The following is a 188434-nucleotide window of genomic DNA, read 5'->3' as shown; positions in this document are numbered from 1 at the left end:
ACAACCCGCGACCGTTCACCTGGACCAAGACCGCCGACCAGATCTTCGAACGACTCAACGCATATATTCAAAGGATTCCTGGCGGGGGACACTAGATGCGCACCGTGCCGTATCTACTGGCGCTGGCGATCACACTCATCGTGTCCGCCCAGCTCCTCCTAACCACACACCCCGCCGCCCCCTCACCAAACGCCTCCGAGACCTAGGCACCACGGGCGACTCCTTCGGCCTTCTGACCGCCACCGCCCTCCCCCTCACCACAGCCGGCGCCACCCTCGGCAGCCTCTTCAACTCCTCCGCAACCGGCGCAACAATCGGCCTACTCCTAGCCCTGGCCACCTGGACCACCGCAGTAATCCACGCCCACCGCCGCCCCCAACCCCCACCCCGCCACCGGTAGCGGCAACAGACGGCAGACTGGTTGGAATGGAGATCAAGCACCGGATGATCGTGTTCGACGCTGCTGATATTGATGCCGAGAGTGCTTTCTGGGGCGCGTTCCTGGATGGGCGGGTCGAGGAGTGGGGGAGTACGTGGCGGGCGGTTTGGGTTGATGGTGGGTGGGCGCTCGGCGTACAACTCGCGCCCAATCACGTACCCCCGGACTGGCCCGACGGTACGCCGGCACAGCAGATCCACCTCGACCTGTACTTCGAGGGCCTCGCAGCGCACGACGCCGCCCACGAGCGGGCGATCAACCTCGGCGCCCGTCTCCTCAAACCCGCGGAAGACCGCGCGGCCGCACGTGGAGTCCAGGTGTACGCCGACCCGGCCGGCCACCCGTTCTGCCTCTGCTGGGTCCCCGAACCCGACGTGTAAGGCATCAGGTGCGGCGGTTTCCCCAGGCGTCGTGCCAGTATGCGGCGTCGGCGGTCTCTGCGCGCAGGATCGCGTCGGGCTCGGCGGGAGCCGGCCACAGCTGGATGAGGTACTCGTCGAGGAGGCCGTTCCCGGACTCGCCGGTCCGGGCGGCGTCGCGGCCGCGGGCGTTCAGCCGGAGCCGGTAGCTGCCGGCCAATCCTTCGAGGCGGCCGCCGGACCCGCCGCCCCACGAGGACCAGCCGACGGCCTCTCCGGGCGGTACGTCGACCGACACCTCGACCACGTCCTCCCACGACGAGGAGTCGGGCGGCGCTTCGTCCATCAGCACGATCCGCAGTGGTGCACCGGATCGCCGCGCGAAATGCAGGTAGACCCCATCGCCGTGGGCGGCACCCGCGAGGCCGTTGACCTGCCCCGCGAAGAACCGGTCCGCGTCCCCGTCGAAGCCGAAACCACCACCCCACACAAGATCGAACTGCCCGTAGTCCGTCCGGATCGTCTGGTCCAGCAACACGCGCTCCATCCACGGAACCGTACAGAGTCAGATGCCGCAGCGGAAACCTCCTCAGCGGGGTACGAAGTACTTCCAGGTCTCGCCGTGGTTGGTGCTGGTGAGTGCCTGGTTGCCGTTGTACTGGAGGGCGTAGAGGAAGTCGCCGACGGCGGTCAGGCTGCCCAGGTCGGTGGGTGGGGTGAGGGGTTTGCCGGCGCCGGGGCGGAGGAGTTCGCGGTGTTTGCCCTGGTAGAGGGCGAGGCCGGTTCCGTTGTCGAAGGCAACGGGTGACTGGAGGTACGGCTCGTCGCGGGTGGCGACGGTGGTCCAGTGTTCGCCGCGGTCGGTCGACATCCGCAGCGGCACCTGTTCGTCGCGGCCTCCGGGCTTGTTGCCGGGGATCACCATGAGAGTTCGGCCGTTCGGGCTGACGCTCAGGGCGCCGTTGAATCGACCGGGGCTGATGACGGAGTGGCCCCAGGTCTTGCCGAGGTCGTCGGTCCAGTAGAGGTTGCCGACGCCGCTGTTCTTGGCGCCGACCACCCACCATCGGCCCGTACTGTCGCGTTGGGGCTCGATAGCGTTGTCAACCCCGGGGATCTTCACCTCCCGCAGTACGCCGGTGTCCGGGTCCAGCGCCCGGAGCGTGCCGTACGCCAGCAGCACCTCGCGGTCGGTGAACTCGGTCGCCGGCGCAGCCCACCGCAGCTTCTTCTCCACCCGCCCTTGGTCGGTCAGGCGCACCATCAGAGTCTGGGCCCAGGTCGGATCGGTCCCCTTCATGCTCGTCGGCATCGACACTGCCAGTACGTCGGCGCCGTCCCGCACCGCGGTCCACCCGTTCTTACGCACCGGCGCGGTGGTCCGCACCCCGTCCCGGAACAACACCGCGGCGTACGCATAGGTGTATCCGGCCTGCGGCGACGACCACACCGAGACCCACCGCTTGGGCGAGGCGAACGCGATACCGGCCGCGCCCGACTTCTTGTCCGCGATCAGCTTCTCGGCGGCGTGGTCGACCGGCATCGAGGCCGGCGGCCGCTCGGTGCCGGTGACGTTCCGGAACGGCAGTACGGCGGCCAGCACCGCGACCGTCACGGCGAGGACGACGCCCGCCCCGGTCAACGCCTGCCGCCGGCGCCGGCGGCGTACGCCACGACGTTCGAGCAGCTCGAAGGGCAACGGCTCGACGGTCTCCTGGACCTCCCAGGACAGTTCCTTCAGCTCAGACATGGTTGACCTCCTCGGCGTCGTCGGCGAACTCGTGGACCAGCGGCGCCAGCGCGGCCCGGCCGCGGGACAGGCGCGCCTTCACGGTCCCCTCCGGCGCACCCAGCTGTACGGCGATCTCGCGCACCGGCAGGTCGACGATGTGGTGCAGCACGATCGCCTCTCGCTGCTCGTACGGGAGCTGCCGCAGGGCCTCGACCAGCGCGACCCGGTCCGCCGACATACCGGCGGTCGTCGTCTCGGGGACACCGGTGCGCGACAGCAACCCGTGGAAGCGGTTCGCGCGCCGGTACCGCCGCCGTACGGCGTTCAGCGCGACCGCACGCAGCCACGCCTCCGGGTTGTCGAGCTGGCCGAACCGCCGGGGCTTCTCGACGGCCCGGACGAACGCCTCCTGTACGGCGTCCTCGGCCTCGCCGAGGTTCCCGCAGATCGCGAACAACTGCCCGACGAGGCGCCGGTAACACCCCTCGTACAGCTCCCGCACCATCTCGGCCGTGTCGCCGTCAGCCATCACCGCTCCCCAGATCGGACCCTTTGCCCTCACGAGTCCTGACAGACCGATCCGGTTGCATCACGCAAACCGAGGCATCAAATGGGTGGGCTGATCTCGACAGCAGGGTGAAATCGTCGGCCTGTTGGCAAAAACCCCGGCTCAGAGGGTCCCGAGCCGGGGTTTGCGCTGCTCCCCCGCCAGGTTTCGATCCTGGTCTTCGAGATTCAAAGTCTCGCGGGCTGCCGATTACCCCACGGGGGATCGTGGTTGCCGGGACAGTTTGCCACGAGTGGCGTGCACGACACGCTGAGGGGTTCCTTACCTACGGGTCCGTAGGTTACGGTGGCGTAGGTAACGACCCCCGGAGGCGAGGGAAGACACGTCATGACTCCACCCACTGCGACCGTTCCGGACGCGCCCACCCGTACCGCGTCCGTCGACGAGGTCGACACCGGGACTCTCGGTGGCGAGCAGAAGAAGCTCTGGGAGCAGGTGGCGCTGGCGTTGTTCATCGGCATCCCGTTCCTGGCGGTGCTGGCGGCGGTGCCGATCGCGTGGGGCGGGTTCCTCGGGTGGCGCGACATCGTCCTCGCGGTGGTGTTCTACACGGTCGCCGGGCACGGGATCTCGATCGGTTTCCACCGGCTGTTCACGCACAAGTCGTTCAAGCCGAACCGGCCGCTGAAGTACGCGCTCGCGATCGCCGGTTCGCTGGCGATCGAGGGGCCGGTGATCCGCTGGGTGGCGGACCACCGCAAGCACCACAAGTTCTCCGACCGCGACGGCGACCCGCACAGCCCGTGGAAGTACGGGCACACGATGGGCGCGCTGACCAAGGGGTTCTTCCACGCGCACGTCGGCTGGCTGTTCGACACCGAGCAGACCCCGCAGCGGCAGTACGCGCCGGACCTGCTGCGGGACAAGGACGTGGTCAAGGTCTCCCGCATGTTCCCGCTGCTGGTGGCCGTGAGCCTGCTCGCGCCGGCGGCCATCGGCGGCCTCTGGTCCTGGTCGTGGACGGGCGCGCTGACCGCGTTCTTCTGGGCCAGCCTGGTCCGGATCGCGCTGCTGCACCACGTGACCTGGTCGATCAACTCGATCTGCCACACGATCGGCGACCGGCCGTTCAAGAGCCGGGACAAGTCCGGCAACGTGTGGTGGCTGGCGATCCTCAGCCAGGGCGAGTCGTGGCACAACCTGCACCACTCGGACCCGACCTGCGCGCGGCACGGCGTACTCAAGGGGCAGCTGGACACGTCGGCGCGGTGCATCTGGTTCTTCGAGAAGCGCGGCTGGGTGTCGGATGTCCGGTGGCCGGTCAAGGAGCGGCTGGAAGCCCGCCGGGTGGACGCTTCGACGCGTACGCTGAAAGCTGCCTGAGAGCGAAAACCTACCCCTGCAGCACCGGAAGTACGGCATGATGCTGACGTGATCACGACGTGACGGAACCCAAACCGCGGCGGTCCGGCCGGATCCGGATGACCAGTGCCGAGCGTCGCGAGCAACTCATCACGATCGCCCGCGGCCTGTTCGCGCAGCGGGGTTACGAGGGCACCTCGGTCGAGGAGATCGCGGCCCGCGCCGAGGTCTCCAAGCCGGTCGTGTACGAACACTTCGGCGGCAAGGAAGGTCTGTACGCCGTGGTCGTGGACCGCGAGGTACGGGCGTTGCTCGACGGCGTCACGCAGTCGCTGACGGCGGGCCGGGCGCACGAACTGGTCGAGCAGGCCGCGCTGGCGCTGCTCGACTACATCGAGCACAACGCTGACGGTTTCCGGATCCTGGTCCGGGACTCGCCGGTCGGGTCGTCGACGGGCTCGTTCATCTCGATCCTGAGCGACGTCGCGACCCGGGTCGAGCACATCCTGGCCGAGGAGTTCAAGCGCCGCGGCCTGGACCCGAAGAACGCCCCGATGTACGCGCAGATGCTGGTCGGGATGGTCGCGCTCACCGGCCAGTGGTGGCTGGACGCCCGTAAGCCGAAGAAGCAGGACGTCGCCGCACATCTGGTCAACCTCGCCTGGAACGGGCTGTCCGGCCTCGAGGCGAAGCCCATCCTCTCGACCCGCCCGCACAAGTAGACCCCGGTCGTACGCCGACATCAGTCCGCGGCATGACCCCCGAAAAGGTCTCAGCCCGTACCCTGGCGGGCATGACGGGGATCTTCACCGCGCGGCCGTTGCCTGCCCGGAGCAAGGCGTTCGACCTGCTTCTCGCGGGCAGCCTCTGCATGGTCTTCGGCTTCCTGTCGCTCGCCCAGGCGCACTTCGGCGGGCTGCTCGCGTTCGGCATGCTGGTGCCGCTGATCTGGCGCCGGACGCACCCCGAGCTGGTCTTCTTCGCCGTCTGCTCGGTCGCCACGCTGCAGTGGCTGGCCGGTGTCGAACTGCAGCCCGGCAACGTCGGCCTCCTCATCGCTCTCTACGCGATCACCGTGTACGGCGACGTACGCCTGAGCCGGATCGCGCTGGGCATCGGCGGCCTCGGCGTACTGATGGCGACGTCGCGGTACTGGGCCAACTCGGACTGGAAGCAGCAGGTCACGACGATGGGCGGGCTGGCCGCGCTCGTCTTCGGGGTCTGGGCGTTCGGCGAACGCCGCCGAACCCGAGGCCTGTACGTCGCACAGCTCGAGGAACGGGCCGCCCAGCTCGAACGGGACCGCGACCGCGAGTCGAAACTCGCCGTCAGCAACGAACGGACCCGGATCGCGCGCGAGATCCACGACGTGGTCGCGCACGGCCTGTCGATCATGATCGTGCAGGCCGACGGCGGCCTGTACGCCGCGGACCAGTCCCCGGAGGCCGCGAAGAAGGCGCTCGCGACGATCGGCGACACCGGCCGCGCCAGCCTGACCGAGATGCGGAAGATGCTCGGCCTGCTGAAACAGGACGAGCAGTCCGAACTCGGCCCGCACCAGCCGCGCCCGCAGCCGGGTGTTTCCAGTCTCCCGGAACTGATCGAGAAGGTCCGCGAGGCCGGCCTGGCCGTCGAGTACGCGGTCACCGGTCAGCCCCGCGAACTGCCCGCGCTGCTGGGCCTCACGGCGTACCGGATCGTGCAGGAGGGGCTGACCAACACGCTGAAACACGCCGGGCCGGGAGCGCGCACCTCCGTCGCGCTGGACTTCGGGCGCGAGATGCTGACCGTGGTGGTCACCGACGACGGCCGCGGGGCCGGGGTCGCGCCGAGCGCGGATCCGGGGCACGGCCTGGTCGGGATGCGGCAGCGCGTCTCGGTCTCGGGCGGTACGGTGAACGCCGGACCGAAGGCAGGCGGCGGGTACGAGGTGGTCGCCAGGCTGCCGTACAACCTGCCCAACGGAGGGTAAGTGTCAGACGAAGTGATCCGGGTCTTCCTTGTCGACGACCAGGAGCTGGTCCGGGCCGGGTTCACGATGCTGGTGGACTCGCAGGCCGACATGCGGGTGGTCGGCCAGGCGGGTGACGGCGGCGAGGCGGTGGAAAAGATCCAGGTGACCGCGTGCGATGTCGTACTGATGGACGTCCGGATGCCGCGGCTGGACGGTGTCGAGGCGACTCGGCAGCTGAACTCGTTGCCCCAGGCCCCCAAGGTGATCGTGCTGACCACCTTCGACCTGGACGAGTACGCGTTCGCCGCGATCAAGGCCGGTGCGGCCGGCTTCCTGCTCAAGAACACTCCGCCCGCCGACCTGCTGAGCGCGATCCGCCAGGTGCACTCCGGGGACGCGGTCGTCTCCCCCAGTACGACGAAACGCCTGCTGGAGCACTTCGCCGGCGCGCTGCCCGACACCGCGACCGAGCGCCCGGACCTGGCCGACCTGACGGCCCGCGAGCGCGAGGTGCTGATCGAGGTCGCCCGCGGCCTGTCGAACACCGAGATCGCCAAGCTCTTCACGTTGTCCGAGGCAACGGTCAAGACGCACATCGGCCGGATCCTGGCCAAGACCGGCCTCCGCGACCGGGTCGCCCTGGTAGTCCTGGGGTACGAGACCGGACTGGTGAAACCCACCAAGTAATACCCAGGTCGTACGCGGACTCCAGTCTGCGGTCCGACGAGATCGGCGGCTCCGCTCAGTAACTTCTTCACCAACGTTCAGTTGAGTCGAGGAGTGACATGAGCTTGCAGACGCCGCAGCCCGCGGTCGGCCGGTTGCCGCAGGACGGTACGCCGCGGACCGCGATCCGCGCCCACGAGCTGCGCAAGGTGTACGGGCAGGGCGACACCGCGGTGGCCGCCCTCGACGGGGTCTCGGTGGACTTCGGGGTCGGCCGGTTCACCGCGATCATGGGCCCGTCCGGGTCCGGCAAGTCGACGCTGATGCACTGCCTGGCCGGGCTGGACACGCCAACCAGCGGCCAGGTCCTGCTCGGCGAGACCGAGCTGACCCGGCTCGCGGACGCGGAGCTGACCAAGATCCGCCGGGACCGGATCGGTTTCGTGTTCCAGTCGTTCAACCTGCTGCCGATGCTGACCGCGAAGGACAACATCCTGCTGCCGCTGGAGCTCGGCAACCGCAAGCCGGACCAGCAGTGGCTGGACACGCTGATCGACGTACTCGGCCTGGCGGACCGGCTCACGCACCGCCCGGCGGAGCTGTCCGGGGGTCAGCAGCAGCGGGTCGCGGTGGCCCGGGCGCTGGTCGGCCGGCCGGAAGCGGTGTTCGCCGACGAGCCGACCGGCAACCTGGACTCCCGGTCCGGGGCGGAGGTGCTCGGGTTCCTGCGCCGCTCGGTCCGCGAGTTCGGGCAGACCGTGGTGATGGTGACGCACGACCCGCTGGCCGCGTCGTACGCCGACCGCGTGGTGATGCTCGCCGACGGCAAGCTGGCCGGCGAGCTGCAGCAGCCCACCCCGGAGAGCGTCCTGGACGCGCTGCGGCAGCTGGGGGCCTGACGTGCGACGTTCACTCCTCTCCTCGCTGCGCGCCCACCTCGGCCGGCTGGTCGCCGCGTGCCTGGCGATCGTCCTCGGGGTCGGGTTCGGCTCGCTCGCGATGATCGTGCACTCGTCGGCGTCGCACGGCATCGACGAGACGATCGGCGCGCAGTACCAGGGCGTCGACGCGGTCGTGTACCCGTCCCGGGCGACGATCTCGCCGGCCGACATCGCGAAGGCACAGCGGCTGTCCCAGGCGAAGGCGGTCGTCACGCTCACCACGGCGTACCTGAACGCCGCGTATCCGGACCTGGTCCGGCCGACCGGGATCGAGATCGACACGCTGCACGACAGCACCGTGATCGCCGGCCCCGGCACCTCCTCCGGACGGTTGCCGACCGCAACGGACGAGATCGCGATCCCGGCCCGGCAGGCGGCCAAGCACAAGGTCGGCGTGGGCGACCAGCTGCGGCTGAGCGCGTTCGAGGGCAAGTCCTGGACGCTGCGCGTGGTCGGCCTGGTCGACGACGAGAAGTCCGTCGGTACGGCGCCCGCGGTGGTCACGCCGGCCGCGATGAAGGTGATCTCGCCGGACGCGTTCGTCCGGGCGATCGCGCTGGCCGCCAAGCCCGGCGTCTCGCAGGTACAGCTCGCGGACGCGACCCGCGCGGTGGTCGCGGGTGAGCTGACGGTGTACACGGGCAAGGAGTTCATCCAGCGCGAGGTCGAGGAGTACACGCACGGCATCGACGTACTCGGCGGCGTGTTCGGGATGTTCGCGCTGATCGCGCTGTTCGTCGCGTGCCTGGTGATCGGCAACACGTTCACGATCGTGATCGCGCAGCGGACCCGCGAAATGGCGTTGCTGCGCTGCGTCGGGGCGTCCCGGCGGCAGGTGTTCACGTCCGTCCTCGCGGAGGCGAGCGTGGTCGGCGTGGTCGCGTCCGCGGTCGGCGTGGTGTTCGGCGTCGCGCTGTCCGCGCTGGCGCTGGCGCTGTCCCGCGAGTTCGACTGGGGCATCCCGAAGGTGCCGCTGCACCTCGACCTGGCGTCGGTGTTCGTCCCGCTGCTGCTCGGCACGCTGGCCACGCTGATCGCGGCCGTCGTACCGGCGCGCCGCGCGACCAAGGTGGCGCCGCTGGCCGCCCTTCGCCCGGAGGCTGCCCCGGCGGCCGGGTCCCGGGCCGGAGTACTGCGGTTGCTCGCCGGCTTCCTGCTCCTCGCGGGCGGCGGCGCACTGCTGGCGGCCGGCGCCGCGATGCATCAGGTGCTGATCGGCGTCGCGGGCGGCGTGATCTCGTTCCTCGGCGTACTCGCGGTCGGATCGCTGCTCGTACCGGCGCTGATCCGGCTGATCGGCGCACTACCCGCCCGCGGTGGCGGCGTACCGGCCCGGATCGCGGTCGCGAACGCCGTACGGAACCCGAAGCGGACCGCGGCGACCACGTCCGCGCTGCTCATCGGCGTCACGCTGATCAGCCTGACGTGTGTCGGGATCGCCTCGGTGCAGAAGACGTTCGACGTGACGATGAACGGGCAGTACCCGGTCGACCTGACCGTGACGGCGTGGAAGGAGAAGATGCCGGCCAGCGCCGAGCAGCAGCTCCGCGAGATCAAGGGCATCACCCAGGTGATCCCGGTCAGCACGGCGGACGTGAAGGCGGCGGGCCAGGAGATGTCGGCCACCGGCATCGACCCGGCCAAGGCAGGCTCGGTGATCCACAACCAGGAGCTGGCCGGGAAGCTCAAGGCCGGTACGGCGCTGCTCACGTACCCGACGATGCGCGGGCTGAACGTCTCGGAGGGGTCGCCGATCACGATCGTGGCGGGGCAGCACAAGCTCACGCTGACCGTGCAGCTGTCGATCGGACTGGACCCGATCACGCTCACCTCGACCGACCTGGCGAAGCTGGCGCCGAACGCGTCGGTCACCGGGTACTGGCTGGCGTCCGACCCGAAGGCCAACGCGCCGGACGTGATCGACGCGGTGCAGCAGTCGATCCCGAGCGTGAAGGACCTGACCGTCGAGGGCGGTCTGGCCAAGCGGGCGACGTACACGCAGATCTTCGACGTGCTGCTGATCGTCGGGATCGGTCTACTCGGGGTGTCGGTGCTGATCGCGCTGGTCGGCGTCGGCAACACGCTCAGCCTGTCGGTGCTGGAGCGGACCCGGGAGAACGCGCTGCTCCGGGCGATGGGGCTGTCCCGCGGCCAGCTGCGCCGGATGCTCGCCGTCGAGTCGCTGCTGATGGCGGTGGTCGCGGCGGGGCTCGGGATCGTCCTCGGCCTGATCTACGGGTGGACCGGGACCAGCGCACTGATGGGCGGCCAGACGACGACCGGCGCCGTCGAGTACGCCGTACCCGGCACGCTGCTGATCGCGATCGCCGCCGTCGCCGCGGTCGCGGGCCTGCTCGCCTCGGTGCTCCCGGCCCGCCGCGCGGCCAAGGTCGCACCCGCCGGCGCCCTGGCCACCGAATGAGCCAGCGGCTCGCCGGGCTTGAGGGGGCCGGGCGAGCCGCTACACAACTTCGACCCTGTTCCCGTGCCCGTCGGCGGTATGAAAGCGCCGGCGGCCGGGAATCGTCTCGTTGTCCCAAGTCACCGGAAAACCAAGGCTCTCCAGCCGTGCAGCCAGAGCATCCAAGTCGTCCACCGCGAGCGCCGGATGCGCCTTCTTCGCCGGTTTGAAATCCTGCTCGACACCCACGTGGATCTCCGCGGCATCGGCCTTGAACCAGCAGCCACCACGGCGCTTCAGCAGCGCTGGCTTCTCCACCTCGGTCATCCCGAGCGCGTCCCGGTAGAACGCCCGGGCCACGTCCTCCCCACCCGGCGGACACGACACCTGCACATGATCGAGTCGCACAATCTCATCCCTTCTTCTGCGCCACAGCGAAGATCCGCCGGAACGGCAGCAACGTCCCGTACTCCTGCTGCGGATACGCCTCCGCCAGCCGCGCGCCGTACTCCGCCTCGAAATCCGCCCGGACGTCGTCCGGCAGCGACTGCAGCACCGGCCGCGCACCGGTCCCCTTCACCCATTCGAGTACGGCGTTGTCCCCGGCCAGCACGTGGAAGTACGTCGTCTCCCACGCGTCCACCACACACCCGAGGGCACTGAGCGCGTCGACGTACTCGGCCGGCCCCGGTACGTCGGGGCGCAACGACGTGTCCTTCGCGTACTCGGCGTACGGCGGCTTGTTCGCCAGCTCGCGGAGGATCGCGTGCGACGGCGCGTCCCCGTTGCCGGGGATCTGGATCGCCAGCCAGCCGCCCGGCCGCAGCGCCCGGACGAACCCGGGCAGTAGGTCGAGCTGCTCCGGGATCCACTGCAGCGTCGCGTTCGTGACGATCACGTCCAGGCCGGATCCGGTCCACTCGCGGACGTCGCCGAGCTCGAAGCCGAGCCGGTCGTCGGCGTACGGCGCGGCCGCCTCGAGCATCTGCGGCGAGCTGTCGATCCCGCGGATCGTCGCCTCCGGCCAGGCGTCCCGCAGCGTCGCGGTCAGCGCGCCCGGCCCGCAGCCGAGGTCGACCACGGTGCGTACGTCGTCCGCCCGGACCCGCTCCACCAGGTCCCGGAACGGCCGCGCCCGCTCGTCGGCGTACGTGCCGTACTGCTCCGGACTCCACACCGGTGACCTGCGCATCAGCCTGCACCTTCCCTCGGGTTTATCTTGATGTCGAGATACTTTAACCACTCAAGTTGTCTTGATGTCAAGAGTCTTGATCGGTACGCTCGGATCCATGGAGGACGAGGTCGATCGGCTGATCGAGGCCTGGCGGCGGGAGCGCCCCGACCTCGACGTGGCGCCGATGGAGGTGCTGTCCCGGGTCAGCCGGCTCGCCCGGCACCTGGACCGCGCCCGCGGCCAGGCCTTCGACACGCACGACCTGGAGTCCTGGGAGTTCGACGTTCTCGCCGCCCTCCGCCGCGCCGGTACGCCGTACCAACTGTCGCCCGGGCGCCTCCTCAAGGAAACCCTCGTCACGTCCGGCACGATGACGAACCGGGTCGACCGGCTGGCCGCGCGCGGCCTGGTCGAGCGGCTGCCGGACCCGAACGACCGGCGCGGCGTGCTCGTCCAGCTCACCCCGGCCGGGCGGGACAAGGTCGACGCCGCGATGGCGGACCTGCTCGCCCACGAGCGCACCCTGCTCGGCGCCATCGGGGAGCGCGACCAGCAGAAGATCGCGCGCGTGCTGCGGGAACTCGTCCGCCCGTTCGAATAGCCAAGAACAAAAGGCTTTGTTCGCCGCGACAAAGCTCCTCAGGAATTGCGCCGGAATTATCCGAAAAGACGATGCGTCACTCCTACCCTGTTCCAATCGTTGCTAGTTGCAACAGGATCGAGAGGCTGTCGTATCGACACCGGTCTACGCCCCTACTAGGGTCATGACCGTCGGTGGCCAACCGACTACAAAATGTCAAAACAAGGTGACTTCGGCGGCAAGAGGTGGTCCGCCGAAAGCGGCTGCGCGGTGTCCGGGGCTCGGGGCCCGAACAACGCCGGCCGGCACGGGGCCCGCTCACCCAGGAGCTCGGCGTACCCCTCCGAATCACAGGGGATCGGAGGGGACGCCGCGGCTCGAAACCCCTGCTATTCGGCGCGTTCCGCCGCTTCGAACCAGGCCGTTTCCAGTTCACCGCGCTCGTCCGCGAGCGTGCGCAGCTCGGCGTCCAGCTCGGCCAGCCGCCCGTAGTCGCTGGCACTCGCGGCCAGCTGGTCGTGCAGTTTCGCCTCGGTCTCGGTGAGCTTGGCGAGCTGCCGCTCGATCCGGTTCAGCTCCTTCTTCGCCGCCCGGGCCGCTGCCGCGTCAGCGGTCGGACGCTCAACCATCTCGGCATTAACACCGGCCGGCAAATCCGTTGACACCACCGCGGCCGGTGTCAACACATTCGACGTCGCCCGCCGCGGAATTCCGGCCGCGAGTTCGTCGAGATACTGCTCGACGCCACGCGGCAGGTGCCGGACCCGGCCGTCGCCCATGATCGCGTAAACCATGTCGCTGACCCGCTCCAGGAAGTACCGGTCGTGGGTGACCGTGACGACCACGCCCGGCCAGCCGTCGAGGAAGTCCTCCAGCACGGTGAGGGTCTCGACGTCCAGGTCGTTGGTCGGCTCGTCGAGGATCAGCACGTTCGGCTCGTCCAGCAGGATCCGCAGCAACTGCAGCCGGCGACGCTCGCCGCCGGACAGGTCCGAGATCCGCGTGGTCAGCTTGTCGCCGGTGAACCCGAACCGCTCGAGCAGCTGCGACGACGTCAGCTCGCCGCCGCGGCCGGCCAGCGCCGCCGTCCGGCGGATCGCGGTGATGTGGTCGAGGACCGTGACCGAGTCGTCGATCTCCTCGAGGTTCTGCGAGAGGTTCGCGACCCGGACCGTCTTGCCCTGCTTGACCAGGCCGTGGTCCGGCGGGAGCTGCCCGGTGAGCACCTTGAGGAACGTGGTCTTGCCGGCGCCGTTCGGGCCGAGCAGCCCGATCCGGTCCGCCGGGCCGAGCCGGAACGTGACGTGGTCGAGCATCTTCCGGTCACCGAAGCTCAGGCTGACGTCCTCGGCGTCGAACACGTCCTTGCCGAGCCGCGACGTCGCCAGCTGGGACAGCGCCAGCTTGTCCCGCGGGGGCGGCTCGTTCTCGATCAGGGCGTTCGCCGCGTCGATCCGGAACTTGGGCTTGGTGGACCGGGCCGGGGCGCCGCGGCGCAACCAGGCCAGCTCCTTGCGCAGCAGGTTCTGCCGTTTCTCCTCGCTGACCTGGGCGGTGCGGGAGCGCTCCGCCTTCGCCAGCACGTAGGCGGCGTACCCGCCGTCGTACGACGTGACGCGGCCGCCCTGGACCTCCCACGTGTCCGTGCAGACCGCGTCCAGGAACCAGCGGTCGTGGGTGACCACGATCAGCGCGCCGGCCCGGTCGACGACGTGCTCGGCGAGCCAGCTGACCGCCTCGATGTCCAGGTGGTTCGTCGGCTCGTCGAGGATCAGCAGGTCGACCTCGGTCAGCAGCAGCCGGGCGAGCGACGCGCGCCGCCGCTCACCGCCGCTCAGGCTGCCGACCAAGGCCTCGTGGTCGACCTCGCCGAGCAGGTGCTCCATCACCGAGCGGGCCCTCGGGTCGGCCGCCCAGGTGTAGGTCTCGACGTCGCCGAGGACCGCGTGCAGCACGGTCTGCTCGGGGTCGAGGTCGTCGGTCTGTCCGAGGTACCCGAGCCGCAGGTCGCGGTTGTGTGTGATCCGTCCGCTGTCCGGCGGCTCGCGCCGGGCCAGGACCCGCAGGAGCGTCGACTTGCCGTCGCCGTTGCGCCCGACCACGCCGATCCGCTCACCACGGCCTACGCCGAGACTGACCGAGTCGAGCAGTGTGCGGGTCCCGAAGCCCTTCGAAACAGCTTCCAGATTGACCAAGTTAGGTGCCGCCATAACGCGCCCAAGGGTAGCTGACGCGGACCGGCATGCCAGGATCGTCCGAGTGCTGACTCCTGCCTGGCTCCAGGGCCTGTCCCTGGGCGACCCGATCTCCGCCGATCCGCTCGAAGGCGGGTACGCCAGCAAGACCTTCCGCGTCCGTACGACGCTGGGCCGCTCTGTGGTCGTGAAGACCCAGGACAACCTCCCGCCGGACCTGTACGCGCTGGAGGCGGACGGTCTCGACGCGTTGCGCTCGCCCGGCGGATTCGCCGTACCGGAAGTGTTGCGGATCACGCCGCACTTCATCGTGCTGGCCGATCTCGGTACGCCGGAACCGTCGCCGACGTACTGGGAGGACGCCGGGCGGGCACTCGCGCGGCAGCACCGGCGTACCGCCGACAAGTTCGGGTACGACCGGGACAACTACCTCGGCGTACTGCCGCAGCGGAACCCGTGGACCACGGACGGTCACGCGTTCTTCGCCGAGCACCGGCTGCTGCGGTACCTCGAGGAGCCCAACTGTCACCAGCAGCTCCCGCCGGAGGACCGCCGGCGCCTGGAGCGGGTGGCCGGCCGGCTCGGGGAGCTGATCCCGCCGCAGGCACCCGCCCTGCTGCACGGCGACCTGTGGCACGGCAACCTGCTGCCCGCACCCACCGGCGCGCCCGCCCTCATCGACCCGGCGGTGTACTACGGCTGGCCGGAGGCGGAACTGGCGACGCTGCTCATCTACAACCACCTCTCCGACGCCCTCTTCACGGCGTACGAGGAGCTCCACCCGCTGACCCCCGGCTGGCGCGAACGCCTCCCGCTACTACACCTCCGGGAGCTGCTCTGCATCACCGCCCACACCCCCGACGTACCCGACACCGTCAGCGAGATCCACACGATCCTCAAAACGTTCGACTGAGGTGTAGCAGGTACTGCTTCTCATTGAGGGGGTTGCCGTCGGTGCGGGCGCGGAGTGGTGGGGCGGCCGGGACCGGGTGGTAGCTGTCGAACGTGGTGGCGAGCATGCTCTCGCCGCGAGTGAGGGTCGGGAGTTGGGACTCGAACGAGTGCGTGGCCGCCGCCGGGATCGTGCCTTCGAGGTGCGTCTGGGTGGCCTGCGTGACGACCCCGCGGTGCTCGGCGAGATGGGCCATGATCCGGGCGACGGTGTCCGGCGGGACGTCCAGCTCGACGTGGTTCACCGGCTCCAGGACCGTCGTACCGGCCTCGGCGATCGCCCGCATCAGGACCAGCGGCACCAGCCGGCGGAAGTCGGCGGCGGTACTGGTCGCGTTGTCGAACTCGGTGTGCGTGAGAGCGACCCGGATGTCCGGGATCTCCCAGCCGTACAGGCCTTGGCGCAGGGTCTGCCGGACCGTCTCCTCGATCGCGGTGTGGAACGCCCGGGTGAGCGCGCCGAGCTCCACCTCCAGGTGGTACTCGATGCCTTCGGCAACCGGTGAGACGCGGAACCCGACGCCCGCGGTCCACAGGTTGTCGGCCATCGTCCGGGTCGCGGCGCCGGTGCCGTTCAGCCGCTCGACGTGGATCGGCGTCGTCTCGCTGAACGTGACGTCGACGCCGTACTCGGAGGCGAGCAGCGACGCGATCACCTCCTTCTGCACCTCGCCGTACAGGCTGACCGTGATCTCGGCGGCCTTCCGGACCCGGATCAGCGGGTCCTGCTCGGCGAGCTGGGTGAGCGCCTGGAACAGCCGCACCCGGTCCCGCGCGCTCACCACGGTCTCCAGCGTCGGCGGCGCGAACAGCCGCTGCGCGTACGTCGACGGTACGCCGAGCTGGTCGCCGATCCGGATGCTCTTCAGGCCCCGCAACGCGACGATCTGCCCGGCCTCGACGCGGTCCACCGGCCGCCGGGCGCCGTCGGCGTACAGCTCGATCCCGCTCGGCCGGGCCTGGTACTCCGGTCCGTCGCCCGGATGGACGGCGACCGGGGTGCGGGCGGTGAGCGTGCCGCTGACGATCCGCGCGGACGCGATCTTCTGGCCGGCCTCGACCCGCTCGACCTTGAACACCCGCGCGCGCAGGTCCTCGTCCGGCGATCCCGTTGCCCGCGGCAACCAGTTCCGGATGCCGTCGATCACCTCGTCGATGCCCACACCGGTCATCGCGGACCCGAAGTACACCGGATGTACGTCGGCCGTCGCGACCTGCCGCCGCAGCTCCGCCGCCTGGTCGACGGGTCCGCGCAGGTACCGCTCCAGGAAGTCGTCGTTGCGTTCGGCAAGGATCTCGCCGAGCTCGGCGCGCTGCACGTCGAGCGGTACGACGGCGGCCGCCCGGGTCCCCAGGTCCGGCACCGACTGCATCGGTACGGCGCCCGGCGTCAGCAGGCGGCGGATGTCCGCGAGCAGGTCGTCGTACCGCGCTCCGACCCGGTCGACCTTGTTCACGAACAGCAGCGTCGGGATCCGCAGCCGGCCGAGGGTACGCATCAGCAGCCGCGTCTGCGGCTGCACGCCCTCGACCGCGGAGATCACCAGGACGGCGCCGTCCAGCACCGACAGCGCCCGCTCCACCTCGGCGATGAAGTCCGAGTGCCCCGGCGTGTCGATCAGGTTCACCGGCAGGTCGCCGAGCCGGAACGACACCACCGCCGAGCGGATCGTGATGCCGCGTTTCCGCTCGAGCTCCATCGAGTCGGTGCGGGTGTCCCCGTCGTCGACCCGGCCGACCCGGTCGACGACCCCGGCGGCGTACAGCAGCCGCTCGGTCAGGCTGGTCTTACCGGCGTCGACATGCGCGACAATGCCCATCGTCAGAGATTTCAAGAGTCCTCGCGAACGCGTCGAAACGATCAGTACCGATGCGGTAGATCGATCCGCGGCGCATCCCGGTCTCCTGTCTGGCGAAGGTATTTCCGCTGAAACTAGCAGCGGTGGCCGCCGGTGGCGACCGGTTTTCAGGCTTCGAGAACCTGCACGTCGTACTTCCGGATGAAGCGGTCGCGCGTGACCAGCGTCAACCTGTCGGCCATCGCCTGCGCGACCAGCATCCGGTCGAACGGATCCCGATGGATCATCGGCAGCATGCCCGCCAGCACCGCATGCGTCGTGTCGATCGGCAGCGCTCGCAGGCCGCCCTGCTCCGCCCAGACGGCGAGGTCGTCGGGCAGCTCGAGCTTTCCTGCCGCAGCTTTGATCGACAGCTCCCACATCGTCGCGGCGCTGACGAAGACCTCGAGCTCGGTGTCGATCCGGTCCTTCAGTTCGTCCGACAGATCGGCGGTGTCCTGCAACCACCAGAGCAGGACATGCGTGTCCAGGAGCAGCCGGGCAGCACCCGGCGCCGGGATCGTCACAGCAGACCGAAGTCGTCGGCGATCCGCTCGTTCACCTCGGCCGAGTCCCAGTCCGGGGACACGCTGATGCGTCCCGCCAGCGATCCGCGCCCGGTCCGCCGCAGCACGGTCGCCAGCGGCACCACCTTCGCGACCGGCTTGCCCGCCCGGCTGATCACCACGGTCTCGCCATGCTCGACCCGGTCGACGATCCGGGACAGCTGCGACTTCGCCTGATGCATGTTGTACTGCGCCAGCTCGCTCATCACGCCTCCTTAGCCCACTTAGCTAAGGATACTACTACCGGCTGACGATGGCCGGCAGGATCCGGGCGCCGGGGACCGGGCCTTCGGCCTGGCGGACCATCCGGCAGAGGCCGGACTCGGCCAGGTCGACGGCGAGGTCGACGGCGCTGCGGCTGTCGGCGGCGAGGAACAGGCAGGTCGGGCCGGAGCCGGAGATCTGCGCGGCCAGAGCGCCGTGCTCGAGGCCGAACTGGAGGGTGTCGCCGAGCTCCGGGCGGAGCGCGAGCGCGGCGGCCTGAAGGTCGTTGCTGAGCGCAACCGCGAGCGCCGCGGGTTTGCCGGACAGCAGCGCCGACAGCAGCTCCGGGCGGACCTGCGGCGCCTCGACCCGGCGCAGCGGACGCATCCGGTCGAGCTGCTTGTACACCTCCGGCGTCGGCAGCCCACCGTCGGCGATCGCGAACACCCAGTGGAACGTCCCGCGGGACATCACCTCGGTGACCTGCTCGCCGCGGCCCTGGCCGAGCGCGGTGTGCCCGACCAGGCAGAACGGTACGTCGCTGCCGAGCTCGGCCGCGTGGTGCTGCAGCTCGGTCTGCGTCAGCTGCAGGCCCCACAGCCGGTTGCACGCCACCAGCGTCGCCGCCGCGTCGGTCGACCCGCCGGCCATCCCGCCCGCGACCGGGATCGTCTTCCGGATCGTCAGGTCGACGCCCTCGTCCACGTCGTACTCGGCCTGCAGGAGCTGCGCCGCCCGGACCGCGAGGTTCGTCTCGTCGGTCGGTACGTCGTCCGCGAAGTCGCCGGAGATCTCCACCGAGACCTCGCCGTCGTCCTCCCGCAGCACCGCGGTCACATCGTCGTACAGGGCAACGGCCTGGTACACCGTGGCGAGCGGGTGGAACCCGTCCGGGCGCGGCGGGCCGACCGACAGACCGAGATTGATCTTGGCCGGCGCCCGCACCGTGACCTCAGCAGAAGGTGGCACGTCGGACAGGCTAGTGCCTCGCCGCACCAGCGAGGGCCGCGAAGTCTGTGATACCCAGCATCTCGCCGCGCAAGCCCGGGTCGATCCCGGTGCGTTTGAAGATGTCGTCCAGCTGGTCGCGGTCCGGCATCCACCGGGCCAGCGCGGACCGGACCGTCTTGCGGCGCTGCGAGAACGCCGCCTCGATCACCGCGAACGTCTCCTCCCGGGTCGCCGCGGTCACCGGCGGGTCGCGGCGCTCGAACGCCACCAGCCCGGAGTCCACGTTCGGCGCCGGCCAGAACACGTTCCGCCCGATCGGCCCGGCCCGGCGCACGTCGGCGTACCAGGCGGCCTTCGCGGACGGTACGCCGTACGTCCGGGAGCCGGGCGCCGCCGCCAGCCGGTCCGCGACCTCGGCCTGCACCATCACGAGTCCGTGCCGCAGCGCGTCCGACACCTGGAGCAGGTGCAGCAGGACCGGTACGGCGACGTTGTACGGCAGGTTCGCGACGCAGGCGGTCGGCGTACCGATCTGCTCCGGGCCGACCTCCATCGCGTCCGCCTCGACCACCGTCAACTGCTCCGCCTGGACGGGCGCGTACGTCGCCACCGTGGACGGCAGCGCCCGCGCGAGCAGCGGGTCGATCTCGACCGCCGTGACCGGGTGCCCCTCGGCGAGCAGCGCCAGCGTCAGCGAACCGAGCCCCGGGCCGATCTCCAGCACGTGCTCGCCCGCGGTGAGATCGGCGGCGCGGACGATCCGGCGGACCGTGTTCGGGTCGATGACGAAGTTCTGGCCGCGCTGCTTGGTCGGGCGGACCCCGAGCGCGGCGGCCAGTGAACGCACTTCCGCCGGACCGAGAAGTCTCGGTCCGGCGGAAGTGGATGAATCAGACGAGCACACGTGAGTCAGTGTGTCAGGCTCAGGCCTTCTTGCCGCACACCGGCCAGGCGCCGTAGCCGCCGCGGTCGGCCTTGACCTTCTCCGCGATCGCGATCTGCTGCGCCTTGGACGCACCGTTCGCGTTGTTGGCGTACGCCGTACCGCCGTAGGCCGCCCAGGTGCCGTGGTCGAACTGCAGACCGCCGTAGTACCCGTTGCCGGTGTTCGAGGCCCAGTTGCCGCCGGACTCGCACGCGGCGATCCGGTCCCACGCCCCGCTGCCGCCCGTGCTCGCCGGCGGCTTGTTGTCGGTGGTCGTGCTGGTCGGCTCGGCCGGCTTCGGCTTGGTGCCGACCAGGACCTGCTCGTCGACGGCCTTGGTCACCAGCTTCGACCCGACGACCTTCGTGGTCGACAGCTTGCCGTCCAGGTAGGTGTACAGGTACGTGACGGTCTTCGAGCCGTCGGTGCCCTTGGTCGTGGTCTTGGTGGTGCCCTGGACCAGCGTCGCCGAGTCGGTCTTCTGGGTGCTGTGCGCGATCGCCTCGGTCTTCGTGACGGTCTTCTGCACGACCTGCACGTAACCGATCTTGTTCACGCCGGGCTTCAACAGGGTGGCGGCGGCCGGGGTGATCCGGTCGTCGGCGTCCCAGCGGATCTTCGCCTGCGTGAGGGCCTGGCCGACGGTGTCCGCCAGCGACTTGATCGTCACGGTCTTGCCGAGGTGCACGATCTGCACGGTCTTCGGCGTGGTGACGGTCAGCTCCAGGCCCTGGCGGCCGAGCGGCGCGCTCCGGCTGGTGGACAGCTGGGCGCCGTCGTACCGCAGGCCCAGGTCCGCGAGCGCCTCGTTCACGCTGTCCGCGGTGGTCCAGTAGGCCTTCTTGGTGCCGTCGGCGTTCACGGTCAGCTGGCGACCGTACTGGACGGCGATCTCCTGGCCGTCCTTCAGCTTCGAATCCAGGCCCGGCGCGACGTTGTCGTGGTCACCGACCCGAACTTTGTCGTCCTTCAACGCGTCTGCCACGGTGGAGCCGAAGGTGTGCACCTTCCGCACCTGGCCGTCGACGGAGATGCTCACGGTCTTGCTCTTCGAGGCATATGCCACGGAGCCGCCCGCGACGGCTAACGCAGCCGCCGCACCGACGGCCACGATGATGGACTTGCGCACTAAAGCTCCCAGGTAGGGCTACCCGGGCACGGGGTGGGACAGCACAGGCACCGGCCGCCGCCGCTGGACCGGCTGTCCAGACTTGGTGACCCCGCCGAGGGGTTGTGCTCGTCCGGGAACTTCCCCGATCCCGGCCAACATCACGGGACCATAACGAAGAAGTAGCGGAAGCGCCAATCCCCTGTTCGGAGTGTCGCGAAAAGGTGTAACAGCGCCCTTACTCGGCGTGATTGCCCCAGTGCCCCCGATGCACCACTTCGGCGGTCGTCCGGCGACCCCGTTTCAGCGACGGCGACCGCTTGTCCGGGGCCCGGTACCCGACCGACAGAACACCGACCAGATCGAACCCCGCGGGTACGCCGAACTCGTCGAGCAATCGCTTCGTTTTCTCTGCGGGCGGCCCGAAAAAGCAGGCTCCCAGGCCTTCGGCGACCACGGTCTGCAGCATCAGCAGCACCGCCATCCCGGTATCGACGTACCAGTACGGCGCGGTCCAGCGACCCTCGTCGCGATCGGTCCAGCCCTTGTCCGGTTCGGTGTACCGATCGAGGTACGCGTCCTTGTGCGCGAACGCCAGGATCAGCAGCGGCGCCCGGCGCAAACCTGTGATCCATTCCACATACTTCTCGTCCGGATCCTCGGCCGCGATCCGCCAGTACCGCTCCCGCTCCTCCCCCTCCAGCGTCAGGAACGCCCACCCCTGGCTGAACCCGCCGGACGGCGCCCGCAGCCCGTTCCCGAGAATCCGCTCGCGAACCTCGTCGGGGACCGCCCGGTCCGGGTCGTAGTTCCTGACCATCCGCCGCCTGCGGACCACCTCACTGAACTCCATGAGAGGTGTCTACCAGCGGCGTCAGCCCACGTCGTCGCCGACCTCCAGGTGCCGCCAGAACTCAGGCTCCGGCTCAGCCGTCACGCCCGCCTTCGCCATGATCTGCTGGATCTGCGGTCCGGAATGCTCGAAGAACGCCCGGAACGACGCCTCGTCCGGCCACTCGTCGACCACCAGCACCTCGGTCCCGCTGCCGTAGAAGTGGTGCGAGATCAGACCGCGACTCGACGCGTCCGCCACCACCCCCTGGAAGAGCGCGCCGTTGTCCGCGCCCAACTTCTCCACCGCTGTCGCGTCCCCAGTCATCCGCAGCGTCATCAGAACGCTCATTGCCCCTCCCCTCGAGGACCGGCCCCGCCCGAGACCGGCACCCTCAGACTGCGCCACCGCGGCGCACCCCGCAACGGTCCCCGCAAAGGTTCACCAGGAGCGCCCGCCCGATCACGAAACGAGCCGCGCCAGCAGATACGCCTCGGTCCCCGCGAGCCCCACCGAACAGAAAACGACAGTCCTGCCCGCCGGTCGCTCGTCCAGCACCTCCCCCAGGCCGACCAGCCGTTCGTGCTGCGGGGTGCCGGCCAGGATGTACGGCGGATCGTACGCAGACGTCTGCGCGACGGAATCCGTCACCGCGAGATCGGCCCGATCGATCAGTTCGGGCCCGAACTCCGCCCGCCCCACCTGCTTCGGCCCGAGCGTCGTCACGAACGCCCCATCCGCGATCCACTGCGGCTCGATCACCTTCGTCGCACTGCTCGTCGCGAGCACCACCAGGTTCGCCCCCTCGACCGCCTCCCGCGCCGAACCGACCGCCTCTATCCGCAGTCCTAGATCCTCAGAAACCTTTCTGACAAAGGACATTCGCCGCTCCGGGTCCCGGCTGTACACCCGAACGCCCGACAGCCGCCGTACCGCACCGATAGCCCATAACTGAGTGAAAGCCTGAGCCCCCGCACCGATCAACCCGAGGGTGCTTGCCTGCGGATCCGCCAGCGCGTCCACCGCCACCGCCCCGATCGCCCCCACCCGCCGAAGCCCCAACTCGTTGCCCAACGCAACCCCACGCACCACCCCGCTCGCCCAGTCCTGCACCACCACAACCCGCTCCCCCGGCACACCCCCGAACGAGTCGTACGACCGATACCCGAACCACTCCCCCTCCAACGCCCCTGTGGTGAACACCACCCGCCCCGCCCCAAGATCACCTGGTTCGGGCGTGGCTGCTCCCGGCACGCTGCTCGACGGCACGCACCACCGCTGCCACCAGCCGGTACTCCCAGGACTGCGGAGAGATCCCGACGTACTGGTCGGCCATGGTCAGTCGTCGGGGGACTGCTGCCGAAGGCGCTCGATCAGCCTCGCCAGCGTGGAGTTCAGCCGCAGGACGGTCATGGACTCGCGCACCGGCGCCTGTCTGGACAGCTCCCCGATCTCGCGCTTCACGCGTTCGGCATGAGCGATCCGCTCGGCGGGTGTGCCCTTGTCCACGAGTACCTGGGCCAGCAAGGTGGAGGCGCGCCAGAACTCGGGGCTCGTGGGCGCCTTCGGTCCGTTGATCAGCTCCGGGAGCTTCCGCACCCTGATCAACGCCATCGTCCGGGAAGCCTCGTCGGCGATCTGCTCCGCCAGCCGCTCCAGGCGTTCCATCTCGGCCGAGACGGTGGCGTCGTCGGCGCCGCGCAGGGACTCGGCGAGGGACTTCACCTGGGCGTTGACAGCGTCGTAGTCGACCATCTACCAGGCTCCTCCGAAGGCGGTGTTGGCGTTGTTGTTGAGGGCCTCGCAGAGTTCGGGGACGGAGATGTTGAGGACGTCGGCCATTTTGCGGACGGTGTGGGGGATGAGGTACGACGCGTTGGGTTTGCCTCGGTAGGGGGATGGGGTGAGGTAGGGGGCGTCGGTTTCTACCAGGATGTGGTCGAGGGGGGTGACGGCCAGGGCGTCGCGGAGGGATTGGGCGTTCTTGAAGGTGACTACGCCGGCGAAGCTCAGGTACGCACCGCGGTTCACGCATTCACGGGCGAACTCGGTGTCGCCGGAGAAGCAGTGCATCACGAGGCGGTCCGGTACGCCTTCGCGGTCGAGGATGCGGAGTACGTCGTCGTGGGCGTCGCGGTCGTGGATCATCAGCGTCTTGCCGAGGCGCTTCGCGAGCTCGATGTGGGCGGCGAACGACTCGTGCTGGGCGGCCTGGCCGTCGGCGCCGGTGCGGAAGTAGTCGAGGCCGGTCTCGCCGATCACGCGGACCTTGCCGGAGCTCGACGCCAGCCGTTCGATCTCGGCGAGCGCGCTGTCGAGCTCGCCGGTCTCCTTCAGCTTCGGGGCCTCGTTCGGGTGCAGGGCGACGCCGGCGATCAGGTTCGGGTACTGCGTGGCCGCCTCGACGGCCCACTGCGCGCCGGGCAGGTCGCAGCCGACCTGCACGATCCGGGTCACGCCGACCGAGGCCGCGAGCCGGATCGCCTCGGCCGGGCTCAGCCAGGCGCCGTCCTCGCCGTCCGCGATGTCGAGGTGGCAGTGCGCGTCGACGACGCTGATCGGCAACGGATCCGGCACCGCCGGCCGGCTCCGGTCCCGCGACCGCCCGTCCTCCCCGACCGCCGCACGCTCCCGCGTCGGCCTGCCCACCTCAACACCATCAGACATGCCGCCTAGATTACTCAGCCGCTTCCTTCACCTTGGCGACGAGCGTTTCCCACATGCCTTGGGCGTGCTTGGCTTCTTCCTCGCTGCCGTTGTTGTCCTGTTCCAACTTGAGGTGCGTACTTCCGGTCAGCGTGTATGTGAGCGTGTGGTAGTTCTCCGGTACGTCGGGCTGCCCGGTCAGCGGACTGAAATGGGTCAGCTTCAGCGAGCGGCCCGGGTCGAACTCCAGGATCTCCCCCTTGTCCTGGTACGTCTTGCCCTGCCATTCGCCGCTCCAGGTGATCGGGCTGCCGACCTGCCAGTCCGACTCCACCGTGGCGCCGAACCACAGCTCCGGCACCTCGTCCGGCTTGGTGAGCACGTCCCACACCCGCTCGGGCGAGGCCGCGATGTCGATCTCGGCAACTGCCACATAACCAGTCATACGCCGACAGTACGGCCGCCGGACCGCCCCGGCTTGTAGAAAAGCGTCAGCCGGATCGTGCAGGAAGTCAGCACTCCGATCCATGTCCGGCCCCCGGGCCCGGCGTTTACGTTGCGGCGATGACGTTCCGGATCAGCTCAGCTCTCGCGGTCCTCGGCCTGCTGGCGGGAGTCACCGCCGTACCGACCGAGGCCGCCCCACCACCGATCCCGGTGCAGCTGTTCAGCCTCACCGACCTGCACGGCTACCTGTCCGAGACCGAGAACCTGACGATCGCCGGCCCGGCGGGCACCCAGCAGGTCGGCGGCGCGGCGTACCTGAAGGCACACCTCGACCGGCTCCGGAAGCCGAACAGTTTCCTGATCGGCTCCGGCGACCAGTTCAGCGGCTGGCCCGACTACACGCAGGCGTTCGCGAACGAGCCGACCATCGAGGTCACGAACGCGCTCGGGATGGACTTCGACGTGGCCGGGAACCACGAGTTCGACCGGGAGTTCCCGTTCCTGCGCCGGATGACGACCGGCGCCTGCTACGGCAAGCCCGGGTTCGACAGCTGCTTCAAGGATTCGACGGGCAAGAACTTCCACGGCACCGACTACGCGTACCACGCGGCGAACATCGTCGACCCGAAGAGCAAGCAGCCCGTGCTCCCGCCGTACTGGATCGCGAAGGCGGGCTCGCAGCGGATCGGGTTCATCGGGCTGGGCTTCCCGGGGACGCCGACCGAGACGCTGTCGATCAAGGGCTCCGGGTTCGAGTTCCAGGGCGTCGTCGAGGCGGCGAACCGGGCGGCGGCCGAACTGAAGGCGCAGGGCGTCAACGCGATCGTGGTGAGCATGCACGAAGGCGGCCAGCAGGGCGGCCTGTACGACGAGTGCAAGAACCCGACCGGTCCGATCTTCGACGCCGCGCGGGCGATCTCGCCGGACGTCGACGTGATCCTCGGCGGGCACTGGCACACCGCGTTCAACTGCATGGTGCCGGACCCGAACGGCGTACCGCGGCCGGTGCTGGAGGCGAGCAACCACGGGCGCGTCCTCGGCGAGGTGAACCTGTCGCTCGACCCGGCGACCGGTGAGGTGATCCGGTCCGCGACGACCGCGACCAACCACGCGGTGACGAAGGACGTGACACCGGATCCGGGCGTCCAGAAGATCGTCAAGTACTGGATGGACAAGTGGACGGCCCGCCAGCGGGAGCCGATCACGAAGCTCGACCGGGACCTCGACTTCGCACCGAAGGCGGAGAGCCGCGCCGGCAACCTGGTCGCGGACCTGTACAAGTCCGAGTCCGGCGGCGACTTCGCGCTGGTCCCCGCCGACCTCGGCATCGACGTGATCGCCGCGGGTCTCGGGAAGGGCACCGTGACGTACGGCGAGGCGTGGCCGGTCGCCGGGATCTCCCCGATCACCACCCAGTCCATGAAGGGCTCCACCGTCGAGCAGGTCCTGGAGCAGCAGTGGATCCCGCCGGCGTACGGCTGCACGCGCCTGTCCGCACTCGCCACCTCCGCGAACTTCCGCTACACGTACGACCTCGGCCGGCCGGTCGGCGACCGGGTCGATCCGGCCAAGGTGCTGATCGACGGCAAGCCGTTGCAGCTCGGCAAGACGTACCGCGTGACGACCAGCGCGGCGATGCCGCTGCACGGGGCGCAGTACGGCTATCCCGGCTTCCAGCAGCCCACGGATCTCACCCGGGCGCCGCGGATGGGGCAGGAGGTGTTCCTCAACTATCTGCGCACCCATCCGTTGCTCAAGGCACCGGATCTCGGCCGGGTGAACGCGATCCCGGGTACGCCGCCGCCGTCCGACGGACCGTTCGGCCCGCTGAACTTCCTGCCGCAGAGCGAGATGACCGCGACCGCGACCAGCCAGGGCGGGGCGGCGTACGGCGCCTCGGCGGCGATCGACGGCAACTGCACGACGATGTGGCACTCGAACTGGAGCCCGCACGCGCCGCTGCCGCAGTACATCACGCTCGACCTCAAGTCGCCGCGCGCGCTCGAGGCGCTCGTCTACACCCCGCGCCAGGACGCCGACGTACCGAACGGGCGCATCTCGTCGTACGACGTTCAGACCAGCGCCGACGGCGTCACGTTCACCTCGGCCGTGCAGGGCTCGTGGGACGGCAGCGTCGACGCGAAGATCGCCCGGTTCCCGGCCGGTACGACGGCCCGCTACGTGCGGCTCGTCGGACTCGCGGGCGGCGCGGACTACGCGGCGGCGACCGAGCTCAATATAGCTCTAGCTCCGGGTTCCTGACCGCCTTCCGGTGGGCTGTCGGGGACATGCCGTACCGGCGGCCGAACTGGCGGCTGAGGTAGTGCGGTGAGTCGAACCCGACGGCCGCCGCGATCTGCGCGACGGACATGTCGGTGGCGCCGAGCAACTCCGCCGCCCGCTGCAGCCGGAGCGCCAGTACGACGTTCATGATCGAGTCGCCCACCTGCTCCTTGAAGAGGTGGGCGAGCCGGGACACCGACACCTGCGCGAGGCCGGCCAACGACATCAGCGTGTGCGGTCGCGCCGGGTCGGCGGTGATTGCCTCGAGCACCAGATGCACCCGGGCGTCCAGCTGCTGCGTCTCGCGGCGCAGGCTGGCGACCGAGGTGAGCAGCACCTCCTCGATGCCGTTCATCGTCAGCTCGGTCGCGACGCTCTTCTCCAGCAGATGCAGCTCGGTGTCCCCCGTCGGCGACAGCCCGGCGCGCTGCGCGTCCCGGTGCAGACGGTCGAACGCCGACACCACCCGGTCGGTCTCCGACGACCTGCTGAGCCGGACGTACGACAGCCCGGGCATTGCCTGCGGCAACGAGAGCCACGAATGCCACTCCCGCCGCGGCTGGAAGTGCGCCCACCACGACTCCCAGTACGTCCCCACGGTCCCGTAGTCGTGCGGCGTCCCGGGACTGACCAGTACGACGTCCCCGTGGCGCAGGGTCAACGTGTTGTCGCCGAGCACGTACCGGCCGGTCCCGGACGCCGTGTAGAGCAGGTACCAGCTGCCCACACCGTCCGGCCGGACGACGCGGTAGTCGCCACCGCTGTGGAAGTGCCCGGTCACCAGTTTGCTCGGCGGCGGGATCTCGCTGTACAGCTCGATCAGCACCTGGGTAGCAAGATCGTGCTCGAAGTCAGCAGGCTCCGTCATGGTCTATCTCCTCGTCGGCGCCTCAAGATTAGCGGCACAGCAGCAAGATCCTGCACCTCTAGTGAATCGAGGGATCCGTGCCCTTCCGCCCGGTCGCCGAGCTCGGCCACGACCCGAACACGCTGGTCTTCGAGCACGGCTGGCAGTCCTGGAGCCCGAGCGGCTGGTACCGCCTCGACGCGCGGCCGCCCCGGCCGACGGCGCCCAACCACCACATGATGGCGTACCGCCCGGGCGTCGACGCGGGCCGCTTCCAGGGCGAAGGGCTGCTCGCGGTCGCCAACGCCGGCGAGGTCGTCGTGGTGTCCGCGCTCACCCCGGACGTCGTACCGTCGATCCGCGCCGAGGTCCATGGCGAAAAGCTCGTGATCACCGCCGACGGAGACGTCGAGGTGAAGACGAGTACGCAGACCAACCCCAATCAGGCGCTCGCCGACTGGGCCGACGCGTTCGCGGCCGGCGCACCGCCGGTGCGCGTGTTCGGCCCGTCCTGGTGCAGCTGGTACGCGTACTGGGGCAAGGTCACCGAGCGGGACGTGATGACCGACGTACGGCAGTTCGACCAGCACGAGCTCAGCGTCGACCTCGTTCTCCTCGACGAGGGGTACCAGGCCGCGATCGGCGACTGGCTGACGCCGCGCGACGACTTCGGGTCGACCGTGACGCTGGCCGCCGACATCCGCTCCAGCGGGCGCCGGGCCGGCATCTGGGTGGCGCCGTTCCTGGTCGCGGCCGGCAGCGAGACGGCCCGCAAACACCCCGAGTGGCTGGTCCCCGGGATCAGCGCCGGGACGAACTGGGGCGAGGAGCAACTGGTCCTGGACGTCACCCACCCGGGCGCCGCGCGGCACCTCACCGACGTGTTCACCGAGCTCTGCCGGCAGGGGTACGACCACTTCAAGCTCGACTTCGTGTACGCCGGTGCCATCGACGGGCCGCGGTACGAGCAGGTCGACGGCGTCGCGGCGTACCGGCACGGCCTGCGGCTGCTCCGCGACGCGGTCGGGCCGAACCGGATCCTGCACGGCTGCGGCGCGCCGATCCTGCCGAGCCTCGGGCTGGTCGACTGCATGCGCATCTCTCCCGACACCGATCCGTTGGTCGAACCACCGTCCGGCGACATCAGCCAGCCCGGTCAGCACGGCGCCCGGTCGACGTCGGTCGCACGCGAGTTCCTGCACGGCCGCTGGTGGGCGAACGACTCGGACTGCCTGATCGTCCGGCCCGACGTCCAGGAACGGGAGCGGTGGGCGCAGCACATCGCTGACGGCCCCGGGCTGCGGATGTCCAGCGACCCGATCGGCGCCCTCGACCGGTGGGCGCTCGACCGTACCCGCGAGCTGCTCGTCCCGAGCTCGCCGCGGCCGCACCCGCTGAAGGATCCCGATGCTTAGGCCGGCGCCCCGCGCGCGACGCAACGGACGGCACGGCCGCCAGACGGCAGCGGCGTACGCGCTGCTGGCCCCGAGCCTGATCGGCGTGGTCGGCTTCCTGCTCGCGCCGGTGCTGATCGTGCTCGTCCTCAGCCTGTTCGACTGGAAGTTGCTGTCGACCCCGGAGTTCATTGGCCTCGCCAACTACCGCAAGCTGTTTGCGGACTCCGACGTCTGGCACTCACTGCTGGTCACGCTGTACTACGTCCTGATCTGCGTGCCCGGTACGACGATCCTGTCGCTGCTGCTCGCCCTGCTGGTGGACCGCAAGCTGCGCGGGATGAAGTACTTCCGGGCGCTGCTGGTGATCCCGTGGATGGCGACGCCGGTCGCGCTCGGGCTGGTGTGGAGCTGGATCTTCGACCCCGGACGCGGCGCGCTGAACCAGTTCCTGGGGCTGTTCGACCTCCACGGACCGGCGTGGCTGTCGTCGCCGGTGCTGGCGATGCCGAGTGTCGCGGCGGTGCACATCTGGCAGTTCGCCGGGTACAACATGCTGTTCTTCCTGGCCGGCCTGCAGAACATCCCGGCGTCGCTGCGCGAGGCCTCGGCCCTGGACGGTGCCTCCCCGGTCGCGCACTTCTTCACGATCACGCTCCCGCTGCTGCGGCCGACGATGCTGTTCGTGCTGATCACCAACGTGATCGGGTCGTTCCAGGCGTTCGACACGATCTTCGTGATGACCGAGGGCGGGCCCGGCCACAGCACCGAGGTCACGACGTACCAGATCTACGACGAGGCGTTCCACAAGTTCGACTTCGGCTACGCGTCGACGATCTCGGTGCTGCTGTTCGCGGTGGTGCTGGTCGCGACGATCTCCCAGTTCGTGTACTTCGAACGCCGTACCACCTACGAGGTGACCGGATGAAACTGCGCATCTTCGTGTACGCCGTCCTGGTGATCGGCTGCGTGCTCGCGATCTTCCCGTACTTCCTGACCGTACTCACGGCGTTCAAGGGCCCCGGGCAACTGTCCGAGACGATGCCCTGGGAGCCGGGGATCCCGCCGAGTACGGCGGCGTTCCACCGGCTGTTCGCGTCCGGGTTCGGCGGGTACCTGATGAACACCGCGTTCGTCACCGCCGGGATCACGCTCGGGCAGGTGGTGTTCGCGGTGCTGGCGGCGTACGCGTTCGCGCGGCTGTCGTTCCCGGGCCGGGACGCGCTGTTCTGGGTGTATTTGTCGACACTGATGGTGCCGCCGGTGGTCACGATGATCCCGCTGTACCTGATGATGCAGAAGCTCGGCCTGGTCGACACGTGGGCCGGCCTGATGCTGCCGACGATGCTCGGTACGCCGTACGCGATCTTCCTGCTCCGCCAGTTCTTCCGCAGCATCCCCGCGGACCTGGAGGACGCGGCGCGGATCGACGGCGCCGGCCGGGTCCGCACGCTGGTGTCGATCGTGCTGCCGTTGTCGAAACCGATCCTGGTCACCGTCACCACCCTCGCCGTGGTGGCGAACTGGAACAGCTTCCTGTGGCCGCTGATCATCACCAGCAGCGACGACAAGCGGCTGCTCTCGGTCGGGATCGCCTTGTTCAAGGGGGAGATCGGCGTCGACTACAACGCCGTGATGGCCGGCAGCCTGATCGCGCTGGCGCCGCTGCTCGTGCTGTTCGTCGTGTTCCAGCGCTTCATCGTCCGCTCGGTCGCCGTTACCGGGCTCAAGTAGTACGGAGGTACTGATGTCTCTGTCCAGAAGGACATTCCTGATCGGCGCGGGCAGCGTGCTCGCGCTCGCCGGCTGCGGCTCGTCGGACAACAAGACGGGCAGCGGTGGCAAGGTCGAGCTCGTGTACCGGCTCTGGGACGAGCAGCAGGAGGTCGGCTACAAGGCCGTCTTCGCCGCGTTCACTGCTGAGAATCCGGACATCACGGTTCGGATGGAGGTGCTGCCGTGGGACCAGTACTGGACCAAGCTCACCACCGAACTCGCGAGCGGCAAGGCGCCGGACGTGTTCTGGCTGACCGTCGACTACTTCCCGGACTTCGCGAGCAAGGGCGTACTCGCGCCGCTCGACGACCTGATCTCGAAGGCCGGGCTGAAGCTCGACGCGTACCACCCGAACGTCGTGCAGTCGTACAAGTTCGAGGACAAGCAACTGGGGATGCCGAAGGACATGGGCATCGTCGGGCTGCTCTACAACAAGACGCTCGTCGAGAAGGCCGGCATCACGATGCCCGCCGAGCTGACCTGGGCGCCGGACGGCTCCGGCAGCTTCCTCGAGGTCGCGCGCAAGCTGACGGTCGGCGACAAGCAGTGGGGGTTCTGCTCCTGGAACCACAGCCAGACCCAGTGGCTGAACTGGATCGCCTCGAACGGCGGCCACGCGATGGACAAGCCGTACGGCGCCTTCGACTTCGCCGGCGACAAGTCCGTCGAGGCGCTGCAGTTCGCCCGCGACCTGGTGTTCAAGTGGAAGGTCTCACCGGACGGCACCCGGACGAACCCGCCGACCGGGCAGGCCACCGAGATGTTCTACCGCGGCGAGGTCGCGATGTTCCCGGCGAACAACGCGCTGCTCCCGTTCGCGCTGCCCGAGGTGAAGTTCCCGATCGGCGTCGCGTCGATGCCGGCCGGACCCGCCGGCCGGACGGTCGTCATCAACGGCCTCGCCGAGGCGATGTTCGCGAAGACGAAACACCCCGACGAGGCCGGCAAGCTGGTCACGTTCCTCGGCTCCGAGAAGGCCCAGCGCCTGATGGGCGACGCCGGCTACGTCATCCCCGCCCTGAACGACGCCGGCGCCGGGTACAAGGCGTACTGGAAGAAGAAGAACATCGACGTCCAGCCGTTCCTCGACTCCGCCGCCGGCAGCACCGTCAACCTCCCGATCGCCGAAGGCTGGACCGCCAAGTCCCCCGAAATCAACAAAACCGTCAACGACCTCTACCTGGACAAGATCAGCGTGTCCGAGATCGCTGCTTCGATGGACAAGATTGGTAATGACAAGTGAAAGAGCTAACTGATTCGTATGGCGAGGTGCGGGACGTCGGCGTGCTGCGGGAGCGGCTGGCGAATGATGGTTACTTGTTCTTCAGGGGGTTGTTGCCTACCGATGTGGTGGGGGATGTGCATGAGCAGCTTGCGCGGATTCTGTATGACAGCGACTGGTTGGATCGGGCGGCTGATCCGCGGGAATTGGTGGCGTCGGGGCGGGCTGTGGAGGAGGGGTCGGCAGGGTTCTTCGGGGCGTATACGGCGATCCAGAGCACGGAGGCGTTTCACCGGCTGGCGGTACGGCCGGAGTTGCTGGGTCTAGCGGCGCGGTTGCTCGGGGAGGAGGCGTTCGCCCATCCGGCCCACATCTGCCGGATCGCGCCACCCTCGCCCGGAGCGAACCCGACCCCGATCCACCAGGACTATCGCTTCATCCAGGGCTCCGTGGACACCCTCACCACCTGGCTGCCGCTGAGCGAGGCGCCGCCGGAGATCGGCGGTCTGCGGGTGTACGCCGGCTCGCCGCGGCTCGGCGTACTCCCGGTGAAGGCGTCCGACGGCCCCGGGATGATGCGCGCTGAGGCGGACGAGAACCACCCGGAGTGGCGCACCACGTCGTACCACCCCGGCGACGTGCTCCTCTTCGGCAGCCTCACTGTCCACGGCGCCATGCCCAACCGCACGAACCGCCTGCGCCTGTCGGCCGACTTCCGCTACCAGGCCCGAACCGCCCCGATGGCCCGCGACCTCCTCGGCACCGGCAAACCCCACTACCACCCCGACGTCCCCGACTTCTCCACCCTCACCCGAGGCTGGACCTCCACCGACTGCGTCGAAATCCCCGCCGGCGTCAACTTCGTCGACCGCTGGGACCCGCGCGTCGACGACGTACCCACCCCACCGTCCCGCTTCGCCTACGTCTGAGACACTCACCAACCGGCGGCGCCCATCCACCGCCAGGCGTAGGCGATCGCGCCAAGCCGCCGGTTGGTGAGTGTGGGAGGTCCGCCTACGGCCGGATGACGATCTTGCCGCGGGCGTGGCCGGATTCGCTGAGCGCCTGGGCCTTGCTCGCGTCCGCGAGGGCGAACGTGTCGGCGATCCGGATCGTGAGCTTGCCGTCCGCGGCCGCCCGGAGCTGGGCATCGAGCGCGGCGCGAACCTCCTCCGGGGTCCCGGTGCCGCCCGAGGACGTCTGGATGCCGAGCCCGGCGGCGCCGAAGTCGGCGATGGTGACGATCCGGTCGGTGCCGCCCCGGAGCTCGATCGACTCCTCCAGACCGCCCTGGCCGGCGGTGTCGAACACCGCGTCGACGCCCTGCGGAGCGGCCGCGCGGACACGCTCGAGCAGACCCTCCCCGTAGGCCACGGGGATACCGCCGATCGACTTCACGTACTCGTGACTCGCAGGCGACGCCGTACCGATCACGGTAAGGCCCGCCGCTACCGCGAGCTGGACGGCCACCGAGCCGACCGCGCCCGCGGCGCCGTGGATCAGGATCGTCTCGCCGGACTTCACCCCGAGCAGATCGAGCACCCGCTGCGCGGTCTCGCCTGCCACCGGTACTCCGACAGCCTGCTCCCAGGGGAGGCCCGCCGGTTTGTGCGTCACGTTGCCGCCGAGTGCGTACTCCGCGTACGAACCGCCCGCCGACCAGCCGACGACCTCGTCGCCGACCGCGAACGCCGCGCCGTCACCAGCCTCGTCCACCACCCCGGCGACCTCGAACCCGGGGACAGCCGGGAACTTCGCCGGCGCGAAGTCCTTCGTGAAGCCGCGCCGGATCTTGGTGTCGTACGGGTTCACGCCGGCCGCCTGGACCTTGATCCGCACCTGCCCGGGGCCCGCGTGCGGCTCCGCCACGTCCTGCACCTGGAGTACCTCGGGATCGCCGTACTCCTCGAACACCACAGCCCGCATGCCACAGCCTCCTCGAATTGGTTGTTGCTACAAGAAAGGCTGCGCCGCCGCCCGGCATTCCCGAACGGCGGGGCGAATCAGCTCTCTTCGAGGCGGGGGAACAGCGGGTCGCCCTTGGTCAGGGTCGCGCCGGCCGGCAGCTGGCCCCACGTGCCGGCGTCCTGGACCCGCTGGTCGGCGAGCGCGCCGAGCTTCTCCTCGGCGCCGAGCAGCTCCCACAGCTTCGCGGACGACTTCGGCATCGTCGGGTTGTGCAGTACGGCGACGGCCCGCAGCACCTCGGCCGCCGAGTACAGGATCGTCGCGAGCCGGTCCCGCTGGGACTCGTCCTTGGCGACCTTCCACGGCTCCTGCTCGGTGACGTACCCGTTGACCGCGCCAACCAGCTCGTTGATCGCGGCCAGCGCGTCCTGGAACGCGAGCGTGTCCAGCGCCTTGTCGGCGGTCGCCACGGTCTGCGCGAGCTTGTCCGCCAGCGCCTGCTCGGCCGGTCCGTGGTCGGTCGGCTCCGGCAGCACGCCGTCGAAGTACTTCCCGACCATCGCGGCGATCCGGCTGGCCAGGTTGCCGAGGCCGTTCGCCAGCTCGGAGGTGTAGACCGCGCTCAGGTGCTCCCACGAGAACGACCCGTCCGACCCGAACTGGATCGTGCGCAGGAAGTAGTACCGGAACGCGTCGGAGCCGAAGTGGTCGGTGATCTCGTCCGGCGCGATCGCGGTCAGCTTGGACTTGCTCATCTTCTCGCCGCCGACCAGCAGCCACCCGTGCGCGAACACCTGCTTCGGTACGGCGACCTCCGCGGCCATCAGCATCGCCGGCCAGATCACCGCGTGGAACCGGAGGATGTCCTTGCCGACCAGATGCACGTCGACCGGCCACAGCTCCTCGAACCGCTCCGGGTCCGTCCCGTAGCCCGCCGCGGTCACGTAGTTCAGCAGCGCGTCGATCCACACGTACAGGACGTGGTCCTCGTCCCACGGCACCGGGATGCCCCAGTCGAACGTGGACCGGGTGATCGACAGGTCCTGCAGACCCTGCTTCACGAACGCGATCACCTCGTTGCGCGCGCTCGACGGCGCCACGAAGTCGGGCTGCGATTCGTACAGCTCGAGCAGGCGGTCGGCGTACGCCGAGAGCCGGAAGAAGTAGTTCGTCTCCGAGACCGTCTCCAGCTCGGTGCCGTGGATCATGCACCGCTGAGTGCCGTCGGAGTCGGTACGGATGTCCGCGGGCAGCTTGAACTCCTCGCAGCCCACGCAGTACAGGCCCTCGTACTCGCCCTTGTAGACGTCGCCCTTGTCGTACAGCTTCTGCCAGAACTCGCGGACCCGCTCGGTGTGCCGCTGCTCGGTCGTCCGGATGAAGTCGTCGTACGCGATGTCGACGTCGACCCAGGCCGGCTTCCAGGCCTCCTCGACGAGCTTGTCGGTCCACTCCTTCGGGGTCATGCCCTGGGCCTGCGCGCTGCGCATCACCTTCTCGCCGTGCTCGTCGGTACCGGTCAGGTACCACTTGCGCTCGCCGCGCTGGGCGTGCCAACGGGTCAGGACGTCCCCGGCCACTGTCGTGTACGCGCTGCCGATGTGCGGCGCGGCCGTGACGTAGTAGATCGGGGTGGTGACGTAATAGGCCTTCTCGGACATGCCTTAAAGAGTAGTGCCCCGGTTAACCCGGTTTTCGCGCGGCCAGTACGGCGTCGTACACGGTCCGTTTCGGCACGTTGAAGCGCTTCGCGACGTCGGCGATCGCCTGCTTACGCGGCGTACCCGCCTCCTCGTCCACCGCCACCTCGCGCGCCAGGTCCTCCGCCGTCATCACCCGGTCCGGGTCCGCGCCCGCGACGACCACCGTGATCTCCCCCCGAACCCCGTCCTTCGACCACAGCACAAGGTCATCAAGACGCCCCCGTTTGACCTCCTCATACGTCTTCGTGAGCTCCCGGCACACCGCCGTACGCCGATCCGCCCCGAACGCCTCGGCCATCGCCTCCAAGGACTGGGTGAGCCGGTGCGGCGCCTCGAAGAACACCATCGTCCGCGGCTCGTCCCGCAACTCCGCCAGCCGCCGCCCCCGCTCCCCCGGCTTGCGCGGCAGGAACCCCTCGAACGTGAACCGGTCCACCGGCAGCCCGCTCAGCGCCAGCGCGGTCAGCACCGCCGACGGCCCCGGTACGGCGGTCACCAGCACGTCGGCCTCGATCGCCGCCGCGACCAGCCGGTACCCCGGATCCGACACGCTCGGCATCCCCGCGTCCGTCACCACGACCACGGTCTGCCCCTCGGTCAGCGCCCGCAACAGCTCCGGCGTCCGCTCCCGCTCGTTCCCCTCGAAGTACGACACCACCCGCCCGCTCAGCTGAATCCCCAGCTCAGAAGTCAGCCGCCGCAACCGCCGCGTATCCTCCGCGGCCACCACATCCGCCCCGGAAAGCACCCTCCCCAACCGCGGCGACGCATCCGAAACGTCCCCGATAGGAGTCCCCGCAAGCACCAATCGCCCGGTCATGGGAGGAGCGTAAACGCGTCGACATGCCGAGGCCGGACCACACTGAAATGCCGCCGGTCCAGCGTGGCAACCTCCTCAACTCCCAGCTCCTCCGCGAGCGCAACCACGGATGCGTCAACCGTCCCCAGCGGCAGGTCGGCGTACTGCTCGACGAGGTCGGCGGTGCGCTCGAGCCACGCAGGCGTCACGGGGGCGACGGTGAAGTCCTCTGTCGCCAGCGAGCGGACGAAGGCGGCCTCGGGCTTGGAACCTCCCGAGCGGGCCAGCAGGTAGCACACCTCGGCGACGACGAACGGGGGCAGGATCAACCGCTCGTTGGTCAGGCGCAGAGAGGCGAACAGTTCGACGCAAGGCTGGTGGTTGGCGTCGGAGGTCAGGGCGGCCGCGACCAGCGGGCCAGTATCAACGACGATCACTTCGGGTGACGCCCGAACTCCGCGTGGAGAATTTCGTCGATGTGCTGGGTGAAGTCGGGCGGAGTCCCGTCGATCGAACCGAACCAGGACGGCGGCCACGGACGCGCCTCCCGTGGACGCCTGGCCCGCGCCTCGGCCCGCATCTTCAGCAGGCGAAGCTCAGGCAACAGGTCTGCTGCCGCCTTGTCCGACAGCTCGTCGATCAGGGCGTGCAGTTCCTCGCGGGGCGTGCTCATGTGACTGATTGTAGGAGGTTCGGAGCGGCCGGTTCGGGTTTTCCACAGGAGCGGGGAGGCGGGCGGACCGGGGGGTCCGTAGCATGGCGGGCGTGGCTGCTGTGATCGAGGACGGGACCGTCCGGCGTGGCGAGGCTGATGACGACCGCGAGATGCTCGGGCGGGACGTGCTCGGCAGACGGCTGCCGCCGCTCAAGGAGCGGCTGTATCCGGCGATGCCGCGGGACTTCGACGGCGGCTGGATCGCCACGCTGGCGATCACGCTGGTGGCCGGCATCCTGCGGTTCTGGCATCTGAGTACGCCGGTCAAGTTCGTCTTCGACGAGACGTACTACGCCAAGGACGCCTTCAGCCTGCTCAAGTACGGGTACGCGCGGCAGTTCATCGACCAGCCGGAGGGGGCCGCCGACAAGGCGATCCTGGCCGGCAACCTGGACGTCTTCAAGGACACCCCGAGCCTGACCGTGCACCCCGAGGTCGGCAAGTGGATGATCGCGGCCGGTGAGCAGCTGTTCGGGATGAACACGTTCGGCTGGCGGTTCATGCCGGCGCTGTTCGGCACGCTGACGGTCCTGCTGCTGATCCGGACGGTACGGCGGATGACCCGCTCCACGCTGATCGGCGCGATCGCGGGCCTGCTGCTCGCGGTCGACGGGTTGTCGTTCGTGATGTCCCGGGTCGCGCTGCTCGACATCTTCCTGGCGTTCTGGCTGGTCGCGGCCACCGCCTGCCTGGTCTGCGACCGGGACTGGACCCGCCGCCGGCACGCCGAGACGCTCGACAAGCCGGTCGAGAACGACGAACGCCGGACGATCGGCCGCTGGCTGCTGATCCGGCCGTGGCGGCTCGCGGCAGGCGTCTGCTTCGGTCTCGCCTGCGGCACGAAGTGGTCCGCGATCTGGACACTGGCGGCGTTCGGCGTGCTGGCGTTCGCCTGGGACTTCGGCGCCCGGCGCGCGCTCGGCGTCCGGTTCGCGTTCGTGAAGTCCGCGCTGGTGGACGGCATCCCGGCGTTCGTCAGCCTGGTCCTGGTGGCCGGCATCACCTACACCGCGACGTGGACCGGCTGGCTGCTGCACGACAACGCGTACGACCACAACTGGGCGGCGAGCAACCCGGCGCACGGCATCATGAAGGTGGTTCCGGACGACTTCCGGTCACTGCTCGAGTACCACAAAGAGGTCTACGCGTTCCACACCGGCGACTACATCAAGCACGCCACCCATCCGTACCAGTCGAACCCGGCGGGCTGGCCGATCATCGCCCGGCCGATCGGTTTCGACGCGGTCAACGACATCAAGCCCGGTACGCCGGGGTGCGACGTCCCGGCCGGTCAGACGTGTCTGCAGGTGATCTCTGCCCTCGGGACGCCGCTGCTGTGGTGGGGCGGTGCGCTCGCGCTGCTCGCCGCGCTGGTGCTGTGGATCAGCACGCGCGACTGGCGGTTCGGCATACCTGTCGTCGGGTTCGTGACGTGCTGGGTGCCCTGGTTCGCGTACGACCAGAGACCGATCTTCTTCTTCTACGCCGTGACGATGATCCCGTTCACCGTGATGGCGCTGGCGCTGGTCCTCGGCAAGGTCCTCGGCCCGGCCAAGGCGGCGCTCAGTACGGCGACCCCGCGCCGGCTGATCGGCAGCGCGATGGTCGGCGCGTTCGTCGTACTCGTGGTGCTGAACTTCGCCTACATCTGGCCGATCCTGACCGACAAGGTGCTCCCGCACCAGGACTGGCTGAGCCGGATGTGGTTCAAGTCCTGGATCTGACCGCGTAGTCGACGTTCTCGAACGGCCAGCGGGTGGCCAGCCAGTCGCTGACCGCGTCGTACAGTTCGACGTCGAGCTCGGCCCGAGCGGCGGTCACCCACGACCGTACGTCGGTGACCGCGGCGTCCTTGCGCGACGGGTAGATGTAGAGGCAGCCGATCACGTCGGTGTCGATGACCGTGTACGTGAACCCGCGGCGCGCGGCGAAGTCGTCCGCGTGCCGCTGGAGATCGCCGAGGTTGGCCTCCAGCGACATCCCGTTCACCGGCGGCCAACTGCCGCCGAACCCGGGCGTCGACCGGATGTGCTCGATGCTGCCGGTCCACGCCGCGTAGTCCGCGTCGTTGTGCTGCGGCCCGAGCGGCTCCAGCCGGAACCGCGGCGTGGTGAGCTCGAGCGGTACGTCGAAGTCGGCGGGTACGAAGTCGGCCATGACCGCAGGCTACGAGCGACCGTGCGCCGGCGCACCCGGATTAGTGCAGCTCGTGCCGGTTGCGGTGCCGGAGCTTCTTGCCGTGCCGCTTCGCCGACGACTGCCCGCCGACGCCGCCGAACAGCGCGAGGCCCTTGATCACGACGGTCGGCGCGTGCGGGTCCGGGTCGTCCGACCCCTGCGCGGCGAACCCGCCGAAGATCCCGATCCCCTCGTTCCGCACGGTCACGCCCTCGGGCACGGTGATGTCGATCCCGCCGAACACCGCGACCGCGTAGATCGTCACCTCACGGCCCTCGAACACCGCGTCGGTCATGTCCAGGTCGTGCCCGCCGAAGACGGCGAGCGCGTTCGTCCGCCGCTTCACCCGCCAGCGGCCCTTCCGCTCGCCGCCGCCGAAGATCGCCACCAGGTTGTCCACGCTGGCGGCCGGGTCGGCCGGCTCCTCGATCGGGACCAGGCTGGTCGAGCCGGCCGCGGCCGGCTGTGTCATCGGGGCGATCGGCGCGGCCTGCCCCGGGGCGACCAGGTCCCGGGTGATCGGCTCCAGCTCGCCGAGCGTCTTCGCCTGCAGCGTCTGCTCGAGCCGGTCGGCGTGCTCGTCCTGCGTCAACCGCCCCGACATCAGGGCATCCCGCAGCACATCGACGACCTGGTCGCGATCGATGTCGGACGCCCGCAGATGCGCGTGCGGATGCGGGTTGTCGGGCAGGTTCTCCATAACCCTGAACGATATATCGAGAACGGGCTCGTGAAACCCCCGTGACGACCCTGATCTACCCCCGACCGGCCCTGAGATCCGCAGTTCGCGGAAACAAGTTCGCGCCTGGTGGCGGAAATGTTCCGGAGAGAGGCAGCGCCGCGGTCAGCGGCGGTGGACGCGGGCCGCGCACACCGTGGCGACGAGGGTGATCGCGGCGAACGTGACCGCCGTACCGGGGTAGCCGCCGAGGCCCAGGCCGAGGCCGCCGATCGCGGCGCCGAGGAACGTCCCGAGGCTCATCCCGGCCGCGTTGACGCTGAGCGCCGAGCCGCGCAGATCGCCGCTGCGCCGGACCAGCAGCGTGGTGACGCAGGCCGCGACGGTCGCATGGCCGGCGCCCATCACCGCGGTCAGCGCGAGCGTCAGCGGGAGGCTCGGCGAGAAGTAGAACGCCGAGACGGCGACCAGCGCGGCGACGATCCCGATCAGCAGCAGCCGCTCGGTCCCCGCGCGGTCGGTGGCGAGGTACCGTCCGGCGAACAGGTTGCCGAGGAAGAACGAGGCCCCGCTGAGCGACCACACCAGCGCGAACCAGCCGGGCGCGAGGTCGAACTTGTCGTCGTAGAACGCCGCCAGATAGGCGAGGTACCCCATGAACGCAGCCGTCCGGAGCATCGCCACCGCGAGCAGCGGGACGGCGCCGGGGATGCGGGCGAGTTCGCGGTATGTCGCCAGGTAGCTGACGCGCTCTCTTCCGGTGATCGGCGCCGTGCGGCCGCGCCCGCGGACGAAGAAGGCGGCCGACAACGTCAGCGCGATCGCCGACGCGGCGAGCAGGTTGCCGCGCCAGCCCCAGATCAGCCCCGGCCCGGCGAGCACCGGCGCCGCGAGCATCGCCATCGCGCTCGTCGTTGCCGACACCAACGTCGCCGCCCGCCCCGCCGCGGCCGGGGACCGGAAGCGGTCTGCGGCCGCGGCGCCGATCGACGGCGCCAGGATCGAGGTCGAGGCACCGATCAGCAGGCAGAACGCAGCCAACGCGAAGACGTTGCCCACAGCACCCAATGCGGCGGAGACACCGAGCAGCGCGAGCCCGCCCGCGGCGACCAGTTCACGCGGCGCACGGTCCATCAGCGGGGCGAGGGTGACGCCGACCGCGAGCGCCGCGAGGCCGCCCAGGCCGCGGAGGCCGCCGATCTCCGCGACGCTGCCGCCCGCGGCCTGGGAGATCGGCACCAGGTACATGCCGAAGACCGTGAACGGAATCAGGCTCACGGTCGAGGCGAGCAGGAACGGCCAGAGCCGCTTGGCCATGCGGAGATCGCCGGGCACCTCGGCGGTGAGCTGCTGCGTGGTCATGTGTCCGTCCTGTAGCGGTAGAGGCTGCTCGGGCGGGAGCTGAACTGGGAGAAGGGGAACGGTTCGGCCGACAGCGCGGTGACGCCGGCGCCGAGGAAGGCCCGGGCGACAGCACTGCCGGTCTGCGCGTAGATCGCGAGCGGTTTCGCTTGCTCGCGGCAACTTTGGAGGAGTACGTCGAAGCTGGCGTTGGACAGCGTCATCCCGGTGGCGACGACCGCGTCGGCCGCGTCGATCACCTCGGCCATGTCGCGGGCGACCGGCAGGCCGGAGGCGGTCTCGCGGAGGTTGAAGTCGCACGGCAGACAGATCCCGCCGCGGTCGGTGATCGCGTCGACGAGCGGGTTCACCACGCCGATCAGTGCCACCTTGGTGCCTTCGGCAACATCCAGGAGACCGGCCACGGCCGCGTCCCGGGCCTTCGCGCGAACGTCCGGCGTACCCGCGGGCAGGACGACCTCCTCGGCGTACGGCGAGGTGTGATGCGGCTCGACCGCGGCCAAATAGGCGTCCAGCGCGGCGATCCGGACCGGGAGCGGGTCGTCGGAGGTGAGTACGTCGGCCAGGGTGCGGCCGGAGGTGTCCGCGCAGTACGCCGGGTCGAGCTCACCGGCCTCGAACGAGCAGGCACCGAAGACCTCTCCCACCCGGAGCAGCACGTAGTAGTTGCGATAGGTGACGTCGGCGCCGGGAAGGCGGGTGGTGTGGTGCAACCAGAACGCGCTGGTGATGCCGAAGTCCGCGGGTGACGGCGTACCGGCGAGGACAGCGGCGGTGAGCTCGGCAACGGTCATGAGTCAGCCTTTCGGGGTTGTCCAGCAAACACCTTAATGCGACGGCGTCGCAGATGGGAATTCCGCGTGGGACCGTTGCGCGGACTCGCGGCGGTCCCAGGACATTGCCGACCACGGCACCGTGAGGTCGTCCAGCGAGTCGATCTCGCGCGGTTGCATCGACGCCATCGGCCGCGCCTCGGCATGCCGGGCGAACGCGGACTCGACGTACCGGAAACCCGTGTCCGCGGCCAGGAAGACATGTTTCCGGCCGCGATCGCAGCTGTGTTCCCAGGCCGCCGACAGGTACGCCGCCCCGGCGGAGAGCCCCGCGAAAACGCCGGACGTCCGGAGCAGGTCGACCGCCGCGGACATCGCGTACTCGAACGACACCCAGTGCAGCCGGTCGTACAGCTCGTGCCGCACGTTCCGGAACTCGATCGAGCTGCCGATCCCCGCGATGATCATCTCCGGGTCCTGCGTGTGCCCGGCCCCGAACGTCACGCTCCCGAACGGCTGCACGCCGACCAGGTTCACGTCCCGCCCACTCTCCCGCAGGTACGCCGCGATCGCGCCGGTGGAGGCGCCCGTACCGACCCCGCCGACCAGGCACAGCGGCCCGCTCGGCACCAGCGACGCGACCAGGTCCGCGACCGCGCGGTACCCGAGGTAGTGGATGTCGTCGTGGTACTGCCGCATCCAGTGGTACGTCGGGTTGTCGCGGAGGATCTCGCCGATCCGGCGGACCCGGAGGTTCTGGTCGAGCTGGAGGTTGTTCGACGACGGCACCTGCTCGACGGTCGCGCCGAGGATCTCGAGCTGGATCCGCAGCGTCCGGTCGACCGTGGTGGAGCCGACGATGTGGCACCTCATCCCGTACCGGTGGCAGGCCAGCGCGAGCGCGTGCGCGTAGATCCCGCTCGAGCTGTCGATCAGCGTGTCACCCGGGCGGACCTGTCCGGTGTCGAGCAGGTGCCGGACGGCGCCGAGCGCGGAGTACACCTTCATGGTCTCGAACCGCAGGCAGATCAGGTCGTCCACCCGGATCGGGTCCGGATCCTTGATCGCCTCCGCCAGGTGGTCGTGCAGTCGCGTCATCGGCGCGGTTCGCTCCTCATGTCGATGGGTGCGGGCGGAGAAATGTGGGCCGCGGCAACGAGTTGCCGGGTCAGGGCGTGCCGCGGGTCGGTCGTCAGCGTCGTCGGCGGGCCTTGCTCGACCACGCGGCCGGCGTCCAGGACCAGCACCTCGTCGGCGACGGCGGCGACCAGTCCGAGGTCGTGGCCGATCCAGAGCAGCGCCGTACCACGGTCCTTCAGCTCGCCGAGCAGGTCGAGGACGAGCGCCGTACCGCGGTCGTCGAGGGCGGTGGTGATCTCGTCGCAGATCAGCACGTCGGGATGCGCGAGGACGGCGCGGGCGAGGGCGGCGCGTTGGAGTTCACCGCCGGACAATTGGCTCGGTGGGCGGGCGGCGGTGATCGCAGCGACGCCGAGACGGGCGAGGGTGGCGGCGGCCTCGGTGTGGGCCTGGCCCGGGGCGAGACCGCGGAGGCGTTCCGCCGTACGGGCGACCTGCTGGAGGACGGGGCGGCGTTCGTCGAACGAGCCGCGGACCTCCTGCCAGACGTACTGCACGCGACGGTGCTGGTCACGGGTGCGTTTCCGGAGTACGGGGAGTGGGTTGCCGTCGAGGTGGATCGTGCCGGTGTGGCGTTCGTGCAGGCCGGCGAGACAGCGGGCGAGGGTAGTCTTGCCGCTGCCGGAGCGGCCGACGATGCCGAGGCAGCCGCCGGCGTGCAGGGTGAGGTCCACCTCGCGAACGACCGGCTCGCGACGTACGGTGGCTGACAGGTTCATTGCCTTTAGCAACGGTTGGCTGGGGGTGGAGGTTCCCAGGCGCGGCGGCTCGGTCGATTGTGGGAGTACGTCGGAGACGACGCGGCCGGCGTCGAGGACGATGACGCGGGTGGCGAGCGCGCGGACCAGGTCGAGATCGTGACTGAGCAGCAGGATGCCGAGGCCGGACGCGGCGAGCTCGCGCAGCTCGTGCACGAGGCGCAGCCGGGTGATCGAGTCGAGCCCGGTACTCGGCTCGTCGAGGACCAGCACCCGCGGCCGGCAGGTCAAAGCCTGCGCAAGCACGACCCGCTGTCGCTGCCCACCCGAAAACTGATGCGGAAACCGTCTGAGGATTGCGCGCTCCGTCGGCAACTGAGCGGCCCGCAGCGCCGCCTCCGGGTCGCCCCAGTGCAACTTCCCCAACTCCCGCACCGTCGCCCCGATCCGCCGTGCCGGGTTGAGCGCACTCCCCGGATGCTGCGGCATGTACGCCACCACCCGCCCCCGAACATCGACCCCCGTCACCCCGTTGCCATCGACAACGACCTCCCCCGCTACCTCAACCCGCCCCGCCAGCCGCACCCCGTCCCCAGCCTCCCCCAACAACGCCAACGCCGCCGTAGTCTTCCCCGCCCCCGAAGCCCCCACCAACGCCGTAACCTCCCCCACCAAAACCTCAAACGAAACCCCCTCCACCAACACCCCAGCACCCCCCGTCGCCGCCAACCCCTCAACCCGAACAACCACCTCCCCACCAACCCCCGCCTCCTCCCTCGCGACGCGCCGCGTCGGAGGCATCCCCTCCCCCGCCGCCCGCAGCCCCCCAGCCAGCTCCCCCGCAAAGCCCGACACCTCCACCAGCGAACCCGAGGGACCGGATACCTCAGCCGCTTCACCCGCGGAGCGGAACACCCCACCCACCTCACCCGCGGACCGCGGCATCCCACCCATCCCATCCGCGGAGCGGGATGCGGCAGACAGTTGCCCGGCGGAGGTGGGTGCCGCCTGTGGTACCGGGTTGTTCGGCAGGGGGTTGTGTTCGGGTGACTCCCCCGGCTGGGAGTGGTGGGTCATCTCGGCGTCTCCGCGGGCCGGCGGGAGCGGTGGACGAGGTGGTCGGCGAGGAGGTTGAAGCCGAGGGTGAAGGAGATGAGGAGGAGGGCGGGGGCGAGGACCGACCACGGCTGGAGGAGGAGCCCCTCGCGGTTGCGGGAGACGGTGACGGCCCAATCGGGGGCGGTCGGGCTGAGGCCGAGCCCGAGGAAGTTGACCGAGGCGACAAGGAACACAGCAAGCGTGATCCGGGTACCTAGGTCGGCCGCGACCGGGCCGAGGACCGCGCGTCCGACGTACCCGAGCTGGATCCGCACCCACGACTCGCGCTGCATCCGGAGCGCCTCGACCACCGGCCCGCTGGCAGCGTCCAGCGCGGCCGCGCGGACCAGCCGCGCGACGGTCGGCACGTTCATCATCGCGACCGCCACGGTGATCGCCACCGCGGACGCCCGCCAGCTGACCGCGACCACGCTGATCACGAGCAGCGACGGCAACGGCAGCAGTACGTCGAGGGGCCGCATCAACCCCTCGTCCACCCACCGATGCCGGGTGGACGCGGCGATCAACCCGATCGCCCCACCGACGACGTACGCCAGCGCCACCGCCCCAAGCGCCATCCCCAACGCCGACCGCCCACCGATCAGCAGCAACCCGAACACGTCCCGCCCCAACCCGTCCGTCCCCAACAACCCCGCAGACGAGTACGGCAACCCCTCAGCTGCGTCGTACGGCACCAACGGCCCAACCACAGCCACCACCACCGGCACCACAACAAACCCCACCGCAACACTGCGGCGAGCAGGGCGCCGCGCTCCGCCCCGACTCATCGGAGGAGCTCCGTGCGGGGAACGAGGCGGTTGCAGACGAGGTCGGCCGACAGGTTGATCAGCAGTGCGGCGGCAGCCAGTACGAGCGTGAGGCCTTGAACCACAGGCACATCGCGCGTCTCCACCCCGTCGACCAGCGCCGTCGCGAACCCGGGAATCGCGAAGATCGCCTCGACCACCAGCACCCCGCCGAGCAACGTGTCGCCCGTGCGAGCCAGCTCCTGCACCCCAGGCACCGCGGCGTTCGGCAGCACGTGTCGCAGCAGCAACTGCCGCCGCGGCACCCCGAGCCGTCGGGCCTGCACCACGTACTCCGCCCGCAACGCCGCCACCGTCCCCGCCCGCACCTGCCGCGACAGCAAACAGACGGTACGACCAAGCAGCACCGCAACCGGTAGAACCAGCAACCCCGGCGAAGCCAGCAGATCCCCACCGACCCACGTAGCCGGCAACCACCCCAGCTTCAACGCGAACACCGCCACCAGCAGTACGGCGACAACAAAGTCCGGAATCGCCGACAACCCCACAGTGACCGACGTGAGAACCCGATCCACCCGCCCGCCCTCACGGGTCCCCATCACGATGCCCAAGGCAACGGCCAATGGTACGACGACCGCGAGCGTCGCCAGCGTGAGCACGAGCGTCGCCCCGATCGACCCGCGCACGATGTCCGCGACCGGTCCCCCGCTGATCAACGACGTACCGAGGTCGCCCGTCAGCACATTCCCCAACCAGTGCACGAACCGCTCCACGGGAGGCCGGTCCAACCCGAGCTCACCGCGCAACGCGACCACCTGCGCAGGCGTCAACGTCTCGGTGAAGCGAAGATCGGCCGCATCCCCCGGCAGCAGCGACGTCAGCGCGAACACGAGCACCGAGAGCACAGCCAGCTGCACCACCGCGAGCAGCGCCCGCTGGACGGCGTACCGCATTCAGGCCAGCCACACCTTGTCGAACCGGCCCTGGTCCAACGTGTTCGGCGGCGCCGCCTGCACCCCCTGCACCTTCGCCGACACCGCCACCAGGTAGTCCGGCAACCCCCACGCGAGGATCCCGCCCTCGTCGCGCAACGTCTTCTGCAGTACGCCGTACCGCCGCGACCGCTCCGCCTCGTCGGTCACAGCACGCGCGGCCGCGAAGGCAGCGTCGAACGCGGGCCGCCGCCAGTGCGTGACGTTGAACGGCGAATGCGACAGCAGCCGATCGGTGACATACTGAGGGATCGGCATCGCCCCGGACCGATGGTTGCCGATAGCCCCCTTCGTCAGCAGGTCCTTGGCGTACGTCTGCGGGCTCCCGGTCGTCACCTTCAACCGCACCCCGGCCTCGGCCGCCTGCTCCGCGAACAACGTCGCCGCCGCCACGAACCCGGCCGACGCGTCCGCGGTGAAGATCTCCACCTGTTTCCCGGCCAGTCCGGCCTTTGCCAGCAGCGCCTTCGCCCGATCCACGTCCCGCTCCCGCGCGGGCAGGTCGGCCGGATAGTACTGATATCCCTTGCCGAACAGGTCGTTCCCCACCTCACCGCGCCCGGCGAGTACGACGTCCACCAGCCGCTGCCGGTCCGCGAGCAGCTTGAACGCCAGCCGTACGTCGGGGTTGTCGAACGGCGGCTGGTCGACCTTCATCACGAACGCCTGCATCGTGCTGGCCTTCGCGGCCACGATCCGTACGGTCTTCCCGGCCTCCGCGGTCCGCGCGAACGTCGCGGTCATGTCGTTCGCGTACTCCGCCTGCCCGCCCTGTACGGCGTTCGCCCGGGCATCGGAGTCCGCGGAGAGGATGTGCAGCTCCTCGATCCGCGCCGGGCCGTCCCAGTAGTCGTCGTACCGCGAGGCGACCATCGACCGGCCGGCCTCGAACGACACGTACCGGAAAGCGCCTGTTCCCAGGGGTTTCGACGGATCCTTGAACCCGTTGCGGACGATCTGCGTGCCGATGCCGGCGAGCAGCGCGGGGAACTCGGCGTTCGGCTCGGTCAGCACCAGCTCGACCGTCGACGCACCGATCGCCTTGCTGCGCTTGAGATCCAGCGTCCCGAGCGACGACTGCGCGACCCGGTCCGGTACGGCGGGATCCGCGATCCGGCTCAGGCTGTACAGCACGTCCTCCGGCACCAGCCGCGATCCGTCGTGGAACGTCGCGTCCCGCAGCGTGAACCGCCAGGTGGTCGCCGTACCGTCGTGGTCCCACGTGGCGGCGAGTCGCGGCACCGGCTTCAGGTCCGGGCCGAGCTCGACCAGCTTCTCGTAGATCGCCTTGTGCCGCGCGATGTCCACGAACAGGCTCTGCACGTGCGGATCGAGCACTTCCTTCGCCCCGCCGCCCGCATACACGGCCCGCAACCGCCCGCCCTGCGTCGGCTCCGCGGTCGCCGCCCCACATCCCGCCACCGCGGCCAGCCCGACCATCCCCAGGAACCCACGCCTACCCAACGCCTCGGACACGCGCCACATCCTCACCTTAGTGAAAACGATTGTCAAATCCAGCGCGCATCCGGATCGCCATCATTCTTTCCGCCCGGCAGCACCGATCGCTCTCCGTAACGGCGTGTCAGGGCGTGCCGATCCGGCGAAAAGACGGACCACTGACGGCGGTCCTACTCCGCGCACTCAGCCGGGTTGCAGGTGTTGGGGAGTTGGGTGGCGATCCGGTCGAGCAGCGTGGTGAGTTGGAGCTGCTCGGAGGGGGTCAGGCGGTCGAAGAAGTAGCTGCGAACCGCGTCGACGTGGTCGGGGGCGGCGGCGTCGATCGCCTTGCGGCCCAGGTCGGTGAGACGGACCATCGAGCCGCGGGCGTCCGCCGCGCACTCCTCGCGGCAGACCAGGCCGCGCTTCTCCATCCGGCTGACCTGGTGCGAGAGCCGGCTGCGTTCCCACCCGACGGAGCGGCCGAGGTCGCGGGTGCGGAGTACGCCGTTCTCGGCCTCGGACAGCGGGTGCAGCAGGGCGTAGTCGGCGCCGGAGAGCCCCGAGTTGCCGATCATCCGCGCCTCGAGCGCGCGCATCAGCTCGCGATGCGTGTCACGGTACGCCTGCCAGAGCCGCGCCTCACGCTCGTCGAGCCACATACCTGCATTGTACGGACGGACGTTGACATGTCACGGAGTACGCGACAGTGCGACGGCGAGCCCGATCGTGCCGGCCATCACCGCCAGCTCGAGGACCGCGAGTTGCCGGAACGCCGCCGGGTCGCCGCCCGCCAGCCGGGGCAGGCTGCTCCGGCGGTGCTGCCAGCCGATGAACACCAGCGCCGCGAACGCGAGCGTTTTCCCCAGCACCAGGACGCCGTACCCGCTCGTCACCCACTGCGTGATCAGTCCCCACCCGCCCTGCCGCCCGTCCAGGTGGATCTCCGCGGTGAGCAGCCCGGTGATCCCCATCGTCACCGCGCACACGAACGCGAGCGTGCTGAACAGCTCGACCGACTCCCGCGAGCGGGTGTACCGCAGTACGGCGCCCAGCCCACCGACCCACGCGGTCGCGGCGATCACGTGGACGACGAGCGACACGGTCGCGAGCACCGACCACAGGTTGGTGCGGTCGATCGCCCCGTGCCCGGTGAGCAGCGGTCCGATCAGCGCCGCCACCGTCAGTACGGCCGCAACCCGAGCGGCCCGCAGCGTCTTCGTACCGCTCAACAGCACAGCGAGTACGGCGGTCAGTACGACGGCGACCGCCAACGCCCGCACCTGGCTGAGCCGCCCGGCCGGTTCGGCATGCTCCGCCAGGTGGGACAGCGGGATGCCGAGGATCACCGTCGCGGTCGCGATCAGCCCGCCGATGCTCGCGACCGCCCAGATCCCGGCGGCGAGCGCCGCGTCCTGACAGGCACGCAGCGCCTTGCCGCCGAGTTTTCCGTCGGTGGCCGGCAGGAACAGCACGACCGCGATCACGGCACCACCGGTCGCCACCGCGGCCGCGTCGGCGAGGATCCGCAGTACCGGAACCGCCCACGACACGCCGAGACCCGCGCCGAGCAAGCCGTCGGCAGCACGTTGCGGTGCCCCGCCGCCGGCGAGCAGCGCGAGCACCATCACAACGATGCCGACGGCAACCAGTCCGGCGATCGCGAGCGGCCGTCTCATGAGGCCGGACGGCGCCGGACGATCACCACGGCCAGGGCGACCACGACCAGCATCACCAGGCACATCGCGACGATCGTGACCGTGTTCGAACCACCCTCGGACGGCGAGCTCGCCGGCGTGCCGGCCGGCTCGGTCGCGGGGTGCCCGGCATGGGTCACGGTGAACGCGCCGGAGACCTCGACCGGGTGGCCGTCGGCGGACACCACGCGGGCCTCCACCGTGTACTTCCCGGCCTCGACCATCGCGCCGACCGGCTGTGTGACCGTGTTGTCGATCACCTGCGCGGCACCGTTCGCGACGTCCTTGCCGCTCGGCGACTTCACCTCGACCTGGGTCCCGTCGGAGCCGACCGGCTCGTTGAAGGTCAGCACCACCTTGGTCGGCGGCGCGGCCGTCGACGAACCGTCGGCCGGCGTCATCGACTCGAGTTTGGCGTGCGCCGCCGCCACGCCGGCGGTACCCGCCAGCATGAACAGCGACGCCACCAGTACTGCGATCAGTCGGCGCACGACTACTTCCCGGTCTCCGCGGCGACCCGTCGCGGCCGCAGCCCGAACGCCAGGCCGAGCAGCCCGACCAGCAGGCCGCCACCGCCGAGCCAGCGCGCCAACGTGTCCGACGTACCTTCGGACGTCGTCGCCACGACCGGTGTGACCGCGGCGGCGAGCTTCAGGGTCGGCGCCGGGTGCTCGGGCTCGGCCGCGCCGTCCTTCATCGGATCGGCCCACTTGACCACCGAGCCGTCGCTGTACGTCTGCTCGGTCGGGAAACTCAGCGAGTCCACCCCGTCCGGCAGCTTCCCGACCGAGAGTGCGAACTCGTCGAAGTCGTTCGGCGGGATCCCGCCCGCGGTCGCGGTCCAGGTGACCGTGGTGATCGCCTTGGTCAGCGTGACGTCGCCGACCTTCACCGCGGCGGGCAGCTTCTCCTCCTTCTTCTCCACCTTCCAGCCGGGCATCACCTGCGCCCCGACGGACGCGAACGGGTGGTCCTTCGGCAACGAGACGACGACCTTCGTCGTACTGGTGTTGTCCGACTCGGTCGGCACCCGGAACACGAGCTTGGCGTAGCCGCCGGGCTTGGCGTCCGGCGACGACACGATGACATGGGCCGACGCCGAGCTCGTGGCGCCGATCACCACCAACGCGGACGCCGCGGCGATCGCGGCAGCGCGCAGGACATATCTCTTGGGCATGAGAGAACCTTTCAAGGCATACGAGTAATCCGGCGCGAGCGCCGGTTCAGACAGCGGTGATCACTCGTACGCCGGGAGGCCCGCGGCCGGAGATGCTCGTCCCGAGCCGGGACCTGGCCGGGGTCCAGGATGCGAAAACGCCGGGCGTCGCGGGGACGAGCCGGACCGGACGCAGTACCGGCAGCTCCGGGAGCAGTCGCGCGAAGACCCGCCGTACCCGATGGACCCAGCGGTGGGCGTGACCGATCGCGAGGACGCCGGCGAGCAGGGCGCCCAGGTGCGCGGCGGTCATCGTCACGCTGTCCGTGATCGACATCATGTGGTGCATCGACGCCGCGTCCACTGTGACGTGCACGAAGAGCTGTACGGCGGCCAGCACCAGGCCGGTCAGCAGCCGCTCCCCCGCGAGGTACTCGCCGAGCAGCCAGCACACCCCGGCCAGCGCCGCGAGCGGCGGCAGGACACCGAGCGGTACGTCGCCACCCCCGACGAGCACATGACCGAGCACCGCCACCGCGACGCTCAGCGCCGCGACCGCGGACGTCGGTCTGCTCTCTGTCGGCATTCGATCCCCTCGCTCGTGTCACTCTACGGACAACGGCGCGTCCGGGTTCCCCCGGTCCGTCGTGCAACCTCCGGCGAGACTCACCACGTTGGACTCGGCATGGCCAGGGAGCAGCACGGGTGAAAGCAGAGACGGAGCAGGACTACGTGGACTTCGTGACCCATCACGCGAACTCTCTGTGCCGTACCGCCTACCTGCTGTGCGGGGACTGGCGACGGGCCGAGGACGCGACGCAGGAGGCGCTGATCCGGATGTACCGGGTCTGGGGCCGGATCCAGCGCAAGGGCGTGGTCGCGGCGTACGCCCGGAAGGTCGTGGTGTCGACCACCCTCGACGGCCTCCGGCGGAAGTCCAGCCAGGAAGTCGTCACCGGCAACGAGTACTTCGTCAACGAGCCCGACTCCGACGCCCTCGGCGTGGTCGAGAACCGGATGGTGATCACCGCCGCCCTCGCCGAACTCCCGCCCCGGCAACGCGCCTGCGTGGTCCTGCGGTACTTCGACGAGCTGTCCGTCGAGGAGACCGCGGCCGCGCTCGACTGCCGCCCCGGAACCGTGAAGAGCCAGACGATGCGCGCCCTCGAGAAACTCCGCGCACACCCGGCGCTGGCCGATCTCTCCGACCTGATCGGAGTGCAGGCATGACCGACCTCAAGACCCTGCTGGACCAGGCCAGCGACCGCCCCGGCACCTTCACTCCCGACGTCAGCGAACTCGTTGCCGCCGGGCAGCACCGGACCCGCGTACGCCGGACCGTGTTGAGCGCGGGCGCCGTCGCCGTCATCGCGGGCGCCGCCGTACTGCTGGCAGGGCCGCTCCGCATCACCCGGTCCGAGCCGCAGCCCGCGATCACGCCGACCGTCAGCCGGCCGGCCGCGGTGACGGATCTGTGCGCGAAGTCCGACGACTTCTTCCGGACCGCGAACGACGACGCCTGGCGCGCGAAGGTCGTGCGGACCTGGACGGACAAGGTGGTGGAGGTCACCGACGCGGACGGCGCGATGACGGTCCGCCGGTCGCCGGACGGGACGCAGTACGCGTACTGCGTGGCCGGCGTACCGATCCAGGGGAAGCCGGTGGGCGGGTTCGGCGCGACCTTGCTGAACACCGGCATCGTCACCCGCATGTACCAGATCCAGCGGTACTGGAGCACCGGGTGCGGTGGCGCGAAGGTCGACCGGAGCGACGGGATGAACTGCCTGGGCGTCGTCTACAGCTACGCGGGCCGGGTGCCGGAGGGAATCACCCGGATCGCCTTCTCCGGTCTCGGGCAGCACGCGGACGCCACGATCAAGGACGGGTACTGGGCGCATCGCGTGTACACGGGCGACATCCGCAACGGCAACACCGACCCGGTGTACATCACGATGTTCGACGCCTCCGGCAAGCAGGTGTTCCGGGACAGGTACTGACCTGCTGCGATGATGTCCGGATGGACGTAGCGGTGCTGGAGATCGGGGGAAGTCACGTGACGGCGGCCGTGGTGGCGCCGGGGACGTGGGACGTGACCGAGGTGGACCGGGCGAAGCTCGCGTCCCAGGAGGCGGCCGGGGCGGTGGTCGGGCAGCTCGCGGACGCGGCCCGGAAGTTGCCGCTGGCAAACGGTCTCGCGGTGGCGCTGCCGGGTCCGTTCGACTTCGGCACCGGGGTCGCCTGGTACCGCGACCAGGGGAAGTTCGACCAGCTGTACGGATTCGACCTCGGCGCTGCCCTGGGCAACGAACTCGGTGTCGAGCGGCTGATGTTCATGAACGACGCGGAGGCGTTCGCGGTCGGCGAGTGGACCGCGGGCGAGGTCCGCGGCGTCGAGCGCTGCGTCGGCGTGACGATCGGTACCGGCATCGGTACGGCGTTCCTCGCCGACGGCCGGGTCGTCCGCGACGGCGGCACGGTCCCACCGGGCGGTGAGCTCTACAAGACGACGTACGCCGGGAAGCCGCTGGAGGACGCGATCTCCGCCCGCGCCATCCTCCGCCGCTACACCGAGGCGACCGGCCAGGAAGCCCCCGGCGTCAAGGAAATCGCCGACCAGGCCCGCGCCGGCGACGCCACCGCCCACGAGGTCCTGACCGAATGCTTCACCGACCTGGCCAACGCCCTAACCCCGTGGATAGACCGCTTCGGTGTTACCCAAACAGTTCTGGGCGGCTCGATAGCAGGAGCTTTCGACCTGATCCATTCGTCCCTCCCCTTCCAAGCCTCCGCCACCAAGGACACCGAACACTCAGCCCTGATCGGCGCCGCAGCCCACTACCTCAGAACCTGTCGGTGACCCCCGCTACGGTCAGTGGCGTGAAGATCGCCGAGCCCCGCCTCCGTGCCCAACTCGACTCCGCCACCCCGGACGGAATCGACGACGAGGACCGCCTGCTCGACCTCGAACTGGAAGACGTGGACCTGAGCGACACCGAGGCGGAGCACGTCGAGATCAGCGGCTGCCGGCTGACGCGCTCCAAGCTGGCCGGCTCCGAGCTGGAGAAGGTGCTCCTGGTCGACACCGAGCTCACCCAGTGTGATCTGGCGAACTCCCGCTGGGCGGACGCGTCGCTCACCCGGGTCGCGGTCACCGGCTCGCGGATGATCGGCTTCGCCGGCCCCGGGGCGAACTTCCAGCACGTCACGGTCCGCGACACCGTGCTGGACTTCGCCTCGTTCCGGTTCGCGAAGTTCCAAAGGGCCGAGTTCACCGACTGCCGGCTGCAGAGCGCCGACTTCGTGTCCGCCGACCTGACCGGCGCGACGTTCCGCGGCTGCGACCTGTCCGGCGTCGAGTTCTCCCAGGTCAAGGCGGCCAAGGCGGTCTTCGTCGACTGCACCTGGGACGCCGCCAAGGGCCTCGCCTCACTGGCCGGCGCGACGGTCGCCGCCGCCTCCCCGATCGACACCCTCGCCTTCACCAGCGCGGTCACCGTCGCCGCCGGAATCACGCTGGCGCACCCCGACGACCTGGAGTGATCCTGCCCACGCCAGTGGGCGCCGTACGCCGGATAAGGTGGGCCCGTGACTGACTCGACGATCATCTACACCCACACCGACGAGGCTCCGGCGCTCGCCACGTACTCGTTCCTCCCTGTCGTCCAGGCGTACGCCGGCCAGGCCGGTGTCGGCGTGGAGACGCGGGACATCTCACTCGCGGGCCGCATCCTGGCGGTCTTCCCGGAGTACCTGAAGGACGACCAGCGGGTCGCGGACGCGCTCACCGAGCTCGGCGAGCTGACCCACCGTCCCGAGGCGAACATCATCAAGCTGCCGAACGTCTCCGCCTCGGTCCCGCAGCTGAAGGCCGCGATCGCCGAGCTGCAGTCCCAGGGCTACGCGCTGCCGGAGTACCCGGACGAGCCGAAGACGGACGAGGAGCGGGAGATCCAGGCCCGCTACGACAAGATCAAGGGTTCCGCGGTGAACCCGGTGCTCCGCGAGGGCAACTCCGACCGCCGCGCCCCCGCCTCGGTGAAGAACTACGCCAAGACCCACCCGCACCGGATGGGCGCGTGGACCGCCGACTCGAAGACGAACGTCGCGACCATGTCCGCGGGCGACTTCCGCAGCTCCGAGAAGTCCACCGTGATCGAGGCCGACGGGTCGCTCCGGATCGAGCTGGCCGCCGCCGACGGTACGACGACCGTGCTCCGCGAGTCGGTCCCGGTGCTGGCCGGTGAGGTCGTCGACGCGGCGGTCCTGCACGTCGCCGCACTGCGCGAGTTCCTCACCGCGCAGGTCGCGCGGGCGAAGGCCGACGACGTACTGCTCTCGGTCCACCTGAAGGCCACGATGATGAAGGTCTCCGACCCGATCATCTTCGGCCACGCGGTCCGCGCGTTCTTCCCGAAGACCTTCGAGCAGTACGGCGAGACGCTCGCCAAGGCCGGCCTGTCGCCGAACAACGGTCTCGGCTCGATCCTCAACGGCCTGGCCGACCTGCCGGACGGCGCCGCGATCAAGGCGTCGTTCGACGCCGAGCTGGCGGCCGGACCGGCGCTCGCGATGGTCGACTCGGACAAGGGCATCACGAACCTGCACGTCCCGTCCGACGTCATCGTGGACGCCTCGATGCCCGCCATGATCCGCACGTCGGGTCATATGTGGGGCGCTGACGGCCAGGAGCACGACACGCTCGCCGTGCTGCCGGACAGCAGCTACTCCGGCGTGTACCAGGTCGTTCTGGACGATTGCCGGGCACACGGGGCATTCGATCCGGCAACGATGGGTTCGGTGCCGAATGTCGGTCTGATGGCGCAGAAGGCGGAGGAGTACGGGTCGCACGACAAGACCTTCGAGATCGCCACCGCGGGCGTTGTACGGCTGGTCGACACGACCGGTGCCGTCGTACTGGAGCAGCCGGTCGAGGCCGGCGACATCTTCCGCGCCTGCCAGGCCAAGGACGCTCCGATCCGCGACTGGGTCAAGCTGGCAGTGACCCGGGCGCGCGCGACCGGCGACCCGGCAGTGTTCTGGCTGGACGAGAACCGCGCGCACGACGCGCGGCTGATCGCCAAGGTGAAGCAGTATCTGCCCGAGAACCACGCAGAGGGCTTGGACATCAGGATCCTGTCGCCGGTCGATGCGACCAAGTTCACTCTCGAGCGGATCCGCCGCGGCGAGAACACGATCTCGGTGACCGGCAATGTGCTGCGTGACTACCTGACCGACCTGTTCCCGATCCTCGAGCTGGGCACCAGCGCGAAGATGCTGTCGGTGGTCCCGCTGATGGCCGGCGGCGGCCTGTTCGAGACCGGCGCCGGCGGTTCGGCGCCGAAGCACGTGCAGCAGCTGGTCAAGGAGAACTACCTGCGCTGGGACAGCCTGGGCGAGTTCTTCGCGCTGGCCGCGAGCTTCGAGCACCTGGCCCAGTCGACCGGCAACGCGCGGGCACAGATCCTCGCCGACACGCTGGACCGGGCGACCGCCACGTTCCTGAACGAGGACAAGTCCCCGACCCGCCGGGTCGGCGGCATCGACAACCGTGGCAGCCACTTCTACCTGTCTTTGTACTGGGCGCAGGAGCTGGCCAAGCAGACCGAGGACGCCGAGCTGGCGAAGGCGTTCGCCCCGCTGGCGGAGACGCTGGCCGCGAACGAGCAGACCATCGTCGACGAGCTGCTCGCCGTCCAGGGCAGCCCGGCCGACCTCGGCGGGTACTACCAGCCGGACCCGGCGAAGGCGGCCGCGATCATGCGCCCGTCCAAGACCTGGAACGAAGCACTCGCCACGCTCTGACCGTACGAAGGGCGCCCGGGATGTCCCGGGCGCCCTTTTGCGTCAGGAAGTGAACGGCACCCGGACCCAGCTCAGTACGGCGGGGTTCCGCGGGTCGATCGTCACCCGCAGGTAGTCGTTGTCGCCGGTCGACCCGTCGACGGTGATCCGGGACAGGTTCGCGGCCGGAGTCGCACCGTAGAACTTGGTCCACGACGAGTTCGCCGCGAGCGGCTTGTCGCTGTTGTAGACGTGGCTGTCACCGTTGAACAGGTACACCGGCCCGCGGAAGTTCGCCGACTCGCGGGCGATCTCCTGCACGATCGGCTGGAACGCGTAGTAGTCCGCGTACGCCGGGTTCGTCACGGTCGGGTCGAACATGTCGGCCTGGGTCAGCAGGACGACGGCCTTGTTGTGATCGGCCCGCGCCTGCGCGAACGTGTCGCGGATGCTCTGCATGACGGCCGACGTCCGGTTCAGCACCTCGGCGGTCTGCTCCGGGGTCGGCGCGGTCTTGCCGGTCCACGGCGCCATACTGTTGTTGCTGCCAACGATGTGCAGAGCGGCGAACGCGACGTCGCCCCGGCTGAACCGGACGTCCTCCGGGACGCCCTGCGCGACCTGGCTCTCGACCTTCACCGAGTGCTGCCCGAGCGTCCGGCCGGGCTGCGGGAAGAACATCTGCCGGATCTTCGCCAGCCGCTCCAGCGGGTTGTAGGCGCCGTTGTTCACCCGGTGGCAGTCGGTCCACTCGTTGTCGCCGACGGTGTAGACCAGCGGGTCGGCGAAGCGGTCGAACTGCGTCTTCACCTGGGCGAAGTACTCGTCGCTGCAGACCGACGAGCCGTCCTTGATGTCGCCGAGATGGGTGACCAGCTTGACCGGCTTGTCCGCGTTGATCTGGTCGACCACCTTCGGGAACCGGGCGATCTGCGCGGGACCGTAGGGAATGTCGCCGATCACGGCGAACGTGTACGGGTCCGGGCCCCGGTCCGCGACGGCGTTCGGGACGCCGACCGCGAGGCCGACCAGGGCCAGGCACGCGGTGATCACGGGCGTACGACGTACTCTCACTGATTCCTCCAAGTCCGAGCGGGTACGGGCCAACTTTTCGGCCCGGTGGTGAACGCCCGGGCACTCCCGCGTGAACATTGGCGCCCCGGAAATACGTGGCAGTACGTCGTGGGACCTTCCTACACTGACCGTCATGACAGCTACCCGATCCGTGCTTGCCGCGCAGGCCACGGACTTCCCCCGTTGGTTCCAGGATGTGATCGCCAAGGCCGAGCTCGCTGAGAACGGCCCGGTGCGGGGGACGATGGTCGTACGACCGTACGGGTACGCGATCTGGGAACTGTTGCAGGAGGCAATGAATCGGCGGATCAAGGCGACCGGCGCGGTGAACGCGTACTTCCCGCTGCTGATCCCGGAGAGCTACCTGCAACGCGAGGCCGAGCACGTCGAGGGTTTCAGCCCTGAGCTGGCGGTGGTGACGCATGCCGGTGGGAAGGAACTCGAGGAGCCCGCGGTGATCCGGCCGACGTCGGAGACCGTGATCGGCGAGTACATGGCGAAGTGGATCCAGAGCTACCGCGACCTCCCGCTGCTGCTGAACCAGTGGGCCAATGTCGTCCGCTGGGAGCTCCGGCCCCGGCTGTTCCTGCGGACCACCGAATTCCTTTGGCAGGAAGGCCATACGGCACACGCCTCCGCCGCGGACGCCCGCGCCTACGCGACGCGGATCCTGACCGACGTCTACCGGGACGTGATGGTGAACGTGCTCGCGATCCCGGTCGTCGCCGGCCGGAAGACGCGGCGGGAGCGGTTCGCCGGGGCGGTGAACACCATGACGCTCGAGGCGATGATGCGCGACGGGAAGGCCCTGCAGATGGGGACGTCGCACGAGCTCGGGCAGAACTTCGCGCGCGCGTTCGACATCGGCTACCTGTCCCGCGACGGGCAGCGTGAACTCGCCTGGACGACGTCGTGGGGCAGCAGCACCCGGATGGTCGGCGGCCTGATCATGGTGCACGGCGACGACAACGGTCTCCGGGTCCCGCCCGCCGTCGCCCCGGTGCAGGTCGTCGTACTCGCGGTCAAGGACGAGGCGGTCGCCGCCGCGCGCACGATCGCGGACGAGCTGACCGCTGCCGGAGTGCGCGCGTCGGTCGACGACCGTACCGACCAGCCGTTCGGGCGGCGCGCGGTCAACTGGGAGCTGAAGGGCGTCCCGTTCCGGGTCGAGGTCGGCCCGCGGGACCTGGCCGCCGGCGTCGCTACCGTCGTACGGCGGTTGCGGTCCACCAAGTCTGCCGTCGCTCTGACCGAGCTGACTCCGACCGTCGTAGCAGCCCTTGAGGCCGACCAGGCCCACCTGCTGGCGGAGGCGACCGAGCGGCAGAGGTCTCGGATCACCGAGGTCGCCACGGTCGACGAGGCGATCGAAGCGGCCGCGACCGGGTGGGCCCGGATGCCGTACGACGCGATCGGCGAGGAGGGCGAGGACCGCCTCGGCGAATCCGGCGTCACGGTCCGCTGCCTGCAACGTCAGGACGGCTCACTGCCCGTGGAGGACAACGAGCCGGACCTGACGGCGTACGTCGCCCGCTCGTACTAGCGGGCCAGGTAACGGCGGACGTCGTCGGCCACCTGGGCGCGAGACCGGAGACCGTACTTCCGGAGAATCGCGCTCAGGTGGGTCTTCACGGTGTTGAGGCTGACGCCGAGCTCGGCCGCGAGCTGATCGTTGTCGAGGCCGTCCGCGAGCAGCAACGCGACACCCTGCTGCGCCTTGGTGAGGCTGGCGAACCGGCGTTCGGGTGCCTCGTCGGTGTCCATCAGCATCTCGATCATCTCGGACTGGATGTGCTTGGTGACGTCAACGATCCGCTCCAGGTGCGCCTGGACGGCCGAGCTCACCGCGGGCTCGTCCAGCGCCTCCGTGGCGATCTCGCGGATCGACGCGACCCGGTGCGTCAGGTACTCCATCACGTGGTCGGACGTCAGCGTGTTCGGGCTGTTGTCGCCCGCGGGCAGCCGGCGCAACGCGTCCCGGTCCTCGCCCTCGCGGGTCAGTACGCGCTGCACCACCCCGCACAACCACTCGAACGCGCGCACCGCGTTCTCGTCGTACGACCTGGCGGTGAAGCTCTGCATCGAAAGCATGCCGAGCAACTGGTCCGGCCCGTCCTTCGCCGGCCGGAAGATCGGTACCGTCACGACATCCGCCGGCCGGTGCCGCGGATCTCCGACCGGTACGCCGGACCGCAGCGCGGCCCCGCCGTCGTCGGCGAACCGGTACGTCTGCCGATGCTCGATCAGCCACGCGGTCTGCCCGGTCGGGCCGTAGTTGTGGGTCGCCGGGTCGACGTACTGCCCGTCGAGGTATCCGTAGGGGTAGCGCACCCGGCGGGCGCCCTGCAGCAGGCCGACGAAGAACGCGTCGACCTGCGCCACCTTCCCGGCCACCACCCGGACGTAGTCGTACAAGCCGTAGTGGTCCGACCGGAACATGGTCTCGATCTTGTGGTACGCCTCGCGCAGGATGATCGCGGTCTCCGCGTCAACCCGCAGCGGGACGGTCTTGTCCCCTTCCACGGAGCCGGCCCTCACAACCGTCGGCGGTATCGATCTCTCGACTATCCGCCGTACCAGGCCGTGGATCAAGCATGTGTTTGCGTGGGCGCGGGCGGTACCGCCGCCGCCCGCGCCCACGAGCAGGACACCGCAACTCTGCGCCCCGTGCCGACCGGATCCGCACACCCCCTGGCGGATCCTCGGCCCCCCGACCGTTGCCCGGTGCCCTTCCTCCCCCTGTTGGCTACACAGTGCCACCGATCGCCGTGCGTGACCATCGCCCGGCGCATGAACTTGCCGGATCCACACCTCATCCGCGGGATGAGATCAGAGCCAGCTGGTTTCCAGCGGTTTGCCCTCCGCGTACCCGGCGGCGGTCTGCAGTCCGACCACGGCGCGCTCGTGGAACTCGGTGAGGTTCGCGGCCCCGACGTACGTGCAGGAACTGCGGATGCCGGAGACGATCGAGTCCAGCAGGTCCTCGACGCTCGGGCGCTCGGCGTCCAGGTACATCCGGGCGGTCGAGATGCCTTCCTCGAAGATGCTCTTCCGGGCCCGCTGGAACGGCGAGTCCTCGGCGGTCCGGGACTTCACGGCGCGCGCCGACGCCATCCCGAAGCTCTCTTTGTAGATCCGGCCCTGGCTGTCCCGGTGCGGGTCGCCGGGCGACTCGTACGTACCGGCAAACCAGGACCCGATCATCACGCTCGACGCCCCGGCCGCGAGCGCCAGCGCGACATCACGGGGATGCCGTACGCCGCCGTCCGCCCAGACGTGCTTGCCCAGCTCCCGCGCCCGGGTCGCGCATTCGAGCACGGCGGAGAACTGCGGGCGGCCGACCGCGGTCTGCATCCGGGTCGTGCACATCGCGCCGGGGCCGACGCCGACCTTCACGATGTCCGCACCGGCGTTCACCAGGTCGGTCACGCCCTCGGCGGTCACCACGTTGCCGGCCACGATCGGTACGCCGGGGCCGAGGGCGCGGACCCGCTCCACGACCTCGAGCATCCGCTCCTGGTGGCCGTGCGCGGTGTCCAGCACGAGTACGTCGATGCCCACGTCCAGCAGGGCTTTCGCCTTCTGCTCGGCGTCGCCGTTCATCCCGATCGCCGCGGCCACCCGAAGCTTGCCGTCGGCATCGAGTGCGGGGTCGTACAGGGTCGCCCGGAGCGCCCGCTGGCGGGTCAGGATGCCAACGATCTGACCGTTGCCGTCGACAACAGGCGCGAGCCGGTGCCGCCCGTCGTGCAGCTGGTTGAACGCCGCCTCCGGGTCCGTACCTTGTGGCAGCGTCAGCAGCTCGCGGGACATCACCGCGTCCAACTGCGTGAACCGATCCACGCCGGAACAGTCCGCCTCGGTCACCACGCCGACAGGTCTGCCGTGATCCACGACGACCACGGCGCCGTGGTTCCGCTTGGGCAGCAGGTTCAGCGCCTCACCAACGGTCCCCGTCGGTGCCAGGGTCAGCGCCGTGTCGTGCACCGGATCGCGCTGCTTGACCCAGGCAACAACCTCGGCGACCACGTCCACCGGAATGTCCTGCGGAATCACCGCCAGCCCACCACACCGCGCGATCGTCTCCGCCATCCGCCGCCCCGACACCGCGGTCATGTTCGCCGCAACCACCGGAATCGAAGCCCCGGTCCCATCCGCCGTCGACAGATCCACATCCAGCCGCGACGCCACCCCCGACCGGTTCGGCACCAAAAACACATCACTGAACGTCAGGTCACCCGCCGGCTCCCGATCCTGATGAAACCGCATACCAGACCCCTTCCGCCCGTATCCAAACCCAGCCAGCCTGCCAGACCGACCGACTCGGAACAAGGCTCGTCACACCTCGTGTTCACCCCGGAGCGGCTTCCGTCAACTGGTAGTGCGGCCCTCACGACCTGCCTTGGGCGAAGCTTCTACACGGCGGCCACCGAAGCGATCCGCCGTCAGCGGCCGCGAAGTTGCCAACGGCACCTGTCCCGGGAAGGCGTGCGCGATGGCGCGATTGGCATCAAGCTGGGCCTGACGCTGCGCCTGGTTCTGCTTCAGGCTGGGCATTCGATCACCGAACGCATTCAGACCCGGCTGACGGTCATGCAGGTTTCGATTGAGCCGGGCGCACGTGTGTTCGTAAATGTTGCCAGAACCTTGTCGCGGCTTGATCGCCAGCAACTCTCGTCGAGCAAGCCCGCCTGGTGCCGCGGGCGGCATCTCCCGAAACGTCAGCCGATAGTCCGCCTTCGCCTGCGGATCGGACTGCAGATAGGCAGTGACACAGTCCCGCAGATCCCCCTTCCCCGACTCGTACCCGAGCGCATGCCGCCCGTCCGTGCTCCCCAGTGCAAGATCGCCGATCTGCTTCAGCACCTGTCGATGGAGGTAGCCTGCCGGGCCCCGCGGGTCCTCCTCCGCGGCCGCCGCAAGGCGCATTAGATCGACCGCGAACTCCTTGCCAAGAACGACCTCGTACCTCGCGGAGTCCTCGCTCATGGCGAGTCGTCTTCTAGTCGTGCGCGATCAGCCTCCTCGCGGATCTCCGCGAGGACCTGCTGGCTATACGGGCCCATCATCTCGGCGATTTCGTCGATGGTCATCGGGCGGCTGTCCGGCAGCGGCTCGGTGGCATACACCCGACGGGTCGGATCGTCGATCGTCCCGGCCGGCGGCTCGTCGTCACCGCGCAGCGCGCGGTACTGCGAGGTCGACATGATGACCGCCTCCGGCTGGTCACCCAGGCCCCACACTACCGGCGCGAACGCCCCCTCCCGGATGGCCGCCACCATCGCAGTGAGCTCCGCTCCCACAGTCACTGCCGTGACCACACCTGCCCGACGCGCGAACTTCGTCTCCCCGCCGAGGTCTTCGAACTCGTCGTACGTCAGCAGCACGGCCTCGGGAACTCCCCCGTCCCCGATGCTGAAAGCCTTGGTCCGGCCTCGCCGGAACCGGTTCAGCACCCCGGCGACATCACGCCGTACGTCGTCCAGCGACCGAACCCCGGAACCTTCAGTAGCCACACCTCGACTCTACGACGCCACAGCACCATCCCGCCGCTCTCATCCACAAACCTGCAGCAACCTGCAGCGCTTGTGGATAACTCCGATTCGAACACCCTCCGTATGCGACCCTTACACCATCAGCAACCTGAGAACGGAGCTCTCCATGCCGCGCCGACCGGCCCTCGGACCCACCTTCGCAGCCCTCTGCGCCCTCACCGCGCTAGCCGCCTGCCAAGGCTCCCCCGAAGCCGGCCAACCCAACCGAACCGTGCCCTCGTCCTCCTCCCCGACACCGTCCCCCACCCCCAGCAGTTCACCTCAGACACAAGCCGTGACGGCCGCATCAGCGGCCTATCGAGGCTACGTTGCTGCGGTCGACGCCGCGTATGTCAGCGGAGGGGTAAACACCAAGGCGCTCAGCACGTACGCGAGCGGTGTCATATTGAAGGCTGAACTCATTCATGCCGAAAACCTCCGGGCCAAGAAGTGGCATTCCGTCGGCCATCTGCAGATCATCTGGGTCAAGCCTCTGACGGTCGGCAAGCCGGACACGAACGGGCAGATCGATGCGCTGACCCTCAGCGCCTGCATCGACTCCTCCAAAGCGGGATCAGTGGACTCCAAGGGCAAGAGCATGAGGCCTGCTGGAACACCCACTCAGAGTGTCGATGAAATGCGCATGCGTCGCATCCAAGGTGTCTGGAAGGCTGACTACTCGCAGGGCAGGAAGGCCGCGAAATGCTAATACCAAGAATCATCAGTGCGGCCGCACTACTCTTGCTCGTCGGCCCGCCGATCGCGGTGGCTGACCCGACGCCGAACGATCCAGGCTGTGTTACCAGCTGGGACGACGGCCAGTGCAGTTACGGGGTCGACGACGACGGCAGTCCGCCGAAGACCACTGGAACATCGACTCCTGGGGTTAAGAAGCCCGGTAAGGCAGCTTGCGTATACAAGGGGCAGGTCGTGCCGTGCCGGACGGCCGATGGGTTCTTCGACGCAGAATCCGGGTGTTACCTCACTCAGGTCGATGTCCCGTTGTTGATGGGCCCTCACGTCTATTACCCGCCGGGGACCAAGTACGACCGCTGCTGGGTGATTCTGGACGTCGTCGACGGAAAGCCGATCGGAATCGAGAAGGCGCTCTCCGTCGTCAAGCCGCCCGGCGAAACTCGGACCATCGATCCTCGGGTCGCCGCTCAGCGGGTAGTGAAGACGATGAACTTCGCGGCACCGCAACTCGGGCTGTCGCCGTACGTGCAGAGCGTGGACCACGTCGGGGTTGTGAACGTCCCGGTGTGGATGTGGGTGACGGATCCGGGGGCGACGACCACCGGGCCGCAGACGAAGACTGCCGCCCTTGGTGGAGTTGCGATCACGGCTACCGGAACCGTCGACCGTATCGAGTGGTCCATGGGCGCGGGCAAGGTGACCTGCAAGGGGGCCGGGACGCCGTTCACCCGTGCCATGGCGTCAGGCAAGTCGTTGAAGGAGATGCCCGCGTCGCCGACCTGCGGCTTTCGCTACAGCAAGTCGTCGCGTTGTGTGACGTCGGGCAGCTACCGGGTGACCGCGACGGCGTACTGGAACGTGCATTGGACCGGTGGCGGCATGCAGGGCGACATTCCGCTCGACTTCAGCCGGTCGCTCCCGCTCAGGATCACCGACCTGCGGCCGGTACTGGTCGACCCGGACGGCGGCTCGGTGCCTCCGACCAGTGCACCGCGGTCCTGCTGACCGAGCGGCCGGACAGCCGGAACCGGCTCTCCCTTCGTGGGGAGAGCCGGTTCGGGTGGGTCAGTGGTGGAGGTCGAAGCGGTCGAGTTCCATGACCTTGTGCCAGGCCGCGACGAACTCGGTGACGAACTTCTGCTTCGCGTCGTCGCCGGCGTAGACCTCGGCGAGGGCGCGGAGTTCGGAGTTCGAGCCGAAGACCAGGTCGGCCCGGGTGCCGGTCCACTTGACCCTGCCGTCGACGGTGCCCTCGAACGTCTCCTGGCTGTCGTCCGCGGCGTGCCACTCGGTGCCGAGGTCGAGCAGGTTGACGTAGAAGTCGTTCGTCAGCGTGCCGGGGTTGTCGGTCAGTACGCCGTACTTCGAACCGTCGTAGTTCGCACCGAGGACGCGCAGACCGCCGACGAGCACGGTCAGCTCCGGGGCGCTCAGCGTGAGCAGGTTCGCGCGGTCGAGCAGCAGGTACTCGGCCGGGAGCTTGTTGCCCTTGCCGTAGTAGTTGCGGAACCCGTCCGCCACCGGCTGGAGCGCCGCGAACGACTCGGCGTCCGTCTGCTCGGCGGTCGCGTCCGTACGGCCGGGGGTGAACGGTACGACGATGTCGACGCCGGCGTTCTTCGCCGCGATCTCGACGCCGACGCCACCGGCCAGCACGATCAGGTCCGCCAGCGACACCGGCTTGCCGAACGACTGCTGGATGCCCTCGAGCGTCCGCAGTACCTGAGCGAGCTCGTCCGGGTTGTTGACCTCCCACCCGCTCTGCGGCTGCAGGCGGATGCGGGCACCGTTGGCGCCACCGCGCTTGTCGCTGCCACGGAACGTCGACGCCGACGCCCACGCGGTCGAGACCAACTGCGCGACGGTCAGCCCGGACGCGGCGATCGCGGCCTTCAGCGCGGTCACGTCCGCGTCGGACACCAGCTCGTGGTCGACGGCCGGCACCGGGTCCTGCCAGATCAGCTCCTCGCTCGGGACCTCGGAGCCGAGGTACCGGACGATCGGGCCCATGTCGCGGTGCGTCAGCTTGAACCAGGCGCGCGCGAACGCGTCCGCGAACTCCTCCGGGTTCTCCTTGAAGCGGCGCGAGATCGGCTCGTAGATCGGGTCGAAGCGCAGCGACAGGTCCGTGGTCAGCATCGTCGGCAGCTTCTTCGGGCCGTCGTACGCGTCCGGGATGATCGCCTCGGCGTCCTTCGCGACCCATTGGTTCGCGCCGGCCGGGCTCTGCGACAGCTCCCACTCGTAGCCGAACAGGATGTCGAAGAAGTCCGTCGACCACTGCGTCGGCTTCGTGGTCCAGGTGACCTCGAGGCCGCTGGTGATCGCGTCCTTGCCCTTGCCGGTGTTGTACGTGCTCTTCCAGCCGAGGCCCTGCTGCTCGATCGGGGCGCCCTCCGGCTCCGCGCCGACGTTCTCCGCCGGGCCGGCGCCGTGGGTCTTGCCGAACGTGTGGCCGCCGGCGATCAGCGCGACGGTCTCCTCGTCGTTCATCGCCATCCGGCCGAAAGTCTCGCGGATGTCGCGGGCGGCGGCGACCGGGTCCGGGTTGCCGTTCGGGCCCTCCGGGTTCACGTAGATGAGGCCCATCTGGACCGCACCGAGCGGACGCTGCAGGTCGCGGTCACCGGAGTACCGCTCGTCGCCGAGCCAGGTGGTCTCCGGGCCCCAGTACACGTCGGTCTCGGGTTCCCACACGTCCTCGCGGCCACCGGCGTACCCGAAGGTCTTGAAGCCCATCGTCTCCAGCGCGACGTTGCCGGTGAGGATCAGCAGGTCGGCCCAGGACAGCTTCTGGCCGTACTTCTTCTTCACCGGCCAGAGCAGCCGGCGGGCCTTGTCCAGGTTGCCGTTGTCCGGCCAGCTGTTCAGCGGCGCGAACCGCTGCTGACCGGCGCCCGCGCCACCGCGGCCGTCGTGGATCCGGTACGTGCCGGCGCTGTGCCAGGCCATCCGGATCATCAGCGGGCCGTAGTTGCCGAAGTCGGCCGGCCACCAATCCTGCGAGGTGGTCAGGACCTCGGCGATGTCGGCCTTGACCGCGGCCAGGTCCAGCGTCTTGAACGCGGCGGCGTAGTCGAACTCCGCGCCGAGCGGGTTCGCGACGGCCGGGTTCTTGGCCAGGATCTTCAGGTTCAGCTGGTTCGGCCACCACTCGCGGTTGGCGTTCCCGCTGGTCGGGTGCACGCCCTGACCGTGGTTCACCGGGCAGCCACCGGTCTCGGCGCCGCGGCTCTCCGCGGAGGCCTCGCCGGGCAGGGGCTCATGGTTCTCGGACATCGGATTCCTTCCAGGACTGGACGTTTTCGGCTTCAGCTCAGGTATGTCGTGCGCAGTCCGCGCACCGGCCCCAATAGATGACCTCGGCCTCGTCGATGACGAACCCGTGGTCCTCGGACGCGGTCAGGCAGGGCGCATGCCCGACCGCACAGTCGACGTCGGCGATCGCACCGCACGACCGGCAGACGACGTGGTGATGGTTGTCGCCGACCCGGGACTCGTACCGCGCCACCGACCCCAGCGGCTGGATCCGGCGTACCAGGCCGGCCGCCGTCAGCGTCTGCAGCGAGTCGTACACCGCCTGGTGCGAGGTCTGCGGCAGTTCGTTGCGCACGGCACCGATAATCGAGTCCGTGTCCGCATGCGGATTCCCGTACACCGCGGCCAGCACCGCCAGCCGCGGCCGCGTCACCCGCAGCGAGACCCCACGCAACAACTCCTGGAGCTCGTCCGCCGTCGGCATGCTCCGCAGTCTTCCGCGTTTTCTGGAATGAGTCAAGATTAGCTGCGGCGTTTCCTACCCAGCCTGCACCTCAGGGCTGGATGTTCTCCAGGTCCGCCAGCAGCTTCGGGTGCTCCGGCTGCCAGCCGAGAGTCTTCCGCGTGTACGCACTGGACGCCGGCTGATCAGCCGCGAAGATCGGCCCCAGTGCTCCGTACGTCGCCTCAGGCACGGACTGCACCGGCAGACCGAGACGACGGCCGATCACAGCAGCAATGTCGCGTACGGCGTCACCCTCGTCGTCCACCGCGTGCCACGCCGTACCGGCCTCCGCGTTCTCCAGCACCAACCGGAACAGCACCGCCGCATCCAGCGCATGCACCGCGGGCCACCGCTGCGCGCCGTCCCCCGGATATCCGGACACGCCAGACTGCCGGGCAATCTGCGTCAACAGCCCCGCGAACCCACCGTCCCCCTGGTTGTGAACGGTCCGCGGCATCCGCACCGCAGCGCTCCGCACGCCTTGGGACGCCAACTCCAACACCGCCATCACCGACCGCCCCCGACCGCCGACGGGCCCTTCGAGCGGCAACGGATCCTCCTCGGTAGCCGCCCGCCCCGGCGCCCACGGCGTACCGGACACCGTCACCAGCGGCCGCCCGCTTCCCGCCAACTCCTCCCCCAAGACCCGCAACGCAGCCCCCTCCTCGGCGATCCCCGCCGCCAAAGCCTCCGGACTGCTGAAGTCGTTGCTAAAGGCAAGGTGAATCACCCCGTCCGCCTTCGCGGCACCGGCCCGTACGACGTCCAGATCGCCCAGCCCGCCCCGCACCGCCTCGGCGCCGGCCTCCCGCAACGCCGCCGCCGACCCCTCGGACCGCGCCAGCCCGACCACCTCATGCCCGTTCCCGAGCAACTCCCGAACAACAGCGGACCCGATCAGCCCGGTACCGCCGGTGACGAACACCTTCATAGGACACTCCTCCGCGATGGGACCTTTGTCCCATCACAATAGCACCGACGGGACAAAGGTCCCATCACCTACAATGCCCCCATGGCACGATGGCAACCCGGAGCCCGCGAACGACTGGTCCTCGCCGCCGTGGACCTGTTCGCCGAACACGGCTACGACGCCACCACAGTCACCCAGATCGCCGACCGCGCCGGCGTCACCAAGAGCACCTTCTTCCGCCACTTCCCCGACAAACGAGAACTCCTGGTCGCCGGCCAGGACACCCTGAGCACGCTGCTGTCCGAGGGCATCGCCGACGCCCCGGCCGAGGCCACTCCGCTGGAAGCGGTGGCCGCCTGCCTCCGGCGTGCCTCGACCGCCATGGGCCCCATGAACCGCGAACTGGCACCTCGCCTGAAAGCGGCAATAGCCGCCAGTAAAGAACTCCAAGAACGCGACGCCCTCAAATCCGTAGGCCTGGCCAACGCCATGACCACAGCCCTGCAAACAAGAGGCGTACCGACCCCGCTGGCCCACCTGGCCGCCGAGCTCGGCGTACTGGCCTTCAAACAAGGCTACGAATCGTGGACAGCCATGAACGACGACTCGGACCTCGCCCCGCACGTGCTGGCCGCCCTCGACGACCTGAAGGCGGCAACTGCGGCATTGCAATGAGACATTCGCGCCCCATTTACTGAGAGAATTCTGAGCGTAATGAGATCGGCACACTGGGTGGTTTACGCGGCACTGGTGGTTCATCATGTATTGCGTGTCGAACACAACTCGCATTCCGCTTCCCGGAAGTTCCCGACCTGCATTCGCTGACGCCGAGACGGTCGGACCGGTCCCTCCGGACAGTTCGATCACGGTCACGCTGGTACTGCGTCGTCGTGCCGAACTGGACGAGGACCTCGTGACAGGTCCCGGCACCGTGACGGCGGAGGAACTCGCCCGGCGGTTCGGCGCAACCGACGAAGACCTCGCCCGGGTGCAGGAGGTGCTCACCGCGTCCGGGCTGAGCATCACCGGAACGCACGTAGGCGCCCGACGAGTGACGGTGCGCGGGCCGGCGTCCGCGTTGGCGGACGTTTTCGGTACCGAGTTGTCGCTCGTCCGCAGCCGGGACGAAGCAGGCAGCAACGGGGAACTCCGCGTCCGGACGGGTGCGGTATCGGTGCCTGCCGAACTCGACGGGATCGTCGTCGCCGTACTCGGTCTCGACAACCGCCCGCAGGCGCGCGCCCAGTTCCGGCTGCACGCGGCTCCGGCGACGGCGCAGGCGTTCACGCCGGACCAGGTCGGCTCCCTCTACAACTTCCCGGCCCAGACCGACGGGACCGGACAGACGATCGCGATCATCGAACTCGGCGGTGGATTCAAGCGGGCCGATCTCAGCACGTACTTCACCGGCTTGAAGATTCCCGAGCCCCAGGTGAGCGCAGTCGAGGTGGACGGCGGCAAGAATGCCCCGACCGGTGATCCGAGCTCCGCCGACGGTGAGGTGATGCTCGACATCGAGGTCGCGGGGGCGCTCGCCCCGGGCGCCAAACAGCTGGTCTATTTCGCGCCCAACACCGATCAGGGATTCCTGGATGCGGTCAGCACCGCTGTGCACGCCACCCCGACGCCGACCGTGGTCAGCATCAGCTGGGGCCAGTCCGAGGACCAGTGGACGGCGCAGGCGAGGACGGCGATGGACCAGGCATTCGCCGACGCAGCAGCGCTCGGCGTGACCGTGTGCGCAGCCAGCGGCGACAACGGCAGCGCGGACGGCCAGACCGACGGCGCGCAGCACGCGGACTTCCCCGCCTCGAGCCCGCACGCCCTCGCGTGCGGCGGCACACACCTCGAAGGCGTCCCGCCGAAGATCACCTCCGAGACGGTCTGGAACACCCCAGGCGGCGGCGCTACCGGCGGCGGCGTCAGCGACACGTTCCCGGTGCCGGCCTACCAGTCCACCGCCGGAGTACCCACCCGAGCCGGCGGCGGCACCGGCCGAGGCGTCCCCGACGTAGCAGGCGACGCCGACCCCGCCACCGGCTACAACATCCTGGTCGACGGCCACCGCATGGTCGTCGGCGGCACCAGCGCCGTAGCCCCCCTGTGGGCCGCCCTACTAACCCGCCTCGCCCAAGCGACCGGCCACAGCCTCGGCCTAATACACACCCAGCTCTACCAGGGCGTCCGCGCTGGCGCCGTACAACCAGGCTTTCACGACATCACCACCGGAACCAACGGCGCCTACCAAGCAACACCAGGCTGGGACGCCTGCACCGGCCTAGGCGCCCCCGACGGCACAGCACTCTTGAAAGCCCTGCAAACCCCAAGCGCCTAACCAACAAAGCGAAGGCAGGTGACCGACCCGCCCACCCCAACCCAAACAGCCGAGCGGCGCGAAGGCCCACCCACAGCAGCCCACCCACCCCAACCCAAACAGCCGAGCGAAGCGAAGGCCTACCCGCGCCGACCTGCCCAAGCCAGCCACAGCCGCCGAGCGCAGCGACGGCGCTGGGGGTGCGGGTGGCGGAGCCCCCGCTTGCGGCAAGCGAAGCGCAGCCGCACAAATGACGAAGGCGAGGCAGCCGACGCTTTCCGTCGGCACACCTCGCCCATCGCCTTCGTGGAGCTGAGGGGATTCGAACCCCTGGCCTCTTCGTTGCGAACGAAGCGCGCTACCAACTGCGCCACAGCCCCAGGCTTGCTCGCCGGGTTTCCCTGGCGACCGCGAAACTCTAACACGGAGAGGGCCGCGATCTAAAACCGGATATCAGTCGCCGACGGCGCGCTTCACCTCTGGCTCGACCATCGGCTGGGGGGCCGGGGTTTCGGTGGCGGCGGGCTTCTCCGCGGGGTCGGTGGTACGGGCGCTGGAGAACACTTCGTCGTCGGTGAGGGAGATGGTCCGGACCGTGCGGTCGGGGGCCTTCTCCTTCATCACGTACGTCGGCAGCGTCACCGGCACCGGGTCCCACAGGCCTTCCGCGGCCGGCTTCTCTTTCTTGGCGGCCGGGGCGGGAGCAGGGGTGGGTTCGGCGGGGAGCTTGACCTCGATGGTCAGCTCTTCGTCGGGGGTCGGGGCGGGCTTGCCGGCGGGTCCGCGGTCGTGCTTGGCGCGGACCCGGGTACGGCGTTCCGCGGCGGCCGCGGCCCGTGCGCGAGCCTGCCGGCGCAGCTGAACCCGTGTGAGTACGACGAATCCGGCGATCGTTGCCCCGGGCACCGCGACGGTCCACCAGGGCAGGATGGTGAGGCCGGCGAGGGCGACGACGGACAGCAGCGAAAGCGTCAGGATCGACAGCACCCGCCGGCGGCGCATCGCGGCCACCCGGCGGGCTCGGTTCGGGATGTACTTCGCCGGCGGCGACGGGTCGTCGGCGGCGGTGGATCCGGCGGGGCGTACGACGTACCGGGGCCGGGACGGATCGCGGGACAGCACCCGGGCTTCGTCGGACGACGGCACGACGGGCTTGCGCCGGGCTTCGTCACCGCGCTTCAGCCACATCGGGACGAGATAGGCAGCCCACGCGGCGACGATCGCCACATAGATCAGTCCTGTCGTCCCCATGCGACGACGCTAAGGCGCGGCGGGGGCCAGATGGGGTACGTGGCGCGGTGTGTCGCAAGAAGACTCGTGTGACTGATGTGAATAGCACGCACCGTAGTCAGGTCAGTCGCGCTACGAGACCGGGTCCGACCTCTTCGATGTTGAGGGCAAAGATCCGGTGGTCGCGCCAGTCGCCGTCGATGTGCAGGAACCTCGGCCGCTCGCCTTCGTACCGGAAGCCGAGTTTCTCCACGACCCGCAGACTTGCCTTGTTCTCGGGGCGGATCGCCACCTCGATCCGGTGCAGGCCGAGGGTGAACCAGCAGTGGTCGGCGGCCATCGCGACGGCGGTCGGCACGATGCCGCGGCCGGCGTACTGCTCGTCGACCCAGTAGCCGAGGTTCGCCCAACGCGCCGATCCGTAGGTGATTCCGGACACGGTGAGTTGTCCGACCAGCGGCCATTTCGCCCGGGCACCGGCGCCGGCGGCACCGCCGTACGTGATGACGAACGGGAGCATCCGTCCGAAGCGGGCCTGCCGGTTCCAGTCGCGGGCCATCGCGCGGAACGTGCGCGCACCGTCCTCGGCACCGGGTGGCTGGGTGGCGTCCCACGGCCGTAGCCAGCTGACGTTGCGCTGGCGGGCGGCGGCCCATTCGCTGCCGTCGCCGGTCCGCAGCGGCCGTAGGCCGACCTGCCCGTGCTTCAACTCCACGGGCCATTGCACGATCGCCATCAGTCGGTGTCCGTCCGCACGTGGTCACCGCCGTGCACCTGCTCGACCGCGTGCCGCAGCAGCGGCTCGAGCACGGCGAGACCGTCCTTCACACCACCCCGTGATCCGGGCAGGTTGACGATGACCGTACTACCGGCGACGCCGGCCAGCCCTCGGGACAGTGCAGCGGTCGGTACGCCGTTCGCGATGCCGTACGCCCGGATGGCTTCCGCGATCCCGGGCACGACCTTCGTCAGTACAGCGGCCGTCTGCTCGGGCGTCTCGTCGGTCGGCGAGATCCCTGTACCGCCGGTCGTCAGCACCACGTCGTACGCCGACTCGACCGCGGCCCGCAGCGCCTCGCCGACGGGCGTACCGTCCGGGACGACATCCGGACCCGCTACGTCGAAACCCCAGTCAGCCAGGCGTGCTGCGATCAGCGGACCGGTCGTGTCGGTGTAGACGCCGGCGGCGGCGCGGTTCGAGATGCTGACGACGAGAGCTCTCACGGCCGCTCCCAGTGCCCGGTCTTGCCGCCTTCTTTCAGCTCCACCCGTACGTCGGACAGCACGGCCGCCGGGTCCAGCGCCTTCACCATGTCGATGACCGCGAGCCCCGCGACTGCGACCGCCGTCAGCGCCTCCATCTCGACGCCGGTCCGGTCGGTGGTCTTCACCTGCGCCCGGATCAGTACGGCGTCGTCGGCCACCTCCAGGTCGACCTTCGCACCGGTGATCGCGATCGGATGGCACAACGGCACCAGGTCCGGGGTGCGCTTCGCGCCCATGATCCCGGCGATCCGGGCGACGCCGAGCGCGTCGCCCTTCGGCACGCCGTCACCGCGCAGCGCCGTCACCACCTCGGCGGACACGAAAACCTTGCCGCTGGCAACGGCCCGTCGGGCACCGGCATCCTTCGCCGAGACGTCGACCATGCGCGCGGCGCCGGTCTCGTCGACGTGGGTAAGCCGGCCGGGTCCCGGCGTACCGGAGCCAGGCGGGGTCGCACCCGGGTCGCGCGTCATCCAGTCTCCTCGTCCAGCACGGTCATTCGTCCAACAGCATCAGCTCGACCTGGTCGCCGGCCCGGACGGACGTGACGTCCTCCGGCACGACGATCAGTGCGTTCGCGCGGCTCAGGCCGCCCAGCAGGTGGGAGCCGTGCCCGCCGACTGTACTGGCCATCCAGCCCTCGTCGCCGGAGGTGGCCGCGGCGCGGACGAACTGCCGCCGCCCCGCCGGTGAGCTGAACCCGTCGAGCGTGACGCCGGGGACCAGCGTCCGCCGGTACGGCATCTGCCCCATCATCTTGCGCAGCGCGGGCCGGACGAAAACCTCGAACGAGATGTACGCCGAGACCGGGTTGCCGGGCAGTGTGAAGATCGGCACCTCGTCGTCGCCGATCACGCCGAACCCCTGCGGCTTGCCGGGCTGCATCGCGACCTGCGGGAAGTCCACGGTGCCGAGCTTGGACAGCTCCTCCTTGACGATGTCGTACGCCCCCATGCTGACGCCGCCGGTGGTGATCACCAGGTCGGCCCGCACCAGCTGGTCGGAGAGCGTGTCCATGATCCGCTTGGGGTTGTCGTCGACGATGCCGACCCGGTACGCGACCGCACCGGCGTCGCGCGCACACGCCGCCAGGGTGTAGCTGTTCGAGTCGTAGATCTGCCCGTCGCCCAGCCGGCTGCCTGGCTCGCGGAGCTCGGCGCCGGTCGAGATCACCACGACCCGCGGCCGCGGTCGCGCCTTCACCCGGGCCCGGCCGACCGCCGCGAGCACCGCGATCTGCCGCGGGCCGAGGACCGTGTCCGGGTCGAGCACCTGCGCACCGGCCGTCACGTCCTCGCCGGCATACCGCACCGACCCGCCGACCGGCGGTTGCTGGGTGACCCGGACCGTGACGGTCCCGCCGTCGGTCCACTCGACCGGCACGACGCTGTCCGCGCCGCGCGGCATCGGCGCGCCGGTCATGATCCGCACGCAGGTCCCGGGGGTGACCACGATCGGCTCGCTGCGCCCGGCCCGGAACTCCCCGACCACCGGCAGACTGATCGGGTTCTCGTCCGAGGCACCGGCCAGGTCCGCGGCCTGCACGGCATACCCGTCCATGGCCGAGTTGTCGAACCCCGGCAGGCTCACCCCCGAGACGATGTCCTCGCAGAGCATCAGCCCGACCGCGTCCATCAACGGCTGATCGAACGCCGGCAGGGCCGTCACCCGTCCGAGTACGACCTCTAGATGCTCATCCACACTTCGTCTCACGAGCCCGACCTTAATCGACGGCTCGCGGGTTTCCCTCGATAGTTCCGGAGGAGTGCGTCAAGAAGTCCGGTCGGGTTCCGATTCGGGGTGCGCGCCCCACGTCATCCGTACGTCCGGGGCGTGTTCCTCGTTCGCTGCGCCGTCCGTACGGCGTACCTCGTGGAAGCCGTGCCGCCGGTAGAAGGACTGGGCCCGCAGGTTGGTCTGGAACGTCCACAGCGCCAGCCCGCCGGGACGGAGGTCCTTCGCCAGGTCGACCAGCACCGAGCCGATCCCCCGCCCGGCCGCCTCCGGGGCGACGTACAGCTGGTCGAGGTCGTCGCCGTCGAGGGTGAGGACCGCGACGATCCGGTCCGCGTCGAGCGCGACCCAGGTCTCGCCGTCCGGCAGCAGTACGTCGGCGAACCAGCCCGCGACCTGCTCCGCGGTGTGGATCGCCGGCGGCAGCTGGGACCCGTCGGCGTGCCGCGACCGCCACCAGACGGCGGCGGCCTCGGCCGTGTCGGACGGCTCGAGCGGACGGACCAGGAGGTCGTCGGTCAACGCAGCTCGGTTCCGTCCGGGATCACCCGGCGCTCGCCGGCCGGCGCGGTCACCTCGACGTCCCCGACCACCGCCACATCCTTGCCGAAGGCAACGTCACCGCGGACCGCCAGCCGGTCGGCGGCGACCAGCGACGGCGCCCCGGCCGGGAACCTGGCCTCGAAGTCGGCGAGGATCCTGAAGTACTCCGGGTCCAGGTCGACGTACGGCTCGTCGCCGTCGTGCATCGTGGTCAGCTCGCCGGCCTCGTCCAGTTGGTAGGCGTCCGAGCGCAGCACGAGCAGGTCGTTGGTGGTCTTCACCGGTTTGAACCGGCTGCGGTCCACGATCACCGCCTGCGACCCCTCGAAGGTCTCGATCGCGGTACCCATCCCGGTCTCCAACTGGATCACCTTGGGCGACGTCGGGTCGGCCGGGTCGACGGTCTTGCGGTTCACCATGATCGGCAGCCCGAGGATCCCGTCGTGCCCGGCCATCAGCTCGGCCAGCCGGTCCAGGTCGATCCACAGGTTGTTGGTGTTGAACATCTTGTGCCGGCCGATGTCCTGGAAGTACCGCGTGTCCTCCTCGGCGACCTGGGCGCTGTCCCGCAGGATCAGCCGCCCGTCGGACTTCCGGACCGCGACGTGCCCGCCCTTGCGGTCCGACCGGGTCCGCCGGCAGACCTCCATACCGAACGGTACGGTATGTTCCGCCATCCAGGCGGCGATCCGGGGATCCGGGGTCGCCCCCAGGTTGTCGGCGTTCGAGATGAACGCGTGCCGGAAACCGTGTTCGCGGAGCGCGTCGAGGGTGCCGGAGGCAACCAACGCGGTGAACAGGTCGCCGTGCCCGGGCGGGCACCAAGCGAGCTCCGGGTCCGGTTCCCACTCGGCCGGCGTCAGGTCGTCGGCGAGCAGCTTCGGTTCCATGTTCTGCTGGAAGTCGAGCGGCAGGCCGTCGATCGCGAGCCCGCCGTACTCGCCGAGGATCCGCCGCGACTCGGTCCTGGTGCGGAACGAGTTCATCAGCACCAGCGGCAGCGGTACGTCGTACTTGCGCCGGGTCGCCAGGATCTGCCGGGCGATGATGTCCAGGAAGCTCAGCCCGTCCTTGACCGGCAGCGCGGACTTCGGGCCGGTGACGCCCATCGACGTACCGAGGCCGCCGTTGAGCTTGATCACCACGGTCTCGGCGAGCGCGGCGCGGAGCGCGTCCGGGTCGGTGTCCAGGTGGTCCAGGTGCGGCAGGTCGCCGACCGGCTCGATGTCGTCCTCGGGGATCTTGCCCTGGTGCCCGGATTCGAGGAGCCGGTAATAGTGCGTGAAGACGCGTATTGCAACGTCGGCAGCACCGGCCGCGCGCATCTTCTCCTGCGCTTGTCTGAGACCCACCTCACCCATGCACCAACCCTAGGGGACAGCCGGTAATCCCAGTGTTGCCCGCGTCACGCTCATACGATCAGAAGGTGTACTTGACGAAGGCCGTGGCGCGGCAGCAGTTCCTCGACGCGCGGGGTGCTCGGCACCACGCGGAGGGACTGCTGGCGAGCGCCCAACAGGTGTTGCCGGCTGTGTACCGGGTCGCTTTGTACGTATCCATGGGCCCTGAGCCGCAGACCGGTGCGTTGATCGACTGGCTGCTCGCGACACACCGCGAGGTGCTGCTGCCGATCCTGTACGCCGACAACGACCTGGGCTGGGGTATTGCGCCCGGCGCGGCGGACCTGGTGCCCGGGCGGCTCGGGCTGTCGGAGCCCCCGATCGACCTGGGCTCCGACGCGATCGCCACCGCCGACCTGGTCATCTGCCCGGCCGTGGCGGTCGCGTACGACGGCGTACGGCTAGGACGCGGCGGAGGCTCGTACGACCGGGCCCTGGCCCGTGTCCGTCCTGGTACGCCGGTGTGGGCCGCCGTGTACGACACGGAGGTCGTCGACACGCTCCCGTCCGACTCACACGACCGCCCGGTGGACGCCGCGCTCACACCCAATCGTTTGATCCCGCTGCGAAGATCGGCAGACGACTCATGCTGAACACGTACGTCGACAACGGTGTCGTACCCGGGCTGATCAGCCTGGTGAGCCGTGGCGACGAGACCCACCTGGAGATCCACGGCAGGACGGCGTACGACGGTCCTGACCTCGAGCGGGACAGCCTGTTCCGGGTGTCGTCGTTCACGAAGCCGATCACGGCAGCCGCGACCATGCTGCTCGTCGACGACGGCCGGCTGTCCCTGGACGCACGCGCGGCCGACGTACTGCCGGAGCTTGCCGATCCCGTCGTACTGCGAGCACCGGACGGGCCAGCCGATGACACGGTGCCGGCCGAGCGCGCCATCACCGTGCGGGACCTGCTGACGTTCCGGCTGGGCCTGGGTGAGTCGGACAACCCCTCGTTGCGGCAGCGGGAGGAGGATCTCGGCGTACGGACGTTCGGGCCCCCGATCCCGCGGACGGAGCTGGAGCCGGACGAGTGGATGCGGCGGCTCGGGACGTTGCCGTTGCAGTACCAGCCGGGTGAGCGGTGGCTGTACGCCACGGGCTCGCATCTGCTCGGCGTACTCATCTCACGGGTCGCAGGGCAGCCGTTGGAGGAGTTCCTGCGCGAGCGGTTGTTCGAGCCGCTGGGGATGCACGACACCGGGTTCACCGCGGCGGACCCGGCTCGGCTCACCACGGCGTACGTCGGGGAGGACGTGCTCGATACAGCGTCTGAGAGTCAGTGGCTGGCGCCGCCGTCGTTCCCGGACGCCGCCGGCGGGCTGATCTCGACTGTGGACGACTTTCACGCGTTCACGCGGATGCTGCAGAGCGGTGACCTGCTGTCGCGGGAGGCGGTCGCAGAGATGACGACGGACCACCTCACACCGGAACAGCGAGCTGGGGCTGGTGACTTCCTCGGGCCGGACACCGGCTGGGGCTACGGGGTGTCCGTCGGCGACGACGGGCGGTACGGCTGGGCCGGCGGGCTGGGCACGCTCTGGTCGACCACCGCTGACGGGACCATCTCGATCCTGCTGACGCAGCGGGCGCTCTGGACCTGGCCGGAGGAGCTGTTCGCCGAGGCCAGTGCGCCCGCCTGGTAGCTGCTAGCTGTCCGGCTTGGTGAAGGTCAGGGAGTGCTTGCGGGTCGCCTCGACCGCACCCTTCGTGTAAGCCCACGGCAGGGTCTCGCCCTTGACCCACAGCTCGGTCTGGTCGGTGTAGTTGGACGAGTACGCGTGCCCGGAGACACCGGTCAGGTTGATCCAGCGCGACTGGTCGAAGTTCGACAGGTCGACGACCATCCGCATCGACGGCGTCGACGTCACGTCGTACCCCACGGACGCGTCCCAGGAGGTGGCGTCGACGATCGACGTACCGCCGCCGAGCTCGTACGGGCCGCGGTTGAAGATCTTCTCGACCACACCGATCCCGGACTTGCCCAGCGTCTGGTTGGTCAGCGTGAGCTTGTGCAGCCGACCCCACTGCCAGTTGGCCGGCTCACGCGCCATCTTCTGAGTGATCTCGGTACGGGCGTTCACCAGCGCCTCACGGAGGATGTCGTCGCGGCTCTCGCGCTGCGGCGTCCTGATGTCGTCCCACCAGCCGCTGTTCGGCTGGCCGAGCAGCGTGTGGATCACCTCGAACCAGCGGGAGCCACCGTCCGGCCAGGTGCCGTCCGGGAGCTGGTCGTGGAACGTCAGCGCGAGCAGGTTGCGCCAGACGACGTTGAAGTACGCCGCGGCCGCGGAGTCCGGCGGCTGGGTGAAGTCCCAGTTCCGCAGGGTGTCCTGGCCCTGCCGGTCGAAGGCGTCGTTGATGCTGATCCGCAGCAGGTACGGCACCAGCATCTCGGCGGCCTTGTTCTTGGTGTCCAGCTGGATCGACGCCATCGCGTTCACGTCCAGCTTCCCGGCGGCCTTGATCCGGTCCAGGATCTGCTGCGCGCGGTACCCGTAGTCCCAGGAGTTGGTCAGGTAGTACGAGTACGTGCTCGGCACCACCGCCTGGTTGGCCGTGACGATGATCCCGCTCGGCGGATCGAGCTCGGTCGGCATCGCGTCGAAGGGTATGTAGCCCTTCCAGTAGTACTTCGGGTCCCAGCCGGGCACCGGCCAGTCGCCGCGGCCGACCGAGCGGATCGGCACCAGCCCGGGGGCCTGGTAGCCGATGTGGCCGTCGGTGTCGGCGTACACCAGGTTCTGCGAGGGCACCTGGAACTGCGCCGCGGCGGCCCGGAACTGGGTCCAGTTCTGCGCGGTGTTGATCGCGAACAGCGCGTCGGCGGTCTTGCCCGGGTTCAGCGCGGTCCACTGCAGCGCGACGCCGTACGCCTTCGGGTACTTCGCCTGCGAGGCGGAGATCTCACCGACCTTCTGCTCGTCCTCACCGACGTCCGAGATCAACGGGCCGTGCCGGGTCTCGCGGACGGTGATCTTCACCGGCTTGTCCTCGCCCGCGACCTTGAACGTCTCCTCACGGGTGGCCATCGCGCGCCACTTGTTGTTGTAGAGGACGTTGTTGCCGTCGATGCGCTCCAGGTACAGGTCCTGGACGTCCGGGTCGAGGTTGGTGAAGCCCCAGGAGATCGCGTTGTTGTGCCCGATCACCACACCGGGCAGGCCGGAGAAACTGAAGCCGGAGACGTCGAACGGGCAGGCCTTGCCGACGTTGTTGCAGTGCAGGCCGACCTGCGTCCAGATGCCCGGCATGGTGGCGCCTAGGTGCGGGTCGTTCGCCAGCAACGGCTTGCCGGTGGTGGTGTGGTCTCCGGACACCACCCAGGAGTTGGAGCCGACGCCGTCACCCTGACCGAGCAGCTCCGGCAGGCCCTTGGCGACGCTCTGCACCGAGTCCAGCGACTTGAGCAGGTCCTGCGTGAGCATGCTCCGGCGTACCTCGGTGCTGACCGGGCTGGCGCTGAACTTCCCGTCCTTGCCGACCGAGCCGGACGACATGATCGGCTGGTTCCGGTCGTACGGGTACTGCGGGTACAGGCTCTCGATGTTGCGCGCCGGGAACGCCGCGAGCAGCTTGGTGCGGGTGATCTCCTCGTCCAGGTTGCCCCCCAGGTCCCAGGCCATCGCCTTCAGCCAGGCGAGCGAGTCGGCCGCCGTCCACGGCTCCGGCCGGTAGTTCTTCGGGCCACCGGGCTGCAGCGAGAGGACGCCGTACTCCAGGCTGAGGCCGGAGCCGCTGTGCGTGGAGAGGTAGGCGTTGACGCCGCGTGCGTAGTCGTCGAGGTACTGCCGGGTGCTCGGGCTGAGCAGCGGCAGCTCCGTCTCCGCGGTCCGCCGCCAGCCGAGGGTCCGGACGAACTTGTCGGTCTCGAGCGCCGTCTTGCCGAACAGCTCGCTGAGCCGTCCCGCCGTCACGTGCCGGCGGAAGTCCATCTCGAAGAACCTGTCCTGCGCCGCGACGTACCCCTGCGCGGCGAACAGGTCCGCCGGGGTGTCGGCGTAGATCTGCGGGATGCCGTTGGCGTCCCGGACCACGTTCACGTCACCGTCGAGCCCCTCCAGATCGATCGTTCCTTCGTACGTCGGGAACGAGTGGCGGACGACGTAGACGGCGGTACCGGCGATCACCAGGAGGACCGTGGCGAGGGCGATTCCGCTGATGATGACGACTCGAAGCAGGCGACGCACGGACCAACCGTAGAGAATGCGGGCGCCCTCCCCAAATGGGGTCCCTCACAACTTTGCGTTGCTCTGCGTTCCCTCGACATGAACGCAGAGTTGAGGTATGAGGGCGTACCGGGTTCCCAGCTGGACCGGATCCGCCGCAACCGCCACGACGACTTCGGAAACGCCGTCGTTTCCCGGACCTCCGAAGGCGGCGAGCCGCTCCGCTGCTGCCTGACCATCGCAGGCGCGGGCGAGCGGATCGCGCTGGTCGCGCACCGGCCGATGGAGGCCGGCGGCCCGTACGCCGAGGTCGGGCCGGTCTTCGTCCACCTGACGGACTGCCCAGCGCCGGGCGCGGGCTTCCCGATCGACTTCCGGGACCGGCGGGCGGTACTCCGGCCGTACGACGGCGCGGGCCAGATGCTGGACGGTGTCGTCGCAGAGGCTGGGACGAGCGAAAAAGAGCTCGCCCGGCTGTTCGAGGACCCGGTCGTGGACACCGTTCAGGTGCGCAATGTGGTGGCCGGTTGCTGGAACTTCACGGTGCGCCGACAGGCCTGAGTTGGAATACTTCGGGCCGCTGGCGCATTATTAGCAGTCGGGTAGTAGGAGTGCCAGCGGCTTGAAGGGAACCGACCGTGCCGACGTACCAGTACCAGTGCACCGACTGTGGCGAAGCGCTCGAGGTGCGCCAGAGCTTCACGGACGACGCGCTGACCGTGTGCCCGAACTGCCAGGGAAACCTGCGCAAGGTCTTCAACGCCGTGGGCGTGGTGTTCAAGGGCTCCGGGTTCTACCGCACCGACAGCCGGTCCTCCGGCAAGGGCTCGGTGCCGGCGAAGTCCGACTCGTCCTCTTCGGGCAGTTCCTCGGCGTCCTCCACGTCCTCGAGTTCGTCGAACTCGTCCGGTACGTCGGGGTCCTCGTCGACCTCCTCGTCCGCCAGCTCGTCGTCGAGCGGCTCGTCCTCCTCGGGGACCAGCGCGGCCTGACGGCTGCCTGTGGATAACTGAACGGCGGGTGCCGGCGAAACTCGTACCTTCTCCGGCATGAATCTCTCCTCGCTGTTCCGGGACCTGCTCCGGGCCGCCCGGTGGCACCGTCGGCTACTGGCCGGCGCCACCGCGGCAGCCGCCGTGTACTTCGGACTCCTCGCCCTCTCCCCCGCACCGCCGCCGACGGTCAAGGTGCTCGCCGCCGCACGCGATCTCACCGGCGGCGCCCCGCCGGCCAGGGCCGACGTACGGACCGTCGAGCTACCTCCTGGCGCCGTGCCCGCCGGCGCGCTCAGACCTGGCAGTGAGCTGACCACACGGGTGCTCAGCGGCCCGGTCAGAGCCGGCGAGCCGCTCACTGACGCCCGCTTCCTGGCGCCACCCGCCGTGCCGTCCGGCTCGGTCGCCTACCCGTTCCACATCGACGATACTGACATCACCGGGCTCCTCCGCGTCGGCGACCGGGTGAACCTGTACGCCGCCGGCGGCACGAACGCCGACGCCGCGACGCTGCTCGCTCGGTCGGTCGCCGTGGTCGCCCTGCCGGCGCCGCGATCGGGTACGTCGGGGGCGCTGGTCGTGGTCGCGACCGCGCCGGACGTCGCGACCCGACTGGCCCAGGCCAGTACGAATTCCCGCATCAGTGTGGCGCTGGCGCCGGACACCGGGTGATCGCAGTGTGAGTTCGCGGCGGCACGATGCGTCGCGGTGCGGCGCGGTCCCTCGCGCGGGCGATCCTGCGGCCCTACCTTGTCGGGGTACAACCACCCGCTTCGTGGAGGCACCACAATGCTCAAGGGCTTCAAGGAATTCATCATGCGCGGCAACGTCGTCGACCTCGCGGTCGCCGTCGTCATCGGCGCAGCGTTCGGCACGATCGTCACGGCGCTCGTGAACAACTTCATCAACCCGTTGGTCGCGGCGATCTTCGGCAAGGCGGACGCCAGCAAGCTGTTCTTCTTCACGATCAACGGTGCGGAGTTCCACATCGGCGTCATCGTGCAGGCGGCGCTGAACTTCCTGTTCGTCGCCGCGGCGATCTACTTCTTCATTGTGCTGCCGCTGAACAAGCTGAACGAGCGGCGCAAGCGCGGACTCGAGCCGGAGGCGGAGGCCGAGGCGCTGACCACCGACCAGGAGCTGCTGACCGAGATCCGCGACCTGCTGCGCGCGCGGCAGGCCGACCGGTAACCACCGCCGCAGGCAGGTGGGTGCATCATCCTCAGCCCCTGAGCTCGCCAGTGCCCACCTGCTCGCCCGCGTACCGCATCCAGCGGTACGGGACCGGCTGGCCGTCGTTCCACTCCTCCATCAGCGCGGCGGGGACGTCGACGAAGCCGCTGCGGTGATACGCGCGGATCGCCGGAGCGTTCTCCGGACGGACCCGCAGGAACACCTCCGAATAGCCGGCGTCCAGCGCCGGCCCGAGCAGTGCCCGGACGAGCTCGCCGCCGAAGCCGCGGCCGCGGACCGCCGGGTCCACGATGATCCGGGCGAGCTCGACCTCGTCCTCCTCGTCGTCCAGCCACACCTCGCCGTACCCGACCGGCTGCTCGCCGTCGAACAACAGATAGGAGTGGATGTCCGCGTCGGCCGTCTGCCAGCGCGACCGCAGTTCCTCCGGGAACGGGTAGGCCACCCGCCCGGACAGCAATGCGACTTCCTTCTCGTCCACGGCCCAGCCCGCGACCTGGACCCCGTACCCGTCGTCGAACCCCCGAAGCTCCACGCTCATCCCCTCAGTTGACGAACTCCACGATCGTTCGCACCAGCTGATCCAGGAACGGCGGGAATCCGGGCGTCGGCGGTTCGGGACACCCGGCCAGCTCGCGACTCCCCCGGATCGAGCGCAGCAACTTCTCGACCGTCTTCCGCTGATGCGACGGATTCTCCGGCACCGACGGCAACACCGCCACCCGGATCCGGTCGAGCGACGCCAGCTCCGGATCCGGTACCCCACGCAGAATTCCACCCCTGAGCAGTCCGTCCGCGACATCGGCCGGACAACCGCGGTTCATTATCCCGGCCCGGGCCCGCTCGTTCCCCGCGGGGTCGTCGCCGGTGGCCGGCCAGGCCAGCAGCAACCGGTCGACAAGTTCCGGAAACCTCACCGCCAGCAGGACGGCGGCCGTACATCCATTGGAGGCGCCAACGATTCTTACCGGACCGGAACGTTTCGCCAGGTGTTCACCGAGCGCGGCGACCTCCAGGTCCCAGCCGGCGGCGCGCGGCGGCCGGTCGGGCGCGAGCAGTTCCACCCGCCCCGACCCGTCCGGATCGAGCGCGGCGGTCAGCCCGGCGGTGATGCCCGGCGTGCCCCAGAAGGCAGCTGCGTCCATGGCGTCCCAGAGGCCGCCGTGGACGAGGAGCACCGAGGTCGTCATCCGTGGTGCGGCGGGACCTCGTTCAGGATGCGATCGTCGTCGTCACTGCCGAAGTCGTTGTCGCCCCAGGTGCGCGGGTCGTCGTCGCGGGTCTGCTCAGGCAGCAGCGGCTCGTCGTCTTCGTACGGGCTCGTCATGTGTCCAGATTACCGAGTCAGCCGCGGTCTTCGGGATTGAGTTTCGAGCGCAGCAGGTCCTCGTACGCGTTGCCGGTCGTCCGGTCGCCGGGCGGGTTGCCCGGAGTCTCGTCCAGGATCTCGGAGTTGGCGTCGTACGGCACCTCGGCGGGTGCGTCGTACGGGACCTCGGCGGCGGGTGGGCGCGGGGCGAGCGCGGCCTGGACCAGCGGTGCGATCCCGGGCTCCCCGTGCCAGCGGCCGTTCCCGTGCACGCACCACGCCGACAGCACGGCCAGCGTGGGCGTGCTCAGGCCCGCGATCCGCAGCGGCACGGCGTTCTGGAAGCCGAAGGTGATCGACCAGTTCTCCGTATCGGGATAGAACTCCTGGACCGCGCTGTAGTAGAAGCTCATCCAGCCCTTGGTCGGCAGATGGCACATCAGCCGCAGGTTGGTGGCCAGCACCGGGAGCTCCTGGACGTCCCGCCAGGACGCCTGCATGTCGCGCTTGGCGGCGGCCTTCCGGCTCGCGTTCACCGCGGCGTTGGCGGCCATCATGCCGAGCACCATCCCCGGCTTGCCTATGAAGAACCCGCCGCTGGTCGTGTAGCGCCCGCTGCCGCCGTACAGCCGGGAGTACTGCGCGGTGGTCTGCAGGTAGGCGAACTCGTTCGGCTCGAGGACGACGCCGTACACCCGGAGCGGTTGCGGCATGTTGCCGTCCAGCAGCCAGCGCGCCCAGTCGATCCCGAGCTCCCACTCCCGCTGCGCGGCGGCTTCCGCATTCGCTTTCTTCCTGCCCACGACACAGCATCCTAGGGGCGGACGGGGACACCGGCAGCTCGACGGGTGGCCAGTGCGCGGAGGTTACAGCTGTGCCTCGGTTGCGGATCGATCGGGCGACGTGACCGGATAGACGCCCCGCCGTGATGTTCCGGCACGCGGGGTGAGACCCCGGTCCACCATCATGTTGCCCCTGCCAACCCGGAAGGACCGAGTCGTGAGTGCACAACGGACACGGGGCCTGATCGGTGCGACGCTCGTCGTGGCTGTGCTCGGAATCGCCGCCGCCTGCGGCACCGAGAACGCCTCGTCCCCGCCCGCCGCCCAGCCCACTGACACCCCGTCGCCCACCCCGAGCAGCACCCCCACCCCCAGCGGCAAACCGAGCATGGACTGCCCGAGCACCATCACCGCCGTCCGCACCGCCACCGAGAAGGTGGTCTGGGGCCAGGGGGTCGCCGCGTCGAAGTTCGTCCCGGTGAGTGTGACGATCTGCCAGTACGACGCCCAGGCGACCGGGCTGGACTACGCGACCGTCACCACGAAGCGCACCGGCAAGCAGGCCACCGAACTGTTCACGCTGGTGAACGCGGCGAAACCCGTCGCGAAGAAGCCGAGCATCTGCACGAAGGAGCTCGGCCCGACGTACGTCCTGCGGTTCACCGACAACGACCGCGGTGTGCTGTCGTTCACCGCCGAGGCCTTCGGCTGCCGCCGCCTGGTGGCGACCTCGCTGGAAGGGCAGGGCAAGCCCGGCGTACTGCCGGCGCCCCGCCAGGTGACTGCCGAGCTGATCAAGTCGCTCGGCCTCCGCTGACCCCGTCCCGGACGCGCACCCCGAAGCCGTCCGGGTGGGGTCGAGCCGCGCCTGCCTCGCGGGTCCCTTCCGAGGTCGACCCGCGAGGCAGGTCTGCGGCGCCCCTTTGGCCGCTACCGTGGTCGAGGTGAGCGTCGTGGTCATCAACTTCATCTCGCTCGACGGCGTCGTGCAGGCACCGCTGCGCGCGGACGAGGACACCGACGGCGGCTTCGCCAACGGCGGCTGGGTCCAGCCGTACATGGACGAGACCGTGGCCCGGTTCATGGGTACGGCGACCTCCAACGCGCAGGGCATGCTGCTCGGGCGCCGGACGTACGAGAACTTCGTCGCCGACTGGGAGCAGACCGACCCGACCGAACCGGCGATCGCCGCGATGAACCGGATGCCCAAGTACCTGGTGTCACGGACGCTGACCGATCCCAGCTGGCACAACACGGTCCGCCTCGGCCCCGACCTGCCTGCCGAGGTACAGCGGCTCCGATCCGGGGAGTCGGGCGAGATCGTGGTCTTCGGAAGCGCACAGCTTGTGCGGGCCCTGAACCAGGACGATCTTGTCGACGAGTACCGGCTGCTGACCTTCCCGCTCCTCCTCGGAAGCGGGAAGCGGATGTTCGGCGACGGCGCCCGGCTGACGCATTTCGAAGTGTCGAGCAGCCTGCTGAGCAACACCGGCGTCACCATCACGAACTACCGACGACTTCGATCCGACTGATCGGCGCCGACGAATGCGTTTCTCCCGTCTGCTCTGTGCGCTGGTTCTGGCCTGCACGGCCTGTTCGAGTCACCAGCCGACGGGCACCTCCTGCGCCGAGGGATTCACGTGTACGACGTTGCACGTGCCGCTTGACCGTCAGCGTCCCGACGGGCCGTCGCTCGACCTCCGGGTGATCGCGGCCGACAACGTCGACGCTCCGCGCGGCGTGCTCCTGCTGCTCAGCGGCGGCCCGGGTCAGCCCGCGATTCCCACGCTCAGCCACAACGTGGATCCGGACGTACTGCGGGAGTACCGGCTCGTCATGTTCGACCAGCGCGGTACCGGAGCCGGTGGTCTCAATTGCCCTGCATTACAAGAGACTGTGGGCGGTTCCGACTTCCTCACGCCACCCGCCGCGGCCGTCGACCAGTGCGCCGAACAGCTCGGCTCGAACGCCGGGTACTACGGCACGCCGGACACCGTCGACGACATCGAACAGCTGCGCCAGGTCCTCAAGGTGAACCGGCTGACGCTCGACGGGACGTCGTACGGGAGCTTCACCGCGGAGCAGTACGGCCTGAAGTACCCAGACCGCGTACAGGCGCTCGTGCTGGACTCCGTCGTACCGCACAAGGGTTTCGACCCGATGGGCGTCGACCTGATGGCAGCAACGAGCGCAGTACTCCGGTCGGCCTGTCATGCATGTACGACGGACCCCGTGGCGGACCTGGCGTGGTTGGTGCGGCACGGGGTGAGCGGCACCGACCTGATGGAGATGCTGTCCGTGTCGAGCCTCAACTCGGTCAACCCGACGCTCAACGGGATCCCAGCCGCTCTGCACGCAGCACGCAACGGCGACGACTCCACGTTGAAGGAGTTGATCCAACGGACCACCAGCAAGGGCCTGCCGTACGACGAACTCTCAGCCGGACTCCACATGGCAACTCTGTGCTCCGACCTCCACTTCCCATGGTCCGGCAAGCCCAACCACCAGACTGCGCTCGATGACGCAGTACGCCGCCTGGAGCCGAAGCGGCTGTACCCGTACGACGTGGCGACCGCCCGCGCCCAGCTGATGATCCAGGGCTGCCTGCGTTGGCCGGCCGCTCGCGTGTCGACGTACCCGGCCGCGCAGGAACTGTTGCCGCGCGCACTGATCCTGCACGGGAGCAACGACCTGTTCTGCCCACTGGACTGGTCCAGATGGGAGCAGGCGCACGCCAAGGCGGCACAACTGGTCGTCATACCGGGCAGCGGCCACAGCGTGCAGCGCGATCCACGGGGCCGGCAGGCCGTCCGTACCTTCCTGCTGCACTAGAGATCGAACTGTGCGGGAACGGGTGCAGCAGCCGGGGGACTCGATGCGTCTAATAGGTGTGAGGAGTTGTACGCCCAGCCAGGGAGTGGCGAGTGGAGTTCGAGGAGTACGTGTCCGCCCGCGGACAGGAACTGGTGCGGCTCGGGTTCACCGTCTCCGGCGACTACCAACGGGCGGAGGACCTGGCGCAGATCGCGTTGATGCAGGCGTTCCGCAAGTGGCGGAAAGTGCGTACCGCGGACGACCCGCACCACTACGTCCGGCGGATCCTGGTGAACGAGTACCTGTCGATGACCCGGCGGCGCTCGTTCAGCGAGGCACCGACGGCCGACCTGGACCCGCAGCGAACCGTGCCCGACCACGCCACCGGCATCGCGAACTCCGACGGCCTGTGGCAGGCGCTGGCGAGGCTGTCCGCACGCGAACGGGTCGTGCTGGTCCTGCGCTACTACCAGGACCTCGACGACCAGACGATCGCCGACCTGCTCGGCATCAAGCCGTCCTCCGTCCGCGCCACCGCCAGCCGGGCGCTGGCGGCGCTGCGGAAAACCCAAGAATCACATCGCGTCGATGAGAGGCTGAAGTGAGCACCGATCTCGAGGACGACCTGCGAGGTACCTTCGAACGCGCCGCGGCCAGCGTGCCGCAGAGCGCGGACCTGACCGAACGCGCCACCACCGGCGCCCGGCGCGCCCAGCGCCGTACCTGGATCGGCACCGGCGCAGCAGCGGTCGCGGTGGCTGCCGTTGCCGTCACGGCCTTCGGGCTGGCCGGCTCGCAGAACAAGCCCGCCCAGCCACCGGTCGCCGGCGGCCCGCAGTCCGCCGCGACGACGCCGTCCCAGCAGGCGGTGACCGCGCAGACCGTGTCCGGCACCTGGCGTGTGCAGCAGATGACCGGCTTCACGGCGCTGAAGAAGGCGCGGCCCGACGATCCGGTGATCGTGTTCAAGGCGAACGGCACGTGGTCCGGTTCGGACGGCTGCAACGGCCTGCAGGGGACGTACAGCATCGGTCAGCGCGGCGCGTTCAGTGCGACGGTCGGGCCGCAGCACATGATCGGCTGCGACAACGTGCCGCACACCGGCGTACTGACGGCGGCCAAGCGGGTGGCGATCACCGGCGACACGCTCGAGTTCTTCGGTGCCGACGGGGCTCGACTTGCGAGTTACGCTCGCGCACGGTAGTCGATTCTGCTAGCGGAACGTGATCAGCTCTTGACGGAACGGAGTTCCTGAACGGACCATCTAGTGGTTGGTCCACCGATCTTGGGAGCTTCGTGCGACTCTCCGTTACCGTCCCGCTGGTCACACTCGGCTCAGTCTCACTCTTCGCGGTCGCCCTCGCCACCCCCTCCTCGGGTGCGGTGGCGGGCGCCGCGGCGTGCTCCCACGCACAGCCCAGCGCGAGTTCGACCGAGGCCACCCGGCTCGCGCAGCCGACGTCCGCGTCCGACGCCCGCCCGCTCGGCGAGTCGCTCGGCGAGGGCATCTCGGCCGCGATCCGGTCGCTGGAGCCGCTCGACGCGACCGGCCGCCCGAAGTCCGGCCTCCCGTACGGGCTCAGCCAGGGCGTCCTCGGCGTGGTCGGCTCCGCCGCCACCGGGTACGAGGTCGTCGTCGACTCGGCGAACGTGGACACCAAGAAGTACCAGTCCGCAATGGCCCGGAACGTCCCGACCGCCGGCAAGCAGCTGGTGAAGGTCGAGCACAGCTGCCGCTCGGCGCGGGCGATCGCCGACACCTGGCGGACGGTCGGCAAGCGCGCATGGTCCGACGATGCCGCCCGTACGACGTTCTCCGCCGACCTCGACCCGTCCAGCGAGAACGTCGTCGTCGAGTACGACCAGGCAACCACCTCCCCCGCCTCACTCGCGGGCCTCCGCGCGCTGTCCGGCGTACAACTGGTGGCGGGTTCGCTCGCCCGTACGTCGCGGCTCAGCGACACCCCGAAGGGCGGGCACTGGGGTGGCGCGCGGATCACGTCCGCGCTCAAGAACTGCTCCGCCGGGTTCTCCGTCGTACGGCGCTCGAACGGCCAGCGCGGCTCGGTCACCGCCGGGCACTGCGGCGGGCCCGGGACGGTGTGGAAGTCGGGCACGAACTACTACGGCACGACCACGGTCCGCACGAACTACCCGGACTACGACCAGTCGCTGATCACCGGCAGCTCGTACGGCGCGAAGATCTGGACGGACGGGCCCGGCGACACCGCCAACACCCGCACGGTCACCGGCGGCGGCGACCCAGGCGTCGGCACGGTCGTCTGCCAGTCCGGCAGCTTCAGTACGTCGGTGTGCAACCTCACGGTCCGCTCCACGTCGGCCAGCTACTGCGACACCGACGGCTGCACGACGTACGTGATCCGCGCGACCCGCGGCGGCCTGGTCGCGATCATCGGCGGCGACTCCGGCGGCCCGGTCTACTCCCGCCGCGGCAGCAGCTCCGCCACCATCCGCGGCATCACCTTCGCCGGCGCCGGCTGCGCCGCCTCCCGCTGCACCACCCTCTACGCCGAACGCTACAACTCGATAGCCGGCCACCTGGGCGTCACCGCCCTGACCGGCTGACCACCCCACCTCCGCTAAGCTGTCCCCGCGTGCGCCCCCGTAGCTCAGGGGATAGAGCGTCGGTTTCCTAAACCGTGCGTCGCAGGTTCGAATCCTGCCGGGGGCACTCGGTTCCGTACAGCTGCTCATACAGATGTTTGTATGGGCAGCTGTACCTGTTGGTAGCCGCGGAGTTGCCGGAGAGTCGCGTCCCACAAGCTGGGGCGATGCGACCGCGGCGGCGGTCGGCAGGCGCGCTTCCGAAGTTCGCCACGGAGGCTGCGCGGTAGATCTTCTACAGCTACTGGCGAGGGAGTCGTTGGTGAGGAAGAGGACCGCGCTCGCTGCCGCGCTCGTGGTGGTGGCGTGTGCCGTGGTCGGGGCGGTCCTTTGGAGGCGCATGGACGACTCTGGTCAGGTCCGGGTTGGTGACGCCTTCGGGGCTGACGAAGGGTCGTACCAGATCGCTTTGCCGACCGTGCGCGCCGGTGAGGATCTCTGGTACCTGGTGCCGGCTCCGACCAACCACTCCGGGAAGCAGGTGACGCTCGAGGCGATCACCCCGGGGACCTTGCCGGACGGGATGACGTTCGTCGGCGCCCGAACCTTCAAGAAGAACGACTTCGTTGCTGGTGTGCCCCTTACCTGGGACACCGGCAGCGGGTCGGCCTACGATCCGGCGGCTCGGCCCTCACAGGAATTCAGCGGCCTGACGCTGAAGGCCGGGAAGAGCCTGCCGGACGACGAGCTGATCTACCTGCACGTGAAGGTCGAGACCAGCGCCCGGCCGTTGGAGTCGGACGGAATCAAGTTCCTCTACTCTCAGGCAGGCAGGCGGTTCTCGCAAGTGATCAACGCGAACCTCAAGCTCGTCGAGCCGTCGAAACGCCGCTGAGGCTCGGCAGGCTCACTGGGGCACGTGTCGACGCAGAACGTCGGTCGCGCAGCAGTTCTTCGGTGGCGGCGTCGACAACGCGGATGTGGGCGAGCCGCGGGGAGAGACTCAAGCCACCTACGATCTGAGGCATGTCCACGCCCGAGTTGCGGTCTGTTGCCGAGGTTGCCGCTGACATTGCCGGGGTCGTACGGCGGATGACGAACGGCGAGACGCATGCGTTCGCGTTCGGCGACGGCGGTGTACCTGAGGCGGTCATCGCGAGCTATGGCCAGTACGACGACCTCGACGGCGACGAGACCCTTGGAAGGCGGCCCGGGGTTGTCGCTCCCGACGTACTCGGCCGGCAATTGCCTGAATTGGTTGAGGCGATACGCCGTGGGACGTTCGGGCAGCCGATGCTGGTGGGTATCGGTGACCCTGTGCTGGTGGTGATGTCGACGCAGCAGTACCGGACCCTGCGCGGCGACGACGAGCCGCCGGCCGGGGTGGTCGACGATCCGACCGTCCGCAGCTACGACTCGATGCCGACGCCGGGCAGCAAGCCGTTCAGCCTGCAGGAGTGGGCGAGGGACGATCCGTTCACCCAGCAGATGCTGGCCGAGATCCGTCGGCCGACCTTGTACTTGACAGTCGGGTTGCCGGGGACCGGGAAGACGACTTGGGCTCGGCGGGTGGAGGGTGAGGTGGGGGCGCTTCGGTTGACGAAGGATGAGTGGATGAAGGCGTTGTACGGGGACGACAACCCGGAGGTGGCTTCGGATGTGGTTGAGGGGCGGTTGATCGGGATCGGGTTGCGGGGGCTGGAGCTCGGGGTGGATGTGGTGATCGACTTCGGGTTGTGGAGCCGGGAGGAGCGGGACGCGTTGCGGGATGCCGCGGCGCGGGTGGGGGCGCGGGCGGAGGTGCGGTACTTCGAGGTGTCGCTGGACGAGCAGCGGCGGCGGCTGGACGAGCGGCTGGCGGCGCGGCCGGAGGACACCTGGCCGATCTCGGACGACGAGCTGGCCTCGTGGGCGGCGCGGTTCGACGTACCGACGGCGGGTGAGCTGGACGGAAGCGATCCGGTCGGTGATCCGCCGGACGGCTTCGCCGGCTGGCGGGAGTGGATCGCGGACCGGTGGCCGCCGGCGGTCGGAAAACGCCCAAGCTGAGTCGGGAGACACCGAACCTGAGAAGACCTTCAGCTGCCGTGAATACGCAGGCTGTTTGATCGGTACTGTGTGGGCTGGTCTGCTGGAAGGGAAGCGTGTGCGGGTCGTAGTGGGTGCTGGTGCGGTCGGGAGCGTCGTTGCGCGACTCCTGCTGGCGCGCGGCGAGCAGGTTCGGGTGATCACCCGGTCGGGCGCGGGCCCGGACGGGGCCGAGCTGGTCGCGGCGGACGCCAAGGCCGGGTTGACGCAGTACGTCGACGGCGCCACGGCGATCTACTCGTGCGCGGGACCGGCGTACAACAAGTGGACGACGGAGTGGCCGCCGCTGGGTGCCGCGCTGATCGCGGCGGCGGAGGCGTCCGGGGCGGTGCTGGTCACCACCGGGAACCTGTACGGGTACGGGCCGGTCGACGGACCGATGACCGAGGACCTCCCGCTGCGGCCGAACACCGTGAAGGGGCAGGTCCGCGCGCAGCTGTGGAACGACCAGCTGAGCGCGCACGAGGCGGGACGGATCCGGACCGCCGAGGTCCGCGGGTCCGACTACCTGGGCGCCGGCGCGGTGTCGCCGTTCAGCGTGACCGTGCTGCCGAAGGTGGTGCGCGGGACGCGCGGGATGCTGCCGGGCGACCTCGACGCGCCGCACAGCTGGACGTACGTCGGTGACGTGGCGCGGACGCTGATCGCGGTCGCCGACGACGAGACCGCGTGGGGCCGCGCCTGGCACGTACCGACACCGGAGCCGTTGTCGGTGAACCAGCTCGCCACCCGGGCCGCCGTACTGGCGGGTGCACCGGCGGCGCGAGTGACCGCGATGCCGGCGGTGGTACTCCGGCTAGCCGGGTTGGTCGACCCGGCCGCGCGGGAGATGGTGGAGATGCAGTACCAGTGGCAGCGGCCGTTCGTGGTCGACTCGACCGCCGCTACGGTTGCCTTCGGCATCGAAGCGGCGCCGACCGACGACGCGCTCCGGGAAATGATCGGGAAGGGCAGTAGTAATGAGTCCTAGCAGGCAGGGCCGGGGATTGCGCCGGCTCGTCGTGACGCTGGTGGTGCTGGTGGTGTTACTGGTCGCGGTCGACCGGATCGCGGCGGTGGTCGCGCAGAACCAGCTCGCGTCGATGGCACAGAAGGAGGCGGCGAAGTACCAGGTGCGCTCCGCCGACGTCTCCGCGAAGATCGGCGGGTTCGGGTTCCTTCCGCAGCTGATCAAGCAGGACTTCTCCAAGGTCACGTTGACGATGGGGAAGCCGGCGTTCGCGAAGATCCCGGGTGAGAACCTGACCGTCGACATGAAGAACGTGCACGTACCGCGGTCGCTGCTGTTCGGCCAGAGCGGCACGGTCACCGTCGGCACCACCGACATGCAGGTGCGGCTGTCGCCGCGGGAGCTCGGCCGGCTGGCCGTGAAGACCACCAACATCACCGGACTCTCGATGGAGTCGGTCGGCGGCAAGCTGCACCTGAAGTACGCCGCGAACGGGATCAACGTCGACATACCGGTGACGCCGCAGCTTCAGAACGGCAAGATCGCGCTCGACCTCGGAGACCAGGCCGGCTCGATCCCGGCCGCCCTGAAGAGTCAGCTCACCAGCGGGATCGAGATTCCGAAGCTCCCGTACAACGCGCAGCTGACGCAGGTTGCCGTCCAGGACAACGCGGTGGTCCTGAGCGCCACTGTGCAGGACCTCAGCTTCACCCGGTGACTCCCTTGGGTTGCGATGGTTCGCGATATATCGTCGAACTATCGCAATCACATTCGTGAGGGACGGGTGGTCGAGATGACCGGATCGGCGTACGCCGCGGGGTTCCCGTGGCAGGACTTCGTGCGGAAGTTCGAGCGGGAGGTCGGGCGGAACTGCCCCTCCTTCGACGACATCAAGGACGAGCTGCGCGCGGCGATGACCGGCCGCCGCGGGTACCAGGGACACCGCGGCGGGCACCAGGGCTTCGGGCCGCAGTGGGGGATGTTCGGCGGCGGGCAGATGTTCGCGCCGCCGTGGGGTCCGCCGCCGCCGCGCTGGCGTGGGCCGAAGGCGCGGCGCGGGGACGTGCGCGCGGCGATCCTCGCCGTACTCGCCGAGCAGCCGATGAACGGGTACGGCATCATCCAGGAGATCGCCGAGCGGAGCGGCGGCGGGTGGAAGCCGAGCCCCGGCTCGATCTACCCGACGTTGCAGCAGCTCGAGGACGAAGGGCTGGTGACGGCGGACGCGGAGGTCGGGCGGCGGACGTTCCGGCTGACCGACGAGGGACGCGCGTACGTCGCTGAGCACCAGGACGAGGTGTCCGCGCCGTGGGAGGCGATGAGCGCGCCGTCCGGCGACGACGAGAACGGGTTCAAGCCGCTGTTCGGGCAGGTCGCGACGGCGATGTGGCAGGTGCTGGCGAGCGGTACGCCGGAGCAGCAGGCGAAGGCCCGCGAGGCAGTGGTGGAGCTGCGCCGGAAGCTGTACGCGATCCTCGCGGAGTCCGGCGACGACAGCGAGCAGGACCCGTCATGAGCCCCGCCGACCGGGACCGCCGGCGCCGAGGCGGTCCCGCCGGCCGCCGCCGGCGCGACTGGCAGGGCGGCCCGACCTGGGACGAGGCCTGGAACGGCTGGTTCGACGACCCGGGCACCCGCTCCCGCCGGCACAACTGGGGCGGCGACTGGCACGCCCGCGGCTGGTCTGGCGACTGGCGCGCCACCGCCTGGAGCAACCCCGCGAACGAGAACAACCCGCAGAACGGCGCGGACTCTTCGTGGAACGGGCAGCCGGCAGGCGGGACGCAGAACACCGGGGGCTCGTGGAACGAACAGTCAGCCGGCGGTACGCAGAACGCCGGCGGCTCCTCGAACGAACAGTCAGCCGGCGGTACGCAGAACGCCGGCGGCTCCTCGAACGAACAGTCAGCCGGCGGTACGCAGAACGTCGGCGGCTCGTGGAGCGGGCCGTCAGCGGGCGGTGCGCCGGACGCTGGTGGTTCGTGGGACGGGCTGGTGAGCGGGGTGGGCAGCTCCACGGACGGGCGGACGTTGGGCGGGGGTTCGACCCAGCGCGACGTACCGTCGAAGCGGGTGCGGGTCGGGGATGCCGAGCGGGATCAGGCGGTGGCGATGCTCAGTGAGCACTTCGTGGCCGGGCGGTTGACGCAGGAGGAGTTCGAGGAGCGGAGCGAGCGGGCGACCAAGGCCCGGTACGCCGACGAGTTCGAGGCGCTGTTCGACGAGCTCCCACGGTCGGGCGCGCTGCAGCCCGTGCAGGTCGGTCCGCCGGTACGCCGTCACGGACCACCGCCGGCGTTCCTGATGATCGCGCCGTTCCTGATGATCGGCCTCGTGATCAGCTCGGTGGCGCTCACCGCACCGTGGCTGCTCTGGGGCGTGTTCTGGATCGTGATGCTCAGCGGCATCTCCCGCCGCCGCTGGCAGCACTGAAACTGTCGGCGCCGGGCCGTAAGGTCCGGCGCATGGACAACGGCGCGCTGATCCTGGAGAGTGCTGGACTTCTCCGTGGAACGCGGGGACGACGCGGCGCGGGAGGTCGCGAAGGAGTTCGGGCGGGGGCTCCGGATTCCGGAGGCGCAGCTGGATTGGGCGCGGTGATTGGATGGTCGTATGACGACGGTGCTGCGGTACACGGCCTTCACTTCAGACCCGGCCGGGGGTAATCCCGCCGGGGTGGTTCTCGACGCCCACGGCCTCGACGACGCCGCCATGCAGGCGATCGCCGCCGACGTCGGGTACTCCGAGACTGCCTTCCTCACCAAGGCGACCGACGTACAGCCCGTGCGCTACTTCTCCCCGCAGGCCGAGGTCCCGTTCTGCGGGCACGCCACCGTCGCGACCGCGGTCGCCCTCGCCGAGCGCAACGGCCCCGGCGAGATCGTCTTCTCGACCCAGGCGGGCCTCGTGCCGGTGACCGTCGACGCGGACCTGCGTGCGACTCTGACCAGCGTCGAGCCGTCCGTCGAGGACGCCGACGACGTCCCCGGCGCGCTCGCCCTGCTCAACTGGTCCGCCGACGACCTCAACCCGGACCTGCCGCCGAGGATCGCGTACGCCGGTGCCCGCCACCTCGTGCTCAGCACCAGAACCCGTGAGCGCCTGGCCGATCTCGACTACGACTTCGACGGCCTGCGCCAGTACATGCTCGACCGCGACCTGACCACGCTGCAGCTCGTCTGGCAGGAGTCGCCGGCTGTCTTCCACGTCCGCGACCCGTTTCCGGTCGGCGGTGTCGTCGAGGATCCGGCGACCGGTGCCGCCGCGGCCGCGTTCGGCGCGTACCTGCGCGAACTCGGCCGCGACCGGCCGACGATCACGCTGCACCAGGGCGACGACCTCGGGCGGCCGAGCCTGATCACGGTCGAGCTGCGCCCGGACGACCGGCGGGTGCGGGTGAGCGGGAACGCCGTACCGATCACGGCACCCGCGTAAGCCACTCCTCGGTGCCGAACTTCGCCGCCACCCGCTCCTCGGCGAGCGCGACGGTGCCGGCGGAGATCGCGCCGTCCGCGAGCCCGTAGCGATTCCGGAACGTGCCGACCATCCGCGAGATCACCTCCGCGCGCTCCAGACCGGTCTGGCTGCGGAGCGGGTCGACGCGTTTGTTCGCGCTCGTCGTGCCCTTGTCGGACAGCTTCTCCCGGCCGATCCGCAGTACGTCGAGCATCTTCGCGGCGTCCATGTCGTACGCCATCGTCACGTGGTGCAGCACCGCGCCGCCGGCGAACCGCTTCTGCGCGGCGCCGGCGATCTTCCCAGCCGGAGAGGTGATGTCGTTGATCGGCTGGTACGTCGCGGCGATCCCGAGATCGTTGAGCGCACCAATGACCCAGTCGTCGAGGAACGCGTACGACTCGACGAACGACAGGCCGGAGACCAGCGACTCCGGGACGTACAGCGAGTACGTGATCGTGTTCCCCGGCTCCACGAACATCGCGCCGCCGCCGCTGATCCGGCGTACGACGGTGACGTCGTGCCGGGCCGCGCCGTCCAGGTCGACCTCGTTGCGCACGGACTGGAAACTGCCGATGATGACCGCGTTCGACGCCCACTCCCAGACCCGCAGCGTCGGCGGCCGCTCCCCCGACCCCACCTGCTCGGTCAGCACCTCGTCGAGCGCCATCTGCAGCGCCGGCTCCCGCGGTACGTCGTGCACGAACTGCCAGTCGTGGTCCTGCCAGCCGGTCGCCCCGGTCAACGCCCGCCGTACGGCGACCGCGACGGCCTCGGGCGAGAACCCGAGCATCTCGACGCCGTCCCCGAGGGCGCCACGCACCCGCGCCGCGAGCTGCGCGGCAGCCGTGTCGATCTGAAGCCCCGCGAGTGCCCCGTTGATCCGCTCCAGCGCGTCGTCCGGCTCGAGGAAAAAGTCCCCGGAGATCTGCGCGGACCGCACCCGCCCGTCCACGACATCCAGGTCCGCGACAACGAGCTTCCCACCCGGGACTTTGTACTCACCATGCATATCCACTGGCAACAGGCACCGGATGCGGGTTGTTCCCCCGCTCATACGAACGCTGTGCAGGATCCGGTTCCGGGCAGATACTCCTGATCATGGCGGACATGAGCATGAACCGGGCGATCCACGCAGCCGTACGACGGGATCTCGAGCGCTTCCTCGACGCCCTCGGACACTACCCGGGCGGGGATCGGCAGCGGGCAGCACAACTGGCGACGGCCTGGCGGAACTTCGACGACCAGCTCACCCGGCACCACGAAGGCGAGCACGAGATCGCCTGGCCGGCGCTGGAGAAGGTCGGCGTGAGCCGGGAGGTATTGGCGCAACTGGACGCCGAGCACGACACGATGGCGACCGCGCTGGAAGCTGCCCGTACGGCGATGGAGGCGCTGAAGAACTCCGCGAGCCCCGAGGACGCGGCCTCGGCGCGCACTGCGATGCAGGAGCTGCAACGAGTCACCGTCGAGCACTTCGACCACGAGGACAAGGAGATCGAGCCGGTCTACCTGGCGAAGGAGGGAACTCCGGAGCTGAAGGCGATGGGTCGCGAGTTCGCCAAGGTCAGTCCGGCCCAGGGCGGCATGTTCTTCGCCTGGGCGCTCGACGGAGCGACCGCCGCCGAGGCCGACGCCATCACCGGCACCATCCCGAAGCCGGTCCTCACCGTCATCCTCGGTCTCTTCGGCCGCACCTACCGCAAGTCTGTCGCTCCTGTGTGGCGCAGGGCCTAGGCAGCGAGCTTGAGCTGTACGGCGACCTGCCGGACCTGGATGCGCACCGTGTCGATGTCCGGGGACGCGTCGACCTCGTGGTCGATGCCACGGGCGGAGTAGAACTCGAGCAGCGGCGCCGTCTGCTCGTGATAGATCTCGAAGCGGCGGCGGATGACGTCCTCGGTGTCGTCCGAGCGGTGCTCGATCTCGGCGCGCTTGAGCAGCCGGCCGACCAGGGCGTCGACCGGGACCTTCAGGACGACGGCCGCGTCGAGCGACCGGCCCTGCGCGCTGAGGATGCCGTCGAGGACACCGGCCTGGTCCAAGGTGCGCGGATACCCGTCCAGGACGAATCCCGGACGGGCGTCGGGCGCCGCGAGCCGGTCGCGGACCATGTCGTTCGTGACCTCGTCGGGCACGTACTCCCCGGCGTCGAGGTAGCGCTGTGCGGTGCGGCCGAGCTCTGTCCCGTCGGCGATGTTGCGACGGAACAGATCGCCGGTGGAGATCACCGGTACGCCGAGATGTCCGGCCAGATGGCCCGCGTGCGTGCCCTTACCCGCTCCGGGCGGTCCCATCAGCAAGACAGTCGTCACGGCGCGCTCCTGACTCTCGGTAAGTCCCCAAGATTAATGGGATCGGCCGCGTGCGCGGTACGGCGTACGTCACTCGAAAAATCCGTCGTACGTCACATCCGCGCGGAACTGTCCGCAAGCGGGATCAGAACTCCATTTCCGGACGCAGCTCGATCACGTCGCCCGGCCCGGCGAACTTCGCCGCCAGCTCGTCGGCCCGCGCCCGGGTGGCGCAGTTCAGCACGAAGAAGCCGGCGAGCTGCTCCTTCGACTCGGCGTACGGGCCGTCGGTGCTGACCGGCTTCTTGCCTTCCCAGCGGTACGTCCGCGCCGCCGACGGCGCGTCCAGCGCCAGTCCGCTGACCAGCTCGCCGGACTGCGACAGCTCGGTGAGCAGCTCGTCGAACTCCTTGCCCATCGCCGCCCGCTCGTCGGCCGGGATCGCGCGCCCGACCTCGGTGAAGTCGATCGTCGGGTGTCCCCACGGCTGCGGGTTGGAGTGGATCAGGACCACGTACTTCATCTCAGAACCTCCTGTGTTGTGCCGATTCACCCCGGACGTCGGAGGCGCCGGCAGGCCCTCGACATTTTGCCTGGATGTATTCCAGCTCACATTCGGTCACACTCACCCGGCCGGGCTCCGTCAGCGCTACAGAACCCCGAGAACGGAGCAGAGACCATGAGCACAGTGCTGGTGACCGGCGGAACCGGACGGATCGGCCAACAGGTCGTGCCGCTGCTGCAGGCGGCCGGCTGCCAGGTGAAGGTCCTCAGCCGGCATGCGACCGACCGTAGCGACGGCGTCGAGTACCTGGCCGTCGACCTGCGGACCGGCGACGGGCTGGACGCGGCCCTGGACGGCGTCGACGTGGTGCTGCATCTGGCCGGCGCGCCAAAGGGCGACGAGCTCACCACGGCGAACGTCGTCAAGGCGGCCGAGCGGGCGAAGGTCGGCCACCTCGTCCACATCTCGGTGACCGCGGTCGACCAGCTGCCGTTCGGCTACTTCAAGTCCAAGCTCGGCGCCGAGCAGGCCGTCCGCAACGCCAAGATCCCGTCGACGGTACTGCGGGTCGCGCAGCTGCACGAGTTCGCCTGGACGACGGTGCGGGCGATGGCGAAGCTGCCGGTGATGCCGATGCCGGGCGGGCTCCGGTTCCAGCCGGTCGACGGCCGGGACGTGGCCGCACGGCTCGCCGAACTCGTCCTCGGTGAACCGCAGGGGCTGGTCGCGGACCTGGTCGGGCCGAAGGTCTACACGGTGCCGGAGCTGGCCCACGACTACCTGCGCGCGACCGGCAAGCACCGCCTGTCGCTGCCGATCCGGGTCCCTGGCAAGGCGGGCAAGGTGTACCGCGCGGGCGCCAACCTCACCCTCACCGGAGCCACGGTCGGCACTCACACCTGGGAGGACTTCGTCGCCGCCCAGGAGGCCGCACTGGTGTAGGGCTCCAGCAACTCCTCCAGGTCGGGACGCCCGCGCCGGACGATCCCGGCCAGGAAGTCGGCAACCTGCACCCGCGGGTCCTCCCGCGAGTCGACCTGCACGAACGACCGCAACGGCGGCGGATCGACCTGCCCGGCCAGGAACTGGCCCAGGCGGTCCACTCGCCCCGGCGTCAACGCGCTCTGCTCGTCGTGCACGACGGCGACCGAACGGCCGCCGGAACTCCAGTACAGCACCGTCTCGGCGAGCGCTGGGACCAGCGGCTCCAGCGGCGGCGGGAGCTCCGGGTCGTCGTCGATCAGCCGCTGCATGACCGTCTCGACCCGGGCCCGGGTCAGCGCCCGCAACGCGGGCACGTCGGCCGGCATCGTCGCGAAGAACCGGTCGACCGCCGCGTGGTCCATCAGCCGCACCCGCTTCGTCCGGGTCAGGTCGACGAACGCCGCGAGGAACCCGGTCCGGTGCCGCAGCGCCGCGGCCACCTCCGCGTGGTCCGGCCCGAGGCTCGTCCCCGCGCCGTACGTCGGCTCCTCGGTGAACAACTCGAACACCCGCGCGGCGACGTACGCCGTCTTGTCGATCACGTGCACGTGCGCCCGCCCGCGGAGCGTGGTCAGCAACCACTCGAGCGCGGGCCGCTGCTCGGGGCGCAGCAGCTGGTTGGACTTGTACTCCGAGCTCCGGCGCAGACTGGTCCGCAGTACGGCGATCACGTCGGCGGCCGCGGCGACGTCCAGGTCGACGCTCGCGTGCGTGATGACAGGCGAGGCCGCGTCGAGCAGGTTGGTTCCGGAGAACCCCGACTCGTCGCACGCGACTTCGATCCAGGATGCCTGAGCTGTCATGTAGCCCCATGATGGCCCGGCCCGGGCCGGAGTGCGATGAGTTTTCCGGCCGCCGCTCGTCTCAACAGCACATCCCGAACGAGAGGAAACGACCATGGCGAAGGTGCTGTACTCCGTGACGCTGTCGGTGGACGGCTTCATCACCGGACCGGGCGGCGACATGCAGTGGATGCGCCCGTACCTCGGCCCCAACCCGGAGGTCGACGAGCTGGTGCCGCGGATCGGCGCGATCCTGGTCGGCCGCCGGACCCACGACGGCGACGACCCGTACAAGGGCGAGCCGAACGAAGGCGAGGCGTTCGGCGGGGGCTTCGACGGACCGGAGTACGTCGTCACGCACCGCCCGGCCGCGCCACGACCCGGCGTGACGTACGTCGACGACTTCGCGAAAGCCCTCGCGCAAGCGAAGGAGTCGGCCGGTGACCGGTACGTCAACGTGATGGGGGCGAGCATCGCCAAGCAGTGCATCGAGGCCGGTGAACTGGACGAGGTCCTGGTGCTGTTCGCGCCGGTGCTGCTCGGCGACGGCACCCGGCTGTTCGACCACCCGGGTGGTCGCACGGTCCGCCTGGCACGCCGGAGCGTCACCGAGACTCCGTTGGCGACCAGTCTGTGGTTCGACGTGGTCTAGACGTCGGCGGCTGCCGGACGCATCAGCGCGCGGACCTCGACGGAGCGACCGCCGGCTCGCGCGTCCGGCAGCAGCCGCGCGAGTTCGACGGCGCGGTCGCGGTCCTCGACGTCGACCACGTAGTACCCGTCGATCCGTGAGGGTTCGCCGGCCGGCAACTGCACGGACAACTGCGGATCGGCGAGCAGTTCGCCGTACAACAGCTCACCCGCCTCGGCCGCGGCCCGCTCGAACTCGCCACGCGGCAACCGCGGATCACCGACCCCCTGCAGAATCAGCAAAAACTTCATCGGCGCTCTCCTCTCACCAACAAGACGGAGCCGAGCACCGGCTTTTGACATCAACCCGCGGCAGCCCAGGCGCGGGCCGTCAGTCTGATCGAGCCGTCCGACGCGATCGGGAGTCGCTCGTGTACGGCGTCTCGCAGCGCCTGCTGGTCTGCGACCTCCAGGCCGCGCAGGTACGCCGGTGCGACGCCCTGGCCGCCGAGGAACGGTTGCCAGTAGTCGTCGAAGGACTCGAACACCGTCGGCACGACGATCTCCCGGGTCCGCACGTCCGCGAACCCGGCCTCGCCGAACAGCCGCTCGAGCCCCTCCTCCGTGCAGAACGGGAACCGGCGGCCCTCGTCGGCCTCGCGGTCCTGCGGGCGGACCTCGACCATCGCGTCGAAGAAGTACCGCATCAGCTGCATCCCGCCCGCGTAGTCCCAGACGTAGACGGCGGCCGTCGTACCGATCTCGCGCATCCGGCGCAGCGCCTCGACCCGCTTCGGGACGAAGTTCAGCACCAGCCCAGCGACGACCGCGTCGTACGGGCCGTCCGGCAGCTCGGCCGCGGACCGCACCTCGAACGCGGCCCGCGGATCGTCCACGGTCTGCCGGGCGTACTCGACGAAGCCCTCGGACGGGTCGACGCCGAGCACCGACGCCGGGTCCGCCATACCGAGGATCGTGCTGGTCAGCGCGCCGGTACCGCAGCCGACGTCCAGCCAGCGCAGCCCCGGCGGCTGCTTCAGCCAGTCAACGAACTCGACTGCGACGAGACGGCTCCACCGGCCGACATACGACTCGTAGACTCCCCCACTGGACCACTCGCTCACTTCCGCAGCATAGATGGCAACGCGACTCCCGTCAGGGTCTCGGAGACGTCCCACAGACGGGCGTTGGTGGCCGGGTCAGTGGCGGACTTCGGGTTGCGGACCAGGGTCGTCTTGCCGACCAGTCCGAAGAGGCCGTCAGGCCCGTAATACTCCCCCGACTTGGCGGCAACGTCGGCGGCCGCGAACAGCAGCGGCTCGGTGCCCGTTTCCACGTCCTGCTTGGGCAGCGGGTTGTAGCTCATCATCAGCCGGTTCAGCGTCGACGGACGCTCGCGGCCCAGAGCGGCACCGGCGGTCTGCAGGTTGGTACGGGTGTACCCAGGGTGCGCCGCGACGCTGACCAGACCCCAGCCACGCTCGACCGACAGCTTCGCGAGATGGTTGCTGAGCATCAGGTCGGCGAGCTTCGACTGCGCGTACGACGCCGTCCGGCGGTACCGCCGCGTCTGCCACTGCAGGTCGTCGAAGTCGATCTTCCCGAGGTACGCCGCCCCGCTGGACATGGTGGCGATCCGCGGCGCCGGGGCGGCCAGGATCAGCGGCAGCAGCTGGACCGTGAGCGCGAACGGACCGAGGTAGTTCGACCCGAACTGCAGCTCGAACCCGTCCGAGGTGGCGATCCGGGCCGGCGGGGTCATCACGCCGGCGTTGTTCACCAGCAGGTCCAGGTGCTGCTCGTCGGCGGCGAGCCCGGCGGCGAACTCCCGCACCGAGTCGAGGTCGGCGAGGTCGATCCGGCGGATCTCGAGCTGGGCGTCCGGGTGCTCGGCGAGGATCTCGGCCCGCGCCGCCTCGCCCTTGGCCGGGGTGCGGACCGCCATCACCACCCGGGCTCCGGCGGCGGCGAGGCGCTTGGTGGCCTCCTTGCCGGTGCCGCTGTTGGCACCGGTGACGACAACGAGTTTGCCGGTCTGGTCGGGGACCTCGTACATGCTGCACGCTCCATAAAAGACTGATGGTCTGTTATGTCCCGACGTTATCAGACCAGCGGTTCGATAACAACAGACCGCCGGTCTGTAGAATGTGTGACATGAACTTCCAGCGCGCCCGGAGTGCCGAGCAGCGGGCCGAGCGGCGGCGGGCGATCCTCGCGACCGCGGCCACGATGCTGACCGAGCTGCCGGTCGCGGACCTCAGCCTGAACGAGCTGAGCCGGCGCGTCGGCCTGGCGAAGTCGAACGTGCTGAACTACTTCGACTCCCGCGAGGCGGTCCTGCTCGAGCTGTCGAGCAGCGAGCTCACCGCCTGGGTGGAGGAGCTGGCCGCGGCACTCGGGGGCGTGTCACCCGAGCTGCCGGCCGGCGAGCGCGCCGAGCAGCTGATCGCCACGGTCGTCGGCACGCTGACGGAGCGGCCGGTGCTCTGTGACCTGATCAGCGCGCAGGCGGCGGTGCTGGAGCGGAACATCAGCACCGAGACGGCGCTGGCCTTCAAGCGCGCCGCCGCGGTCAGTTACGAGCGGATGATCGCCGCGGTGGCCGCGGTCATGCCGGAGCTGGGCACGGACGGGGCGGGCCAGTTCATCGCCACCGGCAGCCTGCTCGCCGGTGCGATCTGGAGCCATTCCCACCCCGTCCCCGCCATCCTCGCCGCCTACGAGGCCGATCCGTCGCTGGAGGCGATCCGGATGGCCTTCGAGCCGTCGCTCGCGGCCGGGCTACGGACCCTGCTGTACGGCGTCCTGCCCCGTCAGGGCAGGTAGTAGTTCGGGTCGTTCACGCAGGCCTGCTTCAGGTAGTCCGCGACGACGCCGTCCTCGGTTTCACGTAGCGGTGACAGGGCACCGGCAACGTTCCGCTACCGACCGCTGCCGGATAGTCGAACGGGCCGCGATCCGTCCACCCTTGGCGCTCGTAGAACCGGCGGGCGCGCGCGTTCCCGGTGGCGACCGCCAGCCAGGCCTCGTCGTACCCGTTCGCCTGGACCTGCCGCTCGGCCTCCGCGAGCAGCGTCGCGGCGATCCCCGAGCCGCGGTGCGCGCCGCCGACGTACACCTGCTCGACCTCGTCCGCCACGACCATCACGAACCCGGCGACCACGTCCCCGGCGACGGCGACCGTCGTATCCGCGATCCGTTCGGCCGCGCGGGTCCCGAACGACTCCTCGGTGCGTACGGCGACCAGCGCGTCCGGCACATGCCCGAGATGCCCGTCTCGCCAGCCGGCGTACCAGATCGCGGCGATCGCCCCGGCGTCCGCGTCGGCAGCAGGCCTGACAGTCATTTCCTCAGCGTAGTGGCCCTCTCGGGAACCTAGGCTTGTTCCGGGTGCCTTCGAGATCTGGCAGGAGAACCATGGCCGAGTTGCTCCCCTACGACTCCACGGCGAGTACGTGGGCAGAGTCGATCGTCGGTGTCGCCGGGCCGAGTGGCGCCGACACCCGCTGGGACGGCGAGGTCATGGTCAGGAACGGCGATCGGATGCCGAGCGCGACCACGTCCGAGTCCGGGATGAACGGCGCGCAGTACTACCTGTTCATGCTCCGCGAGCACGTCGACGCGGTACAGCGGCCTCCGGCGCAGCCGACCCCGGAACAGCAGCAGGAGCGCTGGGACACGCTGGTCGAGGCGACCGGCTACGTGGCGTCCCAGGCGACCGGCCTGCTGACCCCGCTGGCCGACTTCCACCCGGTCGGCCAGGCGGACGCCGACCTCAACGGCGGCCTCGCCGACGTCTGGACCCAGGAACGGCTGCAGTACGTCTGGGAGAACAGCGACTCCGCCGGCCTGATGTCGGCCGCCGACGTACCGAACCCGGACTTCGAGTACGCCGGCCGCGGTCCGGCGGCCGACGCCACCCGCGACGTCCTCACCGAGATCGCCCGCCAGAACGGCCAGGAGCCGTCGTACGCCGGCACCTGCGAAGACCTGATCCGGATGAAGCCGGACGGCCGCTGGGCCGCGCTGGTCAGCTCGATGCCCGGCGGCGACAAGCTGACCCGCGACGAGCGGATGAACCTCGGCCACCGCCTCCGCACCCAGTTCAAGTCCGCCGTCGACGCCCGCAACCCGGGCAGCGGTACGCCGGAATCCCCGGCGGCCGTCGCCACCCGGAAGCTGGCCGTGGCCGTCCGTGCCACCACCGACGGCCGGCCCGGACCCGTGGACGGCCGGACGGCCGGGTTGGCCAAGGACCCGGCCCTGCGATCGCCTACTCCGGGTCGTACGCCAGGTTCGGACGAAGCCAGCGCTCAACCTCGGAAGTCGGGAGTCCTCGGCGCGCTGCGTAGTCTTCGACCTGGTCGCGGCTCAGGCGGCCGACACTGAAGTAGCGCGACGCCGGGTGCGCGAAGATCAGGCCGCTGACCGCGGCGGCCGGCGTCATCGCGTACGACTCGGTCAGGCCCAGGCCGATCTGCTCCGCCTCCAGCAGCTCGAACAGGTCCTTCTTCTCGGTGTGGTCCGGGCTCGCCGGGTACCCCAGCGCCGGCCGGATGCCGCGGAACCGCTCCGCGTGCAGGTCCTCCAGCACCGGCTGTACGTCGGGCTCGAACCAGGCCCGCCGCGCCTCCAGATGGATCCACTCCGCGAACGCCTCGGCCAACCGGTCGGCGAGCGCCTTCACCATGATCGCCTTGTAGTCGTCGCCCAGTTCCTCGTACGACTTCGCCAGCGCGCCGGCGCCGTGGATCGCGACCCCGAACCCGCCGAGGTGGTCACCGGACGGCGCGATGTAGTCGGCGAGGCAACGGTTGTGCCGGCCGGCCGGCTTCGCGGTCTGCTGCCGCAGCATCGGGAACGACCGATCCAGCCCGTCCAGCACGATGTCGTCCCCGTCGCTGTGCGCCGGCCAGAACCCGTACGCACCTTCGGCGGTGAACGACCCGTCGGCGATGATCTCGTCCAGCAAGGCGTTCGCGTCGTCGAACAGCTCCCGCGCCACCGGCTGCTCGAGGATCGCCGGGTACTTCCCCTTCAGCTCCCAGGCCAGGAACAGGAACTGCCAGTCCACCATCGCGCGCAGCGTCTCGATCGACGGTGCGACCCGCTTCAGCCCGGTGAACGCCGGCACCGGCAGCTCGCCGTACTCCACCGGCTCCCGGTTCGCCCGCGCCTCGGCCAGCGTCAGCATCGGCGCGCGCTGCTTGTTCGCGTGCTGCTCGCGGAGCCGCTCCTGCTCGATACTGTTGCTCTTGGCAAGCTGTTCGGCGCGGTCGTCGTCGAGCAGGTCGGAGACCACGCCGACCACCCGGGACGCGTCCAGCACGTGCACGGTGGTGTTCTCGTACGCCGGGGCGATCCGGACCGCGGTGTGCTGCTTGGACGTGGTCGCGCCACCGATCAGCAACGGCAGCTTCAGCCCGCGGCGCTGCATCTCGGTCGCCACCGACACCATCTCGTCCAGCGACGGCGTGATCAGCCCGGACAGCCCGACCGCGTCCGCGCCCTCGGCGACCGCGGTGTCCAGGATCCTTGCCGCCGGCACCATCACGCCGAGGTCGATCACCTCGTAGTTGTTGCAGCCGAGCACCACGCCGACGATGTTCTTGCCGATGTCGTGGACGTCGCCCTTCACGGTCGCGAGCACCACCTTGCCCTGCCCGCGGACCAGCTCCGCGCGGCCTTCGCGGCGGGCCTGTTCCTTCTCCTCCTCCATGAACGGCTCGAGGTACGCGACCGACCGCTTCATCACCCGCGCGCTCTTCACCACCTGCGGGAGGAACATCTTCCCGGCGCCGAACAGGTCGCCGACGATCTTCATGCCGTCCATCAACGGGCCCTCGATCACCTCGAGCGGCCGCGGCAGCTGCTGCCGGGCCTCCTCGGTGTCGGCCTCGATGTAGTCGACGATGCCGTGCACGAGTGCGTGCGAGAGCCGTTCCCGGACCGAGCCCTCGCGCCAGCTCAGGTCGAGCTCGCGCTGTTTGCCCTTGCCCTTCACGGTTTCGGCGAACTCCACCAGCCGGTCGGTGGCGTCGTCGCGGCGGTTGAAGATGACATCCTCGACCAGTTCGAGCAGGTCCTTCGGGATGTCCTCGTACACCGCGAGCTGGCCGGCGTTCACGATGCCCATGTCCAGGCCGGCCTTGCCGGCGTGGTAGAGGAACGCCGAGTGCATAGCCTCGCGGACGATATCGTTGCCGCGGAACGAGAACGACAGGTTCGAGATGCCGCCGCTGATGTGCACGCCCGGGCAGCGTTCCTTGATCCGCGGCAGCGCCTCGATGAAGTTCTTCGCGTAGCCGTTGTGCTCGGACATACCGGTCGCCACGGCCAGTACGTTCGGGTCGAAGATGATGTCCTCGGCCGGGAAGCCGATCCCGGTCAACAGGTCGTACGCGCGGCCGCAGATCTCCACCTTGCGGTCGACGGTGTCCGCCTGCCCCTGCTCGTCGAACGCCATCACCACCGCACCGGCGCCGTAGTCGCGGATCTTCCGGGCGTGCTCGAGGAACTGCTCCTCGCCTTCCTTCAGGCTGATCGAGTTCACCACGCCCTTGCCCTGCACGTGTTTCAGCCCGGTCTCCAGCACCGACCACTTCGAGCTGTCGATCATGATCGGGATCCTGGCCACCTCGGGCTCGGTCGCGATCAGGTTCAGGAACGTGGTCATCGCCTGCTCGCTGTCCAGCAGGTCGGCGTCCATGTTCACGTCCAGCAGGTTCGCGCCGCCGCGCACCTGCTCCAGCGCCACGTCCACCGCGGCCTGGTGGTCGTCGCCCTCGATCAGCCGGCGGAACCTCGCCGACCCGGTCACGTTGGTCCGCTCGCCGATCATCACGAACCCGGTGTCCGCACCGATCTTGAACGGCTCCAGCCCGGAGAACCGGGTGGTGTGGTCGGTCGGTACGACGGTCCGCGGCGGCAACTCCCGCACTGCTTCGGCGATCTTGGCGATGTGCGCGGGCGTCGTACCGCAACAGCCTCCGACGATGTTCACCAGGCCGGACCGCGCGAACTCCTCGAGCATCTCGGCGGTCTCGGCGGGAGTCTCGTCGTACCCGCCGAACGCGTTCGGGAGGCCGGCGTTCGGGTGCGAGGCGACGTACGTGCCGGCGAACCGGGCCAGGTCGGCGACGTGCGGGCGCATCTCGGCGGCGCCGAGCGAACAGTTCACGCCGACCACCAGCGGGTCCGCGTGCTCGACCGAACTCCAGAACGCCTCGACGGTCTGTCCGGACAGTGTGCGGCCGCTCAGGTCGACGATCGTCACCGAGATCCACAGCGGCAACTGGGGCGCGACCTCGCGGGCCGCGGCGACGGCCGCCTTCGCGTTCATGGTGTCGAAGATCGTCTCGATCAGCAGCAGGTCGACGCCGCCCTCGGCGAGCGCGGCGATCTGCTCGGCGTACGTGGCCTTGACCTGCTCGAAGGTCACCGCGCGGTACGCCGGGTCCTCGACGCGCGGGCTCAGCGAGAGCGTGACGTTCAGCGGGCCGATCGATCCGGCGACGAACCTCGGGCTGTCCGGGGTGGCGAACTCGTCGGCCGCCTGCCGGGCCAGCCGGGCACCGGCGAGGTTCATGTCGCGGACGTGCTCCTGCAGGCCGTAGTCGGCCTGGCCGATCCGGGACGCGGTGAAGGTGTTCGTGGTGGTGATGTCGGCGCCGGCCGCGAGGTACTGCCGGTGGACGTCGAGGATCACGTCCGGACGGGTCAGGTTCACCAGGTCCGGGTCGCCGGTGACGTCGTGCGTCTCGTCGGCGTACCGCTCGGGCTGGTAGTCCGCGGGCGTCAGCTTCGCGTTCTGCAGCATCGTGCCCCAGGCACCGTCGAGCACGACGATCCGCTGGTCCAGCAGCTCGCGCAACGCGGCTTCACTCATCGGCCAACCCCTCCAGAAGAACTCTCCGGAGGCGCCCTTGCAGTCGAAGCACCAGGTCGAGCGTGGCGGACCTGAGCCCGTTGCAGCGCCTCTCGGCCTGGATGCCCCATGTTAGTGGCGTCACATCCTGCGCCAAGTCCTCCGTCCACATACTAGGACGGGTGTTCAATCAGTGGATGAGATCCTGGATCGCCGGGGCATAGAGCGCGGCAACCGTTTCCGGTGGCGCGGTGGCCAGTGGACCGGTCTTGTCGATCGCCAGCAGAGCGCCGAGGCCGAGCAGGTGAGCAGTGATCAGGGCGGCCCGGAGTTCGGCGTCCGGACCGGTCAGCCGGGCGGCGAAGGCGCGGGTGACCTGGTCGCGGAAGTGCTCCCGGATCAGTGCCCGCTCGTCGCCCTTGCCCGCCGCGAACACGACCCGGACGAGCAGGTCCTGGTCGTTCTTCCGGCGGTACTCGACCAGCGTCCGGACCGCGTGCTCGCCGAGCCGCTCGTTGGGCGCCTGGAGCAGCAACTGCGCGGCCTCGCTGAAGTCGGCGACCTGCTCGAAGAGCGCTTCCTTGCTTCCGAAGTGCTTCACGATCAGGGCCGCGCTGACGCCCGCGTCCGCGGCCACCCCGCGCAGCGTGACCGCGGCGTACGGCTCCCGCGCGAACGCCTTCCGGGCGGCCCGGAGGATCGACGGACGCCCGGGATCGGTCACGGTGCCGTCACCTCGTACACGGCCGCGGGACGGCGTACCGGGATCAGCAGCACCAGCCCGGCGGCGACCGCGGCCGCGATCCCCGCGATCACGAACACGATCAGGTACGCCGACAACGCGGGCGCGACCTTTCCGGCCTGGGAGATGGTCACATTGGCCAGCACGGTCGCGACGATCGTGCTGCAGATCGCCTGCCCGACCGTGCGCATCAGCGTGTTGAGGCCGTTCGCCGCGGCGGTTTCGGTCACGGGCACAGCATGCATGATCAGGGCCGGAAGCGCCGAGTACGCCACGGCCGTTCCGGCACTGACCACGGTCGCGCCGACGACGATCCCCGCGACGCTGCCGCTGGTGAACAACCGCACCAGATAGCCCGCCGCCATCATCACGGACGCGATCCCGAGCGTGAACCGCGGGCCCTTCGCGGTGGAGATCCGCGCCGACACGGGCGACAGCAGCACCATCGCCACACCGCCGGGCAGCAGACACAGTCCACTGACCACGATCGATTCGCCCAGCCCGTACCCCGTCCACGTCGGCTCCTGCACCAACTGAGCCGTGGACAAGGAGTTGGCGTAGAACGCGAACCCGATCAGCAACGCACTGAGGTTGGTGAACAGTACGGCGGGCCGTGCCGACACCCGGAGGTCGACGAGCGGGCTGATGGTGCGCAGTTCGTACCATCCCCACAGCGGAACCAGCAGCACCGCGACGCCGTACAGCCCGAGGAGGGTCGGCGTACTCCAGGTGCTGCTCTTCGACACCGCGAGCAGCAGACACACCAGGAAGGCGCTGAGGCCGAGGGCGCCGAGGACGTCGAAGCGCCCGCTGCTGCGGACGGCCGACTCGGGGACGATCAGCAGCACCAGGACGATGTCCAGCAGGCCGAGGCCGAGGTTGATCCAGAACATCGTGTGCCAGTTCGCGTACTCGACCACGAGCGTCGCGGCCGGGATGCCGAACGCGGCGCCGATGCCGAGCGTCGAGCTCATGATCGCGATCGCCGGGATCACGCGGCGCGGCGGGAGCTCGTCGCGGAGGATGCTGATGCCGAGCGGTACGACGGCGACCGCGGCGCCCTGGAACGCGCGGCCGGCGATCAGCACGGTCAGGTTCGAGCTGGTCGCGCAGAGCAGCGAGCCGACGATCATCGAGGACAGCGCGATCAGCAGGACGCGGCGCTTGCCGTACATGTCGCCGGCCCGGCCGAGCAGCGGAGTGAAGACCGCGCCCGTGAGCAGCGTGACGGTGATCAGCCAACTGACGTCGGACGCCGGGCTGTGGGTGATGCCGGGGAGTGCGGGGAGCAGGGGTACGACGATGGTCTGACTGATGGAGACCAGGACGCCGCAGAAGGCGAGCGCGGACAGGATCAGGCGGGGACGGGCAGGCAAGCGGGATCCTCACAGAGGTGAACTGCTGTTTACTCAGGCATCGTAAACGCTTGTTCACCGGACCGGAAATGGACCAGGAAACCGCTCACCGATTGGACCAGGATCGTCGGCGGCGGTTTACCTACGGTGGTGCGATGAGGATCTTCGTCGCCGGTGCGTCCGGCGTGATCGGCCGCCACCTCGTCCCGCTACTGGTTGCCCAAGGCCACGAAGTGACCACCCTCAGCCGGCGGGCCGGCGAGAGTTCGTCCTCGGTGGTCGGTGACGTCTACGACCGGGACCGGCTGCGTGAGTTGGTGGCGGCGGCACGGCCGGACGTGGTGATGCACCAGTTGACGGATCTGGGGACGCGGGACTTCGCGGCGAACAGCCGGATCCGGCGGGAGGGGACGCGCAACCTGGTGGACGCCGCGCTGGCGGCGGGGGTACGGCGGGTGATCTCGCAGAGCATCGCCTGGGCGTACGAGCCCGGCTCCACGCCCGCCGACGAGTCCACGCCGCTCGACGTACGGTCGTCCGCCCATCCGACCTTCCTCAACTCCCCCACCTGACCGCCGAGTCGTGGCAAATGGCTCCGGCCACTCCCGCCGAGTCGTGGATCTCGGCGGGAATTCGCGACCGTTCTCCACGACTCGGCGGACAGAAGTGATCGGACCCGGCGCTCCGAGGGGGAGGGGAGCGCGGGTCCGATCGGCGGTCCGCTGGGAGCGAGGGGGTGCGCTGGGCCTAGCGGACCGGGCCTTCGATGAGCTGGATGGTGGCCTTGTGGGTCTGGCCGGTCTGGTCGGTCCAGCCGACATCGACCTTGTCGCCGGGGTGCTGCTGGTTGAGCAGCGTGGAGAGGGTGTCCGGCGACTCCACGGTTTGACCGGCGAACGAGGTGATCACGTCGCCGGCGGTGATGCCGGCCTCGTCCGCGTGGCCGTTCGCGAGGACGTCGCCGACGACCGCGCCGCTGGTACCGGTGCTGGTCACGACCGATACACCGAGCATCGCCGAGTCGCCGATGTGCACCGACGCCGAGGACTTGCCGTTCTCGATCTGCTGCGCGATGTCGAGCGCCTGGTTGATCGGGATCGCATACCCCTCGGTCGTCGTCCCGGTCCCGTTGCCGTTCCCGTTACCCGAGCCGTCGCCGTTCCCGGAGCCGTCGCCGTACCCGTTCCCGTTGCCGTAGGAGTTCCCGTTGCCGGAGCCGTTCCCGCTGCCGGAGCCGTTCCCGTCGCCGTTGCCGAACGGGAAGCCGGTGCCGTCACCGTTGCCGTACCCGTTGCCGCCGCCCCACGCGGCCAGCGTCGCGGTCGCGGCCGGCGCGGTGGACACCGAGCTCTGCCCCGGAATCCCCCGCCCGCCGTTGCTGCCGCCGTTCCCGGCCACGTCCACGCCGACGACATCACCGTTCGCGTTCACCAGCGGCCCACCTGAGTCGCCGGCCTGGATGTTCGCGTCGGTCTCGATCAGGTTCGTCAGGTTCTCCGGGTCCTGGCCGTTCTGGTCGGTCGCGGTGATCGCCTGGTTCAGCCCGGTCACCTTGCCGGCCGCGTAGCTCGGCGTACCGCCGGTGCCGCCCGCGTTCCCGACGCCGACGACCTGGTCGCCGAGCTTCACCTGGTCGGAGTTCCCGGTCTTGGCGGTCTGCAGCCCGGACGCGTCCTTCAGCTTCAGTACGGCGATGTCGTGCGCCTCGTCGTACCCGACGACGCTCGCGGTATACGTCTTCCCGTTGCCGATGTCGGTGACCGTGATCGACGTTGCGGCCTCGATCACGTGGTGGTTGGTGAGCACCTCGCCGTCGGACGTGAGCACGATCCCGGTGCCGGCGGCCCGCGCGTTCTCGTACCCGAGGACGGTGTTCACGTCCACCAGGCCCGGCGACACCTTCGCGGCGACCGAGGACGCGTCGAACGCGGTCTGGGACAGCGTCGAGTTGCTCCCGTCGTTCCGCTGGTCGATGCCCCAGGCAACCGATCCGGCGACCAGGACGGCGGCCAGCCCGAGCACTCCCGCACCGAACAGCCGGCGCCGGTGCTTCTTCGGCGGCTGCATCCCGAACGGATGCTGCGGCCCATAGGGGTACTGCGGCCCGAACGGCCCCGGCTGGTACTGCTGCTGGAACTGCCCCTGCTGGTACTGCGAAGCCTGCTGGTACTGCGCACCCTGCTGCGGCGCCTGGTCACCGTTGTCCGGTCCCGCTCCAGCGCTCTCGTTCATCCCGTCGCCCTCCTCGGCCAGTTCCCTCTGCCTACGAGTAGAGCGCGCCAGACTGAGAACTCCATCCGGTCAACCAATGAATCAGCTGAGAATCCGCTCCACGGCCACGACTACCGCCGCCCGGCGCACTTTCGCGTCCGGGAGCTCCGCGCCGTACTCCGGATTCATCGACGACCAGCTGGTCGCGATCGCCTGGATCAGCGACAGCAGGCTCACCGGCGTGAACCGCCGCGACACGGTCCGTCGCCGCATCCCGCGCTGCAGTTCGTCCAGCCGGCGCTGGTTGACCGCGATGATCGCCTCCAGCGGCTGCCCGTCGGGCCGCTCCAGCCGGTACCAGACCGAGAGCCGCAGCCGGTCCGGGTGCGCCTCGAAGTAGTCGAACACCTTCCCCGCGTACGCCGGAAGGTCGTCGACGTCGAACCCGACCTCGTCGAGATACTTGTCCAGCGAGGCGCTGAACACCGCGTCGAACAGCTCGTCCTTGTTGCCGAAGTACGCGTACAGCATCGCCTTGTTGCAGCCGGCCTCGTCGGCGATCCGGCTCACCCGCGCGCCGCCGATCCCGCGGGCGGCGAACTCCTCGGTGGCCGCGTCCAGGATGCGCGTGCGGGTCCGGTCTGCGTTCCGCTCCATGGTCGGCAGCGTACCAACCAACCGGTTGGTTGATTTCTAACCAACCGGTTGGTTAGATAGACGGTAGATCCAACCAAACGGTTAGTTAGGACTGACAATGAGCAAGATCTGGCTGATCACCGGGAGTTCGCGGGGCCTCGGGCGGGCGTTGACGGAGGCTGTGCTGGCGGCCGGCGACCGGGTGGTCGCGACGGCGCGGCGGCCCGAGCAGCTCGACGACCTGGTCACGAAGTACGGCGACCAGCTCCGGGCGGTCGCCCTCGACGTCACGGACGCCGAGGCGGCGCGGGCCGCCGTACGGACGGCCGTCGAGGAGTTCGGCGGCCTGGACGTGGTGGCGAACAATGCGGGGTACGCCAACAGTTCCGCGATCGAGGAGCTGGCGGACGAGGACTTCCGGGCGCAGGTCGAGACGAACCTGTTCGGGGTGGTCAACGTGACGAAGGCCGCGTTGCCGGTGTTCCGGCAGCAGCGCGGCGGGCATTTCCTGCAGTTCTCGTCGATCGGCGGGCGGGCCGGCGGGACGCCGGGGATGGGTGCCTACCAGACCGCGAAGTTCGCGGTCGAGGGGTTCTCCGAGGTGCTCAACAACGAGGTGCGGCCGTTCGGCGTGAAGGTGACGATCATCGAGCCGGGTGGTTTCCGGACCGACTGGGGCGGCTCGTCGATGCGGCTGCACGACGTACACCCGGACTACGACTCGACGGTCGGCGAGATGCACCGTCGGCGGCTGGAGATGGACGGCAAACAGCCGGGCGACCCGGTGAAGGCCGCGCAGGCGGTCCTCGAGGTGGTCGACCTCGAGGAACCGCCGCTCCGCCTGCTGCTCGGCAGCGACGCCCTCGCGCTCGCCGAGTCCTCGGCACGCTCGCGCGCCGCGGAGGCCGCCGCCTGGGCGGACCTCACCAGGTCGACAGACTTCAGCTGACCCGCAGCTCGCGGAAGAACTCGCGGACGTCGCCGACCAGTTCGTCCGGGATCTCCAGGGCGGCGAAGTGGCCGCCGTGGTCGAGGTCGGTCCAGCGGGTGATGTTGTTCGAGGTCTCGCAGTACCGGCGGATCGCCACGTCGTGGGCCGTCGCGAGCACGGCCGTCGGTACGCCGGAACTCGGCCGCGGCGCCCACGAGCGCGGCTGCGCGTACCCGATGTACGCCGCGGTCCCGCCGGTCCCGGTCAGCCAGTACATCATCACGTTGGTGAGCAGCCGGTCCTTGCTGATGATTGCCTCCGGCAAGGACTCCCCCGGCCAGGTCCACGCCTTGAACTTGTCCATGATCCAGGCCAGCTGCGCCACCGGCGAGTCCACCAGCCCGTACGCGAGGGTCTGCGGCCGGGTCGACTGGATCGAGATGTAGCCGAACTCGTCGTTCATGAACTGCGCGATCCGCGCCATCTTGTCCTGCTCCAGCGGCGTCAGCGTCTGCAGCTCCTCCTCGGAGATCTGCAGCGGCGGCAGGTTCGTCCCGCCGTTCGTGTGTACGCCGACGACCTGCGACGGCGCCACCCGCGCGACCTCCGGCGACACCGACCCGCCGAGGTCACCGCCCTGTACGCCGTACCGCTCGTACCCGAGCTCCGCCATCAGCGCGGCCCACGCCCGGCCGATCCGCTCGAAGGTCCAGTTGCCGTCGGCGGTCGGCCCGGAGAACCCGAACCCGGGCAGCGACGGAATCACCACATGGAACGCGTCCGCGGCGTCCCCACCGTGAGCAACCGGATCGGTCAGCGGCCCGATCAGGTCGAGGAACTCGACGATCGACCCCGGCCAGCCGTGCGTCAGCAGCAGCGGCAGCGCGTCCGGCTCCGCCGAGCGGACGTGGATGAAGTGGAGCTGCTGCCCGTCGATCTCGGCGGTGAACTGCGGGTACGAGTTCAGCTCCTTCTCCGCCGCCCGCCAGTCGTACGACGTCCGCCAGTACTCGACCAGCGAGGACAGCCAGGAGACCGGGACGCCGGTGGTCCAGTCGTCGCCGGGCAGCGGTGCGGGGAACCGGGCGCTCGCCAGCTTGGCGGCGAGGTCGTCGAGCGTGCTCTGCGGGATGTCGATGCTGAATTCCTTGATCATGGCTCTACTCTCGCACCCAGTTAGGACAGCTTCGGTCCTAGCCAGCTGGCAGACTGAAAAACATGATCGAAACGTCGGCGCGACTGCTCAAGCTGCTCAGCCTCCTGCAGCAACCCAAGGAGTGGAGCGGCGCCGCCCTGGCCGGCGAGCTCGGCGTCGGGGTCCGGACGGTACGGCGGGACGTCGACAAGCTGCGCAACCTCGGCTACCCGGTCGACGCCGTATCGGGAGTGGCCGGCTACCGCCTCGGCGCCGGCGCCGCGCTCCCACCGCTCCTGCTGGACGACGAGGAGGCCATTGCCGTCGCGGTCGGCCTCCGCGCCGCCGCCAGCGGGACCGTCGCGGGCACCGAGGAGGCGTCCGTGCGCGCGCTCACCAAGCTCGAGCAGGTCCTGCCGTCCCGCCTCCGCTACCGGATCGAGCTGCTCCAGCAGGTCGCCGTCACGCCCGCGGGTGGCCCGTCCGTGCAGCCCGACGTACTGCTCGCCGTCGCCGCCGCCTGCCGCGACCACCACCGGCTGCGCTTCGACTACCGCAACCACGACGGTACGGCGACCACCCGCACCACCGAGCCGCACCGGCTCGTGAACACCGGGCGCCGGTGGTACCTGGTCGCGTGGGACCTCGACCGCGACGACTGGCGCACGTTCCGCGTCGACCGGCTGGAGCCACGGATCCCGACCGGCCCGCGGTTCACGCCCCGCGAGGTACCCGAACTGGCAAGCACGAACCGCGGCGTCGCGTACGGCGGCTACCGCTACCGGGCCCGCATCCTCGTGCACGCGTCCGCCGCCGAGGTCGCCGACCGCTACGGTCCGAACGTCGCGTCGGTGACCTCGATCGACGAATCGACGACGCTGGTAGAGACGGGCGCCAACTCGCTCGATCAGATCGCGCTGTACCTCGGCATCCTCGGCCTGCCGTTCGAGGTCCAGGACCCGCCCGAGCTGATCGACGCGATCCGCACCCTGACGACGCGCCTGGCGGCCGCGATTCCGGCGTCCTGACCGCTACCGTTCAGGAATGGATCGGTACGTCGAGACCGTGCTGGGACGGATCCGCCTGCGCGTCGACGGGGACGGTCCCGCGATGCTGTTCTGGCCGAGCCTGCTGATGGACGGCACGCTCTGGTCAGCGCAAGCCGCACACTTCAAGGACCGCTTCCAGGTCGTGCTGGTCGACCCGCCCGGGCACGGCGGCAGCGAGCCGCTCAGCAAACCGTTCACCTTCGAGCAGTGCGCCGACGCCGTCCTCCAGCTCATGGACGAGCTGAACGTCGGAAAGATCCACCTGATCGGCAACAGCTGGGGCGGCATGATCGGCGGCACGTTCGCCGCGCTGCACCCGGACCGGATCGGCATCGCCGTCCTGATGAACGCCACCGCCTCACCGGCCAGCCGGCGCCAGCGCTTCGAGTACGGCGCCCTCGTCCGGGCCGCGCGCCTGCTCGGCGGCATCCGCGGACCGCTGCGAGGCCCGGTCCGGGACGCGTTCCTCGGCCCCACGGCGAAACGCGAGAAACCCGAGGTCGTTGCCAAGGTCAACGACCTGGCGGGCAAGGTGAACGTCCGCTCGGGGATGCACGCGGTCACCAGTGTGGTCCCGAACCGCCCGGACCAACGTGCCCTGTTCGGGAAAATCCGGACGCCGGTGCTGATCGTCGCAGGCGCCGAGGACACGACGTTCCCGGTCGCCGAGACCGAGGAGATGGCCGACTCGATCCCCGGCGCCCGCTTCGTCGTCCTCGAACAGTCCGCGCATCTCGCGGCGCTGGAGTCCCCAGAACAGGTGAATGCCCTGATCGACGACTTCCTCGCCGATCAGGGCATCCAGGGCGATGCTTAGCTGACGACGGCCCCGGTCTTCGGGTCCAGGATCAGCTGCTTGGTGTTCGGGTGCTCCCACCAGCTGAACATGCTGTTCAGGCTGCCGGCCCGCTCGTCGAACGAGTGGTCACCGATCCGGCCGGTCCGCCAGTTGTCCTCGATGAACTTCAGGATCGAGGTCTGGTCGGTCAGCGCGTGGTCGACGTGGTTGGTCTTCGCGTACGGCGAGACGACGAGCAGCGGCTGCCGCGGGCCGTAGCCGCAACGGTCGGCGTACCCACCGGCGACGTGCTTGTTACCGCACAGCGCGGCCTGGTCGAGCGCCGCGTCGTTCGAGCCGTTCACGCTCGGCGGCGTGACGTGGTCGTACCAGCCGTCGGAGTCGTCGTAGGCCAGCACGATCGCGGTGGACTTCCACTCCGGCGACTTCTGCAGCGCGTTGATCTCCTTGACGACGAACGCCTGCTCGTCCAGCGGGTCGGAGTACCCGGCGTGGCCGTCCTGGTACTCGCCGGCCTTCAGGAAGCTGACCGCCGGCAGGTTGTTCGCCGCCAGCGCCGCGTCGAAGTCCGACGTGTCGTACTGGTGGTTGGCCTGGTCGGTGTGACCGATCGCGGCCACCGACGACGGCGGCAGGTGCTTCGGGTTCGCGGTCGACTTGTAGTACTGGAAGGGCTCGTGGTGCGGGCTGTAGTCGTTCGCCGTGTTGCCGCCGATGTTGGCGTGCGACGCACCACAGACGGCCTTGCCGTTCGCGGTACCGGTCGGCTTGAAGCCGCCCTGGAACCAGCCCCAGGTGACGTTCTGCTTGTTCAGCAGGTCGCCGACGTTCTGCCCGTGCATGCCCGCCAGGTTGTTGGTGGACTTGCCGTTGTTGTTCGAGCAGTCGTCGTAGATCGGGTCGGGGTCGTTGGTGATGGTCCCGATACCGTTCGCGTCCGGCGACTGGACGGCGTACGCGTCACTGGTCGGCTGTCCCGTCACCGGGTTGTACGCCTGGCCGCCGTGGGTCTGCCCGGAGATCAGGTTCAGCGCACCCGGGGTGGACGGCCCGTACACCGAGCTGAACGAGTTGTCGCTCATCGTGTAGTGCTGGGCGTAGTTCCACAGCGCGGTGACGGTGTTGCCGTCGTAGTAGTCCATCACCAGACCCGGCTCGCCGAACAGGACGGGCTGCCCGGTGCACTTGGACGTCTCGGTGAACTCGACGTACTTGTCGTCCTTGCCGCCGTTGACGGCCTTCTGCTCGGCCGAGTAGCCGTGGTTCTGGTCGCAGGTCAGCGCCTGCGACGACGACAACCGCTTCGGGTTGTACACGTTCGGGTTGTTCGTCAGCAGCTGGTTGGTCAGACCGTTGACCTTCGGCGTGTGCCGGGCGGCCGTGAACGGCGTACCGTCAGTGTTGGCCGCCTTCGGGTAGGTGCCGAAGTAGTGGTCGAACGAGATGTTCTCGCCGAAGATCACCACCACGTGCTTGATCGGCGTGGTCGTCCCCGCCGGGTGGTACGAAGCGGCGTCGGCCGCCGTGAACGCCGCGCCGGCGTTGGTCACCTGCTGGGTGGCGCCCGGGGCGCCACAGGCGGCCAGCAACAAGCCCGTCGCGGCCGCAACGGCCGTGGCGGCGACAGGGAGTCTTGCGCGCATGCCTTCTCCTCCTGATGAATACCTCATGCGAGCAACGACCGCCCGAAGTGGTCGTTGCCGTCCCGTACACCGGGAAGCGTGAAGAAATAGCCGCCACCGACAGGCCGGATGTAGTCGACGAGCGGCTCGTCGGTCAGCCTGGTCTGGACAGCCTCGAACTGCCGGGCGATGTCCTGCTGATAGGCGCAGAACAGCAGGCCCATGTCCAGGTCACCGACCGCGTCGGTGCCCTTGTCGTAGTTGTAGCCGCGCCGCAGGAACTGGCTCGCCGCCGTCTCCGGGGTCCGCGGGTTCGCCTTGCGGATGTGGCTGGTCAGCGGGATCGCGCCGCCGGTCGGGTCGGCGCCGTAGTCCGGTACGTCGGTCTCGCTGTTGCCGTCCAGCGGCGCACCTGTGCTCCGGCGACGGCCGAACATGTTCTCCTGCTCGCCGAGCGACACCCGGTCCCAGAACTCGACCAGCATCCGGATCTGGCGCAGCACCTGGTAGCTGCCGCCCGCGGTCCAGGCGGGCTCGCCGTTGCCCTGACCGACCCATACGAGCTTGTCGTGGTCGGCGGACGCCGGCTTGACGATGCCGTCCTTGAAGCCCATCAGGTTGCGCGGCGCACCGGCCGGCCGCGGCGGGCTCTGGAACCCGTCGACCCGCCAGCGCAACTGCATCGCACCGCGTGTGTGCCGGGCGATGTCGCGGAGCGCGTGCAGCACGATGTCGGTGTCCGACGCGCACAGCTGCAGGCTCAGATCCCCGTGACACAAGGCCTCGTCGAGGCTGTCGTTCGGGAACTCCTTCATCGGCGTGAGCTTCGCGGGCTTCAGCCTGGCCAGCCCGTACCGCGCATCGAACAGCGAGGCACCCACGCCGACGGTGACGGTCAGATCGCCGCCCGGCATGTCGGGCCCGAGTACGCCGGAATCGGCCGGCGGCGCGGTGATCCCGAGCGGCGGCAGCGCACCGCCCATCGTGAGCAGCCGCGCCCGCTCGGTCAAGGTTTTGAACAGGTCGGTCAGCTCGCCCTTGTCCGCCGCGATCACGTCGAACGACGCGAAGATCGCCTGCTTCTGCTGGGGTGTGACGATGCCGGCCTGATGGACGCCGTGGAACGCCACCGACGCCGGCGCCGCCGCGTCCGCGTTCAACGTCACCCCGGCCACCGCGGCCGCACCCGCCCCGGCCAACGTCCCACGCAGGAAGGACCGCCGGTCGAACCCGCTCATCCCGTCCTCCGTACATCACAGATGGCTGCCACCGGGGCGAGCTTCTCCAGGAGTTCGCCGACCGCGCCGTTGAGCTGTTGGCGCGTCGTGTGGTCGAGCTTGTCGACGGGCGTGTTCTGGTGCGCGGTGAGGAGCGTCCGGACGCGGGTCTCCCACTTCTGTACCTGCGGCAGGTCGGCGTACCGGGGTTTGAGGACCGGGTCGAGGACGGCCAGCACGTTCGCCGTGCCGTTCAGGTTCGCCAGCGCGGTGTTCAGCGACGTACCGCTGCCCTGGTCGTTCTCGCCGGTGAGCTCGAACTGGAGCGCGTTCTCCATGATCTCGTGGGCGCGCAGGCCGAGGTCGTTCGGATCGACCTGCTCGTTCGGCAGGTCCTTCTGCAGGCCGTGCACGTCGACAGCCAACTGGTCCGCGATCGGCTTCAGCGCCGCGGCGGACCCGTTGTGCCACAGGCCCTTCTCCAGCGGGTGGAACCCGGCGTCGGAGCCGTCGATCTTGCCGGCGAAGTCCCCGAACGCGTCGTACGCCGCGCCCAGCGAGTTGTACGCCAGGTGCGCGGCCAGCCAGTCGGTCCGGGCGGCGCCCAGGTTGCCGGCGTCCACGTCGGCGCGCAGCTTGTCCGTCTTCGTCACGAGGTCCGCGACCCCGCGCGCGACGCCGGCCTCGTACTTCTTCACCAGCGGCAATATGTCGTTCTTGGTCACCGGCACCACCGCCGGTCCGCCCTGCCCGTCGCCACTCACCGTGACAGTCGGGCCGGTGATCGCGTCGGTGTCCTCGATCAGGCAGCGGATCGCGAACTTCCCGGCCCCGAGTTGTACCTCGAGCTGCGCGCTCGTGTTCGGCCCGAGCCCCTCGACCTCGCCGTACACCTGCTGGCTGTCGACCTCGACGACGTCGACCTCGGCCGATGCGTCGCCCGTGTTGTGCACGGTCAGCACCTGCCGCCCGGTCCGTGGGTCGGTCCAACCCTGCCCGCACTGGCTCCGCGACACGCTGATCCCGCTCGATCCGGCCGTCGCCCCGGCGGCACCTTCCCAGGGCCGCCACACCGAAACGCCCGCCGCCGCTGCCAGCACGACCAGCGCCACAACCGCCGGAACTGGACGGGGCGTGCGCACGAGGTCTGCTCCTGGGGATCGGCCGTTGGATTCGCGGTCAATGTTAATCCCGGCCGATGATGCCGCAGCACGGGTTCAGGCTTGTTCGCCAGGCCGTAACGAACTGTTCGCTAGCGACGGGTTGGAACTGAGATTCTGCTGAGATCCGACGCCACCACGACCTCTCCGGAGAACTCCTCGGCCGCCTCCTCATAGAACCGCGCGGGCTCCAGGTACCGCTGGGAGAAGTGCGTCAGGACCAGCTTCCGTACGCCGCACTCGGCCGCGACCCGGGCCGCCTGCCGCGCGGTCAGATGCCCGAATCGGCGGGCCAGCTCCGCCTCCGCCGAGAGGTACGTCGACTCGATCACCAGCAGGTCGGCGTCCGCGGCCAGCCGCAGCACGTTCTCGCACAGCCGCGTGTCCATCACGAACGCGAACCGCTGCCCGCGCCGTACCTCGCTGACGTCCTCGATCCGCACGGTCCGCCCGCCGACCTCGATCGTCCCGGTCCGCTGCAGCCGCCCGACGTCCGGCCCTGTCACGCCGTACTCCGCGAGCCGCGCCGGCAGCATCCGCCGCCCGTCCGGCTCGATCAGCTGGTACCCGAACGACTCGATCGGGTGCTCCAGCCGGCGCGCCCACAACTGCCCGAACGACCCGACCGACAGCAGCCCGTCCTCCTCGACCGGCTCCTCGAGCAGCTCGGCCCCCTCGAAGAACGACGCGGCGTACCGCAACCGGTCGAAGTACGTCTGCCCCGACGCCGGGTAGTGCGCATGCACCGGATGCGGTACGCCATCCAGCGACAGCCGCTGCACCACCCCCGGCACGCCCAGGCAGTGGTCCCCGTGGAAGTGCGTCACACACAACCGCGTGATCGCCCCGGCTGATACCCCCGCGAAGATCATCTGCCGCTGCGTCCCCTCGCCCGGGTCGAACAGGAACCCCTCGTCGTCCCACCGCAGGAAGTACCCGTTCTGCGTCCTTTCGCGCGACGGCACCTGACTGCCGGTGCCCAGCACAACGAGTTCACGCAAGGGCGCGCACCAACGTCGACGACGACATGTTGCCGCCGCAGGACACCACCGCGACCCGCCGGCCGGCCAGCTCGGTACGCCGTTCCCGTACGGCCGCGAAGGCCAGCGCTGCCGCGCCCTCGATCAACTGGTGCTCGGTGTCGATGACCAGCCGCAGAGCGTCCCGGATCGAGTCCTCGGAGACCAGCACCCACTCGTCGACCAGCTCGCGACACAGGTCGAACGTGATGCTCCCGGGCTCGACGCTGCCTGCCGTACCGTCCGACAGGGTCTCGCCGGCGTCGACCTGCACGATCTTCCCGGCCCGCACCGACGCCGCCATCGCATCGTCGACGGCTGGTTGAGCGCCGTACACCGCGAGGTTCGGCAGATGCTTCCTGAGCACTGCGGCGACACCACTGATCAGCCCACCGCCGCCGACCGCGACGACGACCGCATCCAGTGGCCGTCCCGCGAGCTGTTCGACGATCTCGACACCGACCGTCCCTTGCCCGGCCACGATTTCCGGGTCGTTGTACGGCGGGATGTACGTCAGCCCGTGCTCGGCTGCATACGCGCGGGCCTTGAGCTCCAGTACGCCAGTGTCGTTGCCCTCGGCCCGCAACTCGAGCCCGAACCTTTGCAGCGCGGCAACCTTGCCGGGCGCCGCGTTCTCCGGCAGATAGACAATCCCTCGCCCACCGAGCGTCGCCAACGCATTCCCGACCCCAAGCCCGTGGTTCCCGGTGGACGCCGTGACCACACCTGTCGCGCGCTGCCCATCGGCGAGGTTCAGCACCTTCGCCAACGCACCCCGCGCCTTGAACGACCCGGTCCGCTGCTGGTGCTCACACTTCACCAGCACCTCGGCGCCGACGTCGTCGCTCAAGGCGTCGTACCGCACGAACGGTGTCACGAACAGGTGCTCGCGCAGGGCCGGCGCGACGAGCTCGGCCCTGGCGGCAACCTGTTCGGGGTTCATTCGGCGGGGCTCAAACTGGTGCCGAGGGCCTGCCAGTCGAGGACTGGGGCGGCCAGCTTGCTGATTGTCGCCAGCAGGCCGAGGCGGGCGGCGCGTAGGTCGGGCTCCTTCGCCATCACGAGGATGTCGTCGAAGAAGCGGTTCACCGGGTCGACCAGGACGGACGTCGCGGTGACGAAGTCGGACAGGCCGGTGGGCGCCTGGCCGATCTTCTGGACGGCCTCGTGCAGGGCGACCTCGGCCGGCTCGGTCAGCTTGGCCGCGTCGTACTCCGCCGCGGTGCCCTCGGGGACGATCCGCCGGACCCGCTGCAGGACCGCGACCAGGTTGGCGAAGTTGCTGTCGCCGACCAGCTCCTGCAGGGACTTCAGCGTCTCGTCCGCCGCCGCCGGAGCAGTTGCCAGCGGCAACACCGCAGCCACCTGGAGGTGGTCGTCGCCACGGTCGATCAGCTGCTGCTCGTACCGCCGTACGGTGAACTCGGCCACCTCGTCCAGCGACTCCGCCGGTACGTCGATGCCCTGGGCACCGATCTCGTCGGCCGCCGCCCGCAGGCCGACCGGGAGCGTGATCGCCCGCAGCTCCGGGTGCTCGCGCAGGATCGCGACCACACCGGCCGCGGCCCGCCGGAGCGCGAACGGGTCCGAGCTGCCGGTCGGCTTCGCGCCGATGCCGAACAGTCCGGCCAGCAGGTCGAAGCGGTCCGCCAGCGCGAGCAGCGCTCCCGGAGTCGTCGACGGCACCGGGTCACCGGCCGACCGCGGCAGCTCCATGTCGAACAGCGCCTGCGCGACCGCGTCGGTCTCGCCCGCACGCTTGGCGTACTCGCGGGCCATCGTGCCGGCCAGGCTGGTCAGCTCGACGACCATCTGCGAGCCGAGGTCGAACTTCGCCAGCTCGGCCGCCCGCTGCAACGTCTCCAGGTCGTCGCCGCCCAACTCCACCGTGGCCGCGAGCGCCAGCGCGATCCGCCCGATCCGCCCGGCGCGGTCGGCCATCGAGCCGAGCCGCTCCTCGAACGCCAGCTTCTCCAGCTCGCCCTTCATCGACTCCAGCGGCGTGTCCAGATCCGCGCGCCAGAAGAAGGCAGCGTCCTCGTAGCGGGCCCGCAGCACCGCCTCGTTGCCCGCCCGGACGAGGTCCTCGTCCACCGAACCGTTGGCCACGGCAACGAAGTTCGGGAGCAGCTTGCCGTCGTGGTCGCGCACCGGCAGATACCGCTGGTGCTTGCGCATCACGGTCGTGAGGATCTCGCTCGGCAGGTCCAGGTACTCCGGGGCGAACCCGCCCAGGATCGGCGTCGGCTCCTCGATCAGGTTGACGATCTGGTCGACCAGCGCGGCCTCGCCCTCGACGTCCACCGTGCCCTGCACCTTCGCGGACAGGTCGGCGGCCGCCTCCACGACCGTCGCGCGGCGCCGGGCCGGGTCGGCCTCGATGCCGTGGATCCGGAGCAGGTCCAGGTAGCCCTCCGCGGCCGCGATCTCGACCTTCGGCTGCGCGGCGGTTCGGTGGACGCGGGTGATCCGGTCGGCGGCGAGGGTCGACACCGAGACCGGAACGACCTGGTCGCCCAGCAGCGCCACCAGCCAGCGGATCGGGCGGGTGAAGGACAGCTTCGCGTCGTTCCAGCGCATGTTCTTGTCCGAGCGCAGGCCCGCGACGATCTCGCTGAGTACTCCGCTGAGCACCTCGGCCGCACCGCGACCCGGGTCCGGCTTCGTCACCGCGACGTACTCGACGCCGTCGACGTCCAGGTCGTGCAGCTCGCTCTCGTCGACCTTCTGCCCGCGGGCGAACCCGGCGGCGGCCTTCGTCAGGTTGCCGTCGGCGTCGTACGCGGCCGCCTTCTTCGGGCCGCGCACCACCCGCTCCGCGTCCGGCTCGCCCGCGTGCACCGAGGCGACGAACGCGACGACCCGGCGCGGGGTCGCGTATGTCGTGATCGTGCCGTGCTCGAGCCGCGTCGCGGCCAGCTTCTCCTCCAGCGCGGCCTGCACCGCGGCGGCGGTCTTGGTGACCTCCGACGGCGGCATCTCCTCGGTGCCGATCTCGAAGGTCAGCTGCCGGGTGCCGTTGATCGCGGGGAACTCGGTCGGCTCCGGCGCGGCCGGCGGCAGTTCGGCGAGACCCAGCGGGTGCTCCAGTTCCTCGCGGCGCTCCGCCCACAGCCGCGACACCTCGCGGGCCAGCGTCCGCATCCGGCCGAACGCCTTCGCGCGTTCCGTCGTACTGACGGCACCGCGGGCGTCGAGGACGTTGAACGTGTGCGAACACCGCAGTACCTGGATGTGCGCCGGCACCGGGAGGCGGTCGTCGATCATCCGGCGGGCCTCGTTCGCGTACTCCTCGAACAGCCGCTTCTGCGACTCCACGTCCGCGTCGTCCAGGTAGTAACGGCTCATCTCGTACTCCGCCTGGCCAAACGCCTCGCCGTACGAGATGCCTGGCGCGTAAGCGATGTCCTTGAAGTGCGAGACGCCCTGCAGCGCCATCATGATCCGCTCGATGCCGTACGTGATCTCCACCGACACCGGGTCCAGCGTCATGCCGCCGGCCTGCTGGAAGTACGTGAACTGGGTGATCTCCAGGCCGTCCAGCCAGACCTCCCAGCCGAGGCCCCAGGAACCGGTCGCCGGGTTCGCCCAGTTGTCCTCGACGAACCGGACGTCGTGCGCGTCGATGTCGATGCCGAGCGCCTCGAGGCTGTCCAGGAACAGCTCCTGCGGGTTGCCCGGGTCCGGCTTCAGCACCACCTGGAACTGGGTGTGGGTCTGCAGGCGGTTCGGGTTCTCGCCGTAGCGGCTGTCGTCCGGCCGGACACTCGGCTCGACGTACGCCACCCGCCACGGCTCGGGACCGAGCACCCGCAGAATGGTCGCCGGGTTCAGCGTTCCGGCACCGACCTCGGTGTTGAACGGCTGCACGACCATGCAGCCCCGGTCGGTCCAGTACTTCGTCAGCGCGAGCAGCGCGTCCTGCATGGTGAGCACAGCAAACCTCATGCCATCGTCTGGGGGTTTCCGGTCACGAAGTCTATTCGCTGCGTGCCGGCGCTATCCCCCGGATTGCCAGAGTGAGCAGCCGGGCCGCCTGATCGGGGTCGTCGCCGCTGGCCAGCGAGATGCCGTTGACCAGTTTGAGCAGGTCCTCGACCCGGGTTTCCGCGGGTACGGCGCCCGCGGCCTGCGCACGGTCGACGAGCTTTCGGCCGGCGGCCAGTAGGCGGGCGTGGGCGTCCGAACCGCAGTCGCCGCTCATCACCAGCGCCGCCGCCAGGCCGCGGCTGCCGGTGGCGTGCGCGACCATCGTCTGCAGCCAGGCCGTCAACGCCCGCAGGGGATCCGGGTCGTCGAGCAGCTCGGTCGCCTGCGCGCAGACCGCGTCGATACTGCTCCGGAAGACCGCTTCCAGCAGCGCGATCCGGCCACCGAAGTGCCGGTGCAGGGTCGCCGACCCGACGCCGGCCCGCCGGGCGATCTCCTCCAGGGACGCGTCCGCGCCGTACTCCCCGATCACGTCGGCCGCGACGGCGACCAGGCGGTCGCGGTTGCGTTGGGCGTCGGCTCGCATCGTGGTCTTCCTTGCGTAACTGGGGTGGGCCCCCATATCGTAGCGGACATAAACGGGGTGGCACCCCACTTATTAGGAGCTCACATGCACATCGGCATGGCCTTCGGTGACGTCCGAGGCCCGACCCCACTCCCTGAAGTCACCCGTCAGATCCGCGCGGCGGCCGCGGCCGGCGCGCGCTCCGCCTGGATCTCGGACGGCATCGGCTGGGACGCCCTGACCGCCCTCGCCGCCGTCGGCCCGGTGGCGACGGAGCTAGGCACCGCGGTGGTCCCGTTCCCCCAGCGGCACCCACTACTCCTGGCCCGCCAGGCCCTCACGACGCAGGCCGCAATCGCCGGCCCGCTCACGCTCGGCATCGGCGCCGGCATCGCCCGCATGGTCACCACCATGTACGGCCTCCCTACGGACCACCCCGCTACCCGGCTCCGCGAGTACCTGCAAGTACTCCGTCCCCTCCTCGAAGGTGAGCCGGTCGACCACCACGGCAAGTACTACACAGCCGTCGGCCGGCTCACCCCTCCATCGGAAGACCACCCGTCCGTTCTGGTGGCGGCGTTGGGGCCGGTGATGTTGCAGGTCGCGGGAGAGCTCGCGGACGGGACGGTCACGTGGATGACCGGACCTCGGACACTCAGCAACCACGTCGTACCGACGATCACGCGGGCGGCCGGGAGTCGTACGCCGCGGGTGGTGGCGGGGTTTGCTGTGTGTCTGACGTCCGCGGAGGACGTCGTACGGGCACGATTCGCGAAGGAGTTCGCAGTGGCGGGGCAGGTGCCGGAGTACCGGGCGATGCTCGAACGAGAAGGCGTCGACGGGCCGGCCGACCTACTGCTGGCCGGGGACGAGGCAACGATCACCAAACAACTGGAGCGGATCCGCGACGCGGGAGCAACCGACGCGATGCTGGCCCCGATCGGCACCGCGGCCGACCAGGAGCGGACGACCGCGTTCCTGTCTACAGTCATGCGGTGACCTCGCCCAGACATGCGGCGGTAGTTCACTAGCTCCGCCGTCCGCTCCGGAGACCATCCAGAGCGACCGTCTCAGGCTTCTCCAAGTCGCGGTGTGGTTTGCTCTGGCGAGGGGGGACTCGATGCACCGTTGGATGCTCTGGGGCGCGGTGGCGTTACTCGTGGTCGCGGGTTGCTCCGGCACGCCCGTTCGGGCCATGCAAGGCGCAGGCAAGGGCCGAACGCCGGCGCCTACGCCCCGTACGACCCGTCCGAGGATGGTCACGGTGCGGGCCTCGAAACAATGGGAGATCGCTCCTGGCCACCTCGCCGGGCCCTCGGAGCTCGCCGGCTTCACCGACCGGGCGAGTGTCCGCAGCGGCCGGCCGTTCCGGTTGTACGTGACCTCCTCCGCGGGCGCGTTCACCGTCCAGGCCTTCCGCATCGGCTGGTACGGCGGAACCGGCGCCCTGCTGGTCTGGAGTTCGACGCCGATTCCCGGGGTGCCGCAACCGGCGCCGCTGATCGCGGCGGACCGCATGGTCACGACGAACTGGAAGCCTTCCCTGACCGTGCAGACCGCAGGCTGGCCGCCCGGCACCTACCTGTTGCTGCTGACCGCGGCGAACGGCAGGCAGAAGTACGTCCCGATCACGATCCGTTCGGACTCGGCCCGCGGAGCGGTGGTCATCGTGAACGCCGTCAACACCTACCAGGCCTACAACGCCTGGGGCGGCTATTCGCTGTACCACGGCCCGGACTCGTCCTACCCGACTCGTTCGTACCGGGTCAGCTTCGACCGCCCGTACGACGGCAACGGCGCACCCCTGCTGTTCAGGTTCGAGTTGCCGCTGCTCGAACTGGCCGACCGGAGCGGCGTACACCTGGCCTATCTGACCAGTGTCGACCTGGACGCCGATCGCACCGCGCTGACCGGTGCCCGGGGCATCTTGTCGCTCGGCCACGACGAGTACTGGAGCCTGCCGATGCGCGCCGCCGTCACGCGCGCCCGGGACACCGGGACGAATCTCGCCTTCCTCGGCGGGAACTCGGTCTACTGGCGGGTGCGCTACGCCCCCAGCCGGCTCGGTCCGGAACGCGTCATGATCGGCTACAAGGACGCGACCCTCGATCCGGTGCACAACCGGCCGGACACCACGGTCCGGTGGATCAGCAAGCCGTACCCGAATCCGGAGAACTCGCTGAACGGCATGCTGTACGTGTGCTTCGCCCGCCGGGCCTCGTTCGTCGTCCGGGAGCCGGGGTTCTTCCTCTTCGCCGGGACGGGCGCGGTCGACGGTACGGCGTACCCGGGGCTGGCCGACACCGAGATCGACCGGGCCTATCCGCTCCCGGGCACGCCGCCGAACCTCGAAGTGGTTGCCCATTCGCCGGCGAACTGTGGACCGAAGCACGTCTTCGCGGACGCCACGTACTACACCGTGCGCTCCGGAGCCGGCGTCTTCAACACCGGGTCGATGAGCTGGATCTCCACCCTCGGCGACCGCGCGTCGCCGGCTGCGGCGTTCGCCCGGACCGTCACCCTGAATCTCCTCCACGCCCTGTCGGCGGGCCCCCTCGGCCGGAACCATCCGGCCGTCGGCAACCTGTCCGCGTTCACCAGGGCAGGGCACGCACCCCAGGCACCGGACCTGTCTACTATCGGCGGGTGACGGTTACTGACGCGGGTGGGGCGGTCGACGCGGTCTGGCGGATCGAGTCGGCCCGGATCGTCGCGGGTGTGGCGCGGATCGTCCGGGACGTCGGGCTGGCCGAGGAACTGGCTCAGGACGCGCTGGTAGCAGCGCTGGAGCAGTGGCCGCAGTCCGGCGTACCGCAGAATCCGGGCGCCTGGTTGATGGCGATCGCGAAGCGGCGGGCGATCGACCTGATCCGGCGCAAGGAGACGTACCAGCGCAAGCTCGCCGAGATGGGCCACGAGCTCGAGATCGACGGCGACTCGGTCGAGGACGACGTGGAGGCGATCCTCGAGGACCACATCGAGGACGACCTGCTCCGGCTGGTCTTCACGGCCTGTCACCCGGTGCTCACCATGGACGCCCGCGTCACGCTGACGCTGAAGCTGCTCGGCGGCCTGAAGACCGACGAGATCGCCCGCGCGTTCCTCGCCCCGGAGCCGACGATCGCGCAGCGCATCGTCCGGGCCAAGCGCAACCTGGCGAAGGCCGGCGTCGAGTTCGAGGTGCCGTCCGGCCCGGAGCTGCTCGACCGCCTCCAGTCCGTCCTGGAAGTCGTGTACCTGATCTACAACGAGGGGTACTCCGCGACCGCCGGCGACGACTGGATGCGCCCGGCGCTGTGCAACGAGGCGATGCGCCTGGGCCGGCTCCTCGTCGAGCTGATGCCGACCGAACCCGAGGTACTCGGCCTGCTCGCCCTGATGGAACTCCAGTCGTCCCGCGCGAACGCCCGTACCGGCCAGGACGGCGAACCCGTACTGCTGCTCGACCAGGACCGCCGCCGCTGGGACCGCCTGCTGATCCGCCGCGGGCTGGAGGGCATCGAGCGCGCCTGGGCCTTGGAGAAGCCGCCCGGCCCGTACCTCCTCCAGGCCGCGATCGCCGCCTGCCACGCCCGCGCCGCCGACCCGGAGGACACCGACTGGGCCCGGATCGCCGGCCTGTACGCCGTCCTCGCACAGGTCACGCCCTCACCGGTGGTCGAGCTCAACCAGGCGGTCGCGATCTCGATGGCGTTCGGCCCCGAACGCGGACTGCAGGCGGTCGACCTGCTCGCCGACGACCCGTCGCTGAAGGAGTACCACCTGCTGCCGAGCGTCCGCGGCGACCTGCTGTTCAAGCTCGGCCGCCTGGACGAGGCCCGCGCCGAGTTCGAGAAGGCCGCCGCCCTCACCCGCAACGAACGGGAACGCAAACTCCTCCTGGAACGCGCTGCGGCCTGTCAAATGTGACCTACATCACAGGCTGTCGATCCAGTCCTCAGGTCCTCGACGCACGGGTGAACACTGACTCACTCAGGAGGATCGACATGGACACCGTGGTTTCGAAGGACGGCACCACCATCGCGTACGACCGGCGCGGCAGCGGACCCGCATTGGTGCTGGTCGACGGGGCGCTTTGCTCCCGCGCGCAGGGGCCGATGCCCGAGCTCGCCGAGGCGCTCGCGGACCGGTTCACCGTCTACAACTACGACCGGCGCGGGCGCGGCGACTCTGGGGATTCCGGCGAGTACGCCGTGGACCGCGAGATCGAGGACCTGGCGGCGGTGCTCGAGGCGGCCGGCGGATCGGCGTACGTGTATGGCTCGTCGTCCGGCGCGGCGCTCGCGCTCCGGGCCACCGCGGCGGGATTGCCGGTCGAGAAGCTGGTCGCGTTCGAGCCGCCGTACGTCGTCGACGACAGCCGCAAGCAGATCCCGCGGACCTGGATCACGGACCTGCAGGCGCTGGAACCTGCCGCCGCGATCAAGTACTTCTTCACCAAGGGCATCGGGCTGCCGGCCGCGTTCGTCACGATGATGAAGCTGATGCCGGCCTGGAAGCCGATGAAGGCGGTCGCGCACACGCTGCCGTACGACGCGCAGGTGGTCGGCAAGAACTGCTTCGGCGACCCGATGGACGCGGAGCAGTGGGCGCCGATCGACCAACCCGTCCTGGTGGTGAACGGCGGGAAGAGCCCGAGCTGGATGAAGGCGTCGACACACGCGCTCGCGGAAGCGGTGCCGGGCGCGCGGCACACCGAGGTACCTGGTCAGAACCACGTGATCAAGGCGTCGGCGATCGCCCCGGTGATCGCGGATTTCTGTGGCTGACGGACACGAAGGGCGCTCAGCCGGAGCCGGGCGCCCTTCGTCGTACCGCGGGTTGTGTCAGGCGCCGGCGATCAGCTTCGCGGCGCCGGAGCGAGCCGCGTCGAAGCGAGCCTGGGCGTCGGCCCAGTTCACGACGTTCCACCACGCCTTGACGTAGTCGGGCTTCACGTTCTTGTACTGCAGGTAGAACGCGTGCTCCCACATGTCCAGCATGGCGATCGGGATCTGCCCGGCCGGCAGGTTGCCCTGCTGGTCGTACAGCTGGTGGATGAGCAGCTTGCCGCCCAGCGCGTCCCAGCCGAGGATGGCCCAGCCGGAGCCCTGGATGGTGGTCGCGCTCGCGGTGAAGTTCGCCTGGAACGAGTCGAACGAGCCGAAGAACTCGTCGATCGCCGCGCCGAGCTCGCCGTCCGGCTTGTCGCCGCCGTCCGGCGACAGGTTCTTCCAGAAGATGGAGTGGTTGACGTGCCCGCCGAGGTTGAAGGCCAGCGTCTTCTCCAGCCCGACGATCGCGCCGAAGTCACCCTTGTCGCGGGCCTCGGCCAGCTTGTCCAGGGTGTCGTTCAGACCCTTCACGTAGGTCGCGTGGTGCTTGTCGTGGTGCAGCTCCATGATCTCGCCGGCGATACTCGGCGCGAGCGCGCTGTAGTCGTAGGGAAGATCGGGAAGCGTGTACGTGGTCAACTCTGCTCCTTCGTCGGGGCCCCGGCGGGGGCCGATATCTCCGATGCCCAAGTCAGCGACACCAGCTTGAAACTTCAACCACGGTTGAGGTCAAGTAGTCACGCGGGCGACGCGGCACTTGCCCGGTGCCCGATGGACGCGAACCCACGCGCACCCACCGAACACCCCCAGCTTCACATACTCCACCCCACGACCCACGCGCGAGTCTCACCTCGGGCTGTGGATAACTTCCAGCTCGGCCCGGAACACCGTCGCGAAAGCCTCCGGGGCGTCCGCGAAGCCGGTGTGGCCGCCGGGGTAGCGGGTCGGTTCGATGCCGAGGCGGTCGGCCAGGGCGATCGACGTACGGTCGCAGAGCTGGTCCGTCGACTCCTCGCCGATACCGACCATGATGGTGGCCTCGCGGAGCTTGTCGAGGTCCGGGAGCCAGGTGATGGTCTCGCGCATCTCGTGCTCGAACCAGAACCGCTCGGCGGCCACCTGGACCGGGTCGCGGTCGCCGGCGAACATCAGCTCGACGACCTGGTCGGGGATCTGGATGTTCGCGCCCCGGAAGAACTGCTTGAACGCGCCAACCACGTCGCCAGACAGGTAGGTGGCCATCTGCTTCTCGGCCATCGCGAGCAGCTCGTCCGCGTCCGGCAGCAGCCGGCTGAGCGGCGGCTCGTGCGCGATCACGGTCCGTACGACGTCCGGGTGGTACTGCGCCAGCGCCAGCGCGCTGACCGCTCCACCACTGGATCCGAGGACGACGGCCGGCCCGGCGTCGACGTGCCGGATCAACGCGGCCAGGTCGTCGGCCCGCTGTTCGGGTCGCGACGTACCGCCCGGGTACAGCGTGCTGCGCTTCACGCCGCGCGGGTCCAAGGTCAGGACCGTGTAGTCGGTGGCCAGCAGGTCGGCCAGCGGGCCGAACGCGTCCGCGTCCATCGGCGCGCCGACCAGGACCACCAGCGGTCCGTGGCCGCGCACCTCGTAGTACAGCTCTGCGTCGGAAACCTTCAGGATGTTGTTCATGCCCCTCCCACGAACGGGAGGGGCACGAATGGACATCAGCTCGTGTACAGGTCCGAGTTCGGGTCGAAGTCCGCCTCTTCGACGACCCGCCGTACCTCGACCTCGTCGCGGAGCGCCTCCGCGAGCCGGGCCGCCCACTCGATCGCCTCGTCGCGGTTCCGCACCTCGACCACGATCACGCCGCCGACCAGTTCCTTGGTCTCCGCGAACGGCCCATCGGTCACGGTCCGCTGACCGCCGTCGACCTTCACCCGGGCGCCGAGCGAGCTCCGGTGCACCCCTTCGGCGAACAGCAGTACGCCGGCCTTCTGCAGGTCCTCGACGACCTGCCCGACCGCTTCGCCCACCTCCGGCGGCGGGAACTTCCCCGCCTCGCTGTCGGCGTCGGCCTTGTTGATGATCATGAAACGCATCGCTGCTCCTCGTCGTGTGGGTCGATCACTTACTCTCACGTCGAGCGGGCCACCGGCGGATCGACACCCGGCCGCAAAACTATCTTCGCCTCAGTTCGGTTGGTCGCCGGAGGGGTTGTAGGCGCAGGCGTCGGCGAGGTTCTGGGTCGGGCCTGGGGGTGGGGTGGTGGTCGGGGTGGTGGGCTTGCGGGTGGTGGTCGGGGTAGTCGGCGTGACCGGGGTGGTCGCGGGGGCCGGGTCGGAGTCGACGGCTGACTGGACCGTTTCGCGGAGGGCCTGGTAGTCGGGGTGCAGGTACTTCAGGCGGAGCTTCTCCGAGTCGAGCGTGACGTTCGAGACAGTTGCCGACTTCACCTTCAGCGCCAGCTCCACCATCGCCGGCAACAGCTCCTGCGGGATGTCCGTGCGGAGCAGGTGCTGACCCGCCTTCGCGATCGCCTTGTACTTCGTGACCAGCGTCTGCGGGTCCGCCGCGTCCACGATCGCCTTGATCACGCACCGCTGCCGGACCTGCCGCTGGTCGTCGTCGGCGCCGTACCGCCCGCGCGCGAACCACAGCGCGTGCCGCCCGTCCAGGTGCTGCCGCGGACCCGGCTCGATCCACTCCTTCGGCGGGATGTGCGAGCTGCTGATGCCGCCCATCGCGACCCGCTCGTTGACGTTCACGGTGATCCCGCCGAGCGCGTCGACGATCTCCGGGAAGCTCTGCAGGTTCACCTGCAGGTAGTAGTCGATCTTCAGCCCGGTCGCCTCGCCGACGGACTGCTTCACCACGTCCGCGCCCTCGTTGTCCGACGGGCCGAGGATGCCGGGGTGCGCGTCCGGGATGTTCTGGTACATCGCGGTCAGCATCCACTCCAGCCGCCCGTCCAGGCTCAGCCCCTCCTTGCCGAACCCGTCCGGGTAGAACTTGCGCAGCGGCGAGTCCGCCGGGAACGGCATGAACGTCAGGTTCCGCGGCATCGAGACCAGCGAGGTGTTCCCGGTCTTGGTGTCGATGCTCGCGACGATCACGGTGTCGGTCCGGACGCCCTCACGGCTCGGCGCGTCGTCACCGCCGAGCAGCAGCAGGTTCAGCCGCGGCCGGTCCTCCCACGGGTCCTTCACGTTGACGGTGGTCGGCCGGGTGGCGCTCTTGCTCTCGCCCTGCGACTGGAACACGTCCTGCACCAAGGTCCGCTGCGCGAGCACGGTCTGTACGCCGATCGCCGCCGGCGCCGCGATCGCGAAGCACAGCACGCCGACGAACAGCGCGCCGGCCACCCGCCCGCCGGCGCCGCCGGTTGCCGGACGCAACGACCGGTGCGAGCCGACGACCACCACGATCCACCCGAACGCGAGCGCCGCGATCAGCACCGACGTGATCAGCAGCCGGCTCGGTACGACGGCCGCCGCGATCACCTCGTCGCGCCGGGTCAGAGCGACGTACGCCGCGACCCCGACCAGCGCGAGGAACACCGTGAGCACGAACGCACCCAGCTTCCGGCGCCCGCCGATGATCAGTCCGAGTCCTGGAAGCAGTGCGCCCAGCAGGGTGAACCCCAGCAACTTCGGCATCGACCGCGGCCGCCTCGCCGTCGCGCGCGCACTCCCCATCGGCTCCCCTGTCCCCGTACCCACACCTCACTCCCAGTGTGCGGTACAGACCGCAGCTTCACCTGTTCAGACGTGTTACAGGCTCATTCGGTTGTCGATCAATCCGGTCGCGGCGGCCGGGGCGCGGGGATAGGTTGGGCGGTTGTGCGGATTCTGATTCTGGGCGGGAACGGATTTGTCGGGCGTGCGGTCGTGGACGACGCACTCGACCAGGGCGCGGAGGTCGCGTCGTTCAGCCGCGGGGTGAGCGGTACGCCGCTGCCGCCCGGCGTCACGCAGTACGTCGGGGACCGGGCCGGCGGGGACTACTCCGCGCTGAAGGCCGGCGAGTGGGACGCGGTCGTGGACCTGAGCGGGTTCCGGGCGCGCGACGTCGACCAGGCGATGGACGTGCTCGGGGACCGGGTCGGGCGGTATGTGTTCGTGTCGAGTCATGCCGTGTATGTGCGGGACCTGCCCGCCGGTACGGACGAGACTGCGCCGCGGCGCGAGCCGTTGCGGGATGCCGACGTACTGACGAACGACACGTACGGACCGTGCAAGGTCGCGTGTGAGGACGATGTCGTGGAGCGGTACGGCGATCGCGCGACGATCATCCGGCCCGGGCGGGTGACGGGGCCCGGGGATTCGTCCGGTACGGCGCTGTACTGGATCCGCCGGGGTGCTCGCGGGGGCCGGGTCGCGCTCCCCACCAAGCCCGAGGCGCCGCTGCAACTCGTGGACAGCCGCGACGTCGCGCGGCTCATCACCCAGCTGATCACGGACGCCCGCCCCGGCGCCTACAACGCGGTCGGCCCCGACTCCACCATCGCCGAACTGATCCACACCGCCGCCGACCTCTCCGGCACCACCGTCGACCTCATCCCCGTCCCTCGCGACGCCGTCCCACCCCGCTTCCCCCTCATCGACCCCGAATCCGAGTGGGGCGAACGCCGCCGAAACCCCACCAAGTCCCGCGCAGCCGGCCTGCCGACCACGCCCCTCCGCACCACAATCCAAGACGTCCTCACCTGGGACCACCACCGAGGCACCCCACCCCTCACCATCGGCCTGACTGCCGAGCAGGAAACTGAACTACTCGGGTAGGGCGAGAGTTCGGCCGGCGTCTCGGGCGGCGTTGATGGAGCGGGTCAGGGTGTCTTTCAAGGCTGTGGCTTCGTCGGTGAAGCCTTCTAGTACGGCGGTGTCGCCGGCGGGTTCTGTGCGGGCGAGGAGTTCTATGTAGCGGTCGCCGTCCTCCAGGGCGGCTTCGGCGCGGAGGGCGGCGTCGGCGGAGCGGACTCGGTCGGCGTACTGATCGAGGAGGTCTACCTTGCGTTTGATGGCCTCCGCGGACAGCGCGAGCGCGCGCCGCTGGGGGCCTAGTACGGCGTCCAGCTCCGCCGTTCTCGCACCACCCGCGATGTCCTTCTGCCGCGCGCGCAGTACCGTCTGCTCCCGCAGCACCTGCGCGATGTCCCACAGTTGTTCCGGGAGCACCAGTTCGTTCTTCACGTCGTCCAGCAATCCGCGCCGCGTGACGGTTGCCTCGAGCACCGTTCTCACCGCGCGCTGCGCCCGGCCGAGCAACCACGAGGCTTCACTGTCGAAGTCTTCCGGGAGCAGGTACTTCCGGTGCTGCTTCCGGACCGCCTTGTGGCCGCGGTCCTCGATCATCGACTTCGCCAGGATCCCGCCGGTCGCGAGTACGGCGACCCCCGCCAGCGCGACCGCTCCCCACGCCGCGACCGCGGTCGGCAGCGTCGCCGCCATCACGATCAGCGCGAGGATCCACCCGCCGACGCACACCCCGATCCACACCAGCAACTGGCCGAACGTGTTCCCCGGCTCCGCCGACCAGGACGTTTCGCGTTTGGGCCGCGGCGCGTCGGCCGCCACGAACAGCTCCGGCCTGCGCTCGTACAACCGGCGTACGCCCGCCGGCACGTCCGGCGCGAACACAGGCTCCATCGGCACCTCCGGAGAAGTCGTCACCACTCAGCGTAGTGGGTGCTAACGCCGTACGAGTACGACGAGAGCACTCACCACGACGATCACCGCGAACACCGATCCGAAGATCCCGGCCACCCCGAGCCAGGAGATCGGCTTCACGCCCAACGGGCTGCCGGTCCAGGGACCGGAGACATGCGGATACGGGGGCGCCTTGTCCTTCTCGGCCGCCGCCACGTCATCGTCGTCGTGCACGTACCCGCCCCGATCGAGAACGATCGCCAGCAACGCGTCGACCCGGCTCGTGCCGGGTTGCTCACCGCCGGGCCTCCAACCCGTCCAGGAACACACCGAGCCCGAACTCGAACAACTGGTCCAGGTCGTACTCGTAGTCGAACCCGTCCGCCAGCAACTCCTGGAACGCCCCCAGATTCCCCGCCGCGATCATCGCCGCCAACTGGTCGCTCTGACGCGTCACCCACTCGTCCGCCGTCTCGCCGGTGTCCTGCTCGGCCTGCGCCTCGGACTCCATCACCAACGCGATCCCCCGGACGTACGCGAACAGGCTGATCATCGTCGACATCGCCGCATGCTTCTCGAACCCGTGCAACGCCCCGAGCACCGCGTTCGTATGCGGCAGCAACCGCGGCACCAACTGCGGCCGACTCAGACTGATCGCACTCGCGAGCCACAGATGCCTTCGGTACGCCGCCCAGTGCACGCGCGCCACCATCGCCACCGCGTCCCGCCAGTACGCCGGGATCTCGCCGAGCGGGAACTCCCCGATCACCTCGTTCACCATCTGTACGACGAGCGCGTCCTTGCCGCCGACGTACCGGTAGAGCGCCATCGTCGACACCCCGAGCTCGGCCGCGATCCGCCGCATCGACAGCGCCGCCAGCCCCTCGGTGTCCGCGATCGCGACGCCCATCCGGACGACCTCGTCCCGGTTCAGGTCCGGCGTACCGTCGGCGGCAGCGGTACGCCGAGCCCGCGGCGGCGTACCCACGACGGTCCCGACACCGGGCGAGGCGTGCACGAGCCGCTCAGCCTGCAGGACCTGCAACGCCTTGGTAGCGGTCGCCATCGCCACGCCGAAGTCCCGCGTCAACGCGCGCGTCGACGGCACCCGATCCCCCGGCAGCAACTCGCCCGCCTCGATCCGCCGCCGCAACTCCCCCGCGATGACCTGGTACGGCGCTTCACTCATCCGCCCAGCCTAGTGCGCATACGACGTACGCGCACTATCCCATCGGCCGACGCGCCGGGCGCGTGCCAAGATGGGCGGCATGCTGCGCGAACTGCAACTCACCGGCAATCCGGACGCCGACAAACTGCTCAACGACGACCCGTTCGCCCTGCTGGTCGGCATGCTGCTGGACCAGCAGTACCCGATGGAGCACGCCTTCTCCGGCCCGCTGAAGATCGCGAACCGGATGGACGGCTTCGACCTGCACAAGATCGCCGCGACCGACCTGGAGACGTTCGTCGAGCTCTGCGTCACGCCGCCGGCCATCCACCGGTACGGCGGCTCGATGGCCCGCCGGGTGCACGCGCTGGCCCAGGAGATCATCGAGAAGTACGACGGGGACGCCGCCAACATCTGGCTCGCCGGCCGCCCGAAGCCGGACGGCGCCGAGGTGCTGAAGCGGCTGAAGGCCCTGCCCGGGTTCGGCGAGCAGAAGGCGAAGATCTTCCTCGCGCTGCTCGGCAAGCAGCGCGGCGTGGCCCCGAAGGGCTGGCGCGAGGCCGCCGGCAACTACGGCGACCGCGGCTCGCGGCGGTCGATCGCGGACGTCACCGACGCCACCTCGCTGCTGGAGGTCCGCAACTTCAAGAAGGCCGCGAAGGCCGCCGCGAAGGCCTGATCCGCGCGATTCCCTGCGAAGTCAGCCTTCCAGCCTTATCGTTACTAAGGCAACGGGAGGAGCGCGGATGGACATCCGGGATCTGGATCGCCGGGCCGGTGCGGTACTCGGGGAAGTCGTCATGCAGGTACGGCCCGAGCAACTGTGGTTCCCCACGCCCTGCCCGGACTGGACCGTGCGCGGCCTGATGCGGCACCTGGTCAGCCAGAACGAGGGCCTCGCCGCCGCCGCGCTGAACGGCTCCGCCTCCGCGCACACCTGGAACGGCGGCCGGCTCGCCGACAACCCGTCCGGTGCGTACCGGCGTTCGAACGTGCAGGTCGCCGACGCGTTCGCCGACGGCGGTGCGCTGGACCGGCTGGTGGAGGTCCGCGAGTTCGGCTCGTTCCCGCGCCGGATCGCGCTGACCTTCCACCAGCTCGACTGCATCGTGCACGCCTGGGACCTGGCCCGCGCGATCGACGTCCCGTACAAGCCGCCGCCGGACATGGTCGAGCAGGCGCTCACCCTGGCCCGCCGGATCCCCGACACCGACGCGAACCGCGGCCCCGGTTACGCGTTCGAGCGCAGCGTCAAGGTGTCCGGCACCGCCCCCGACCTCGACCAGCTACTCGGCCTCCTCGGCCGCAACCCGGAGTGGGTCTCCCCGCTGGACTGAGTAGTCGGGCAGGTCGATCGCGTCCGGCGTACCGCCGGCCATCTTCTTCAGCGCGCCGGACATCGGCTTCGACGTCATCACCCGGAGGACGAAGTCGCGGTACGCGATCCCGAACGCGGACATCGGCATCGCCATCTTGAGCCCGCCCGGCGGCAACTCCATCCGCTGCGCGACGTACGCCCGCATCCGTTGCTGGTACGCCGGGAACGCCCGGGCGGGATCACCCGCCGCCGCGGCCAGCTCCCCCGCCAGGACGTACGCCCCGACGAGCGACAGCGCCGTACCGTGGCCGGCCATCGGCGAACCGCAGTACCCGGCGTCGCCGACCAGCGCGATCCGCCCGCGCGACCAGTCCGGTACGACGACCTTGCTGGTGGTGTCGAGGTAGAAGTCGTCGGCCGCGTCGAGGCCCTTCAGGACCTGCGGGGTGTGCCAGCCGAGGCCCTCGAACCGCTCGCGGACGAGCCGCTTCTGCGCGTCGACGTCGCGCCGGTCGTAGCTCAGGACCGGCGACCGGAAGCTCAGCAGCACCTTCGCGTACCGCGGGTCGCGGTCCGGCCGCAGCGCCACCCAGCGGCCGCCGGGCGCCGTGTAGATCTTCATGAAGTCGTCCAGGTCCTCCGGCGACTCGATCGTGAAGTACGACGTGTAGCCGCCGAGGTGCTGCACGAACTCCTCCTCCGGCCCGAACGCGAGCCGCCGGACCCGGGAGTGCACGCCGTCCGCGCCGATCACCAGGTCGAACCGCCGTCGCACCCCACTCGCGAAGCTGACCTCGACCCCGTCGGCGTCCTGCTCCAGCGCGGCGATCGAGTCGCCGTACACGAACTCCACGTCGCTCACCGCCGCCGTCAGCAGCTCGGCCAGGTCGCCACGGAGGATCTCGATCTCGGCGACCGGTCCGGCGCCGTCGAGCGCCTCCATGTGCATGGTCGCGGACGTCCGCCCGTCGGCCTTCACGTACACGAGCCCCCGCTCGTGCACCTGCCGCTCGGCCACCGCCGGCATCAGCCCCATCCGCTCGGCCACCACCCGGGACACACCCCGCAGGTCCACGGTCTGCCCACCCGGCCGCGGCCCCGGCGCGAGCTCCACGATCGTCGGCGCGAACCCGAACCGCCGCAACCAGAACGCCAACGCCGGCCCGGCAATCCCACCACCGGAAATCAGCACAGTCTTCATCTCTCTCCACCCTTCAACTAGTGCGCGTACGCCGTACACGGTGCACTAGATCGAGGGTGGAGCACCAGCGCGCACTAGGGCACGGTCCCTAACGACAGGAGGTAGTCGCCGCCGGCAGCCATTTTCACGCTCAGCTCAGGCTCCCAGGACACCAAAAGGTGCACTACCTCCTGTCGTTAGGGCCTCAGAGCGTGAGCGCCAGCCGGGTCGCCTGTTCGATCGCCCTCTTGGCGTCGAGTTCGGCGGCGACGTCGGCGCCGCCGATCAGGTGGACCGGGTGGCCGGTCAGCGCGTCCACCAGGTCGCGGACGGGTTCCTGGCCGGCGCAGATCACGACGTTGTCGACCGCGAGGACCTGTGGCTTCTCGTGTTTCGGGCCGAAGGTGATGTGCAGGCCGTCGTCGTCGATGCGTTCGTAGTTCACGCCCCGGAGCTGCTCGACCTGCTTGTTCTTCAGGGCAGCCCGATGCACCCACCCGGTTGTCTTCCCGAGCCCGGCGCCGATCTTGCCCGGCTTTCGCTGCAGCAGGTAGACCTTCCGCGGCGACGGCTCCGGCCGCGGTACGGCGAGCGCGCCCGGCAGCAGCGTCGGATCGCCGACACCCCATTCCGCCTTCCACGCCGCGAGATCCGGCGACGTGGTGGTCAGGAACTCGCTCACGTCCACCCCGATCCCACCGGCCCCGATCACCGCGACCGACTCCCCGACCGGCCGCCGATCGCGCACCACGTCGACGTACGAGAGCACCTTCGGATGGTCGATCCCGGGGATGGAAGGCACCCGCGGTACGACGCCGGTCGCGAGCACGATCTCGTCGAACCCGGCCAGATCGTCGGCGCCCGCCCGGCGCCCGAGGTGCAGCTTCACGCCGGTGAGGTCGAGCCGCCGGCGGTAGTACCGGATCGTCTCGGCGAACTCCTCCTTGCCCGGGATCCGTTGCGCGATCCCGAACTGCCCGCCCACTTCCTCCGCCGCTTCGAACAACTCCACCCGATGCCCGCGCTCCGCCGCCGTCACCGCCGCCGCCAACCCGGCCGGACCGGCCCCGACCACCGCGACCTTCTTCGTACGGCGGGTCGGCAGCAGTTGCAGCTCCGTCTCGCGGACCGCCCGCGGGTTGACCATGCAGCTCGCCTTCTTCTTCGCGAACACATGATCCAGACACGCCTGATTGCAGGCGATGCAGACGTTGATCTCGTCCGCCCGGTCGGTGGTTGCCTTCAGCACCCATTCCGGATCGGCCAGGAACGGGCGGGCCATACTGACCAGGTCCGCGTCGCCGCGCGCCAGTACCTCCTCGGCGACCTGCGGCAGGTTGATCCGGTTCGACGTGACGACAGGGATGTTCACGTGCGGCTTGAACGCGGCGGTGATGCTGGTGAAGGCGGCCCGCGGTACCGACGTCACGATGGTCGGCACCCGCGCCTCGTGCCAGCCGATCCCGGTGTTGATGATCGACGCGCCGGCCGCCTCGATCTCCTTGCCCAGCGCAACCACGTCGTCCCAGCTCTGTCCGCCCTCGACCAGGTCCGCCATCGACAACCGGTAGATGATCAGGAAGTCCTGGCCGACCCGCTCCCGGGTCCGCCGGACGATCTCGACCGCGATCCGCCGCCGGTTCTCCGGGCTGCCGCCCCAGCGGTCGGTCCGCTTGTTCGTCCGCTCGGAGAGGAACTGGTTGATGAAGTACCCTTCCGAGCCCATGATCTCGACCCCGTCGTACCCGGCCTCGCGGGCGAGCGCCGCACAGTCGACGTACGCCGTGATCTGCTGGATCACACCACGATCCGAGAGCGCACGGGGTTTGAACGGATTGATCGGGGCCTTCACCGCGGACGCGGAGACGCTGAACGGGTGGTACGAGTACCGGCCGGCGTGCAGGATCTGGAGCGCGATCCGGCCACCCTCCGCATGCACCGCGTCGGTCAGTTGACGATGCGCGGCGGCCTGGCGAGGGCTGGTGAGTTTGGAACCGAACGGCGTCAGCCAGCCCTGCCGGTTGGGCGCGTAGCCGCCCGTCACCATCAGCCCGACGCCGCCCCGGGCGCGTTCGGCGAAGTACGCCGTCAGCTTGGGCAGATCGCTCAACCGATCCTCGAGCCCGGTGTGCATCGACCCCATGATCACCCGGTTCGGCAGCACCACATGCCCGAGGTCGAGCGGTTCCAGCAGGTGCGGGTAGGCCGTCATCGGTTGTCCTTCCGGAGGGCTTCGATCACTTCGTCGCACCAGGCCGTGAACGACTCCTCGGCGCGGATGCCGCCGCGGAGCACGAGGTACTGGTGCAGTTCGCGGCCGCGCAGGGTGGACGGTATCGGGAAGTCGCGCTTCTGGATCCCGCGGTACACCTCGAGCCTCGTCGCATGCTCGGCCCGGTGCCGCTCGACCTCCCGCAGCACGACCTCCGGGGAGCCGGCCGACGCGCCGCGGAGCTTCACGCCCAGGCCGTCCCGCAGTACGGCGGGGTCCTCGGGCTCGGCCAGCCACCGGGTCAGTTCGGCCTTGCCGGCGGCGGCGATCCGGTACACCTTCTTGTCCGGGCGGCCGTCCTGCGCGATCTCGGTGTGCTTCACCCAGCCGGCCTCGTCCATCCGCCGCAGCACCCGATAGATCTGCTGATGGCTGGCCGGCCAGAAGTAGCCGATCGAGCGGTCGAACCGGCGGGCCAACTCGTACCCGGAACCGGCCCGCTCGGTCAGCGAGACCAGGATCGCGTGCTCCAGCGCCATGACCGGAGCCTACCTATGCAACTCGTTGCACTGCACCTGATTGCATCTCATGTCACATCGCATGTCCGCACCTGGCTTGTCCGGTTTGAGAGAATTGATTGCAGACGCCTTATATTGACGACCGATGGATTCGGAGTACCTCATGGACGCCCAGGCCCACCCGACGAAGACGACGCTGCCCGGCATCGGCATCCGGTACGACCTGGTCACCGAGTCCGGGAAACACGTCTCGGTGGTCGTGCACAACGACGGCCGCCGGTTCCTCGGGTTCCACAAACCGGAGGACGACGACGAGTGCCAGGCGTCGGTCCCCTTAGGCCAGGGCGAAGCGGCCGCACTCGCGCAACTGCTGGTCCCCGAGCGGATCGACCCGGTCCGCGCCGAGATCGAGATCGACCTGGTCACCGAACACATCCCGGTGACCGCGAAGTCGCCGTACTCCGGGCGGACCCTCGGCGACACCCAGGCCCGTAGCCGGACCGGTGCGTCGATCGTGGCCGTACTGCGGCGTACCGGGGCGACGCCGTCACCGACGCCGGACTTCCGGTTCGCGATCGGGGACACGCTCGTCGTCGTCGGCACCCGTGAGGGCGTGGACGCCGTCGCCGATCTGATCGCGGGGGGCTGAGCATGCACGAGAACATCACCGCGCTGCTGATCGAGCTCGGCGCAGTCATCCTCGCCCTGGGCGTGCTCGGGCGGATCGCCGGACGGCTCGGATTCTCCCCGATTCCGCTGTATCTGCTGGCCGGGCTGGCGTTCGGGCACGGCGGGCTGCTGCCGCTGGCCGCGAGCGAGGAGTTCGTTGCCACCGGCGCCGAGATCGGCGTCATCCTGCTGCTGTTGCTGCTCGGGCTCGAGTACACGGCGTCCGATCTGGTCGGGACGCTGAAGACGCAGTACGTGTCGGGTGCGGTCGACTTCCTGCTGAACGCGTTGCCTGGTGCGGCCGTGGCGTTGCTGCTCGGGTGGGGTCCGGTGGCGGCGGTCGCGCTGGCCGGCGTCACGTGGATCTCGTCGTCCGGGGTGATCGCGAAGGTGGTCGGCGATCTCGGCCGGCTCGGTAACCGCGAAACGCCTGTGGTGCTGGGGATTCTGGTCCTCGAGGACCTGTCGATGGCGGTCTACCTGCCGATCCTGACCGCGCTGCTCGCGGGCGTGGGGCTGGCCGGCGGGAGCATGACGTTGCTGATCTCGCTGGGGACGGTGAGCGTCGTCCTGTTCATCGCGCTGCGGTACGGGCGGGTGATCAGCCGGGCGGTGTCGTCGGACAACCCGGAGATGCTGCTGCTCGTCGTACTCGGCCTGACGCTGCTGGTTGCCGGGATCGCGCAGCAGTTGCAGGTGTCGGCGGCGGTCGGGGCGTTCCTGGTCGGCATCGCGTTGTCTGGTGAGGTCGCGCACGGTGCGCGGAACCTGTTGAGTCCGCTACGGGACCTGTTCGCGGCGGTGTTCTTCGTGTTCTTCGGGTTGAGCACGGATCCGCGGAAGATCCCGCCGGTGCTGGCGGTCGCGTTCGGCCTGGCTGTGTTGACCGCGCTGACGAAGGTCGCCACGGGCTGGTTCGCCGCCCGCCGCGCCGGCATCTCGACGGCGGGCCGCTGGCGCGCCGGTGGGACGCTGGTCGCCCGCGGCGAGTTCTCGATCGTCATCGCCGGCCTGGCCGTCGGCGTAGAACCCAAGCTGGGACCGCTGGCCACCGCCTACGTCCTCATCCTGGTGATCCTCGGCCCGGTCGCCGCCCGCTACAGCGAACCCTTGGCCCGCCGCCTCACCCGCAAACCCCCGACCCCAGCCGAGGCCCCCGCAGCCGAACGCCTGGAGGACACCGCCGGCACCCCGAGCTGACCACCGCCCCGCGCTGCGGGTGACGGTCGGCGAAGGAAGCCGCCCTGCGAGCGCGTGAGGAGGCTCGCCCTGCGGGCACGGGAGGAGGCTCGCCCCGTGGGCGCGGGAGGAGGCTCGCCCTGCGGGCGCATGAGGTGGTTTGCGCCTAGCGGGCGCGCTCGCCGGCTGCGGCTCGGCCGACCGTGTCGGCGATCCGTCGCGCTCTCGTCTCCGGGCGTTTGGCGAGGGTGATCCATTCGAGGATCGTGCGGCGGGCGGAGGGTGCGAAGGCGTGGAAGTTCTCGGCTGCCGGCGGCTCGTTCTCCAGCGCGAGCCGCAGGTCGTCCGGGACGATCAGGTTCTGCGCGTCCGCCAGCAGGTCCCACGTTCCGGTACGTCGAGCCTCCGCCACCAACTCCTCCCCGGCCGGGCGCATCAGCCCGGCCGCGGTCAGCCGCTCCACTCGCTCGCGGTTCACCTTGCTCCAGGTACTGCGCGGATTCCGCGGCGTGAAGCACTGGTGCGTCGTGCGCTCGTCCCGCCGTACCGTCTTGCTGTCGATCCACCCGAAGCACAACGCGTGCTCGACCGCCGTCGCGAGATCCAGCCCGTCCGCGGACCGATGCACAACCAGCCATACCGAGCGCTCACTCCGGCTGTTCGTCTCCAGCCAGGCGCGCCACTCGTCAGCACCCGCGCAGTTCAGCTCCTCGATCATGGAACCCAGCATGCGCCCGATAAGTGCTCACCAACTGAGCAGTTTTCCACCGGCTTCGTGATCCAGCAGCGCCCGTTTCCGCTCGATCCCACCGCCGTACCCGGTCAGGCTCCCGGTCGATCCGACCAGCCGGTGACACGGCACGATGATGCTGATCGGGTTCTTCCCGTTCGCCAGCCCGACCGCCCGCGCCGACTGCGGCTTCAACCCGAGCGCGGCCGCGAGCCCGCCGTACGTCGTGGTCTCGCCGTACGGGATGTCCCGCAACGCCACCCAGATCCGCCGCTGGAACTCCGTCCCGACCAGCTGCAGCGGTACGTCGAACCTCGTCCGCCCGTGGTGAAAGTACTCGTCCAGCTGCTCCGCCACCGCCGGCAGCGCCGCGTCGTCCCGGTCCCCGAATCCGCTCTCGTCCGGCCGGTACCGCTGCCGGTCCATGTACACGCCGGTCAACTCGCCCGCCTCGGTCCCGACCAGCGTGAGCGGACCGAGCGGGCTGTCGACGACGGCGTACGTCACCGGGTGGACTCCCACCGCGCGCGGTCGATCCGGTAGAACACGTGCCGCTTCAGCCGGTGCCCATCCTCGATCCGCGGATGGTCGAAGTCGCCGGCCGCGTCGTGCACCATGCCGATCCGCTGCATCACCCGCTGCGACGGCACGTTCGTGGTCGCGGTGAACGACACGATCTCGTCCAGTCCGCCCGGCCCGAACCCGTGCGCCAGCGCCGCCCGCGCCGCCTCACTCGCATACCCGTTGCCCCAGGCCCCTTTGGCGAGCCGCCAGCCGATCTCCACGGCCGGCATGAAGTGCGCCTCGAAGCTCGGCACCGACAACCCGGTGAAGCCGATGAACTCACCGGTCTCCCGCACCTCCACCGCCCACAGCCCCCAGCCGCGCTCGTCGATCAGCGGGCGGTTCCGGTCGATCAGCCCGTCGCTCTGCTCACGCGTCTGCGGCGCCGGGAAATGTTCCATCACGGCCGGATCGGCGTTCAGTTCGGCGTACGGATCGCGGTCGGAGTCGCGCCAGTTCCGCAGCAGCAGGCGATCGGTCGTCAGCTCGGTCATCTCACTCCACAGGGATCTTGTTGATCGCATGGTCACCGGTGGCCCACAGGTACTGCACCGCGTACGCACGCCAGGGCCGCCACGCGCGGGCGTGGTCGGTCAGTGGTTTGGGGGCCTCGGGCAAGCCTAGGTCACGCGCGGCGTACCGGATCCCGAGATCGCTGGCCACAAAGGCGTCCGGGTCGCCGAGCGCCCGCATCGCGATCGACTCGACCGTCCACGGCCCGATCCCGGGCAGCGCCGTCAGCTGCTCGCGGGCCTTGTCCCAGTCGGCGCCCGCGCCCAGGTCGATGTCGCCGTTCGCGAGCGTGCCGATCAGCGTGGTCAGCGTCGTACGCCGGGTCTTCGGGAACGCCAGCGTCTCCGGATCCAGCTCCGCCAGCGCCCGCATCGTCGGGAACAGATGCGTCAGCCCACCACCCGGGTCCTCGATCGGCTCGCCGTGCTGCAGGACCAGGCGATGCGCGTGCGTCCTCGCCGCGGCGGTGGACACCTGCTGGCCGAGGACCGCGCGTACGGCGAACTCCTCGCCGTCGACCGTGTGCGGAACCCGCCGGCCGGGCGCCTTCGCGATCAGCGGCGCGAGCACGGGATCGGTGCCGAGCAGGTCGTCGACCGCGACCGGGTCCGCGTCCAGGTCGAGCATCCGGCGGCAGCGGCTGATCGCGATCGCGAGGTCGCGCTGGTCGGTGAGCGAGAGCTGACAGGCGATGTGGTCCGGCATCGGCTTGAGCGCGACGACCCCGTGACCGTGCGGGAGCCGGAGCGTCCGGCGGTAGTGGCCGTCGCGCCACTCCTCCACTCCCGGTACGCCGGTCGCGATCAGGTGGCCGAACAGGTTGTCGGGCGTCAACGGCGCGCGGAACGGGAGCCGCAACGAGATGGTGCCGGGCGCGGCGGACGACGTACCGCGGCGAGCCCGGCGGCGGAGCTCCGTCGGGGCGAGCGCGAAGACCTCCTGCACGGTCTCGTTGAACGTCCGTACGCTCGAGAACCCGGCGGCGAACGCGACATCCGCCATCTGCAGCTCGCTCGTCTCGATCAGCAGGCGGGCGGTGTGCGCGCGCTGCGCACGGGCGAGCGCGAGCGGTCCGGCGCCGAGCTCGGCGAGCAGTTGCCGCTGCACCTGCCGCATGCTGTACCCGAGCCTGGCGGCCAGCCCCGGTACGCCGTCACGGTCGACGACGCCGTCCGCGATCAGCCGCATCGCGCGGGCGACCAGGTCGGCGCGGTCGTTCCACTCCGGGGAGCCCGGGCTGGCGTCCGGCCGGCACCGCTTGCAGGCCCGGAACCCGGCCTGCTGGGCGGCCGCCGCGCTCGGGTAGAACCGCATGTTCTCGACCTTCGGCGGCACCACCGGACAGCTCGGCCGGCAGTAGATCTTCGTGGTCAGCACCGCCGTGAAGAACCACCCGTCGAACCGCGCGTCCTTCGACTGGACCGCGCGGACACATCGCTCCCTGCACTCGTACACGCCCTCCAGCATCCCTGCCACCACCGGCAATCACTAGCGGATTCACGACATCGAAGTACGCCGTGGGTTCGCGGGAATGCGACGGGAGGATCCGGTGGCGGATTCTCGCCAGCTTCGCGGGGCGCCGGGCGGTGAGATTGAAACATGAACGAACTACTGGGCAAGAAGGCACTGGTGACCGGCGGCAGCCGCGGGATCGGGGCGGCGACCGCCGTCGCGCTGGCGGAGCGCGGGGCCGAGGTCGCGATCACGTACAGCACGTCCGCGGACGCGGCGGCGACCGTGGTGAAGGAGATCGAGGGGCTGGGGCGGCGCGGGTACGCGTTCGCGGTCGACGCGGGTGATGCGGTCGCGGTGGCGGACGGCGTACGGCGCGCCGCGGAAACCCTTGGTGGGTTGGACATTCTCGTCAACAACGCGGGCGTCGGGGCGATCGCGCCGATCGGCGACATCTCGCTGGACGACCTCGACCGGGTGCTGGCGGTCAACGTGCGGGGCGTGTACGCGACCACACAGGCCGCCGTACCGCTGCTGTCCGACGGGGCGCGCCTCATCCACCTCGGCAGCTGCGCCGCCGAGCGGGTCACGTCTCCCGGGATGACGCTCTACGCGATGAGCAAGTCCGCGTTGACCGGCCTCAGCAAGGCCCTCGCCCGCGAACTCGGCCCCCGCAACATCACGTCGAACGTCGTCCAGCCCGGCCCCACCGACACCGACATGAACCCAGCCACCGGCCCCTTCGCCGAACCCCAACTCGCCGACCTGGCCCTCCCCCGCTTCGCCACGCCAGCCGAGGTAGCCGCCGCCATCACGTACCTCGCAGGCCCGCACACGGCCTACATCACCGGCACCGAACTAACCATCGCCGGCGGCCACACAGCCTGACGAATTGTCGGACCAGCGTCGTAGCGTGCGCGACATGAGGTTCTCGGTGACGGTCGGTGCGGCTGGGGCGGGGCGGGATCCGCGGGGGCTGGCGGAGTTGGCGCGGGTGGTGGAGGGGTCCGGGTGGGACGGGCTGTTCCTGGAGGACTACCTCGTCTACCAGGGCGACGTGAGCCTGCCGACGTACGACCCATGGATCTGCCTCGCGGCGATCGCGACCGCAACCGAGCGGATCCGGATCGGTACGACGGTGACGCCGTTGCCGCGGAGGCATCCGTGGCAGGTGGCGGCCGAGGTGGTCGCGCTGGATCACCTGTCCGGCGGGCGGATGATCCTCGGGGTCGGAAGTGGTGACCCCGGGGATCCGTTCCTCGAGCGACGAAGCCCGCGGGTGCTCGCGGAGATGCTCGACGAAGGGCTGGAGATCATCGAGCGACTGTGGACCGGCGAGCCGGTCAGTTGCGGCGGGAAGCACTACGCGCTGGACAACGTGCGGCTGACGGCACGACCGGTGCAGCAGCGGGTGCCGATCTGGGTAGGGGGCAACTTGTTGGTTCCCGCGGTACGGCGAAGGATCCGGAGGTGGGGTGGATCGTGCGCGTACAAAGGGACTACGGAGATCACGCCGGAGGATGTGCGCGAGCTGCGGGCCGGCGGGGCGGTCGAGGTGAAGGTGAGTGGCGGGGATCCCGCGGCGCTCGCGGAGGCCGGCGCCGACTGGTGGGGACGGTGGATCGCGCCGGGACCGGCCGAGGACACGCTGGCGATCGTGCGGCAGGGACCGCCGAGGATCTGAACCGTTGACAGCGGGGCGGGACCAGGGAGAGACTGCGGGTGATTTGAACGTTCAAACCTGCGGGAGGTCGCCTTGGCTACGTTGAAGCAGGTGGCTGCCCACGCCGAGGTGTCCGTCCAGACGGTGTCGAACGCTCTCAACGCCCCGCACCGGCTCCGCGCCGACACGCTCGAACGCGTCAACCGCTCGATCGAACTCCTGAACTACCGGCCCAATCGTAACGCCCGCAGCCTGCGCACCAGCGCGGTGGAGCTGATCGGGTACTGCGTGCCGAACTGGCCGAACCAGACGCACCTGGTGATGGACCAGTTCCTGCACGCCCTCTGTGCCGCCGCCGAACGCACCGGCCGGCACATCCTGCTGTTCACCGCACCGCCCGGCGTCGACGGCATGCCGACGTACGACGACCTGCACGCCCGCCGGATGGTCGACGGGTTCGTGCTGTCGCAGACCGAGACGCACGACCCGCGGCACGGCTGGCTGAAGCAGCAGGGCATCCCGTTCGTGAGCTTCGGCCGGGTGTGGAAGCAGACCACGCAGCCGGGCCCCTGGGTGGACGTCGACGGTGCGACCGGTTCCGCGATCGCGGTCCGGCACCTGTACGACACCGGCCGCCGCCGGATCGCCTTCCTGGGCTGGCCGAAGTCGTCCGGGCTCGCCGAGGACCGCCTGGCCGGCTGGCGTACCGCCTGCAGGGACCTCGGCGTACCGACCACCGGCCTGGCCGTCCGGTGCCGCGCGGACAGCATCGAGGAGGGCGCCCGCGGTACGGCGCGGCTGCTCGACTCGGGCCGCGAGTTCGACGGGATCGTTGCCCTGAGCGACGTTCTCGCGCTCGGCGCGCTCCGCGAGCTGACCGCCCGCAAGCTCGTCGCCGGTGTCGACATCGGCGTGGTCGGGTACGACGACTCGCCGCTCGCCGAGGTCGTCTCTCCCGGCCTGACCAGCCTCCGGCAACCGATGGACCGGATCGCCGAGGAGCTGATCACGATCCTCACCGGCGAGCAGCAGCCCACCGAACGGCTGCTGCTGCCCGAACTGGTGATCAGGGGCAGCTCCGCCCCTGGCTGACCCGGCGCTCCCCCGGCGCCGCGAGAAGGAGGAACCGCCATGACTCCCGATCCCACCAACCGAAGTAGCCGAGCGAGCTCGCCGCCGGTCCAGCGCGGGCCGGTCCGCCGTGGGCCGAGCACCGGCCCGGCGAAGGCCGCGGTCAACGCGAAGGCGCCGGTCCGGCGCGCCGTCGGCGTCGCGCTGCTCGCCACCGCAACCATCCTGGCCGGCTCAGCCTCCGCACTCGCCGGGCCGTCCCCCACCAGCGCTGCCGCCGCAGGCGCGACAGGCGCCGCAAGCGCGGAAGGGACGGCCGACACGACTGCCGCGAGCGCGACGGCGACCGGTCCGTCCGAGCTGTCTGAGACCACCCGCCTGCAGGACCGGCGTTCGCTGGTGGTCGGCGATCGCGCCTACGCGATGGGCGACGAGTCCGGCCTCTACCCCGCCGCGGGCTGGCACGTCCGCGGCGAGATGGGCGGCTTCTGGACGCAGCCGATCAAGCTGCTGGACGGCATCTGGTTCGGCCTCGACGGGAACTGGCTCGGCAAGCAGGTGCCGGCCGCGAAGTACACCAGCGGCCACGGCTACAGCCGGATCGACTACTCCGGCCCGGTCAACGTCCGCCGTACCGACTTCGTCCCGGACGGCATCCGCGCCACCCTGGTCGGCCTGACGCTGACCTCGAGTACGGCGAAGACGGTCGAGCTGACCGTCGACGCCCACTCCGAGCTGATGCAGCCGTACCCGTGGGACTGGACCTCCCCGACGTCCGACGCCGCGAACCTGCCGGACACCGGTGACTTCGTCGACGGCGCGCTCCGGTTCCGCGAGCAGGGCACCCCGTCGTACCCGAACGCGAAGCCGCACGACTTCGCCGCGTTCGTCGGATCGTCCCTGCGTCCGGCGGACCACACTCTCGGCGCGGACCACCGCGGCCCGCAGAGCCCGGCGGTGATCTGCCCGAAGGACGGTACGACGCCCGCGCGCTGCGACGACTCGCTCACCGGCAAGGGCACGGCGGCGGCCTCACGTACGACGTACCGCTGAAGGCCGGCGAGCAGAAGACGATCTGGTTCGCCGTGGCCGGGTCGGACCAGGGCAGCAAGGCCGCCGAGGGCGAGTACCGCAAGGCGCTGAGCAACCCCGACATGTTGCTGCGGGCAAAGGCCGCGGCACGCGCCCAGATCGACGCTCAGTCCGCAGTGGACCTGCCTGGTGACCGGCTGCTGCAGCAGAGCGTCGAGTGGAGCAAGCAGAATCTCGCCGACTCGGTGCAGCAGGCGAACAACCTGCAGATCCGCGACGTCAACGAGGGCAAGGACTACCCGGCGCCGCTCGGGTCCGTGCCGACCGCGCGGTGGTTCGGGGCGGGCTTCCCGGACTACCCGTGGCTGTTCGCGACCGACGGCGAGTACACCGCTTTCGCGGCTGTCGCAGCAGGTCAGTTCGACACGGTCAAGGAGCATCTCGAAGCGCTCCGCGACGTCAGCGACATCCTGAACAACCGCAGCGGCAAGGTCGCGCACGAGGTGACGCCGACCGGCGACGTGTACTTCGGCTCGAACCAGAGCGCGGGCAACACGGACGAGACGGTGAAGTTCCCGAGTACGGTCGCGCTGCTCTGGCGCTGGACGGGTGACAACAAGTTCCGCGACGAGATGTACGACTTCTCCGTCCGGAACCTGCAGTACGTCTACAAGAACCTCGACAAGGACGGCGACGGCTGGCCCGAGGGTCTCGCCAACGTCGAACGCGCCGGCATGGGCGTCGAGAAGCTCGACAGCACCGTGTACCTCGCCCGCGGGCTGCGCGACCTGGCCGACCTCGCCGCGTCCAAGCACGACACAAAGACCGAGCAGTGGGCGACCGCGAAGGCGAACGACCTGGAGTCCCGCTTCGAGGCGCAGTGGTGGGTGCCGAAGGCGATGGGGTACGCCGACTCGATCGACGACCCGGCGAACCCGGCGAACGACAACACCCCGATCTTCCAGCGGCACTGGATCGGCGTGACCCCGATGGAGGCGGAGCTGACCCGCCCGAATGGCACGTCCCCGCTGGCGTCGGCCGAGCACGCGAACGTCGCCCTCGACCAGCGCGAGACGCCCTGCTACACCGGGGAGTTCGGCCTGTTCCACACCGGCACCGGCCCGACCTCGGACCCGAAGGGCAACCCGGGCGCGTCCTGTGACGGCATCGTGTCGCAGGTGCCGAGCGAGCGCAGCATCTTCGGCCTGAACACCTCGATCATGGCGGTTGCCGAGGGCAACTTCGGCCGCCTGGGCACGAAGCAGCAGCAGGTGTACACCACCGGCAACGCGCGGATCCAGCTCGACCCGAAGGTGTGGGAGACGCCGGGTGCGATGCCCGAGATCGCGCCGTCGCCCGACTCCCCCGCGAACATCGGCCGGGCGTTCTACGACCGCTCGATGGCGCTGCAGGCGTGGGGTACGTACGGCATCCTCTGGCCGGTGGTCCACCAGCAGCTCGGCGTCGACCCGGATCTTGGCCACGGGCGGATCTCCGTCGTACCGCAGCTCCCGCAGGGCCAGCCGAAGGTGGCCGGGAGCAACATCCGGGTCGGCAGCGGGTCGGTGGACGTGTCCGCGAGCCTTGCCGGTAAGGCGTTGACGACCGACGTGACCGCGAAGGGTGTCGGCGCGGCGCTGACCGCGGGCGCGGTGCTGCCGTCCGGCGCGAAGGTCCGGGGCGTGACGGTGAACGGGCACGCAGCGGCGTACCAGCTCGTCACCACCAGTCGCGGAACCGAGGTCCACGTGCCGGCACGCGGTGCGCACACGACCCTGGTGATCACGCTGCAGTAAGCACGGACAAAGGTGGGGCCCCTCCGCGTATGAGTCGGAGGGGCCCGCACAGCTGAAGGAAAGTGACGTCTCCAGCTTCCCGATCCGGGTCCGTGGAGGCCGGCAGACCCCGTCACCGGTCTACCTCGGTGGGGATCCCCACCGCGAGGGCCCTCGGTTTCCGTTCGACCCGCTACCCCGATCCGAGGCAACGTATCGACATTTCTACGCCCGTCGGCGACGTCGGCACAAGCCTTTCCGGACGACAGATTCGGTCGTCCACAGCGATCACGTGATCATCCACAGGAACAGCCCGAGTTATGCACACCCCCTGTGCATAACGTGTCTTAGCCCTTAGGAGGTTTGACCGCCATCGGCTGCAGGAGACGGTACCCGGCGTACAGGCCGAGCGCGCTGACCACGAGCACCAGGGGTACGGCGACCGCGAGCGGCGGCCGGTGATAGCCGACGTTGGTGAGGATGCCCGCGAGCCACTGCGCGACCAGGAGCAGCTCGGCGGCCACGGCCGGCAGGAACGCGAGTGGGAGCATCAGGATCCCGCGCCAGACCCCGAACCGGACGAACGTGATCCCGAGCAGCCAGCCGGTCACCTCGTGGGCCAGGATCATCAGGAAGAACTCCGCGAAGATCAGCCCCACCTGCGACGGGTCGCCGAACAGGTGCGCGTTGGTCAGCTTGTCCGACCAGCCCTGCCACGCGTACAGCCCGCGCTCCAGCTGGTAGACCAGCACCCACAGCACCGAGGTCGCGACCGCGGCACCGGTCAGATAGATGCCCGCGGCAACCGAAAACATCCGCCGGGTGATGCCCTGCGAGACCAGCAGCGAGAAGTACGCCGGGGTGATCGTGATGCCGATCGCCATCGAGAAGTACTTCGGCGACTGCGTCCCGTAGTCCCAGGCGCTCGCGGTGACACCGCCGGAGAGCACCTGGATCAGCAGGCCGACGAAGAACAGCGCGAACACCATCACGGCCCAGTAGCCGGTCAGCATCGGCCGGAGACCGATCACCATCGACAGCACGGACTGCCGAAGCCGGTGGCTGTCGGTGGCGGCCCGCGGCAATACCGCCGTACTCATGACTGGGCTCCCGTGAGGTGGACGAACAGGTCCTGCAGACCGACCGGGCCGACCTCCAGGCCGGCCGTGGCTGCCTGGGCTAGGAGCGCCGGGTCCAGGTCGCCGAGCACTGTGGTGGACTTCGTGCGGCCCAGCCGCTCCTCCGCGAGCACCGTGAACCCGGCGGTGAACTCGTCGACCGCCGCGGCGGGGCCGACGATCGAGGCTCCGCGGCCCCGGAGCGCGTCCACCGGCGACTGGGTGACGAGCCGGCCCTTGTCGAGGATCACGACTTCCTCCAGCATCGCGCTGACCTCGCTGACCAGGTGTGTCGAGAGCACGATCGTGCGCGGCACCTCGGCGTAGTCGGCGAGCAGCATGTCGTAGAACAGGTTCCGGGACGGGACGTCCATGCCCAGGTAGCTCTCGTCGAAGATCGTCAGCGGTGCACGGCTGGCGAGTCCGAGCACGACACCGAGCGCGGACTTCTGACCGCGGGAGAGCTTCTGGATCTTCTTGTTCTGCGGGATCTCGAAGCGGTCCATCAGGTCGGCGGCGAGGTCGGCGTCCCAGTACGGGCGGAGCGCCGCGGCCAGCCGGACCGCGTGCTTCACCGGTACGGCGTCCGGTACGTCGCCGGACTCGCGGATCAGGCACACCCGGCTGGTGACGACGGCGTTCTCGTACGGCTCCTGCGCCGGGCCGAGGTCGCCGCCTTCGATCAGCACCCGCCCGACGTCCGGCCGGCGGAACCCGGCGAGCGTGGCGGCCAGCGTGCTCTTGCCGGAACCGTTCCGACCGAGAAGCCCGTGGATCTTGCCAGGCGCCAGCCGCAGGTCGAGCCGATCCAGCGCGGGCACCCCGGCGAACCGGACCGACAGTTCCTCGGTGCGGACGGTCAACGCGGTGGTCATCAGCTCGCACCCCCGATGTGCTGGACGATGTCGGTCAACGGGATCCCGATCGCCTTCGCCTCCCGGATCATCGGGTCGACGACCTCGGCGAAGAACGAGTCCCGCCGGCCGGTCCGGAGCAGGTCGCGGGCGTTCGGCGCGACGAACATGCCGATCCCGCGCTTCTTGTAGAGGATCCCGTCGTCGACCAGCTGCGCGAACCCTTTGGCCGCGGTCGCCGGGTTGATCCGGTAGAAGGCGGCGTACTGGTTGGTCGACATCACCTGCTCGTCCTCGGCCAGCACACCGCTGACGATGTCGTTCTTGATCTGGTCCGCGATCTGCAGGTAGATCGGACTCCGGTCGTCGAACACCCGAACCCCCCTTGGTTCTTCGGTTGAGTGATGGACCGTAGCACCGCGCCGGGGTCAGCCAGCCGCGGAGTACTGCGACTGCTGGAGCGACTTCTTCAAGGCCGGGACGACGGGCCCCACCCGGACGGCAAGCTGCGCCAGCCGGTCCTTGTGCCGCGTGCGCTGATCCTTCGTCACGACCGTCCGCAGATCAGCGGTAGCCGCGAGTACGACGACCGAGGCGTCCCGGAGGTCCACCCGCGACACCAGCCGCGACGGGCGCAGCGTGTCCTGCGCGGTCCGCAGTACGTCTCGCCGTACCAGCGGATGCCGGAGCGTGATCCGGTCCGCCGGGATGATGCCGAGCACGCGATGCGGCTCGACCTTGATCAGATGCGCGCGGGCCAGCTCGTCCCGGACCTGCCGCACGGTCGTACCGCCCCGCCGATCGATCCAGTGCCGCCAGCGCCGCGGCCCGACGGCCCGGAGCTCCTCGAGCACCCCGGCCGCGACCGGATCCGCCGGCGCCCGACCCGTCGTCACCCGGGCCCGCCCGCTGTCGTCGTCGACGTTCCCGTTCAGCTGCAGGTCGACCAGCACGGCGGCCCGCAGCACCTTCCCGAGCTTCGACCGCGCCGTCAACCGGCTGCGCGCCGGATCGTACGCGAGCAGGAAGAGCCTCGCAGCCAAGGATTCCGGCAGCCGACTGTTGCCAAGAGCAACCACCGCGTCCCGCGCCTGACGCACTCCCCCACCGTGCCCGGCGCCGGCCGGGCCGGCGGGAAGACGCGGGCCTCGTTGGGTCGGCGCCATTGTCCTTCTACTCATCGTCTTCCTCCTTGGACGGGCGGCCCGGCCGGCGTTGCTTGGTCACACCGGCCGGAAGCCGGCCGGCCTCGGCCAGGGCGCGACGAAGCAGGTACTCGATCTGGGCGTTGGTGCTGCGCAGGTCGTCGTTCGCCCAGCGGGCGAGGGCGTCGTGCACGGCGGGATCCAGCCGGAGCAGGATCTTCTTGCGTTCGACAGCCACGGCGACCGCGCTACTGGTAGAGCGAGCCGGTGTTGACGACCGGTTGCGCGTCCCGGTCGCCGCACAGCACCACCATCAGGTTGCTGACCATGGTCGCCTTGCGCTCCTCGTCCAGCTCCACCACCTGATGCTCGGACAGCCGGTCCAGCGCCAGCTCGACCATGCCGACCGCGCCCTCGACGATCCGGGTCCGGGCCGCGACCACCGCGCCCGCCTGCTGGCGGCGCAGCATCGCCTGGGCGATCTCCGGCGCGTAGGCCAGGTGCGTGATCCGGGACTCGATCACCCGCACCCCGGCGGCCTGCACCCGGGCGCCGATCTCCGCCGACAGCTTCTCGGTGATCTCGTCGGTGCTGTCCCGCAGCGACAGCACCGCCTCCTCGGGGTGCACGTCGTACGGGTAGCTGTTGGCGATGTGCCGGACCGCGGTCTCGGTCTGGATCGCCACGAACTCGACGAAGTCGTCCACCTCGAACATCGCCTGCGCGGTGTCCTCGACCTGCCAGACCACCACGGCGGCGATCTCGATCGGGTTGCCGTCGGCGTCGTTGACCTTGGCGACCGCGGTCTCGTGGTTGCGGATCCGGGTCGACACCTCGCGCCGGGTCGCGATCGGCACCACCCAGCGAAGCCCGGTGGTCCGGACGGTCCCGGCGTACTGCCCGAGGAGCTGCAGGACCCGCGCGCGGCCCGGCGACACCGCGGTCAGCCCGGCGGCGACGATCACCGTGGCCACCACAATGACGACACCGAGCCCGACGATCCAGCCGTTGCCGCCACTCAGGACGAACGCCAGCACGGCGAGCACCGCCAGCACCAGTACCAAACCCGCGAACGGCCACCCGTTCCGCTCCCAGCCGGCCCGCTCGGTCACCTTCGGGGCCGGCATCTCCACCACCACATCCGTCATCACATGCTCCTCTCGAATAGCTTCAAGGTAGCAAAGTGATATCACTTTTAGCAAGCGTCAGGGGAGACGGGTGGCAAGCGCCTCGAGCTGGGTCTGCCAGGCGGTGGAGTTCGAGTTGGGGAGCGGGTCGATGGCGGACGGACCCCAGGCGTGGATGGGGCGGATGCCGTGCAGGGCGTTGACGAGCCAGGCTTCGGTGCTGTCCGCGAGGGCCGACGGAGTGATCGGGTGTTCGGACACCTCGATCCCCTGGGCAGCGGCGATCCGGCGGAGGAGGGCCGCGGTGACGGACGGCAGGAGCGGGCGGTCCGACGGCGGGAAGCAGAGGGTGTCGTCCTCCCACCAGGCGACGGCGGAGTACGCCGCCTCGAGCACCGTCCCGTCCGCGTCCAGCAAAAGGATCTCGTCCGCCCGATCCGGAGCGCTCTCCCGAAGCTTGCCGAGCAGTTCCAGATCCGGCCCCTTCACCCGCGGCGCCGTCCGCGGATCCGGACCGTCGTGGACGGCGACCCGCACCCGCCCGCCCGTCGGCGGTGCCGGCCGCAACTGCACCGCCGGCTCCCCCGACCCGTGCAACTCGAACCGCGGGAACCACCGCCCGAACCCGGGCAACCGCGCGAGCTGCTCGTCCCAGAACCGTTCCGCGGCCACTCCCGCCGCGGCACACGACCGGACGAACCGGTCCCGGTGCAGTTCCAGCCCCCGAACCTTGCCATTGGCAACCAGAAACGAATCCGCCACCAACAGGTCACTCATTGACTCCCCCAACCGATCCGCCGACGGCAGCCGTTGCCTTCAGCACCATTTCGTCGTACTCCGCGACCGGGTCCGAGTCGAGCACGATCGCACCCCCCGCCCCGATCACGGTCGCGTCCGGCGTCAGCACCGCCGTCCGGATCACCACACTCAGGTCCGCCCGCCCGTCCACGGTCAGGTAGCCGAGCGCCCCGGAGTACACCCCGCGCGCGCTCGGCTCCAGCTCGTCGATGATCCGCATGGTCCGGATCTTCGGCGCCCCGGTCATCGACCCCGGCGGGAAACACGCCCGTACGGCGTCCACCGCGCTCACGCCGGCGCGCAGCCTCCCGCGGACCGTCGTCACCAACTGGTGGACCGTGCGGTAGCTCTCGACCTGCATCAGCTGCGGCACGGTCACGGTCCCCGGGATGCTCACCCGGCCGAGGTCGTTGCGGATCAGGTCGACGATCATCAGGTTCTCGGCGCGGGTCTTGTCGTCCTCGGCCAGCGCCTTCGCGGCGAGCCGGTCGGTCAGCGGGTCGTCGGCCCGCGGCGCGGTGCCCTTGATCGGGCGGCACTCGGCCCACCCGTCGCCGTCCACGGTCAGGAACCGCTCGGGCGACGAGCTGGCCACCGCGAGGTCGCCGTACCGGAGGAAGGCGGCGTACGGCGCCGGGTTCGCGGAGCGTTGCCAGCAGAAGAACTCGAACGGGTCCGGGACCGCGGGCAGCCGGACGCGGTTCGTCAGGTTGACCTCGTACGTCTCCCCCGCCTCCAGCTCCGCGAGCACCCGCGCGATGCCGGCCAGGTACGTCGTGCGGTCCTGTTCCAGGTGCGACTCGAGGTCGAGCCGGGCGATCGCGGGCGCGTCGACCCGGCCCATCCACCAGTCCGTCGCGGCCTGCTCGGCCCGGTCCAGCCAGTCCTCGCCGCCGTCGAGCGCGACCAGGTGGGTCCGGTCGCGGTCGTGGTCGATGACGACGAACCGGTCCGCCCAGATCCACAACGCGTCCGGCGTCGAGGCTTCGTGCGCGGCGACTCCGCCGGTGAGCGCCTTCAGCTCGTACCCGAAGTACCCGACGTACCCGCCGCAGAACAGCCCGGTGAGCTCGACCGGCGGCTCAGCAGAACGCTCCGCGAGCAGGCCCTTCAGTTCAGAGAACACATCGCCGTCGGCAACGTTGCGCGACACCACGCCCGCGGTCGTCGTACCGAGGACCGACACGTGCCGTGGTGTCCGGTCGGTCAGGCTGCCGTCGAGCCAGTAGGCGACCGGCTCGGCAGCCAGGAGCTCGCGGTAGACCGTCTCACCGTCGAGCGCCCGGTCGAGCGTCCGGACGGACCAGCGCAGCGCACTCACAGGCACACCGTACCGACACCGGCGGACCTCAGACAGTCAGTGCCAGCTTCGTCCGCATCGCGGTGATCCGGCGGATCGGGACCGCCACCTCGAGACCGTCCTTGGACTCGGCCCGGTCCGCGAGCCAGTCCGCCGCGGCGTCCCGGCGTACGTCGGGCGTACCGGGCAGATAGAGCGCGTTCACCAGGCGGAGCGCGTCGTCGCGGGTGTGGATCATGTACACGTACCGCTCGCGCTGGCTCTCCATCACGTCGAACCCGGCGTGCTTCAGCTGGTCCTTCAGCTCGGTGATCTCGCCGCCGGCCGGGAACTGCGGCGTCGACCGCAGCCGCGTGGTCAGGCCGCTCAGCGTCCGGATGTCGCCGCGCCGCAACGGCCGTACGGCGGGCACGATCGCGGCCAGGACGCCGCCGCGCCGCAGCACCCGGGCCGCCTCGTGCAGCACGTCCGGGAGCGGCTGCAGCACCATCAGCCCCATCGAGCAGGTCACAACGTCGAAGACCTCGTTCGCGAACGGCAGGTGCACCGCGTCCGCCCGGACCTTCGGGCCCGGCGCGCCCGCGAGCTGGGCCGCGTTGTTGTCGACGCCGACCACCCAGCGCCCGTACAGCTCCCGCGCGACCGGCCCGTTCCCGCAGGCCAGGTCGAGGATCCGCCGGGCCTCGCCGGACACCGCCCGGACCAGCCAGCGGTACGGCGTGTGATCGCCCGCCACCGCACGGGACAGCAACGCCTCGGTACTCCCGGGCGTGGCGGTATGGAACTCCCGCAGGTACTGCGGCCAATCGACAGGATTCTCAGACATCGCGGCCCGACGCTACCGGCAGAACACCCGGCGTACGGCATCGGGTGCGGTGCGTTAACGCAGAGTTGAGGTCGGCTAGACCCGGCTGACGAAGATGTGGCCGGCGGTCTCGTCGCTGATCACGCCGCCGGCTTCCCGGCTGCCCACCAGCACACCCTCGGCGTCCAGCGTCGAGTCCACCTCGCGACCGGGCAACGCCCCGGCCTTCCGCAGCACCGCCATCGCGCCGTCGTCGGTCTGCACCGGCTCGGCGATCCGGCGGACCAGCACCCGCACGCTCTCGCCGGTCGCGGTGTCGAGCACCTGGTCGAGCGGCTCGACACCGATCCGGAAGTCCTCGGTGCCGCTCGCCGCGCTGGTGGTCTGCAGCTCCTCCAGGCCCGGGATCGGGTTCCCGTACGGGGACTCGGTCGGGTTGCCGAGCAGCTGCAGCAGCCGCAGCTCGACCGCGTCGCTCATCACGTGCTCCCAGCGGCAGGCCTCGGTGTGCACGTCCTCCCACTCGAGCCCGATCACGTCGACCAGCAGCCGCTCGGCCAGCCGGTGCTTGCGCATCACCCGGACCGCCTGCTTGCGCCCGACGTCGGTGAGCTCCAGGTGGCGGTCGCCCTCCACCTTGATCAGACCGTCCCGCTCCATTCGCGCGACCGTCTGACTGACCGTCGGACCGGACTGGTGCAACCGCTCGGCGATCCGCGCCCGCAGCGGCACGATGCCTTCTTCTTCCAGCTCGTAGACGGTCCGCAGGTACATCTCGGTGGTATCGATCAGGTCGCTCACGACAACCATTCTCACCTATGCAGGCAAGCCTCACCCAATCGCAAGGGGTACAGGCGCAGGATGGACACAGTGACAACAGTGATGTGGTTCCGGCGTGATCTGCGGCTGACCGACAACCCGGCGGTGCTCGACGCGGCGGCCGGCGGACGGGTTCTCGGGCTGTTCGTGCTGGATCCGTTGCTGTGGGGACGATCCGGCGATCCACGGCGCGAGCACCTGGCCGCGTCGCTGCGCAGCCTGTCGGAGTCGATGGGCGGCCGATTGGTGGTACGGCGGGGCGATCCGGCGGTCGTCGTACCCGCCGTCGCGGACGAGGTCGCGGCGTCGAGTGTGCACATCTGCGCGGACTACGCGCCGTACGGACAGCAACGGGATGTACAAGTTGAAGCGGCGTTGAAGTGCCCGCTGGTGCGGACCGGGTCGCCGTACGCCGTGGCGCCGGGGCGGATCCGCAACCAGCATGGGCGGCCGTACCAGGTGTTCACGCCGTACTTCAAGGCGTGGCTTGCGCACGGGTGGCGGCAACCGGTTGCCGCGCCGACTGACGTGACTTGGGCCGAAGCGCCGAGCGAGGAGTTGCCGGCGGGCTCGGTCGAGGCCGGTGAAGGGATGGCGCTCGAGCGGTGGCGTTCTTACGACCCCGCGGGCTACGAGGCAGAGCGGGACCGGCCTGATCTGGACAGTACGTCGCGGATGTCGATCCCGTTGAAGTACGGCGAGATCCACCCGCGGACGATGCTCGCCGGCCTGGAGAGCGAGGCGTACCGGCGGGAGCTCGCCTGGCGGGAGTTCTGCGCCGACCTGCTGGTCCGGTATCCGCAGGCCGCGTGGAAACCGCTGCGGCCGGAGTTCGAGCGGACGGCATACGACGAACCGGGCTCGGCGTACGAGGCCTGGCGCTCCGGTCGGACCGGGTTCCCGTTCGTAGATGCGGGGATGCGGCAACTGGCGGCGACCGGGCTCATGCACAACCGGGTGCGGATGGTGGTCGCGTCGTTCCTGGTGAAGGACCTGCATGTGCACTGGAAGTATGGAGCGCGCTGGTTCATGCGGTCACTGACCGACGGCGACCTCGCCTCGAACGCGCTGAACTGGCAGTGGGTGGCCGGCTGCGGCGCGGACACCGCGCCGTACTTCCGCATCTTCAACCCCGTGGCCCAGGGCCTGAAGTTCGACCCGCACGGCGACTACGTCCGGCGGTGGATCCCGGAGCTGCGGCACCTCGCCGGCAAGCAGGCGCACGAGCCGTGGGAGCACGACACCGGCGACTACCCGGCCCCGATCGCCGATCATGCGGAGGCCAGGCGGGAGGCACTGCGCCGGTACGACGCCATCCGCTCTTGACGACCGGTTAAACCATAGCTCTATAGTGCTAGTTATCTAGATGAATGAGGTAACCAGCATGATCGAGTTCCACCTGGACGGCCGGTCCGGGGTCTCGCCGTACCAGCAGATCGTCCAGCAGGTCCGGAACGCGCTGCGGCTCGGACTACTGCGCGAGGGTGACCAGCTGCCGACGGTGAAGGACGTCGTCGCGGCGCTTGCGATCAACCCGAACACCGTGCTCAAGGCGTACCGCGAACTGGAGCACGAAGGCCTGGTCCAGGCCCGCCCCGGCCGCGGCACCTTCGTCACCCGCACTCTCACCGACAACTCCCTCGCCGCCCACGGCCCGCTCCGCCAGGACCTGCGCCGCTGGCTCGCGAAGGCCCGCAAAGCAGGCCTCGACGACGAGAGCATCGAGGCGCTGTTCCTGACAACCTTTCGGTCCGCCGCTCAGGAGGACATAGCATGACCGTTCTGCAGGCTCACGGGTTGGGGAAGAAGTACGGCCGCCGCTGGGCGCTGGCCGATTGTGAGCTCGAGGTTCCGGCCGGGCACGTGGTCGGGCTGGTGGGGCCCAACGGGGCCGGCAAGAGCACGTTGCTGAACCTGTCGGTGGGGATGCTGACGCCGTCGGCGGGGTCCGTCGAGGTGCTTGGGGCACCGGCGGGGACGCAGCAGGCGAAGGTGGGGTACGTCGCGCAGGACACGCCCACGTACGGGCGGTTGAGTGTCGCGGATCATCTGAAGCTCGGGGCGCGGCTCAATCCGGCGTGGGACGAATCCCTTGCGCAGCAGCGGGTTCAGCGGCTGAAGTTCGACCTGAAGCAGCGGGCCGGGCGGTTGTCCGGTGGGCAGCGGGCGCAGCTCGCGCTCACGCTGGGGCTGGCGAAGCGGCCGGAGTTGCTGATCCTGGACGAGCCGGTGGCGGCGCTGGATCCGTTGGCGCGGCGCGAGTTCCTGCAGGACCTGATGGAGGCGGTCGCCGAGCAGGAGCTCAGCGTCGTACTGTCCTCGCATCTCGTCTCCGACGTGGAACGGGCCTGCGACTACCTGATCGTGCTGGTCGACTCGCGGGTGCAGGTCAGCGGCGAGATCGACACGTTGCTCGCGACGCACTTCCGGATCACCGGGCCGCGGCGCGACCAGAAGGATCTGCCGCGCGACCAGCACGTCGTCACGGCCAGCCACACCGATCGGCAGTCGACGTACCTGATCCGCACCGACCGGCCGATCCACGATCCCGCCTGGGCGATCTCCCAACTCACGCTCGAGGACCTCGTCCTGGCCTACATGGGCCGCGACGTCCAGCCCGAGCGCCCGGTCCTGGAGGTGCAGCGATGATCTGGCTGACCTGGCGGCAGTTCCGCGTCCAGTTCCTGGTCGTCGCGACGGTGATCGTCGCGGCCGCGATCTTCTTCGCAGCAACCGGTCCCGGTCTGCTCGACGACTACCACCGGTGGAGCACGGCTTTCATCCAGAACCTCGGCTACCAGCGGCTGAATCCCCTGCTGTACCAGGTCGGGATCGTGCTGCTGTACGCCGTACCGCCGGTGATCGGCGCCTTCTGGGGCGCGCCACTGATCGCCCGCGAACTGGAGACCGGCACGCATCGGCTGGTATGGAGCCAGAGCATCACGCGGTGGCGCTGGCTGGCCACCAAACTAGGCCTCACCGGCCTGGCCGCCATCGGTATCGCAGGTCTGCTCAGCTTCGCGGTCACCAAGTGGTCGGCGCCGATCGACGACGCCATGAATGCGGGGCAGGACTCCAACACCTACCTGCCACGGATGTTCCCGCTCCAGTTCGGCGCGCGCGGCCTGGTGCCGGTCGGGTACGTCGCGTTCGCGTTCGCCTTCGGTGTCGCGATGGGACTCGTCGTCCGCCGTACCGTGGTCGCCCTCGCCGTCACACTGACCGTGGTCATCCTCGTGGAGGTGCTGGCGCCGTCGTTGATCCGGCCGCACCTGCTCACGCCGACCGAGTCGTACCTCACCGTGACCCAGGACAACATCCGCGGCTTCGGGATGACCGGCCCGAACGGCAAGATCCTGCAGATAGAGGTGGCAGTCGGGGCGGTGGGCGCGTGGAAGTTCTATGACAGGACCGTCGACAAGGCCGGCAAGCCGGTGAGCTCACTGCCGAACTGGGTGATCGACTGCGCGCCGGGCGCGCCGCCTCCGGGGATCGGCAGTGTGTCCTTCCAGGGCAACGCGTCGCCCAAGGCTGCCGCCTGCTACCAGCGACTGGCCGACGAAGGTTACCGGCAGCACCTCAAGTACTACCCGGCGAACAGCTTCTGGGATCTGCAGTGGCGCGAGTTCGGGTTCTTCCTGGTGCTGGCGCTGGCGCTCGGCGGGTTCAGTTTCTGGCGGATCCGGCGCGACCTGTCGTGAACCGGCGTACCAGCAGGCCCGCTGCCAGGACGGCCGCGGCGACCACGGCTGAGGTCCAGGGCAGGGTCACGGCGAGTACTACGCAGCCGGTGAGGCCGAGGATGTTGACGGCGCGGGGCCAGCGGCGCTGGTCGGGCGGCTGGGTGAACGCGGAGGCGTTCGCGATCGCGTAGTACAGCAGGACCCCGAACGACGAGAAGCCGATCACGCCGCGGAGGTCCGTGCTGAGGACGAGGATCCCGACCACCACGGCGAGTGCGAGCTCGGCGTGGTGCGGGACCTGGTGGCGCGGATGGACGGCGGCCAGCCAACGCGGCAGGTCGCCGTTCCGGGCCATCGCGAGCGAGGTGCGGCCGATGCCGGCGATCAGGGCGAGCAGGGCGCCGAGACTGGCCAGCGCGGCGCCGATCCGGACGACCGGTGCCGCCCAGGCCGCACCGGCCCCGTCGACCGCGGCCGCGAGGGGCGCCGCGGTCGACGCGGGGTCGCTGGTCCGCAGCAGCGCGACGGCGACCGCGAGATAGATGCCGATGGCAATCACCAGCGCGATGCCGATCGCCCGCGGGATGGTACGGGTGGGATCACGGACCTCCTCGCCCATGGTGGCGATCCGCGCGTAGCCGGCGAACGCGAAGAACAACAGCCCGGCCGACTGGAGCACGCCGTACGGCGAGGTGCTTGTCGTGCTGTGGTGGGTCGGGTGGCTCGAGTACAACACCACCATCACCACCGCGAGCACTACCAACGTGCAGGCAACAAGCACTCTGGTCAGACGGGCTGTCCTGGTGACACCCCGGTAGTTGACTCCGGCCAGCACCACAACCGCGACCAACGCGGCCACCCGCTGAAGCCAGTGGTCAGGTACGACGTACGTCGCGAACGTCAACGCCATCGCCGCACACGAGGCGGTCTTCCCGATGACGAAACACCAGCCGGCCGCGAAGCCCCACCACTCGCCCAGGCGCTCGCGTCCGTACACATACGTCCCACCCGACACCGGGTAGACAGCAGCCAGTTGCGCCGACGACACGGCGTTGCAGTAGGCAACAACCGCAGCAATCACCAGCCCAGCCAGAAGCCCGGACCCAGCAGCCCGAGCCGCAGGCGCCCAGACAGCAAACACCCCAGCCCCAACCATCGAGCCGAGCCCGATCAGGACCGCATCCCCCACACCCAACCGCCGCGCCAAGGAGGCGGTGGGCGGGGTGGAACCGGTCGGCTGAGGTGTCATGTCAGGCTGTTTCCGCCATCGCGGCCGCGATCTTGGCCTCGGCATCTGCGACTGCCTCCTGGGGTGCTTCGGGCATGAGTTCTGCCCACAGCGGGAGCATTTCACGGCGCGCTTCCAGCATCCCCAGTGGGCGCGGGTAGAACCACACGTGGAAATGGGCCGAGCCGTCGCCCCAGCGGTAGACGTGGACCCGGGCGATGTCGCCGAGGGCGAGGATGGCACGTTCGACGCGGGCGACGACCGGGCCGTAGCTCTGGGCCAACTCGTCGGGGAGGTCGGCGAACGAGTCGTGGTGGGTGCGGCTGGTCAGCCAGACCAGCCCGGGGATGGTCACGCCGGTGGCGCGGCACAGCGCCCAGTTGTCGTCGTACCAGAGCGGCGGCCGGTGCTCGGAGTGCTCGAAGTCGGCGAGCCAGTCGCACAGCCCGCAGTGCGGGCCGCCGGGTTCACCGACGCGGGGCGGTTCGGGGATCACCCGCGGCTGCGGCTCGCGGCGGACCAGCGGTTCGGCGTACGGAAGAGTCATGGCGATCTCCTGCGCAAGACGGTGATGATGCCGTCAGTGAAACATGACTGTTGCAGAAAATGCAACAGGCATGTTTCATGCGTCGAGGACGCCGCGGAGCACCAGGTCGAGGGTCAGCTGACGGGAGCGGGACCGCGACCAGTGGTGCCGGCCGCGCATGTGCACGTAGGTGAGCGCGGCGGAGACCATGAAGACCTCGGCCACGTCGCTGATCCGCCCGTGCGGGTGCAGCGTGCCGTCCGCCTCACCCTCCCGCAGGAAGCGTTCGAAGGGGTCGAGGAACGACACCGTCCCGTTCCGTGCCGTCTCCTGGTGGAACACGAGGTCCGAGGACAGCATCAGCGGGAGATGCCGGTCGATCACGTCGAACAGCCCCTCGACCGTGCGGATCAGGCCCTCCCGCCCGGTGCCCGACCCGGCCAGCACCGGCCACATCGTGTCGCGGTAGTCGTCGGCCAGCGCGTCCAGCAGCGAGCTCAGCAGCGCCTCGACGGTCAGGCCCTGCCGCCAGAGCGTCACCCGCGACCGGCCGACCTTCTCGGCCACCCGCTCCAGCGTCACGCCGCCCCAGCCGTGCTCGGACAGTACGGCGATGGTCGCCGTACGCAGCGTCTCGTCCACCGGCGGCCCCTTTGCCCTTGTGCAACAAGGTCGTTGCACTGCACGATGACTGTACCAACCGCCGAGGAGGTACGTGTGGACACCAGGACCGAACTCCGGGTGCGGTTCACCGACCAGGAGCGGGCCGGCCTGAGCGCGCTCGCCGCGGGCCTGCGCGGGGTGGCCGAGGCCGACCTGTCCGAGGAGGACGCGCTGGTCGCGGCGCTCGAGTTCGCGCTGACCCGGCTGATCGACGACTTCGAGGTGCCGAACCCGACCGCCCGCGAGGAGGTTCAGCGGGCGCGCGACGATCTCCGCGCGCACTGGATCCGCGGCGCCGCGACTCTCTAGACGGCCTTCAGTACGCCGAGCAGCCGCGCCACCTCGGCAGCTACCGCGTCACGCGCGGGGCCCAGGTATTTGCGGGTGTCGACCAGCTTCGGGTTGTCCGCGAGTACGTCGCGCACGACGCCGGTGAAGACGTTGTTGAGGTGCGTCGCGATGTTCACCTTGGCCATGCCGGCTTCGACCGCCCTCGTCAGATCGGCATCGGCCACACCGGACGAACCATGCAGCACCAGCGGGACCGGGACGATTTCCTTCAACTGTGTGATGAGGTCGAAGTCGAGGGTCGCAGTACGTTCGGTCATGGCGTGGGACGAGCCCACCGCAACGGCCAGTGCGTCGACGCCGGTTGCTTCGGCGAAGGCCAGCGCCTCGTCCGGGCGGGTGCGGGCACCGGGCGCGTGGACGCCGTCCTTGCCGCCGACCTCGCCGATCTCGGCCTCGACGAAGACGCCGTGCTCGTGACAGAACGCGGTCACCTCGGTCGTCGCCGCCACGTTGTCGGCGTACTCCAGCTTCGACGCGTCGTACATCACCGAGGTGAATCCGAGCGTCACCGCCTCGGTCACCAGGTCCCGGTCCATCGCGTGGTCCAGGTGTACGACGACCGGCACCGAAGCGGCCGCCGCCGCGGCCAGCGTCGCGACACCGATCGGCTTCAGCGCGCCGTGGTACTTCACGGCGTTCTCACTGATCTGCAGGATCACCGGCGCACCGGCCTGCTCGGCGCCCGCGATCAGCGCGGTCGCGTGCTCCAACTGGATCACGTTGAACGCACCGACCCCGCGACCCGCCTTGGCCGCGCTCAGCACTACCTCGGCACCGGAAACCAACGGCATGAGAACTCCTTAATTTACGATGACCTGAGGCTGCCAACGCCGGTAGGCCGCCAGATCGATGTCTCCGGCAACAGGCGTCAGCACCGCCGCGGCGGACGCGGCAACAGCAGACTTCAGTACGACGGACCAGTCGGGCTCCGGCGCTTCCGCGACAGCGGCCGCGACCACCGCCGTACCCGCGTCCCCCGCACCTGTGGGGTTCCCGCGCACGGTCTCGACCGGCAGCGCCCGCCACACGCCTTTCTTGCTGGCGGCAACCATTCCGCGGGGCCCGTCGGTGATCACCGCGGCCGAGGCACCCAGCGCGACCAGCTCGGACGCGCCTTCCTCGACCTCGACATCCCCAACAGCAGCGCGCAGTTCAGCGGCATTCGCGCGCACCACCGCGCCGGCACCAGCCGCCGCCTTGAGCGCGTCTCCTCCGGCATCGATCACGGACAGTACGTCGTGATGCCGCGCCCGGACGGCGAGCTCCGCATAGGCGTCGGCCGGAATCCCCGGCGGCAGACTCCCCGAACAGGCAAGCACCCCGAGCCGCCCCCACGGCATCCGGTCCCCGAACGCCCGCCACTCGTCCGCACTGACGACAGGCCCGGCCTCGTTGAAGATCGTCGCGTCCCCGTCGACATCGTTGACGATGGCAACGGTACGACGGGTCTCGCCGGCGATCGGGGTGAGCAACGCGGTCAGCCCCGCGTCGAACAGCTCCTCCGCAACCAGCTCGCCCGTCACGCCACCGACGAAGCCCAGCACCAGCGCCTGATGCCCGAGCGTCGCGGCGACCCGGGCGACGTTCACGCCCTTGCCACCCGCACGCCGCCGGATCCGGTCCACCCGGTGACTGCCGCCGACGCGCAGTTCGTCGACCTCGTACGTCACGTCCAGCGCGAGGTTGAGCGTGACGGTCCCGATCAGTCCAGCCACGACCCCGCCCGCATCACCTTCTGGACGGCGTACTCGGAGTCGAGGAGCACCAGGTCCGCCCGCTTCCCGGTCTCGATCGAGCCGACGTCGTACCAGCCGAAGGTCTGCGCCGGGGTGGTCGACGCCATCCGCGACGCGTCCACCAGCGAGACGCCGGACTGCACCGCGTTCCGGAACGCGACGTCCATGGTCAGCGTCGAGCCCGCGATCGAGTGGCTGCCGTGTGCGAGGGTCGCGAGACCGTCCTGGACGTCGACCTCGAGGCTGCCGATGTGGTACCGCCCGTTCGGCATGCCGGTCGCCATCATCGCGTCGGTGATCAGCGCGATCCGGTTCACCCCGGCCGCGGCGAGCGCGACCCGGACGACCTGCGGGTCCAGGTGCATGCCGTCGTTGATCACCTCGAGCAGCAGCCGCTCGTCGTTCAGCGCCGCGCCGACCGGCCCCGGGTCGCGGTGGTGGAACGGCCGCATCCCGTTGAACAGGTGCGTCGCGACGGTCGCCCCGGCGTCGGCACCGGCGACCATCTGCTCGTACGTCGCGTCGGTGTGCCCGAGCGCCGCGACCGCGCCCGCGTCGACGACCTGGCGGATCGCGTCCAGCCCGTTCTCCAGCTCCGGCGCGATCGTCACCATCTTGACCGCGTCGCTCAGCACCTGCGCGACGTCGTCCTTCAGCGGCGGCCGCAGCAGCGACGGCTCGTGCGCACCGCAGCGCGCGGTGGACAGGAACGGTCCCTCGAGGTGGACGCCCGCCACGACGCCGTCTTCCATCAGCTCCGCGAGGCACGCCGTCTGCGCGACCAGGTCGTCGAGCGACGCGGTCACCAGGCTCGCCATCGTGGTCGTCGTACCGTGCCCGGCGTGGAAGGCCGCGACCTTGCGCGCTTCCTCCGGGTCGGTCGTCGAGTACGACGATCCGCCGCCGCCGTGCGTGTGGATGTCCACGAACCCCGGGACGACCGTCACGTCGCCGAGGTCCTCGGGCCGTTTGCCGTCGGCCGGCATCCCCTCGGACCGCCGGCCGAACGACCGGATGTCCTCGCCGTCCACCTGGATCCAGGCGTTCTCCAGCACGTCGTCCGGCGTCACCACCCGGCCCACCCGGTACGTCGTCATGCCGTCTCCTCCTCGTGCGCGCGGTCCCAGGCCATCTGCGCGGCGCCGAGCATGCCGGCCTCCTCGCCGAGCACCGCCGCCACGATCTCCGGCTCGCGCTGGAACGTCAGCCGCGCGTGCACACCTTCGCGCAACGGCTGCAGCAGCGTTTCACCGGCACCGATCAGACCGCCGCCGATCGCGATCCGGGTCGGTGCGACCAGTGTCGTGTAGAGCACCAAAGCATCGATCAGCGCGGTCAGCGCGTCCTGCCAGACCTGGGCCGCGTCGGGGTCGCCGGCGGCCAGCAGCTCCATCACTTCGCGCGCGCCGTCGACAGTCCGTCCCGTGCGGGCGGCGTACCGCCGGGCCAGGGCGGCCGCGGACGCGACCGTCTCCAGGCAGCCGTACTGGCCGCAGGCGCACAGCTCGGCGGCGTCGCCGTAGATGAACTTCGAGTGGCCGAGCTCACCGGCGTACCCGTCGCCACTGACCAGCCGTCCGTCGACGATCATCGCGGCCGCGATCCCGGTGCCGAGCGGGAGGAACATCGAGTTCGTGGTGCCCGCCAGGGCGCCCTGGCGGAACTCGGCGTATCCGCCGGCCCGGACGTCGTGGGCCAGCACGATCGGCACGTCCTCGGCCACGGCCGCCTGCAGTTCGGCGAGCACCGGCGTACCGACCCATTCGAGGTTCTCGGCGCCGACGGTGCCGTGCTCGGCGTCGATCACGCCCGGTACGACGACGCCGATCGCGCGCACCCGGTGCCCCTCGGCGGTGGCCTTCTGGCCGAGCTCGACGACAGTCTCCAGCAGCGCGTCGAGCACGGCGCGGCCGCCGTCGCGGGCATCGGCCCGGGGCGTCGGCCTGGTCTCGCGGTGCAGCACCGCACCGTCGGCGGCGACCAGGCCGCACTTCATCCGGGTTCCACCGAGGTCGACGGCAACCACGACTTCACAGGGGTCCACAGAGCGCCATTATGCAGCGTTCTTCCCTGATTCGAACATCCATGAGCAAATCATGGACAAAGTGCCCCGGACCACTCGCTACGAGCCGAGGCCGTGGTGAAAGGCAGCCACCAGGAACGTCACCAGCCTCTCGGCCAGGTTGCCCGGGGCCTCCGCGCCGGGCGCCGGGGCCAGTGCCTGGGACTGGTGCAGAGCGAGTAGGCCTTGCATGTTCAGGTACCCGAAGGCGACCGCGTCCGGCGCCGCCCCCGGCAGCGCCCGTTGCAGGGCGCCCAGGTATCTGCTCTCGACCGGGTCCGACTCGGCCGCGTACAGCTCCCGGATCCGCCGGCTCGGGTCGAACGCGATCCGCCCGATGAACCGCGCCACCACCGCGCCGCGCTCGCCGCGCCGCAGCACCAGCTCCAGCCCCGGTTCGACGAAGGCCCGGACGAGTTGCTCGGGATCCGGCGCACCGGCCGTCTCCAACTGGTCCAGCCGGCGCCGCCGTTCGGCGTTCACCGGCGCCATCGCCCGGGCCACCGCCGCACGCAGCAGCGCTTCCTTGGAACCGAAGTGATAGTTCACCGCCGCGATGTTGGCGGCCGCCGCGACCGTGATGGCGCGCAGCGACGTCCCCTCGTAGCCCCCTTCGCCGAACCGTTGCTCGGCGACGTTGAGCAACCTCTCCCTGGTCGTTTCGACCGGTGTTTCCACAGAGTTCTCCTTCCCCCCGGCCACCGCCCGCGCAGGCACCCCACCTGCTCACGCGCAGTAGCCTGCAGTCAGCATAGTTCAAACGGTCGTTTGAACTGGAGGGCTCAGCTCAGTTGTCTCCGAGAAATCCTCAGATTTCCCGGAACCCCTTTCCTTCCCATCGCCCACTCCCTTCACACCTCCACCACACCCCGTGCCCGGACGGGTGGAATCCGTGAGTGGGTTAGGCTCGCGAGCCATGACTTTGGTGCGGGTCGAGCGACGTTTCCAGGGGCCGGAGCGATCGGGAAACGGCGGGTACGTCGCCGGTCTGGTCGGGACCGCGGCGCAGCTCGACGGGTCACGGGTGCCGAAGGTCACGCTGCGGATGCCGCCGCCGCTGGACACCGATCTCGACCTCTCGGACGGGCGGCTGACCGACGGCGAGGCGCTGGTCGCGGAGGCGGTTCCGGTCGGCAGCGAGTTCCTCGCCGACGCGACGATCGACCCGGTGGCGCCGGAGGAGGCCCGCGCGGCCGAGGCGTCGTACCGCGGGCTACACGACCACCCGTTCCCGACCTGCTTCGTCTGCGGACCCGCGAACCAGCATGGCCTGCAGCTCAAACCCGGCCCGATCGGCAACGGCCGTACGGCGTGCACGTGGCAGCCGGCGGCGGACCTCGGGACCGACGGACTCGTCGACGAGGTCTTCCTGTGGGCGGTCCTGGACTGCCCAGGCGGCTGGACGATCGACCTCGAAGGACGCCCGTCCGTACTCGGCCAGCTGACCGCGTCCGTCGACGCCCGCCCGCAGGTCGGCGAGGAATGCGTCGCGCTCGGTCGCTACCTCGGCGAGGACGGCCGCAAGACGTTCACCGCCAGCACCCTGTACGACGCCGACGGCCGGGTGCTGGCCCGCGCCAAGCACACCTGGATCACGGTCGACCCGGCCACGTTCATCCGAGGGCGAAATCCGGTTGAAGGGCGAACGTCTCGGCAGTAAGTTCTGAGTACACGCGAAGGGAGGTGGTCCAACGCATGAATTGCTATCGGACTCGTGAGGTGGCGGCGGGCTAACCGCCAACCACAAGTTAGTGGGCAAGTGGTCGGCCAATACAACGCCAGCCACCGGGCCCGCGGGCAGTCAGGACAGTCCGCCTGACCCTGAGCGTCGACCACCCGGTCGCGTCTTTGGAAGCGCCCGCGGGCTTCTTCTTTGAATGGGCGCAGCTATTCTGGTTCCGGGCAGTCCAACCCGAGTGCCTGGCCGATCTCGTAGAGCTGCGCCTCGAAGTACGCCGCGGCGTCCGGCAGCACCCAGTGCAGCTGGCCGAAGACCTCCATGCAGATCAGGCCGTAGAGCCTGGTCCAGTAGTTCAGCGACAGGTAGATCGCGCCGGCCGGCATCCCGTGGAAGTGCTCGGACTCGGCCGTCAGCTGCTCGACCAGCACGGTCCCGAGCTCCGCGTCGGCCGGATGCGGGAACGGCTTCTGGTGCCAGATCTGCGCGACCAGTTCCTTGAACAACCCCCCGAACCGCATCGCCGCCTGATGCCCGGGCGTCACCTCGTGCTCGTCGTCCTCCGGATTCGGTACGGCGGTGCCGAACACCAGCCCGAACTCCGCCGGATGCGCGAGCGCCCAGTCCCGGAGCCCGTTCGCGAGCAGGTACAGCCGGTTGCTCAGGTCGATGTCGCCGGCCTGCAGGCTCATCAGCGCGGTCGTGAGCTCGTCGTACAGATCCGCGATCAGGGCGCTGATCAGCGCCTCGTGGCTCGGGAAGTACCGGTACAGGGCGGGCGGGGTGAGGCCGAGTTCGCGGGCGACCGCGCGCAGGCCGACCGCCGACGTACCGCCGGAGACGAGCAGCCGGCGGGCGGCCGCCTTGATCTCCGCGAGCGTCGCCGCCCGTCGCCGGTCCCGGCTCTCCACTGTCAGATCTCTCCTTGACATCACGGCAGGGCACGACCGTAGAGTGAACACTGTTAACTGTTAACACCGTTCACTCGACGTCTTTCGCTCAATCTACGCCCTTCGGGAGAGTTTCGTGTTCGAGACGCTCGGCCACTTCACGTACCGGCGGCGCCGTCTGGTGCTCGCCCTGACCGGGGTTTTCGTCGTGCTCGGGCTCGCCTGGGGCACCGGCGTGTTCGGATCGCTGGCCAACGGCGGCTTCGACGCGCCGAACACCGAGGCCGCGAACGCGGTCAAGACCATCGAGCAGAACGTCGGCCGCACCGGCACCGACGTGATCGTGCTCTACCGCGACCCGTCCGCGACGGTCGCCGATCCGGCGTTCCGGCAGTCGGTCGAGCAGCACCTGTCCGCGCTGCCGTCCGCCGACGTGACCGGCGTCGCGACGTACTGGAGCACCAAGTCGCCGGCCTTCGTGTCGAAGGACCAGCACAGCACGTACGCCGTACTCACGCTGGCCGGAGCTACGCAGGAGGACCGGCTGACGACGTTCCACAAGGTGGCCGATCAGCTGCGGTCACAGGCGAAAGGCCTCGACACGAAGGTCGGCGGCGAGGTCGCGGTGTTCGACGAGGTGAACACGCAGACCGAGCACGACATCGTGAAGGCCGAGTCGATCTCGACGCCGATCGTGCTGGTGCTGCTCGTGCTGGTCTTCGGTGGTCTGGTCGCCGCGTCCCTGCCGCTGTTCGTCGGCGCGCTCGCGATCCTCGGAGCGTTCGTGCTGCTCCGCGGGCTGTCCGCGGTCACCGACGTGTCGATCTTCTCGATCAACATCGTCACGATGATCGGGCTCGGACTGGCGATCGACTACGCCTTGTTCATCGTCACCCGGTTCCGCGAAGAGCTTGCGCACGGCAACGACGTCGAGACCGCGCTGACCGCGACGATGGCGACCGCCGGCCGGACCGTGGCGTTCTCCGGGATCACCGTCGGCGTCGCGATCAGCAGTCTGGTGCTGTTCCCGGTGATGTTCCTGAAGTCGATGGCGTACGGCGGTGCGGCCGCCGTCGCGATCGCGATGATCGCGGCGCTGACCGCGCTCCCGGCGCTGCTCGCGGTGCTCGGGCACCGGGTGAACAACCTGCGGATCTTCAAGCCCCGCAAGGCTTCCGCCGAACACGGCGCCTGGTACCGGCTCGCGCACAGCGTGATGCGGCGGCCGGTGCGGTACGTCGTGGTCCTCGTCCCGGTGCTGCTCGTGCTGGGCATCCCGTTCCTGAGCGCGCAACTCGGCGGCGTCGACCACCGGTCGTTGCCGGCGGGTGCGACCTCGCGGACCGTGACCGAGACGCTGCAGCGGGACTTCCCGGGCGCGGGCGGGTCGGACATCTACGCGGCCGTGCGGTTCTCGTCTCCTCCTGGCGATCCCGGCGCGGCGTTGGCGCCGTACGTCGCTCGGTTGAAGCAGCTCCCGGCCGTCGAGCGCGTTCGCGTCGGCGGGTACGCGCACGGCGTCGCGTCGGTCGTCGTACACACGCACTACACCGGGCAGGAGTTGCCGGCCCGGGACGTGGTCCGCGGCGTCCGCGCGGTGCCGGCGCCGAGTGGGACCTCCGTACAGGTGGGTGGCGAGACGGCGGCGGTGATCGACCTGCTGCAGGTGCTTCGCGAACGGGCGCCGTACATGGCCGGGTTCATCGTGGTCGTCACGTTCATCCTGCTGTTCGTTGCCTTCGGCTCCTTCGTGCTGCCGGCGAAGGCGCTGGTGATGAACGTGTTGTCGCTGTCCGCGGCGTTCGGGGCGATGGTGTGGATCTTCCAGGAGGGGCACCTGTCCGGGTTCCTGCAGTTCACGCCGGCCGGGTTCCTCGACGCGACCAACCCGGTGCTGCTGTTCGCCGTACTGTTCGGGCTGTCGATGGACTACGAGGTGTTCCTGCTCAGCCGGATCCGCGAGGAGTACGACCGTACCGGCGACAACACCCAGGCCGTCGCGCTCGGGCTGCAGCGGACCGGCGGGATCATCACGAGCGCGGCACTACTGCTGATCATCGTGGTGGCGGCGTTCTCCACGTCGGGCATCGTGTTCGTGAAGATGATCGGCGTCGGGCTGGTGATCGCGATCGCGCTGGACGCGACCATCGTGCGGGCGTTGCTGGTCCCCGCGACGATGCGGCTGCTCGGCCGCGCGAACTGGTGGGCGCCGGCACCGTTGGCACGCTGGTGGTCGCGGCACGGATTCCGCGAAGAGCCTCAGGGCTGGAGTCTCGACAGCACCCAGGAGGAGTTGGTACGCCGGTAGGCGAGCCGATCGTGCAGCCGGCCTGTGCGGCCCTGCCAGAACTCGAACGACTCCGGGGCGACCAGGTAGCCGCCCCAGAAGTACGGCGTCGAGATCTCGGTGCCCTCCGGCCACTGCCGTTCGTACGACGCGTACTGCAGGTCCAGCTCCTCGCGTGAGTCCACCGGCTGGCTCTGCTGGGACGCCCACGCACCGAGCTGCGACCCGCGCGGGCGGCTGGCGAAGTACTCGTCGACCTCGTCAGTGGGCAGCTTGGTCACGGTGCCTTCGACACGTACCTGACGCTCCATGGCGTGCCACGGGAACACCAGAGCGCAGTGCGGGTTCGCGGCCAGGTCCTCGGCCTTGCGGGACTGCTGGTTGGTGTAGAACACGAAGCCACGCTCGTCCAGGCGCTTCAGCAGCACCGTACGGGCAGAAGGGCGTCCGTTGGCGTCTGCTGTTGCCAGCACCATCGCGTTGGGCTCTGCCAGACCTGCTTGACGCGCCTGCTCCAACCAGGTCTGGAACTGCACGACAGGGTCAGCATCAACCTGACTCTCGAGCAGCTCACCCAGCCCGTACGTCTCCCGCATCTCCGCAAGGTCCACGCATCGAGGTTACTGACGCGGTTGCTGGCCCGGGTACTGCGGTGGGTATTGCTGCTGCGGGTACTGCGGTTGTGGCGGCAACGGCTGCTGCCCCGGGTAGCCACCCCACTGCTGCGGCGGCTGTTGCGGCCCTTGCAACGCCTTGAACAGCTTGGCCTCCTGCGCCCACCGCCGGATCCCCACCAGCAGCAACGGTATGCCCAGCAGCAGAGTCGACCCGTCGAACAAGATGTAGCCGCCGCCGTACCTGGTCCCGGGCCACTGGAAGAGCTTGACCAGGTGGAACAACAGATCGAGTGGGACAAGCACGACCGCCAGGCCGACCACGGTCAGCAGCAGCCCGGCGCCTGTCGTCACGCCCGCACCGATCGCCGGCGCCATCATCAGCAGACCGAACACGACTGCGATCGCGAGCAGCAGGGCGAGCCAAGGCAACGACGCGCCGAAGTCGTTGCGGTACATCTGGATGCGCATCGTCAGCCTGGGCGAGGCGTACGCCGAGCCGCTCAGCGCGACGTAGGCCGCAATCAGGCCGATCACGAGCCCGAGGCCGGGGAGGGGCTTTGCCATGCACCGAGGTTAGACCGGTGAACGGTCCACCGCGGCCGGCCGAACGGGTCACAAAGGTGTCCGGCTGTCGGCGCGGAGAACTATGCTGCCTGAGCGCCCAGGTGCGCAGGCTCTCCTGGTGAGCCGGCGCCCTGACCACGAGGACGAGGGAGTCGTATGTCTGATCCGAGGACCGAGGTGCAGCACGGGCTCGAGGGCGTGATCGCGTTCGACACGCAGATCGCCGAGCCGGACAAGGAAGGTTCGGCCCTCCGCTACCGCGGCGTGGACATCGAGGACCTGGTCGGCCGGGTGCCGTTCGAGAACGTCTGGGGCCTGCTGGTCGACGGCGCGTTCACGCCCGGCCTGCCGCCGGCCGAGCCGTTCCCGCTCCCGGTGCACACCGGCGACATCCGGGTCGACGTACAGTCCGCGCTGGCGATGCTCGCACCCGCCTGGGGTCTGCGGCCGCTGTACGACATCGACGACGTCCAGGCCCGCGAGGACCTGTCCCGCGCGGCGGTGATGGCGTTGTCGTACGTCGCGCAGGCGGCCCGCGGGATCGGTCATCCGATGGTCCCGCAGCGCGAGGTGGACAAGGCGACCACGATCACCGAGCGGTTCATGATCCGCTGGCGCGGCGAGCCGGACCCCAAGCACGTGCAGGCGGTCGACGCGTACTGGACGTCCGCGGCCGAGCACGGCATGAACGCGTCGACGTTCACCGCGCGGGTGATCGCGTCCACGGGCGCGGACGTCGCCGCGGCGCTGTCGGGTGCGGTCGGCGCGATGTCGGGCCCGCTGCACGGCGGCGCGCCGGCGCGGGTCCTGACGATGATCGAGGGCGTCGAGCGTTCCGGCGACGCCCGCGCGTACGTGAAGGGCCTGCTGGACGCGGGCGAGCGGCTGATGGGCTTCGGGCACCGCGTGTACCGGGCCGAGGACCCGCGCGCCCGGGTGCTCCGGCGTACCGCCCGGGAGCTGGCCGCGCCGCGGTACGAGGTGGCCGAGGCGCTCGAGCAGGCCGCCCTGGCGGAGCTGCGCGAGCGGCGGCCGGACCGGGTGCTGGAGACCAACGTCGAGTTCTGGGCGGCGATCGTGCTGGACTTCGCGGAGGTGCCGCCGCCGATGTTCACGTCGATGTTCACCTGCGCCCGGACCGCGGGCTGGAGCGCCCACGTCCTGGAGCAGAAGCGCACCGGCCGGCTGATCCGCCCGTCCGCGATCTACTCCGGCCCGTCGTCCCGCCCGGCCGACTCGATCGAGGGCTGGAACCCTTCCTGGGCCTAGTGCTCGTGGCTCGGGCTGCGCCCCGTGCGTTGTTTGTACTGGCGGCTGAAGTACGGGACGTCGGTGTAGCCGAGGGCGGCGGCCGTCGCGGTGACGGTCATGCCGCTCTCGGTGAGCAACTGGTGCGCGCGGTCGATCCGCGCCTGGATCAGGTACTGCGCCGGTGACATCCCCAGCTGTTTGACGAACCTGCGCGTGAACTGCGCCCTGCTGAGCGTGGCCCGGCCGGCCATCTCGCTGACGGTCCAGTCGCGGCCCGGATCCTGCCGGAGCTGCCTGGCGATCTCATCGACTGCGGCGTCCGTCGCCGTCCGGCCCGGGCGATGGACGGCGTCCCAGATCAGCGCGACCAGCTGTTCGAGACACAGCTCGGCCTGGTGCCGGCCGAGCGGATCTCCCCGGCGGTACGACGCGTCGCTGGTCCGGGCCAGTACGCCGAGGAACTCGCGGTCCGGCACCTCGCCCCAGCGCGGATCCGGTGCGGCGGTGTCGTGCGTCTCGAAGTGCATGCCGAAGACCAGCAGCCGCCGGTGCGGGTCGTGGGTCGCGCGCGGCTCGTCGCCCGGGCGGAAGACGGCGCAGACGCCCGGGTGCAGTTCCTGTTGCCGGCCGTCGAGCTCCAGTTCGCCGCGGCCGTCGAGCACGCACCACAACAGGTGGTCGCCGAGCGGCCGCGACGTCCAGGACCAGCTCGGCTCACACCGCCAGAAGGTCGGTGCGGACATCTTCTCGAGGCGAATGCGCTGCACCAAAAGTTCAACTCCTCGCGTGAATCCTCCGTGGTCTTCGGTCATACCCAGGCCGGAAAATAGAACCCGTCCGAAGCCTAGAGGAGCTATGCATGAGCGTTTCATACAACACCTCCACCCTCCGCGAAGAGTTCGAGCAGACCGGGTACACGCTGCTCCGCGGACTGTTCTCCACGGCGGAGGCCGAGTTGCTCCGAGACCACTACATGCAGGTCCGTACGCGCGGCCCGCGCGACCACGACTTCGCCGGCCATACCTCGACCGACCGGGACCCGTTGAAGCGGTACCCGCGGATGGCGCAGATGCACCGCTGGGACGACGCGTCGCGGCAGTGGATGATCGACCCGCGGATCGACGCGGTGCTGACCGAGCTGCTCGGCAGGTCGCCGTACGCGGTCCAGACAATGGTCTACTTCAAACCCGCCGGCTCGCGCGGGCAGGCTCTGCACCAGGACAACTTCTACCTGAAGGCTGACCCGGGGACCTGCGTCGCGGCCTGGATGGCGCTCGACACCGTCGACGTCGCGAACGGGTGCCTCGAAGTCGTCCCGGGTTCGCACCGTTGGCCGATCCTCTGTACCGAGAAGGCGGACACCACGGTCAGCTTCACCGACGTGACGGTCCCGCTGCCGACGGCCGAGGCCGCCGTACCGGTCGAGATGGAGCCGGGCGACGTGCTGTTCTTCCACGGGGCGCTGGTGCACGGGAGCAACCCGAACGTCACCACCGACCGGTTCCGGCGGGCGCTGATCGGGCACTACATCCAGGGCGAGGCGGAGCGGGTCGCGCAGTACTACCACCCGGCGCTGCGGATGGACGGGACCGAGCTCGTGCTGGAGATCGCCGAGGGCGGCGGCGCGTGCGGCGAGTGGACGGACACCCCGGACGGGCCGGTCGCCGTACTGACCGGGACCGAGACGGTGAGCCGCAAGCACGAATGAGACACCCCGGCGTGTCGGTTCGGCGGGGTGTGCGAGGATAGGGCGCGCTGACAGCGTCGTCGGCTTTCTGAATGCAGACGACGAAGGGGAACGCTGGTGACCAGCGAAATTCTTATTCCTGCAGAGCTCAAGCCCAACGACGGCCGCTTCGGTGCGGGTCCGTCGAAGGTCCGTCCGGAAGCCGTCGCCGCGCTGGCGACCGAGGGCGCGAAGCTGCTCGGCACCTCCCACCGGCAGGCGCCGGTGAAGAACCTGGTGAAGCGGGTCCAGGAGGGCGTCGCGGAGCTGTTCCAGCTGCCCGACGGGTACCAGGTCGTGCTCGGCAACGGCGGCTCGACCGCGTTCTGGGACGTCGCGACGTTCGGGCTGATCCGGGAGAAGAGCCAGCACCTGAGCTTCGGCGAGTTCTCCTCGAAGTTCGCGAAGGCCGCCCAGCAGGCGCCGCACCTCGGTGAGCCGACGATCGTGAAGGCCGACCCAGGCACCCGCCCGGTCGCGGTCGCGGAGGCCGGCGTCGACCTGTACGCGTGGCCGCACAACGAGACCTCCACCGGCGTGATGGCGCCGGTGCAGCGGGTCGAGGGCGCCGACGAGGGCGCGCTGGTCGCGATCGACGCCACCTCCGGCGCCGGCGGCCTGCCGGTCGACATCAACGAGGTCGACGCGTACTACTTCGCCCCGCAGAAGTGCTTCGCCTCGGACGGCGGCCTGTGGATCGCGGTGCTGAGCCCGGCCGCGCTCGCCCGGGTCGAGGAGATCACCGCGTCCGGCCGCTGGACCCCGGCGTTCCTGGACCTGGCGACCGCGATCGACAACTCGAGCAAGAACCAGACCTACAACACGCCATCACTGGCCACGCTGTTCCTGATGGCCGAGCAGACCGACTGGATCAACAGCCAGGGCGGCCTGAAGTGGAGCGTCGGCCGTACGACGGACTCCAGCACCCGGCTGTACACGTGGGCCGAGAAGTCGGAGTACGCGACGCCGTACGTCACCGACCCCGACGCCCGCTCGCTGGTGATCGGCACCATCGACCTGGACGACTCGATCGACGCCGCCGCGGTCGCGAAGACGCTGCGCGCCAACGGCATCGTCGACACCGAGCCGTACCGCAAGCTGGGCCGCAACCAGCTCCGGGTCGCGATGTTCCCGGCGGTCGACCCCGACGACGTCGAGAAGCTCACCCAGGCCATCGACTACGTGGTCGAGAACCTCAAGTAGTCGCCTGATCCTGGCTTCGGCCGCCGGTCCCCGTGGTGGGGCCGGCGGCTCTTTGTTTCAGTGCGTCTGGCGGCGGTGCGCGGTGGGCGGGCCCTGGCCGGTGAGGCGGTCGTTCTCGGCCTGGCGGTCGCGGCGTTCGCGGCGGCCGGGCGGGAACGTGAAGACCGTGATGATCAGCGCGAACACGGCCGCGCCGATGATGATCCACATCAGGTTGTGGCTCTTTCCGGAGCTGTCCGAGCTGTTGCTGTCGGTCGACGTCGCGGGCTTCGGCGTCGCGCTCGCCCCGGGTGTCTTCGTACCGCTGGTCGTCGCCTTCGCGGGCACCGCCAGCTCGTAGATCCCAGGGCTGGCGCCGTCGGCCGCGAACACCACGGTGCCGCCGGTGGCGCCGAGCGCGATGCTGCCGCCCTCGCCGGGCAGTGCGGCGGTGCGGGCGATGGCGTTCGGGTTGTCGCCCCAGGCCACGGTCGCGAGGTCGGTCGAGGTCCGCAGTACGACCCGCTGGCCGTCCGGCAGGAACGTACCGTCCGTGATCACGCCGGTCGGCGCCGCGGCGAGCTTGGTGAGGTCGTTGGTGCCCTGGCGCGTCGGCGAGGCGGGCGCGGAGTAGATCGTGCCGGCGCCCTTCGACGACTTCGTCACGACGTACAGCTGGCTGGTCTCCGGATCGATCAGCAGGGTCTGGGCGTCGTGGGGGCCGTCGGGGTACTTGAAGTCGTACTGGTGGTACTTGACGTTGGCGTCCTGCATGCTGTCCGGCTCCGGGATCGTGTAGATCTCGATCTGGTCCCGGCTCAGTTTGCTGTCGCCGATGTCGGCAATGTAGAGCGTGCCGTTCCGGTCCATACCGAGCGCCTCGACGTCGGCGACGTTCGCGCCGAACCGGAACACCGCCTGCACCTTGCCGGTCGTGTCGAGCGCGAACACCCGCCCGGTGGCGCCGGAGCTGCTCACCGCCCAGTACGTGCCCTGGTGCTTGGTACTCCGGACCAGACCGGTCGGATGCTTGATCCGGTCGTCGTTGATCGAGAACAGCTTCTTCGCCGCCGGATCCGCGGCGGTCCCGGTCCCGGTCGCCGAGGCGGTCGGCAGCGCAACACCCGCGAGGGCGCAGAGCGTCGCGCCCAGCAGCGCGAGGGCGATCCGGAACTGTCTCACGAGACCACCTCAGCACCAGCGGGGAGCAACAGCTGCGCCAGGCGCGGCGTCACCTGCCATTCGGTGACCATTGCCTGGTACTCGGCCCGCAGGTCCGCGGCCGGTTCGGCCCCGGTCCGCGCGGCGCGGAGCAGCAGATTGCGCGGCGTGTGCTGACTGTCCACGAACTGCACGACCTCCACCCGGTAGCCGACCTGTCGGAGCACCGCCGCCCGCAGGGTATCCGTGAGGACGTCGGCGAACCGCTCACGAACGATGCCATATCTCGTCATCAGCGCATAAGGCGCCGGTGGTGTGACGCTCTTCAGCTGCTTTTGGATGTCGTGATGGCAACATGGGGCCGCAAGTACCAGCGCGGCCTCCCAGCGGACCGCCCGCGCCAGCGCGTCGTCGGTGGCCGTGTCGCACGCGTGCAACGCCAGTACGACGTCCGGCCGCACGTCCAGCTCCGCGCCCTCGATGGTCGCGTCCAGGAACCGCAGCTGCTGCTCCCACCCGAGCGCCTCGACGACCCGCGTGTTCCGCTTCCGCGCCGCCGGATTGTGGTCGATACCGGTCATCCGTACGTCGCGCCCTGTGGACGTCAGCAGGTGGTACGCCGCCAGCGTGAGGTATGCGTTCCCGCAGCCGAGGTCCACGACCTGCAGCGGCCGATCGTTCTCGATCCGCCCGGCCGCGACCGCCTCGTCGAGCGCCGGCTGCAGCAGCTTGCAGAACTCCTCGATCTGCTTGTACTTCGCCTGCCGCGACGGCTTCACCCGCCCCTGGTGGTCACTGATCCCGAGCTCGACCAGGAACGGCGCCGCCGGATCCAGCACCCGCCGCTTCACCCGGTCATGACTCGTCTGCTGCTCCCGGCTGTCCTCCTGCCGGTGCAGCAGCTCCTTGCCCTTCTTGGTGTACCGCAGCCGCAACGTCTCGGTCGTCATCTCGACATGCCACGACCCGTAGTTGGCGCTCAGCAGTTCGTCGACCACCTGCTCGAGCTCGCCCGCCGGCACGTTCCGCGTATGCGCCTGCCGCTCGTCGAACTCGGTGACCTGCAGGTACCGCTCCCCCTTCAGGTCGACGTACCGCACCTCGACCCGCACGAACCCCGGCGCCTCAGCCCCCCGGCGCCGCCCCGACCCCACCCCCCGAACCAGCCCGTCCCGCTCCAGCAGCGCAGCCCGCACCACCCCCAACGCCCCGGCCCCCACCGGTACCTCACCCGACCACACCTCTGGCTGCACCGCGCCATTGTCCCCGACCCCCACCCGCGATCACAAAATGATCTCGCCCACCCACCGTCATCACCCGCTCACCGGGCCCGCTCCCCGCCCGCCGCACACCGCCCGCCAGACCCCGCCCCACGGCAGCCCGAAGGCGTCCGGAATCCGGCCGATTTCGCAATGCCACCTCACCCGCGCCCCGCATCCGTCCCACGGCGACAGGAACGCATCCTCGATCTCGCCATGCACCCGCCCGTTCATCGTCAACGCACTGCCCGCTACCCCTCACGGCCTGACACTCCGCCACTGGCCCCGCGCACACCGAACGCCTCCATCAGAGCCACCGCCAGCCAGTGGCCGCCCATCCAAGCCAGGTGGAACGCCGACCCAGCCCCACCCAACGGCGACGCCAGTGGATCGGCACCCCGAGCAAGCAGGTACACCGTGACGTCGACGTGCAGCGGCTCACCCGTCTGAGCGTGTGCATCGAGCTCGACCTCGATCGCATGCTGAAGCAAGGTCCAACCTCCGGCGACCTCCTCGACGTCACCTCCACTCCTTCCTCGCCGAGCTGAATTATCCTTGCAAGCAAGGGATTCCTGCCTGTCCTCGACTTGCCCGTGACCATTCCGTGACCTACAATAGAACACATGTTCGACACTGATCTGGACGGCCTCTCCACCGCGGACCTCCTCACCGCGGCCGCCGAGTACGCCCACGATCAAGAACACGCCGCCGTCGGCATCCTGCGCACCAC

At 69.7% G+C, this 188434-nt stretch carries 196 protein-coding genes, 3 tRNA genes, 1 pseudogene and 1 riboswitch; of the genes and pseudogenes, 79 read left to right on the top strand and 121 right to left on the bottom strand.

The genetic code is table 11. The annotated features are described in order from the left end of the window. Positions 1 to 426 precede the first annotated feature (426 nt). Positions 427 to 819, top strand: a complete 393-nt coding sequence (locus tag ACFV9C_RS37175; RefSeq protein WP_380201272.1) for a VOC family protein — start codon at positions 427 to 429, stop codon at positions 817 to 819. A gap of 4 nt (positions 820 to 823) precedes the next feature. On the opposite strand, the gene ACFV9C_RS37170 is transcribed toward ACFV9C_RS37175, so the two are convergent. From ACFV9C_RS37170 to ACFV9C_RS37155, 4 genes are all read right to left on the bottom strand, one after another. Then, on the bottom strand, positions 824 to 1345 hold the full coding sequence (locus ACFV9C_RS37170; RefSeq protein WP_380201270.1) for a hypothetical protein: 522 nt from the start codon (positions 1343 to 1345) through the stop codon (positions 824 to 826). A 42-nt stretch (positions 1346 to 1387) separates the two neighbouring features. After that, a complete protein-coding gene (locus ACFV9C_RS37165; protein ID WP_380201268.1) occupies positions 1388 to 2548 on the bottom strand; it encodes a WD40/YVTN/BNR-like repeat-containing protein in 1161 nt (386 codons plus the stop codon). After that, positions 2541 to 3059: an RNA polymerase sigma factor gene (locus ACFV9C_RS37160; protein ID WP_380201266.1), complete on the bottom strand. Its 519-nt coding sequence runs from the start codon at positions 3057 to 3059 to the stop codon at positions 2541 to 2543. The genes ACFV9C_RS37165 and ACFV9C_RS37160 overlap by 8 nt, the downstream gene beginning before the upstream one ends. Positions 3060 to 3230: 171 nt before the next feature. Beyond that, positions 3231 to 3302 (bottom strand) — tRNA-Gln (locus ACFV9C_RS37155). 123 nt (positions 3303 to 3425) lie between these two features. Here ACFV9C_RS37155 and ACFV9C_RS37150 point away from each other — a divergent pair. The 6 genes from ACFV9C_RS37150 to ACFV9C_RS37125 all read left to right on the top strand — a co-directional run bounded on the left by ACFV9C_RS37150 (position 3426) and on the right by ACFV9C_RS37125 (position 10383). Next, positions 3426 to 4421, top strand: coding sequence for an acyl-CoA desaturase (locus ACFV9C_RS37150; RefSeq protein WP_380201264.1), 996 nt, complete (start codon positions 3426 to 3428; stop codon positions 4419 to 4421). Positions 4422 to 4480: 59 nt separating this feature from the next. Further along, positions 4481 to 5122 carry a TetR/AcrR family transcriptional regulator gene (locus ACFV9C_RS37145; protein ID WP_380201262.1) on the top strand — a complete coding sequence of 214 codons (642 nt, stop codon included), beginning with the start codon at positions 4481 to 4483 and terminating at the stop codon, positions 5120 to 5122. Positions 5123 to 5193: 71 nt separating this feature from the next. Next, positions 5194 to 6372: a sensor histidine kinase gene (locus tag ACFV9C_RS37140; protein WP_380201260.1), complete on the top strand. Its 1179-nt coding sequence runs from the start codon at positions 5194 to 5196 to the stop codon at positions 6370 to 6372. Continuing rightward, complete coding sequence (locus ACFV9C_RS37135; RefSeq protein WP_380201258.1) at positions 6373 to 7041, top strand: response regulator transcription factor; 669 nt, start codon at positions 6373 to 6375, stop codon at positions 7039 to 7041. A 98-nt stretch (positions 7042 to 7139) separates the two neighbouring features. Continuing rightward, the gene (locus ACFV9C_RS37130; RefSeq protein ID WP_380201256.1) at positions 7140 to 7919 is read left to right on the top strand and encodes an ABC transporter ATP-binding protein; all 780 of its coding nucleotides are present in this window, start codon (positions 7140 to 7142) and stop codon (positions 7917 to 7919) included. Between the two features lies 1 nt (position 7920). Further along, positions 7921 to 10383, top strand: coding sequence for an ABC transporter permease (locus ACFV9C_RS37125; RefSeq protein ID WP_380201254.1), 2463 nt, complete (start codon positions 7921 to 7923; stop codon positions 10381 to 10383). Between the two features lie 39 nt (positions 10384 to 10422). Here the strand turns inward: ACFV9C_RS37125 and ACFV9C_RS37120 are convergent, their stop codons facing one another. Both ACFV9C_RS37120 and ACFV9C_RS37115 read right to left on the bottom strand, forming a co-directional pair. Continuing rightward, complete coding sequence (locus ACFV9C_RS37120) at positions 10423 to 10722, bottom strand: VOC family protein (protein ID WP_380201252.1); 300 nt, start codon at positions 10720 to 10722, stop codon at positions 10423 to 10425. A gap of 52 nt (positions 10723 to 10774) precedes the next feature. Beyond that, complete coding sequence (locus ACFV9C_RS37115) at positions 10775 to 11554, bottom strand: methyltransferase domain-containing protein (protein ID WP_380201250.1); 780 nt, start codon at positions 11552 to 11554, stop codon at positions 10775 to 10777. 97 nt (positions 11555 to 11651) lie between these two features. On the opposite strand from ACFV9C_RS37115, the gene ACFV9C_RS37110 reads away from it, so the two are divergent. After that, the gene (locus ACFV9C_RS37110) at positions 11652 to 12137 is read left to right on the top strand and encodes a MarR family winged helix-turn-helix transcriptional regulator (RefSeq protein WP_380201248.1); all 486 of its coding nucleotides are present in this window, start codon (positions 11652 to 11654) and stop codon (positions 12135 to 12137) included. Positions 12138 to 12505: 368 nt separating this feature from the next. On the opposite strand, the gene ACFV9C_RS37105 is transcribed toward ACFV9C_RS37110, so the two are convergent. Then, positions 12506 to 14326: an ABC-F family ATP-binding cassette domain-containing protein gene (locus ACFV9C_RS37105; protein WP_380201246.1), complete on the bottom strand. Its 1821-nt coding sequence runs from the start codon at positions 14324 to 14326 to the stop codon at positions 12506 to 12508. Positions 14327 to 14375: 49 nt separating this feature from the next. On the opposite strand from ACFV9C_RS37105, the gene ACFV9C_RS37100 reads away from it, so the two are divergent. After that, on the top strand, positions 14376 to 15224 hold the full coding sequence (locus ACFV9C_RS37100) for a fructosamine kinase family protein (RefSeq protein ID WP_380201244.1): 849 nt from the start codon (positions 14376 to 14378) through the stop codon (positions 15222 to 15224). Here the strand turns inward: ACFV9C_RS37100 and ACFV9C_RS37095 are convergent. From ACFV9C_RS37095 to ACFV9C_RS37040, 12 genes are all read right to left on the bottom strand, one after another. After that, positions 15208 to 17082 carry a GTP-binding protein gene (locus tag ACFV9C_RS37095; protein WP_380201242.1) on the bottom strand — a complete coding sequence of 625 codons (1875 nt, stop codon included), beginning with the start codon at positions 17080 to 17082 and terminating at the stop codon, positions 15208 to 15210. The genes ACFV9C_RS37100 and ACFV9C_RS37095 overlap by 17 nt on opposite strands. Positions 17083 to 17228: 146 nt before the next feature. Then, entirely contained in the window at positions 17229 to 17627 is a 399-nt protein-coding gene (locus tag ACFV9C_RS37090) for a type II toxin-antitoxin system VapC family toxin (RefSeq protein WP_380201240.1), read from the bottom strand. Further along, entirely contained in the window at positions 17624 to 17872 is a 249-nt protein-coding gene (locus ACFV9C_RS37085) for a type II toxin-antitoxin system Phd/YefM family antitoxin (protein WP_380201238.1), read from the bottom strand. The genes ACFV9C_RS37090 and ACFV9C_RS37085 overlap by 4 nt, the downstream gene beginning before the upstream one ends. A 34-nt stretch (positions 17873 to 17906) precedes the next feature. Beyond that, positions 17907 to 18839, bottom strand: a complete 933-nt coding sequence (locus ACFV9C_RS37080) for a 4-(cytidine 5'-diphospho)-2-C-methyl-D-erythritol kinase (protein ID WP_380201236.1) — start codon at positions 18837 to 18839, stop codon at positions 17907 to 17909. A gap of 10 nt (positions 18840 to 18849) precedes the next feature. Next, entirely contained in the window at positions 18850 to 19668 is an 819-nt protein-coding gene (gene rsmA / locus ACFV9C_RS37075) for a 16S rRNA (adenine(1518)-N(6)/adenine(1519)-N(6))-dimethyltransferase RsmA (RefSeq protein WP_380201234.1), read from the bottom strand. Between the two features lie 76 nt (positions 19669 to 19744). Further along, complete coding sequence (locus ACFV9C_RS37070) at positions 19745 to 20875, bottom strand: ubiquitin-like domain-containing protein (RefSeq protein WP_380201232.1); 1131 nt, start codon at positions 20873 to 20875, stop codon at positions 19745 to 19747. A 217-nt stretch (positions 20876 to 21092) separates the two neighbouring features. Next, positions 21093 to 21707: a nitroreductase family protein gene (locus ACFV9C_RS37065; protein WP_380201230.1), complete on the bottom strand. Its 615-nt coding sequence runs from the start codon at positions 21705 to 21707 to the stop codon at positions 21093 to 21095. Between the two features lie 21 nt (positions 21708 to 21728). Further along, positions 21729 to 22037: a hypothetical protein gene (locus ACFV9C_RS37060; protein ID WP_380201228.1), complete on the bottom strand. Its 309-nt coding sequence runs from the start codon at positions 22035 to 22037 to the stop codon at positions 21729 to 21731. Positions 22038 to 22148: 111 nt separating this feature from the next. Continuing rightward, positions 22149 to 22889 carry a hypothetical protein gene (locus ACFV9C_RS37055; RefSeq protein WP_380201226.1) on the bottom strand — a complete coding sequence of 247 codons (741 nt, stop codon included), beginning with the start codon at positions 22887 to 22889 and terminating at the stop codon, positions 22149 to 22151. 135 nt (positions 22890 to 23024) lie between these two features. Next, complete coding sequence (locus ACFV9C_RS37050; RefSeq protein ID WP_380201224.1) at positions 23025 to 23441, bottom strand: hypothetical protein; 417 nt, start codon at positions 23439 to 23441, stop codon at positions 23025 to 23027. Then, the gene (locus tag ACFV9C_RS37045) at positions 23442 to 24353 is read right to left on the bottom strand and encodes a TatD family hydrolase (protein ID WP_380201222.1); all 912 of its coding nucleotides are present in this window, start codon (positions 24351 to 24353) and stop codon (positions 23442 to 23444) included. It lies immediately after the preceding gene. 10 nt (positions 24354 to 24363) lie between these two features. Next, on the bottom strand, positions 24364 to 24777 hold the full coding sequence (locus ACFV9C_RS37040; protein ID WP_380201220.1) for an SRPBCC domain-containing protein: 414 nt from the start codon (positions 24775 to 24777) through the stop codon (positions 24364 to 24366). A gap of 119 nt (positions 24778 to 24896) precedes the next feature. On the opposite strand from ACFV9C_RS37040, the gene ACFV9C_RS37035 reads away from it, so the two are divergent. After that, positions 24897 to 27041 carry a discoidin domain-containing protein gene (locus ACFV9C_RS37035; protein ID WP_380201218.1) on the top strand — a complete coding sequence of 715 codons (2145 nt, stop codon included), beginning with the start codon at positions 24897 to 24899 and terminating at the stop codon, positions 27039 to 27041. Here ACFV9C_RS37035 and ACFV9C_RS37030 read toward each other — a convergent pair. Continuing rightward, positions 27013 to 27930 (bottom strand): helix-turn-helix domain-containing protein, encoded by a 918-nt coding sequence (locus ACFV9C_RS37030; RefSeq protein ID WP_380201216.1) that lies wholly within the window; start codon positions 27928 to 27930, stop codon positions 27013 to 27015. The genes ACFV9C_RS37035 and ACFV9C_RS37030 overlap by 29 nt on opposite strands. Before the next feature lie 77 nt (positions 27931 to 28007). Between ACFV9C_RS37030 and ACFV9C_RS37025 the strand changes: the two genes are divergently transcribed. Genes ACFV9C_RS37025 through ACFV9C_RS37005 form a run of 5 tightly spaced genes read left to right on the top strand, consistent with a single transcriptional unit; the run spans position 28008 to position 33230 of the window. Further along, complete coding sequence (locus ACFV9C_RS37025) at positions 28008 to 29324, top strand: glycoside hydrolase family 36 protein (RefSeq protein ID WP_380201214.1); 1317 nt, start codon at positions 28008 to 28010, stop codon at positions 29322 to 29324. Continuing rightward, complete coding sequence (locus ACFV9C_RS37020) at positions 29317 to 30231, top strand: carbohydrate ABC transporter permease (RefSeq protein ID WP_380201212.1); 915 nt, start codon at positions 29317 to 29319, stop codon at positions 30229 to 30231. Before ACFV9C_RS37025 ends, ACFV9C_RS37020 begins: the two co-directional genes overlap by 8 nt. After that, positions 30228 to 31037: a carbohydrate ABC transporter permease gene (locus tag ACFV9C_RS37015; RefSeq protein ID WP_380201210.1), complete on the top strand. Its 810-nt coding sequence runs from the start codon at positions 30228 to 30230 to the stop codon at positions 31035 to 31037. Before ACFV9C_RS37020 ends, ACFV9C_RS37015 begins: the two co-directional genes overlap by 4 nt. 13 nt (positions 31038 to 31050) lie before the next feature. Next, on the top strand, positions 31051 to 32322 hold the full coding sequence (locus ACFV9C_RS37010) for an ABC transporter substrate-binding protein (RefSeq protein ID WP_380201208.1): 1272 nt from the start codon (positions 31051 to 31053) through the stop codon (positions 32320 to 32322). Next, positions 32319 to 33230, top strand: coding sequence for a phytanoyl-CoA dioxygenase family protein (locus ACFV9C_RS37005; protein WP_380201205.1), 912 nt, complete (start codon positions 32319 to 32321; stop codon positions 33228 to 33230). The genes ACFV9C_RS37010 and ACFV9C_RS37005 overlap by 4 nt, the downstream gene beginning before the upstream one ends. A gap of 85 nt (positions 33231 to 33315) precedes the next feature. Here the strand turns inward: ACFV9C_RS37005 and ACFV9C_RS37000 are convergent, their stop codons facing one another. From ACFV9C_RS37000 to ACFV9C_RS36980, 5 genes are all read right to left on the bottom strand, one after another. Next, the gene (locus ACFV9C_RS37000; protein ID WP_380201203.1) at positions 33316 to 34227 is read right to left on the bottom strand and encodes an NADP-dependent oxidoreductase; all 912 of its coding nucleotides are present in this window, start codon (positions 34225 to 34227) and stop codon (positions 33316 to 33318) included. 77 nt (positions 34228 to 34304) lie between these two features. Beyond that, entirely contained in the window at positions 34305 to 35870 is a 1566-nt protein-coding gene (metG, locus tag ACFV9C_RS36995) for a methionine--tRNA ligase (RefSeq protein ID WP_380201201.1), read from the bottom strand. 22 nt (positions 35871 to 35892) lie between these two features. Further along, positions 35893 to 36732: a 16S rRNA (cytidine(1402)-2'-O)-methyltransferase gene (gene rsmI / locus ACFV9C_RS36990; RefSeq protein WP_380201198.1), complete on the bottom strand. Its 840-nt coding sequence runs from the start codon at positions 36730 to 36732 to the stop codon at positions 35893 to 35895. Continuing rightward, positions 36729 to 37148, bottom strand: a complete 420-nt coding sequence (locus ACFV9C_RS36985; RefSeq protein WP_380201196.1) for a type II toxin-antitoxin system VapC family toxin — start codon at positions 37146 to 37148, stop codon at positions 36729 to 36731. Before ACFV9C_RS36985 ends, rsmI begins: the two co-directional genes overlap by 4 nt. Next, on the bottom strand, positions 37145 to 37384 hold the full coding sequence (locus ACFV9C_RS36980) for a hypothetical protein (protein WP_380201194.1): 240 nt from the start codon (positions 37382 to 37384) through the stop codon (positions 37145 to 37147). Before ACFV9C_RS36980 ends, ACFV9C_RS36985 begins: the two co-directional genes overlap by 4 nt. A 215-nt stretch (positions 37385 to 37599) precedes the next feature. Here ACFV9C_RS36980 and ACFV9C_RS36975 point away from each other — a divergent pair, with 215 nt between their 5' ends. After that, positions 37600 to 39150 (top strand): dolichyl-phosphate-mannose--protein mannosyltransferase, encoded by a 1551-nt coding sequence (locus ACFV9C_RS36975; protein WP_380201280.1) that lies wholly within the window; start codon positions 37600 to 37602, stop codon positions 39148 to 39150. On the opposite strand, the gene ACFV9C_RS36970 is transcribed toward ACFV9C_RS36975, so the two are convergent. The 14 genes from ACFV9C_RS36970 to ACFV9C_RS36905 all read right to left on the bottom strand — a co-directional run bounded on the left by ACFV9C_RS36970 (position 39134) and on the right by ACFV9C_RS36905 (position 51989). Then, positions 39134 to 39583, bottom strand: coding sequence for a hypothetical protein (locus ACFV9C_RS36970; RefSeq protein WP_380201192.1), 450 nt, complete (start codon positions 39581 to 39583; stop codon positions 39134 to 39136). The two genes, ACFV9C_RS36975 and ACFV9C_RS36970, sit on opposite strands and share 17 nt — an antisense overlap. Positions 39584 to 39623: 40 nt before the next feature. Then, complete coding sequence (locus tag ACFV9C_RS36965) at positions 39624 to 40304, bottom strand: DUF1707 domain-containing protein (protein WP_380201190.1); 681 nt, start codon at positions 40302 to 40304, stop codon at positions 39624 to 39626. A 144-nt stretch (positions 40305 to 40448) separates the two neighbouring features. Next, positions 40449 to 41645 (bottom strand): MFS transporter, encoded by a 1197-nt coding sequence (locus tag ACFV9C_RS36960; protein WP_380201185.1) that lies wholly within the window; start codon positions 41643 to 41645, stop codon positions 40449 to 40451. Next, on the bottom strand, positions 41642 to 42439 hold the full coding sequence (locus tag ACFV9C_RS36955; protein WP_380201183.1) for a Rossmann-like domain-containing protein: 798 nt from the start codon (positions 42437 to 42439) through the stop codon (positions 41642 to 41644). The genes ACFV9C_RS36960 and ACFV9C_RS36955 overlap by 4 nt, the downstream gene beginning before the upstream one ends. A 33-nt stretch (positions 42440 to 42472) precedes the next feature. Then, positions 42473 to 43516: a pyridoxal-phosphate dependent enzyme gene (locus ACFV9C_RS36950; RefSeq protein ID WP_380201181.1), complete on the bottom strand. Its 1044-nt coding sequence runs from the start codon at positions 43514 to 43516 to the stop codon at positions 42473 to 42475. Then, on the bottom strand, positions 43513 to 45057 hold the full coding sequence (locus ACFV9C_RS36945; RefSeq protein WP_380201179.1) for an ABC transporter ATP-binding protein: 1545 nt from the start codon (positions 45055 to 45057) through the stop codon (positions 43513 to 43515). Before ACFV9C_RS36945 ends, ACFV9C_RS36950 begins: the two co-directional genes overlap by 4 nt. Positions 45058 to 45329: 272 nt before the next feature. After that, the gene (locus ACFV9C_RS36940) at positions 45330 to 46073 is read right to left on the bottom strand and encodes an ABC transporter permease (RefSeq protein WP_380201177.1); all 744 of its coding nucleotides are present in this window, start codon (positions 46071 to 46073) and stop codon (positions 45330 to 45332) included. Positions 46074 to 46138: 65 nt separating this feature from the next. Beyond that, positions 46139 to 47074 carry an ABC transporter permease gene (locus ACFV9C_RS36935; protein ID WP_380201175.1) on the bottom strand — a complete coding sequence of 312 codons (936 nt, stop codon included), beginning with the start codon at positions 47072 to 47074 and terminating at the stop codon, positions 46139 to 46141. Continuing rightward, positions 47075 to 48598 carry an ABC transporter substrate-binding protein gene (locus ACFV9C_RS36930; protein ID WP_380201278.1) on the bottom strand — a complete coding sequence of 508 codons (1524 nt, stop codon included), beginning with the start codon at positions 48596 to 48598 and terminating at the stop codon, positions 47075 to 47077. It lies immediately after the preceding gene. 143 nt (positions 48599 to 48741) lie between these two features. Continuing rightward, complete coding sequence (locus ACFV9C_RS36925) at positions 48742 to 49212, bottom strand: MarR family winged helix-turn-helix transcriptional regulator (RefSeq protein WP_380201173.1); 471 nt, start codon at positions 49210 to 49212, stop codon at positions 48742 to 48744. A gap of 30 nt (positions 49213 to 49242) precedes the next feature. Beyond that, positions 49243 to 50229 (bottom strand): copper resistance D family protein, encoded by a 987-nt coding sequence (locus tag ACFV9C_RS36920; protein ID WP_380201171.1) that lies wholly within the window; start codon positions 50227 to 50229, stop codon positions 49243 to 49245. After that, positions 50226 to 50738 carry a copper resistance protein CopC gene (locus ACFV9C_RS36915; RefSeq protein WP_380201169.1) on the bottom strand — a complete coding sequence of 171 codons (513 nt, stop codon included), beginning with the start codon at positions 50736 to 50738 and terminating at the stop codon, positions 50226 to 50228. The genes ACFV9C_RS36920 and ACFV9C_RS36915 overlap by 4 nt, the downstream gene beginning before the upstream one ends. 2 nt (positions 50739 to 50740) lie before the next feature. After that, on the bottom strand, positions 50741 to 51424 hold the full coding sequence (locus ACFV9C_RS36910; protein ID WP_380201167.1) for a YcnI family protein: 684 nt from the start codon (positions 51422 to 51424) through the stop codon (positions 50741 to 50743). 46 nt (positions 51425 to 51470) lie between these two features. Next, positions 51471 to 51989: a hypothetical protein gene (locus tag ACFV9C_RS36905; protein WP_380201165.1), complete on the bottom strand. Its 519-nt coding sequence runs from the start codon at positions 51987 to 51989 to the stop codon at positions 51471 to 51473. Between the two features lie 119 nt (positions 51990 to 52108). On the opposite strand from ACFV9C_RS36905, the gene ACFV9C_RS36900 reads away from it, so the two are divergent. The 5 genes from ACFV9C_RS36900 to ACFV9C_RS36880 are packed head-to-tail and all read left to right on the top strand — an operon-like array spanning position 52109 to position 57205. Next, positions 52109 to 52633: a SigE family RNA polymerase sigma factor gene (locus tag ACFV9C_RS36900; protein WP_380201163.1), complete on the top strand. Its 525-nt coding sequence runs from the start codon at positions 52109 to 52111 to the stop codon at positions 52631 to 52633. After that, entirely contained in the window at positions 52630 to 53400 is a 771-nt protein-coding gene (locus tag ACFV9C_RS36895; protein WP_380201161.1) for a hypothetical protein, read from the top strand. The genes ACFV9C_RS36900 and ACFV9C_RS36895 overlap by 4 nt, the downstream gene beginning before the upstream one ends. 20 nt (positions 53401 to 53420) lie before the next feature. Further along, the gene (locus ACFV9C_RS36890) at positions 53421 to 54260 is read left to right on the top strand and encodes an ROK family protein (RefSeq protein WP_380201159.1); all 840 of its coding nucleotides are present in this window, start codon (positions 53421 to 53423) and stop codon (positions 54258 to 54260) included. Positions 54261 to 54280: 20 nt separating this feature from the next. Further along, entirely contained in the window at positions 54281 to 54943 is a 663-nt protein-coding gene (locus tag ACFV9C_RS36885) for a pentapeptide repeat-containing protein (protein ID WP_380201157.1), read from the top strand. 45 nt (positions 54944 to 54988) lie between these two features. Continuing rightward, positions 54989 to 57205: an NADP-dependent isocitrate dehydrogenase gene (locus tag ACFV9C_RS36880; protein ID WP_380201155.1), complete on the top strand. Its 2217-nt coding sequence runs from the start codon at positions 54989 to 54991 to the stop codon at positions 57203 to 57205. A 42-nt stretch (positions 57206 to 57247) separates the two neighbouring features. On the opposite strand, the gene ACFV9C_RS36875 is transcribed toward ACFV9C_RS36880, so the two are convergent. Continuing rightward, the gene (locus ACFV9C_RS36875; RefSeq protein WP_380201153.1) at positions 57248 to 58258 is read right to left on the bottom strand and encodes a metallophosphoesterase; all 1011 of its coding nucleotides are present in this window, start codon (positions 58256 to 58258) and stop codon (positions 57248 to 57250) included. Positions 58259 to 58391: 133 nt separating this feature from the next. Between ACFV9C_RS36875 and proS the strand changes: the two genes are divergently transcribed. Then, positions 58392 to 59801: a proline--tRNA ligase gene (gene proS / locus ACFV9C_RS36870; RefSeq protein WP_380201151.1), complete on the top strand. Its 1410-nt coding sequence runs from the start codon at positions 58392 to 58394 to the stop codon at positions 59799 to 59801. On the opposite strand, the gene ACFV9C_RS36865 is transcribed toward proS, so the two are convergent. The 4 genes from ACFV9C_RS36865 to ACFV9C_RS36850 form a co-directional block, all read right to left on the bottom strand. Beyond that, positions 59798 to 60781, bottom strand: a complete 984-nt coding sequence (locus ACFV9C_RS36865) for a LuxR C-terminal-related transcriptional regulator (protein ID WP_380201149.1) — start codon at positions 60779 to 60781, stop codon at positions 59798 to 59800. The genes proS and ACFV9C_RS36865 overlap by 4 nt on opposite strands. 306 nt (positions 60782 to 61087) lie before the next feature. Beyond that, positions 61088 to 62527, bottom strand: a complete 1440-nt coding sequence (locus tag ACFV9C_RS36860; protein ID WP_380201147.1) for a GuaB1 family IMP dehydrogenase-related protein — start codon at positions 62525 to 62527, stop codon at positions 61088 to 61090. Between the two features lie 102 nt (positions 62528 to 62629). Then, positions 62630 to 63247 carry a hypothetical protein gene (locus ACFV9C_RS36855; protein ID WP_380201145.1) on the bottom strand — a complete coding sequence of 206 codons (618 nt, stop codon included), beginning with the start codon at positions 63245 to 63247 and terminating at the stop codon, positions 62630 to 62632. Next, a complete protein-coding gene (locus ACFV9C_RS36850; protein ID WP_380201143.1) occupies positions 63244 to 63774 on the bottom strand; it encodes a hypothetical protein in 531 nt (176 codons plus the stop codon). Before ACFV9C_RS36850 ends, ACFV9C_RS36855 begins: the two co-directional genes overlap by 4 nt. Before the next feature lie 313 nt (positions 63775 to 64087). On the opposite strand from ACFV9C_RS36850, the gene ACFV9C_RS36845 reads away from it, so the two are divergent. Together ACFV9C_RS36845 and ACFV9C_RS36840 are read left to right on the top strand one after the other, a co-directional pair. Next, positions 64088 to 64501 carry a hypothetical protein gene (locus ACFV9C_RS36845; RefSeq protein ID WP_380201141.1) on the top strand — a complete coding sequence of 138 codons (414 nt, stop codon included), beginning with the start codon at positions 64088 to 64090 and terminating at the stop codon, positions 64499 to 64501. A 221-nt stretch (positions 64502 to 64722) separates the two neighbouring features. Further along, positions 64723 to 65493 carry a hypothetical protein gene (locus tag ACFV9C_RS36840; RefSeq protein WP_380201139.1) on the top strand — a complete coding sequence of 257 codons (771 nt, stop codon included), beginning with the start codon at positions 64723 to 64725 and terminating at the stop codon, positions 65491 to 65493. A gap of 60 nt (positions 65494 to 65553) precedes the next feature. Here ACFV9C_RS36840 and katG read toward each other — a convergent pair whose 3' ends face one another. From katG to ACFV9C_RS36825, 3 genes are all read right to left on the bottom strand, one after another. After that, the gene (katG, locus tag ACFV9C_RS36835) at positions 65554 to 67767 is read right to left on the bottom strand and encodes a catalase/peroxidase HPI (RefSeq protein WP_380201137.1); all 2214 of its coding nucleotides are present in this window, start codon (positions 67765 to 67767) and stop codon (positions 65554 to 65556) included. A 37-nt stretch (positions 67768 to 67804) separates the two neighbouring features. Continuing rightward, a complete protein-coding gene (locus ACFV9C_RS36830) occupies positions 67805 to 68230 on the bottom strand; it encodes a Fur family transcriptional regulator (RefSeq protein WP_380201135.1) in 426 nt (141 codons plus the stop codon). 70 nt (positions 68231 to 68300) lie between these two features. After that, positions 68301 to 69182, bottom strand: a complete 882-nt coding sequence (locus tag ACFV9C_RS36825) for an SDR family oxidoreductase (protein ID WP_380201133.1) — start codon at positions 69180 to 69182, stop codon at positions 68301 to 68303. Positions 69183 to 69263: 81 nt separating this feature from the next. Here ACFV9C_RS36825 and ACFV9C_RS36820 point away from each other — a divergent pair, with 81 nt between their 5' ends. Together ACFV9C_RS36820 and ACFV9C_RS36815 are read left to right on the top strand one after the other, a co-directional pair. Beyond that, entirely contained in the window at positions 69264 to 69836 is a 573-nt protein-coding gene (locus ACFV9C_RS36820; protein WP_380201131.1) for a TetR/AcrR family transcriptional regulator, read from the top strand. Between the two features lie 94 nt (positions 69837 to 69930). Then, positions 69931 to 71496, top strand: a complete 1566-nt coding sequence (locus ACFV9C_RS36815; RefSeq protein ID WP_380201129.1) for a protease pro-enzyme activation domain-containing protein — start codon at positions 69931 to 69933, stop codon at positions 71494 to 71496. Between the two features lie 286 nt (positions 71497 to 71782). On the opposite strand, the gene ACFV9C_RS36810 is transcribed toward ACFV9C_RS36815, so the two are convergent. The 8 genes from ACFV9C_RS36810 to ACFV9C_RS36775 all read right to left on the bottom strand — a co-directional run bounded on the left by ACFV9C_RS36810 (position 71783) and on the right by ACFV9C_RS36775 (position 77609). Further along, a tRNA-Ala gene (locus tag ACFV9C_RS36810) sits at positions 71783 to 71855 on the bottom strand. 73 nt (positions 71856 to 71928) lie between these two features. Further along, positions 71929 to 72726 (bottom strand): hypothetical protein, encoded by a 798-nt coding sequence (locus ACFV9C_RS36805; RefSeq protein ID WP_380201127.1) that lies wholly within the window; start codon positions 72724 to 72726, stop codon positions 71929 to 71931. Positions 72727 to 72823: 97 nt separating this feature from the next. Next, on the bottom strand, positions 72824 to 73441 hold the full coding sequence (locus tag ACFV9C_RS36800; protein ID WP_380201125.1) for a GNAT family N-acetyltransferase: 618 nt from the start codon (positions 73439 to 73441) through the stop codon (positions 72824 to 72826). Continuing rightward, on the bottom strand, positions 73441 to 73929 hold the full coding sequence (locus ACFV9C_RS36795; protein WP_380201123.1) for a molybdenum cofactor biosynthesis protein B: 489 nt from the start codon (positions 73927 to 73929) through the stop codon (positions 73441 to 73443). Before ACFV9C_RS36795 ends, ACFV9C_RS36800 begins: the two co-directional genes overlap by 1 nt. Further along, a complete protein-coding gene (gene moaC / locus ACFV9C_RS36790; RefSeq protein ID WP_380201121.1) occupies positions 73926 to 74444 on the bottom strand; it encodes a cyclic pyranopterin monophosphate synthase MoaC in 519 nt (172 codons plus the stop codon). Before moaC ends, ACFV9C_RS36795 begins: the two co-directional genes overlap by 4 nt. A 22-nt stretch (positions 74445 to 74466) precedes the next feature. Further along, the gene (glp, locus tag ACFV9C_RS36785; RefSeq protein ID WP_380201119.1) at positions 74467 to 75684 is read right to left on the bottom strand and encodes a gephyrin-like molybdotransferase Glp; all 1218 of its coding nucleotides are present in this window, start codon (positions 75682 to 75684) and stop codon (positions 74467 to 74469) included. A 57-nt stretch (positions 75685 to 75741) separates the two neighbouring features. Further along, on the bottom strand, positions 75742 to 76227 hold the full coding sequence (locus ACFV9C_RS36780) for a GNAT family N-acetyltransferase (RefSeq protein WP_380201117.1): 486 nt from the start codon (positions 76225 to 76227) through the stop codon (positions 75742 to 75744). Continuing rightward, positions 76224 to 77609, bottom strand: a complete 1386-nt coding sequence (locus ACFV9C_RS36775) for a UTP--glucose-1-phosphate uridylyltransferase (RefSeq protein ID WP_380201115.1) — start codon at positions 77607 to 77609, stop codon at positions 76224 to 76226. Before ACFV9C_RS36775 ends, ACFV9C_RS36780 begins: the two co-directional genes overlap by 4 nt. Positions 77610 to 77674: 65 nt before the next feature. Between ACFV9C_RS36775 and ACFV9C_RS36770 the strand changes: the two genes are divergently transcribed. Then, positions 77675 to 78241 carry a 5-formyltetrahydrofolate cyclo-ligase gene (locus tag ACFV9C_RS36770; protein ID WP_380201113.1) on the top strand — a complete coding sequence of 189 codons (567 nt, stop codon included), beginning with the start codon at positions 77675 to 77677 and terminating at the stop codon, positions 78239 to 78241. Beyond that, positions 78235 to 79293, top strand: coding sequence for a serine hydrolase domain-containing protein (locus ACFV9C_RS36765; protein ID WP_380201111.1), 1059 nt, complete (start codon positions 78235 to 78237; stop codon positions 79291 to 79293). The genes ACFV9C_RS36770 and ACFV9C_RS36765 overlap by 7 nt, the downstream gene beginning before the upstream one ends. Positions 79294 to 79296: 3 nt before the next feature. On the opposite strand, the gene ACFV9C_RS36760 is transcribed toward ACFV9C_RS36765, so the two are convergent. Further along, the gene (locus ACFV9C_RS36760; RefSeq protein ID WP_380201109.1) at positions 79297 to 81837 is read right to left on the bottom strand and encodes a penicillin acylase family protein; all 2541 of its coding nucleotides are present in this window, start codon (positions 81835 to 81837) and stop codon (positions 79297 to 79299) included. A gap of 78 nt (positions 81838 to 81915) precedes the next feature. Between ACFV9C_RS36760 and ACFV9C_RS36755 the strand changes: the two genes are divergently transcribed. Next, on the top strand, positions 81916 to 82377 hold the full coding sequence (locus ACFV9C_RS36755) for a DUF1203 domain-containing protein (RefSeq protein WP_380201107.1): 462 nt from the start codon (positions 81916 to 81918) through the stop codon (positions 82375 to 82377). A gap of 77 nt (positions 82378 to 82454) precedes the next feature. Beyond that, positions 82455 to 82595 (top strand): annotated as a pseudogene (locus ACFV9C_RS36750) (FmdB family zinc ribbon protein); the annotation flags it as partial. Between the two features lie 14 nt (positions 82596 to 82609). Here the strand turns inward: ACFV9C_RS36750 and ACFV9C_RS36745 are convergent. Next, positions 82610 to 82867 (bottom strand): hypothetical protein, encoded by a 258-nt coding sequence (locus tag ACFV9C_RS36745; RefSeq protein ID WP_380201282.1) that lies wholly within the window; start codon positions 82865 to 82867, stop codon positions 82610 to 82612. Here ACFV9C_RS36745 and ACFV9C_RS36740 point away from each other — a divergent pair. Together ACFV9C_RS36740 and mscL are read left to right on the top strand one after the other, a co-directional pair. Continuing rightward, on the top strand, positions 82866 to 83483 hold the full coding sequence (locus ACFV9C_RS36740) for an SAF domain-containing protein (RefSeq protein ID WP_380201105.1): 618 nt from the start codon (positions 82866 to 82868) through the stop codon (positions 83481 to 83483). The two genes, ACFV9C_RS36745 and ACFV9C_RS36740, sit on opposite strands and share 2 nt — an antisense overlap. A gap of 117 nt (positions 83484 to 83600) precedes the next feature. After that, positions 83601 to 84002: a large conductance mechanosensitive channel protein MscL gene (mscL, locus tag ACFV9C_RS36735; RefSeq protein ID WP_380201103.1), complete on the top strand. Its 402-nt coding sequence runs from the start codon at positions 83601 to 83603 to the stop codon at positions 84000 to 84002. Positions 84003 to 84033: 31 nt separating this feature from the next. Here mscL and ACFV9C_RS36730 read toward each other — a convergent pair whose 3' ends face one another. From ACFV9C_RS36730 to ACFV9C_RS36715, 4 genes are read right to left on the bottom strand one after another with little or no spacing between them, the layout of a single operon-like run. Next, positions 84034 to 84546 (bottom strand): GNAT family N-acetyltransferase, encoded by a 513-nt coding sequence (locus ACFV9C_RS36730; protein WP_380201101.1) that lies wholly within the window; start codon positions 84544 to 84546, stop codon positions 84034 to 84036. 4 nt (positions 84547 to 84550) lie between these two features. Next, on the bottom strand, positions 84551 to 85195 hold the full coding sequence (locus ACFV9C_RS36725; protein WP_380201099.1) for an alpha/beta fold hydrolase: 645 nt from the start codon (positions 85193 to 85195) through the stop codon (positions 84551 to 84553). Next, on the bottom strand, positions 85192 to 85332 hold the full coding sequence (locus ACFV9C_RS36720; protein ID WP_166679625.1) for a hypothetical protein: 141 nt from the start codon (positions 85330 to 85332) through the stop codon (positions 85192 to 85194). Before ACFV9C_RS36720 ends, ACFV9C_RS36725 begins: the two co-directional genes overlap by 4 nt. Before the next feature lie 17 nt (positions 85333 to 85349). Continuing rightward, positions 85350 to 86117, bottom strand: a complete 768-nt coding sequence (locus ACFV9C_RS36715; RefSeq protein WP_380201097.1) for a hypothetical protein — start codon at positions 86115 to 86117, stop codon at positions 85350 to 85352. 196 nt (positions 86118 to 86313) lie between these two features. Here ACFV9C_RS36715 and ACFV9C_RS36710 point away from each other — a divergent pair, with 196 nt between their 5' ends. The 14 genes from ACFV9C_RS36710 to ACFV9C_RS36645 all read left to right on the top strand — a co-directional run bounded on the left by ACFV9C_RS36710 (position 86314) and on the right by ACFV9C_RS36645 (position 97947). Continuing rightward, positions 86314 to 86913, top strand: a complete 600-nt coding sequence (locus ACFV9C_RS36710; RefSeq protein ID WP_380201095.1) for a hypothetical protein — start codon at positions 86314 to 86316, stop codon at positions 86911 to 86913. Between the two features lie 127 nt (positions 86914 to 87040). After that, a complete protein-coding gene (locus ACFV9C_RS36705) occupies positions 87041 to 87628 on the top strand; it encodes a dihydrofolate reductase family protein (protein ID WP_380201093.1) in 588 nt (195 codons plus the stop codon). A 124-nt stretch (positions 87629 to 87752) separates the two neighbouring features. Next, positions 87753 to 88928, top strand: a complete 1176-nt coding sequence (locus ACFV9C_RS36700) for an alpha/beta hydrolase (RefSeq protein WP_380201091.1) — start codon at positions 87753 to 87755, stop codon at positions 88926 to 88928. 92 nt (positions 88929 to 89020) lie between these two features. Further along, positions 89021 to 89515: a SigE family RNA polymerase sigma factor gene (locus ACFV9C_RS36695; protein ID WP_380201089.1), complete on the top strand. Its 495-nt coding sequence runs from the start codon at positions 89021 to 89023 to the stop codon at positions 89513 to 89515. Beyond that, positions 89512 to 90114, top strand: coding sequence for an META domain-containing protein (locus tag ACFV9C_RS36690; RefSeq protein ID WP_380201087.1), 603 nt, complete (start codon positions 89512 to 89514; stop codon positions 90112 to 90114). Before ACFV9C_RS36695 ends, ACFV9C_RS36690 begins: the two co-directional genes overlap by 4 nt. A gap of 92 nt (positions 90115 to 90206) precedes the next feature. Next, positions 90207 to 91496, top strand: coding sequence for a hypothetical protein (locus ACFV9C_RS36685; protein WP_380201085.1), 1290 nt, complete (start codon positions 90207 to 90209; stop codon positions 91494 to 91496). Positions 91497 to 91529: 33 nt separating this feature from the next. Next, a tRNA-Arg gene (locus ACFV9C_RS36680) sits at positions 91530 to 91602 on the top strand. Positions 91603 to 91797: 195 nt separating this feature from the next. Beyond that, a complete protein-coding gene (locus ACFV9C_RS36675; protein WP_380201083.1) occupies positions 91798 to 92370 on the top strand; it encodes a hypothetical protein in 573 nt (190 codons plus the stop codon). A 131-nt stretch (positions 92371 to 92501) separates the two neighbouring features. Further along, positions 92502 to 93524, top strand: a complete 1023-nt coding sequence (locus ACFV9C_RS36670) for an AAA family ATPase (RefSeq protein WP_380201081.1) — start codon at positions 92502 to 92504, stop codon at positions 93522 to 93524. Positions 93525 to 93621: 97 nt separating this feature from the next. Continuing rightward, on the top strand, positions 93622 to 94533 hold the full coding sequence (locus tag ACFV9C_RS36665; protein WP_380201079.1) for an NAD-dependent epimerase/dehydratase family protein: 912 nt from the start codon (positions 93622 to 93624) through the stop codon (positions 94531 to 94533). Beyond that, positions 94523 to 95230: a DUF2993 domain-containing protein gene (locus ACFV9C_RS36660; RefSeq protein ID WP_380201077.1), complete on the top strand. Its 708-nt coding sequence runs from the start codon at positions 94523 to 94525 to the stop codon at positions 95228 to 95230. Before ACFV9C_RS36665 ends, ACFV9C_RS36660 begins: the two co-directional genes overlap by 11 nt. Before the next feature lie 75 nt (positions 95231 to 95305). After that, positions 95306 to 96028: a PadR family transcriptional regulator gene (locus ACFV9C_RS36655; protein WP_380201075.1), complete on the top strand. Its 723-nt coding sequence runs from the start codon at positions 95306 to 95308 to the stop codon at positions 96026 to 96028. Further along, the gene (locus tag ACFV9C_RS36650) at positions 96025 to 96945 is read left to right on the top strand and encodes a DUF1707 domain-containing protein (protein ID WP_380201073.1); all 921 of its coding nucleotides are present in this window, start codon (positions 96025 to 96027) and stop codon (positions 96943 to 96945) included. The genes ACFV9C_RS36655 and ACFV9C_RS36650 overlap by 4 nt, the downstream gene beginning before the upstream one ends. Before the next feature lie 180 nt (positions 96946 to 97125). Next, on the top strand, positions 97126 to 97947 hold the full coding sequence (locus ACFV9C_RS36645; RefSeq protein WP_380201071.1) for a PhzF family phenazine biosynthesis protein: 822 nt from the start codon (positions 97126 to 97128) through the stop codon (positions 97945 to 97947). On the opposite strand, the gene ACFV9C_RS36640 is transcribed toward ACFV9C_RS36645, so the two are convergent. After that, a complete protein-coding gene (locus ACFV9C_RS36640) occupies positions 97931 to 98980 on the bottom strand; it encodes a lipoate--protein ligase family protein (RefSeq protein ID WP_380201276.1) in 1050 nt (349 codons plus the stop codon). The two genes, ACFV9C_RS36645 and ACFV9C_RS36640, sit on opposite strands and share 17 nt — an antisense overlap. A 98-nt stretch (positions 98981 to 99078) precedes the next feature. Between ACFV9C_RS36640 and ACFV9C_RS36635 the strand changes: the two genes are divergently transcribed. Continuing rightward, positions 99079 to 99705, top strand: coding sequence for a hemerythrin domain-containing protein (locus ACFV9C_RS36635; protein ID WP_380201069.1), 627 nt, complete (start codon positions 99079 to 99081; stop codon positions 99703 to 99705). Here ACFV9C_RS36635 and ACFV9C_RS36630 read toward each other — a convergent pair. Beyond that, positions 99702 to 100283 (bottom strand): adenylate kinase, encoded by a 582-nt coding sequence (locus ACFV9C_RS36630; RefSeq protein ID WP_380201067.1) that lies wholly within the window; start codon positions 100281 to 100283, stop codon positions 99702 to 99704. The genes ACFV9C_RS36635 and ACFV9C_RS36630 overlap by 4 nt on opposite strands. Before the next feature lie 124 nt (positions 100284 to 100407). After that, the gene (locus ACFV9C_RS36625; RefSeq protein WP_380201065.1) at positions 100408 to 100785 is read right to left on the bottom strand and encodes a YciI family protein; all 378 of its coding nucleotides are present in this window, start codon (positions 100783 to 100785) and stop codon (positions 100408 to 100410) included. Positions 100786 to 100941: 156 nt separating this feature from the next. On the opposite strand from ACFV9C_RS36625, the gene ACFV9C_RS36620 reads away from it, so the two are divergent. Beyond that, the gene (locus tag ACFV9C_RS36620) at positions 100942 to 101709 is read left to right on the top strand and encodes an SDR family oxidoreductase (RefSeq protein ID WP_380201063.1); all 768 of its coding nucleotides are present in this window, start codon (positions 100942 to 100944) and stop codon (positions 101707 to 101709) included. Here ACFV9C_RS36620 and ACFV9C_RS36615 read toward each other — a convergent pair. Then, complete coding sequence (locus tag ACFV9C_RS36615) at positions 101661 to 102554, bottom strand: hypothetical protein (RefSeq protein ID WP_380201061.1); 894 nt, start codon at positions 102552 to 102554, stop codon at positions 101661 to 101663. The genes ACFV9C_RS36620 and ACFV9C_RS36615 overlap by 49 nt on opposite strands. A 94-nt stretch (positions 102555 to 102648) precedes the next feature. Here ACFV9C_RS36615 and ACFV9C_RS36610 point away from each other — a divergent pair, with 94 nt between their 5' ends. Beyond that, complete coding sequence (locus ACFV9C_RS36610; RefSeq protein WP_380201059.1) at positions 102649 to 103185, top strand: dihydrofolate reductase family protein; 537 nt, start codon at positions 102649 to 102651, stop codon at positions 103183 to 103185. Here ACFV9C_RS36610 and ACFV9C_RS36605 read toward each other — a convergent pair. From ACFV9C_RS36605 to ACFV9C_RS36595, 3 genes are read right to left on the bottom strand one after another with little or no spacing between them, the layout of a single operon-like run. Then, the gene (locus tag ACFV9C_RS36605; protein WP_380201057.1) at positions 103182 to 103475 is read right to left on the bottom strand and encodes a YciI family protein; all 294 of its coding nucleotides are present in this window, start codon (positions 103473 to 103475) and stop codon (positions 103182 to 103184) included. The genes ACFV9C_RS36610 and ACFV9C_RS36605 overlap by 4 nt on opposite strands. 50 nt (positions 103476 to 103525) lie before the next feature. Next, positions 103526 to 104287 carry a class I SAM-dependent methyltransferase gene (locus ACFV9C_RS36600; RefSeq protein WP_380201055.1) on the bottom strand — a complete coding sequence of 254 codons (762 nt, stop codon included), beginning with the start codon at positions 104285 to 104287 and terminating at the stop codon, positions 103526 to 103528. Further along, complete coding sequence (locus tag ACFV9C_RS36595) at positions 104284 to 105219, bottom strand: SDR family oxidoreductase (RefSeq protein ID WP_380201053.1); 936 nt, start codon at positions 105217 to 105219, stop codon at positions 104284 to 104286. The genes ACFV9C_RS36600 and ACFV9C_RS36595 overlap by 4 nt, the downstream gene beginning before the upstream one ends. 98 nt (positions 105220 to 105317) lie before the next feature. On the opposite strand from ACFV9C_RS36595, the gene ACFV9C_RS36590 reads away from it, so the two are divergent. Next, a complete protein-coding gene (locus ACFV9C_RS36590; RefSeq protein WP_380201051.1) occupies positions 105318 to 105989 on the top strand; it encodes a TetR family transcriptional regulator in 672 nt (223 codons plus the stop codon). Positions 105990 to 106017: 28 nt separating this feature from the next. Here ACFV9C_RS36590 and ACFV9C_RS36585 read toward each other — a convergent pair whose 3' ends face one another. Beyond that, positions 106018 to 106509, bottom strand: a complete 492-nt coding sequence (locus ACFV9C_RS36585; RefSeq protein ID WP_380201049.1) for a GNAT family N-acetyltransferase — start codon at positions 106507 to 106509, stop codon at positions 106018 to 106020. Between the two features lie 71 nt (positions 106510 to 106580). On the opposite strand from ACFV9C_RS36585, the gene ACFV9C_RS36580 reads away from it, so the two are divergent. Further along, complete coding sequence (locus tag ACFV9C_RS36580; RefSeq protein WP_380201047.1) at positions 106581 to 107552, top strand: hypothetical protein; 972 nt, start codon at positions 106581 to 106583, stop codon at positions 107550 to 107552. Here the strand turns inward: ACFV9C_RS36580 and metH are convergent. From metH to ACFV9C_RS36565, 3 genes are all read right to left on the bottom strand, one after another. Continuing rightward, on the bottom strand, positions 107437 to 111051 hold the full coding sequence (gene metH, locus ACFV9C_RS36575; protein WP_380201044.1) for a methionine synthase: 3615 nt from the start codon (positions 111049 to 111051) through the stop codon (positions 107437 to 107439). The genes ACFV9C_RS36580 and metH overlap by 116 nt on opposite strands. Before the next feature lie 22 nt (positions 111052 to 111073). Next, positions 111074 to 111151: riboswitch (S-adenosyl-L-homocysteine riboswitch) on the bottom strand. Positions 111152 to 111220: 69 nt separating this feature from the next. Then, positions 111221 to 111754, bottom strand: coding sequence for a TetR family transcriptional regulator (locus ACFV9C_RS36570; protein ID WP_380201042.1), 534 nt, complete (start codon positions 111752 to 111754; stop codon positions 111221 to 111223). Beyond that, positions 111751 to 113148 (bottom strand): MFS transporter, encoded by a 1398-nt coding sequence (locus ACFV9C_RS36565; RefSeq protein ID WP_380201040.1) that lies wholly within the window; start codon positions 113146 to 113148, stop codon positions 111751 to 111753. The genes ACFV9C_RS36570 and ACFV9C_RS36565 overlap by 4 nt, the downstream gene beginning before the upstream one ends. Before the next feature lie 134 nt (positions 113149 to 113282). Here ACFV9C_RS36565 and ACFV9C_RS36560 point away from each other — a divergent pair, with 134 nt between their 5' ends. Next, positions 113283 to 113699: an NAD-dependent epimerase/dehydratase family protein gene (locus ACFV9C_RS36560; protein ID WP_380201038.1), complete on the top strand. Its 417-nt coding sequence runs from the start codon at positions 113283 to 113285 to the stop codon at positions 113697 to 113699. 175 nt (positions 113700 to 113874) lie between these two features. On the opposite strand, the gene ACFV9C_RS36555 is transcribed toward ACFV9C_RS36560, so the two are convergent. Next, entirely contained in the window at positions 113875 to 115359 is a 1485-nt protein-coding gene (locus tag ACFV9C_RS36555; RefSeq protein WP_380201036.1) for a S1C family serine protease, read from the bottom strand. 81 nt (positions 115360 to 115440) lie between these two features. Continuing rightward, complete coding sequence (locus ACFV9C_RS36550) at positions 115441 to 115995, bottom strand: TetR family transcriptional regulator (RefSeq protein WP_380201034.1); 555 nt, start codon at positions 115993 to 115995, stop codon at positions 115441 to 115443. A 97-nt stretch (positions 115996 to 116092) separates the two neighbouring features. Here ACFV9C_RS36550 and ACFV9C_RS36545 point away from each other — a divergent pair, with 97 nt between their 5' ends. Then, positions 116093 to 116923 carry an oxidoreductase gene (locus ACFV9C_RS36545; protein WP_380201032.1) on the top strand — a complete coding sequence of 277 codons (831 nt, stop codon included), beginning with the start codon at positions 116093 to 116095 and terminating at the stop codon, positions 116921 to 116923. Here the strand turns inward: ACFV9C_RS36545 and ACFV9C_RS36540 are convergent. Further along, the gene (locus tag ACFV9C_RS36540; RefSeq protein ID WP_380201030.1) at positions 116916 to 118061 is read right to left on the bottom strand and encodes an epoxide hydrolase family protein; all 1146 of its coding nucleotides are present in this window, start codon (positions 118059 to 118061) and stop codon (positions 116916 to 116918) included. The genes ACFV9C_RS36545 and ACFV9C_RS36540 overlap by 8 nt on opposite strands. 62 nt (positions 118062 to 118123) lie before the next feature. Here ACFV9C_RS36540 and ACFV9C_RS36535 point away from each other — a divergent pair, with 62 nt between their 5' ends. Together ACFV9C_RS36535 and ACFV9C_RS36530 are read left to right on the top strand one after the other, a co-directional pair. After that, positions 118124 to 119068 carry a helix-turn-helix transcriptional regulator gene (locus ACFV9C_RS36535; RefSeq protein WP_380201028.1) on the top strand — a complete coding sequence of 315 codons (945 nt, stop codon included), beginning with the start codon at positions 118124 to 118126 and terminating at the stop codon, positions 119066 to 119068. Between the two features lie 16 nt (positions 119069 to 119084). Next, complete coding sequence (locus ACFV9C_RS36530) at positions 119085 to 119906, top strand: alpha/beta fold hydrolase (RefSeq protein ID WP_380201026.1); 822 nt, start codon at positions 119085 to 119087, stop codon at positions 119904 to 119906. On the opposite strand, the gene ACFV9C_RS36525 is transcribed toward ACFV9C_RS36530, so the two are convergent. The 7 genes from ACFV9C_RS36525 to ACFV9C_RS36495 form a co-directional block, all read right to left on the bottom strand. Then, positions 119903 to 121531 carry a phospholipase C gene (locus ACFV9C_RS36525; RefSeq protein WP_380201024.1) on the bottom strand — a complete coding sequence of 543 codons (1629 nt, stop codon included), beginning with the start codon at positions 121529 to 121531 and terminating at the stop codon, positions 119903 to 119905. The genes ACFV9C_RS36530 and ACFV9C_RS36525 overlap by 4 nt on opposite strands. A gap of 23 nt (positions 121532 to 121554) precedes the next feature. Further along, a complete protein-coding gene (gene efeB, locus ACFV9C_RS36520; protein ID WP_380201022.1) occupies positions 121555 to 122748 on the bottom strand; it encodes an iron uptake transporter deferrochelatase/peroxidase subunit in 1194 nt (397 codons plus the stop codon). Then, a complete protein-coding gene (locus ACFV9C_RS36515; RefSeq protein WP_380201020.1) occupies positions 122745 to 123869 on the bottom strand; it encodes an EfeM/EfeO family lipoprotein in 1125 nt (374 codons plus the stop codon). The genes efeB and ACFV9C_RS36515 overlap by 4 nt, the downstream gene beginning before the upstream one ends. A 110-nt stretch (positions 123870 to 123979) precedes the next feature. Next, on the bottom strand, positions 123980 to 124888 hold the full coding sequence (locus tag ACFV9C_RS36510; protein ID WP_380201018.1) for a ribonuclease Z: 909 nt from the start codon (positions 124886 to 124888) through the stop codon (positions 123980 to 123982). Continuing rightward, entirely contained in the window at positions 124881 to 125849 is a 969-nt protein-coding gene (locus tag ACFV9C_RS36505) for a pyridoxal-phosphate dependent enzyme (protein WP_380201016.1), read from the bottom strand. Before ACFV9C_RS36505 ends, ACFV9C_RS36510 begins: the two co-directional genes overlap by 8 nt. Then, positions 125846 to 128854, bottom strand: a complete 3009-nt coding sequence (locus tag ACFV9C_RS36500; protein ID WP_380201014.1) for a glycine--tRNA ligase — start codon at positions 128852 to 128854, stop codon at positions 125846 to 125848. Before ACFV9C_RS36500 ends, ACFV9C_RS36505 begins: the two co-directional genes overlap by 4 nt. A gap of 31 nt (positions 128855 to 128885) precedes the next feature. After that, a complete protein-coding gene (locus ACFV9C_RS36495; protein WP_380201012.1) occupies positions 128886 to 129422 on the bottom strand; it encodes a TetR/AcrR family transcriptional regulator in 537 nt (178 codons plus the stop codon). 84 nt (positions 129423 to 129506) lie between these two features. Here ACFV9C_RS36495 and ACFV9C_RS36490 point away from each other — a divergent pair, with 84 nt between their 5' ends. From ACFV9C_RS36490 to ACFV9C_RS36475, 4 genes are all read left to right on the top strand, one after another. Next, positions 129507 to 130400: a TIGR03564 family F420-dependent LLM class oxidoreductase gene (locus ACFV9C_RS36490; protein WP_380201010.1), complete on the top strand. Its 894-nt coding sequence runs from the start codon at positions 129507 to 129509 to the stop codon at positions 130398 to 130400. Between the two features lie 265 nt (positions 130401 to 130665). Beyond that, positions 130666 to 132051 carry a N,N-dimethylformamidase beta subunit family domain-containing protein gene (locus ACFV9C_RS36485; RefSeq protein WP_380201008.1) on the top strand — a complete coding sequence of 462 codons (1386 nt, stop codon included), beginning with the start codon at positions 130666 to 130668 and terminating at the stop codon, positions 132049 to 132051. Next, the gene (locus tag ACFV9C_RS36480) at positions 132048 to 133310 is read left to right on the top strand and encodes an RNA polymerase sigma factor (protein WP_380201006.1); all 1263 of its coding nucleotides are present in this window, start codon (positions 132048 to 132050) and stop codon (positions 133308 to 133310) included. Before ACFV9C_RS36485 ends, ACFV9C_RS36480 begins: the two co-directional genes overlap by 4 nt. Positions 133311 to 133387: 77 nt before the next feature. Beyond that, positions 133388 to 134170 carry an alpha/beta fold hydrolase gene (locus ACFV9C_RS36475; RefSeq protein WP_380201004.1) on the top strand — a complete coding sequence of 261 codons (783 nt, stop codon included), beginning with the start codon at positions 133388 to 133390 and terminating at the stop codon, positions 134168 to 134170. Between the two features lie 57 nt (positions 134171 to 134227). Here ACFV9C_RS36475 and ACFV9C_RS36470 read toward each other — a convergent pair whose 3' ends face one another. From ACFV9C_RS36470 to ACFV9C_RS36455, 4 genes are all read right to left on the bottom strand, one after another. After that, positions 134228 to 134854 (bottom strand): superoxide dismutase, encoded by a 627-nt coding sequence (locus ACFV9C_RS36470; protein ID WP_380201002.1) that lies wholly within the window; start codon positions 134852 to 134854, stop codon positions 134228 to 134230. Positions 134855 to 135061: 207 nt separating this feature from the next. Beyond that, on the bottom strand, positions 135062 to 135871 hold the full coding sequence (locus ACFV9C_RS36465; protein WP_380200999.1) for an alpha/beta fold hydrolase: 810 nt from the start codon (positions 135869 to 135871) through the stop codon (positions 135062 to 135064). Positions 135872 to 135906: 35 nt separating this feature from the next. Further along, positions 135907 to 136284: a YciI family protein gene (locus ACFV9C_RS36460; RefSeq protein WP_380200997.1), complete on the bottom strand. Its 378-nt coding sequence runs from the start codon at positions 136282 to 136284 to the stop codon at positions 135907 to 135909. Between the two features lie 90 nt (positions 136285 to 136374). Then, positions 136375 to 137841, bottom strand: coding sequence for an LCP family protein (locus tag ACFV9C_RS36455; protein WP_380200995.1), 1467 nt, complete (start codon positions 137839 to 137841; stop codon positions 136375 to 136377). 183 nt (positions 137842 to 138024) lie between these two features. Between ACFV9C_RS36455 and ACFV9C_RS36450 the strand changes: the two genes are divergently transcribed. Continuing rightward, on the top strand, positions 138025 to 138966 hold the full coding sequence (locus tag ACFV9C_RS36450) for an NAD-dependent epimerase/dehydratase family protein (RefSeq protein WP_380200993.1): 942 nt from the start codon (positions 138025 to 138027) through the stop codon (positions 138964 to 138966). Here the strand turns inward: ACFV9C_RS36450 and ACFV9C_RS36445 are convergent. From ACFV9C_RS36445 to ACFV9C_RS36435, 3 genes are read right to left on the bottom strand one after another with little or no spacing between them, the layout of a single operon-like run. After that, complete coding sequence (locus ACFV9C_RS36445; protein WP_380200991.1) at positions 138955 to 139830, bottom strand: hypothetical protein; 876 nt, start codon at positions 139828 to 139830, stop codon at positions 138955 to 138957. The genes ACFV9C_RS36450 and ACFV9C_RS36445 overlap by 12 nt on opposite strands. A 42-nt stretch (positions 139831 to 139872) precedes the next feature. After that, positions 139873 to 140097, bottom strand: coding sequence for a hypothetical protein (locus tag ACFV9C_RS36440; RefSeq protein WP_380200989.1), 225 nt, complete (start codon positions 140095 to 140097; stop codon positions 139873 to 139875). Between the two features lie 28 nt (positions 140098 to 140125). Continuing rightward, positions 140126 to 141019, bottom strand: coding sequence for a GntR family transcriptional regulator (locus ACFV9C_RS36435; protein ID WP_380200987.1), 894 nt, complete (start codon positions 141017 to 141019; stop codon positions 140126 to 140128). Positions 141020 to 141098: 79 nt separating this feature from the next. Between ACFV9C_RS36435 and ACFV9C_RS36430 the strand changes: the two genes are divergently transcribed. Further along, positions 141099 to 141677 carry an HhH-GPD-type base excision DNA repair protein gene (locus ACFV9C_RS36430; RefSeq protein ID WP_380200985.1) on the top strand — a complete coding sequence of 193 codons (579 nt, stop codon included), beginning with the start codon at positions 141099 to 141101 and terminating at the stop codon, positions 141675 to 141677. A gap of 67 nt (positions 141678 to 141744) precedes the next feature. Beyond that, entirely contained in the window at positions 141745 to 142335 is a 591-nt protein-coding gene (locus ACFV9C_RS36425) for a TIGR03086 family metal-binding protein (protein WP_380200983.1), read from the top strand. Here ACFV9C_RS36425 and ACFV9C_RS36420 read toward each other — a convergent pair. The 3 genes from ACFV9C_RS36420 to ACFV9C_RS36410 all read right to left on the bottom strand — a co-directional run bounded on the left by ACFV9C_RS36420 (position 142285) and on the right by ACFV9C_RS36410 (position 146247). Further along, a complete protein-coding gene (locus ACFV9C_RS36420; RefSeq protein WP_380200981.1) occupies positions 142285 to 143517 on the bottom strand; it encodes an FAD-dependent monooxygenase in 1233 nt (410 codons plus the stop codon). The genes ACFV9C_RS36425 and ACFV9C_RS36420 overlap by 51 nt on opposite strands. Before the next feature lie 184 nt (positions 143518 to 143701). Beyond that, positions 143702 to 145708, bottom strand: coding sequence for an FAD-dependent oxidoreductase (locus tag ACFV9C_RS36415; RefSeq protein ID WP_380200979.1), 2007 nt, complete (start codon positions 145706 to 145708; stop codon positions 143702 to 143704). Further along, positions 145705 to 146247, bottom strand: coding sequence for a PadR family transcriptional regulator (locus tag ACFV9C_RS36410; RefSeq protein WP_380200977.1), 543 nt, complete (start codon positions 146245 to 146247; stop codon positions 145705 to 145707). Before ACFV9C_RS36410 ends, ACFV9C_RS36415 begins: the two co-directional genes overlap by 4 nt. 124 nt (positions 146248 to 146371) lie before the next feature. Between ACFV9C_RS36410 and ACFV9C_RS36405 the strand changes: the two genes are divergently transcribed. Then, positions 146372 to 146875, top strand: coding sequence for a cation:proton antiporter regulatory subunit (locus ACFV9C_RS36405; protein ID WP_380200975.1), 504 nt, complete (start codon positions 146372 to 146374; stop codon positions 146873 to 146875). Between the two features lie 2 nt (positions 146876 to 146877). Continuing rightward, positions 146878 to 148095, top strand: a complete 1218-nt coding sequence (locus ACFV9C_RS36400; protein ID WP_380200973.1) for a cation:proton antiporter — start codon at positions 146878 to 146880, stop codon at positions 148093 to 148095. A 145-nt stretch (positions 148096 to 148240) separates the two neighbouring features. Here the strand turns inward: ACFV9C_RS36400 and ACFV9C_RS36395 are convergent, their stop codons facing one another. The 4 genes from ACFV9C_RS36395 to ACFV9C_RS36380 are packed head-to-tail and all read right to left on the bottom strand — an operon-like array spanning position 148241 to position 151336. Beyond that, positions 148241 to 148792 (bottom strand): YdeI family protein, encoded by a 552-nt coding sequence (locus ACFV9C_RS36395; RefSeq protein WP_380200971.1) that lies wholly within the window; start codon positions 148790 to 148792, stop codon positions 148241 to 148243. 27 nt (positions 148793 to 148819) lie between these two features. After that, the gene (locus tag ACFV9C_RS36390) at positions 148820 to 149311 is read right to left on the bottom strand and encodes a methylated-DNA--[protein]-cysteine S-methyltransferase (RefSeq protein ID WP_380200969.1); all 492 of its coding nucleotides are present in this window, start codon (positions 149309 to 149311) and stop codon (positions 148820 to 148822) included. Beyond that, positions 149308 to 149862 carry a GNAT family N-acetyltransferase gene (locus ACFV9C_RS36385; RefSeq protein ID WP_380200967.1) on the bottom strand — a complete coding sequence of 185 codons (555 nt, stop codon included), beginning with the start codon at positions 149860 to 149862 and terminating at the stop codon, positions 149308 to 149310. Before ACFV9C_RS36385 ends, ACFV9C_RS36390 begins: the two co-directional genes overlap by 4 nt. Before the next feature lies 1 nt (position 149863). Further along, on the bottom strand, positions 149864 to 151336 hold the full coding sequence (locus tag ACFV9C_RS36380) for an AlkA N-terminal domain-containing protein (protein WP_380200965.1): 1473 nt from the start codon (positions 151334 to 151336) through the stop codon (positions 149864 to 149866). 144 nt (positions 151337 to 151480) lie between these two features. Here ACFV9C_RS36380 and ACFV9C_RS36375 point away from each other — a divergent pair, with 144 nt between their 5' ends. The 5 genes from ACFV9C_RS36375 (at position 151481) to ACFV9C_RS36355 (ending at position 156895) form a co-directional block, all read left to right on the top strand. After that, on the top strand, positions 151481 to 152221 hold the full coding sequence (locus ACFV9C_RS36375; RefSeq protein ID WP_380200963.1) for an SDR family NAD(P)-dependent oxidoreductase: 741 nt from the start codon (positions 151481 to 151483) through the stop codon (positions 152219 to 152221). Between the two features lie 34 nt (positions 152222 to 152255). Beyond that, the gene (locus ACFV9C_RS36370; protein WP_380200961.1) at positions 152256 to 153017 is read left to right on the top strand and encodes an LLM class flavin-dependent oxidoreductase; all 762 of its coding nucleotides are present in this window, start codon (positions 152256 to 152258) and stop codon (positions 153015 to 153017) included. 72 nt (positions 153018 to 153089) lie between these two features. After that, the gene (locus ACFV9C_RS36365) at positions 153090 to 154088 is read left to right on the top strand and encodes a LacI family DNA-binding transcriptional regulator (protein WP_380200959.1); all 999 of its coding nucleotides are present in this window, start codon (positions 153090 to 153092) and stop codon (positions 154086 to 154088) included. A 39-nt stretch (positions 154089 to 154127) separates the two neighbouring features. Continuing rightward, positions 154128 to 155120 carry a hypothetical protein gene (locus tag ACFV9C_RS36360; protein WP_380200957.1) on the top strand — a complete coding sequence of 331 codons (993 nt, stop codon included), beginning with the start codon at positions 154128 to 154130 and terminating at the stop codon, positions 155118 to 155120. A gap of 32 nt (positions 155121 to 155152) precedes the next feature. Next, positions 155153 to 156895: a glycogen debranching protein gene (locus ACFV9C_RS36355; RefSeq protein WP_380200955.1), complete on the top strand. Its 1743-nt coding sequence runs from the start codon at positions 155153 to 155155 to the stop codon at positions 156893 to 156895. A gap of 326 nt (positions 156896 to 157221) precedes the next feature. Here ACFV9C_RS36355 and ACFV9C_RS36350 read toward each other — a convergent pair whose 3' ends face one another. The 10 genes from ACFV9C_RS36350 to ACFV9C_RS36305 all read right to left on the bottom strand — a co-directional run bounded on the left by ACFV9C_RS36350 (position 157222) and on the right by ACFV9C_RS36305 (position 164822). Next, the gene (locus ACFV9C_RS36350) at positions 157222 to 157974 is read right to left on the bottom strand and encodes a hypothetical protein (protein WP_380200953.1); all 753 of its coding nucleotides are present in this window, start codon (positions 157972 to 157974) and stop codon (positions 157222 to 157224) included. After that, the gene (locus tag ACFV9C_RS36345) at positions 157971 to 158867 is read right to left on the bottom strand and encodes an ATP-binding cassette domain-containing protein (RefSeq protein WP_380200951.1); all 897 of its coding nucleotides are present in this window, start codon (positions 158865 to 158867) and stop codon (positions 157971 to 157973) included. The genes ACFV9C_RS36350 and ACFV9C_RS36345 overlap by 4 nt, the downstream gene beginning before the upstream one ends. After that, positions 158867 to 159220 carry a GntR family transcriptional regulator gene (locus ACFV9C_RS36340; RefSeq protein WP_380200949.1) on the bottom strand — a complete coding sequence of 118 codons (354 nt, stop codon included), beginning with the start codon at positions 159218 to 159220 and terminating at the stop codon, positions 158867 to 158869. Before ACFV9C_RS36340 ends, ACFV9C_RS36345 begins: the two co-directional genes overlap by 1 nt. Before the next feature lie 54 nt (positions 159221 to 159274). Further along, entirely contained in the window at positions 159275 to 160027 is a 753-nt protein-coding gene (locus ACFV9C_RS36335; RefSeq protein ID WP_380200947.1) for a GPP34 family phosphoprotein, read from the bottom strand. Then, positions 160020 to 160229, bottom strand: a complete 210-nt coding sequence (locus ACFV9C_RS36330) for a hypothetical protein (protein WP_380200945.1) — start codon at positions 160227 to 160229, stop codon at positions 160020 to 160022. Before ACFV9C_RS36330 ends, ACFV9C_RS36335 begins: the two co-directional genes overlap by 8 nt. A gap of 10 nt (positions 160230 to 160239) precedes the next feature. Continuing rightward, positions 160240 to 161139 (bottom strand): SPFH domain-containing protein, encoded by a 900-nt coding sequence (locus tag ACFV9C_RS36325; RefSeq protein WP_380200943.1) that lies wholly within the window; start codon positions 161137 to 161139, stop codon positions 160240 to 160242. Between the two features lie 57 nt (positions 161140 to 161196). Beyond that, positions 161197 to 161895 carry an aminotransferase class IV gene (locus tag ACFV9C_RS36320; protein WP_380200941.1) on the bottom strand — a complete coding sequence of 233 codons (699 nt, stop codon included), beginning with the start codon at positions 161893 to 161895 and terminating at the stop codon, positions 161197 to 161199. Next, positions 161888 to 163237, bottom strand: coding sequence for an aminodeoxychorismate synthase component I (gene pabB, locus ACFV9C_RS36315; protein ID WP_380200938.1), 1350 nt, complete (start codon positions 163235 to 163237; stop codon positions 161888 to 161890). Before pabB ends, ACFV9C_RS36320 begins: the two co-directional genes overlap by 8 nt. 28 nt (positions 163238 to 163265) lie before the next feature. Then, positions 163266 to 164042, bottom strand: a complete 777-nt coding sequence (locus tag ACFV9C_RS36310) for a class I SAM-dependent methyltransferase (RefSeq protein WP_380200936.1) — start codon at positions 164040 to 164042, stop codon at positions 163266 to 163268. A 75-nt stretch (positions 164043 to 164117) separates the two neighbouring features. Beyond that, positions 164118 to 164822: a metal-dependent transcriptional regulator gene (locus ACFV9C_RS36305; protein WP_380200933.1), complete on the bottom strand. Its 705-nt coding sequence runs from the start codon at positions 164820 to 164822 to the stop codon at positions 164118 to 164120. Positions 164823 to 164882: 60 nt separating this feature from the next. Between ACFV9C_RS36305 and ACFV9C_RS36300 the strand changes: the two genes are divergently transcribed. Genes ACFV9C_RS36300 through ACFV9C_RS36285 form a run of 4 tightly spaced genes read left to right on the top strand, consistent with a single transcriptional unit; the run spans position 164883 to position 168541 of the window. Continuing rightward, complete coding sequence (locus ACFV9C_RS36300; RefSeq protein ID WP_380200931.1) at positions 164883 to 166166, top strand: cryptochrome/photolyase family protein; 1284 nt, start codon at positions 164883 to 164885, stop codon at positions 166164 to 166166. Positions 166167 to 166206: 40 nt separating this feature from the next. After that, positions 166207 to 166617 carry a GntR family transcriptional regulator gene (locus ACFV9C_RS36295; protein WP_380200929.1) on the top strand — a complete coding sequence of 137 codons (411 nt, stop codon included), beginning with the start codon at positions 166207 to 166209 and terminating at the stop codon, positions 166615 to 166617. Then, positions 166614 to 167489: an ABC transporter ATP-binding protein gene (locus tag ACFV9C_RS36290; protein WP_380200927.1), complete on the top strand. Its 876-nt coding sequence runs from the start codon at positions 166614 to 166616 to the stop codon at positions 167487 to 167489. Before ACFV9C_RS36295 ends, ACFV9C_RS36290 begins: the two co-directional genes overlap by 4 nt. Then, positions 167486 to 168541 (top strand): ABC transporter permease, encoded by a 1056-nt coding sequence (locus ACFV9C_RS36285; RefSeq protein WP_380200925.1) that lies wholly within the window; start codon positions 167486 to 167488, stop codon positions 168539 to 168541. The genes ACFV9C_RS36290 and ACFV9C_RS36285 overlap by 4 nt, the downstream gene beginning before the upstream one ends. Here the strand turns inward: ACFV9C_RS36285 and ACFV9C_RS36280 are convergent. The 3 genes from ACFV9C_RS36280 to ACFV9C_RS36270 form a co-directional block, all read right to left on the bottom strand. After that, positions 168507 to 169772 (bottom strand): APC family permease, encoded by a 1266-nt coding sequence (locus ACFV9C_RS36280; RefSeq protein WP_380200923.1) that lies wholly within the window; start codon positions 169770 to 169772, stop codon positions 168507 to 168509. The genes ACFV9C_RS36285 and ACFV9C_RS36280 overlap by 35 nt on opposite strands. 1 nt (position 169773) lies before the next feature. Then, positions 169774 to 170298 carry a hypothetical protein gene (locus ACFV9C_RS36275; RefSeq protein WP_380200920.1) on the bottom strand — a complete coding sequence of 175 codons (525 nt, stop codon included), beginning with the start codon at positions 170296 to 170298 and terminating at the stop codon, positions 169774 to 169776. A gap of 75 nt (positions 170299 to 170373) precedes the next feature. Then, on the bottom strand, positions 170374 to 170919 hold the full coding sequence (locus ACFV9C_RS36270; protein ID WP_380200918.1) for a hypothetical protein: 546 nt from the start codon (positions 170917 to 170919) through the stop codon (positions 170374 to 170376). A 75-nt stretch (positions 170920 to 170994) separates the two neighbouring features. On the opposite strand from ACFV9C_RS36270, the gene ACFV9C_RS36265 reads away from it, so the two are divergent. Beyond that, the gene (locus ACFV9C_RS36265; protein ID WP_380200916.1) at positions 170995 to 171249 is read left to right on the top strand and encodes a hypothetical protein; all 255 of its coding nucleotides are present in this window, start codon (positions 170995 to 170997) and stop codon (positions 171247 to 171249) included. Here the strand turns inward: ACFV9C_RS36265 and ACFV9C_RS36260 are convergent. From ACFV9C_RS36260 to ACFV9C_RS36240, 5 genes are all read right to left on the bottom strand, one after another. Continuing rightward, entirely contained in the window at positions 171246 to 172082 is an 837-nt protein-coding gene (locus ACFV9C_RS36260) for a ketose-bisphosphate aldolase (protein WP_380200914.1), read from the bottom strand. The genes ACFV9C_RS36265 and ACFV9C_RS36260 overlap by 4 nt on opposite strands. 9 nt (positions 172083 to 172091) lie before the next feature. Continuing rightward, entirely contained in the window at positions 172092 to 173006 is a 915-nt protein-coding gene (locus tag ACFV9C_RS36255; RefSeq protein ID WP_380200912.1) for a 1-phosphofructokinase family hexose kinase, read from the bottom strand. After that, positions 172994 to 174124 carry an N-acetylglucosamine-6-phosphate deacetylase gene (gene nagA, locus ACFV9C_RS36250; protein WP_380200910.1) on the bottom strand — a complete coding sequence of 377 codons (1131 nt, stop codon included), beginning with the start codon at positions 174122 to 174124 and terminating at the stop codon, positions 172994 to 172996. The genes ACFV9C_RS36255 and nagA overlap by 13 nt, the downstream gene beginning before the upstream one ends. Then, positions 174121 to 175071 carry an ROK family protein gene (locus ACFV9C_RS36245; protein ID WP_380200908.1) on the bottom strand — a complete coding sequence of 317 codons (951 nt, stop codon included), beginning with the start codon at positions 175069 to 175071 and terminating at the stop codon, positions 174121 to 174123. The genes nagA and ACFV9C_RS36245 overlap by 4 nt, the downstream gene beginning before the upstream one ends. Before the next feature lie 78 nt (positions 175072 to 175149). Then, the gene (locus ACFV9C_RS36240; protein ID WP_380200906.1) at positions 175150 to 175767 is read right to left on the bottom strand and encodes a TetR/AcrR family transcriptional regulator; all 618 of its coding nucleotides are present in this window, start codon (positions 175765 to 175767) and stop codon (positions 175150 to 175152) included. Between the two features lie 238 nt (positions 175768 to 176005). Here ACFV9C_RS36240 and ACFV9C_RS36235 point away from each other — a divergent pair, with 238 nt between their 5' ends. After that, the gene (locus ACFV9C_RS36235; RefSeq protein ID WP_380200903.1) at positions 176006 to 176749 is read left to right on the top strand and encodes a hypothetical protein; all 744 of its coding nucleotides are present in this window, start codon (positions 176006 to 176008) and stop codon (positions 176747 to 176749) included. A 227-nt stretch (positions 176750 to 176976) separates the two neighbouring features. Here the strand turns inward: ACFV9C_RS36235 and ACFV9C_RS36230 are convergent, their stop codons facing one another. After that, a complete protein-coding gene (locus ACFV9C_RS36230) occupies positions 176977 to 177678 on the bottom strand; it encodes a TetR/AcrR family transcriptional regulator (protein WP_380200901.1) in 702 nt (233 codons plus the stop codon). Between the two features lie 115 nt (positions 177679 to 177793). Here ACFV9C_RS36230 and ACFV9C_RS36225 point away from each other — a divergent pair, with 115 nt between their 5' ends. After that, positions 177794 to 179965, top strand: a complete 2172-nt coding sequence (locus ACFV9C_RS36225; RefSeq protein ID WP_380200899.1) for an MMPL family transporter — start codon at positions 177794 to 177796, stop codon at positions 179963 to 179965. Here the strand turns inward: ACFV9C_RS36225 and pdxH are convergent. Together pdxH and ACFV9C_RS36215 are read right to left on the bottom strand one after the other, a co-directional pair. Continuing rightward, positions 179917 to 180555, bottom strand: coding sequence for a pyridoxamine 5'-phosphate oxidase (gene pdxH / locus ACFV9C_RS36220; RefSeq protein WP_380200897.1), 639 nt, complete (start codon positions 180553 to 180555; stop codon positions 179917 to 179919). The genes ACFV9C_RS36225 and pdxH overlap by 49 nt on opposite strands. A 9-nt stretch (positions 180556 to 180564) precedes the next feature. After that, positions 180565 to 181125, bottom strand: a complete 561-nt coding sequence (locus tag ACFV9C_RS36215) for a hypothetical protein (RefSeq protein ID WP_380200895.1) — start codon at positions 181123 to 181125, stop codon at positions 180565 to 180567. A 156-nt stretch (positions 181126 to 181281) separates the two neighbouring features. Here ACFV9C_RS36215 and ACFV9C_RS36210 point away from each other — a divergent pair, with 156 nt between their 5' ends. Next, the gene (locus tag ACFV9C_RS36210) at positions 181282 to 182394 is read left to right on the top strand and encodes a citrate synthase 2 (protein WP_380200892.1); all 1113 of its coding nucleotides are present in this window, start codon (positions 181282 to 181284) and stop codon (positions 182392 to 182394) included. On the opposite strand, the gene ACFV9C_RS36205 is transcribed toward ACFV9C_RS36210, so the two are convergent. Next, positions 182391 to 183143 carry a helix-turn-helix domain-containing protein gene (locus ACFV9C_RS36205; RefSeq protein WP_380200890.1) on the bottom strand — a complete coding sequence of 251 codons (753 nt, stop codon included), beginning with the start codon at positions 183141 to 183143 and terminating at the stop codon, positions 182391 to 182393. The two genes, ACFV9C_RS36210 and ACFV9C_RS36205, sit on opposite strands and share 4 nt — an antisense overlap. 92 nt (positions 183144 to 183235) lie before the next feature. Between ACFV9C_RS36205 and ACFV9C_RS36200 the strand changes: the two genes are divergently transcribed. Next, a complete protein-coding gene (locus ACFV9C_RS36200) occupies positions 183236 to 184084 on the top strand; it encodes a phytanoyl-CoA dioxygenase family protein (protein ID WP_380200888.1) in 849 nt (282 codons plus the stop codon). Between the two features lie 93 nt (positions 184085 to 184177). Then, positions 184178 to 185305, top strand: a complete 1128-nt coding sequence (serC, locus tag ACFV9C_RS36195) for a phosphoserine transaminase (protein WP_380201274.1) — start codon at positions 184178 to 184180, stop codon at positions 185303 to 185305. A gap of 57 nt (positions 185306 to 185362) precedes the next feature. Here the strand turns inward: serC and ACFV9C_RS36190 are convergent, their stop codons facing one another. From ACFV9C_RS36190 to ACFV9C_RS36180, 3 genes are all read right to left on the bottom strand, one after another. Beyond that, a complete protein-coding gene (locus ACFV9C_RS36190; protein ID WP_380200886.1) occupies positions 185363 to 186466 on the bottom strand; it encodes a hypothetical protein in 1104 nt (367 codons plus the stop codon). Continuing rightward, the gene (locus ACFV9C_RS36185) at positions 186463 to 187698 is read right to left on the bottom strand and encodes a class I SAM-dependent methyltransferase (RefSeq protein WP_380200884.1); all 1236 of its coding nucleotides are present in this window, start codon (positions 187696 to 187698) and stop codon (positions 186463 to 186465) included. Before ACFV9C_RS36185 ends, ACFV9C_RS36190 begins: the two co-directional genes overlap by 4 nt. Positions 187699 to 187955: 257 nt before the next feature. Beyond that, complete coding sequence (locus tag ACFV9C_RS36180) at positions 187956 to 188195, bottom strand: hypothetical protein (RefSeq protein WP_380200882.1); 240 nt, start codon at positions 188193 to 188195, stop codon at positions 187956 to 187958. Positions 188196 to 188434 lie beyond the last annotated feature (239 nt).

Source organism: Kribbella sp. NPDC059898 (genome assembly GCF_042730855.1).
Taxonomy (GTDB): Bacteria; Actinomycetota; Actinomycetes; order Propionibacteriales; family Kribbellaceae; genus Kribbella.
This window is presented reverse-complemented; position numbering and strand designations above follow the sequence as displayed.

Coding starts and splice junctions, on each gene's coding strand:
- ACFV9C_RS36895 (WP_380201161.1), top strand. CDS start 52,630: ATGACCGACCTCAAGACCCTGCTGGACCAGGCCAGCGACCGCCCCGGC.
- ACFV9C_RS36435 (WP_380200987.1), bottom strand. CDS start 141,019: ATGAGTGAAGCGCCGTACCAGGTCATCGCGGGGGAGTTGCGGCGGCGG.
- ACFV9C_RS36400 (WP_380200973.1), top strand. CDS start 146,878: ATGCACGAGAACATCACCGCGCTGCTGATCGAGCTCGGCGCAGTCATC.
- ACFV9C_RS36300 (WP_380200931.1), top strand. CDS start 164,883: ATGGACACAGTGACAACAGTGATGTGGTTCCGGCGTGATCTGCGGCTG.
- ACFV9C_RS37020 (WP_380201212.1), top strand. CDS start 29,317: ATGCTTAGGCCGGCGCCCCGCGCGCGACGCAACGGACGGCACGGCCGC.
- ACFV9C_RS37010 (WP_380201208.1), top strand. CDS start 31,051: ATGTCTCTGTCCAGAAGGACATTCCTGATCGGCGCGGGCAGCGTGCTC.
- ACFV9C_RS36590 (WP_380201051.1), top strand. CDS start 105,318: ATGAACTTCCAGCGCGCCCGGAGTGCCGAGCAGCGGGCCGAGCGGCGG.
- ACFV9C_RS36350 (WP_380200953.1), bottom strand. CDS start 157,974: ATGAGTACGGCGGTATTGCCGCGGGCCGCCACCGACAGCCACCGGCTT.
- ACFV9C_RS36765 (WP_380201111.1), top strand. CDS start 78,235: ATGCTGAACACGTACGTCGACAACGGTGTCGTACCCGGGCTGATCAGC.
- ACFV9C_RS36200 (WP_380200888.1), top strand. CDS start 183,236: ATGAGCGTTTCATACAACACCTCCACCCTCCGCGAAGAGTTCGAGCAG.
- ACFV9C_RS36910 (WP_380201167.1), bottom strand. CDS start 51,424: ATGCCCAAGAGATATGTCCTGCGCGCTGCCGCGATCGCCGCGGCGTCC.
- mscL (WP_380201103.1), top strand. CDS start 83,601: ATGCTCAAGGGCTTCAAGGAATTCATCATGCGCGGCAACGTCGTCGAC.
- ACFV9C_RS36455 (WP_380200995.1), bottom strand. CDS start 137,841: ATGCCGAAGTTGCTGGGGTTCACCCTGCTGGGCGCACTGCTTCCAGGA.
- ACFV9C_RS37060 (WP_380201228.1), bottom strand. CDS start 22,037: ATGAGCGTTCTGATGACGCTGCGGATGACTGGGGACGCGACAGCGGTG.
- ACFV9C_RS36420 (WP_380200981.1), bottom strand. CDS start 143,517: ATGAAGACTGTGCTGATTTCCGGTGGTGGGATTGCCGGGCCGGCGTTG.
- ACFV9C_RS36595 (WP_380201053.1), bottom strand. CDS start 105,219: ATGTACGAGGTCCCCGACCAGACCGGCAAACTCGTTGTCGTCACCGGT.
- ACFV9C_RS36670 (WP_380201081.1), top strand. CDS start 92,502: ATGTCCACGCCCGAGTTGCGGTCTGTTGCCGAGGTTGCCGCTGACATT.
- ACFV9C_RS36545 (WP_380201032.1), top strand. CDS start 116,093: ATGAGCAAGATCTGGCTGATCACCGGGAGTTCGCGGGGCCTCGGGCGG.
- rsmI (WP_380201198.1), bottom strand. CDS start 36,732: ATGACCGGGCGATTGGTGCTTGCGGGGACTCCTATCGGGGACGTTTCG.
- ACFV9C_RS36980 (WP_380201194.1), bottom strand. CDS start 37,384: ATGAGCACGCCCCGCGAGGAACTGCACGCCCTGATCGACGAGCTGTCG.
- ACFV9C_RS37165 (WP_380201268.1), bottom strand. CDS start 2,548: ATGTCTGAGCTGAAGGAACTGTCCTGGGAGGTCCAGGAGACCGTCGAG.
- ACFV9C_RS37130 (WP_380201256.1), top strand. CDS start 7,140: ATGAGCTTGCAGACGCCGCAGCCCGCGGTCGGCCGGTTGCCGCAGGAC.
- ACFV9C_RS36830 (WP_380201135.1), bottom strand. CDS start 68,230: ATGCCGACGGCGGACGAGCTCCAGGAGTTGTTGCGTGGGGTCTCGCTG.
- ACFV9C_RS36215 (WP_380200895.1), bottom strand. CDS start 181,125: ATGGCAAAGCCCCTCCCCGGCCTCGGGCTCGTGATCGGCCTGATTGCG.
- ACFV9C_RS36955 (WP_380201183.1), bottom strand. CDS start 42,439: ATGACCGTTGCCGAGCTCACCGCCGCTGTCCTCGCCGGTACGCCGTCA.
- ACFV9C_RS36740 (WP_380201105.1), top strand. CDS start 82,866: ATGAATCTCTCCTCGCTGTTCCGGGACCTGCTCCGGGCCGCCCGGTGG.
- proS (WP_380201151.1), top strand. CDS start 58,392: ATGACAGCTACCCGATCCGTGCTTGCCGCGCAGGCCACGGACTTCCCC.
- ACFV9C_RS36475 (WP_380201004.1), top strand. CDS start 133,388: ATGGACACCGTGGTTTCGAAGGACGGCACCACCATCGCGTACGACCGG.
- ACFV9C_RS36775 (WP_380201115.1), bottom strand. CDS start 77,609: ATGGGTGAGGTGGGTCTCAGACAAGCGCAGGAGAAGATGCGCGCGGCC.
- ACFV9C_RS37115 (WP_380201250.1), bottom strand. CDS start 11,554: ATGCGCAGGTCACCGGTGTGGAGTCCGGAGCAGTACGGCACGTACGCC.
- ACFV9C_RS36555 (WP_380201036.1), bottom strand. CDS start 115,359: ATGAACGAGAGCGCTGGAGCGGGACCGGACAACGGTGACCAGGCGCCG.
- ACFV9C_RS36725 (WP_380201099.1), bottom strand. CDS start 85,195: ATGACGACCTCGGTGCTCCTCGTCCACGGCGGCCTCTGGGACGCCATG.
- ACFV9C_RS36935 (WP_380201175.1), bottom strand. CDS start 47,074: ATGCGGTACGCCGTCCAGCGGGCGCTGCTCGCGGTGGTGCAGCTGGCT.
- ACFV9C_RS36655 (WP_380201075.1), top strand. CDS start 95,306: ATGACCGGATCGGCGTACGCCGCGGGGTTCCCGTGGCAGGACTTCGTG.
- ACFV9C_RS36415 (WP_380200979.1), bottom strand. CDS start 145,708: ATGACGGCCTACCCGCACCTGCTGGAACCGCTCGACCTCGGGCATGTG.
- ACFV9C_RS37105 (WP_380201246.1), bottom strand. CDS start 14,326: ATGGCGGCACCTAACTTGGTCAATCTGGAAGCTGTTTCGAAGGGCTTC.
- ACFV9C_RS36335 (WP_380200947.1), bottom strand. CDS start 160,027: ATGAGTAGAAGGACAATGGCGCCGACCCAACGAGGCCCGCGTCTTCCC.
- ACFV9C_RS36925 (WP_380201173.1), bottom strand. CDS start 49,212: ATGTGGCTCGACGAGCGTGAGGCGCGGCTCTGGCAGGCGTACCGTGAC.
- ACFV9C_RS36650 (WP_380201073.1), top strand. CDS start 96,025: ATGAGCCCCGCCGACCGGGACCGCCGGCGCCGAGGCGGTCCCGCCGGC.
- ACFV9C_RS37065 (WP_380201230.1), bottom strand. CDS start 21,707: ATGGAGTTCAGTGAGGTGGTCCGCAGGCGGCGGATGGTCAGGAACTAC.
- ACFV9C_RS36525 (WP_380201024.1), bottom strand. CDS start 121,531: ATGCGCGCAAGACTCCCTGTCGCCGCCACGGCCGTTGCGGCCGCGACG.
- katG (WP_380201137.1), bottom strand. CDS start 67,767: ATGTCCGAGAACCATGAGCCCCTGCCCGGCGAGGCCTCCGCGGAGAGC.
- ACFV9C_RS36730 (WP_380201101.1), bottom strand. CDS start 84,546: ATGAGCGTGGAGCTTCGGGGGTTCGACGACGGGTACGGGGTCCAGGTC.
- ACFV9C_RS36960 (WP_380201185.1), bottom strand. CDS start 41,645: ATGACCACGCAGCAGCTCACCGCCGAGGTGCCCGGCGATCTCCGCATG.
- ACFV9C_RS36660 (WP_380201077.1), top strand. CDS start 94,523: ATGAGTCCTAGCAGGCAGGGCCGGGGATTGCGCCGGCTCGTCGTGACG.
- efeB (WP_380201022.1), bottom strand. CDS start 122,748: ATGAGCGGGTTCGACCGGCGGTCCTTCCTGCGTGGGACGTTGGCCGGG.
- ACFV9C_RS37150 (WP_380201264.1), top strand. CDS start 3,426: ATGACTCCACCCACTGCGACCGTTCCGGACGCGCCCACCCGTACCGCG.
- ACFV9C_RS36800 (WP_380201125.1), bottom strand. CDS start 73,441: ATGGCGATCGTGCAATGGCCCGTGGAGTTGAAGCACGGGCAGGTCGGC.
- ACFV9C_RS36425 (WP_380200983.1), top strand. CDS start 141,745: ATGGACATCCGGGATCTGGATCGCCGGGCCGGTGCGGTACTCGGGGAA.
- ACFV9C_RS36535 (WP_380201028.1), top strand. CDS start 118,124: ATGATCGAAACGTCGGCGCGACTGCTCAAGCTGCTCAGCCTCCTGCAG.
- nagA (WP_380200910.1), bottom strand. CDS start 174,124: ATGACGACGTACCGGGTGGGCCGGGTGGTGACGCCGGACGACGTGCTG.
- ACFV9C_RS37035 (WP_380201218.1), top strand. CDS start 24,897: ATGACGTTCCGGATCAGCTCAGCTCTCGCGGTCCTCGGCCTGCTGGCG.
- ACFV9C_RS36945 (WP_380201179.1), bottom strand. CDS start 45,057: ATGCCTCCGACGCGGCGCGTCGCGAGGGAGGAGGCGGGGGTTGGTGGG.
- ACFV9C_RS37015 (WP_380201210.1), top strand. CDS start 30,228: ATGAAACTGCGCATCTTCGTGTACGCCGTCCTGGTGATCGGCTGCGTG.
- ACFV9C_RS36260 (WP_380200914.1), bottom strand. CDS start 172,082: ATGCCGTTGGTTTCCGGTGCCGAGGTAGTGCTGAGCGCGGCCAAGGCG.
- ACFV9C_RS36345 (WP_380200951.1), bottom strand. CDS start 158,867: ATGACCACCGCGTTGACCGTCCGCACCGAGGAACTGTCGGTCCGGTTC.
- ACFV9C_RS37045 (WP_380201222.1), bottom strand. CDS start 24,353: ATGTCTGATGGTGTTGAGGTGGGCAGGCCGACGCGGGAGCGTGCGGCG.
- ACFV9C_RS36560 (WP_380201038.1), top strand. CDS start 113,283: ATGAGGATCTTCGTCGCCGGTGCGTCCGGCGTGATCGGCCGCCACCTC.
- ACFV9C_RS37110 (WP_380201248.1), top strand. CDS start 11,652: ATGGAGGACGAGGTCGATCGGCTGATCGAGGCCTGGCGGCGGGAGCGC.
- ACFV9C_RS36405 (WP_380200975.1), top strand. CDS start 146,372: ATGGATTCGGAGTACCTCATGGACGCCCAGGCCCACCCGACGAAGACG.
- ACFV9C_RS36395 (WP_380200971.1), bottom strand. CDS start 148,792: ATGATCGAGGAGCTGAACTGCGCGGGTGCTGACGAGTGGCGCGCCTGG.
- ACFV9C_RS36645 (WP_380201071.1), top strand. CDS start 97,126: ATGACGACGGTGCTGCGGTACACGGCCTTCACTTCAGACCCGGCCGGG.
- ACFV9C_RS37160 (WP_380201266.1), bottom strand. CDS start 3,059: ATGGCTGACGGCGACACGGCCGAGATGGTGCGGGAGCTGTACGAGGGG.
- ACFV9C_RS36500 (WP_380201014.1), bottom strand. CDS start 128,854: ATGAGGTTTGCTGTGCTCACCATGCAGGACGCGCTGCTCGCGCTGACG.
- ACFV9C_RS36920 (WP_380201171.1), bottom strand. CDS start 50,229: ATGAGACGGCCGCTCGCGATCGCCGGACTGGTTGCCGTCGGCATCGTT.
- ACFV9C_RS36890 (WP_380201159.1), top strand. CDS start 53,421: ATGGACGTAGCGGTGCTGGAGATCGGGGGAAGTCACGTGACGGCGGCC.
- ACFV9C_RS36360 (WP_380200957.1), top strand. CDS start 154,128: ATGACTCCCGATCCCACCAACCGAAGTAGCCGAGCGAGCTCGCCGCCG.
- ACFV9C_RS36605 (WP_380201057.1), bottom strand. CDS start 103,475: ATGAAGTTTTTGCTGATTCTGCAGGGGGTCGGTGATCCGCGGTTGCCG.
- ACFV9C_RS36905 (WP_380201165.1), bottom strand. CDS start 51,989: ATGCCGACAGAGAGCAGACCGACGTCCGCGGTCGCGGCGCTGAGCGTC.
- ACFV9C_RS36855 (WP_380201145.1), bottom strand. CDS start 63,247: ATGAGCGAGGACTCCGCGAGGTACGAGGTCGTTCTTGGCAAGGAGTTC.
- ACFV9C_RS36585 (WP_380201049.1), bottom strand. CDS start 106,509: ATGACTGTCAGGCCTGCTGCCGACGCGGACGCCGGGGCGATCGCCGCG.
- metH (WP_380201044.1), bottom strand. CDS start 111,051: ATGAGTGAAGCCGCGTTGCGCGAGCTGCTGGACCAGCGGATCGTCGTG.
- ACFV9C_RS37170 (WP_380201270.1), bottom strand. CDS start 1,345: ATGGAGCGCGTGTTGCTGGACCAGACGATCCGGACGGACTACGGGCAG.
- ACFV9C_RS36430 (WP_380200985.1), top strand. CDS start 141,099: ATGCTGCGCGAACTGCAACTCACCGGCAATCCGGACGCCGACAAACTG.
- ACFV9C_RS36505 (WP_380201016.1), bottom strand. CDS start 125,849: ATGAACCCCGAACAGGTTGCCGCCAGGGCCGAGCTCGTCGCGCCGGCC.
- ACFV9C_RS36610 (WP_380201059.1), top strand. CDS start 102,649: ATGGCGAAGGTGCTGTACTCCGTGACGCTGTCGGTGGACGGCTTCATC.
- ACFV9C_RS36530 (WP_380201026.1), top strand. CDS start 119,085: ATGGATCGGTACGTCGAGACCGTGCTGGGACGGATCCGCCTGCGCGTC.
- ACFV9C_RS36745 (WP_380201282.1), bottom strand. CDS start 82,867: ATGCCGGAGAAGGTACGAGTTTCGCCGGCACCCGCCGTTCAGTTATCC.
- ACFV9C_RS36385 (WP_380200967.1), bottom strand. CDS start 149,862: ATGACCGAGCTGACGACCGATCGCCTGCTGCTGCGGAACTGGCGCGAC.
- ACFV9C_RS36325 (WP_380200943.1), bottom strand. CDS start 161,139: ATGACGGATGTGGTGGTGGAGATGCCGGCCCCGAAGGTGACCGAGCGG.
- metG (WP_380201201.1), bottom strand. CDS start 35,870: ATGTCCGAGAAGGCCTATTACGTCACCACCCCGATCTACTACGTCACG.
- ACFV9C_RS36445 (WP_380200991.1), bottom strand. CDS start 139,830: ATGGAGCCTGTGTTCGCGCCGGACGTGCCGGCGGGCGTACGCCGGTTG.
- ACFV9C_RS36320 (WP_380200941.1), bottom strand. CDS start 161,895: ATGAGTGACCTGTTGGTGGCGGATTCGTTTCTGGTTGCCAATGGCAAG.
- ACFV9C_RS37085 (WP_380201238.1), bottom strand. CDS start 17,872: ATGAGCGAGCTGGCGCAGTACAACATGCATCAGGCGAAGTCGCAGCTG.
- ACFV9C_RS36615 (WP_380201061.1), bottom strand. CDS start 102,554: ATGACAGCTCAGGCATCCTGGATCGAAGTCGCGTGCGACGAGTCGGGG.
- ACFV9C_RS36540 (WP_380201030.1), bottom strand. CDS start 118,061: ATGATCAAGGAATTCAGCATCGACATCCCGCAGAGCACGCTCGACGAC.
- ACFV9C_RS36370 (WP_380200961.1), top strand. CDS start 152,256: ATGAGGTTCTCGGTGACGGTCGGTGCGGCTGGGGCGGGGCGGGATCCG.
- ACFV9C_RS37040 (WP_380201220.1), bottom strand. CDS start 24,777: ATGACTGGTTATGTGGCAGTTGCCGAGATCGACATCGCGGCCTCGCCC.
- ACFV9C_RS36625 (WP_380201065.1), bottom strand. CDS start 100,785: ATGAAGTACGTGGTCCTGATCCACTCCAACCCGCAGCCGTGGGGACAC.
- ACFV9C_RS36375 (WP_380200963.1), top strand. CDS start 151,481: ATGAACGAACTACTGGGCAAGAAGGCACTGGTGACCGGCGGCAGCCGC.
- ACFV9C_RS36965 (WP_380201190.1), bottom strand. CDS start 40,304: ATGGAGAACCTGCCCGACAACCCGCATCCGCACGCGCATCTGCGGGCG.
- ACFV9C_RS36290 (WP_380200927.1), top strand. CDS start 166,614: ATGACCGTTCTGCAGGCTCACGGGTTGGGGAAGAAGTACGGCCGCCGC.
- ACFV9C_RS36820 (WP_380201131.1), top strand. CDS start 69,264: ATGGCACGATGGCAACCCGGAGCCCGCGAACGACTGGTCCTCGCCGCC.
- ACFV9C_RS37000 (WP_380201203.1), bottom strand. CDS start 34,227: ATGCGGGCTGTGGTGTTCGAGGAGTACGGCGATCCCGAGGTACTCCAG.
- ACFV9C_RS36620 (WP_380201063.1), top strand. CDS start 100,942: ATGAGCACAGTGCTGGTGACCGGCGGAACCGGACGGATCGGCCAACAG.
- ACFV9C_RS36280 (WP_380200923.1), bottom strand. CDS start 169,772: ATGACACCTCAGCCGACCGGTTCCACCCCGCCCACCGCCTCCTTGGCG.
- ACFV9C_RS36310 (WP_380200936.1), bottom strand. CDS start 164,042: ATGTCTGAGAATCCTGTCGATTGGCCGCAGTACCTGCGGGAGTTCCAT.
- ACFV9C_RS37175 (WP_380201272.1), top strand. CDS start 427: ATGGAGATCAAGCACCGGATGATCGTGTTCGACGCTGCTGATATTGAT.
- ACFV9C_RS36805 (WP_380201127.1), bottom strand. CDS start 72,726: ATGGGGACGACAGGACTGATCTATGTGGCGATCGTCGCCGCGTGGGCT.
- ACFV9C_RS36580 (WP_380201047.1), top strand. CDS start 106,581: ATGGCCGAGTTGCTCCCCTACGACTCCACGGCGAGTACGTGGGCAGAG.
- ACFV9C_RS37140 (WP_380201260.1), top strand. CDS start 5,194: ATGACGGGGATCTTCACCGCGCGGCCGTTGCCTGCCCGGAGCAAGGCG.
- ACFV9C_RS36490 (WP_380201010.1), top strand. CDS start 129,507: ATGCACATCGGCATGGCCTTCGGTGACGTCCGAGGCCCGACCCCACTC.
- ACFV9C_RS37050 (WP_380201224.1), bottom strand. CDS start 23,441: ATGGTCGACTACGACGCTGTCAACGCCCAGGTGAAGTCCCTCGCCGAG.
- ACFV9C_RS36755 (WP_380201107.1), top strand. CDS start 81,916: ATGAACGCAGAGTTGAGGTATGAGGGCGTACCGGGTTCCCAGCTGGAC.
- ACFV9C_RS36860 (WP_380201147.1), bottom strand. CDS start 62,527: ATGCGGTTTCATCAGGATCGGGAGCCGGCGGGTGACCTGACGTTCAGT.
- ACFV9C_RS36410 (WP_380200977.1), bottom strand. CDS start 146,247: ATGGCGCTGGAGCACGCGATCCTGGTCTCGCTGACCGAGCGGGCCGGT.
- ACFV9C_RS37095 (WP_380201242.1), bottom strand. CDS start 17,082: ATGGGCATTGTCGCGCATGTCGACGCCGGTAAGACCAGCCTGACCGAG.
- ACFV9C_RS36825 (WP_380201133.1), bottom strand. CDS start 69,182: ATGAAGGTGTTCGTCACCGGCGGTACCGGGCTGATCGGGTCCGCTGTT.
- ACFV9C_RS36465 (WP_380200999.1), bottom strand. CDS start 135,871: ATGAACAACATCCTGAAGGTTTCCGACGCAGAGCTGTACTACGAGGTG.
- ACFV9C_RS36970 (WP_380201192.1), bottom strand. CDS start 39,583: ATGGCCGACTTCGTACCCGCCGACTTCGACGTACCGCTCGAGCTCACC.
- ACFV9C_RS36550 (WP_380201034.1), bottom strand. CDS start 115,995: ATGGAGCGGAACGCAGACCGGACCCGCACGCGCATCCTGGACGCGGCC.
- ACFV9C_RS36720 (WP_166679625.1), bottom strand. CDS start 85,332: ATGACGAGCCCGTACGAAGACGACGAGCCGCTGCTGCCTGAGCAGACC.
- ACFV9C_RS36460 (WP_380200997.1), bottom strand. CDS start 136,284: ATGCGTTTCATGATCATCAACAAGGCCGACGCCGACAGCGAGGCGGGG.
- ACFV9C_RS36295 (WP_380200929.1), top strand. CDS start 166,207: ATGAATGAGGTAACCAGCATGATCGAGTTCCACCTGGACGGCCGGTCC.
- ACFV9C_RS36930 (WP_380201278.1), bottom strand. CDS start 48,598: ATGTGGCGCGTGTCCGAGGCGTTGGGTAGGCGTGGGTTCCTGGGGATG.
- ACFV9C_RS36950 (WP_380201181.1), bottom strand. CDS start 43,516: ATGACGCGACTGCACGACCACCTGGCGGAGGCGATCAAGGATCCGGAC.
- ACFV9C_RS36285 (WP_380200925.1), top strand. CDS start 167,486: ATGATCTGGCTGACCTGGCGGCAGTTCCGCGTCCAGTTCCTGGTCGTC.
- ACFV9C_RS36495 (WP_380201012.1), bottom strand. CDS start 129,422: ATGCGAGCCGACGCCCAACGCAACCGCGACCGCCTGGTCGCCGTCGCG.
- ACFV9C_RS36640 (WP_380201276.1), bottom strand. CDS start 98,980: ATGCATGGTGAGTACAAAGTCCCGGGTGGGAAGCTCGTTGTCGCGGAC.
- ACFV9C_RS36975 (WP_380201280.1), top strand. CDS start 37,600: ATGCCGCGGGACTTCGACGGCGGCTGGATCGCCACGCTGGCGATCACG.
- moaC (WP_380201121.1), bottom strand. CDS start 74,444: ATGACGCGCGACCCGGGTGCGACCCCGCCTGGCTCCGGTACGCCGGGA.
- ACFV9C_RS36275 (WP_380200920.1), bottom strand. CDS start 170,298: ATGACTCTTCCGTACGCCGAACCGCTGGTCCGCCGCGAGCCGCAGCCG.
- ACFV9C_RS36235 (WP_380200903.1), top strand. CDS start 176,006: ATGACTTTGGTGCGGGTCGAGCGACGTTTCCAGGGGCCGGAGCGATCG.
- ACFV9C_RS36635 (WP_380201069.1), top strand. CDS start 99,079: ATGAGCATGAACCGGGCGATCCACGCAGCCGTACGACGGGATCTCGAG.
- ACFV9C_RS37030 (WP_380201216.1), bottom strand. CDS start 27,930: ATGACGGAGCCTGCTGACTTCGAGCACGATCTTGCTACCCAGGTGCTG.
- ACFV9C_RS36210 (WP_380200892.1), top strand. CDS start 181,282: ATGTCTGATCCGAGGACCGAGGTGCAGCACGGGCTCGAGGGCGTGATC.